Annotated in this window: 151 protein-coding genes and 3 riboswitches; of the genes, 42 read left to right on the top strand and 109 right to left on the bottom strand. The window is 65.5% G+C overall.

Translation table 11 applies throughout. From position 1 onward, the window contains the following. Nucleotides 1–85: 85 nt before the first annotated feature. From UNPF46_RS05710 to UNPF46_RS05645, 14 genes are all read right to left on the bottom strand, one after another. Entirely contained in the window at nucleotides 86–637 is a 552-nt protein-coding gene (locus UNPF46_RS05710; protein ID WP_142249375.1) for a YeeE/YedE thiosulfate transporter family protein, read from the bottom strand. An 11-nt stretch (nucleotides 638–648) separates the two neighbouring features. Further along, nucleotides 649–1200: a YeeE/YedE thiosulfate transporter family protein gene (locus UNPF46_RS05705; protein WP_142249374.1), complete on the bottom strand. Its 552-nt coding sequence runs from the start codon at nucleotides 1198–1200 to the stop codon at nucleotides 649–651. 112 nt (nucleotides 1201–1312) lie between these two features. Beyond that, nucleotides 1313–2404 carry a YeeE/YedE family protein gene (locus tag UNPF46_RS05700; protein WP_142249383.1) on the bottom strand — a complete coding sequence of 364 codons (1092 nt, stop codon included), beginning with the start codon at nucleotides 2402–2404 and terminating at the stop codon, nucleotides 1313–1315. Between the two features lie 106 nt (nucleotides 2405–2510). Next, complete coding sequence (locus UNPF46_RS05695; protein ID WP_142249373.1) at nucleotides 2511–2954, bottom strand: DsrE family protein; 444 nt, start codon at nucleotides 2952–2954, stop codon at nucleotides 2511–2513. Nucleotides 2955–2964: 10 nt separating this feature from the next. Beyond that, nucleotides 2965–3870: an alpha/beta hydrolase gene (locus tag UNPF46_RS05690; RefSeq protein ID WP_142249372.1), complete on the bottom strand. Its 906-nt coding sequence runs from the start codon at nucleotides 3868–3870 to the stop codon at nucleotides 2965–2967. 156 nt (nucleotides 3871–4026) lie between these two features. After that, nucleotides 4027–4461 carry a DsrE family protein gene (locus tag UNPF46_RS05685; RefSeq protein ID WP_181769807.1) on the bottom strand — a complete coding sequence of 145 codons (435 nt, stop codon included), beginning with the start codon at nucleotides 4459–4461 and terminating at the stop codon, nucleotides 4027–4029. 26 nt (nucleotides 4462–4487) lie between these two features. Beyond that, nucleotides 4488–5180 (bottom strand): c-type cytochrome, encoded by a 693-nt coding sequence (locus UNPF46_RS05680; protein WP_246668606.1) that lies wholly within the window; start codon nucleotides 5178–5180, stop codon nucleotides 4488–4490. Next, nucleotides 5164–6426, bottom strand: coding sequence for a sulfite dehydrogenase (soxC, locus tag UNPF46_RS05675; protein ID WP_142249369.1), 1263 nt, complete (start codon nucleotides 6424–6426; stop codon nucleotides 5164–5166). Before soxC ends, UNPF46_RS05680 begins: the two co-directional genes overlap by 17 nt. 6 nt (nucleotides 6427–6432) lie before the next feature. Beyond that, nucleotides 6433–8121 carry a thiosulfohydrolase SoxB gene (gene soxB / locus UNPF46_RS05670; RefSeq protein WP_142249368.1) on the bottom strand — a complete coding sequence of 563 codons (1689 nt, stop codon included), beginning with the start codon at nucleotides 8119–8121 and terminating at the stop codon, nucleotides 6433–6435. Nucleotides 8122–8145: 24 nt separating this feature from the next. Beyond that, nucleotides 8146–8967, bottom strand: coding sequence for a sulfur oxidation c-type cytochrome SoxA (gene soxA, locus UNPF46_RS05665; protein WP_142249367.1), 822 nt, complete (start codon nucleotides 8965–8967; stop codon nucleotides 8146–8148). Nucleotides 8968–8995: 28 nt separating this feature from the next. After that, entirely contained in the window at nucleotides 8996–9322 is a 327-nt protein-coding gene (soxZ, locus tag UNPF46_RS05660) for a thiosulfate oxidation carrier complex protein SoxZ (protein WP_142249366.1), read from the bottom strand. Between the two features lie 19 nt (nucleotides 9323–9341). Then, nucleotides 9342–9794, bottom strand: coding sequence for a thiosulfate oxidation carrier protein SoxY (gene soxY, locus UNPF46_RS05655; RefSeq protein ID WP_142249365.1), 453 nt, complete (start codon nucleotides 9792–9794; stop codon nucleotides 9342–9344). Nucleotides 9795–9812: 18 nt separating this feature from the next. Further along, the gene (soxX, locus tag UNPF46_RS05650) at nucleotides 9813–10268 is read right to left on the bottom strand and encodes a sulfur oxidation c-type cytochrome SoxX (RefSeq protein ID WP_181769801.1); all 456 of its coding nucleotides are present in this window, start codon (nucleotides 10266–10268) and stop codon (nucleotides 9813–9815) included. A gap of 128 nt (nucleotides 10269–10396) precedes the next feature. Next, nucleotides 10397–11020 (bottom strand): SoxW family protein, encoded by a 624-nt coding sequence (locus UNPF46_RS05645; RefSeq protein ID WP_502705482.1) that lies wholly within the window; start codon nucleotides 11018–11020, stop codon nucleotides 10397–10399. A 41-nt stretch (nucleotides 11021–11061) separates the two neighbouring features. On the opposite strand from UNPF46_RS05645, the gene UNPF46_RS05640 reads away from it, so the two are divergent. Next, complete coding sequence (locus tag UNPF46_RS05640) at nucleotides 11062–11781, top strand: hypothetical protein (protein ID WP_181769800.1); 720 nt, start codon at nucleotides 11062–11064, stop codon at nucleotides 11779–11781. 105 nt (nucleotides 11782–11886) lie between these two features. Here UNPF46_RS05640 and UNPF46_RS05635 read toward each other — a convergent pair whose 3' ends face one another. Beyond that, on the bottom strand, nucleotides 11887–12618 hold the full coding sequence (locus tag UNPF46_RS05635) for a cytochrome c biogenesis CcdA family protein (protein ID WP_142249363.1): 732 nt from the start codon (nucleotides 12616–12618) through the stop codon (nucleotides 11887–11889). Nucleotides 12619–12723: 105 nt separating this feature from the next. Between UNPF46_RS05635 and UNPF46_RS05630 the strand changes: the two genes are divergently transcribed. The 3 genes from UNPF46_RS05630 (at nucleotide 12724) to UNPF46_RS05620 (ending at nucleotide 14638) form a co-directional block, all read left to right on the top strand. Further along, entirely contained in the window at nucleotides 12724–13095 is a 372-nt protein-coding gene (locus UNPF46_RS05630) for a thioredoxin domain-containing protein (RefSeq protein WP_142249362.1), read from the top strand. A gap of 37 nt (nucleotides 13096–13132) precedes the next feature. After that, nucleotides 13133–13483 carry an ArsR/SmtB family transcription factor gene (locus tag UNPF46_RS05625; protein WP_028137430.1) on the top strand — a complete coding sequence of 117 codons (351 nt, stop codon included), beginning with the start codon at nucleotides 13133–13135 and terminating at the stop codon, nucleotides 13481–13483. A 75-nt stretch (nucleotides 13484–13558) separates the two neighbouring features. Beyond that, nucleotides 13559–14638, top strand: a complete 1080-nt coding sequence (locus UNPF46_RS05620) for a YeeE/YedE family protein (RefSeq protein WP_142249361.1) — start codon at nucleotides 13559–13561, stop codon at nucleotides 14636–14638. Between the two features lie 11 nt (nucleotides 14639–14649). Here the strand turns inward: UNPF46_RS05620 and UNPF46_RS05615 are convergent, their stop codons facing one another. The 11 genes from UNPF46_RS05615 to UNPF46_RS05565 all read right to left on the bottom strand — a co-directional run bounded on the left by UNPF46_RS05615 (nucleotide 14650) and on the right by UNPF46_RS05565 (nucleotide 24745). Then, on the bottom strand, nucleotides 14650–15177 hold the full coding sequence (locus tag UNPF46_RS05615; RefSeq protein WP_142249360.1) for a DUF2249 domain-containing protein: 528 nt from the start codon (nucleotides 15175–15177) through the stop codon (nucleotides 14650–14652). A gap of 30 nt (nucleotides 15178–15207) precedes the next feature. Next, nucleotides 15208–16029, bottom strand: a complete 822-nt coding sequence (locus UNPF46_RS05610) for a CbiX/SirB N-terminal domain-containing protein (RefSeq protein WP_142249359.1) — start codon at nucleotides 16027–16029, stop codon at nucleotides 15208–15210. Continuing rightward, the gene (locus tag UNPF46_RS05605; RefSeq protein ID WP_142249358.1) at nucleotides 16013–17578 is read right to left on the bottom strand and encodes a nitrite reductase; all 1566 of its coding nucleotides are present in this window, start codon (nucleotides 17576–17578) and stop codon (nucleotides 16013–16015) included. The genes UNPF46_RS05610 and UNPF46_RS05605 overlap by 17 nt, the downstream gene beginning before the upstream one ends. Then, on the bottom strand, nucleotides 17556–18764 hold the full coding sequence (gene nirJ, locus UNPF46_RS05600) for a heme d1 biosynthesis radical SAM protein NirJ (protein ID WP_142249357.1): 1209 nt from the start codon (nucleotides 18762–18764) through the stop codon (nucleotides 17556–17558). Before nirJ ends, UNPF46_RS05605 begins: the two co-directional genes overlap by 23 nt. A 12-nt stretch (nucleotides 18765–18776) precedes the next feature. Beyond that, nucleotides 18777–19253: a siroheme decarboxylase subunit beta gene (gene ahbB, locus UNPF46_RS05595; RefSeq protein ID WP_142249356.1), complete on the bottom strand. Its 477-nt coding sequence runs from the start codon at nucleotides 19251–19253 to the stop codon at nucleotides 18777–18779. 2 nt (nucleotides 19254–19255) lie between these two features. After that, complete coding sequence (locus tag UNPF46_RS05590) at nucleotides 19256–19708, bottom strand: Lrp/AsnC family transcriptional regulator (protein ID WP_100177712.1); 453 nt, start codon at nucleotides 19706–19708, stop codon at nucleotides 19256–19258. Continuing rightward, nucleotides 19708–20691: a siroheme decarboxylase subunit beta gene (gene ahbB, locus UNPF46_RS05585; RefSeq protein WP_142249355.1), complete on the bottom strand. Its 984-nt coding sequence runs from the start codon at nucleotides 20689–20691 to the stop codon at nucleotides 19708–19710. Before ahbB (UNPF46_RS05585) ends, UNPF46_RS05590 begins: the two co-directional genes overlap by 1 nt. Then, on the bottom strand, nucleotides 20688–21863 hold the full coding sequence (locus UNPF46_RS05580; RefSeq protein WP_142249354.1) for a cytochrome D1 domain-containing protein: 1176 nt from the start codon (nucleotides 21861–21863) through the stop codon (nucleotides 20688–20690). The genes ahbB (UNPF46_RS05585) and UNPF46_RS05580 overlap by 4 nt, the downstream gene beginning before the upstream one ends. Then, a complete protein-coding gene (locus UNPF46_RS05575; protein ID WP_246668605.1) occupies nucleotides 21860–22183 on the bottom strand; it encodes a c-type cytochrome in 324 nt (107 codons plus the stop codon). The genes UNPF46_RS05580 and UNPF46_RS05575 overlap by 4 nt, the downstream gene beginning before the upstream one ends. Continuing rightward, on the bottom strand, nucleotides 22173–22952 hold the full coding sequence (cobA, locus tag UNPF46_RS05570) for a uroporphyrinogen-III C-methyltransferase (protein WP_142249352.1): 780 nt from the start codon (nucleotides 22950–22952) through the stop codon (nucleotides 22173–22175). Before cobA (UNPF46_RS05570) ends, UNPF46_RS05575 begins: the two co-directional genes overlap by 11 nt. Nucleotides 22953–23026: 74 nt before the next feature. Beyond that, nucleotides 23027–24745: a nitrite reductase gene (locus UNPF46_RS05565; protein WP_283811654.1), complete on the bottom strand. Its 1719-nt coding sequence runs from the start codon at nucleotides 24743–24745 to the stop codon at nucleotides 23027–23029. A gap of 196 nt (nucleotides 24746–24941) precedes the next feature. Between UNPF46_RS05565 and UNPF46_RS05560 the strand changes: the two genes are divergently transcribed. Next, nucleotides 24942–27020 carry a NosR/NirI family protein gene (locus UNPF46_RS05560; RefSeq protein WP_142249351.1) on the top strand — a complete coding sequence of 693 codons (2079 nt, stop codon included), beginning with the start codon at nucleotides 24942–24944 and terminating at the stop codon, nucleotides 27018–27020. A gap of 9 nt (nucleotides 27021–27029) precedes the next feature. Beyond that, complete coding sequence (locus tag UNPF46_RS05555) at nucleotides 27030–28019, top strand: FAD:protein FMN transferase (protein ID WP_142249350.1); 990 nt, start codon at nucleotides 27030–27032, stop codon at nucleotides 28017–28019. Between the two features lie 66 nt (nucleotides 28020–28085). Here UNPF46_RS05555 and UNPF46_RS05550 read toward each other — a convergent pair whose 3' ends face one another. The 6 genes from UNPF46_RS05550 to UNPF46_RS05525 form a co-directional block, all read right to left on the bottom strand. After that, complete coding sequence (locus UNPF46_RS05550) at nucleotides 28086–28469, bottom strand: c-type cytochrome (RefSeq protein WP_142249349.1); 384 nt, start codon at nucleotides 28467–28469, stop codon at nucleotides 28086–28088. Between the two features lie 111 nt (nucleotides 28470–28580). After that, nucleotides 28581–29408: a Crp/Fnr family transcriptional regulator gene (locus tag UNPF46_RS05545; RefSeq protein WP_246668604.1), complete on the bottom strand. Its 828-nt coding sequence runs from the start codon at nucleotides 29406–29408 to the stop codon at nucleotides 28581–28583. A gap of 222 nt (nucleotides 29409–29630) precedes the next feature. Further along, nucleotides 29631–31943: a TonB-dependent receptor gene (locus UNPF46_RS05540; RefSeq protein ID WP_142249348.1), complete on the bottom strand. Its 2313-nt coding sequence runs from the start codon at nucleotides 31941–31943 to the stop codon at nucleotides 29631–29633. Continuing rightward, the gene (locus UNPF46_RS05535; RefSeq protein ID WP_142249347.1) at nucleotides 31924–33003 is read right to left on the bottom strand and encodes a HoxN/HupN/NixA family nickel/cobalt transporter; all 1080 of its coding nucleotides are present in this window, start codon (nucleotides 33001–33003) and stop codon (nucleotides 31924–31926) included. The genes UNPF46_RS05540 and UNPF46_RS05535 overlap by 20 nt, the downstream gene beginning before the upstream one ends. A 305-nt stretch (nucleotides 33004–33308) precedes the next feature. Beyond that, entirely contained in the window at nucleotides 33309–35324 is a 2016-nt protein-coding gene (locus tag UNPF46_RS05530) for a TonB-dependent receptor (protein ID WP_246668603.1), read from the bottom strand. A gap of 573 nt (nucleotides 35325–35897) precedes the next feature. Beyond that, nucleotides 35898–36893, bottom strand: a complete 996-nt coding sequence (locus UNPF46_RS05525) for a Bug family tripartite tricarboxylate transporter substrate binding protein (RefSeq protein WP_142249346.1) — start codon at nucleotides 36891–36893, stop codon at nucleotides 35898–35900. A gap of 209 nt (nucleotides 36894–37102) precedes the next feature. On the opposite strand from UNPF46_RS05525, the gene UNPF46_RS05520 reads away from it, so the two are divergent. Further along, a complete protein-coding gene (locus UNPF46_RS05520) occupies nucleotides 37103–38239 on the top strand; it encodes a GNAT family N-acetyltransferase (protein ID WP_142249345.1) in 1137 nt (378 codons plus the stop codon). Between the two features lie 28 nt (nucleotides 38240–38267). Here UNPF46_RS05520 and UNPF46_RS05515 read toward each other — a convergent pair whose 3' ends face one another. After that, on the bottom strand, nucleotides 38268–39491 hold the full coding sequence (locus UNPF46_RS05515; RefSeq protein WP_142249344.1) for an FAD-dependent oxidoreductase: 1224 nt from the start codon (nucleotides 39489–39491) through the stop codon (nucleotides 38268–38270). Nucleotides 39492–39958: 467 nt separating this feature from the next. Between UNPF46_RS05515 and UNPF46_RS05510 the strand changes: the two genes are divergently transcribed. The 3 genes from UNPF46_RS05510 to UNPF46_RS05500 all read left to right on the top strand — a co-directional run bounded on the left by UNPF46_RS05510 (nucleotide 39959) and on the right by UNPF46_RS05500 (nucleotide 44282). Beyond that, entirely contained in the window at nucleotides 39959–41305 is a 1347-nt protein-coding gene (locus tag UNPF46_RS05510) for a lipopolysaccharide biosynthesis protein (protein WP_100177726.1), read from the top strand. 238 nt (nucleotides 41306–41543) lie between these two features. Beyond that, nucleotides 41544–42719, top strand: coding sequence for a glycosyltransferase family 4 protein (locus tag UNPF46_RS05505; RefSeq protein ID WP_142249343.1), 1176 nt, complete (start codon nucleotides 41544–41546; stop codon nucleotides 42717–42719). 27 nt (nucleotides 42720–42746) lie between these two features. Further along, entirely contained in the window at nucleotides 42747–44282 is a 1536-nt protein-coding gene (locus UNPF46_RS05500; protein WP_142249342.1) for a glucosamine inositolphosphorylceramide transferase family protein, read from the top strand. Nucleotides 44283–44376: 94 nt separating this feature from the next. Here the strand turns inward: UNPF46_RS05500 and UNPF46_RS05495 are convergent, their stop codons facing one another. The 5 genes from UNPF46_RS05495 to UNPF46_RS05475 all read right to left on the bottom strand — a co-directional run bounded on the left by UNPF46_RS05495 (nucleotide 44377) and on the right by UNPF46_RS05475 (nucleotide 50478). After that, nucleotides 44377–45324 carry an ABC transporter substrate-binding protein gene (locus UNPF46_RS05495; RefSeq protein ID WP_100177729.1) on the bottom strand — a complete coding sequence of 316 codons (948 nt, stop codon included), beginning with the start codon at nucleotides 45322–45324 and terminating at the stop codon, nucleotides 44377–44379. Nucleotides 45325–45411: 87 nt separating this feature from the next. Continuing rightward, nucleotides 45412–46452, bottom strand: a complete 1041-nt coding sequence (locus UNPF46_RS05490; protein WP_142249341.1) for an ABC transporter permease subunit — start codon at nucleotides 46450–46452, stop codon at nucleotides 45412–45414. After that, nucleotides 46445–47968, bottom strand: a complete 1524-nt coding sequence (locus UNPF46_RS05485; protein WP_142249340.1) for a sugar ABC transporter ATP-binding protein — start codon at nucleotides 47966–47968, stop codon at nucleotides 46445–46447. The genes UNPF46_RS05490 and UNPF46_RS05485 overlap by 8 nt, the downstream gene beginning before the upstream one ends. A gap of 127 nt (nucleotides 47969–48095) precedes the next feature. Further along, nucleotides 48096–49541, bottom strand: coding sequence for a xylulokinase (xylB, locus tag UNPF46_RS05480; protein ID WP_142249339.1), 1446 nt, complete (start codon nucleotides 49539–49541; stop codon nucleotides 48096–48098). A 13-nt stretch (nucleotides 49542–49554) separates the two neighbouring features. Further along, a complete protein-coding gene (locus UNPF46_RS05475; RefSeq protein WP_142249338.1) occupies nucleotides 49555–50478 on the bottom strand; it encodes a LysR family transcriptional regulator in 924 nt (307 codons plus the stop codon). A gap of 107 nt (nucleotides 50479–50585) precedes the next feature. Here UNPF46_RS05475 and UNPF46_RS05470 point away from each other — a divergent pair, with 107 nt between their 5' ends. From UNPF46_RS05470 to UNPF46_RS05420, 11 genes are all read left to right on the top strand, one after another. After that, on the top strand, nucleotides 50586–50909 hold the full coding sequence (locus UNPF46_RS05470; protein WP_097659251.1) for a Dabb family protein: 324 nt from the start codon (nucleotides 50586–50588) through the stop codon (nucleotides 50907–50909). Continuing rightward, nucleotides 50906–51985 (top strand): maleylacetate reductase, encoded by a 1080-nt coding sequence (locus tag UNPF46_RS05465; protein WP_100177735.1) that lies wholly within the window; start codon nucleotides 50906–50908, stop codon nucleotides 51983–51985. Before UNPF46_RS05470 ends, UNPF46_RS05465 begins: the two co-directional genes overlap by 4 nt. Nucleotides 51986–51989: 4 nt before the next feature. Beyond that, nucleotides 51990–53354 carry an amidohydrolase family protein gene (locus UNPF46_RS05460; RefSeq protein WP_142249337.1) on the top strand — a complete coding sequence of 455 codons (1365 nt, stop codon included), beginning with the start codon at nucleotides 51990–51992 and terminating at the stop codon, nucleotides 53352–53354. 21 nt (nucleotides 53355–53375) lie between these two features. Next, the gene (locus tag UNPF46_RS05455) at nucleotides 53376–54278 is read left to right on the top strand and encodes an NAD(P)-dependent oxidoreductase (RefSeq protein ID WP_142249336.1); all 903 of its coding nucleotides are present in this window, start codon (nucleotides 53376–53378) and stop codon (nucleotides 54276–54278) included. A gap of 14 nt (nucleotides 54279–54292) precedes the next feature. After that, complete coding sequence (locus UNPF46_RS05450) at nucleotides 54293–55177, top strand: intradiol ring-cleavage dioxygenase (protein ID WP_142249335.1); 885 nt, start codon at nucleotides 54293–54295, stop codon at nucleotides 55175–55177. A 60-nt stretch (nucleotides 55178–55237) separates the two neighbouring features. Beyond that, the gene (locus UNPF46_RS05445; RefSeq protein ID WP_142249334.1) at nucleotides 55238–56632 is read left to right on the top strand and encodes an FAD-linked oxidase C-terminal domain-containing protein; all 1395 of its coding nucleotides are present in this window, start codon (nucleotides 55238–55240) and stop codon (nucleotides 56630–56632) included. Nucleotides 56633–56642: 10 nt separating this feature from the next. Next, complete coding sequence (locus UNPF46_RS05440) at nucleotides 56643–58166, top strand: sugar ABC transporter ATP-binding protein (RefSeq protein WP_142249333.1); 1524 nt, start codon at nucleotides 56643–56645, stop codon at nucleotides 58164–58166. After that, nucleotides 58159–59109, top strand: a complete 951-nt coding sequence (locus UNPF46_RS05435; RefSeq protein WP_142249332.1) for an ABC transporter permease — start codon at nucleotides 58159–58161, stop codon at nucleotides 59107–59109. Before UNPF46_RS05440 ends, UNPF46_RS05435 begins: the two co-directional genes overlap by 8 nt. Then, nucleotides 59106–60083, top strand: coding sequence for an ABC transporter permease (locus tag UNPF46_RS05430; protein WP_142249331.1), 978 nt, complete (start codon nucleotides 59106–59108; stop codon nucleotides 60081–60083). The genes UNPF46_RS05435 and UNPF46_RS05430 overlap by 4 nt, the downstream gene beginning before the upstream one ends. Nucleotides 60084–60124: 41 nt before the next feature. Continuing rightward, nucleotides 60125–61099 (top strand): sugar ABC transporter substrate-binding protein, encoded by a 975-nt coding sequence (locus UNPF46_RS05425; RefSeq protein WP_181769798.1) that lies wholly within the window; start codon nucleotides 60125–60127, stop codon nucleotides 61097–61099. Nucleotides 61100–61169: 70 nt separating this feature from the next. Beyond that, the gene (locus UNPF46_RS05420; protein ID WP_100177744.1) at nucleotides 61170–61457 is read left to right on the top strand and encodes a YciI family protein; all 288 of its coding nucleotides are present in this window, start codon (nucleotides 61170–61172) and stop codon (nucleotides 61455–61457) included. Between the two features lie 91 nt (nucleotides 61458–61548). Here UNPF46_RS05420 and UNPF46_RS05415 read toward each other — a convergent pair whose 3' ends face one another. From UNPF46_RS05415 to UNPF46_RS05395, 5 genes are read right to left on the bottom strand one after another with little or no spacing between them, the layout of a single operon-like run. Then, nucleotides 61549–62541 (bottom strand): ABC transporter ATP-binding protein, encoded by a 993-nt coding sequence (locus UNPF46_RS05415; protein WP_142249329.1) that lies wholly within the window; start codon nucleotides 62539–62541, stop codon nucleotides 61549–61551. After that, nucleotides 62538–63527 (bottom strand): ABC transporter ATP-binding protein, encoded by a 990-nt coding sequence (locus UNPF46_RS05410; protein ID WP_174718976.1) that lies wholly within the window; start codon nucleotides 63525–63527, stop codon nucleotides 62538–62540. The genes UNPF46_RS05415 and UNPF46_RS05410 overlap by 4 nt, the downstream gene beginning before the upstream one ends. A gap of 31 nt (nucleotides 63528–63558) precedes the next feature. After that, nucleotides 63559–64482 (bottom strand): ABC transporter permease, encoded by a 924-nt coding sequence (locus UNPF46_RS05405; protein ID WP_100177751.1) that lies wholly within the window; start codon nucleotides 64480–64482, stop codon nucleotides 63559–63561. After that, complete coding sequence (locus UNPF46_RS05400; RefSeq protein ID WP_142249328.1) at nucleotides 64479–65420, bottom strand: ABC transporter permease; 942 nt, start codon at nucleotides 65418–65420, stop codon at nucleotides 64479–64481. The genes UNPF46_RS05405 and UNPF46_RS05400 overlap by 4 nt, the downstream gene beginning before the upstream one ends. Nucleotides 65421–65437: 17 nt before the next feature. Beyond that, the gene (locus UNPF46_RS05395; RefSeq protein WP_142249327.1) at nucleotides 65438–67039 is read right to left on the bottom strand and encodes an ABC transporter substrate-binding protein; all 1602 of its coding nucleotides are present in this window, start codon (nucleotides 67037–67039) and stop codon (nucleotides 65438–65440) included. A gap of 428 nt (nucleotides 67040–67467) precedes the next feature. On the opposite strand from UNPF46_RS05395, the gene UNPF46_RS05390 reads away from it, so the two are divergent. Next, nucleotides 67468–68445 carry a serine hydrolase domain-containing protein gene (locus UNPF46_RS05390; RefSeq protein WP_246668602.1) on the top strand — a complete coding sequence of 326 codons (978 nt, stop codon included), beginning with the start codon at nucleotides 67468–67470 and terminating at the stop codon, nucleotides 68443–68445. Nucleotides 68446–68463: 18 nt separating this feature from the next. On the opposite strand, the gene UNPF46_RS05385 is transcribed toward UNPF46_RS05390, so the two are convergent. Beyond that, nucleotides 68464–69891 carry a PepSY domain-containing protein gene (locus UNPF46_RS05385; RefSeq protein WP_142249325.1) on the bottom strand — a complete coding sequence of 476 codons (1428 nt, stop codon included), beginning with the start codon at nucleotides 69889–69891 and terminating at the stop codon, nucleotides 68464–68466. 12 nt (nucleotides 69892–69903) lie between these two features. Beyond that, the gene (locus UNPF46_RS37315; RefSeq protein ID WP_181769797.1) at nucleotides 69904–72270 is read right to left on the bottom strand and encodes a TonB-dependent receptor; all 2367 of its coding nucleotides are present in this window, start codon (nucleotides 72268–72270) and stop codon (nucleotides 69904–69906) included. Between the two features lie 116 nt (nucleotides 72271–72386). Further along, a riboswitch (cobalamin riboswitch) is annotated at nucleotides 72387–72589 on the bottom strand. 75 nt (nucleotides 72590–72664) lie between these two features. Between UNPF46_RS37315 and UNPF46_RS05370 the strand changes: the two genes are divergently transcribed. Beyond that, nucleotides 72665–73237, top strand: coding sequence for a histidine phosphatase family protein (locus UNPF46_RS05370; RefSeq protein WP_142249323.1), 573 nt, complete (start codon nucleotides 72665–72667; stop codon nucleotides 73235–73237). 6 nt (nucleotides 73238–73243) lie between these two features. On the opposite strand, the gene cobT is transcribed toward UNPF46_RS05370, so the two are convergent. From cobT to cbiE, 8 genes are all read right to left on the bottom strand, one after another. Then, nucleotides 73244–74296 (bottom strand): nicotinate-nucleotide--dimethylbenzimidazole phosphoribosyltransferase, encoded by a 1053-nt coding sequence (cobT, locus tag UNPF46_RS05365; RefSeq protein ID WP_142249322.1) that lies wholly within the window; start codon nucleotides 74294–74296, stop codon nucleotides 73244–73246. Beyond that, a complete protein-coding gene (gene cobF, locus UNPF46_RS05360; protein ID WP_142249378.1) occupies nucleotides 74286–75056 on the bottom strand; it encodes a precorrin-6A synthase (deacetylating) in 771 nt (256 codons plus the stop codon). Before cobF ends, cobT begins: the two co-directional genes overlap by 11 nt. 41 nt (nucleotides 75057–75097) lie before the next feature. Continuing rightward, nucleotides 75098–75775 carry an energy-coupling factor ABC transporter permease gene (locus tag UNPF46_RS05355; protein WP_142249321.1) on the bottom strand — a complete coding sequence of 226 codons (678 nt, stop codon included), beginning with the start codon at nucleotides 75773–75775 and terminating at the stop codon, nucleotides 75098–75100. 37 nt (nucleotides 75776–75812) lie between these two features. Further along, nucleotides 75813–76031, bottom strand: a riboswitch (cobalamin riboswitch). Nucleotides 76032–76076: 45 nt separating this feature from the next. After that, the gene (cobA, locus tag UNPF46_RS05350; RefSeq protein WP_142249320.1) at nucleotides 76077–76808 is read right to left on the bottom strand and encodes a uroporphyrinogen-III C-methyltransferase; all 732 of its coding nucleotides are present in this window, start codon (nucleotides 76806–76808) and stop codon (nucleotides 76077–76079) included. Beyond that, nucleotides 76805–78115 (bottom strand): cobyrinic acid a,c-diamide synthase CobB, encoded by a 1311-nt coding sequence (locus UNPF46_RS05345; RefSeq protein ID WP_142249319.1) that lies wholly within the window; start codon nucleotides 78113–78115, stop codon nucleotides 76805–76807. The genes cobA (UNPF46_RS05350) and UNPF46_RS05345 overlap by 4 nt, the downstream gene beginning before the upstream one ends. Continuing rightward, entirely contained in the window at nucleotides 78115–78897 is a 783-nt protein-coding gene (gene cobM, locus UNPF46_RS05340; protein WP_142249318.1) for a precorrin-4 C(11)-methyltransferase, read from the bottom strand. The genes UNPF46_RS05345 and cobM overlap by 1 nt, the downstream gene beginning before the upstream one ends. Next, nucleotides 78894–79262, bottom strand: coding sequence for a cobalamin biosynthesis protein (locus UNPF46_RS05335; RefSeq protein ID WP_142249317.1), 369 nt, complete (start codon nucleotides 79260–79262; stop codon nucleotides 78894–78896). The genes cobM and UNPF46_RS05335 overlap by 4 nt, the downstream gene beginning before the upstream one ends. After that, nucleotides 79259–80440, bottom strand: coding sequence for a precorrin-6y C5,15-methyltransferase (decarboxylating) subunit CbiE (gene cbiE, locus UNPF46_RS05330; RefSeq protein ID WP_142249316.1), 1182 nt, complete (start codon nucleotides 80438–80440; stop codon nucleotides 79259–79261). The genes UNPF46_RS05335 and cbiE overlap by 4 nt, the downstream gene beginning before the upstream one ends. Between cbiE and UNPF46_RS05325 the strand changes: the two genes are divergently transcribed. Further along, nucleotides 80418–81182, top strand: coding sequence for a cobalt-precorrin-6A reductase (locus UNPF46_RS05325; protein ID WP_142249315.1), 765 nt, complete (start codon nucleotides 80418–80420; stop codon nucleotides 81180–81182). The genes cbiE and UNPF46_RS05325 overlap by 23 nt on opposite strands. Here UNPF46_RS05325 and cobJ read toward each other — a convergent pair. The 7 genes from cobJ to UNPF46_RS05290 are packed head-to-tail and all read right to left on the bottom strand — an operon-like array spanning nucleotide 81158 to nucleotide 89080. Next, nucleotides 81158–81892 carry a precorrin-3B C(17)-methyltransferase gene (gene cobJ / locus UNPF46_RS05320; protein ID WP_142249314.1) on the bottom strand — a complete coding sequence of 245 codons (735 nt, stop codon included), beginning with the start codon at nucleotides 81890–81892 and terminating at the stop codon, nucleotides 81158–81160. The genes UNPF46_RS05325 and cobJ overlap by 25 nt on opposite strands. Beyond that, the gene (locus tag UNPF46_RS05315; protein WP_142249313.1) at nucleotides 81889–82620 is read right to left on the bottom strand and encodes a precorrin-2 C(20)-methyltransferase; all 732 of its coding nucleotides are present in this window, start codon (nucleotides 82618–82620) and stop codon (nucleotides 81889–81891) included. Before UNPF46_RS05315 ends, cobJ begins: the two co-directional genes overlap by 4 nt. 2 nt (nucleotides 82621–82622) lie before the next feature. Further along, on the bottom strand, nucleotides 82623–83252 hold the full coding sequence (locus UNPF46_RS05310) for a precorrin-8X methylmutase (protein WP_142249312.1): 630 nt from the start codon (nucleotides 83250–83252) through the stop codon (nucleotides 82623–82625). Beyond that, the gene (gene cobG / locus UNPF46_RS05305; RefSeq protein ID WP_142249311.1) at nucleotides 83252–84415 is read right to left on the bottom strand and encodes a precorrin-3B synthase; all 1164 of its coding nucleotides are present in this window, start codon (nucleotides 84413–84415) and stop codon (nucleotides 83252–83254) included. The genes UNPF46_RS05310 and cobG overlap by 1 nt, the downstream gene beginning before the upstream one ends. Further along, entirely contained in the window at nucleotides 84412–87660 is a 3249-nt protein-coding gene (gene cobN / locus UNPF46_RS05300) for a cobaltochelatase subunit CobN (RefSeq protein ID WP_142249310.1), read from the bottom strand. The genes cobG and cobN overlap by 4 nt, the downstream gene beginning before the upstream one ends. Continuing rightward, the gene (cobW, locus tag UNPF46_RS05295) at nucleotides 87660–88709 is read right to left on the bottom strand and encodes a cobalamin biosynthesis protein CobW (protein WP_142249309.1); all 1050 of its coding nucleotides are present in this window, start codon (nucleotides 88707–88709) and stop codon (nucleotides 87660–87662) included. The genes cobN and cobW overlap by 1 nt, the downstream gene beginning before the upstream one ends. Next, nucleotides 88706–89080 carry a DUF1636 family protein gene (locus UNPF46_RS05290; protein WP_100177770.1) on the bottom strand — a complete coding sequence of 125 codons (375 nt, stop codon included), beginning with the start codon at nucleotides 89078–89080 and terminating at the stop codon, nucleotides 88706–88708. Before UNPF46_RS05290 ends, cobW begins: the two co-directional genes overlap by 4 nt. Before the next feature lie 93 nt (nucleotides 89081–89173). Then, a riboswitch (cobalamin riboswitch) is annotated at nucleotides 89174–89393 on the bottom strand. A 40-nt stretch (nucleotides 89394–89433) separates the two neighbouring features. Between UNPF46_RS05290 and cobO the strand changes: the two genes are divergently transcribed. Next, nucleotides 89434–90069: a cob(I)yrinic acid a,c-diamide adenosyltransferase gene (gene cobO, locus UNPF46_RS05285; protein ID WP_100177771.1), complete on the top strand. Its 636-nt coding sequence runs from the start codon at nucleotides 89434–89436 to the stop codon at nucleotides 90067–90069. Nucleotides 90070–90075: 6 nt separating this feature from the next. Beyond that, entirely contained in the window at nucleotides 90076–91524 is a 1449-nt protein-coding gene (locus UNPF46_RS05280; protein ID WP_142249308.1) for a cobyric acid synthase, read from the top strand. On the opposite strand, the gene cobD is transcribed toward UNPF46_RS05280, so the two are convergent. Together cobD and cbiB are read right to left on the bottom strand one after the other, a co-directional pair. After that, a complete protein-coding gene (gene cobD / locus UNPF46_RS05275; RefSeq protein ID WP_181769796.1) occupies nucleotides 91513–92478 on the bottom strand; it encodes a threonine-phosphate decarboxylase CobD in 966 nt (321 codons plus the stop codon). The two genes, UNPF46_RS05280 and cobD, sit on opposite strands and share 12 nt — an antisense overlap. 11 nt (nucleotides 92479–92489) lie before the next feature. Continuing rightward, the gene (cbiB, locus tag UNPF46_RS05270; RefSeq protein ID WP_181769795.1) at nucleotides 92490–93431 is read right to left on the bottom strand and encodes an adenosylcobinamide-phosphate synthase CbiB; all 942 of its coding nucleotides are present in this window, start codon (nucleotides 93429–93431) and stop codon (nucleotides 92490–92492) included. Nucleotides 93432–93553: 122 nt separating this feature from the next. On the opposite strand from cbiB, the gene cobU reads away from it, so the two are divergent. Genes cobU through bluB form a run of 3 tightly spaced genes read left to right on the top strand, consistent with a single transcriptional unit; the run spans nucleotide 93554 to nucleotide 95472 of the window. Beyond that, a complete protein-coding gene (gene cobU / locus UNPF46_RS05265) occupies nucleotides 93554–94057 on the top strand; it encodes a bifunctional adenosylcobinamide kinase/adenosylcobinamide-phosphate guanylyltransferase (protein ID WP_181769794.1) in 504 nt (167 codons plus the stop codon). Next, nucleotides 94054–94836: an adenosylcobinamide-GDP ribazoletransferase gene (gene cobS / locus UNPF46_RS05260; protein ID WP_100177774.1), complete on the top strand. Its 783-nt coding sequence runs from the start codon at nucleotides 94054–94056 to the stop codon at nucleotides 94834–94836. Before cobU ends, cobS begins: the two co-directional genes overlap by 4 nt. Nucleotides 94837–94839: 3 nt before the next feature. Then, on the top strand, nucleotides 94840–95472 hold the full coding sequence (gene bluB / locus UNPF46_RS05255; protein WP_142249305.1) for a 5,6-dimethylbenzimidazole synthase: 633 nt from the start codon (nucleotides 94840–94842) through the stop codon (nucleotides 95470–95472). 129 nt (nucleotides 95473–95601) lie between these two features. Here bluB and UNPF46_RS05250 read toward each other — a convergent pair whose 3' ends face one another. The 3 genes from UNPF46_RS05250 to UNPF46_RS05240 form a co-directional block, all read right to left on the bottom strand. After that, nucleotides 95602–97284, bottom strand: coding sequence for a ShlB/FhaC/HecB family hemolysin secretion/activation protein (locus UNPF46_RS05250; RefSeq protein ID WP_142249304.1), 1683 nt, complete (start codon nucleotides 97282–97284; stop codon nucleotides 95602–95604). Between the two features lie 11 nt (nucleotides 97285–97295). Continuing rightward, nucleotides 97296–114308 (bottom strand): leukotoxin LktA family filamentous adhesin, encoded by a 17013-nt coding sequence (locus UNPF46_RS05245; RefSeq protein WP_142249303.1) that lies wholly within the window; start codon nucleotides 114306–114308, stop codon nucleotides 97296–97298. 69 nt (nucleotides 114309–114377) lie between these two features. Beyond that, entirely contained in the window at nucleotides 114378–115127 is a 750-nt protein-coding gene (locus UNPF46_RS05240; protein WP_142249302.1) for a hypothetical protein, read from the bottom strand. 293 nt (nucleotides 115128–115420) lie between these two features. Here UNPF46_RS05240 and UNPF46_RS05235 point away from each other — a divergent pair, with 293 nt between their 5' ends. Both UNPF46_RS05235 and UNPF46_RS05230 read left to right on the top strand, forming a co-directional pair. Then, the gene (locus tag UNPF46_RS05235; protein ID WP_142249301.1) at nucleotides 115421–116452 is read left to right on the top strand and encodes an ABC transporter substrate-binding protein; all 1032 of its coding nucleotides are present in this window, start codon (nucleotides 115421–115423) and stop codon (nucleotides 116450–116452) included. Next, complete coding sequence (locus tag UNPF46_RS05230; RefSeq protein ID WP_142249300.1) at nucleotides 116449–119139, top strand: hybrid sensor histidine kinase/response regulator; 2691 nt, start codon at nucleotides 116449–116451, stop codon at nucleotides 119137–119139. The genes UNPF46_RS05235 and UNPF46_RS05230 overlap by 4 nt, the downstream gene beginning before the upstream one ends. Here the strand turns inward: UNPF46_RS05230 and UNPF46_RS05225 are convergent. The 6 genes from UNPF46_RS05225 to UNPF46_RS05200 form a co-directional block, all read right to left on the bottom strand. Beyond that, nucleotides 119132–120121 carry a LysR family transcriptional regulator gene (locus UNPF46_RS05225; protein WP_245448357.1) on the bottom strand — a complete coding sequence of 330 codons (990 nt, stop codon included), beginning with the start codon at nucleotides 120119–120121 and terminating at the stop codon, nucleotides 119132–119134. The two genes, UNPF46_RS05230 and UNPF46_RS05225, sit on opposite strands and share 8 nt — an antisense overlap. Before the next feature lie 44 nt (nucleotides 120122–120165). Next, complete coding sequence (locus UNPF46_RS05220; RefSeq protein ID WP_142249299.1) at nucleotides 120166–121839, bottom strand: carbon-nitrogen hydrolase family protein; 1674 nt, start codon at nucleotides 121837–121839, stop codon at nucleotides 120166–120168. 30 nt (nucleotides 121840–121869) lie between these two features. Beyond that, complete coding sequence (locus UNPF46_RS05215) at nucleotides 121870–122706, bottom strand: ABC transporter ATP-binding protein (protein ID WP_100181220.1); 837 nt, start codon at nucleotides 122704–122706, stop codon at nucleotides 121870–121872. Nucleotides 122707–122718: 12 nt separating this feature from the next. Then, complete coding sequence (locus UNPF46_RS05210; protein ID WP_142249298.1) at nucleotides 122719–123714, bottom strand: ABC transporter substrate-binding protein; 996 nt, start codon at nucleotides 123712–123714, stop codon at nucleotides 122719–122721. A 28-nt stretch (nucleotides 123715–123742) separates the two neighbouring features. Continuing rightward, nucleotides 123743–124528 (bottom strand): ABC transporter permease, encoded by a 786-nt coding sequence (locus UNPF46_RS05205; RefSeq protein WP_100177782.1) that lies wholly within the window; start codon nucleotides 124526–124528, stop codon nucleotides 123743–123745. 291 nt (nucleotides 124529–124819) lie between these two features. Then, entirely contained in the window at nucleotides 124820–125725 is a 906-nt protein-coding gene (locus UNPF46_RS05200; protein ID WP_181769793.1) for a LysR family transcriptional regulator, read from the bottom strand. Nucleotides 125726–125854: 129 nt separating this feature from the next. Here UNPF46_RS05200 and UNPF46_RS05195 point away from each other — a divergent pair, with 129 nt between their 5' ends. The 4 genes from UNPF46_RS05195 to UNPF46_RS05180 all read left to right on the top strand — a co-directional run bounded on the left by UNPF46_RS05195 (nucleotide 125855) and on the right by UNPF46_RS05180 (nucleotide 128318). Then, nucleotides 125855–126793 carry a ring-cleaving dioxygenase gene (locus tag UNPF46_RS05195; RefSeq protein WP_142249297.1) on the top strand — a complete coding sequence of 313 codons (939 nt, stop codon included), beginning with the start codon at nucleotides 125855–125857 and terminating at the stop codon, nucleotides 126791–126793. Next, nucleotides 126790–127410, top strand: coding sequence for an alpha/beta hydrolase (locus UNPF46_RS05190; RefSeq protein ID WP_142249296.1), 621 nt, complete (start codon nucleotides 126790–126792; stop codon nucleotides 127408–127410). The genes UNPF46_RS05195 and UNPF46_RS05190 overlap by 4 nt, the downstream gene beginning before the upstream one ends. A 329-nt stretch (nucleotides 127411–127739) precedes the next feature. Then, on the top strand, nucleotides 127740–128069 hold the full coding sequence (locus tag UNPF46_RS05185) for a hypothetical protein (RefSeq protein WP_142249295.1): 330 nt from the start codon (nucleotides 127740–127742) through the stop codon (nucleotides 128067–128069). Nucleotides 128070–128078: 9 nt separating this feature from the next. Further along, nucleotides 128079–128318: a hypothetical protein gene (locus tag UNPF46_RS05180; protein WP_142249294.1), complete on the top strand. Its 240-nt coding sequence runs from the start codon at nucleotides 128079–128081 to the stop codon at nucleotides 128316–128318. 91 nt (nucleotides 128319–128409) lie between these two features. Here UNPF46_RS05180 and UNPF46_RS05175 read toward each other — a convergent pair whose 3' ends face one another. The 7 genes from UNPF46_RS05175 to UNPF46_RS05145 all read right to left on the bottom strand — a co-directional run bounded on the left by UNPF46_RS05175 (nucleotide 128410) and on the right by UNPF46_RS05145 (nucleotide 137495). Further along, complete coding sequence (locus UNPF46_RS05175; RefSeq protein ID WP_142249293.1) at nucleotides 128410–129984, bottom strand: winged helix-turn-helix domain-containing tetratricopeptide repeat protein; 1575 nt, start codon at nucleotides 129982–129984, stop codon at nucleotides 128410–128412. Nucleotides 129985–130580: 596 nt separating this feature from the next. Then, on the bottom strand, nucleotides 130581–132074 hold the full coding sequence (locus tag UNPF46_RS05170; protein WP_142249292.1) for an ABC transporter substrate-binding protein: 1494 nt from the start codon (nucleotides 132072–132074) through the stop codon (nucleotides 130581–130583). Between the two features lie 57 nt (nucleotides 132075–132131). Beyond that, nucleotides 132132–133136, bottom strand: coding sequence for an ABC transporter ATP-binding protein (locus tag UNPF46_RS05165; RefSeq protein ID WP_142249291.1), 1005 nt, complete (start codon nucleotides 133134–133136; stop codon nucleotides 132132–132134). Continuing rightward, the gene (locus tag UNPF46_RS05160; protein ID WP_181769792.1) at nucleotides 133133–134146 is read right to left on the bottom strand and encodes an ABC transporter ATP-binding protein; all 1014 of its coding nucleotides are present in this window, start codon (nucleotides 134144–134146) and stop codon (nucleotides 133133–133135) included. Before UNPF46_RS05160 ends, UNPF46_RS05165 begins: the two co-directional genes overlap by 4 nt. Before the next feature lie 2 nt (nucleotides 134147–134148). After that, a complete protein-coding gene (locus tag UNPF46_RS05155) occupies nucleotides 134149–135042 on the bottom strand; it encodes an ABC transporter permease (RefSeq protein WP_142249289.1) in 894 nt (297 codons plus the stop codon). Then, a complete protein-coding gene (locus tag UNPF46_RS05150; protein WP_142249288.1) occupies nucleotides 135039–135989 on the bottom strand; it encodes an ABC transporter permease in 951 nt (316 codons plus the stop codon). The genes UNPF46_RS05155 and UNPF46_RS05150 overlap by 4 nt, the downstream gene beginning before the upstream one ends. 84 nt (nucleotides 135990–136073) lie before the next feature. Beyond that, entirely contained in the window at nucleotides 136074–137495 is a 1422-nt protein-coding gene (locus UNPF46_RS05145) for an amidase (protein ID WP_174718982.1), read from the bottom strand. Nucleotides 137496–137617: 122 nt separating this feature from the next. On the opposite strand from UNPF46_RS05145, the gene UNPF46_RS05140 reads away from it, so the two are divergent. Further along, nucleotides 137618–138505: a LysR substrate-binding domain-containing protein gene (locus UNPF46_RS05140; RefSeq protein WP_100177791.1), complete on the top strand. Its 888-nt coding sequence runs from the start codon at nucleotides 137618–137620 to the stop codon at nucleotides 138503–138505. Nucleotides 138506–138512: 7 nt separating this feature from the next. On the opposite strand, the gene UNPF46_RS05135 is transcribed toward UNPF46_RS05140, so the two are convergent. The 15 genes from UNPF46_RS05135 to UNPF46_RS05065 form a co-directional block, all read right to left on the bottom strand. Further along, nucleotides 138513–139448, bottom strand: a complete 936-nt coding sequence (locus UNPF46_RS05135; protein WP_142249287.1) for a carbohydrate kinase family protein — start codon at nucleotides 139446–139448, stop codon at nucleotides 138513–138515. Nucleotides 139449–139454: 6 nt separating this feature from the next. After that, complete coding sequence (locus tag UNPF46_RS05130; RefSeq protein WP_142249286.1) at nucleotides 139455–141101, bottom strand: FGGY-family carbohydrate kinase; 1647 nt, start codon at nucleotides 141099–141101, stop codon at nucleotides 139455–139457. A 40-nt stretch (nucleotides 141102–141141) separates the two neighbouring features. Beyond that, nucleotides 141142–141915 carry an SDR family NAD(P)-dependent oxidoreductase gene (locus UNPF46_RS05125; protein ID WP_142249285.1) on the bottom strand — a complete coding sequence of 258 codons (774 nt, stop codon included), beginning with the start codon at nucleotides 141913–141915 and terminating at the stop codon, nucleotides 141142–141144. Nucleotides 141916–141935: 20 nt separating this feature from the next. Continuing rightward, nucleotides 141936–142943: an ABC transporter ATP-binding protein gene (locus tag UNPF46_RS05120; RefSeq protein ID WP_142249284.1), complete on the bottom strand. Its 1008-nt coding sequence runs from the start codon at nucleotides 142941–142943 to the stop codon at nucleotides 141936–141938. A gap of 15 nt (nucleotides 142944–142958) precedes the next feature. Continuing rightward, nucleotides 142959–143789: a carbohydrate ABC transporter permease gene (locus UNPF46_RS05115; RefSeq protein ID WP_142249283.1), complete on the bottom strand. Its 831-nt coding sequence runs from the start codon at nucleotides 143787–143789 to the stop codon at nucleotides 142959–142961. 3 nt (nucleotides 143790–143792) lie between these two features. Next, the gene (locus UNPF46_RS05110) at nucleotides 143793–144665 is read right to left on the bottom strand and encodes a carbohydrate ABC transporter permease (protein ID WP_142249282.1); all 873 of its coding nucleotides are present in this window, start codon (nucleotides 144663–144665) and stop codon (nucleotides 143793–143795) included. A gap of 146 nt (nucleotides 144666–144811) precedes the next feature. After that, nucleotides 144812–146065, bottom strand: a complete 1254-nt coding sequence (locus UNPF46_RS05105; protein ID WP_246668607.1) for an ABC transporter substrate-binding protein — start codon at nucleotides 146063–146065, stop codon at nucleotides 144812–144814. A 394-nt stretch (nucleotides 146066–146459) separates the two neighbouring features. After that, nucleotides 146460–147410, bottom strand: a complete 951-nt coding sequence (locus UNPF46_RS05100; RefSeq protein WP_100177798.1) for a sugar-binding transcriptional regulator — start codon at nucleotides 147408–147410, stop codon at nucleotides 146460–146462. Nucleotides 147411–147417: 7 nt separating this feature from the next. Continuing rightward, complete coding sequence (locus UNPF46_RS05095; protein WP_142249280.1) at nucleotides 147418–148080, bottom strand: HAD family hydrolase; 663 nt, start codon at nucleotides 148078–148080, stop codon at nucleotides 147418–147420. Nucleotides 148081–148153: 73 nt separating this feature from the next. Then, a complete protein-coding gene (locus UNPF46_RS05090; protein ID WP_142249279.1) occupies nucleotides 148154–150073 on the bottom strand; it encodes a nitric oxide reductase activation protein NorD in 1920 nt (639 codons plus the stop codon). Nucleotides 150074–150083: 10 nt separating this feature from the next. Further along, a complete protein-coding gene (locus tag UNPF46_RS05085; protein ID WP_100177801.1) occupies nucleotides 150084–150893 on the bottom strand; it encodes a CbbQ/NirQ/NorQ/GpvN family protein in 810 nt (269 codons plus the stop codon). 63 nt (nucleotides 150894–150956) lie between these two features. Continuing rightward, nucleotides 150957–152303, bottom strand: coding sequence for a cbb3-type cytochrome c oxidase subunit I (locus UNPF46_RS05080; protein WP_097659318.1), 1347 nt, complete (start codon nucleotides 152301–152303; stop codon nucleotides 150957–150959). A gap of 40 nt (nucleotides 152304–152343) precedes the next feature. Beyond that, nucleotides 152344–152796, bottom strand: coding sequence for a c-type cytochrome (locus UNPF46_RS05075; RefSeq protein WP_100177802.1), 453 nt, complete (start codon nucleotides 152794–152796; stop codon nucleotides 152344–152346). A gap of 111 nt (nucleotides 152797–152907) precedes the next feature. After that, the gene (locus UNPF46_RS05070; protein WP_100177803.1) at nucleotides 152908–153171 is read right to left on the bottom strand and encodes a cytochrome C oxidase subunit IV family protein; all 264 of its coding nucleotides are present in this window, start codon (nucleotides 153169–153171) and stop codon (nucleotides 152908–152910) included. Then, on the bottom strand, nucleotides 153168–153746 hold the full coding sequence (locus tag UNPF46_RS05065; protein ID WP_142249278.1) for a cytochrome c oxidase subunit 3 family protein: 579 nt from the start codon (nucleotides 153744–153746) through the stop codon (nucleotides 153168–153170). Before UNPF46_RS05065 ends, UNPF46_RS05070 begins: the two co-directional genes overlap by 4 nt. A gap of 173 nt (nucleotides 153747–153919) precedes the next feature. Here UNPF46_RS05065 and UNPF46_RS37310 point away from each other — a divergent pair, with 173 nt between their 5' ends. Continuing rightward, nucleotides 153920–154087 (top strand): hypothetical protein, encoded by a 168-nt coding sequence (locus tag UNPF46_RS37310; RefSeq protein ID WP_100177805.1) that lies wholly within the window; start codon nucleotides 153920–153922, stop codon nucleotides 154085–154087. 116 nt (nucleotides 154088–154203) lie between these two features. Here UNPF46_RS37310 and mmsB read toward each other — a convergent pair whose 3' ends face one another. The 16 genes from mmsB to UNPF46_RS04985 all read right to left on the bottom strand — a co-directional run bounded on the left by mmsB (nucleotide 154204) and on the right by UNPF46_RS04985 (nucleotide 172069). After that, the gene (gene mmsB / locus UNPF46_RS05060; RefSeq protein WP_142249276.1) at nucleotides 154204–155394 is read right to left on the bottom strand and encodes a multiple monosaccharide ABC transporter permease; all 1191 of its coding nucleotides are present in this window, start codon (nucleotides 155392–155394) and stop codon (nucleotides 154204–154206) included. Continuing rightward, complete coding sequence (mmsA, locus tag UNPF46_RS05055; protein WP_142249275.1) at nucleotides 155391–156968, bottom strand: multiple monosaccharide ABC transporter ATP-binding protein; 1578 nt, start codon at nucleotides 156966–156968, stop codon at nucleotides 155391–155393. Before mmsA ends, mmsB begins: the two co-directional genes overlap by 4 nt. A gap of 185 nt (nucleotides 156969–157153) precedes the next feature. Further along, nucleotides 157154–158227, bottom strand: coding sequence for a multiple monosaccharide ABC transporter substrate-binding protein (gene chvE, locus UNPF46_RS05050; protein ID WP_142249274.1), 1074 nt, complete (start codon nucleotides 158225–158227; stop codon nucleotides 157154–157156). Between the two features lie 73 nt (nucleotides 158228–158300). Beyond that, on the bottom strand, nucleotides 158301–159179 hold the full coding sequence (locus UNPF46_RS05045; protein ID WP_181769805.1) for an SMP-30/gluconolactonase/LRE family protein: 879 nt from the start codon (nucleotides 159177–159179) through the stop codon (nucleotides 158301–158303). After that, entirely contained in the window at nucleotides 159179–160258 is a 1080-nt protein-coding gene (locus tag UNPF46_RS05040; RefSeq protein WP_142249271.1) for an aldose epimerase family protein, read from the bottom strand. The genes UNPF46_RS05045 and UNPF46_RS05040 overlap by 1 nt, the downstream gene beginning before the upstream one ends. Before the next feature lie 2 nt (nucleotides 160259–160260). Continuing rightward, a complete protein-coding gene (locus UNPF46_RS05035) occupies nucleotides 160261–161187 on the bottom strand; it encodes a Gfo/Idh/MocA family protein (protein ID WP_142249270.1) in 927 nt (308 codons plus the stop codon). Between the two features lie 2 nt (nucleotides 161188–161189). Then, nucleotides 161190–161960, bottom strand: a complete 771-nt coding sequence (locus UNPF46_RS05030; protein ID WP_100175599.1) for a FadR/GntR family transcriptional regulator — start codon at nucleotides 161958–161960, stop codon at nucleotides 161190–161192. Next, nucleotides 161957–162937: a galactofuranose ABC transporter, permease protein YjfF gene (gene yjfF / locus UNPF46_RS05025; RefSeq protein WP_100175600.1), complete on the bottom strand. Its 981-nt coding sequence runs from the start codon at nucleotides 162935–162937 to the stop codon at nucleotides 161957–161959. The genes UNPF46_RS05030 and yjfF overlap by 4 nt, the downstream gene beginning before the upstream one ends. Beyond that, nucleotides 162934–163926, bottom strand: a complete 993-nt coding sequence (locus UNPF46_RS05020) for an ABC transporter permease (protein ID WP_142249269.1) — start codon at nucleotides 163924–163926, stop codon at nucleotides 162934–162936. Before UNPF46_RS05020 ends, yjfF begins: the two co-directional genes overlap by 4 nt. Next, nucleotides 163923–165467, bottom strand: coding sequence for a sugar ABC transporter ATP-binding protein (locus UNPF46_RS05015; RefSeq protein ID WP_142249268.1), 1545 nt, complete (start codon nucleotides 165465–165467; stop codon nucleotides 163923–163925). Before UNPF46_RS05015 ends, UNPF46_RS05020 begins: the two co-directional genes overlap by 4 nt. A gap of 114 nt (nucleotides 165468–165581) precedes the next feature. Continuing rightward, on the bottom strand, nucleotides 165582–166547 hold the full coding sequence (gene ytfQ, locus UNPF46_RS05010) for a galactofuranose ABC transporter, galactofuranose-binding protein YtfQ (RefSeq protein ID WP_142249267.1): 966 nt from the start codon (nucleotides 166545–166547) through the stop codon (nucleotides 165582–165584). Nucleotides 166548–166918: 371 nt separating this feature from the next. Next, on the bottom strand, nucleotides 166919–168091 hold the full coding sequence (locus tag UNPF46_RS05005) for a fumarylacetoacetate hydrolase family protein (RefSeq protein ID WP_100175791.1): 1173 nt from the start codon (nucleotides 168089–168091) through the stop codon (nucleotides 166919–166921). A 114-nt stretch (nucleotides 168092–168205) separates the two neighbouring features. Then, entirely contained in the window at nucleotides 168206–169183 is a 978-nt protein-coding gene (locus UNPF46_RS05000) for a HEAT repeat domain-containing protein (RefSeq protein ID WP_174718801.1), read from the bottom strand. A gap of 2 nt (nucleotides 169184–169185) precedes the next feature. After that, nucleotides 169186–169419, bottom strand: coding sequence for a 4Fe-4S dicluster domain-containing protein (locus UNPF46_RS04995; protein ID WP_007593252.1), 234 nt, complete (start codon nucleotides 169417–169419; stop codon nucleotides 169186–169188). A 31-nt stretch (nucleotides 169420–169450) separates the two neighbouring features. Continuing rightward, nucleotides 169451–171193, bottom strand: a complete 1743-nt coding sequence (locus UNPF46_RS04990) for a fumarate reductase/succinate dehydrogenase flavoprotein subunit (protein ID WP_181769791.1) — start codon at nucleotides 171191–171193, stop codon at nucleotides 169451–169453. 102 nt (nucleotides 171194–171295) lie between these two features. Continuing rightward, the gene (locus UNPF46_RS04985) at nucleotides 171296–172069 is read right to left on the bottom strand and encodes a ferredoxin--NADP reductase (protein ID WP_142249265.1); all 774 of its coding nucleotides are present in this window, start codon (nucleotides 172067–172069) and stop codon (nucleotides 171296–171298) included. Between the two features lie 200 nt (nucleotides 172070–172269). Between UNPF46_RS04985 and UNPF46_RS04980 the strand changes: the two genes are divergently transcribed. The 5 genes from UNPF46_RS04980 to UNPF46_RS04960 all read left to right on the top strand — a co-directional run bounded on the left by UNPF46_RS04980 (nucleotide 172270) and on the right by UNPF46_RS04960 (nucleotide 176911). Next, nucleotides 172270–172566 (top strand): gamma-butyrobetaine hydroxylase-like domain-containing protein, encoded by a 297-nt coding sequence (locus UNPF46_RS04980; RefSeq protein ID WP_181769804.1) that lies wholly within the window; start codon nucleotides 172270–172272, stop codon nucleotides 172564–172566. A 188-nt stretch (nucleotides 172567–172754) separates the two neighbouring features. Beyond that, nucleotides 172755–173531, top strand: coding sequence for a Crp/Fnr family transcriptional regulator (locus tag UNPF46_RS04975; protein WP_142249263.1), 777 nt, complete (start codon nucleotides 172755–172757; stop codon nucleotides 173529–173531). A gap of 181 nt (nucleotides 173532–173712) precedes the next feature. Beyond that, entirely contained in the window at nucleotides 173713–175134 is a 1422-nt protein-coding gene (locus UNPF46_RS04970; RefSeq protein ID WP_181769790.1) for an ABC transporter substrate-binding protein, read from the top strand. Beyond that, nucleotides 175131–176042 (top strand): ABC transporter permease, encoded by a 912-nt coding sequence (locus UNPF46_RS04965; RefSeq protein ID WP_142249261.1) that lies wholly within the window; start codon nucleotides 175131–175133, stop codon nucleotides 176040–176042. The genes UNPF46_RS04970 and UNPF46_RS04965 overlap by 4 nt, the downstream gene beginning before the upstream one ends. Further along, the gene (locus UNPF46_RS04960) at nucleotides 176039–176911 is read left to right on the top strand and encodes an ABC transporter ATP-binding protein (protein ID WP_142249260.1); all 873 of its coding nucleotides are present in this window, start codon (nucleotides 176039–176041) and stop codon (nucleotides 176909–176911) included. The genes UNPF46_RS04965 and UNPF46_RS04960 overlap by 4 nt, the downstream gene beginning before the upstream one ends. The last annotated feature ends 82 nt before the right edge of the window (nucleotides 176912–176993 follow it).

The following is a 176993-nucleotide window of genomic DNA, read 5'->3' as shown; positions in this document are numbered from 1 at the left end:
TTTGGATGAATCGTCATCGCGCTTTAGGTTGTTGTTTGCGCATGATCTTTCCGGAAAACCGCTTCGCACTTTTCCGGATCATGCTTCAGCCCCTCTTCTGCCGGGCTTCAGTGGATTCGACCCACCAGAAGAACAGCCCGGCACCGATTGCCAGTGCGGCGAACCAGACGATGTCGGGAACGTTCGTCACGTCCGGGAGGCGAATCTTGCCCAGCGCCCAGATGTTGAGCACGTGGGTCTTCAGCCAGTCGAAGCTCAGCGCGTAGAGGATGGCGCCGACGACCATACCGAGCGCGCCGATCAGAGCATGAACGCTTCCGGTTGCAATGGCGCCGAGCGCCGTTCCAGGACAGTAGCCGTAGACCACCATGCCGACGCCGAACAATGCGGCGCCGAGCGCGACCGCCAGCATGTTGGCATCCTTCACGTAGTATTTCGTGTTGCCGGTATCGACGAGCAGCAGCACGCCGATGCCGCCGACCACGATTGCCGTGCCCATCACCTTCAGCACGGTGAAGTCGCGCAACCGGAATTGATTCTCGATCACGTTACAACTCGTCACCTTGCCTCGCTGCAGGAGGAAGCCGAAGGCTGCACCCATCAGGACCGGACCGAGGATTGTCATCATTGTGGCCATCCCAATTCTCCTCACCGCGTACGGAACATGAGGGCGGAGATAGCGAGTCCCGTGGCGAACATGACCGCCAGGAACAGCCAGCTCGAGACCGCAAGCTGCAAGCCGCCGGAGATGCCGTGCCCGCTGGTGCAACCGCCGGCAAGCCGGGCGCCGTACATGATCACGACGCCACCGAGGAACGCGGCGACGAAACGTTTCGTAACTGACGGGCCGAACCGCTCCTTCCAGACATCAGGCACGAGCTCGAGCCGCCACGTACCCGATATCATCGCCGAGAGGAACGCGCCGAGCGGTATGCCGACGAGGAACCAGACGCCGTAGTCCCACTTCAGCGGCATGCTCTTCCAGTAGGAATTCTGCGCCACAGCCTCCGGCCCGACCACCGGCACAGCGAACAGTGAGGCGATGCGCGAATAGGCGGTGGTGACGCCGAGCGGATCCCCGAATACCGCAAAAGCAACCCAACTCAACAGCCCTATTCCGGCGCCGACGAGATAGGGCGACCAGTCGATACGCGCGGCGCGCGGCGCTTCGCGAACGTAGCCTTCCGTGATGGCGGTCATGTGCGTTTCCCCGGGACGGCGGCAGTCTACCCGCGTTCCTGCGGCTCGATCGGCTCGCATCGTGGAAAATCATATTCAAGGATTTAGATTTAGCAATCTCTAAAATATAAAATCACGCGCCCGATGCCGGCGACTTTGCCGCTTGGTGCGGCCGCGGCATGCCGGCACGGTCGACGAGCAGATCGGTCAACCCTGCGCCCAACCACATGCCGCCGAGCACGAGCCAGGCGGTGAGCGCGAAGACCGAGGCACCGGTGACGCCGGCGCCGACCGCGCAGCCGCCCGCGAGCATCGCGCCGAAGCCCATCAGCACGGCCCCGAGCAGATAGCGCCGCATACCGAGCCCGTCAGAGAATCCCTCGAGCTTCAGTTCATGGCTACGCGCCGCGGCCAGAAACGAGCCGAGAAAAACACCGGGGACGATGCCGAGGTCGAAGCCGAGCCGGAGCTGCGCGCTGTTGAGCACCAGCATCAGCACCTCGGCCGACGGTCCGCTGAAGGTGAGGCTCTTCAGCGTCACCGGCGCGAAGGAGGCCTGCGACAGCTGGTAGGTGAAGAGCCAGCCGGCGACGACGGCCGCCCCGGTTGCAAGCGCGGCAAGGATCAGCCGGCGTGGCAGCTGGCTGCGAAAGGCGAAGGACAGGCCCGCAATCAGCCATACGGCTCCGAAGGCGAGCTTCTCGGGCGTGCCGGCGCCGAACATCGCCATGATGTCACGCGACGGGCCGCCATCGACCAGCCACAGATTGGTCACCCATTCGCGCGCGGGCGACAGCAGGCCGCGATAGGAAGCTTGCGCGGTCACCGCGAACACCAGCCCCGACAGCAAGGCCCGGAGATTGCCGTTGGCCGAGAGCACCAACAGCCGGCTGGCGCAGCCTCGCGCCAAAATCATCCCGCAACCGAACATCACCCCGCCGAGAAGCGCGCCGGAAATGCTGCCCTGCTGTGCGAGCTGGCGCGCCTCGGAGACGTCGAGCCAGCCGAGCGCGACCAGGCCTTGCGTGCCGACCAGCGCCGCGGCGAAGGTCAGGAGCCAGACCGCAAGGCGCGGCCCGCCCTCGCCGCGGGAGAATTCAACGGCTGCGGCGCGCAGGCAGAAGCGGCTGCGCTGCGCGAAGAATCCGAACAGGCCGCCGACCACGAGGCCGCCGAGCCATGACAGCCGGTCTTCACCCAAGAGATCGATGATCGACGTCAGCACGTCCGCCTCGGCTGTTCCTGCGCGCATGCGAGTCTAGCGATCCCCGCGCCGCGTCCCATGAGGCAGATCAAGGCTCGGCGCCGCCGCATGCCGGAACACAGCGGCTTCAAGGGCGCAAATAGGCAAATCCCTGCTGTTGCAGCTCGGCGAGCCGCACCACGCCGCCCTTCTCGGCCACCACGAAACCGGGCGTGAGATCGTCCAGCTTGACGCCTTGCGCCTTCATGGTGTTGGCGCAGGCGTCGAAGCCGACACCGGCATCGACGAGCTTCGTCATCATCGCAATCGTGTGGTCCTGGGCCGCGAGCGCGTGGAAAGCGCGCAGCGCCGGCCCATGCACGACCAGCCTGATGTCGGCCTTGCCGGGTCCGCCGACGCCGTCGACGTGGTTCTGCAGATTGCCCAGAACGAAGACGACGCGATCGGCATCGGCGAGATGATAGGCGACGCGCTGACGCGCGGGCGTTTCCGTCGCCGCGGATGCCTGGCGCATCGTGAAGGCGCCAAATAACCCGGCAAGGCTCGCGCGAAGCATGGATCGACGCTGCATGGTCCCCCTCCTATCGTGTCTGCTTGATGAACTCAGCGATGCGGTCGGCGACGTCTTCCGCGAACAGGTCGCGGAAGAAATGATCGGCATCCTCGATCTTGTCGAGCTGAACCCTGCCCCCGCTCGAAGCGGCAAGCGGCGCGAAGGCAGCGGCCACATCGGGCACCACGCTGTCCTTGGTCGCGGCGAGCACCAGCACCGGCAGCTTCACGCGCGCCACGAGAGCGGCCGTGTCCTGACCGGCATCGGGACCGTAGAACGACGCAAATGCGCGGGCGGATGCCACGGCATTGCGACAATAGATGAAGCCGGGGACGTCCATCCACTCCCCGCCGCGGCCCGCCGCAACCGCTTTCGTTGCCAGCTCCAGAAACGGTTCGAGCGGCTTGCCATAGGTCTTGGCGTAGGAGGCGCGCAAATCGGCCTCGGCTTTTGCGGTCACCGGCGCCAGCAGCACCGCGCCCGCGACCTGCGGGGTGCCGCTGGCTGCGAGATAGCGCGCGACCTGGTTGCCACCGCGCGAATGGCCAAACGCGAAGACCAGCCGGGACACGTCCCTCGCCCGCGCGACCCAGGCGCCGATCTCGGCAACCGCATCCTCGGCGACATGGTCATGCCGCACGGCGCAGTCATACATGCCCTTGCGGCGATCGAGCCCGAGCGACAGCGTATGGGCGAGCGAGGCGATGCCGCGCTGCTCCAGCGCCTTGGCAACGCCCTGAATGACCTCCATGTCCTTGTGCGCGAGCGTGCCGTGGGTCATCACGACGAGCGGCGTGTCCGATGTCATCGTGCCGGGCGTGCGCAGCGTCGCGAGCGTCGCGCGGCCGTCGACCGACAGTTCGAGCTCCTGCTCGGCCGCGCGCGCGGGCACCGCGAGCGTCAGCAAGACCGTCAGTCCCAGCAACCAGCGCATCGAGAGCTCTCCTCACCGCTCGGACAATCTCACATGATCCTGTGGGTTCATGCACAACCGCTTCCACGTCGTCATGGCCGGGCTCGTCCCGGGCATGACGAGTTTGAGGTTCCAGCACACCGCATCAACACGAGTCGCATATGCGATTGCCCTCCCCTACGGCCGGACAATCGTCCAGTTCTTCTCCGCCAAATCCATCAGCGCGGCAACCCCGACCTGGGTGACGCTGACGCCCTCGATCAGCGGCGGTCGCCTGTCCTCCTTCGCCGCCAGCGTCTCCAGCGTGTTGCCGCAGGCGATGAAGCTCACATTGGGCATCGATTTCAGGAAGTTCACCAGCCGCTCCTTCACCGGCGAGCGGTCCGCGAGCAGCATGTCGAGGCCGCCGTTGAAGGCGACGACCACGATTTCGACGTCCTCGCCCTGCCCGGAATAATGCCGCGAGACGTTGGCGGCGACATCGAGCACGGCGCGCATCTTGACCGGGTCGTCGTCGCTGATCTGCAGCGCGAGCCTGTGAGGCTCCGCCGCCCGGGTCACGGCCGGATGGATCGCGACGAGCAGGCCGGCCGCGAGAGCCGCGCGCAGCAGCGTGCGGCGGCTCGCCCGGCCGTATTTCACTCCACGCCCCGCGACTTCTTCTCCTTGCCGTCCTCGGGCGTGACGTCGATGGCGGCAGCGCGCCCGGTGATCTTCACCGGGGCGATGCAATCCTTCATGCAGGGGTCTTTCCGCCAGAACGACTTCTCGCTGATGGCGCGGTCGTCCATCACAAAGCCCTGCTCGTTCGGCATCTTGATCGTGGCAAGGGTCTTTCTGTTCAGCTCGAAGTTCTGATCGGTGACGACGTCGTTCAGATACAGGACGTAAGCGACCAGCGCGTAATATTCATCGACCGACAAGGATCCCGTATTGCCATAGGGCATGGCGTGCCTGACGTAGTCGAACACGGTGGAGGCATAGGGCCAGTACGAGCCCACCGTCTTGACCGGATTGTCCGACGTCAGCGAGCCCTTGCCGCCGGCCAGCACCGGCCAGCGGCCGTTGCCCTCGCCGAACTCGCCGTGGCAGGTCGCGCAATTGTCCATGAACAGTTTTTCGCCCTGCGCGACGGTGCCCTTGCCTTCCGGCAGGCCCTGCCCGTCCGGGCGCACGTCGATATCCCAGCCGCGGATCTCGTCCGCGGTCGGCGCGCGGCCGATGTGATAGCGCGGGCCGCCCTTGGCATCCGCCTTCTGCTGCGCAAGCGCCGGCGCGCCCAGCACGCAGGCCGTCAGCGCCACTGCAATGAGCTTAAGCGACTTCGACATTCTCGACCTCACCATTGGCCTGCACATGCCAGGTCTGGATGCCATTGTTGTGATAGATGGAGTTGACGCCGCGGATCTTGCGCAGCTCGGCCTTGCTCGGCTGCACGTAGCCGGTCTCGTCCTGCACGCGCGATTGCAGCAGCAGCGGCTCGCCGTTCCAGTCGAACTCGTAGTAGAAGCGCGTCAGCGCCTTGTCGAGCACGGGCCCGTCGAGCCGCGCCGGCCACCAGTTGCGGCCGCCGTCGAGCGACACGTCGACGCGCTTGACCTTGCCGTTGCCGCTCCAGGCCAGCCCCGACACGATGGTAAAGCCCTTGCCGTGCCTGATCGGCGCCTGCGGGCTCGGGCTCGTGATCACGGACTTGGCGTCCATCGACCAGGTGAAGCGGCGCGCCTTGCCGTTCGGCATGAGGTCCGTGTATTTCGAGGTCTCCTCGCGGGTGTGCCAGGGCTGGTCGCCGACCTTGATGCGGCGCAGCCATTTGACCCAGAGATTGCCCTGCCAGCCCGGCACGACCAATCGCATCGGATAGCCCTGCTCGGGATAGAGCGCCTCGCCGTTCATCTTGTAGGCGATGATGCAATCGTCGAGCGCCTTCTCAATCGGCAGGCTGCGGTCCATCGCGGCGGCATCGGCGCCTTCGACCAAGAGCCATTTGCCGTTGGTCTTGACACCGGCCTCTTCCAGCAGCGTGCGCAGCGAGACGCCGGTGTACTGCACGCAATGGATCATGCCGTGGGTGAACTGGCAGCCGTTGAGCTGGGCGCCACGCCATTCCATGCCCGAATTGGCCGCGCACTCCATGAAGTGGATGCGGTTGACGCGCGGATAGCGCTTCAGCTCGTCCAGCGTGAGAATGAGCGGTCGCTCGACGAGGCCATGGATCATCAGGCGATGATCGGCCGGATCGACCTCCGCGATGCCGCCGTGATGGCGTTCGAAACAGAGCCCGTTCGGAGTGATGATACCTTCGAGCTCGTGCAGCGGGGTGAAGCTCACCGAGGATTCGCGCGAGGCGGTCAGCCATTCGACGTCGCGCCGCACCACGTCCTTTTCGAATTTCGACGGCTTGCCGTAGGGCCGCACCGCGACGCCCTCGCCGAGCGACCTGGTCCATTCCGGGACGTTGGGCGGCTGGTTGGCGGGATTGCCGCCGGCGGCAGCCGGCCTTGCCAGCATCGTGGCCGCGACGCCTGCGCCGGCGGCCAGGAAGCTGCGACGGGATTGGCTGTCTGTCTTCGACATCGCTTGTTACGCTCCGGTGACTTTGACGGCCCGGTTGGGCTCGAGACGAACGGTCTTCTGCCGCGTCAAATAGTTCGCGACGACGTCCCAGATCGGCGGCCCCTCGGTGCCTTCGTTGACGCTGGCCCAGCCCGCGACCTGATACTCCCTGGCGGGATCGATCGGCGCACCGGTCTTGACCATCTGCATGTCCGAGATGCGCTGCCCTTGCGGCTTGGCGACGTCGATCGCGTAGGACAGCCCGCCGATCCGCACCATGTCGCCGCCCTGCTGGTAATAGGGATCGACGTTGAAGAGATTGTCGGCGACGTCCTCGATGATCTCCTTCAGCCGCGCGCCGGTCATGCCCATGCGGTAGACCGCGGGATAGGTGATCGCGGTGGCGTTGGTGACGTCCTCGAAGGTGATGTCCTGCCCCGGCAGCACGCTGGTGCCCCAGCGGAAGCCGGGCGACAGCGCGATCTCGGCGTCACGCTCCTGCAGCAGGGCCTGGCAGATCAGGTCGTCGAACGTGCCGTTGAAATTGCCGCGGCGGTAGAGCAGCGAGTCGGTCTTGCCGAGCACTTTGGCGAGATCGGAGGCGAAGGGCTTGCGCACCGCGGCGATCCTGGCGGCCATCTCGGCGTCCGCACTGATCACGTCGGAGAACAGCGGAATCAGCTTGTACCTGTAGGCCTTGACCTCGCCGTCGCGGACGTCGAGATCGAGCCGCGAGACGAACTTGCCGGACGAGCCCGAGGCGATCAGCAGGGTCTTGCCGACCTTCACCGCCTCAGGCAGCGCGTCATGAGTATGTCCGGTCAGGATGACGTCGATGCCCTTGACGCGGCTCGCAAGCTTGCGATCGACGTCGAAGCCGTTGTGCGAGAGCAGCACGACGAGCTGCGCGCCGCCCTTGCGGGCCTTGTCGACCTGCGCCTGGACGTCCTCCTCGCGCACGCCGAACGACCAGTTCGGAATCATCCAGCGCGGATTGGCGACCGGCGTATAGGGGAAGGCCTGGCCGAGCACCGCGATCTTGACGCCGCCGCGCTCGATCATGGTCGAGGCGTCGAACGCCGCCTCGTTCCATTCGGTGTCGCGGATGTTGAGGCCGAGGAACGGGAAGCCGAGGCCTTCGATGGCCTGCTTGACCCGCTCGGTGCCATAGGTGAACTCCCAATGGCCGGTCATGGCATCGGGCTTGAGCAGCGCCATGCAATCGATCATGTCCTGGCCGCGCGTCTTCAGCGACGACCACGAGCCCTGCCAGGTGTCGCCGCCGTCGAGCAGCGCGACCTTGTCGCCGCGCTCGGCGCGGATCGCCTTGATCACGGTCGCGGCGCGATCGAGGCCGCCGATCTTGCCATAGCTCTTGGCCAGCGCCTCGAAATCCTCCGAGGTCAGGGCATAGGCCGCCGACGAGCCGGGCGCGATGCCGAAGCGGGCGAGAAACTCCTTGCCGGTGACGTGCGGCGGCAAGCCCTTGGCCTCGCCGACGCCGAGATTGGTCGAGGGCTCGCGGAAATACAGCGGCATCAGCTGGCCGTGAATATCGGTCACGTGCACCAGCGTGACGTTGCCGAGCGGCTCGAATGCCAGCAATTCCTTCTCGGTCAGGCGCTGCTGGGCGACCGCCCGGGTCAGGCCGGAGCCTGTGCCGGCCAGCGCGGCCGTGGCCGCGGCGACCTGCATGAATTCGCGGCGAGAGATCATGCGCGATGCTCCTGGAAACCGTGGTTAGTTGCGCACCGAGGGCGTCTCGACCGGCAAGCCGATGCCGCGCCAGGCGACATAGAGCTCGAGCGCGAGGAACTCGTCCGAGAGCGGCTTGAACGGCTCGGCGCGCACGTCGAACATGCAGCCTTCGAAGCGCTCGTGCAGCGGCACCAGGCGCTGGTCGCGCAGCCGGTAGGTCGGAAAGCCGTTGGTCTGGCCCTGGCTCAGGAAGTCGGCGCGCATGAACTTGCCGTTGTTGCGCTCATGGCAGGACTCGCAGGCAAGATCGAGCTGGCCATAGCGCGTGTAATAGATCTGCTTGCCGCGCTCGAACCAGGGCGACATCGGCCCGTCGGTCTTCACTGCCACGGGCATGCCGTGCGACTGGTAGCGCACGAAGGTGGTCATGTCGGTCAGCTCACGGGATTTGAATTTCCAGGGCTCCGCCTTCATGTGCTCGCTGCGGCAGATGTTGATGCGCTGCTCGAGATTGACCGGCTTCTTCAGCTTGTCGTCCCATTTCGGCATGGCGGCGCCGACGCCCTTCATGCTGGTCTCGGCCTCGCCGTGGCAGCTCATGCAGGACTTGCCCTCGCTGCCTTCCGCCTTCTTCCAGGCGTCGGCCGCGCGCTCCACCGCGAGGAATCCCGGGTTTTCGAGGTCGTCGTCCTGCAGCGCGCGGGTCTCCTTGCTGCGGAATTCGTAGCCGGAGATGATGGTCTTGAAGACGTGGCCGGGCGGCGCCGCAACGCCCTTGCGCTCGGCGTCGTCCGCGACCGCGAGGGTCGCAACCGACGCGGCGGCCACGACCAGAGCGGCCAACCCAAGATATCGTCGCGCCATCGGTGCCTCCCTCAATGCGCCGCGCGCATCATGCCTTGAGCGCAATCTTCTCTTCGGCCGCGATCACCGAGCCGTCGTCGTCGGTCCAGGCGAACTTGAAGGTTCCGGCCTCGTCGATCCTGGCGTCGAACTGGATGTAGGGATTGGCCGAGATCGCCGGCTCCAGCGCGCACGAGAACACCGGCTTGCCGTTGAACTCGCAGGCGAACTTGTTGATGATCTTGCGCGGAATGGTCTTGCCCTGCGCGTCCTTGCGCTGGCCCGATTCCATGACGTGCGAGACCAGGGTCTTGATCTGGATCACCTCGCCCTTGGCCGCTTCCTTGGGGAGCTTGATGCGCGGTTTGTCTGCCATTGTTCCTCTCCTGAAGCCTTTAGCCGCCGCAGCCGCCGATGGTGACCTTGACGGTCTTCTGCTCCGTGAACAGCGACCCGTCACTCATCTTCGCGACCGCAATCACGTTCTGCGTGGTCGCGAGCCGGATCCGGATCGAGGCTTCGGCCTTGCCGGACAGCGGCGTGAACGACAGCGTCGCCACGCCCGCGTTCGGGTTGCCGTCGGCGAGGATCATGACGTCCTTGACGTAGGAGTCCGCGGTCATCGGGCTCTCGACGTTGATCGACAGCGGAACGGTGTTGCCGTTCTCCGCGATCTCCGGCAGGTCGAGCGAAATCTTGCCCTTCACCGGCTGCTTGCCGCCAGTGAACTTCTCGATCCACTTCGCCGCGTCGCCCGTCACTTCGGCATCCGCCGCCATGGGCATCAGCGTCAGCATGACGAAGCCGCCCCCGAGCGCAAATGCCTGCCGTCGATTGATGGCTTTCATTCCTGATCCTCCTCGCCGTCAGTTCAGCGTCTTGAGAAAAGCGATGACGTCCTCGACCTGCGCGGCCGTCAAAATGGACTTGCCGACGAATTCCGGTCGCACCCGGCTGAGGCCGTCGTTCCTGAAGAACGCCGGCATGACCGTGTTGGTGAAGATGCGCTTGGGGTCGGCGACGATGAGGCGGAGTTGCGCCTCGCTGTAGCGGCCGGCGACGCCGTCGAGCGACGGGCCGAACTCGCCGTGGAACTCCTCCGACTTCAGGCTGGTGACCTGATGGCAGGCCAGGCAATTGCCGAGCGTGCGCGTCAGGAACACCTTCTTGCCGGCGGCGGCATCGCCGGGCGCGCCGGTCAGGGATTTGGGCAGGGAGTCGTTGACGACATCGAGCTTGATCGGCTCCTTGACGGCCTCTTGCGCGAGGCCGGCACTGGCCGACAGACAAAGTGCAAACGCAGCCGCAAGCGAGCGCCGCATGTTTCCTACCCTTATCGCGGGGTGACGCCCGCTTTCGACCACGATGGACTCACGGTCCATCAAATTCAGTTATTATGATATGTTCATATGAATGGCAGCGTCAAGCGAAATTCGCTGGACGCGTCCCATCAGCCGTTGGCAGCGAGGAAATCCCGGAACGAGCCGCGCTCATAGGCGCGCTCCCGCACGAAGCGGAACATCGCCAGGAAGTGCGGCGGCTTGAGATAACCGGGTGCCCGCGCCACCTCGCGCGCCATCGCGTCTTTCGCTTGGAGGCCATCCACGGACGGCGGAAAGAACTGGAAGGTGGGCGTGAAGCGGATGCCGTATTTCCGGGCGAGGTCCTTCTCCGCCAATTCCTCGCGGTCGAAATCGGTCACCTTGCGCGAGCCGATCAGGTTGAGCTGCAATACCTCGAAATTGTCGCGGATATAACCGGCGATGCCGGCATCGGCAAAATTCACCAGATGCGTCTCGCGGCAATAGGGACAGCCGCGCAGCTCCCACATGATGGCGAGGCGCTTGCCGCCGGCCGCGGCGCTCTCCAGATCCTCGCGCAGATCGAGGAAGCTCTGCAGGAACCAGGGCTCGTGATAGAGCCCGTCTTCTCCCACGGCGGGCTCGGCCGCCGCCGCGCCGCGGCCGGCCAATGCCGCGCCGGCGACTAACGAGAGAAGACCGCGTCGCGTCGGCGTGCGAAGCGACAACAGGCTTTCGGGCGTCGGAAGATCTTGCGCGCTGCTCATTTTCATTATGATATTCGAATACACGAATGTGACAAGGAGTTCCGATCTTGCGCTGCACCATCGTGCTGCTGGCCTGGCTCGCCTCGAGCGCACTCGCGTTTGGTGCGGAGGCTGAAAAGCCAGCGGATTTCGTCTCGGCGATGGCGCCGATCATGGCCAATCTGCGCACGGCCGCGAGCTATGCGCGCACCGGAAACGTCGCGCTGGCGCAGATCGAGACCGACGAGGCCGTCGCCCGGTGGAAGCAGCTCGCCCCGAACGCGCCCGGCCTCCTGCCCGCTCATCCGCCAGCCGATGTGTCGGGATTTCTCGACCGGGGGCGCGACCAGCTCACGACGATCGCGGGCGCGCTGGACCGCGGCGACAATGCCGCCGCCGGCCGCGAGCTGCTTGCGATCCGGCAGGCTTTTCACGCGCTCCGGCGCCAGGCGGGCCTCTACGATCTCGGCGATTGCATCTTCGAGATCGCGCCCGCCATGGAAACGTTGCGGGTTGCCGCGATCAGGTACGGCGACCAGCCGGCATCGGCGAACGCCGAAGGGACTGTCGCCGCCGCAAGCGCATTCCGCGATCGGCTCCAACGCTGCAGCGAATGGGCAAATGGCGAGATCGCCGCTCAAGGCGAGTTTCGCCGTCTGATCGACGGCGCCATCGCCAGCAGCGGCGAGATCGCACATGCCGCGATGGCGGGTGACGGTCCCCTCGTGCATCGCTACCTCATCGAGCTGCAGTCCTTCGCCCAGTTGCTCGACTTCCGCTACGGCTAGAGCGTTTTCGAGCGAAGTGGACACCGGTTCGCGTGAAGAAAACGCGTCAAAACAAGAATCTAGAGCTTCAGTTCTGATTCAATCAGAACCGAAAATGCTCTGGGCTCAGCCGATGCTGGTCAAAACGGGGAATTGCTCGAGCAGCCATTCCGAGACCGCGGGCATCAAGCCGGTCAGGAACATCAGACCGGTGGCGACCAGGAAGGCGCCCATCGTCTTCTCGATCAGACCGAGATGCCGGCGCAGGCGGCCGAGCGCGGCGATGAAGCGGCCGGTGAAGGCCGCCGCGATCAGGAAGGGAATGCCGGTCCCGACCGAATAGGCGAGCAGCAGCAGCGCCCCTCGCCCGGTCGTGTCCTCCGAACCCGCCATCAAGAGCACGGCTGCGAGGATCGGGCCCGCGCAGGGCGTCCAGCCGAATGCAAAGGCCAGCCCCATGACGAAGGCCCCCGCCACGCCGGCCGGGCGGTTGTCGACCTGCACGGTGGCGCTGCGATAGAGCAGCGGGATCCTGAGCAGCCCGAGAAAGTGCAGGCCCATGACGATGATCAGCCCGCCCGCGACGATGCCGAGCGTCGACAGATGCGCGGAGACGAAGCGTCCCGCGATCGAGGCCGTCGAGCCGAGCGCGATGAAGACCAGCGAAAAGCCCGCCACGAAGGCCAGCGCAGAAATCAGGATACGTGGCCGCAGATCCGGCCTGTCGCCAGACAGATCCGTGACCGAGACGCCGGCCATGTAGCACAGGAAGGGTGGGACCAGGGGCAGGATGCAGGGCGACAGAAACGACAACAGGCCTGCGACAAAGGCCGCGCCCAGCGTGACGTCCAAGGTCATTTCCGCCCCATCCCTAGCACATATACGAATTTAATGATATAAAGCGCCGAGAACGTCTGGAAAGCAAGCCCGCCAGGCAAACCCGAAAAGGCCCGGTTACGCAGCATGAACAGAATCGTCGTTTTGCTTGCCCTCGCCATCGGGCTCGCGCTGCCCACGACCGCATCGCGCGCCGCCGAGCTCGTCATGTTCGAGCGGCCCGGCTGCGCCTGGTGCGCGCGCTTCGACGCCGAGATCGGGCCAATCTACGGCAAGACCGGGGAAAGCCGGACCGCACCGCTGCGCCGGGTCAACCTGAGCGGCCCCCTTCCCGCCGATCTCGCCGGAATCGATCCGGGTCCCTTCACGCCGACCTTCGTCGTGGTACAAGAGGGCCGCGAGATCGGACGCATTCGCGGCTATCCGGGGGATGCCTTCTTCTTCGGCCTGTTGGACCGAATCCTGTCAAGCACGGGATCGGAACCGGAGAAGTCGTGACCGGTCTTGCCGATTTTGCTGAGAGGAACTTGACGCGATGCCGTTGCCGAAGCTGAAGGAGATCGAGGGCTCCGCCGAACTCGAGCAGATGATCGAGAAGGCGCGCGAGGCCAGCGACATGCTCAAGGCGCTCTCGCACGAGTCCCGATTGCTGCTGCTCTGCATCCTCGCCGAGGGCGAGAAATCCGTGACCGAGCTCGAGCAGTTCCTGGGCGAGCGGCAATCGACCGTCTCGCAGCAGCTTGCGCGGCTCCGGCTCGATCGGCTGGTGACGACCCGGCGCGACGGCAAGACCATCTACTACAGTCTCGCGAGCGAAGACGTCCGCAAGATTCTCACCGCCGTTTACGACGTGTTCTGCGAGCCGGTGCGCCGGCGCCGGCGGTAGTTTCTTCCGCGCTAGCTTTTCGCGCCCCACCGGCGCAGACTACCCGCGGGCTAACCAAGAAAAGAAGCGGGAGGAATGCTGAGCCCTTCGATCATAGCCTTTGCGTGCGGGCTCACCGCCGGCGCCGTGCTCGGCGTTGCCGGCCGAGCCGGGCGCTTCTGCACGCTGGCAATGCTCGAGGACGCATTCTTCGGATCGGACTATCGCCGGCTGAAATCCTTTGCGCTGGCCGCTGCGGTCGCGCTGCTCGCGACCCAGGCGCTTGCCGCGTTCGGCATCGTCGATCTGTCGCGCTCGATCTACCTCACGGCGTCGATCGGCCTTGGCGGCGCGATCCTTGGCGGGCTGATGTTCGGCGTCGGCATGGCCCTGGTCGGCACTTGCGGCTTCGGCACATTGGTACGCGTCGGCGGTGGCGACCTGCGTGCCATCGTGGTTTTTCTCGTGCTCGGCCTGTCGGCGCTCGCCACCATGCGCGGCATCACTGGCATGCTGCGGCTGATGCTGATCGAGCCGTTATCGGTGCGGCTGCCCGAGGGAAGCACCCAGACATTGACGTCGCTGCTCGGCGCCGGCGGCACGATGCGCGCGATCCTCGTCGTGGCCATTTCCGCCGCGCTCGCCTTCTGGGCCCTTGCCGATGGCAGGCTGGTGCGGTCGCCGCGGCTGCTGGCCTCCGGCCTTGCCGTCGGCGCCGCAATCGCGTTCGGCTGGTTCGCGACCGGATGGCTCGCCGACGATGAGTTCGATCCCGCGCGGGTCTCCTCGCTCACCTTCGTAGCGCCGCTAGGTGACGCCATTCTCTACATCGCCACCTTCTCCGGCGCGCGGCTCAATTTCGGCATCGGTTCGGTCGCTGGCGTCGTCGCAGGCTCGTTCGCCGCCGCGATGCTCGCGCGCGGCTTCCGCTGGGAGGCCTGCGACGACGCGCGCGAGCTGAAGCGTCACATGATCGGCGCGCTGCTGATGGGCATCGGCGGCATCATGTCGATGGGCTGCACCATCGGCCAGGGCCTGAGTGCGTTTTCGACGCTCGCGATCTCCGCGCCCATCACGATGTTGGCCATCGCCTGCGGCGCACGGCTCGGGCTCGAGTTCACGATGACCGGCGAGTGGCTGCCGGCCGTGCGCAGACTATTCGGGGCCTCGACCTGACGGGTTCGCCGTCAGTGAGACGGCGCGCGCACCGTAAGCTCGGGCGCGCGCACCGTGAGCTCGTAGGTGACGCCGTCGGGCAGAAAGCCGCCGAGCCAGTTGTAGCCTCTCTTCTCAAGCTGCGGAAACAGGAACAGCGGCTCGCGGCTGAGAAACGCCGTCAGCGTTTCTCCGGCCGCAAGCGTCTCGGCCGCGGCGAGGATCCTGGTCATCGGCTCCGGCGGATCGAGCTCCCTGGTGTCGAGCCGCAGCTTCGAGTCCGGCCATTTGGCACTGGGCTGTACTTTCGTTGCCAGGACCTCGGCGGGCACGCCGGTCGGCGTGAACAACACCTGCCAATCGCCGCCACCGATCTCCGTCGCGGAATGGGCAAAGCCTCTGCCGGCCATCACATCGAACAAGGGCACGGGCTTGAACGGCGCGTACAGCCGGATGCCCTGGCCCGGCTGGACGCTGTCCACGGCCGCCATGATGGTCGAGAAGGGCTCGCCGCCGGCGCGCAGGATCGGACGGACATCGACATCGAGGTAGTCGGTCATCTCTTGTCCCTTCCCTGCAACGCCATGCCATCAATCGACTGAAACGGCCCAGCCGCCCGGCGCCGGCGCCAGCGTCGACGGCTCCGCGGCCCTCGCCGCTCCCGCATCTTGCAAGGCAGCCACCACCGCCCGCGCGACAAGGTCCTCGATGCCGGGACCGCTGCCCATGATGCCTGCGAACACCACGTCGCGGCGGCCGAGCCGTGCCACCAGCTTCGGCGCATCCTTGGCGCCGTGCAGGCCTTCGCCGGAGAACAGGCCGAGGACAATCGCGGGCCCGCTGATCGATGCGACGGCCTCTTCGAGCGACGGTGGCTCCTCCAGGAAGGCGACCACGACTTTTCGGCAGACCGCGCGCGTCTCGATCTCACGCGCGACCTGCTCGGTGGCCTGGCGCGAGGCGGGATTGCGCTTCGAGCCGTGCGCCAGCAGCACGAATGTGCAGTCCTCCGGCGCAAAACCATGGCCGCGCGCGCAAGCCACGGCCTGATCGCACAGGAGATCAGGCAGGCCCGGATCGAGCCCCAGCGGCGGCAGCATGTCGATCCTGCGGTCATCGCCCTTGGCTTCGTCGAGAAGCTGAACCAGACGGTCGCGGGTGAAATAGCCGCTGGAAGCAAACAGCGGGTAGACCAGAATCCGGCTGGCGGTCAGCGTCTCCAGAGCTTCCCGGATGCCGGGCGTACCCGAGATGAAGCCGATGGCGACCTCGGCCACCAGACTGCGAGAAGCCAGTGCGCGTGCGAGCTGGAACGCGCCCTGGTTGCCGGCATCGGGCCGCCGCTCGCCATGGGCCGCCAACAGCAATGCGATCGACGGGACAGAGCCCGGCTTCTCAATGACTGGTGCCATCGGAAAAGGTGATCTTGTTCCAGACGTTGTATTTGCCCGAAGGGCGCGACATCGGAAGACGCTTCACTTCGGCAAAGGTTGCGGCATCATAGACCACCAGCGCGCCCTGGTCTTCCCAGATCGACACCAGGGCATAGCGCCCATATCTGTCAAATTCGACATGCGCCGCCGTCTTGCCGGGTTCCGGCGTGACGCGGCGGACCACTTCCAGCGTGCGCTTGTCGATGATCGACAGCGTGTCCTTGCCGCTGCCCATCATGCTGTCGGTCCAGGCATAGGGCGTGTTTTCGTGGCTGCGCATGAAGAAGCCGGGTCCTGGCGTCTCGATCACCTTGATCTGCGACCAGTCCTGCATGTCCAGCACACTGATCTTGCCCGCCTTCAGCAGCGGCGTCGCCATCACCAGCCGGCCGTTCCACGTCCAGGAGATGCCCGAGCCGAGATGAGGCAGCCCCGGCAGATCGAGCTGCTTGATGTCGCGCCCGACCGTCAAATTGACCACGATCGCCCTGCCCTCCCGCGCCGAGCCGATCAGATTGCGATAGGGCGGATCGAAGAAGAAGTCATCGAGCGGCTCCGGGGTCTCGATCCGGCGCAGCGCGAACAGCCCTTGCGAGGACGGCAGTGCCTCGATCATGCCCTTCTCGTGGCTGTGCACGAAGCCGGCATAAACTGGCCCCGCGTTCGGATCGGTCGCGATCTCCCAGATCTCCGGAACGTCCTTCAGCGCCGCGATGAAGCTGTTGCGCGATGGCGCCTGATACACCGCCGAGACCCGCGAGGACGTCCCCAGGCGATCCTTCACGTCGAAGATCTTCTCGACCGACAAATCGTCCGCCGAGAGCATCACCAGCGTGTGCGGCAGATAGTTGGCGACCGCGATGTGCTTGCCGTCCCGCGAGATCGCGATGTTGCGCGCATTGATCCCGGCGCGCACCTCCGTCAGCATGGTCAGCGTCCAGAGATCGTACTTGCTGACCCAGCCGTCGCGCGACATGAAGAAGACGTAGCGGCCGTCCGGCGTGAATTTCGGGCCGCCATGCAGCGCGAACCGCGTCTGGAAGCGCGCCAATGGTTCGATGCGGTCGCCGTCCAGGATCGTCGCGTGATGATCGCCGGCCTCGACCACGACGAACAGGTTCATCGGGTCGGCCTCGAAACGCGGACGCTCCAGCGGCGGCGCGATGGCATGCACGACGCGGCTGGCGTCGATCTCGGCCGCGCCCCAGGCCGGCACCGCGGACAACGGCGATGAGACATAGGCCGCAAGCGCTGCGATCTCGTCCTTGCCGAGCTTGCCCGAGAAGCCCGGCATCTGCGTCGCGGTCCGTCCGTCGGCGATCACCGCGGCGGCGCGCGCGCCCATCATGCGGCCGAGATTTTCCGGCAGTAGCGCGGGACCGAGACGGCCGAGCCGGTCCGCGCCGTGGCATTCGGCGCAATTGTCCGCGAACAGTTTTGGCGCATCCGGCTCGGCGCGCGCGGGGCTTGCCAGCGCGAGCAGCGCGAGTGCGACGAGAATGCGATCAAACGGAGAGCGGCGCTTCATGTCGTGTTCCGCGATAGATACTGGTCTTGACCCGCTCGCTTGGTTCCGCAAGGCCGATCTCGGCATCGCCGAGATAGCAGCCGGGATCTTCCGCCCAGGGATCGCCGGTGACCCGTTGCGCGCGCACGCGGGTGTTGCCGTTGCAGATGTCGAAATAGGCGCAGGCACCGCAGCGGCCGGAGACGTGACGCGGCTTCTGCTTCAGCCCCGCCATGATCGGATCGGAGGTGTCGGGCCAGATCTCGGAGAAGGGACGCGTCTTCACGTTCCCCAGCGTATGGTGCCACCACATCGTATCGGGGTGCACGTTGCCGAGATTGTCGATATTGGCGACGTTGACGCCGGATGAATTGCCGCCCCAGCGCACCAGTTTTGCGCGCAGGCTCGCGGCATGATGGGGTACGGTTCGCTCCGCCCAATGCAGCAGATAGACCGCGTCGGCATCGTTGTTGCCGGTCACGATCTCCATCTCGCTGCCCGACTGCGCCCAGCGCCAGGCCCGCGCGATCACCATGTCCATGCGATCGCGCGTCGTCTGCCACATGGCATCGTCGCCGCGGTTCTTGTTGCCGCGGCCGGCATAGACGAGATGCGAGAGGTAGAATTTCGGAAAGTTCTCCTGCTCGACCAGATCGAGCAGGCGCGGCAGCTCCGCCGCGTTGTCCTCGGTCATGGTGAAGCGCACGCCGACCTTGATGCCGCGGTCGCGCAGCAACCGCAAGCCGTTCAGCGCCTCCTCATAGGCGCCCTGCTTGCGGCGGAAACGGTCATGGGTCTCGCCGATGCCGTCGAGCGAGATGCCGACATAGTCGTAGCCGATGTCGCGGATGCGGCCTGCCATGGCGGCATCGACCAGGGTGCCGTTGGACGACAGGCCGACATAAAATCGCATCGCCTTGGCGCGCGCCGAGATCTCGAAGATGTCGCGCCGCATCAGGGGCTCGCCGCCCGACAGGATCAGCACCGGAACGCGGAACGCCTTGAGGTCGTCCATCACGCCGAACACCTGCGCGGTGGAGAGCTCGCCGGGAAAGTCGACATCGCCGGAGATCGAATAGCAATGCTTGCAGGTGAGGTTGCAGCGGCGGATCAGGTTCCAGATCACCACCGGTCCCGGCGGCTGCCGAACCGGCCCGGTCGGGGCCGGCTCGTCCAGCTCGCGCAAATATTGGCTCAGGCGAAACATGACCGTCTCCCGTCAGGCGGCGATGCGAAGGCCGGTCTTCTTCAAGATCCGGGTCGAGAACAGAACCTCGTGGGCCCGCGCCGCGGGACCGACCAGCACGGCAATCTCGGCAACCTTCGCCCGCACCTCGTCGCGGCTGCGACCATGGACCATGGCAAAGAGATTGTAGGGCCAGAGCGGCAGATGCCGCGGCCGTTCGTAGCAATGCGTGACGAAATCGAGCGCACCGACCCTGGCGCCGATGTCGGCAACGACCTCGTCGGCGATGTCCCACACCGACATGCCGTTCGCGGTGTAGCCGAGCGCATAGTGATTGGGGATCGCGCCGATGCGGCGGATCGCACCGTCCTCGAGCAGCCGCCCGAGGCGACTGACGATTTCGGCCTCGTCGAGGCCGAGCCTGCCGGCGAGCGCGCGGTACGGCTCGGCGACCAGCGGAAGTCCTGCCTGCGTAGCGGCGATCAGCTTGCGATCGATGGCATCGAGCATGACTAGACCTCCACGCGGAAACCGACGAAGAACTCGCGCGTCTTGGGCATTGCGCGCACACGAAGGCCCGTCTCGCGCTCGATCTCCGCAATCACCTGGTCAATGCGCTCAGGGGCATCGGTCGACACGACGAACCACATGTTGAGCGCGTGATCGCGCTCGTAATTATGCGCGATCTCGGGATGGGCGTTGACGAGCTCGGCGACCTCGTCGAACCGCTCGCGCGGGACGGCGATCGCGGCGAGACAGACGGCGCCGCCGAGGGCTTCGGCATTCCAGAGCGGGCCGAACCGGCTGAGCTGCCCGCCCGCGATCAGATGGCCGATCTCCTCGATCATCTCGCCCTCGCTGAGGCCCAGCTTCGCGCCGGCATCGCGGTAAGGCCGCTGCGTCAGGGGAAAGCCGCCCTGCAGGCCGTTGATGATCGCCTTTTCGGTCGGGTCGAGCGAGCGCATCAATTCGCCTCCTTGCGCCCAGAGAAGACGGCGCCGCGCTGCTTGAAGCAGCGCTTCGAAAACAGCACGGCCTGCTGCATCAGGCCGGTCTCGGCGAGCAGGTTCAGCTCGTCGATCGCGGCATGGGCCTCCTCGCGCGCGCGCGCATGCACCATGCAGAACAGGTTGTAGGGCCACACCGGCGGCCGGGGCGGACGCTGGTAGCACAGCGTCACGCTGGGATGACGGGCGAAGATCGCGGCGACATCGTCGATGATCCCGTCCGGGATGTTCCAGACCGCCATCGCGTTCGACCGGAAACCGAGCTTGTCGTGGCGCACCACGCAGCCGAAACGCGTCACCACGCCGGCTGCGACCAGATGCTCCAGCCGTGCGATGACCTCGTCCTGGCCGAGTGCGAGCTGATCGGCGACCGCAAGATAGGGATGCTCGACCAGCGGCAGCCCATTCTCGATCGCCGCGAGAATGCGCCGGTCGCGCGGATCGGGACGATAGTCTCCCGCGGCCGGCGCGCGGCGCTTCTGCGCGCGTGGCTCGCGCAACGAAAAGCCGAGGCCGAGATGATAGGCCTGCACCATCGGCAAATCCACGACGGGCAGCCCCGTTTGCGCCTCGATCCTGTCGATGGTGCCGCCGATCGCCTGGGCGTCTCCGCCGGCGATCACGAACCAAAGATTCAAACCGTGCTCGCGCTCGTAATTATGCGTAACCAGCGGCTCGCGGCTGACGATCCCGGCGACCCGCTCAAGTCGATCGGGCGGGACTTGCAGCGCGGCCAGCGTGCTCGCGCCCACGGTGTTGGGGCGGACCACGGCACCGACCCGGGAGATCAGGTCGCACTCCCGCATGCGACGAAACACGCCGATCGTGGCCTGCTCGTCGAGCGCGGCGGAGCGGCCGACGATCTCGAACGGCTTCTCGACAAGCGGAAAATCGTGCTGCCAGCGATCGATGAGAGCGAGTTCGACGGAGCTTGGCGTCATTGTCCGATCCTTGTCGCGCGGGCGGTGAAGAAGATTCCGGACGGCTTCTGCGCCGGGATCTCCGTCTTCTTGGCAAAGGAGGCGGCGTCGTAGACGTCGATGCGATCGGCATCGCGTACCGAGACCCAGACCTCGTTGCCGCGCGGGGTGAACTCCATGTGGAGGACCGCCGGGCCGGGCGTCAGGCGATGGATCACCTTCAGCGTCTCGGTGTCGACGATCTCGATCGTGTCGTTGAAGGGGTGCGCGAAGTTCACCCAGACGTGGCGCCCGTCGGGCCGCGCCACGGCGAAGACCGGCTGGCCGTGGGTGGCGGTGCGTCCGACCTCGGCAAAGCTGCGAAGATCGACCGCGATCAATTCGTGATGGCCGACGGCGGGAAGCAGCAGCTTGTCGCCCGCGGCGCCCCACCCTTCCAGATGCGGCATCTTGTAGACCGGCAGCGCCTCCTGGCCGCGGCCATAGCCGCTCAGGATGCGCTCGGCCTTCAGCGGCGCGCGCCAGGTGTCGACATGCACGACGCCGTCCTCGCCGAACAGGCCCGCAAGATAATGGCGGCCGTCGGGCGTGACGTTGCCGTCATAGGGCAGCTTGCCGACATCGGTCAGCCTGGTGATGGCGGGGGTCTCGACATGGGTAAGATCGGCGACCCAGATCTCGCCGGCGTCGTACAGCGCCCAGGCGAAACGCCGTCCGGGCAGGTCGACCAGTCCGACCGTCTTCGAGGACTTGCCGCCCTCACCCGTTGCCGGAATGTTGGCGACGGGATCGAGCGTCCTGGCATCGAAGATCTTCACGCCGCCCGGCTCGTAGTTCGAGACCGCGATCAGCGCGCCGTCGTCGGAGATCGCACCGCCGATCGAATTGCCGGCCTGCACGATGCGCCTTGTGATCGTGCTCGTGAGCATGTCGACCTTGGTGAGGCCGCCGTCGCGGCCGAAGACATAGGCGTAGCGCTGGTCCGGCGAGAACACCGCGGAGGCATGCGAGAGATCGCCGAGCCCCTCGACGCGGCCGATCGATTTGCGCTCGGTGGCATCGACGATCAGCACCGAGCCCGTCGCGCGCTCCACCACGAGGCCGAGATTGCCGGTGCCGCGCAGCTCGTCGGCGCGCGAGAGCACCGGCATCAGCAGCAGCAGGGCCAGACACCACCGCGCCACGAACCTCATGGCAGATCTCCCTGCTGCAGATGCTCCACGATCCAGCGCACGTCGGCTTCGCTCAGCAACGGACGCCACGGCGGCATCGGCGTGCCCGGCACGCCGTCGAGCACGATGCTGACGAGCTGGTCGCGGCTCCAGGCGCTGAGATGGTCCGGCGTCAGCGGCTTGCCGAGCCCGCCTTTCAGCGTCAGCCCGTGGCAGGAGCCGCAGTCCTGCCGCACCAGATTGGCAAGCCTTGCAGTATTCCTTGCGGCATCGACATCTTCATCGCCCGCGGCAGCCGGCCCGATCGCAACGGCCGATGCCAGGGCGACGCTAGGCCACAACTGAAATCGCCTCGCAAATTGCCGCATCGCTCCGCGCGCTCCGTTCCAGCGCGATCGCCGCGACCTTCCCGATGATGAAAAGGACGGGACCGCTGAAGGAGGCGTCTTTCAGAGCGACCGGAAGCGCCTCCAGCGACGCACATATTCGGCTTTCCTGCGGCGTCGTACCTTGACACACAGCAAAGACCGGCGTGGTTCCCGGCAGCCCCTGCGCGATCAAATTGCCGACGATCTCGTCGATATTGGCAAGGCCCATATAGACGACGAGCGTGGTGTCGGGATCGGCGAGGCTTTTCCAGTCGAGATCGAGCGGCTCGTTGGCCTTGCGATGGCCGGTTACATAGCGCACGCCGGAGGCCAGGCCGCGATGCGTCAGCGGCATCCGCGCGGCCGCGGCGCAGCCCTGTGCCGCGGTGATTCCCGGCACCACCTCATAGGGAATGCCTGCCAGCTCGAGCTCGGCCGCCTCCTCCGAGCCGCGTCCGAAAATGAAGGGGTCGCCGCCCTTGAGCCGGACCACCGTGCGGCCGGCGCGCGCCAGCCGGACCAGCATCTCGTTGATCTCTTCCTGCGGCACCGGATGATGGGCGGCCTGCTTGCCGACATTGATCTGGAGCACCCCGTCCGCAATGGTCGCCAGGATGCTCGGTGGCACCAGGCGATCATAGACGACGACGTCGGCCTCACGAAGCGCGCGGACCGCCTTCAGCGTGAGCAGCTCGGGATCACCGGGACCGGCGCCGACCAGATAGACCTTTCCAACAGCCATGATGCGCTCCGCCGAAGACCATCGCGAAAAGGCTGGCTGGTGCGGCGATCGCGCGCCGCACCAGCCCATGCTCGTCAGTAGACGTCGTTACGCGTGTTGAAGACGTTGAACTTGCCGGTCGGGGTGACCAGTCGCCGGTCACGAATGACCGTCTTCAAGGTCAAGGTCTTGTCGTCGACGACGACGATCGCCGAGTCCTGCGCCTTGTTGTTCCACACGGAGAACCAGATCTCCGTGCCGTCCTTGTTGAACTCGCCCTGCACCACGCGGCGGGCGCCTTCCGAGATGCCGGACCACTGACCGATCGGCAGCACCTTGTAGGTCGGCTTCTCCTTGGCGAGGTCCTTGATCTTGAACACCGCGACCGACGAGGAGATCTCGGCGTCCGTGTTCAAGGGCGTGTCGACGTAGAGGTTCTCCGACTTCGGATGCGTCTTGATGAAGAGCGATCCGCCGCCCTGCCCGTCGACCGTCTGCACGACCTTCCAGGCGAACTGCTTGTGCTTCTCGGGGTCGGTGCCGATGAAGGAGATCTGCTCGCTGCCGAGATGGCTGGTCGCCCATACCGGCCCGAACTTCGGATGCTCGAGATTGGCACCGCGTCCGGGATGCGGGGTCTGGCCGCCGGTTTCGACGACGCCGACCAGCTTGTCCTCCTTGGTATCGACGATCGCGACCTTGTGGCGGGCATTCGCCGCGACCAGGAAGTAGCGGCCGGTCTTGTCGAACCCGCCGTCATGCAGGAAGCGCTCGGCTTCGATCGACGTCACCTTCAGGTTCTTCAGATCCTGATAGTTGACGAGCAGGACCTGGCCGGTCTCCTTGACGTTGACGACGAACTCCGGCTTGAAGTGCGAGGCCACGATGGAGGCAACGCGCGGCTCCGGGTGATACTCCTGCGTATCCTCGGTCATGCCGCGGGTCGAGACCACCTTGAACGGCTCGAGCGTCGCGCCGTCCATCAGCACGTATTGCGGCGGCCAGTAGGCTCCGGCGATCGCATACTTGTCCTCGTAGCCCTTGAACTTCGAGGTTTCGACCGAGCGCGCCTCGGTGCCGATCTTCAGCTCGGCGACGGTCTGCGGCGGATCCATCCAGAGATCGATCAGGTTGAGCTTGGAATCGCGTCCGATGATGTAGAGGTAGCGCCCCGATGCCGACATGCGTGAGATGTGCACGGCATAGCCGGACTTCAGGATGTGCTCGATCTTCTTGGTGTTGCCGTCGATCAGCGCGACCTCGCCGGCGTCACGCAGCGTCACCGAGAACAGATTGTCGATGTCGAGCTTGTTCATCTTCTTGGTCGGCCGCTGCGCGACCGGAACCAGGACCTTCCAGCTGTCCTTGATCTCTTTCATCCCGAACTCCGGCGGCTGTGCCGGGGCGTTCAGGAGGTAGCGGGCCATCAGGTCGATGTCGGCCGCCTCGAGCTGGCCCGAGGTGCCCCAGTTCGGCATGCCGCCGGGCGAGCCATAGGTGATGAAGTCACGCAGATAGTCGAAGCCGAGCTTCTTGGTGAGATCGGGCGTCAGCGGCTTGCCGGTCGCGCCCTTGCGCAGCACGCCGTGACAACCCGCGCAACGTTCGAAATAGATCTGGTTGGCCTTGTCGAACTCGGCCTTGGTGAGGTTGGGATCGCCCGGCTTGGTGCCGGGCTGCTCGGTCGCGCCCTTGCCGAGAACGTCCAAGCTCGGCTGGTATTGACCGCCCGGGGTCGTCTTGTGCTGCTCGACATCGGCAGGTTTCGGCGTCGGAGCCTGCTGCTGCGCGTAGCCGATCGTCGTCGCACTCAATAGCATAAGGCTCGTTGCTGCAACGCAGCTTGCAAGCTTTGGAAACAGGGAAGCTCGGCCTCGCATTACATTCCTCCAGCATGAGAATCCGATGGGGCCTTATGCAGGGATTCCGGCGATTGCTCCTTGACCGCGGTTAATCGGAACATTGATCCACCTCAATGCGCTCGCCCCGTAACGCTGCCTGATCCGTCGCATGCGATCGTCTGGGATCATCTCCGCCGCTGTACGGCACACCCTGTCCGCACTGGCGACGCTCTCCGTGATGTTCTGCAGCGCACACGCAGCCGACCTCAGCATCGCCGCCAAGTTCTTCTCCGAGCCCGTCGTGATCGAACGTGCCGATGGCAAGCCTCCCGCAGCATTGGTGCGGGCTGCGGACGGGCGCGTGCTCGGCTACGCCTTCTCAAGCCTCGATGTCTCCGGCTCCGTCGGCTATGCGGGCCGGCCGCTCGATATCGTCGCGGCGGTGACGCCCACCGGCATCGTCGCCGGCGCCGAGATCGTCGCGCATGAAGAACCGATCCTCGTGATCGGAATTCCCCGCGATGCGCTGGCCGCCTATGTCGCCAGTTTCCGTGGCTTCGACGTGCGCGGCGGCACCACGCTCACATCCGCTGGTGAGACCGCGCGCGGCCCGCACGCCGTCGCCGGCGCGACCATAACGAGCACCGTGATTCGTGATGCGATCGTGCGCTCGGCGCGCGCCGTGCTGCGCAGCCGGACCAGCGCGCCCGAGCGGGCTGCACGGCTCGACCGTGAAACCCTGCGCCGGTCCTCCTGGGCCTCGCTGCTCGCCGAGGGCGCGGTGCAGCGACGGCTGGTGAGCCGTGGCGAAGCGGCAAAGCTGCTCGGCACGCGCGACAACGAACCCGACAAGGCTTTCATCGATCTCTGGATGGCGCTCGCCACGCCGCCGCCGATCGGCGAGAGCCTGCTCGGCCAGCGCATTTACGAGAGCGAGACGGCGAAGATCGGCCCCGACGACGATCTGCTCCTAATCGGCGCGTCCGGACTCTATTCGTTCAAAGGCACGGAGTGGCGTCAGGCGGGGACGTTCACCCGGATCGAGATCGTCCAGGGTTCGCGAACGCTGCGTCTCAAACCGGCCGATCATACGGCGGTCGAGCAGCTGCACGCCGCCGGCGCGCCGGAGCTGCGCGAGATCGCCGTGTTCCGCATTCCGCAGGCGAGCGGCTTCGATTCGACCAAGCCGTTCCGGCTCGACGTCGATCTCGGCGCCGGCGCCGCACCGAGCGGTCCCGCCGTGGTCTCGCTCGATTATCGCATTCCCGAGCGTTACCTGATCGCCGCGCCCGCCGAGCCGCCCCCGGCATCGACGACGGCCGCCCCCGCTCCGGTGCAGGCGGTGTGGCAGGAGATCTGGTGGGCGCGACGCTACGAGATCGGCGTGCTCGGCGCGATGCTGACGGTGCTGGCGGCCATCCTGATCTTCCAGGACACGGTGACGGCGCATGGGGTGTTCTACTATCGGCTCCGCACGGGCTATCTGCTCCTGACGCTGGTGTTCCTCGGCTTCATCGCCAACGCGCAGCTCTCGGTCGTCAACGTCCTGACCTTCATCCATGCCCTGCTCTCCGGCTTTCGCTGGGAGCTCTTCCTGCTCGATCCCCTGGTATTCCTGCTCTGGAGCTTCGTCGCATTCAGCATGCTGTTCTGGGGCCGCGGCGTGTTCTGCGGCTGGCTTTGCCCGTTCGGCACGCTGCAGGAGCTCACCAATCAGCTCGCGCGTCGGCTCGGCATCAAGCAGATCGAGATCCCGTTCGGGCTGCACGAGCGGCTGTGGATGATCAAATATGTCTTCTTCGTCGCCATCCTGGCGATCTCGCTGCGCTCGATCCTGACGGCCTTCCAGCTTGCGGAGGTCGAGCCGTTCAAGACCGCGATCACCATGAAGTTCCTGCGGGAATGGCCGTTCGGCGTCTATGCCGGGCTGCTGCTGCTCGCCGGCCTGTTCGTCGAGCGCTTCTACTGCCGCTATCTCTGCCCGCTGGGCGCGGCACTCGCGATTCCGGCCCGGATGCGGATGTTCGAATGGCTCAAGCGCTACCGCGAATGCGGCGCGGAATGCCACGTCTGCGCACGGCGCTGCACCGTGCAGGCGATTCATCCGCTCGGCCAGATCAACCCCAACGAATGCATCTATTGCCTGAAGTGCCAGGCCAATTATTTCGACCAGGACGTCTGTCTGCACCTGAAGAAGCGCGCACAGCGGCGCCAGCCGTTGCCGCAAGCTCCTTCCCAGCCGTCGTGAGGAGACACGATGCTTCCTGATCGTCCGACACGTCGTCGCGCCATCACCATCTTCGCATCGGCCGCTGCGGTCGCCATCGCGGGTCCCGCCAGTCCAGCCCGGGCCGATTTCGAATGGCGCGGCACGGCGATGGGCGCGGATGCGCGCATCCTGTTCAACGATATCGAGCCGGCAGCAGCAAAAGGAATCGCCGCGCTGGTCGAAGCGGAGATCGACCGCCTGGAAAACGAGCTGAGCCTGTTTCGATCCGGATCGGAGCTGTGCAGGCTCAATCGCGATGGCGCGCTCACCGCGCCGGGCGGCGATCTGCGTCGCGCATTGGCGCTGGCGCTCGATATCGCAGCCGTCACGAACGGCTTGTTCGACCCGACCGTGCAGGCGCTGTGGGAAGCCCATGTCGATTGGTTCGCGGACAGGAGCCACACCGGCCTGCCGCCGCAAGCAATCATTGCCCGCGCAAGGCAGGCGGTGGACTGGCGAACTGTCAGGATCGAGCCGGATTCAATTCGTCTCGGCGACAACCAGCGTCTGACGCTCAATGGTCTTGGCCAGGGTTACGTCACCGACCGCGTGGCGGACATGCTGGCGGCGAAGGGATTCGCCAACATCCTGGTCGATCTCGGGGAGATGCGGGCGATTGCCCCGCGCCGCGACGGATCGCCATGGCTGATCGCGCGCGGCGGCGCCGGCCCGCTGCAGCTGGCGGAAGGTGCTCTTGCCACGTCAGAAGGCTCGGGCTGCGTGCTCGGTGCCGATGGCGCCGCGCACCATCTGTTCGATCCGCGCAGCGGCCGCAGTGCGGCCCATTGGCGCACCATCATCGTGCACCATCGCTCGGCCGCAATGGCTGACGCCTTGTCGACGGCGCTCTCCATCGCATCTGCGGATGAGATTCAAGCATTGCTGCCCCGGCTGAGCGGCACGGCGATCTGGGCCACCGATCCGGCAGGGCGTCGTTCAACCTGGGCCGCCGGCCCGCACGACGGCATCGTCGGCTGAGCGACGATGCACACCGGGCGAACGGTCGGCCCGCGGGGCGATTGGTCTTAGGCTGCTGGTCTTGGCTTACTTGGTCTTGCCGTCGCCGTCGTATTGCTTGAGATAGGCCCAGAGATTCTTGGCCTCGGCTTCGTTCTTGATGCCGGCGAATGCCATCTTGGTGTTGGGCACCTTGGCCTTGGGATCCTTGATGTAATCGAGGAAGCTCGCTTCATCCCAGGTGATGCCGGAATTCTTGTTCGCGTCCGAATAATTGTAGCCGGCAACCGATCCCGATTTGCGGCCATCGAGACCGTTGAGCACCGGGCCAACCTTGTTCTTCGCGGTTGCGCCGACGTCGTGGCAACTGGCGCATTTCTTGAAAGCGGTGGCGCCCGCCGTGACATCCTGCGCATAGCCGGCACTGACCGAAGCCGCAGTGACTGCAATTGCGATTAGGACACGCCTCATTTCATCATCTCCTGTGTGAGTGAAATTAGTCGGGTTACGCCTCGAATACGCCGGCGCGGGTTGTGGAAAATGAAGGGAGACTGGCGTTCGCCAGCCTTGGGAGCATGAGGATCACGCCGGCACCGATTTCACCTCGGGCCGGATCGCCCGTGGCGCGGGCGGCTCGGCGCACATCATCCTCGGTTTCACGGGGCAGCGCGCACTGATGCGATCGCAGGCCACGAGCTTGCAGAGCTGGGCCATGTCGCGCACCGCCACGTTCGATGCGCGCACGTCGACACCCACCAGGCGCAACTTGGCGAATACGCGCGAAAGCGATTCCGGCTTCAGGCCGAGCCTGCCGGCGATCAACGATTTGTCGTAGGGCAGCGTGATCGTGCACGGCCCCTTGGTCCGGGGCGCCAGCGAGGCAAGAAACTCGGCCACCCTCTGCGTCGCGCTCTGCGCCATCAACTGCTCGATCTGCTGAACCATGCGGTGCAGATGTTGCGAGGTCGAGGCGATCATCGCGATCGCAACATCCGGCATCTGGCGAATGCAGGCGATGACGTGGTCGGCCGGAATGACCATCACCCGGGCCGAGGTCACGGCGCTGGCGGTAGCAGGATAGCGGCCGGACGTGAACGTGACGGCTTCGGCCAAGCTCTCACCCCTGGTGACCACATCGAGCACGGCCTCGTCCCCGGCGGGAGTGACCCGGTACAGCTTGATCCAGCCATCCAGAACGACGAAGAACGCCTGGGCCGGTTCGCCCTGACGAAACAGCGTATGACCGGGACGGAGGTTGAAGATGCTGGCTGGCCCGAGCAGGACCGCGAGCGCCTGCGGCTCAAGTCCGCTGAACACCGGAATTTCCGCGGCGATCTCAAGATCAACCGGAGTGGGCGCCATCATCGTCTCATCCCTGATGTTTGATCTTGGTGTCTGAATATTGATCATCCATCGCGTCATATTTTGAGCTGGATCAACTCCACCGAGGGGGCGGCTCGCCAAGAGGACGCTGCGTCGGAGCACCCGCGATGCAACAATCGCCCTATTTTCATCCAGCCCTCTTTGTGGGAGCGCAAACTCCTGCGCGTTCACGACGACTGGACACCTGCAGTCGGCTCGGCGTGCCGTCACTCAATCGAGCGATTCATTCGACCCGCGACCTCGGTCAACCTAGAACGTCCCGGCGATGGTAAGCCGGAACGTCAACGGTTCCACGGGGTGCAGCACGTGGTCCATTACGCCGTTCTGACAGACCGACGTCGGCGCGGTGCCTGCCGTGCAGAGGTTATAGAGCGTGTCGGTCTTGAGCAGAGACCCATAGGCATAGGAGATCTGGTTCGCCTTCGTATTGAGGAGGTTGAGCACGTCGAGCTGGAGACGCCAGCCGTTGTCGATGCGATAGCCGAGGCGGCCGTTGAAGATGCTGGTCGCGGAAGTGCGGAACGCGTTGTCCTCGGTCAGCGGGCTCGACGCCAGATAGCGCCAGCGCAAGGCTCCGAACCAGCCGGTCTTCTCGCCCAGCGTGACGCCGGCCGATGCCACCATTGCCGGCGCGTTCGGAATGTAGTTGCCGGGCGCGTTGCCGATCTGCGCCTCGGGATAGCCGGCGAGCGAGGCATAGACCTCCGCCTGCGCGCTGTCATAGCCGCGGAAGCGCGCATGCGTCATCGCGAGATCGGCGTCGATGTCGATCCATGACCGGGGCCGATAGTGGTTGGTCCATTCAAAGCCGTAGCGGCGACTGGCGCGGGTCGCCGAGGTGTCGCCGGCATCGCCGGAGAACAGGATCTCGGAATCCTGGTCGAGGATGAAGAGGCTGAGCGAGCTGTCGAGGCCGGGAACGATCCTGCTGCGCACGCCGACCTCCGCCCCCTTCGTCCGAACCAGCAGCGGCGACGGCGTCAGCCTGGTCGCGGGATCGCTGGGATCCTCCGTCGTGGTGGCGCCGCGGGCGTCGTTCGAGTGCATGCCGTAGCCGGCGCCGAGGAAGAACTCGGTCTGATTGAACGGGCCGAGCACCATCCTGAATTTCGGGCTGCCGAGCGCGGCATCCGCGCGGCCGGAATTGCTGGCGTTGAACAGCGAGGTCACGTCGGCTGCATAATAATCGCCGCGCCAGCCGACGCTGGTCCGCAGCCAATCGGTCCATCGCACGGTATTCTCGGCATAGAGGCCGACGCTGCCCTCGCCGACCTTGTCACTGCGGATGTTGGAGAGAAAGCCGCGCCGGAACGTGTTGGTGAGCGCGAGGTCGATCGCATCATAGCGCGATTGCAGGCCGAAGGTGGTTTGCATCGGCAACCCTGCGAACGAGCCGTTCAGCGTGCGCGAGATGTTGGCACCCACCATCAGTCGGTCGTCGTCCTGGTGGAACTGATCGCCGAGCACGGGATCGCTGAGGTAGTAGGTGAAATTGTTGAAGAGATCGAGCTGGCTCTTCACCACGTAGGCGTTGGCCTTCCACGAACCCGCATCGTCGGTCTGCGCGACGCGGCCCGAGAGTGCGAAGCGGTTGGTGTTGCCGCCGTCGCTTGGATCTTCCGAGCCGAAGCGGCTGAGAAAGCCGGATGCGATCGCACGTTGCGGCACCTGGTCGGTCGAATTCCATCCGTTGGCATAGGCCATGCCGGTGACGGACACGCCATCGGTCGCGGTGCCCTGGCTGTAGCGCACGAGGCCGTTGAGCTTGCGCACATTGTCCGGATTGTCCCACGGGCCGTTGTAGGTGCCGATCTCGCCGGCCACGAGCAGCGCGCCGTCACCGACCTTCGCGGAATCCATGCCGAGCAGACGGCGGTAGCCGAAACTGCCGACGCTCACCTGCGCCAGCCCCCTGGTGCGGTCGATCAAGCCGACATGGACGCTTCCGACCGAAGCGAAATCGCCTTCCTCGGCAAAGTACGGACCCTTGCGCACATCCACCGCCGCGACGGTTTCCGGGATCAGCCAGTTGAGATCGGCATAGCCCTGGCCGTGCGCGTGCGTGCGCATGTTGACGGGAACACCGTCGACGGTGATGGCGAGGTCGGTGCCATGGTCGAGATTATAGCCGCGCAGAAAATACTGGTTGGCCTTGCCCTCGCCGGAATGCTGCGTCACGATGAGACCCGGCACGGCTTCGAGCGCTTCGCCCGGCCGCGTGAACGGGCGTGCGTTGAGCTGTTCGCCCGAGATGGTGATCTCGCTGGCCATGCTGGTCGGGTTCTTCGCACCAGATGCGACGCTACGCACATCCTCCCCTTGCGCTGCCGCTGGAGACACGAAGATCCGACGGCCGGCCGGCGACGGCTTGCCGGTGTGGCGCGATGCGACCGGCTTCCTGCGCGCCGACGTTTGGCCGCCACCGATCTCGATCGGCGGCAACTCGCGTGAGGTGTTGCTGCTCTGCGCGAAGGCGCGGCCGTCATCCGCAAGCAGCACCAGGGCCGAGAGTGCCGTCAGCGCGCCGCCGCCGAGGCGGGGCTCACGCCGCTTCGGTTGCATCGGCGCATTCCAGAGCTTTCGTTGCGGCCCGATGCCGGCTACCCTCGAAGAGGCGACGATAGAACACCACCGAGACGAGCCAGGCGATCGCAAACAGCGCGATCACGGCGAAGCCGACATTGGCGAGCGACTCGTTGAGGCCCTCGACCAGCGTCCAAACGCCGCCGGACAGGCCGAGCCGGTCGGCGGCGAGCCCGAGCGCCTCGATCCCGCCGATGAGCAGCGCAACCGCCACCGAGGCGCCGGTGATCGTGAGATTGTACCAGAGCTTGCGCAGGGGATCGACGAAGGCCCATCGATAGGCACTCACCATCAGCGCGGAATCGGCGGTGTCGACCAGCGCCATGCCGGAGGCGAACAGCGCAGGGAAAACCAAGACATCGGCAACGGACGCACCGCGCGCGGCTTCGGTGGCGGACATGCTGAGCAGGCCGATCTCGGTTGCCGTGTCGAAGCCGAGCCCGAACAGGAAGCCGAGCGGATACATGTGCCAGGGTTTCGTGACCAGGCGGAACAGCGGGCCAAGCAGTCGCGCCAGGAAACCGCGATTGGCAAGCAGCCTCTCGAGTCCTTCGGCATCGTGAACGCCCTGCTCCCGCGCCGCGCGAAACGTCCGCCACAGCCCGGCGAAGATGACGAGATTGATGGCCGCGATCGCGAGCAGGAACAGCGCCGACACCGACGTGCCGATCAGGCCGCCGATCTCCTTGAGCAGGCTGTCGCCGCCGAGGCCGACCACGCCGAGCGCGAGCAACGAGGTCGCGACCACGACGACGGTGGAATGGCCGAGCGCGAAATAGAGGCCGACGCTGTGCGGCGCACCATCCGTCTGCATCAACTTGCGCACGACGTTGTCGATGGCGGCGATGTGATCGGCATCGACGGCGTGGCGCAGGCCGAACACCCAGGCCAGCAGCGCAGTCGCCAGCACCGTCGGCCGGTCTCCGAACAGCGCGAAGGCCCAGGCCCAGGCGGCAATGTTGGCGGCGATCAGCCCCCCGAACAGCACCAGCGTTCCGGATTCGATCGTCCGAAAAGTCAGCTTCACCGCCTGCTCCATCACTCCCGCCCTGCAGTATGATGTTTATCAAGAACTCTCATACTGACAAGAGCAAGAGCCGCGCCACTTTCGGCCCTACGGCCAAAGGCGCGTGGAAAGGGAGATCACCCCATTGATTAAATAAAGGATTTTTGAAACTCCCCGCACGGCGCGGGAGCGGCATGCGGTGCGGCGATAGGCAAGCAAGTATCCACCTTGCTGACCAAGTTGACCGCCTCCCGACGTTCGTCATCGATGGTCGCCGGCGGGTGCGCTACCGCCAACGGCTCTCTGACGATCATTCCGTCAAGACCGCGTGGGGCGTTTCACATGTCCACGGTCATCGACAGGAGATATGTGCGTGGCGCTCCCAGGAAGAACGTTCCGAACGAAGCCACGCTGGACCAGTAACTCTCGCCGGTCACATTCTGGATGTTTGCGCGGAAAACCGTCTTCTTGCCGTTGATCGCCGTGATGTAGCGAGCGCCGAGGTCGAGTCGCGTCCACTCCGGAATCGACTGCTTGTTCGCGGAGTCGATGAACTGCCTGCCCGTGTAGATGACGGCTCCGTTCACAGTGAGATCTCTCATCCACGGGAGGACCCACTCCGCACCAATATTGGCCTGTACGTTCGGCACGCCGATCGGCGTGTTGCCCACATTTGCAGCGACGGCGGTCTTCGTCAGCGTGCCATCCAGCAGCGAGACGCCTCCAAGGATACGAACATCCGGCCTGAGCTCGCCGAAGACGTTGAACTCCAGCCCGCGGACTCGTTGTTCGGCGGTCGCCGCGAACCGCCCGGCGGAGAGCTCGCCGCTCGCCTTCGAAATCTCGAAGGCGCTGAAGGTGGTTGCGACCCGGCCGAAATCCACCTTGATGCCGGCCTCGTATTGCTTGGCGACGTAGGGCTGCAGCACCTCGCCGAAATTGGACGCGGTCTGCGGAGCGACGTCGCCCCGGGCGAGACCTTCGACATAGTTCGCGTACAGAGAGACGTTATCCACGGGCCGGACGACGAGCCCGACCACCGGGGTCTCTGCGCTCTTGTCATAGGACGACGTCAGCGTTCCGACGTTGGAGAGATAGTTGTTGGCCTCGATGCCCTGGCGCCGGACACCGAGGGTCAGCAGGACACGCTCGTCGAGCACGGACAAGGTGTCGGCAATCGAGAGCCCCGTGAGCTCGCTGTCCGAGAGCCGCGGACGGCCGCTGATCTCGTTCGCGAACTGGGTCGGCGCGACGGACGGATTATAGATGTTCGACGTGACCAAAGTGCCGTTGGTCAGCCGCCGGTACAGGGCGTCATGATAGACCGAGGCCTGAACGGCGAGAGCATGATGGACGAACCCCGTGTCGAAACGGGCGCGGACGCCGCCATCATAGGTGGTTCGATCGATGCTGAGGCCGAAGTACTGGGGCGTAGAGGTGGTATCCCCGCTATTGTTGACGATCGTCGGAAGACCGAAGAAGCGCTCGACATTGGTCTTGGAGCCGCCGACATCCGCGAACAGCGTGACCTGGTCACTGACATCGTACTCGGTCCGCAGCAAGGCGGATTGGTCGGTGATGCGCGACCATTCCCAGGGCTGGGTCACGTTCAGCCTGCCGTCCGGCGCCTTCGGCACCTGCAGACCGGTCGCCATCAGAAAGGGACGCGACGGCGCATCGAACCGATCGGTCTGCGCGATGAGATAGAGCCATGACCTGAAGCGCTCGCCCCGATAGTCGAGCGCGAGCGATCCGACACCGGTCGTTTCGGATTGGCGATCGATCGGCGTGTTGCCGTCGCGAACGCTTCCGCTGGCGCGTACGCCCCATTCCTTGCCATCGCCGTAACGCCGCGCAACGTCCCAGTGACCGCCGAAGCGCGCAGTCGAGCCGTAGCTTGCGGTCAGACGGGTCAAATCCTCTTCCGCGCGCTTGGGCACGACGTTGATGACGCCGCCGACGCCGCCATTGGGTGCCATGCCCGACAGCGCGGCCGAGGGACCCTTGAGCACTTCGATGCGCTCGACGTAGTCGGTGAAGATGCGATAGGTCGGCGCGATTCCGTAAAGCCCCTCGAAGGCGAATTCGCCATTGTTGCCTTCGTTGATGGGAAATCCGCGAATGTTGAAGGAATCCACCACTCCGCCGGTCGGGTGGGAGCTTCGCACGGAGGGATCGAGGATCAAGGCATCCGCACCGGTTGCCGCCTGCTGATCCCGAACGAGCTTGTCGGTATAGCTCGTCGCGCTGAACGGTGACTTCATGGTGCTGGTGTTGCCGAGCAGCCCGAGCCGCGCGCCCTCGGCCACCTGGCCGCCGGCGAATGGCGGGGTGACAGCGAACTGCGATCGCACCGCGACCGCTGGAGCTTGCGGTACGCGTCGCGCGGTCGATCGGACGCGGGCATCATTTCGCCTGGTAGGCGCACGACGGGCCGACTGTTTCGCCGGCGCTTCGACGGTCACCGGTGGAAGAGAGCTTCCGCCTTGCGATGTCTGGGATCGCGCAGGCAATTCGAACCACGTGAGCAACGCCACTCCACCCAGCAGCGCCACTGCTACGCGCGCCACCGTCCCAACCCCACCCCTACGCCGCATTCCCAGCAAGTCCTTCATCAATAGCGCGCAGCCGCCGTGAAGCGGCTTCGCACCTGGCCGGCAACGGTCATGGACCGAAGAGCAGCTCCTCGCATCCGAGCCCGGCCGGCACATATGCCCCGTCGATCAATTGCTCTGCAGACGCGTACGCGTTCGCTGCCATCGTCCTGGCGGCGACATTCGAATGCGAGCGAGCTGCCTTGCCTCTTTAGGAAGACGTCATCGTGACGGCAACGCAATTGCGTGCGCCGAGACTTAGAATGCCTCGATCATCAGCGATCGACGGGCGAATGCCTGGAACGATTCAAATACGCCTTGGATAATTCGCGCTCAGTCGCGCTTGAGCCCGATCGACTTGACGATGGGAGCAAGATGAGCCAGTTCGTCCTCGACCAGGCGCTGAAATTTGTCGGGACCTGAATCGGGGTCCGGCTCCAGACCTTGCGAACGATAGCCTTCCTGCAGATGAGGATCGTCCATCGCCGTGCGTGTCGCCGCGGCGATCCGCTCCACGATCTTATCCGGAGTCGCTCTTGGAGCGAACAAGCCAAACCAGCCGGCATATCTGAGGCCCGGCATGCCGGCTTCGGTCACCGTCGGAATCTCCGGCGCGCCGCTCAACCGATGATCGCTGGTCACCGCGATCAGCCGCAGCTTGCCCGCAGAGTGCAGTTGCAGGATCTGGCTCGACACCACGGCGATCACCGAAGATATCTGCCCACTCACCAGATCGTTGGTCGCGGGCCCCATGCCCCGATAGGGAACGTGGACGAAGTCCGCGGCAAGGCCCGATTGCTGCCTGAACAATTCCCCGACGAGATGATTGCCGGTGCCGACGCCCGGAGTGCCGTAGGAAAGCTTGCCCGGATTGGCCTTGGCAAAAGCTACCAGCTCCCGCAGGTCCTTGACCGGCAAGGACGGATGAACCGCGAATGCGAGCGTGCTGGTGATCAGCCGGTAGATGGCGCGGAAGTCACGAACCCCGTCATAGGCCGGCTGCGCCGAGGACAACGGAATCATCACCTGCGTGCTGCCATTGCCGAGCAGAAGCGAATAGCCGTCGGGCGCGCTCTGCGCCACCGCGGCGGAGCCGATCGCGCCACCCGCGCCGCCGATGTTCTCGACATAGATCGGCCCCAGCAGCGGGGCGACCCTGTCGGCCCAGGGACGGCCGATCTGATCACCTGCGGCGCCGGCCGTATAGGGAATGACCAGCCGGATGGGCCGGACAGGGTAATCGTCGGCGGCTGCGCCACCGGACCAGGCGGCCAGCGCCGCTATCCGGGCTGCCTTATCAAGCAGTTCTCGTCGTGAGAGGAGAGTCATTGGCTGCGAATTCGGGACCATGTAAGCGTGCGACACGATTGTGGAGGCCAGGCGGCTCCGGGACTTAAGGATTTGGTAACGATACCAACGCGATTGAGCACATTAATGCAAATCGTGCGCCGCCGGTGTCTAGCCCGAAACGACCCTGCTATAAACCGCAGCTACGGCTCGATCGATCTTCGCGAATTGTCCGGTTTCCCTGATTGCGCATGAACAAGCCCAGCAACAATTTCGACATCGGCATCGAGCCGTCGTTCGACTTTCTGTCTCCGGAATATGCCGAGCTGTTCGATCGCTCGGCGGCTACCGCGTTTCAGCACCCGATCTGGCTGCACAGCCTCTATGCCCGGCTTGCCTCGAATGCCGGTGCAACACCTTTGATCGTCGTGGTCCGCCACCGCGCAGCGGGTGCCCTCGCGATGGTGCTGCCCCTGCTCCGGATCCGGCGTGGTCCGATTCGAACCGTCGAGTTCGCCGACCTGCGCGTCTCCGACTATCTGGCACCGGTTTGCAGCCCGGAGGTTTTTTCGCAACTGCTCGACGACGCGGCAGCATGCGCGCAGATTCAGCGCCTCGTTCGCCCTTTCGATCTGCTGCGCATGACCAAGCTGCCCGACGCGCGGCTGCCGATCGAAAACCTGCTGGCGACATCCCGTCGCGTCTCGATGGACACCAACGCCTACGCGACGGTTCTCGTCGCGCCGTTCGAGCAATGGCGGTCCAGCGCGATCGATCGGTCCTACCAGAAGGAGCTCGCAAAGAAATATCGCCAGCTCCAAAAGAAGGGCGAGCTGAGCTTTTCATGCTGCGGCGACGGCACCTCCGTGCTCGAAGCGCTCGAAGTGATGAAGAAATTTCGCGGTCCGCGCTTTCAGGCGCAGGGCGACGGAGACCTGCTTCAGCGTCCCGAATATTTCGGCTTCTATTCCGACGTGGCGCTCCGTGGTCTCGGCAGCTTTGTGCGCCTCTACGCCATGAAGATGGACGGCGAAGTGATCGCCGCCGTGCTCGGACTGTGCCATCGCGGCAGCTTCCTCATCATCATGAGCGCCTTCGACATTTCCGGCTACAAGAGCCAGTCCCTGGGCGCGCTGATGTTCGAGCAGGTCGCGCGCGATTGTATCGAGCGTGGAGACGAGATGCTCGATTTCACCATCGGCGACGAGCCATACAAGAAATTGTTCGGCGGGCAGCCTTCGCCGATGTGGGCGGTCACGCAGGTCGGCAGCACCGCCGGCGCCGTCGCGCTGTTTGCGCTGAAGCAGGCGCCGTGGCTGAAGCTGGCGGCCAAGCGGCTATCGGATCTGCGGCTCCTGCCCGCCCGCACGCCAACGCCCACGCGCTGATCCATCGGCGGGTGAAGACGCGCGGAGCTCAGGCGCGCAGCGCGCCGCGAACGCGTCCAATCCAGCCCGGATGCATCTGATCGACGCGATGCGTCAGGCTGCGCCGCAGGAAGTGCAGCCGGCGCCGGACATCCCAGCCGATATCGTCGCGAGACGTCAGGGCCTGGCGGAAGCGAGCCATCTTCAGAGACTGCTGGTCCGCCGCGATCTTGTCGCGATCGGAATAGAACTGCGAGATCTTGTCCTGGCCCATGCCAGGGGTCGTGAGCCATCTCGGCGCATATTCGGTGCAAAGACGATCGACGTCCACCAGCAGGCGCGCGACGCCCGTCCCGGCGGCGGGACAATTGGTCTGGAAGGCATCACCGATGAGCACGATTCCGGGCTGAAGGTGTCCTTCGACGACGGTCAGATCCATCACCCAGTTCTGGACCTTGTCGATGACGCGGAAATCGCCGAGATAGGTCCGCAGTCCCGGCAGCAGACGCAAGACCGTTGCTTCCGGCTCGCGACGCAGCTCGCGCATGATCGGATCGGTCGGGTCACGGAACATGAAGAGATTGGCCCGCATGCCGGCGCGGACGGGAAACAGGCTGAGATAGTCGATGCCGTCCGCCGTGCGCTCGCCATAGCAGGTCAGCGCCGCGAAATCGAACGGGCGACCGTCTTGGCGGACAATCGTGAAACCGAACGACACCGAATGGCGCTCGGCCAGAATCCGTCGCTTGATACCGAGCTTGTATCCAAGAGCCGTCGCCATGCCGATCGCAAGCACGACGAGGCGCGCGGTCACGCGCCGCCCCGAGGCCAGCTCGAGACGCTGGACGTCGTCGCTGCTGCTGACCGCGGTGACCTCGTCGACGATCAGGCTGGAGGGATCAGGTATCTGGCTGCGCGCCATGGCAACGAGATCGGCATAGGAGAATCCATAGGCCTGACCGACGCTGACATCGACCACCTTGCCTTCCCGGATGTTGAGCACCTGGTCATATCGACAAGCGACGTTTTCGAGCGCGTTGAAGAAACCCAGCTTGCGCAACAACTCCAGTTGATGGCCGCCGATCTTCTCGACCCGGAATTCGTCCGGATGAACCGCGCGCTTTTCGATCAGGGCGACGCGATGCCCTGCCCGCGCCAGCACCGCAGCCGCAAGCGATCCTGCAAGGCCGCCGCCGACGATCGCGATGTCCGCCGCGATACTCGAAGTGTCGGCTGCGGCGTTCGGCTCGGTCACGGTTCTATCCGCCGTCATGATCTGGGCTCCCACGGTCAACTAAAGTCGCACGTGCAATTCTCCCGCCTGATCTGGCATCGCAGGGCCAAATGCGATGATTTCTCGATATCGAGGTTAACGAGCGGGAAGGCGGCCTCTCCCAGCGACGGCCGGCACGTCTCTTGCTGGGGAAGCTCCGTCAATAGCGGCTTTTGACAGCGTGGCGGCCGATCCCGGCGAGCCGTCCCGCAGTCAAACCGCTGGTCTCTCCTTTCTCCGCCGTCGTCGCCGCGCTACGCGACCGGTCGGTCCGAACCGCGCCTTGCTCTATTTGGGACAATGGGGACGACGATGTTCCACAGTGAAGCAACCGACGTCGCCTCGATATCGTCAGCGCCGGTGCGGACCGGGACGCTGCCCATTAACACTCGGGGCTTGTCGGCATGCTAGGTTGTCGCCAATACCGGAACATGTCTCTTCAGGAGAGAGCCGCTCCTTAGATTTCCATGATCGAATTCATCCTCCAGCTGTTGCGGCGTGACGTCACGCGCGGTGTCGTCGGTACCATCCTCCTCAAGGTTGGCAGCGGCGCACTTGCGTTTGCGCTGTTCTCGCTGGCGGCGCGAACGATGTCGCCCGACGGCTTCGGCATCTTTGCGACCTGGCTTTCGGTTGCGCAGATCGCCGCCGTCATCGGACTGGTCGGGCAGGAATCCTTGCTGGTTCGCTTCCTGAACGAATACCAGGTCGGCGAGCGGCCGGACCTCACCAAAGGCGTGCTGCTGTCGAGCTTCAAGATCACGTCGGTCGCCATGCTGATCGTGATTGTCGGCATCGCCATCGCGGCGAACATGAGAGGCGACTGGTGGGTGCTGATCCTCGCGGTGTCGGCCTACACGGCGGTGAACGCCGGCGTGATGCTCGGCAGCCAGGTCGCACGCTCATTGGTCAGCATCCTCATGGGCGAAGGAAATCGCGAGTTCTTCTGGCGGGTCATCGTCGTCCTCTTCCTGCTCGCCATGCTGCTCGTACACCGGAAGCTTGATCCCGCCGAGTTGTTCGCGGTGATGACCGTTGCCATGTCCGTCAGCCTCGCTGCGCAGATCATCTCGATCGCACGCGTGCTGCCTGATCTGCGCGGCACGGCTGCGCGTTCCGAAACATCTCGCTGGAACTCGAGCGCCCTTCACTTCTGGCTCGCATCCATCCTCGAGGTCGCAAACCAGTATTTCGACGTCATCCTCGTCTACTGGATGCTCGATCCAACGACGGCCGGAATCTATTTTGCCGCCTCACGCCTCGCCAACATCTTCGCCATGGTTTCGGCGGCATTGTACACGTTCGGCGCGCGCCGCCTTCCCTCGCTGTATTTCAGCAAGAACCATCTGGAGTTCGAGCGAACGCTGCGGTTGATGGCGGAAGTGACGGCGCTTTGCGTGGCCGCCGGGCTCGCCACCGTCTGGGTCGGCGGCCCCTATCTCCTCAACCTGTTCGGACCTCATTTCACCGAGCAGCATTCGGTCTTGATCGTGCTCGCAATCGGAACGGCCATCCAGGCCGCTGGCGGCCCGTCCGCAGCAATCCTTCAGCTGACCGGCCACGAACGGATCTATGTTCCCGTCGTCGCCGCCAACGTCGCGCTGCGGCTCGCGGGATTTCTCGTCCTCATTCCCTGGCTCGGCTTGCTCGGCGCGGCGATTTCCGCCACGGTGTCGCTGGCGCTCGCAACCATTGCGCTGAACGTCCTCTGCCGCCGGCGAACGGGCGTGGATCCTTCAATCCTCGTGCTTTTGCGCTTCGGCGCCCTGAAGCGCGGCAAATATGCCGTCCGCGGCATCGACCCCGGTGAATAGTCCGCAATCGTGGCATCGCTCTGCAGCCCTTGGCCATGAGTCTGCGCCGCGCAGGTCCGATTGGTTAACGCGCTTCCTGCGCAGCGTTCGGGAACCAGTAGAATGGCTGCGCGAACGATCTCAACAACCGAGCCTTGCATTAACTCCGTTTGTGTCTAGCCGGTGTCCACGCGATGCCCGCATGATAGGTACGGTGTTAAGAAGGTGAAGATTTCGTTTCTCTAGCGGGTCGGGATCCGTGCTCCACTATCAGCCGAACAAGGAATTGGGCGAGACGACCGCGACTGCACCTGCGCAGTCAAACGGCCGCGGACGAAAGCTGCACGTGCTTCTCGCGCAAACCCAGGCCGAGAACGCCGGCGCGCAGGAGATCTCCAGGCTGCTCGGCGCCGGGCTGACCGCGCGCGGCTACCGCGTCACCAACCTCTTCTTCTTCCGCAAATCGGATTCCTTCGACGAGCCGCCCGATACGCTCTACTGCGCGCCGAGCCGGCCGGGCAATCCGCTGGCGCTGCTGCGGATGCTGTGGACGCTCGGCCGTCATGTCAGGACGATCGAGCCCGACGCCGTTCTGACATTCCAGCATTTCGGCAACGTCATCGGCGCCGGCGTGACGCGCCTCGTCAGCCGCGCACCTGTCATCGCCAATCAGGTTTCATCTGCGCTGTCGATGAGCTGGCCCGTTCGCACCGCCGATATCGTCATGGGCAGCGCCGGCTTCTTCGACCGCATCACGCTCAATTCGCACGATATGGAGCGCGAATATTCGGGCTATCCCGCAGCCTACCGGTCGCGCATGGTGCATGTGCCGCACGGCTTCGACGACAAGGCCCTCACCCTGACGAAAGAGGCCGCACGGCAGAGATTCAACCTGCCGCCGGATCGCGTCCTGCTTGGCTGCGCAGCAAGGCTGCATCCGCACAAGCGGCTCGACGCGGCCATCCGTCTGCTGCCGGATGAGCCGTCCTGGCATCTCGCGCTCGCCGGCCAGGGCGCCGACGAAGCCCGGCTGAGGCAGCTGGCGAGCGAGTTGAAGGTGTCGGACAGGCTGCATCTGCTCGGAGAAATCCCCCCGAGCCGGATGGCGGACTTTCTCGCCTGCCTGGACGTGTTCGTGTTCCCGACCCAGGCCGAGACTTTCGGTCTGGCTGCGGTCGAAGCGGCGAACGCCGGTGTTCCCTCGGTCGTCACCGATCTTCCTGTCCTGCGCGAAGTGTTGTCTTACGAAGGCAAGCCGACGGCGCTCTTCGTCGACGCCTCCGATCGTGCGATGCTGGCGGCGGCCGTCTCCAGGCTGCTGACGGACCAGCATTTGAGCGACGAGCTGCGACAAAACGCCAAAGGCCTGCGGTTGCGCTATTCGGTAGATGCCATGGTGGAGGAATACGTTCGAATTCTCGGCCAGGTCCTCTGACCGGACGATTGGAATGATGGGCTCGACATGATCATCGAGTTTCGCTGTGAACGTGAGTACGCGCGGCGCTGGATGAGCCGCGAGACGCTATCGATCGACGGCCGGGACGTTCCGGTTCAAATCGCGTGGACGGCAACGGCCGAGCCGCGGCCCGCAGGTCTCGACGCCCTGTTCGAGCTCGAGCGCATGGTGCTGCACAAGGGCCAGCACAGCGGCGCCAACAGGTTGAACGTCGATTCGGCGCCGACGCGGGCTCGCACCGAGACAGCCGACGTGATCGTCGATTTCACCGGCGGCGCGCGCGATCCGAGCAACTCCGCCCGGCTGTATCTCCGTCCGCTGTTCAATGGCGTCGCCGGCGAAAACGCCGCGCTCGCCGCCATCCTGGCCGGCGACCTGCCGGTGATCGACATCGTCAACGAGATCGACGGCTCGGTTCTCGATCGCGGCCATCCATCCAGCGAAATTGCCGCAGGCCTCGGCGGCGCGCTGGAAACCGTCATGGCGCGAACACTGACCATGGTCGCGGCGATCCTGTCGGGAAGCCCGCGGATTGTGCCGCAGCTGGCGCCCCTCGCCGGCAACGGCTCGCGCCGCGGCCCTGTTGGCTACGTCACACGCGGCCTTGCCGTCTCGATCGCCAAGGAGATCTATCGCCTCTGCTGCTATGCCCCGCATTGGCATGTCGGCTGGCGCTTCAATGACGGCGCAGGCGTCTGGCAGACCGGCGATCTATCAGGTCCAAGCTGGAACGTGCTGGGAGATCCCGGCAACCATTTCTACGCGGATCCCTTTCCGATCACGTGGCACGGGCGAACGTTCGTCTTCTTCGAGGACCTCGATCACCGCGTCGGCAAGGGCATCATCTCGGCGATCGAGTTCGGTGACAATGGGCCGACCGGCGCGGCCGTGCCGGTGCTGGAGGAGCCCTGGCACCTCTCCTATCCGTTTCTGATCGAAGACGGTGGCGAGTTGTGGATGATTCCGGAGAGCTCGATCCACAAGGACGTCGCTCTCTACAAGTGCGTTCGCTTCCCCGACAAATGGGAGCGGCACGCGACGCTGCTGTCGGGACTCGAGCTGGCCGATGTCACGATCACGCAGCACAACGGCCTGCACTATCTGTTCGGAGCCTGGCGCGACGGAACTGGCGGCTACTCGGATTCGCTGGCGATCTATTACGCCGATCACCTCCTGGGCCCCTGGCTGCCGCACGCCAGCAATCCGGTCCTGATCGACCGCGCGAGCACGCGGCCGGCGGGGAATTTCGTCACGATCAACGGCAGACTGTGGCGCCCGGTTCAGAACTGCACCGACGGATACGGGGCGGCGCTCGCACTGGCGGAAGTGGTCGAACTGTCGCCGACGACATTCAGGCAGATCGTCCGCCATTCCCTGAAGCCCGGACCGGCATGGCCCGGCAGGAAGCTCCACACCCTGAACCGCTGCGGCCGGCTCGAGGTGATCGACGGCTCGCATGTCCAACCCAAGACCCGCGCTCTCGCGAGCAGATCCCCATCTGCCGTGTTACCCGCGCGAACCAATCCCTCCACCGTCCGCTAGGGCGGAGCCAGTTGGCGGCCTTGCGCTGCGGACGGCGTGGATCAAACACGCCGCCCGTCGTTTCGTAGCTGGCCCCTCAGAAAGGGACGGCGTCCTACTGCGAGCGATCCGAGGTCCAGCCCTTGTACTGGGCAACATTGTCCCTGGTCACGAGCTTGGACGGCAGCAGCTCGACGGTCGAGGCCGGCTTCTCGCCATTGAGAATGCCGACGCCGACCTGCACGGCCCGCCGCGCCATGAAGAACGGGTCCTGCGAGGCCGAGGCCTGAATCTGCGGCGACTGCGGATCTTTCAGCGCGGCCTCGATATCGGGCGCGCCGTCGACCGCGGTGATGACGATGCCGCTGCGGTTCTGCTGGCGCGCCGCAAGATCGGTGCCGATCGCCTGCGGATCGTTGATGGCGAAGATGGCGTCGATCTTGGGGAAGCGGGTCAGATAGCCTTGCGCGACGGTGAGGCCGCCTTCGCGCGAGCCTTTGCCGTCCTGGTCGCTGGACAACACCTTGATGCCGGGGTTCTTCGAGAACACGTTCTTGCAACCGACGACGCGGTCGATCACGGCGGAGACCTGCGGGCCGTTCTGGATGATGACGTCCCCCTTGCCCCCCAACTTGTCGACGATGTACTGGCAGGAGATCTCGCCGGCCTGCACGTTGTTGGTGGTCACGGTGGCATCGGCGCCTTCGGCCGCAGTATCAACCGCGACGACGACGATGCCCGCCGCCTGCGCCTTCTTGATCGCCGGCCCGATCGCCTTGGGATCGCCGGGGTTGAGCAGGATCAGGTCGACGCCGGCGGCGATGAAATTGTCGATCTGGGTGACCTGCTTGCCGAGATCGTATTCGAAGCCAACCGCGGTGATCTTCACGTTGGGGTTGGTCTTCTTCGCCTCGAACTCGGCGCCCTTCGACAGCGCGACGAAGAACGGGTTACCCATCGAGCCCAGCGAGACGCCGATCGACTTGAGCTCCTTGGCGAAGGACGGCGCGGTGGTCAGGGCGAGCGCCATCGCGGCGCCGGCGAGCGTGGTCTTCTTCAACATTGGCTTCCTCCCTGGTCTGTCTTCGTCCCCGGCGCGGCAGACCAGTTGCCGCAACGGAACTTCGCTTTTCAAGTTCTGGCAGAGCCTTCAAGTTCTGGCGGAGCCCTGCAGCCGATAGCGATCGAGTGCCACGGCGCCGATGATCACCAGTCCCTTGATGACATACTGCCAGATGTCGGAGACGCCGACGAGAATGAGGCCGTTCGAGAGAACGGCGATGATCAGCGCCCCGACCAGCGTACCCCAGATCGAGCCGATGCCGCCGACGAACGAGGTGCCGCCGAGGATCACGGCGGTGATGGCGTCGAGCTCGTAGCTCTGTCCGAGCTGCAGGCCGTTGGCCGCATAGAGCCGCGCCGCCTGCATCGCCCCGCCGAGCCCGGCGAAAAGTCCGGAGACGCCGTAGACGAAGATCACCACGGCCCAGACCTTGATGCCGGCAAGCCGCGCCGCGCTCTCATTGCCGCCCACCGCATAGATGTGCACGCCGAGCACGGTCCGGCGCAGCACCAGCCACGAAATGACGATGACGAGCAAGGCGATCACCGAGAGCCACGGGATCGATGCGACGCCGGGAACGAGGGTCAGCGAGCCGTTGCCGATGAAGGCATAAGGAATGGACGGATTGAACACGGTGGTATCGGCCCCGAGCAGCCGCGCAAGGCCCCGCACGGCAGTGAGAGAGCCGAGCGTGACGATGAAGGGCGGCAGGCGGAGCAGCGCAATCAACGCGCCGTTGACGATTCCAAAACCAAGGCCGGTGAGCAGCGACGCCGGCAGCCACAGCATTCCAAGCTCCGGCAACTTGGAGAGCGTCAACCCGGCCATCGCGGAGGCCGCCAGGATCGAGCCGACCGAAAGGTCGATGCCGCCGGTGAGGATGACGAAGGTCATGCCTGCGGCGAGCACGGTGTTCACGGCGGCCTGCTGCAACACGATCCCGAGATTCTGCCCGGTGAAGAAACGTCCGTCGGACAGGAAATGGAAGCCGATGCAGAGGATCAGCAGCACCGGCAGCATACCCAGCGCGCTGATCAGCACCCTCACGCGCTGGCGCCTCGTCTCTGCGGCAGCACCGTTGGTCGTCGTCGGGGCGGACTGAGCCTCCGCAGCACCATTGTCAGGCATCGAGATGCTCCATCCCCGTGGCAAACGCCATGATGTCTTCCTGTGTCAGCGGCGAAGTGGGGCCGCGCGTGACCTCGCCGGCGATGTGCCCGGCGCGCATCACGACGACGCGGTCGCAGATGCCGATGATTTCGGGGAGATCGGACGAGATGACCAGGATCGCGGTGCCGGCCTTGGCCAGATTGTCGATGATCGAGTAGATTTCCGACTTGGCACCGACATCGACGCCGCGCGTCGGCTCGTCGAGGATCAACACCTTTGGCCCAATGGCCAGAAGCCGCGACAGCAGCAGCTTCTGCTGATTGCCGCCGGACAGGCCGCCGGCGGCGACGCCGACATTGGCGGCGCGGATGCTGAGACCTGCGAAGGCCCGGTCGGCGCGCTCGCGCGCCTTGTCGCGATCCAGGAACCAGCCGAGCTTCGCATCGCGGCCGAGCACGGCGAGATTGATGTTGTCCAGGCACGACATGTCGAGAAACAGCCCGAGCGCCTTCCTGTCCTCGGTCAGGTAGGCGATCCCGGCCTCGAGCGCCTCACTCGGCGTGCGGATCTCGATCGGGCGGCCCTCAAGCTCGAGACGCCCTGACGTTCGCGGCGCCGCCCCGATGATGAGATGCGCAAGCTCGGTGCGGCCGGCGCCGACGAGACCGGCGAGCCCGACCACCTCGCCCGCATGCACGGTGAGCGAGCAGCCCTTGACACGCCGGCCATCGGCCATGTCGATCGCAGCGAGCACGGGATGTCCCCGCCCCGCCTTGGGATCGTGGTCCTTCTTGTAGAACGATGAGACGTCGCGCCCCACCATCATCCGCACGATGGCGTCGGCACGAATCTCGCCCTTGTCGAGCGAGCCGACCAGCCGACCGTCGCGCAGCACGGTGACGCGGTCGCCGAGCGCGTAGACCTCGTCCATGCGATGCGAGATGTAGATGATGGCGAGTCCCTCGGCGCGAAGCTGGCGGATCAGCGCGAACAGCCGCGCGCTCTCGCCGGCAGACAACGCGGTGGTCGGCTCGTCCATGATCAGGATCTTTGATCTCGCGTGCAGCGCACGCGCGATCTCGACAAGTTGCCGCTGCCCCATGGAGAGATGCGCGACCAGCGTCGATGGCAGGAAGTCTGCGCCCAGCCGTTTCAGGATGGGACCGACGCCCTCGCGCATCTCGCCGCGCGCCAGCATTCCCGAACGCGAGATCTCGCGGCCGAGATAGATATTCTCCGCCACGGTGAGGTTGGGAGCGAGCGACAGTTCCTGATAGATGATGGCGATGCCTGCGTTGCGGCCGCCGAGCGGACCTTCGATCCGTACCGGGTGTCCTTCGATGCGGATCTCGCCGCCGGGATCGGGCCTGTAGGCGCCGGACAGGATCTTCATCAGCGTCGACTTGCCGGCGCCGTTCTCCCCCATCAAGGCATGGACTTCGCCGGCATAGACGGTGAGATCGACAGCACGCAGCGCCTTGATGCCGAAGAAGGATTTTGAGACCCCGCGCATCTCGAGGATCGGATCGTTCATCGTGCCTCCCGGCGCAATGCGTTTCCCACCCGCGTCTCGATCTTCTGTCAGCGCGGCTCACGCATTAAACAAAAGGCCGCGGCGCAGGGCAATACTGAACACAACAGAATGCAACGTCGCGGCGGCGCTAGTGGCGCGGCCGATACAGTTCGCGCCACGCGGGAAGCCGCTCGGCATACGCATCCGTCAGCCCGGCGTCAGGTTCGAATGCTTCGATGCGCTGCGGCCGCGTGCATACCGTGTCGATTGCCTCACCGGTGACAGCAAGTCGCCCCAATCTCGCCGCACCGAACGCCGCGCCGGTCTCGCCTCCGGCCAGACGATGGATCGGTACGTTCAGTACGTTCGCCAGCACCGAGAGCCAGAACGCCGACCGTGAGCCACCGCCGATGACATCGGCCTCCGCAATCTCGATGCCGGCATCGGCGAGCGCATCGCGGCAATCGGCAAGTGCGAAGGCAACGCCTTCGAGCACAGCCTGCACGACCGCCGTGCGATCGGTGCCATGACTCAAGCCGTCGAGCGTGCCGCGCACGGCGGGGTCGTCATGCGGCGTCCGCTCGCCGGCAAGATACGGCAGGAAGCTCACCGGCGACGGCGCCTGCGGACGCGACCCCAACGGCGCCAGCAACTCGGCCTCGGTGATGCCGAACAGGCGCGCGGCCCAGGCGAGGCAGGAGGCGGCCGAGAGGATCGCGCCGGCCTGAATCCACATGCCGGGAACGGCGTGACAAAACGTATGCACCGCACGGTCCGCGTTGGCGGCGATTGTGCTGGTCGGCGCCAGCAAGGCGCCTGAGGTTCCCAGCGATATGAACGCGGTTCCCGGCGCGATGGCGCCGATGCCGACGGCGCCGGCCGGATTGTCGCCGGCACCGCCCGCAATGATCGGCGGCCTGGTCATGCCCCAGCGCCGCGCCAGCTCACCTCGCAGGATCGTTGCGGGCGCGCATCCCTCGACCAGACGCGGCATGTGATCGCGCGACAGGCCGGTCGCCGCCAGCGCCGCGTCCGACCAGTCCCGGCGCGCGGCGTCGAGCCATAGGGATCCCGATGCGTCCGAGACGTCCTCGATGGCCTCACCGGACAGTACCAGCCGTAGATAGGCCTTTGGCAGCAGGACGAGCTTCGTCGCCGCAAAGACGTCAGGCTCGTGCGTCGCGATCCAGAGCAATTTTGGCGCGGTGAATCCCGGCATCGCCTTGTTGCCGGTCGTCGCGCGCAAGGCGGGCCAGCGTTGCTCCAGGACGCGACACTCAGCGGCCGAGCGTCCGTCGTTCCAGAGGATGCAAGGCCGCAAGGGTCTCGAGCTCGCATCGAGCAGGGTGGCGCCGTGCATCTGGCCGGACAATCCGATGCCCTCGACGGCCGCCAGCTCCGTTCCATGCGACGCCTTCAAGGCATCCAGCGTGGCGAAGACCGCATCGATCCATTGCGCGGGGTCCTGCTCGGAATAGCCTGGCCGCGGCGAGGCGGTCGCGAGCGGGCGGCTCTCGCTTGCAATCACGCGCTGGGCATCGTCGACGAGGACGGTCTTGACTGCGGACGTCCCGAGATCGATGCCGAGATACATGGATGCTTCCCGCTCATTTCGCCGCGTCGATCCAGATCCCCGGCTCCGAACGCTCGCGAATATAGCTGACCAGGAAGTCGGAGAAGACCCTGATCTTGGCGGGCAGCCTGACGCGGTTTTGATAGGCGATGTTCATGGTGAGCAGCGGAAGCTGCCAATCTCTCAGGACGGGCACCAGCCGGCCGGCCGCGAGATCGCTCTGCACGATGTAGAGCGGCTGGATCAGGATGCCGAGCCCCGCGCGCGCCGCACCACAGATGATCTGGCCGTCATTGCTGTCGAGCGTCGGCGCGATCCGGACCGTCTGCGTCGTGCTGCCCTGGCTCAGCTTCAACGAATAGGGATCATTGGCGAGATTGTAGATCAGCATGTTGTGGCGAGCGAGATCGGCCGGATGCTCCGGCACGCCATGCTTCTCCAGATATGACGGGGCAGCGGCGAGCACGCGGTGCATCTGGCCGATACGGCGCACGACGATGTTGGAATCCGGCTCGTGTTCCCGCGTGCGGATCGCGACGTCGATGCCGGCCTCGATGAAGTCCAGATAGCGGTTTGCGCTGATGATCTGCACGCTGAGATCAGGATAGAGCGCGCGGAAGGCGGGCAGCATTGGCGCGAGGTAGATCATCGCGAAGGACAGCGAAGACGTCACGCGCAGCATGCCCTTCGGCGACAGCGCGCGGTCGGAGACGGCGTCCTCGGCCTCGGCGAGCTCGTTCAGCAGCGTGCTGCAGCGTTGCAACAGCTCCTGCCCTGCCTCGGTCAGCCATTGCCGGCGCGTGTTGCGCTCGATCAGCCGGACCGCAAGCCGCTCCTCCAGCGCGCTGAGGTGACGACTGGCGGCCGCGTTCGACATGCGCAGGATTTCGGCAGCTTTGGAAAGACTGCCGAGTTCGGCCGTTTTGGAGAAGACCTCGAGTTGGAGCAGCCGGTCCATTTTTGCTAAAAGAGGAAAAGAGACTTACAAATTTTGACCTTTATTTCCGATTTCTGCAAGTCAAAATGGCGCCAACAAAGCACTATTGCAGGCGAGGAAATCAGGAAATGTCGGGCCCGATCAGGCACATCGTGATGTGGCGGCTGCGCGGGGAGACCCCCGAGGAGCGCTCCGCCGCCCGGGTCAAGGTCAAGACCCTGTTCGAGGGCCTCAAGGGACGGATCGACGGCCTCACCCATATCGAGGTCGGCATGGACGTCAGTGCCGTCGACTATGCCTGCGACGTGGTCCTGTTCTCCGAATTCACCGACCAGGCCGCGCTCAGCGCCTATGCCAACCATCCGGAACATCTGCGCGTCCGCGAGGCGCTTGGCGACTTGCGGATCGGACGCTTCCAGGTCGATTATCCCATCAAAGAGACCGGCGCATGATCGGTTCGTTCACCTTTGAAAACCTGCCCTGCCGTGTCGTGTTCGGCAGCGGAACCTTGGCTGCGGCGAAGGCCGAAGTCGAGCGGCTCGGCGGCACGCGCGCGCTGGTGCTGACGACGCCGCAGCAGGAGGCGCAGGGCAAAAGTCTCGGGGCCGCGCTCGGCGCGCTCTATGCCGGCATCTTTCCCGGCGCCACCATGCATACCCCGGTCGAGGTCACCGAGCGGGCGCTCGCCGCGATGAAGGCGTGCGAGGCCGACTGCGTCGTGGCGCTCGGCGGCGGCTCGACCACGGGCCTCGGCAAGGCGCTGGCCTTGCGCACCGGCGTCAACCAGCTCTGCATTCCCACCACCTATGCCGGCTCGGAGATGACGCCGATCGTCGGCCAGACCGAGAACGGCCTGAAGACCACGGTGCGCGACGCAGCGATCCTGCCGGAGACCGTGATCTATGATGTCGACCTGACTCTGACGCTGCCGGCGAGCATGGCCGCGACCTCGGGCATCAATGCGATCGCCCATGCGGTCGAGGCGCTCTATGCGCGCGATACCAATCCCGTCACATCGCTGATGGCGGAAGAAGGCATCCGCGCGCTGGCCCGCGCCCTGCCCGCGATCGCCGCGAAAAGCGACGACCGCGAGGCGCGCACCGAGGCGCTCTATGGCGCCTGGCTGTGCGGCGTCTGCCTCGGCACCGTCGGCATGGCGCTGCATCACAAACTTTGCCACACACTCGGCGGCACTTTTGATCTGCCTCACGCGGAAACCCACACTATCGTGCTGCCGCATGCGCTCGCCTACAACGCGCCGGCCGTGCCCGATGCGATGACGCGGATCTCGCGCGCGATCGGCGCGGCCGATGCGGCGCGGGGACTCTTCGATCTCGCAAGACAGCTCGGTGCGAAGCTGGCGCTGCGCGATATCGGCATGCCCGAGAGCGGGATCGACAGGGCGGCCGATCTTGCGGTGACGAATGCCTATTGGAATCCGCGTCCGCTCGACCGCAACGCCATCCGCGACCTGATCGCACGCGCCTGGGCCGGCGAGCCGCCCGGCGCCGTCAAAGCGGCGGCTTGAGGCGATGCGACGCACGCTGATCAGATCGGCCACCGTCATCACCATGGATGACGCGATCGGCGACCTCGCGACCGGCGACGTGCTGGTCGAGGGCAGCCGCATCATTGACGTGCGCCCGTCGATCGACGTCGCGGCCGACACGGAGGTTGTCGACGGCGCGGGCCGCATCGTCATCCCCGGTCTGATCAACGCCCACATGCATACCTGGCAGACGGGCTTGCGCGGTTTTGCCGCGAACTGGACGCTGCTGGAATATTTCCGCCGCATGCATGCCGGGCTCGCGACCGTGTTCCGGCCCGACGACATCCACATCGCCACCCTCGTCGGCGCGCTGAACCAGATCAACCACGGCGTCACGACGCTGGTCGACTGGTGCCACAACAATCCGACGCCAGATCACACCGACGCTGCCGTGCGCGGCCTGATCGAGAGCGGCATCCGCGCCGCCTTCTTCCATGGTTCGCCCAAACCGGAGCCGAAGCCGGACGAGCCGCATTTCTCGGAAGTGCCGCATCCGCGCCGCGAAGTCGAGCGGCTGCTGGCCGGCCCCCTCGCCGATCGCGACGGCCTCGTCACGCTCGGGCTCGCGATCCTAGGCCCGCATTATTCGACGCTCGATGTCGCCATGCACGATTTCCGCCTGGCGCGCGAACTGAAGCTGATCGCGTCGATGCATCAGGGCGGCGGACCGGCGAAAACGCCCGGCGGTTGGGAGAAGCTGATCGAGGCCGGCCTCGTCGGCTCCGGCGTCAACGTCGTCCATGGCAATGATCTGCCCGACGCGTTGCTGGACCGGATGGTCGATCTCGGCGTGTCCTTCTCGGTCACGCCCGAGAACGAGATGATCCAGGGCCACGGCTTCCCGATCACCGGGCGGCTGCTCGAACGCGGCGTGCGACCGACCATCGGCGTCAATCTGGAATCGGTGCTGGCCGGCGATCTACTCTCCGCCGCACGCGTCGCCCTCTCCATGCAGAGGGCACTCGACAACGCGGAGGCGCGCAAGATCCACGGCACCATTCCGGCGACGACCACGATTCCCGTCCGGGAGGCGCTGCGCTGGCTCACGATGGAAGGCGCCCGCATGCTCGGTCGCGAGCACCACATCGGCTCGCTGACGCCCGGCAAGCTGGCCGACCTCGTCATCGTCAACGCCTCCGACCTCAATCTCCATCCGGTCCACGATCCCGTCGCGACCGTGGTGATGCAGACGAGCCTCGCCAATATCGAGGCCGTCATGATCGGCGGTGCGTGGAAGAAGCGGAGCGGCCGGCTGCTGGTCAACGATCTGGAGACGAAGAAAGAGCTGCTGGCGCGATCGGGGCGCCGGCTGGTGCAGGACATCGAACGACAAGGACGCGCCGCCTGAAGGCGCCCATGGACAGGAACAATGACAGACACCTCTAAAAGCGTCGCGTTCATCGGTATCGGCAAGATGGGTCTGCCGATGTCGGTGCTCGTCGCCAAGGCCGGCTACGCCGTCACCGCGTTCGACCAGAGCGCCGCGCGGATCGCGGAGGCGCGTGCGCAGGGCATTTCGATTGCCGCTTCGCCCGCCGAGGCCGTGAGCGGCAAGGCCGCCGTCATCACATCCCTGCCCGACGACGCCGCTTTGCGCGGCGCGCTGCTCGGCTCCGCCGGCCTCATTGCGGCGATGGCGCCCGAAACCGTCCTGATCGAAACCAGCACGGTGAGCGTCGAGGCCTCCACGGAGGTTGCAGCCGCGGCGCAGGCGCGCGACATCGCCTATCTGCGTTCGCCGGTCTCCGGCAACGCCAGCATCGTTCACACCGGTGCCCTGACTTGCTTCATCTCGGGTCCGAAGGACGCCTTCGACAACGCAAAACCTCTGTTTGCTGCCTTCACCCGCGCGCAGACCTATCTCGGGCCGACCGAGGAAGCGCGCTACGCAAAGCTCTCGGTCAATCTGATGATCGCGGTGTCGGCGGCGATGATGGCGGAGAGTCTCGCATTGGCGCGCAAGGGCGGCATCGCCTGGCAGGACATCCTGAAAGTGCTCGACGACAGCGCGGTCGCCTCCCCCATGGTGAAGTACAAGACCGCACCGCTGCGCACGCGGGACTTCAAGTCCACCTTCTCCTGCAAGCAGATGGCCAAGGATCTCGATCTCATCCTCGGCGCCGGCCATGCCGTCGGCGTGCCGCTTCAACTCGCCGCGCAGGTGCGCGAGACCTATGGCTCGCTGGTCGCGCAAGGCGACGGCGACACCGACTTCATCGCGACCGTCAAGCACCTGGAACGGCTGTCCGGCCTCGGCGAACCCACACTCTGATCCACGGAGCCCATATGCGTAACTTCGACGAGACCACGATCACCGACGCGGTGCTGGAGCGGATCGCGGGCGCGTCCGATCCGCGCATCAAGGAGGTCAGCGAGGCGCTGGTGCGGCACTTGCACGCCTTCGTTCGCGAGGTGCGGCCGACCCAGAAGGAATGGGAGTTCGGCATCGACTTCCTGACCCGCACCGGCCACATGTGCAACGACAAGCGCCAGGAATTCATCCTGCTGTCGGACACGCTCGGCGTCTCCATGCTGGTCGACGCGATCAATCATCCGGTGCCGGAAGGCGCGACTGAGACCACGGTGCTTGGCCCGTTCTTCGTTCAGGCTGCGCCCGAAAAGGACAGCGGCGCCGACATCTCCGGCCCGATGGAAGGCGATCCGATGCTGGTCACCGGCTCGGTTTCGACCGTGGACGGCAAGCCGCTCGTGGGCGCCATCGTCGATGTCTGGCATTCCGACGACGACGGCTATTACGACGTGCAGCAGCTCGACCAGATCGGCGATCTCGCGATGCGCGCCCGCTTTCACACCGACGCCAACGGCCGCTTCCATTTCTGGTCGATCAAGCCTGCCGCCTATCCCATCCCGCATGACGGCCCGGTCGGGGACATGCTGGAGGCCCAGGGCCGCCATCCCTGGCGTCCCGCGCACGTGCACTTCATGATCTCGGCACCGGGCTTCGAGCAGCTCGTCACGCACGTGTTCGTGGCCGGCGACAAATATCTCGACAGCGACGTGGTGTTCGGCGTCAAGGACAGTCTGATCCGCGAATTCACCAGGCATCCCGCCGGCCGTGCGCCGGATGGTCGCATGGTGGACAGCGACTATTTTCATCTCAACTATGATTTCGGCCTGAAGCAGGTTGCGAGCAGCGCAAGAGCCGCCTAAGCCGAACGACAACAGAGCGGACCGGCAAGCGTCCGCGATCGGAGCAGACAGGGAGCAAGGATGGGACCGCGGGTCAGCACGAGCATATTGGCCGATCGCCTCACCGGCATGATCGGCCCGCGCGCGAGCGTTGCGCGCGGCGTGCTCGATCAGCATGGGCAGAGCGAGTCGCATTATCGGAGCCTGCCGCCCGACATCGTCGTCTTCCCCGAAACGACGCAGGAGGTCGCGGAAATCGTCAAGCTCTGCGCCAGTGCGAGCATGCCGGTCGTGCCGTACGGCGCGGGGACCTCGCTCGAAGGCAATGCCGCCGCGGTCGCCGGCGGCGTCTGCTTCGACTTCGCGCGCATGAACAAGGTGCTGGCGGTGCACGACAGCGACATGGATGTCGTCGTGCAACCCGGCATCACGCGCAAGCAGCTCAATGCCGAGCTGCGCAATACCGGCCTGTTCTTCCCGATCGATCCCGGCGCCGACGCCTCGATCGGCGGCATAACGTCGACGCGCGCCTCCGGCACCATGGCCGTGCGCTACGGAACCATGAAGGACAATGTCATGGCGCTGGAGGTGGTGCTGGCCGACGGCCGCGTGATCCGCACCGCCAAACGCGCACGAAAGTCCGCCGCCGGCTATGACCTGACACGCATGTTCGTCGGCGCCGAAGGCACGCTCGGTGTCATCACCGAGATCACCTTGAAGGTGCACCCCGTGCCGCAGGCCATCTCGGCCGCGGTGTGCAGCTTCGACACCCTGCACGATGCCGTCGACACCGCGATCTCGGTGATCCAGTCTGCGATTCCCGTGGCGCGCGTCGAACTGCTCGACGACGTCATGATGCGCGGCATCAACGCCTACGCCAAGCTCGGCTATCGCGAGGCCCCCACCCTGTTCTTCGAATTCCATGGCTCCGAGGCCTCCGTCGCCGAGCAGGCCGAGGCCGCGCAGGCGATCGCCGCCGACCATGGCGGCCATGGCTTTGCCTGGGCGAAGGCACAGGAAGACCGCAGCCGGCTCTGGCATGCCCGCGACAACACGCTCTATGCCGGCCTCGGCCTGCGACCCGGCGCACGCGCCGTGATCACCGATGTCTGCGTGCCGATCTCGCGGCTGGCGGAATGCCTGACCGAAACGCGGCGCGACGCGGACGAGCACGGTTTTACCGCGCCGATCGTCGGCCATGTCGGCGACGGCAATTTCCACATGCTGATCCTGATCGATCCGGCAAAGCCCGAGGAGGCCGAAGCCGCCAAGGCGCTGCAGGCCCGCATGGTCTCCCGCGCCATCGCCATGGACGGCACCTGCACCGGCGAGCACGGCATCGGGCTCGGCAAGATCGACTATCTCACCGATGAGCTCGGCGAGGCCGTGGATGTGATGCGATCGATCAAGACCGCGCTCGATCCGAAGGGCCTGATGAACCCCGGCAAGATCTTTGCGAGCGGAGCCAAATCATGAGCAACAAGTCATGAGCGACGCCCTCCCGATCGAGGTCACCTCGCCCACGCCGCTCCTGGAGCTGCGCGGCATCAGCAAGGAGTTTCCCGGCGTCAAGGCGCTGGATGACGTGTCCTTTGCCGTCTACCCCGGCGAAGTCCACATGCTGCTGGGCGAGAACGGCGCCGGCAAGTCGAGCTTGATGAAGGTGCTGTGCGGCGCTTACCGCGCCGATGCCGGCGAGTTCTATTACAACGGCGCGAAGGTCACGATCTCGTCCACTGCCGATGCGCAGAAGCTCGGCATCGCCGTGATCTTCCAGGAATTCTCCCTGGTCCCCTATCTCGATATCGCCCAGAACATCTTCCTCGGCCGCGAGCCGAAGGGCCGTATTCCCGGCACCATCGACCGCCGCAGGATATTGGCCGATGCCAGGCGCGTGCTCGATACGATCGGCTTCGACATCGATCCCTCCACCACCGTCGACAAGCTGGGCGTCGCGCAGCAGCAGATGGTGGAGATTGCGAAAGCGATCAGCCAGAACGCACGCATCCTCGTGATGGACGAGCCGACTGCCGCGTTGTCTGACCGCGAGACCGAGCTGCTGTTTGCGCTGATCGCGCGGCTGAAGGCTGATGGCGTGTCGATCGTCTACATCTCGCACCGCATGGCCGAGGTGTTCGCGCTCGGTGACCGCATCACGGTGCTGCGCGACGGCCGCCGCATCGACGGCGTCAGGCCGGCCGACGTCACGCCGGACCAGCTCGTGCGCATGATGGTCGGCCGCAATGTCGACATGACCTATCCACGGCACTTTGCCGACAAACCGGGGGAGCTCCTGCTCGAGGTCAAGGGCCTCTCCGCATCGACCGGCATCTCCGACATCAACATCGAGGTGCGGCGGGGCGAGATCGTCGGCCTGTGCGGCCTGGTCGGCTCCGGCCGCAGCGAAGTGGCGCGCGCCATCTTCGGCGCCGATCCCGTGACGTCGGGCGAGATCATCTTTGACGGCAAGGTTATTTCCGGCGAGCCGGATCTCGCAGCTCGCCGCGGCATCGCGCTGATCCCGGAGAGCCGCAAGAGCGAAGGCCTCGCGCTGCTGCGCTCGGTGAGCGACAACCTCGTGGTCTCGGCGCTGAAGAAGCTTTTCCCGAGCGGACTGTTCGATCAGCGCAGCGCGCAGCGCACCGCCGATGGCCTGATCCGGCAGCTTCGCATCGCGACCCCAAGCGCGCGGCAGACCGTCGGCCTGCTCTCCGGCGGCAACCAGCAGAAGGTCGTGATCGGCAAATGGCTGGCGGCCGGCTCGAAACTCTTCATCTTCGACGAGCCGACACGGGGCATCGACATCGGTGCCAAATCCGAGATCTTCGCGCTCATCGATCGACTGGTGGCCGAAGGCGCGGCAGCCCTGATGATCTCGTCCGAGCAGATCGAGATCTGCCATGTCTGCGACCGCGCCTATGTGATGCGCGAGGGGCGCATTGCCGGACACCTGACGCGCAACGAACTGACCGAGGAGAACATCGTGCGACTGGGGATGCATCATGCGTGAGGCCGCGGTCGTCGCTCAATCCAATCCGCTGCAACGGATTCCCGGCGTCGCCATCGTGCTGGCGCTCCTGATCGCGCTGTTCAGCGTCATCGCGCCGGGCTTCCTGTCGGTCGCCAACCTCTCGAACGTGCTGGTGCAGTCGACCATCCTGACCATGCTCGCGCTGCCGATGACCTTGATCATCATGACCGAGGGCCTGGACCTGTCGATGGGCGCGGTGCTGACGCTGACCTCGCTCTGCGTCGCAATCGTGTCGCTGGCCACCAAATCGATGCTGCTGGGCTTAGGCGCCGGCCTGCTGGTAGGCACGGCCTTCGGGATCGCCAATGGCTGGCTGGTCGCCATGTCAGGCATCCCGCCCTTCGTCGCGACGCTGGGCACGCTCGGCATGGCGCAGGGCCTGTCGCTGATCGTCAGCGACGGCCAGAGCGTGGTCGGCATTCCCCATAGCGTGCGCGACATCTATTCGGCGACGCTTCTCGGCATCCCCGTGCCGATCGTGATGGCGCTGGTGACCTATGCGGCGTTCCACGCCCTGCTCTATCACACCCGCTTCGGCACCTACATCTTCGCGCTCGGCGGCAACCGCGAGGCGCTGCGCTATGCCGGTCTCTCGCCGAACCGGCTCCTGATCGCGGTCTATGCGATCGGCGGCGCCATGGCCGGCATCGCCGGCCTGTTGATGACGGCGCGAATGAATTCCGGTCATCCGACTGCAGGCCTCGGCCTCGAATTCGATGCGATCGCGGCCGTCGCCGTCGGCGGCACCTCGTTCGAGCGCGGCAATGGCTGGCTGCTCGGCACACTGCTCGGTGTCCTCTCCGTCGGCGTGCTGCGCAACGGGCTGAACCTGATCTCGCTGCCGTCCTCGGTGCAGGTCGCAAGCGTCGGCGTCCTCGTCATCGTTGCCCTGTTCCTCGATGGCCTCAGGAGCCGGACATGACCGACATCACCAAGGACGCCATGATGCCGCCCCGCTCCTTCCTGTCGCAGGATGCCATCCAGGTGTTCTACCGCCTGCTCGCGGCGCTCCTGATCTGTGCGGTACTCGCCGTGCTCAGCGATTCCTTCCTGAGCCTCGGCAACATCCTCAACGTGCTGCGCCAGGCCAGCCTGACCTTCTTCATCGCCTCCGGCCTGACGCTGGTGGTGCTGACCGCCGGCCTCGATCTCTCCGTCGGCGCCAATGTCGCGCTGTCGGCCTGCATCGCCGGCACCGTGATCCACAAGACCGGCTCGCCCGCGCTCGGCATCCTCACCGGGCTTGCCTGCGGCGGCATCGTCGGCTTACTCAACGGCATCATGGTGACGGCGCTGCGCATCCCCTCCTTCATCGCCACCTATGGCATGCTCTGGGTGCTGAACGGCCTCACCTATTGGTACATGGCGGGCGAGACATTGCACGGCTTTCCGGCCGGCTTCCGCCAGATCGGCAGCGGCTATCTGTTCGGCCTGCCGATCCCGGTCTATCTGCTGCTGGTGTTCCTCGGGATCGGGACGTTCTTCGCGCAGCGGACGATCTGGGGCCAGGAAATCTATGCGATCGGCGCCAATCCGGTCGCGGCCCGCCTCTCCGGAATTCCCGTCGCGCGCCGCCTGCTGCTGGTCTACGCGGTCTCCGGCACCATGGCGGGGCTCGCCTCGATCATCTTCCTGTCACGGCTCAATTCGGCCGAGGCCGACATCGGCGAGAGCCTGACGCTGCCGGCGATCGCGGCGGTGCTGATCGGCGGCACCTCGCTGTTCGGCGGCGTCGGCACCGTGTTCGGCACCTTCATCGGCGCGTTGATCCTGACCCTGGTGCTGAACGGCATGAACCTGCTCTCCGTCAGCGCCAACTGGCAGCCGCTGGTGACCGGCATCATCGTCATCCTGGCGGTCTGGCTCGACATGAAGACGCGCCGCCGCACGCAATGAGTTATAGTAATCCAACAAGCAAAATGAGGGATGGAGGCAACATGAAACAGAAACTCGGATATCTCGCAGTGCCGCTGCTGATGGCGGCGGCACTCACCACGCAAGCGCGTGCCGACGGCGAGACCATCGCCGTGTTCACCAAAAACCAGACCAATCCGTTCTTCCAGACGGTGCGGGTCGGTGCCGACAACATGGCGAAGACGCTGAACGCGAAGACGCTGCAATACATCCCGACCAAGCCGGACTCGATCCCCGAGCAGCTCAGCCAGATCGAGGACGTCGTGGTGAAGAAGCCGAGCGCGATCGTGTTCACGCCTGTTGACTACAAGGCGATGGTGCCGGGTGTCGAGAAGATCAACGAGGCCAAGATCCCCGTCGTCAACATCACGGATCGCTCGGCCGGCGGCAAGTTCCTCTCCTTCGTCGGCGCCGACGATTACAGCCTGGGGCTCGAGACCGCGCGCTTCCTGCTGAAGACGCTCGACGGCAAGGGCAACATCGTCATCATCGAGGGCGTGAAGGGCTCGCTCACCAATGTCGATCGCGTCCGCGGCTTCAACGACGCGCTGAAGGAGGCGCCCGGCGCCAAGCTGCTGGCCTCGCAGCCCGGCAATTACCAGCGGCTGCAGGCGCTCCAGGTCATGGAGAACCTGATGCAGTCGAACTCGCAGATCGACGGCGTTCTCGCCGCCAACGACGCCATGGCGGTCGGCGCGATCGAGGCGCTCGACGGCGCCAACCGCAAGGCCCAGGTGATCGGCATCAACGGCACCAAGGAGGCGATCGACGCGATCAAGTCCGGCAAGCTGCTCGCCAGCGGCGACTACAACGGATTTGCGCAAGGCTGCCTCGGCACCATGATGGCGATCCGTAGCCTTCGCAACCAGCCCGTCATCGCCGAGATCGTGCTGAAGCCGACCGTCATCACCAAGGAGAACTACCAGCCGTTCGACGTGCCGCTGGAGCAGCGCACCTGCCCGACCTTCGAGGACGCCAGCAAGCTCGGCGCCAAGTAGTCCACCTATCGCACCCGGACGGTCGCCTCGGCGGCCGTCCCAAGAACGACACCAAGAAACGGAGACCACCATGCTGTTCGCCATCCATGCCCTCGACCGCAGCGGCGCGCTGCCGACGCGGCTCGCCAATTACGATGCGCACAAGGCGTTCCTGAGCGACACCTCGCGCTTCGGCGTCAAGATCGTGATGTCGGGGCCGCTCGTCTCCGACGATGGCCAGACCATGATCGGCAGCCTGTTCCTGATCGAGGCGCCGGGCCGCTCTGAAGTCGAAGCCTTCAACCGCGCCGATCCCTTTGCCGCGGCGGGCATCTGGGACAAGGTCACGATCACCGGCTTCCTGCGCCGGCAGGGTTGAGCCCGGCCCAACAAAAAATGCGAAAACAACCCCATGCACAGTAGAATGGGGTTGATTTTGCTGGCGAACTTCCGGCGTCGAATCCCCCGTTTCAACTGCCCGTCGCCGCCGTCCCGTCTTCGAGATGACAGGCCACCCACTGCTCCGGACCGGCCGAGCGCAGCGTCGGCTCCTCGACCCGGCAGCGGTCGAACACGAGCGGGCAGCGGGTGTGGAAGCGGCAACCCTTCGGCGGGTTGATCGGGCTCGGCACGTCACCCTTGAGGATGATGGGATTGCGCTGGGCGCCGGGCTCGGGCAGCGGCACCGCCGAGAGCAACGCCCTGGTGTAGGGATGCCGGGGGGCCGCAAAGATCTCGCGGCGCGGCGCCACCTCCACGATCTTGCCGAGATACATCACCGCGACGCGGTGGGTCATGTGCTCGACGATGGCGAGGTCATGGCTGATGAACAGGAGCGCGAGGCCGAATTCTCGCTGGAGATCCTGCAGAAGATTGACGATCTGCGCCTTCACGGAGACGTCGAGCGCGGAGACCGCTTCGTCGCAGACGATCAGCTCCGGTTCGGCCGCAAGTGCCCGTGCGATGCCGATGCGCTGGCGCTGGCCGCCGGAGAATTCGTGCGGCCGCCTGTTCAGCGCCTCGCGCGGCAGGCGGACGGTATCCATCAGCGCGGTGACACGGACTTCGAGATCCTCGGCGGATTTGGCGAGGCCGAAATTGCGGATCGGCTCGGCCAGGATGTCGCGCACGCGCATGCGCGGATTGAGGCTGGAGAACGGGTCCTGAAACACCACCTGCACGCGGCGTCGCATCTGGCGCATCGTGTTCGGCGCGGCATCGTCGATACGCTGGCCGTCGAGGATCACTTGCCCCGAAGTGATGTCGAACAGCCGCAGGATGGCACGACCGACCGTCGACTTGCCGCAGCCGGACTCACCGACCAGCGACAGCGTCTCGCCGCGCGCGATCTCGAACGACACGCCGTCGACCGCATAGACGAATTCGGACTTGCGCTGGAACAGGCCCTTCTTGACGGGAAAATGCTTCTTGAGGTCGTTGACCTGGAGCAGCGGAGGGCTCATGCCGCGACGGCTCCCTTGGCAGCGTAGTGACAGGCCGCGACGTGACGGGGTCCCTTCTCCTCCAGCCCCGGCGCATATTGGCGGCAGAGATCGGTCGCGAGCGCACAGCGGCCGGCAAAGACGCAGCCTGTGATCGGCTTCCTGAGGTCGGGCACCTGGCCCGGAATCTCGGCAAGCCGTCGTGCCGTGCCCGTCAGCGAGGAGCCGAGCCGCGGCACCGCACCCAGCAGGCCTTGCGTATAAGGATGGCGCGGCGAACGGAACAACTCGGCCACCGGCGCTTCCTCGACCTTGCGTCCCGCATACATCACCATGACGCGCTCGGCGATCTCGGCAACGACGCCGAGATCGTGGGTGATCAGGATGATGGCGGCGCCGACCCGGCGCTTCAGGTCCAGCATCAGCTTGAGGATCTGCGCCTGGATCGTCACGTCGAGCGCGGTGGTCGGCTCGTCAGCGATCAGAAGTTTCGGATTGCAGGCGAGCGCGATCGCGATCATGACGCGCTGGCGCATACCACCGGAGAGCTGATGCGGATATTCGCCCACCCGCCGCTTCGGCTCGGGAATGCCGACCAGCGTCAGCATCTCGACCGCATGCGCCTCGGCGGCGGCCTTGTCGAGGCCCTGATGGATCATCAGCGTCTCGCGGATCTGGCGGCCGACGGTGAGCACCGGGTTCAGGCTCGTCATCGGCTCCTGGAAGATCATCGAGATGTCGTTGCCGCGGATCGCGCGCATCTCGCGGTCGGAGAGCTCGAGGAGATCCTTGCCCGCAAAGCGGATGCTGCCCGCGATCCTACCCGGCGGCTCCGGGATCAGCCGCATCAGCGACATCGAGGTCACCGACTTGCCGCAGCCGGACTCGCCGACGATGGCGAGCGTCTCGCCTTCGTTGACATGGAAGGACACACCGTCCACCGCGCGGTTGATGCCGCTCGGCGTACGGAAATGGGTCTGGAGATTCTCGACTTCGAGCAGCGCCATCGCGATCAGCCTCGATCCATCAGAGGCAACATCACAGGCTCTTGGCCATGCGCGGATCGAGCGCATCGCGAAGGCCGTCGCCGAGCAGGTTCACGGCGAGCACGGTGACGGACAGGAACGCCGCCGGGAAGAACACGATGTAGGGCTTCACCTGCCACAGCGCGCGGCCTTCGGCCATGATGTTGCCCCAGGACGGAATGGTCGGCGGCGTGCCCGCGCCGATGAAGGACAGGATCGCCTCCGTGATCATGGCGCTGGCGCAGATATAGGTCGCCTGCACCAGCATGGGCGCGACGGTGTTCGGCAGGATGTGGCGCAGGATGATCATCGGCGTGCGCGTGCCGCAGGCCACGGCCGCATCCACATAGGGCTGCTCGCGCAGCGACAGCACCACGCTACGCACGAGGCGCGAGACGCGCGGGATTTCAGCAACGGTGATGGCGAGGATGACATTGCCGACGCTGCCGCGCGTCAAGGCCATCAGCGCGATCGCGAGCAGGATCGGCGGGATCGACATCAGCCCGTCCATGAAGCGCATCAAGATGCCGTCGGCCCAGCGGATGAAGCCGGAGACCATGCCGATGGCAAGGCCGGCCGCGGATGCGAAGATCGCGACCGACAGGCCGACCGTGAGGGAGACCCGCGCACCGAACAGCACGCGCGAATAGATGTCGCGGCCGAGCACGTCGGTCCCGAACCAGTAAAGCGCCGAGGGCGCGCGCGTCCGCTTCGCGGGTGCCAGCGCGGTCGGATCGACCGTTCCGAGATAGGGCGCGAAGACCGCGATCAGGACCAGCGTCAGCAGCAGCGCGCCGCCGATCGCGACCGTGGGGTGACCGCGCAGGAAGCCGATGAAGCCGTGCCGGATCTTGACCGGCCGAAGGATCTCCGGCAGTTGCGGCGCGAGGACGAATCCGGCCGGAAGCGATTGCGGATTGACGGTGGTGTCGGTCAATAGCGGATCCTCGGGTCAACGAGCGTATAGATAACGTCGATCATCAGATTGACGAGGACGTAAACGAAGCTGAACAGCAGCACGATGCCCTGAATGACGGGATAGTCGCGGCGCAGGATCGCGTCGATCGTGAGCCGGCCGAGACCGGGAATCGCGAACACGCTTTCGGTGACGACCGCGCCGCCGATCAGCAGCGCGATGCCGATCCCGATCACGGTCACGATCGGCACCGCCGCGTTCTTCAATGCGTGAATGAACAGGATGCCGCCCTGCCCCAGGCCCTTGGCCTTGGCGGTGCGGATATAGTCCTGCTGCAGCACTTCGAGCATGGCGGCACGCGTGATGCGCGCGACCAGCGCGATGTAGACGCAGCCGAGCGCGATCGCAGGCAGGATCAAATTCTCCAGCCACGGCCAGAAGCCCTGGGTGAGCGGCGTGTAGCCCTGCACCGGCAGCCATTCGAGCTCGAGCGCGAAGATGTAGGCGAGCATGTAGCCGACCACGAAGACGGGCAGCGAGAAGCCGAACACGGCAAAGCCCATGATGACGCGGTCGATCAGGCTGCCGGCCTTCCACGCCGCCACCACACCGAGCGGCACCGCCACCACGATCGTGAGCAGCAGCGTGACCATCATCAGCGACAGCGTCGGTCCGAGACGCTGCCCGATCATGGCGGAGACCGGCAGGTTGGTGAAGATCGAGGTGCCGAGGTCGCCGTGCAGAATGCGCCAGACCCAGCTTCCGAACTGGACCAGGAAGGGGCGGTCGAGGCCGAGGCTCTGGCGGATGCGCTCCACATCCTCCGGGCTGGCCTGGTCGCCCGCGATCACCACGGCGGGATCGCCCGGCGCGATGTAGAGCAGGCTGAACACGAACAGCGCGACGATCGCCATGACCGGCAGGGTCGCGACGATGCGACGGAGGATGTAGGAGAGCATCTGACCTCAGCGCACGATCATGCGGACTTCGATACGCCCCAGAAGAACGGCAGCGGCCCCTTGGTGATGCCGGAGACGTTCTTTCGCCATGCCGTGTAGGTCAGGAAGAACCCGGTCGGCGCGTAGACGACGTCCTCGATCGCCGCCTTGTTGACCCGCCCGATCGCGGCCTTCTCTTCGTCGATGCTCTTGGCCTCGAACCAACCCGTGATCTCCTTCTCGGTATTCGGGCTGTTGGGCCAGCCGAACCAGGCCTTGTCGCCGTTGGCGCGGATGGCGGTATAGGCGGCGGGCGTGATGCAGTCGGCGCCGGCATGCCAGCTGTGGAACATGTTCCAGCCGCCCTGCCCGGGCGGTGTCTTCTGCGCCCGGCGCGAGCCAACCGTGCCCCAATCGGTCGCGACGAAGTCGACATTCATGCCGAGCCGCTTCAGGAGATCCGCGGTGACGTCGCCTTGCGCCTTGGTGATCGGCTGGTCCTGCGCGACGAGGCAGGTCACCGGCTGACCTGAATAGCCGCTCTCGGCGAGCAGCTTCTTGGCCGCGTCGAAATCGCGCTTGCCCTTGAGGATCTCCCCGCCCAGCTCGTTGTAGACAGGCGTGTCAGGCGTGAAGAACCCCGGCAGCGGCTTCCACAGCGCGGTGTCGTCGCCGACGATCGCGCGCATGTAATCTTCCTGGCTCAGTGCCATCAGCACCGCGCGCCGTGCCCGCACGTCATTGAACGGCGCGAACAGATGGTTCATGCGGAACGAGCCGATATTGCCGAGGGGATCGCCGATGTCGACGCTGATGTTCTTGTTCTTCTTCAGCACGGGCACGAGATCGGCGATCGGGTTCTCCCACCAGTCGACCTCACCGTTCTGCAGCGCAGCCGCCGCGGTCGCCGGGTCCGGCATCACGATCCATTCCACGCGGTCGACCATGATCTGCTTGCCGCCGGCCAGCCACGATGCCTTCTCCTGGCGGGGGACGTAATCGGCGAATTTCTCGAACACGGCCTTGGCGCCGGGGACCCATTCGCCCTTGGCGAATGTCATCGGGCCCGAGCCGACATATTCGGTGATCTGCTTGAACGGGTCGGTCTTGGCGATGCGCTCGGGCATGATGAAGGAGCACGGCGCATTGTTCTTGGCCAGTGCGTAGAGCATTTTCGGGAAGGGCTGCTTCAAGACCCATTTGAAGGTGCGGTCGTCGACGGCGGTCAACTCCTGCTGGATCGCAATGATCATCAGCCCCATCGGATCGCGCGCAGCCCAGCGCGACAGGCTCGCGACGACGTCCTTGGCCAGCACCGGCTCGCCGTCATGGAACTTGAGGCCAGGGCGCAGCTTGAAGGTCCAGGTCTTGCCGTCGTCGGAGGTCTCCTCGGACTCGACCATCTGGCGCTGCGGCTGAAGCTGCGCGTCGATGCCGTAAAGCGTGTCCCAGACCAGCGCGGCCGCATTGCGCACCACATATTGCGTACCCCAGATCGGATCGAAATTGGCGAGATTGGCCTGCGGCACGAAGCGCAAGGTGCGGGCTGACGCGCCCTGCGCGATGGCCGGTGCCGAGAGGCCGGTCAACGCCAAACCGCCTGCGCCGGCCAGTCCCTTCAATACGGTCCTGCGATCCATGAAGTTCTCCCGTTATTGCCGTGATGCCGGCCATCGTTGGCCAAGAGCAGTGAAACCAGAGCTCATTCGCTTGCAAATGGTATGCCACTAAATGCGCCTTCACCAGCGCGATCTCACTGTCATTTTCGTGAGCCAGACCTCGAGGTCGGCCGGCAGCGTAGGCCGGCGAATCGACCATTGCCTTCGACAATTCCTGATGGCAGCATTGTGCGATGCATTAATGAGGTTGTCGTGGACGAGAGCGGCACGATCGGATGAAACGGCGCCAGTTCATGTCGCTCATCGGTGGAGCGGCGTTGTCACCGCTCGCCGGGATGCCTTTAACCGCAGAGCCCGGAAGTTGCGGCATCCCTGCCCCACAAGCCGATGGCTGGCCAATTGCGTCCGCCACTGAGGACGGACTCGTCGATACCGCGGCGTTGTGCAGGATGACCGACCGGCTCGCGGCGTCCGCCAATGTGCACGCCGTCCTGGTCGCGCGCGGCGGCAAGCTGGTGTTCGAGCGCTATTTGACGGGCTCCGACGAGATCAACGATCGTCCCATCGCAAACGCCACCTTCGATGCCGATACGCTGCACGACATGAAATCGGTGTCCAAGAGCGTGGCCTGCCTCGCGCTCGGGATCGCGATCGATCGCGGGCTGATCGCGAGCGTCGACGAACCGATCTTCAGCTTCTTTCCCGAGCTGTCCGACCTGCGTTCGCCAGAGAAAGACCGCATCCACCTGTCGCACGCGCTCACCATGTCGCTGGGCCTGAAATGGGTGGAGGCGACGCCGAGCACCGGCAACTACAATAATGACGAGTCGCGCATGCACATGGCCGCCGACCCCTGTCGTTATGTGCTCGGTCTTCCCGTGGTGACGCCGGCCGGACAGGATTTCTTCTACAACACCGGCGCGCTCACGCTCGTCTCGGCCATCATCCGAAAGGCCGTCGGAAAGCCGCTCGACGAATTCGCGCGCGAGGTGTTGTTCGAGCCGCTCGGCATCACCCGCTACGAATGGACGCGCGTGAAGGGCGACACCGACGCCGGAGGAGGATTGCGCCTGCGCCCGCGCGACATGGTCAAGATCGGTCAGCTCGTGCTCGCGGGCGGCCGCTGGAACGATCGTCAAATCGTGTCGCAGGCGTGGATCGACGCGTCGACGAGACCGCGGCTGGAAGCCACGGGCCCCTATTTCTACGGCTATCTGTGGTGGCTTGGCCGCTCCCTCCATGGCGGACGCGAGATCCATTGGGACGCCGCGCTCGGCCGCGGCGGGCAGTCCATCCGCGTCGTTCCCGAGCTCGATCTCGTGGTGGCTGTGACCGCAGGGTATTATCAGGACTACAGCCCGCGCGCGTTTCAGCTGCAGTCCGGCGTTTTCAAGGAGGTCTTGCGTGCGATTCCGGTGGCGGGCTGACTGGCGCGCACCAAGCGGTCAACGCGACAGAAGCAGGCGCCGCCAGCCGATGACGATTCCCGTGACGGAGAACACAAGTCCGAGCCCGCAAGGCGCGACGATCAGGATGTCGCGCAAGAGAGGACGCGCAATGAGGGTCGGAAAATCCAGCGTGTGCAGCGCGCCATACGCCCAGCGATAGGCACGACGCGAAGCATCCAGCCTCTGCAGCACAGTGCCGTCGGCGCTGTCGATATCGAACCAGACCTCGCCGCAATGCGAACGGTAGACCGGTGCACCCGGGACGGTGGATCGTGCAGGATAGTCGTCATTGCCCGCGAGAATGCCGGGAATGCCGCAATCCGCAGCAAGGCGGGTCGTCAAGCCGCGAACCTCTCGCGCGCTGAGAAATCCGCCTTGTCCCGCATCAGACGCATCTTCCGTCCTGACCAGCGCCTGCGCATCCAGCGCAAGCCGATCGCGGCGGTAGACTTCGCCGCCGGAGGCAAACCATTCGGCCTCCCGGACCGATGACGGCAGCGGCGTCTTGTTGAGCAATGATGCTGCGGCCCAATCGGGCACGGCATTCGCCGCGTCGGCTTCGGGGCCCGTCAGCTGCCCGCGCGAGAACAGCCGGCCATGATCCATCGAGAGCCAGCCGCTGAAGATCCAGCTGAGCACGAACACCATCGCCGCAAGGCCGAGGACGTGATGCAGCGCGTGCCAGCCGCGATAAGGCGTTGCGAGGCGGCCGCTCCTCATCCTGATCCGCACGATGCCGAGCACGGCCCCCAGCAGGGCCGCGATCAGGGCCAGCAGCGACAGCGTCCAGACCACGCCGTCCCACAGCGCCCAGTCGCTCCGCAGGACGGTCGGGTAGATCCAGTGCAGCACGCTGCCGACGAGATTCCAGCCGCGCTCGCTTCGCGTCGTATCCAGCACGACCTCGCCGGTGCGCGAGGAGACGTAGACCTCCGTTCCGGTCGCGTCGCCGAGCGCCACCCGAAACAAGGGTCGGTGACGGTCGAAGCCGTTAGGAACACTCCACTGGTCGAAGGCCGCGCGCGCAACGAGAGCCGCATGCGCGGCATCGAGCCCGCGTTGACGCGCATGCGCACCCGCAATCGCGAGCGCGAGATCGGCCGACCGCACCGACGCGTCCTGCCCGTCGGTCGCGCGAACCGCGCGCAGGTGCGCGGCCATCGACACGACGTAGACCGGCCCATCGCCCCGTTGGATCAGCCGCACGCGCGTCGCATCGGGGATGCCGCTCGCGGCCACGGCATCGGCAACCGCGATCCGCGCCGCCGTTGGGTCCAGCGGCGCAAGCCCGGCAAAACGTTCCGCTTCCGTGAGCGACGGGAATGGAACGAAGTGCATCACGATGCCGGTCGCGAACCACATCGCGAACAGCAGACAGAACGCGACCCCGAGCCAGCGATGCAGCAGGACGATCACGCCCATCATCTCGTCAGCACCCTACCATTTGAACGCCGCCGAGAGCTCGTAGGTGCGCGGCGCGCCCAAGAAGATCTGATCGGGATAGAACGGATCGCCCCAGATCGCATAGCGCTTGTCGGTGATGTTGCGGACGCGGAAGGTCAGGCGGGCCTGGTCGACCGCGCCAAACACCGTCTTGGGGATGTCGACGAAGGCGTAGACGTCGGCGACGGTATACGCCTTCATCGTCACCGTGTTGGCGTCGGTGTTGTAGCGGTCGCCGACATGCCGGCCGGTGATGCCGAGCTCCACCGGCCACGGCGTGAAGAACCGATACGATGCACCGGCATTGGCAACGATGCGCGGCACGTTCGGCGGCGCGTTGCCGGAGAACGAACCGCCGACGAAATTATAGTCGGCATAGCGCGCGTCGACATAGGCGATGTTGCCCCACAGCCGCAGCGGATCGATCGGCCGCACCGAGGCTGCGAGCTCGACGCCCTTGGACTCCTGCCGTCCGGCAATATTGAGCGCCTGCCCGCCGGCGGCCGCATAGACATTCTTGCGCTGGATATCATAGGCCGAGAACGACCACTCCGCCCGATTGTCCCAGAACAGGTGCTTGACGCCGGTCTCGTAGGTGCGCGACGTCGTGAGGTCCAGCGGCTGGGTCGGCAACAACAGGAAGACGTTGTTGGCGGACACGTCGGCGCCGGTCGCGTACTGGCTGAAGAAGGTGAGGCCCGGCACCGCCTCCCAGGTGTAGCCGATCCGCCCCGTCACCGGCGCCCAGTCCTTGGTGAACGGGAAGCCGGCCTTCACCGAACCGTTGACGTCAGTCGAATTGCGGTCGAGCCCGATATGCTCGACGCGCAGGCCGCCGACCAGCGCGAAGCTGCGCGTCAGCTTCAGCCGGTCCTCGAACGAGAGCGCCTCGTTGTCGATGCGTGCAGTCTGCTGCTGTGCGGTAAGCAGGCCGTAGAATCCGCGGTTGGGATCGACAAGAGAAACGGAATCCCCGGGGAAATTCGCCGCACCCGGCCTGACGAAATCGAGATAGCTCGACGACAGCGTCGTGACCAGCCGGTTGTCGAAACCTGCGATGTTCGTATCCCAGATCAGGTCGGTGATGTTGCCGACCAGGCGCTGGCTGTGCGCGACGTAGAAGCGTTCGCGATCCACCAGGTTCGTACCGGAGTTGAACGCCTCGATCTCGTTGTTGAACCAGCTGCGCTCTGCGCCATAGCCGTAGGCCTGGCTCTTCAAGGTCAGGTCGGGCGCCAGCTTCAGCTCGAAGCCGCCGCGCAGCCAGACTTCCTGGGCGACGTTGCGATTGTCGAGTACGTTGTAATTGGTGCTGAAGGTACGGTCGTCGATGGTGACCGCGCCGAGATTGGTCTTGTTGTAGTTCGAGACGTAATTGCCCGAGACGATCCCGCTCGTCGCGTGCGAGCCGCTGAAGGCGACCGGCACCAGCGGCGCACCCCAATAGGCCTTGCCGCGATCCTCGCGGTACTCGATCGCGCCCCAGACCTTGAGGCTGTCGGAGATGCGGTAGTTGAGCTGCCCGGAGACGTCGAGCGTCTTGGTATAGGTGTCGTCGACGAAGCCGTTGAGCGAGGAGCGGCTGATGTCGAAGCGATAGTCGAGACCTTGAACGTTGGTGCTGCCGCCCGAGCCGTAATGGGCGCGGAACGAGTTCAGGGAGTCATACGAGAAATCCGCCTCGTTGCGGATCGGCCCCGTGTGCGGCTGCTTGGTGACGAAGTTGATCGCACCGCCGGCGGCGCCCTCGCCCGAGATCAGCGAGGCCGGACCTTTGAGGAATTCCACGGCCTCCAGATTGGCCGTGTCCATGATCCGCGAGGTCATGTTCTGCGGGCCGATCTTGATGCCGTTGTAGAGCGTGTTGATCTGGCTGTTGGTGAAACCGCGCATCGAGAAGCCCGCCGGCTCTCCGGGCGCGTCGCCGGAGGTGACGCCGACGGCACCCTGCGCCACCTCGGACACGGTGCGATAGCCCTGCTCGCGCATGGTCTCGGCCGAGATCACCTCCACGGTCGCAGGCGTCTGGCGCACGGTCAGACCGAGGCGCGAAGCGCTTTCGGCGACCGCATTGGAGTTGAGCGGCGTCGCCGCTTGCACTTGCGACGATGCGCCCGGAACCGCAGGCCCTGGCGCGGCCGCAGCAGTTGCGGATCGGCGCGATGACGCGCGACGTGCGCTCTGCCCTTCCCGCCCGGCAGGCTTCGCCTGCTTGCGGGACTGGGCGGGCGACACCTCGATCGGCGGCAGCGGCTCCCGAGATTGCTGCGCCAGCGCGGCCGGCATATCAGCCGCAGCCAGCGTAAGGGCAGCGGAGGCGAGCAGGAAGCCGCGCGGTCGTACGATATGAATGGAAGACACGATTTTCGGACCTCGGTATGACGTCAGTGGCACGTCACAGCGAACGAGGTCTCACCACGGGCTTGTCAGCCCTCCGATGAAGCCGAATGTCTGTACTCCCCGACCGACATCTTCGCGTGTGACCACGGCTGACGGCAGGTCTCCTGGCTCGCGGGTCGATCACCGCTTCGTCGCCTTCCCGGGACCGAGGACCCAGTGGCTTGTGACGAAGGATTATCCGCTCACAGTTGCGGGGGCAGCCACGGCATTGGGGACAAATTCCCCGCACCGCATTCCCTTTTCATCCCCTCTCGGGGAAACCGTCGCGAGCATCTAGGATTACCATCACGACAGAGTCAATGTATCCCATGCGGTGTTATTGCCACAGCGGCCAACTTCCTTTGGAGAGATGAGCATGGAAGGCGAGACCTTCCTCTGGTTGATCCGGCACGCGCCGGTCGATGGCGTCAAAGGGACGATCCACGCTGCCGACGCGCCGGCCGATCTCGGCGATCGCGCGCGGCTGGAGGTGCTGCGGCAGCGCCTCCCGCAAGATGCCGCCGGTTATGCCAGCCCGTCGCGGCGCACGGTCGAGACGGCGCGCGCGCTGGGGCTCGAACCGACCCTCGTCAGCGAATTCCGCGAGCAGGATTTCGGCGACTGGACCGGCCACCGGCACGACGAGCTCGCCGCAACCGGCGGCGAGGCCTATGCACATTTCTGGAATGACCCCGCCGGCGGACGGCCGCCGGGCGGCGAGAGCTTTGCCGATCAGGTCGTGCGCGTCCGGCTGGGTCTGTCGCGGATCGAAGCTGGACCCGCCACGCTCGTCGTGCATTCCGGCACCATCCGCGCCGCGCTCTGTCTCGCGCTGGATCTCACGCCGCAGGCCGCCTTGCGCTTCGTGATCGATCCGCTGTCGCTGACCAGGATCGACCGGCTCGCGGCCGGCTGGCGCGTCGTTTCCGTCAACCAGCGCGTGGCCTGAAGCCGATCAGACAGGCCGATCAGGCACATTGGCCTGCGCGAAGGTCGCCATGCCGTTGTGGAGCGCGCAGGCCAGCCGCACCAGCGGCAGCGCGATCGCCGCGCCCGATCCCTCGCCGAGCCGGAGATCGAGGCTGATCAGCGGCTGCACGTTCAGCGCGCGCAGCACCAGCCGGTGCCCCTGCTCCGCCGATTGATGCGAGGGCAGCAGGAAAGGCTGGCACGACGGGTTGAACCGCACCGCCGCAAGCGCCGAGACCGAGACGATGAAGCCGTCGATCAGCACGGGGATGCGGCGCTGCGCAGCCGCAATGATCGCGCCGCAAATCGCCGCGATCTCGAGACCGCCGACAGCGCACAGGATTTTTTCCGGCGCAGCACCCCCGATGCCGTGACGTGCGATCGCCGCATCGATCACCCGCGCCTTGTGCGCGCGGCCGGCCGCATCGACGCCGGTGCCGCTGCCCGCGATCTCCTCGGCGCTGACGCCGAGCAGGCTCGCTGCAATCGCTGCCGAAGCGGTCGTGTTGCCGATGCCCATCTCGCCGAAGATCACGAGATCAGGCCGATTGGCTTCCGCGCGCGCAACCGCGCGCCGGCCGGCCTCGAAGGCGAACGCCAGCTCCGCAGGGTTGAGCGCGGCCTCGACGCTGAAATCGCGCGTGCCGTGGCGCGGCTTGTCGGTCACGATATCAGGCATCTCCTCCTGCGCCAGCGTGCCGGCGTCGACGACATCAAGGCTGGAGCCGAGCTCGCGCGCCAGCACCGAGATCGCGGCGCCGCCGGCGGCAAAATTCGCCATCATCGCGATGGTCACCGCTTGCGGATAGGCCGAGACGCCCTGCGCGACAATGCCGTGGTCGCCGGCGAAGACGATGATCGGCACGCGCGCGGCACGCGGCTGCTCGGTCGCCTGCAGGCCTGCGAGCTCGATCGCGAGCTGCTCGAGCCGGCCAAGCGCGCCGGTCGGCTTCGTCAGTTGCGCCTGGCGTGCAATCGCGGCGTCGCGATGGGTCGCGGAGATCGCAGGGCATTGTTGGGTAACCCAGTCAGGAAGCATGCTGCCTCGCCTCACGCGCGCGCTTGAGAATGTAGCTGTCCATGATCCAGCCATGCCGCTCGCGCGCCTCTTGCCGCGCCGCGACGATGCGCGGACCGATGTCGGCCAGCGCGCCGGACAGGATGATCTGATCTTGCATGCCGAGATAGGCGCCCCAATAGATGTGCAAGCCTTCCGGATCGAGCGACTGGAACGCCGTGCCGCCGTCGAGCATCACGACAATCGTATCGACGCCTGCCGGCCAACCGCCCTCGCGCAGGCGGCGTCCGGTCGTGACCAGAAACGGCTCGCCGATGTCGTTGAGCGGCAGCGCATGCGCCGCGCACAGCGCCTGGATCGAGGTGATGCCGGGCACAACCTCGATATTGGGCAAGGGATCGAGCCGCCGCGCGATGCGCAGCGAGGAATCGTAGAGCGAGGGGTCGCCCCAGATCAGCAGCGCGACCTTGCCCTCGCCGTCGAGATGATCCGCGATCGCTTTCGACCAGGTTGCGGCGACCGCATCGTGCCAGTCGTCCACGCCCTTGCGATAGTCCGCTTCGCCTGCGTCGCGCACCGGAAGATCGAATTCGGCGATGACAGTCTTGTCGTTGGTCAGAACATCCGCGCAGATCATGCGCCTGAGATCGGCGAGATCGGCCTTCGCCGTTCCCTTGCGCGGGATCAGGATGAGATCGGCGGCGTTGACGGCTTCGACGGCGGCGCGCGTGAGCTGGCCAGGATCGCCGCAACCGATGCCGATCAGGGAAAGCGTGAGCATCGCGGGCGCTGGGGCGGCCATGACGGCCGCCCCTTGTCTCCTTAAGCCGCGTTGTGCAGGCGCGGGGTGACGAGACCGGGCGCGGTGACGCCGCGCAGCGACTTCGCCAGCGCCAGCACGGCAAGATCAGCCAGCGGCTCGATCACGATGACCAGCGCGTAGGACGCCGCAAACGTCGCGATGCTGGCAAGGTTGCTCATCGCAAAGCCGGAGCCATAGAGCGCCCAGAACGCCACCCAGGCGATCACGCCGGCCTGATAGGTCGTCGAAAGCGCCAGCGCTTGGGCGTACTTCAGATCGACATAGGCGGTGTTGCGCGAGATGATCCGCGAGGCGATCGCCTGGATCGCGAACAGCGGCACCAGCAGCGTCGTGACGTTCATGCCGTATTGCGGGATGTCGGCCGGCTCGAAGAACACGCCCTGGAAGAAGAGACCGAGCGCGAGGCCGAAGGCGGCGGGCGCGGCCCCGAACAGCAGGAACAAGGTCGAGCCAAGGATGAAGTGCACCTCGGAGACGCCGACCGGGAAGTGCGGCAGGATCTCGAAGAAGGTGAAGACGAGAGCGGTGGTGGCGAGCGTCCGCACCGCGAACGACACGACGCCCTGCTCGCGCACGGTCTCGGCTGCGAGCTTCAAGGCAACGCCGCCTGCGGCGATGCCGGTTGCGTAACTCAACACGAGCTTGGCGCCCGTCACGATGCCGGGTTCGATATGCATGGCTCAGTTCCTTCCTGCCGTCACACCCGACGGCCTTGGCCTCAAAACGTGCAGGGCCGGTCTCCTGGCTCGCGGTTCACTGGGACTTTCGGCCTTCCCGGACCTTGCGGCCCAGTGGCGGATCGAAGTCCCTCACCGCTTACAGTCGCGGGGGCGGCTGGGGTTTTGGGCGCCGCAACTGGGTCCGCCCACCCCCATTCCCGATTATGCTCCGGCGCTTTGCGCCGTGGTGAGCACCATGCCTCTCCTGTGTGCCCCTTTCGCTGAGCCTGCGTCAAGGGGCGAGGCGCCGCCGCGGCGGTCACGAGGGATAATCCCCTGCCAGCGCGCCGAACAGGATCACGGCTGCGGTCGAGGGAGCGCCCCCGCGGGCAAGCTGCTCGGCAAGCTCGGCGATGGTGGTGCGAACCAGCCGCTCGTCGGAGCGGCCGAGGGATTCGGCGACCAGCGCCGGGGTATCTGCGGCAAGGCCATGCGCGATCAATTTTGCGGCAAGCGCCGGAAAGGTGCGCCGGCCCATATAGACCACCGTGGTCGCCTCGGGATCCGCCAGCGCCGCCCAGTTCAGATTCGGCGGCAGCTCGCCGGTGACATCGGCCCCGGTCACGAACTGCACCCGACGCGAGGTGTGGCGCCGGGTCAGAGGAATTCCCGCCTGGGCCGCTGCGGCGCAGGCCGAGGTGACGCCTGGAATGATCTCATAGCCGATGCCGGCCTCGCGCAGCGTCTCGATCTCCTCCTCGAGCCGGCCGAAGATGCCGGCATCGCCGGACTTGAGCCGCACCACGCGCACCCCCGTTGCGGCGTAGTCGACCAGCAGGCGGTTGACGTGATGCTGCTTGGTCGAGGGGCGCCCTGCCCGTTTCCCAACCGCGACGAGGTTGGCTTCGGGTCGGGCGAGATCGAGGATCGCGCCCGAGGCGAGATCGTCATAGAGCACGACGTCGGCCTCGCGCAGCCGCGCGGCACCCTTGAGCGTGAGCAGCTCGGGGTCGCCGGGCCCGGCGGAGATGAAGGAAACGAATCCGCTCACCGGTCCTCCGCGATCAGGTGAAAGAACGTGCCGCTGACGTGGCCCCGGTGCGAGCCGGTCTCGGCAACGACGGCGCCCGTTGCATCATGCACGACGGCCAGCGGCGTGTCAGGCTGGGCGAGAATGGTCGAATAGTGAAACTCATGACCGCGCAGACGCGCACTGGTCCGATATCCCGGCATCGGCGCGGCGAGCGTTGCCAGGCGATAGCCCAGATGCATCCGGCGCTTGGCAAAACTCGTCTCGAGGCCAAGCAGGCCCGTCATCTCGTGGCGGACACCGTCCGCGTCGGTCAAAGCGGTTCCCAGCACCATATAGCCCCCGCACTCGCCGTGCACGGAGCGCGTTTCGGCGAAGGCGCGCAAGGAGCTGCGAAAACGGGCGCTGGACGCGATCCTGCCGGCATGAAGCTCGGGATAGCCGCCGGGCAGCCAGCAGACATCCGCGCTTGCGTCCGGCACTTCATCGGCCAGCGGCGAGAACGGCACGATCTCCGCGCCCGCCGCGCGCCAGGCCTCCAGCATGTGCGGATAGACGAAGGAGAATGCGGCATCGCGCGCAAGCGCAATGCGCTGGCCCGGCGGCACCAATTTCGGTCCGCTCGCCGCCGGCTGCGGCGACCAGCTGGCCGCGGATCGCAGCACCGCTTCGAGATCGACATGCTCGGCCACGAACCGCGCGGCCTCGTCGATCAGCTTGCCGATCTCCGCCTGCTCTTCGGCCTGCACGAGGCCAAGGTGCCGCTTCGGCAGGCTGATCTCGGCGTGACGCGGCAGCGCGCCGAACACGGCGATGCCGGCATCGCCGAGTGCGCGCCGCACCAGGTCCTCGTGCCGCGGACTGGCGACGCGGTTGAGCACCACGCCGGCAAGGCGCACGCCGGGGCGATAATCGCGAAGGCCTGCGGCGATTGCGGCTGCGGTCTGCGCCTGGCCGGAGGGATCGATCACCAGCAGCACCGGCCAGCCCAGCATCTCCGCGATGTCGGCGGTGGCACCTGTGCCGGAGACGCCGCGCGCGGCGACGCCGTCGAACAGGCCCATCGATCCCTCGGCGAGCACGATATCGGCATCGGCGCCGCGGCTGACGAGGTGCGCGATCGTGCCGCGCTCCATCGCCCAGCTGTCGACGTTGACGGAGGCGCGGCCCGTGGCGGCGGCATGGAAGGCGGGGTCGATATAGTCTGGCCCGCTCTTGAAGCACTGCACGTTCAGGCCGCGATGGCGCCAGGCACGCGCGAGCGCCAGCGTCAGCGTGGTCTTGCCGACGCCGGAGGCCGGTGCGGAGATGACGAGGCCTGCCGCCATCACGACGCCTCCGGAAAGCGTGGCTCGGCGCCGACCGGCCGATAGCGACGGTCGTAGGCGACCGCATAGAGGCGGCTCTCGTCGAAATCCGCAGCGCCGAGCGTCTTGCCGACGAGGATCAGCGCGGTGCGCTCCATCTCGGCGCCCACGGCCGCATCGAGCGTTGCCAGCGTCGCGCGCACGATGCGCTGCTCCGGCCAGCTCGCGCGCCAGACGATCGCGACCGGGCAATCTTCGCCATAATGCGGCATGAGCTCGGCAACGACCTTGTCGAGCAGATGGATCGACAGGTGGATCGCAAGCACCGCCCCGGTGGCGGCGAAAGCGGCCAGCTTCTCGCCCTCGGGCATCGCGCTGGCGCGGCCGGGCGTGCGCGTCAGCACCACGCTCTGAGCGAGCCCCGGCAGCGTCAGCTCGGCCTCCAGCGCGGCCGCGGCGGCGGAGAAGGACGGCACGCCAGGCGTCACAGTGAAAGGGATACCGAGCACGCGCAGGCGACGGAGTTGCTCGCCCATCGCCGACCAAATCGCGAGATCGCCGGAATGCAAGCGAGCCACGTCCTTGCCCTCGGCATGCGCCGCCGAAATCTCCGCGATGATCTCGTCGAGCGACAGCGGCGCGGTGTTGACGATGCGCGCCCCTGGCGGGCAATGCGCCAGCACGCCTTCGGGTACGAGCGAACCGGCATAGAGACAGACCGGACACGCCGCGATCAGGTCGCGGCCGCGCAGCGTCAGCAAATCTGGCGCACCCGGCCCTGCGCCGATGAAATGCACCGTCATGCGCCATCTCCTTCCGCGATCGCGGCCGTCGCCGTGCGATCCTGCGAGACCACGCGCGTCGCAATCAGCCGGGCCCGAGGGCCGGCAACTGCGAGCGCCGCGGCTTCGGCGACCGATCCGGTCTTGAACTTTTCCACGACGAGCTTCGACTGCGTCGTCGTTTCGATACCAGCCAGCATGTCGGCCGACACAGCCTTGATCGGCAAACCGTACTCGCGCGCGAGCTGCTTCAGCGGCTCCGTATCGGCTTTGTCGCTGACGGTCGCCATCGCGGCCAGCCCATCGGGGCCGCCCGCTGCCAGCAGCGCCTCGCGCAGCGAAGCCAGCGTGACGTCCTTTCTGAATCCGAGCCCGGCGACCTTCATCGGACCGCGCTCCACTGCACGACCGGGCGCGCCGCTTCCCATGAACGATAGCGGCCGAGCGGCGCGGCATGTGCGATCTCAACCCGCATCAGCTCGCCGCCGTGGCGCTGATGCAGCTCGCCGAGCAGCGCTTCCGTCTCCAGCGTCACGGAATGCGCGACGAGCCGCGTCCCGGGTGTGAGCCGCGACCAGACGGCATCGAACAGCGCGCCATCAAGGCCACCGCCGACGAAAACGGCGTCGGGCGCGTCCAGCCCCGCAAGGACCTCGGGCGCTTTCCCCGTGACGACGGTGACGCGGTGTGCCAGCCCGAACGCCGCCACATTCTTGCGGATATTCTCGGTGCGATCCTCGCGCGCTTCGACTGCGCTCGCCAGTCCCCCGCACAGCGCCCACTCGATCGAGATCGACCCCGATCCGGCGCCGATGTCCCACAGCCGTTCGCCCGGCCGCGGCGCCAGCGCGGAGAGCGCCAGCGCGCGCACCGGCCGCTTGGTGATCTGGCCGTCATGGACGAAGAGATTGTCTGGCAGTCCGGAACTGCGGGGAAGGCCCTGCCCGCCTCTCGCCAGCAACGCCACCGCGATCAGCTTCTCATCGAGATCATCGGCAAAGAGATCGGCGCGATGCCGATCGACAATTTCACGTGGACCGCCGAGGGCAGCGAGAGTCCACAGCAGCGAAGCGCCCCATCCGCGCGCCGTCAGCCATCTGGCGAGATCGCCCACCGCCCTTGAATCGCGCATCAGACAGATGATGCGCGCGTCTTTCACCAGATGCGGCACCAGCCGCTCGAACGGGGCGGCATGAAGTCCAAGGCAAGCAACGGATTCGAGACGCCAGCCAAGCCGCGCAGCAGCGAGCGAGAATGTCGACGGAGCCGGATACGCGATCCATTCGTCGCTGGAGAGCTTCTCGGCAAGGCTTGCTCCGGCGCCGTGCCAAAACGGATCACCCGACGCGAGCACGGCCGTCGGCCGGCCGCGGCAGCTCAGCACGATCTCCGCATCGAACGGGACCGGCCACGGGCGGCCGCGCCTCGTCACGCCGGCCAGCGCGAGATGTCGTTCGCCGCCGAACACGGTTTCGGCTTCATGGAGCGCCTTTCGGCTTGCCTCGGACAGCCCGGCAAGGCCATCTTCGCCGATACCGATGATGGTCAGCCAGGGATCAGCCATACGCGCCCTCATTCTGGGCGGAACCGCCGACGCGAGCGAGCTTGCTGCGGCAATCGCGCGCGCGCGGATCGACGCCGTCTATTCCTATGGCGGCCGCACCCGCGCGCCGGCGGATCAGCCGCTGCCGACCCGCATCGGCGGCTTCGGCGGCGTGCGAGGTCTCGCCGATACCATCCGCGCCGAAGGCATCACGCATGTGATCGACGCGACGCATCCGTTCGCAGCCGAGATGAGCCGCAATGCTGTTCAGGCGTGCGCGGACACCGGCACGCCGCTCATCGCCCTCGAACGCGCGCCTTGGCCGAAGACGCCTGGCGACAATTGGATCGAGGTCACCGATGTCGACGCTGCAGTCGCGGCGCTGCCCGAGGCCCCCACAAACGTGTTCCTCGCCATCGGCCGCCAGCACATCGCGCCGTTCGCACGCAAGAATCAGCATGCCTACACGCTGCGGTTCGTCGATCCGCCGGAAGCGCCCCTGCCTTTCGCCGCCGACGTGATCGTATCGCGCGGACCGTTTACGCTTGAGGGCGAGCTGGCGATGATGCGCGCGCGCAATATCGCATGGATTGTCGCCCGCAATTCCGGCGGCGATGGCGCGCGCGCCAAGATCGACGCGGCCCGTAGGCTCGACCTTCCCGTGATCATGATCGCGCGACCGGAGCTGCCCGAACGCCGGAGGGTCGAGAGCGTCACTGAAGTGATGCAGTGGCTCGGTCATTCGACCCGCCTCGGTGCATAGACCCAGCGGCCGACGCGGCGCGTGTGCGAATTCCCGACGATCACCAGCGTGCGCATGTCGGCCATCTCGGGTGTCGCATCATTCAGCGTCACGGTCTCGATCGTCTCGTCGGCGGCGCTGATCGCGCGCGCGAAGATCACGAGACGCTCGCCGCAGCCGGCGTCCTTCAGCACCGCGAGCGCGCGGCCAAAACCCTCCGGCCGGCTTGCCGAGCGCGGATTGTACATCGCAATCGAAAAATCAGCTTCCGCGGCGAGACGCAGCCGCTTCTCGATCGCCGTCCACGGCTTGAGATTGTCGGAGAGGTTGATCGCGCAGAAATCATGGCCGAGCGGCGCACCTGCGCGCGCAGCGGCTGCCAGCATCGCGGTGATGCCGGGCAGCACGCGGATCGACAGCGCCTGATATTGCGGTGCCTGCTCGAGCGCCTCGAACACGGCGGAGGCCATCGCGAAGACGCCGGGATCGCCGGAGGATACGACAACGACCTGGCCGCCCTCGGATGCAAGCCGCAGGGCTTCGCTCGCGCGATGAAGCTCCTCGCGATTATCCGAGGGATGCAGCTTGAGTCCGGCTCGCGGCGGCACGCGCGCGACATAGGGCGCGTAGCCCAGAATGTCGGTGGCGGAAGCAAGCGCTGCCGTGACCTCGGGCGTCACCAGTGCATCGCTGCCCGGCCCGAGGCCCGCGATGGTCAGCGTGCCCGTCATTCGGCGGCGTCCAGATGCCGGCCCTTGCCGTGCACCAGCACGATCGCGAAATAGGGGCAGTCGGCGGCATCGATCTCGGCGAGCCGCGCGACACGCTCGCCCGGCATGGTGCCGCGCTCGACCAGCCAGGCGTCATCCAGCCGACCAGCCGAGCTGAGCGCGCGGCGCACCTTTGCGAGATTACGGCCGGTCTTCATGACGACCAACGCGTCGGAATCACGCATGCGCCGCTCGAGCTCGGCCTCGGCAAGCGTCCCCATCAGCACCGTCGTCACGTCATCGCCGAGCGCGATCGGCTGGCCGACACCGTTCCAGCAGCCGACCATGCCGGGAATGCCGGCGATCACCTCGATCTCGACACGGCCTTGCAGGCGCGTGTGCAGATGCATGAAGGAGCCGTAGAAGTATGGATCGCCCTCGCAGAGCACGACGACGTCGACCGCGCGCAAAAGCCGCGCCAGGCGCTCGGCCCATTCGTCGTAGAAGCCGGCAAGCAGCTGAACGTATTCGGGGTTGTCGAAGGCGATCTCGGTGGTGACCGGATATTCCATGGGATATTCGGTGACGCCGGCCGCCAGCATGCCTTCGACGATGCGGCGCGCCTGGCCCGGCCTTCCCTTCTTGCGGAAATAGGCGACGTGCTGCGCGGCGCGCACGGTGCGATCGGCGCGCACGCTCATCAGATCAGGATCGCCGGGGCCGAGACCGCAGCAAATGATGCGTCCCATCGCTATTCGCTCCGGCTCGCCAGTGCATTCACCGCGGCAACGGTGATCGCCGATCCGCCAAGGCGGCCCTCGACCGTCAGCGCCGGCACGGGCGGAGCGGCCATCAGCGCCGCCTTGGACTCGGCCGCACCGACGAAGCCGACGGGGCAACCGATGATCGCCGCCGGCCGCGGGCAGCCTGGGTCCTCCAGCATGTTGAGGAGATGAAACAGCGCGGTCGGCGCATTGCCGATCGCAACGATCGCGCCGCCGAGATGCGGCCGCCACAGTTCGAGCGCCGCGGCCGAGCGGGTGTTGCGCATGGATTGAGCGAGCGCGGGCACGGTTTCGTCGCCCAGCGTGCAGATCACGGCATTGGCCGCGGGAAGCCTTGCGCGCGTAATCCCCTCCGAGACCATGCGCGCGTCGCACAGGATCGGCGCGCCTCGCTGCAGGGCGGCGCGCGCGGCGGTCGCCATGCCGGGCGTGAAGCGGATATGCGCCTCCAGGCCGACCATGCCGGCGGCGTGGATCATCCGCACCACGACCTGCTCCTCATCCGGCGAGAAGCGCGCAAGATCGGCTTCGGCCCGGATGGTGGCGAAGGACTGCCGGTAGATCTCCGCGCCATCGGTCTCGTAAGCGTGCGGCATCAATGCCCTCCGACCAGGATCGAGGGATCGCTGACGATGTCCGCGCCGTTCAGGCCGCGCAGGGCCGGCTCGTCACGCGTCGACCCGTCGCGGACGAGATCGAAACCGGCGTGCGTCGCAACCAGCGTGACCGCGGCCGCGCCGGAATGGGCGCAGCCCTTGCCGCAGCCGGAGACGTGCAGGCGTGCGTCGGCGGCGATGCTCGGCGCGAGCGCCGCGGCCAGCGCGCGCGTATCGGCATGGGCCTCGCGGCAGCGCGGCGCACCGCTGCAGGCGATGACGCGCAGCGCGGGATCGAACGGCTCGGTGATGAGACCTGCACCGCTCGGCATCTCGCGCTTGCCCTCGCTCAGCACCATTCGCCACGGCGTCATGCGCAGCGCGTGGCCGCAACCGGCGAATTGACCGAGCGTCGTGTGCAGCAACTGCCCGAACGCGACGCCGACCATCGCGCCTTGCGGGTAATGCCCGGGGCGCGAGGCGGCCATCACGGGCGCAGGCTCGGTCTCGCCGCGCAGCGATTGAGGCAATGCGGCGCCGGAGGCGATGTGGGCGGCCATGCGCCCTCGCCCGCCCTTCGCGCCGCCGGAGACCAGGAACCAGCTTGCGAGCGCCAGCGCCGTGCTGACCGCCTCGCCGCGTGCGACCGAGCGGCCGAGCATTGCGCCATCGGCTCTCACCAGGAGACCGCCCGCGCGATCGCGCTCGATGCGGATGTCGGCGGAATCGCCGGCGAGCACCCGCGACCGCCCGTCATCGATGGCGAAGCCGAACTTGGTGGGAAGCGCGAGGCCGCACTCGGCAAGCGCCTCCTCCAGCCCGGCGGCCAGCGATTGTGTCTCGTCGCCGCCGCTCCAGAACGGCATCACCAGAATATTCCGCCTGGCTTCGATCTCGGCGTCGGGGTCGAGCAGTGCCAGTCGCGCAAGGCCGTCGAGCAGCGGCCGATGGCTTTGTTCGCTGACGCCCCGGATCTGGAGATTGGCGCGGCTCGTCACATCGATCAGGCCATTGCCGTGTTGCCCGGCGAGTTCGGCAAGCCCGGTGATTTGCTGGACTTCGAGCCGTCCCCCGAACGGGCGCACGCGCACCACGAGACCGTCGCCCGACTGCATCGGGCGCAGCGCGCCGGGACACCAGCCCTTGACCGAAGCCGCGCTCATGAGGCCTCCCGCAGCGCCGCGGCGATCGAATTGCGGCGCGTCTGCCACAGTGCCGCATCATGCAGGCGCGCAAAACAGGTTTCCATCGCGGCAAGCGCTGACGGATTCTCGCGCGCCATGAAGGCGCGGACGTCGTCATTGCCGAGCGTCGCGTCGTAGTAGAGATCGAACAGATGCGGCGGCACGGCGCCGGCGAGATGCGCGAAGGCCGCCATGTGCTCCAGCGTCGAGGTGATCTCGGCGGCGCCGCGAAAACCATGCCGCATCATGCCGGCGATCCAGGTCGGGTTGGTCGCACGTGCGCGGACGACACGGGAAATTTCCTCGGTCAGCGTGCGTGCATTCGGCTGCTCGGGGCGCGTCGTATCGAGGTGATAGAGCGCAGGCCCCGCCGCGCCGAGATGCGCTGCAGCCGCCGCAACGCCGGCTTCATGCGCGGCATAATCGGCAGCGAGCAGCAGGTCGGTTTCCGGCAGATCCTGGACGTGGACAAAGCCGTCGGCGGCCGCGAGGCGCTGCTCGATGCCGGCGCGATCCGGCTTGATCTCGCCATCGGCCGAGAACGCCCAGGACGACGCCGACAGCCAGGCTTCGCCCGCGGCCTCGCGCGTCTCCGGCGTGAAGGCATCGGGGATCGCCGACAGGCCGACGCCGTATTGTCCGGGACGCGGCGCGAACACGCGCGAGGCGCGGTGGCGATAGGGATTCTCCTCGCCCTCATCGTCGCGCGACGCAAGCGCTTCGGATGCCGCCTCGAACAATTGCGCAAGACCCGCGAAGACGTCGCGAAACAGGCCCGACACCCGCAGCGTGACGTCGATGCGGGGCCGGCCGAGCTCAGCCGGCGCGATGATGTCGTAGCCGGTGACGCGGCCGGAGGCATGATCCCAGCGCGGCGCAAGGCCGGCCAGATGCAGCGCCATTGCAAACTCTTCGCCCGCGGTGCGCATCGTCGCCGAGCCCCAGAGGTCGACCACGAGACCTTTCGGCCAGTCGCCATGATCCTGCAAATGACGGCGCAGCAGCTCTTCGGCGAGTTTTATCCCTTGCGCATGCGCTGACGGCGTCGGCACCGCGCGCGGGTCGACGGCAAAGAGATTGCGGCCCGTCGGCAGCACGTCCTGACGGCCGCGATAGGGCGAGCCGGATGGGCCCGGTGCAACGCGCCGGCCTGCAAGCGCGGCGCGCAGGCCATCTCGCTCCGCTTCGCCACAGGCACCGCGGCCGAACACGTGCAGGCCGTCGCCGAACTGGCTTTCCTTGAGATCGCAGACGAAGCGATCAATCCGCGGAATCGCTTCGGCCGGCGCGGCCGAGGCATCGAGACCAAGATCGTCTTCGAGACCCGCCGCACGTGCTTCGTCGCGGATCGCGGCAATCAGGCGCTGGCGGCGCGCGGGATCGAGACCATCGGCGGTCGAATATTCGTCGAGCAGACGTTCGAGCCGGCGCAGGCCTTCCGGCACGGCCGATGCTGCGAGCGGCGGCGGCAGATGGCCGATGGTGATCGCACTGAGGCGGCGCTTGGCCTGCGCGGCCTCGCCGGGATCGTTGACGATGAAGGGATAGATGACGGGGAGATCGCCGATCAGAGCTTCCGGCCAGCAAGCCGAGGACAGCGCCACGGATTTGCCGGGCAGCCATTCCAGCGTGCCATGCGCGCCCATGTGCACGACGGCATCGACGCGCTGCTGCCGAAGCCAGAGATGGAACGCGACGTAGGCATGGCGCGGCGTGCGGGCGAGATCGTGATAATCGGCATCGCGCGAGGTCGCATCGCCGCGCTCCGGCTGGACCGCGATGATCGAGTTGCCGCATTGAATCGCCGCGAAATGGAAGGCACCGTCGCGGCAGCCAGGATCATGTTCCGGCGCGCCCCAGGCTTGCGCGAGATCATCCTGCAAGGATTGGGGCAAACGCGAGAGCGCCGCGCGATAGTCGGCAACGCGCCAGGTCAAGCTCTGCTTCAGCAGCGTCTCGCCGAGCGCATGAACAGGCACTATTTCGAAGCCGGCCGGCCCGAGATCGGACACCAGCGCCTCGACCGACGCCAGCGCATCGAGACCGACCGCATGCGCGATCTGATGCGGACGCCCCGGATAGTTCGAGAGCACGATCGCCAGCCGCTTCTCCGCAACCGGCTTCTCCGCAAGGCGCCACCAGGCCGCGACACGCGCGGCGACGGCTTTCACCCGCTCCCCATCCGGCTGGTGCGCCAGATGCGAGAACTGCAGATCGGGGTCGCGCATCGCCGCCGATTTGAAACTCACCACGCCCGCGAACAGGCGGCCGTCGACCTCGGGCAGCACCACATGCATCGCGAGGTCGCCGGGCGACAGGCCGCGCAGCGAGTCCGCCCAGTCCTCGCGCCGCGCCGTGGAGAGCGCGACCTGGAACACCGGGCATGGCGCGGCATCGAACGGCGTCGTGCCGTCGTCACCGACCGCGGAGAACGCCGTTGCGTTGACGATCGCCGCTGGAGGATTTTGCGCCAGATGCGCCCGCATCCAGTCCGCGACGCCCGCAGCCTTCAGCGAGGTGACGAAGGCGCCATAGGCGTCAAAGCCCTGCTCGCGCAGCGCCGCGATCAGCGCATCGACCGGGCCGGTGTCGGCGGCGGTGAGATAGGAACGATAGAAGGTCACCAGCGCGCGCGGCTTGCCGTCAGCGCCCATTGGCGCAGCAATGACGCCGCGCGCGGGATCGTAAAAGCCCATCTCGGGCACGCTCATCTCGCCGATGACAGGCCCGGCGTAGAGCCCCGAGGCCAGCGCGAGCTGCGCGATCGCGGCCTGCGCCGCGACCGGGCCGCCGGTGTCGCAAAGCACTTTCAGGCGCCGCAGCGTCGAGACCGGCAAGGTCGAGTACGCATCGAGCCGCGTGTCGTCGCGGCCGTCGGCCGGCAGCACGGCCAGCACGATGTTGCGGTCCTTCGCGAGCTGCTGAAGAGCCGCGAGGCCATAGGCCCAATAGGACTCTCCGCCGATCAGGCGCACCAGAATGCCGCGCGCCTGCGACAACGTGCGCTCGATATAGGTGTCGACCGACAGCGGATGACGCAATTCGGCAAGGTTCGCGAGCCGCAGCGTCGGCAGGCTATCGCGACCGCGGCGCCAGCCGGCTGCGAACGCAGCAAGGTCGGAATCCGAATACGAGAGCACCACGAGATCGGCCGGGTCCTGGCCGATGTCCCTTGGCGTCGCGGTCTCCTCGAGACCGCGGCTCTCGCGGAAGACGACGTGCATCAGATCCCAGATCCTGAAAGACCAAGTCCCACCCTGATCGCGGCCTCGTCGATATCACCGTGCTCGCCAATCACGACAAGCTTCGACTGCCTGAGCCCCGCGCCCCAGGGCTTGTCGAACTGGTGGCGCACGCGCTCGCCGACCGCCTGCAGCAGAAGTCGCATCGGCTTGCCCGCAACCGCGATGTAGCCTTTGGCACGCAGCACGTTCTGCTCGCGCGCCAGCTTCTGCACCGAGGCGACGAGCGCATCGACGTCGGTCACTTCAGGCAGATCGATCACGACGGAGGCGAAGTCGTCATGCTCATGCTCTTCTTCGCCGTCGTGATGCGAAGGGCGCGCGGCGAGATCGTTCTCGGCGGCGGCGCCGAGGCCGAGTATGACGCGCGCATCGATCGCGCCGTCGGTGACTGAAAGCATCGGCACGCGGCGCGGCATCTCGGCGGTGATCACGGCCCTGGCGGCTTCGAGGCCCGCGGCGCCGGCAAGATCGGCCTTGGTCAGCAGCACGATGTCGGCGCAGGCGATCTGGTCCTCGAACACTTCCGACAGCGGCGTCTCGTGATCCAGACTCTCGTCCGCCGCGCGCTGCGCCTCGACGGCGTCGGGATCGGGCGCAAAGCGACCGGCGGCGACAGCCTCGGCATCAGCCAGCGCGATCACGCCGTCGACCGTGATGCGCGAGCGGATCTCCGGCCAGTCGAACGCCCTCAGCAGCGGCTTCGGCAGCGCCAGGCCCGAGGTCTCGATCAGGATGTGATCGGGCCGCACCGGCCGCGCCAGCAACAGCTCCATGGTCGGAATGAAATCGTCGGCGACGGTGCAGCAGATGCAGCCATTGGCAAGCTCGACGATGTTCTCTTCCGGGCAGTTGGCGTCGGCGCAGGATTTCAGGATCTGGCCGTCGACGCCTTCGCTGCCGAACTCGTTGACGAGCACGGCGAGTTTCTTGCCGTTGGGGTTGGCGAGCAGGTGCTGGATCAGCGTCGTCTTGCCCGAGCCGAGGAAACCGGTGACCACCGTGACCGGAACTTTTGCAAGCGAGCTCATTCGGCGGCCTCCGGCAACACGGCAATGGGGGGAATGCGAGCAAGGGATTGCTTGCGGAAGATTTCCGGACGGCTGCGCCAGGGCACGAGGCCATCGGGTGCGGCGGCGTAGGCTGCGGCGCCCGCGACCACGTCCTGCGCATTCGCATCCGAGAGACGGCCATAGACATAGGACCAGCGGCCGGGCGCGCTCAGCGCGACCGAGCAGCCCTGGCTGCAGGCCGACAGGCATTCGACGGGAACCACTTTGACGCCGTCAGGCACGCCGGCTTCGAGGATCGCACCGTGCAGGCGCTTGCCGGGCGTGGTCTCGCCCTCGCCGAGCGTCTGGCCGGCACGGCACGTGATGCAGACATGAAGTGTGACGGTCATCGCCTCTTCCAGATATCAGCGGGAGGCGATGAGGCACACGGACCATTCGTCGGAAGGCCCGTTTCCCCGTCGCGGAACACCCCGTCCGCCGGTCCAAAACTCGTCGCGCTGGCAGGTCTCCCGGCTTGCGGAGCAGGGTTTCCCCTTCGATCCCCGCCTTCCCGATTCCCTGAGGGAATCAGTGGCTTCGGGCATCTCTCCGGTCACGGTCGCGGGGGCGGCTGCATTTTGGAGCCAAATCTTGCCGATTCGGACCCTATCGCATTCCCTCTTCGCCTGTCATAGGACAGGAACCAACGCCGGGCCACCATTTGCCGGTGGCCGCCTCTTGTCAAGCCGAAGGACCGGGATCGATGACGCCTGAACCGGATACAAAAACAGCCGAGGATACCGACATCAGGCACGCCACGAAAATGGCGAAGAAGAAGGCCGCCCGCGACAAGATCATGGCGACCAAGAGCGGCGAGAAAGGCCTCATCATCGTCCACACCGGGGCCGGCAAGGGCAAGTCGTCCTCCGCCTTCGGCATGATCGTGCGCTGCGTCGCGCATGGCTTTCCCTGTGCGGTCGTGCAGTTCATCAAGGGCGCCTGGGATACCGGCGAGCGGCGCCTGCTCACCGGCCATTTCGGCGAGCTCTGCCAGTTCCACGCCATGGGCGAAGGCTTCACCTGGGAGACGCAGGACCGCGCCCGCGACATCGCCGCCGCGCGCGCCGGCTGGGAGAAGGCCAAGGAGCTGATCCTCGATGCCAACCTGCGCATGGTCGTGCTCGACGAGATCAACATCGCGCTGCGCTACGACTATCTCGACATCGCCGAAGTGGTCGAGTTCCTGACGACACAGAAGCCCGAGATGACCCATGTCGTGCTCACCGGGCGCAACGCTAAGGACGAGCTGATCGAGATCGCCGATCTCGTCACCGAGATGACGCTGGTGAAACATCCGTTCCGCTCCGGCATCAAGGCGCAGGCCGGCGTCGAGTTCTGAAGCCAGATGGCACGCGCGCTGATGATCCAGGGGGCAGGCTCGGACGTGGGCAAGTCGCTCATCGTCGCCGGACTTGCGCGCGCCTTCACGCGGCGGGACTTGCGCGTGCTCCCGTTCAAGCCGCAGAACATGTCGAACAACGCGGCCGTCACCGTCGATGGCGGCGAGATCGGCCGCGCCCAGGCGCTGCAGGCGCTCGCCGCCGGCGTCGAGCCGCACACCGACATGAACCCGGTGCTTCTGAAGCCCGAGACCGATGTCGGTGCGCAGGTGATCGTCCACGGAAAGCGCATCGCCACCGCGCGGGCACGTGACTATGCGGCGATGAAACCTTCGCTGATGGGCGCGGTGCTGGAGAGCTTTGAACGGCTGAAGGCGCGATCTGATCTGGTGCTGGTCGAAGGCGCCGGCAGCCCGGCCGAGGTCAATTTGCGCAAGTCCGACATCGCCAATATGGGCTTTGCACGCAAGGCCGACGTGCCGGTGGTGCTGGTCGGCGACATCGACCGCGGCGGCGTCATCGCCCAGCTCGTCGGCATTAAGGCGGTGATCGACCCCGATGATGCCGCGATGATCCACGGCTTTGTCATCAACAAGTTTCGCGGCGATCCCACGCTGTTCGACGACGGCTACAGGCTGATCGAGCAGAAGACGTCGTGGCGCGGCTTCGGCGTGCTGCCCTGGTTCGCGCGCGCCGGCGAGCTGCCGGCCGAGGACGCGCTGGGCCTGAGCGACGCGCGCAAGCCCGGACAGTGCAAGATCGCCTGCCTCGCGCTGTCGCGCATCGCCAATTTCGACGATCTCGATCCGCTCAAGCTCGAACCGGGCATCGATCTCGTGATGGTGCGACCAGGCGAAGCCATTCCGGGCGATGTCAGGCTCGTCATCATCCCCGGCTCGAAATCCACCCGCGGCGACCTCGCCTTCCTGCGCGCGCAGGGCTGGGACATCGATCTGCTCGCGCATCACCGCAGGGGCGGCCATGTGCTCGGCCTCTGCGGCGGCTATCAGATGCTCGGGCGCAGCGTCGCCGACCCAGAGGGAATCGAAGGTCCCGCGGGCGACACGCCGGGCCTCGGACTGCTGGATGTCGAGACGGTGATGAGCCCGCAGAAGACGCTGACGCGCGTCGCGGCTGTGCATGCCGCCACGAACCAGCCGATCGAGGCGTACGAAATCCACATCGGCCGCACCGACGGCCCGGATCGCATCCGCCCGTTCGCGACGCTGAACGGCGAGCCCGAAGGCGCGATGTCGCGCGACGGCCGTGTGCAGGGCAGCTATCTGCACGGCCTGTTCACCTCGGATGATTTCCGCAAGGCGTATCTCGCCAAGCTCGACATTCCCGCAGGCGACGAGCCCTATCACGCCAGGGTCGAGAGCGCGCTCGAGGCGCTGGCCGATCACATCGAAAAGCATCTCGACGTCGAGGGACTGCTTGCGCTAGCGCGCTAGCACCTCGGCAAGGCGCATCCATTCGGCCTCGCTGCCGGGAAGCCCGAGCCGAAGCCATGTCGGCTTTTGTGCGAAGACGCGCGACCAGATGTGGCCACGCGCCAGTTTCTCCTGCACAGCAAGCGCATCCGGCGTCCCGTAGAGACGAAACAGCGCGGTGCCGCCGAGGAGCCGCCAGCCCTGCGCTTGGGCCATTTCGTCGAGCCGGACACAGTCGCGCGCAAGCCGCGCGGACGTGGCTTCGGCCCAGTCATCATCGCGCAAGGCGCGGCAGCCGATCGCGATGGCCGCGCCCGAGACCGGCCATGGACCCGACATTGCATCCAGCCTGTCGATGTCGGCAGCATGACCGATTGCGAATCCGAGGCGCAGGCCAGCCAGTCCGTAAAACTTTCCGAAGGATCGCAGGACCAGCAGTCCCGGCCGATCCGCTTCAGATGCGAGTGACAGTTGCGGAACCGTATCGGCAAAGCTCTCGTCGATCACGAAGCGTCCGACGCGCGGCAGCAGGGCGAGCAGATCCTTTGGCGAATGGCAGCGGCCGTCGGGATTGTTGGGATTGACGATGATGGCGAGGTCCGCGCCTTCAAGCGCACCGAGCTCTCCGACCTCCTGCACCTCCCAGCCCGCGGCCGACAGCACGCCGGCGTATTCGTTATAGGTCGGCGCAATAATGCGCGCACGGCCCGGCGGCGCGAGGTGTGGCAGCAACTGAATGGCGGCCTGTGCGCCGCCGAGCGCGACGAGCGGCGCGCGCGTGCGATAGGCATGCTGCGCGGCCCGGTGCAGCCCCTCGATCTCGGCGCGCGAGGGCAGCGCGCTCCATGCGCGCGCGCTCACCTCGCCGACGGGATAAGGCAGCCGGTTGATCCCGGTCGACAGGTCGATCCAGTCTTCCGCCCGCCCGCCAAAATGCTGCTGGGCCAGATCGAGATTTCCGCCGTGCTCGCGCATGCCCCGTTCTTTCACGCGAAAGCCAGGATCGCAAGCACGCCGGCGAGCAACAGCATGGCACGGCGATAGACCGCCAATCCCTCGCCAATGTCGGCCGCGTGCGGATCGCGCGCGCCCTCGTTCAGCCAGGGCTCGTTCGTGATGCTGCCGTGATAGATCCGGGGACCGCTGAGCCGTACGCCGAGCGCACCGGCCATCGCCGCCTCCGGCCACCCGGCATTGGGCGAGCGATGACGGCGCGCATCGCGCGTCATGCAAGCCAGCGTCTCGGATCGTCGCGGCGCCAGCAGCACGAACAGAAAGCCGGTCAGGCGCGCCGGGATGAAATTGGCGACATCGTCGATGCGCGCGGCGGCCCAGCCGAAGGCCTCGTGCCGTTCGCTGCGATGGCCGATCATGGAATCCAGCGTGTTGATCGCCTTGTAGCCGAGAATACCCGGCAAGCCGAACAGCGCGCCCCAGAACACCGGCGCCACGATCCCGTCCGAGGCATTCTCGGCAAGGCTCTCGATCGCGGCGCGCGCGATGCCGGCTTCATCGAGCGCCGCGGGATCACGGCCGACGATGCGCGACACCGCCTCGCGCGCGGCGGCGATATCGCCGGCCAGCAAGGGAGCACCGACAGCGGCCACGTGATCATGCAGCGAGCGCAGTGCCACCAGCGGCCAGGCGAGGATGCCGACCAGCACGATCTGAACCCAGCCCGACGGAAGCGAGAATTGGAGCACCCAACCGATGGCAACAGCGAGCACGATCACCACCAGCGCTCCGGCGACGCCGGCAGCACGGCGAAATGTCGTGGGATCGGACTCGCGATTCCAGCCGGCATCGATGGCACCGATCAGCCGCCCCAGCCAGCTCACGGGGTGGCCGATCCGCGCGAACAGCCACGACGGCCAGCCCAGCAGAGCATCCACCGCCATCGCCACCACCACCGCGCCCGCAAAGCCCAAACCCGCCTCCTGTCCCGCCCCTGTTGCGCAAAGCAAGGGCTGAGCGCAAGCCCCTCCACGCCTGATTTCGGCTTTGTCTTTGGCCGCGATTGGTGGTTAGTCAGGCCCTCCAGGAGACCTTCATGGCCGTCATCTTGATTACCGGCGGAGCGCGATCGGGCAAAAGCAAGCGTGCGGAATTGCGCACGCGCGCCTTTCCCGGGCAGCCCGTCTATGTCGCGACGGCCGAAGCGCTCGACGCGGAGATGCAAGCACGCATCGCGACGCATCGCGCGCGGCGCGGAACCGACTGGATCGAACGCGAGGTGCCGCTCGATCTCGTGCCCACGCTGGTCGCGACAGACGGCGGCGGCGCACGGCTGGTGGACTGCCTGACGCTGTGGCTCTCCAATTTGATGCACGCCGAGCGCAATTGGGAACGCGAGGTGGCCGCGCTCGCCGCCGCCCTGCCCGGCTTGAAGAGCCCCGTCGTCCTCGTCACCAACGAGGTTGGCCTGGGTATCGTCCCCGACAACGCGCTCGCGCGCCGCTATCGCGACGCGGCCGGACTCATGAACCAGATGATCGCGGCCGCCGCCGACGAGGTCGAGTTCGTGGTCGCCGGCCTTCCCATGAAATTGAAATGATGCCGCGCGCCGAGATTCTCAAGGACATCGTTGCCGATCTCAGGATGGCGGCATCGTTTGTCACGATCCTCCCGGTGGCATCGTCGAAGCCCGCACCTGACGGCGCCGTCGCACGCGCGACCTGGGCGCTTCCCATCGCGGGACTGCTGGTCGGCTTGGCCGGCGCGTTCATCTACAAGGTCGCCATCCGCGTCGGCCTGTCGCCGAGCCTTGCCGCCCTGCTCGCGCTCGCGACCACCGCGCTGATCACCGGCGCGCTGCATGAGGACGGTCTTGCCGACACTGCGGATGGGCTCGGCGGTGGTCGGACGCGCGAGCGCAAGCTCGAGATCATGCGCGACAGCCGGATCGGCACCTATGGGACTTGCGCGCTGATCCTGTCGTTCGGCCTGCGCTGGAGCGCACTCGCCGTCATCGCCAACCCCCTCGCCGTCGCCCTCGCGCTCTGCGCCGCGCACGCTGCCGCCCGCGCCGGCGTGCCGGCCTTCATGTCGCTGGTGCCGCCAGCGCGGCCGGATGGGCTGTCGGCGAGCGCCGGAGCGCCGCCCGGCCGCAGCGTCGCTGTCGCCTTTGCACTTGGTACGCTCGCTCTTGTCCTGATGCTCGGACCAGCCAAGGCGCTTGCCGGCCTGTTCCTGCTGTCGCTCGCCGGACTGTTGCTGGCGCGGCTTGCCATTCGCCAGATCGGCGGGCAGACCGGCGACATCCTCGGCGCATTCGAGCAGATCGGCGAGATCCTGATCCTGCTGGTCGCCGCATCCTTCCCAACGGGAGGCTGATCCATGGTCGCGTTCGACGACACCTTCCGCCGGCAATTGCACGAGCTGTTCGTGTGGCGCCGCGACGTGCGCCGCTTCCGCAGCGATCCGCTGCCGGAGGGCGCCATCGATGGGTTGATCGAGACCGGCTGCCTATCGCCTTCGGTCGGCCTGAGCCAGCCCTGGCGCTTCGTCATCGTGGACGATGCCGCGCGCCGCCGCGCCGTGATCGACGATTTCAGGGCGTGCAACGCCGATGCCTTGAGCTGCTATTCCGTCGAACGCGCCGCGCGCTACGCCACGCTGAAGCTGTCGGGCCTCGAACAGGCGCCCGGCCACCTCGCCGTGTTCGCGGACAAGGCCAGCGACGTTGGGCACGGCCTCGGTCGCGCCACCATGCCGGAGACGACGGAATATTCGGTGGTCGCCGCGATCACCGCGATGTGGCTCGCCGCGCGCGCCGAAGGCATCGGTCTCGGCTGGGTGTCGATCCTGAGCCCGGATCGCATCCACGCCATTCTCGACGTGCCCCAGAGCTGGAAGTTCATCGCTTATCTCTGCATCGGCTACCCGGAAGCCGAGTGCGACCAGCCGGAGCTGGAGCAGGCGAAATGGGAGCACCGGCGCGGCGCGGACGAGTTTACGCTGCGGCGTTAGAAGACCGCACTATCCTCCGTCATTGCGAGGAGCCCTTGCGACGAAGCAATCCAGAATTCCTCCGCGGAGGCAGTCTGGATTGCTTCGCTACGCTCGCAATGACGGCGGAGAGAGCGGCGCGACCTTCCGCTACGACTTGCTCCTGCCTGCCACCGCCGGTGCCGCGCTTTCCTGCTTCTGGAACATCAACAGCGGCCGGAAAATGACGCGGCCGTAGGCCTCGTAATGGTTCTGGGTCGACACCGCCATCTTCACCGGCGTCGCGTAGTTCGCCTCGAAGGTCATGAACTGCGCATAGGTCCAGGAGAAGCCGACGCCGACGGAGGCCATTTCGGTGACGCCGGGGAAGGTCGAATACACCGCACCGTAGTCGGTGAAGATGTAGGTGTCGAAGCCCCTCAGCCATTGCGACCAGTTGTAGTGCAGCTCGGCGTTGAAATAATAGCCGCTGTCGCCGGAGGCCGCGTTGGAGGGATAGCCGCGCACGGTGGTTGGACCGCCGATCGAGAAGATCTGGTCACCCGGCAGCAGCTTCTCCTGCGTGTACTGCCAGCTCGCCAGCACATTGGCGCTGAAATTCGCGGGCCCCGCGGCGCTGGTCGCAAGCATGGAGCCGGTATAGGTGGTGAACGCGCGGTTGCCACCGAGCACGTGATCGTGCCAAGCAACGTAGTTCACTGCCGGCGAGACCGTGATCGAATAGGTGTTGCCGGATTTGGTCACCGAGACGCCCGCCGTGGATTTGTCGTAGTGATCGTCGGTGACTGCGACGGTGGCAAAACGGCTGACCGTCTTGCCCTCGGTTAAGGCGGTGTTGAGCAGCACCAGCCAGTCCTGCGTCACCCAGACCGGCTGGCTGAAATTGACCGCGGCCTGGCTCGAGCGGCCGGTGACGTCGAGCGCGACGAACGGGCCCTGGACGATCTTGATCTTGCCTTCGGTGTAGCTGACGCCGGCGCGGCCGCCCCAGGGATTGACCGGAATGTTGTAGGCGACATTGCCGTTGAGATTGCCGTCGGAGCGAACGCCGTAGAAGGTCAGGCGGTCGTCGACGCCGAACAGGCCGTGGCGCTTGTAGAAGGCCCCGCCCTCCCAGCGTCCGGTGTTCTCCGAGCCCTGGTTGTCGGTGAAGAGCTGCAAGGTGTCGACCGGCGGCTCGATCACGGCGAACTGGAGATCGGTGAGGCCGAAGCTCGTGCCGGGCTGCAGCAGCGCCTTGATCTGCACGTCGTTGGTCCGGTTGAACCAGATCACGTCCCGGTTGAGCTTGGGAACGTCGAGGACCTCGCCTTCGGGCTCCTTCACGCGATCCAGGATGTAGTCGGTGCGGGTCTGCTTGTTACCCTCGACGGTCGTCTTCTGGAGCCGGCCCTCGGTGAGCTTGACGCGGACGACGCCGCCCTTGGCGTCCTGGTCGGGCAGCGTCGCGATGCCCGTGACGATGCCGCGCGCGGCATAGACGGCATTGATGTCGGCGACGAGCTGCAGGAGCGCCGCGATGTCGACGTCCTTACCGACATATTTCTTCGCGATCTGGTCCAGCTCTGCCGGCGTGATGAATTTGGACTCATCGAACGTGACCTTGCGCAGGCGGAATTTCGGCCCGCCCGGCTTCAGCAGCTGGGACTTTTCCCGCTCGCCGCCGATCACCGCCGGCCCGGTCAGCTTGGGCGGCGCGCTCTGCTGCTCGAGCTGCCGGCGCTGGCGGTCGACGTCGTTCTGGATCACGCCGGGATTGATCGACTGCGCACGCGCGGAGGCGATGCAGGACGCTGCCAGCCCAACCGCAAATGCTGCCCCCAGAATCCGCATCCCGAATCCGATTACCATGCCTCGGCAAGACGGCCAATCGCCGGGCTCGCCGTCTCGATCGCCGCGTCCTTCCAGCCCGCGCGACCCGCACGCTGCCCCTTCTGGCGCAGCTTGCGCATGTCGCTCAGTCCCTCGATGTTGACGGCGGGGCCGGAGCCGACGGCCTCGACCGGCCGCGGCATCAGCAGCGCATCGAGCCGCGCCTGGCCGGAGAGGCCGAGCTGGTAGAACGTTCCGCCGTCCTTCTTCGCGAGCCAGGCCTCGATGCTCTCCTTGCCCTCGCCGTCGACCGCAATGTTCCGCATCATGCTGGCGCCGGTGAAGTCGTTGCAGCAGGTGTGGCTCGGTCCGTAATTGGTGACGGTCGCGGAGACGCCGCCGGTATAGAACACCACATAGGCGTTGCTGACATTGGCGTTGCCGGCCTGGCTCATCGTGAACACACCGCCCGGCTGGTAGAGCTGGAGCGTCGGCCAGTTCGACGGCGCCGGCGTGCGGTTGTTGAGCAACACCTGCTGGGTCGCCGTGGTGAGCATCAGCTGGCCCGGCACGTAGCCGTTGAGGATCGAGACGGTGTGCGCGTCGGTCCAGAAATTCGCATCCACCGCCCTGAACTGATTGACGATGATGCTGTCAGGGTCGATCGAGACGTTGGCATATTTGGCAACGCCGCCGTTGTAGCCGGTGATGTTCATGACCAGCGGGATCGCCGGATTTGACCGGACCTGCTCGCCCCTGACGTTGATCGTGTCGGCCGCGAGATCGAGCTCGCTCACGACGCTGACCCAGTTGATCGTCAGATCACCCGACGACCGCATCTTGACGACGTTGCCGCTGATCCGGTCGAACGCGACCGATCCGGCGACCTGGAAATGCGTATCGCCGTGGGCGGAGATCGACCCGCCACGCAGCGAGCCGGTGTCGGACGTGGCGTTGAGGTCGCCCGCATCGCCCGGGATTCCCGTCGTGGTGAGCTGGCTGAAGACGATGTCGTTCACGGCGTGCAGGGTCTGCGTGCCGCCGCTGATGGCGGTGCCGACGGTAATCCCTCCCGTCGTCGCGGTGACGTCGAGCGTGCCGCCGGCGTTGAGATTATCCCAACGAACGACCGTGCCGCTGAGGACCGCATTGCCGGTCGAGGCCGTGAGGCTATGACCGGTGTTGGCGCCCGCCGCGATCAACCTGGCCGAACCGTTGGCCGAGACCGAGCCCAGCGTCGGCGCGCCGCCCGATGTCACTGTCTGCGCGAGGATGAAACCGTTGTCCGCGTTGACGTTGACGCTGCCGGCATCACCATTGATGCCGGTCGCGGTCAGCGCGTTGAAGGTGACGTTGTCGCGGGCGTGGAGGGTCTGCGTGCCCCCGCTCTGCGCGGTCTGGAAGGTGATGCTGCCCTGCCCCGCGGTCGCGCCCAACGTCGTCCCGACATTGAGGACGTTCCAGTTGATCGGGCCGCCATTGGCCGTCAGCAGGCCGGAGCCGGTCGTGGCGGCAAGCGTGTTGCCCGTGATGGTCGTGGCGGCAAGCAGGGTCGCCGAACCATGAGCCGAGACCGAGCCTTGGCCCGTCGCGCCGCCGGACGCCACCGTCTGGGCCAGGATGAAGCCGGTGTCGGCGGTGACGTTGATGTTGCCGGCATCGCCGTTGATGCCGGTCGTGGTCAGCGCGTTGAACGTGACGTTGTCGCGGGCGCGGAGGGTCTGCGTGCCCCCGCTCTGCGCGGTCTGGAAAGTGATGCTGCCCTGCCCCGCCGTCGCGCCCAGCGTCGTCCCGGCATTGAGGACATTCCAGTTGATCGGGCCACCGTTGGCCGTCAGCAATCCGGAGCCGGTCGTGGCGGCGAAATTGTTGCCCGTGATGGTCGTGGCGGCAAGCAGGCTCGCCGAGCCATGGGCCGAGACCGAGCCGAGCGTGGTCACGCCGCCCGAAACCACGGTCTGGGCCAGGATGAAGCCGGTGTCGGCGGTGACGTCGATGTTGCCGGCATCGCCGCTGTTGCCGACGGCTGCGAGCGATTTGAACGTCACGTTCCCGCTGGCATGAACCATCTGCGAGCCGCTGCTGTCGGCGGTGCCGATGACGATGCTGCCGTTGTTGGTGACGGCGCTGAACGATCCGCTCGCGCCGGTCGCGGTGCCCGCCAGCACCTGGGCCAGCGTCAGCTCGCCAGTGCCGATGATATCGACATTGCCCTTCGCTGCGGACAGCAGGCTCACCTCGGTGTCGGTCAGAACCTTCACGTAGATGTCGCCGGCGCTGGCACTCGCCGACAGTCGCGTGGCGTTGAGGATGAACCGGCTGGTCGCGTTGCCGATGCCGTTCGATGCGCTCAGCGACAGTTCGGCGCCCGCGCCGGAGGCGACGAACTTGGTCTGGCCGTCGCCATTGTCGATGATCGCACCGAGCGAGGCGACGCCGCCCGCGGTGACGACGATCGACGGCGTGTTCGAAGCGGCCGCATAGGACAGCGACGAATTCAGCTGGCCGATGGTCGCGTCGCCGGTCGTCGTCACCGAGATCAATCCGGGCGCGTTGATGGCCGAATAGGCCCCCATCGACAGCGTCGCGGCGACCAGCGTCACGCCGCCCGTACTGCTCGTCGCAACCACCGGCGCCGCGCTGGTGCCGGCCGCGAAGCTCATGCCGCGGTTGGCGAGCAGTTGCATCAGGCCGTCGCTGGTGATGCCAGTATTGATGGTGAGCGCGCCGCGCGCCACGTTCAGCGTCAGGGCGCCGCCGGCGGTCAGCGTCCCATAGGGGCCGCTGGTGCCGACCGCGAGATCACCGGTCACCGCGAGAATGCTGAGATCGCCGACCGACGAGCCGGTCACTGCGCCCGAGATGTTCACCTGCAGCGGCTGGAAGGCCCCGCCGTTGAAGCCGATGCTGCCGCCGGCGCGCAGGTCGAGATCGGTGCCCAGAACGTGGATCGCGCTCCGGTCCGTGAAGTCGGCTTCGGCGTAGATGCTGCCGGTCGCCGCGAGCTGGATCGCATTGGCGGCGGAGATGTTGCCGAGGATCAGATCGCCGGTGGTCTGCTTCACGTAGATGCCTTGCGCCGACGACACGTGATCGAGCTGGTCGTTGGCGGGGTCGGCGAACGCGATCTGGATCGCGTTCGGGTTGGTCGCGGGATTGCTCCCGGCGGTTCCCGAGGGAGCGCCGACATTGCCACGCTCGGCGATCAGGGTCAGGTTGGCGATATCGCCTGAGATCACGGCCCCGCCCACATTGGCGGAGATGCTGCTGACGGCGTCGAGCTTGACGTCGCCGCGGCCGGTCACCTGGATGCCGTTGGCCTGCGCGGCCGTGATCGGGCCGTAATTCGCGGTGACGCCGCCGAGCGCGAGGCTGTTCTTGCTGCCCAGATAAATATTAGTCAGCGCCTTGGCCGAGATCGCGATCGGGTTGTCGACGACAACGAGGTTCTGCTGCGACAGGCTGACGGTATAGGTCGTGACATGAGTCGTCGGGTCCGTCACCGCGCCGACGGTGAGCTGGCCGGGACCGGCCGAGGACAGCAACGCCCTCTGCTCCGTCGTCAGCGACGAGGCATCGACGCTGGTGAAGGTGAAGGTCTGGGGCGCCGCCGAATTGCCGACCGAGCCGCGCGGCGCGTAGAGCATGATCTGGTTGGCGCTGACATTGGCGATGACGTTCTCGTCGATCGGCGGCGGCGCGGCGCCAATCGACGACGACGACACGGTATAGGCCAGCTGGCTCTGCGTCCACTGCGCGCCCGCCGTGATGACGCCGTAGACCCGCTCGGTCGATGCGAGCGTGTAGCTATAGTTCGCATTGTAGGTGTTCAGCGCCGTCAGCAGCGCCGTGTTGGTGGGCATGCGCTGATTGGCCGTCGAGACGCCTTCGAACAGCTTCGTGAACAGCGTCGTCGATAGCGAGCTGCCGAACACCGTCCCCAGCGGATCCGAAGGAGCACTGCCAAGCAAGGTCGTCAGCGAGCTCTTGAGCTCGTCGGTGGTGATCTTGCCGAGCAGGAACTGATCCCTCAGGAACCGCGTCGTCGCCTCGACCTTCATGTCCGTCGTCGAGACGTTCGCGGGATCGATGCCGAGCTTGGCAGCCACCTGCGCCCGCAGCACCGTCAGGCCGACCGAAGTCGGCGCATAGGTGCTGCCGTTCGGGAAGGCGATGTTCCTGAGCTGGAAGTAGTCGTTGTAGGCCGACGTCACCATCGCCTGGTAGCTGTTGACGGCGTTGGTGGCGGCGTTGCCGCTGAGCAGGTCGAGGCTGGTCCAGACGTCCTGCAGATGCTGGCTCTGCGCCTGGGTGAGACCGACCGCCGCTCGGCCGTTCAGGATGCTGGCCTGGTTGCCGTCGGAGCCGGCAGCCTCCAGGAACACCGGACCGCCGGTCGACTGGATCGTGCCGAGGCGCAGGTCGCCCTTGGACTGGATGATGTAGGTGCCGGTGGCCGAGGCACTGTCGAGCACGCCGCCATCGACGGCGCCGCTCGCCTGAACCGTCCCCGTCGCCTGGATCACCAGCGGATTGATATTGGTCAGGGTCGAGGCGTTGTTGACGACGGCGCTCGTCGCGCCGATCGCACCGGACGTGGAGTTGATCTCGATATTCTTGCCGATCACGACCGGGTTGGCGACGTTGTAGGCGGAAGCCGAGTTGATGTCGCCGGTCGCCGACAGGAAGACGTTGCCCTGCGGCGTGGCGCCCGCGGAATTCACCTTGACCTGGTTGATCGAGAGCGCGCCGATGGCCGAGATCGCGATGTCGCGGTCGATCGAGCTGGCAGTCAGGCTGCCGCCATAGAGCTGCACCTGGACGGGCGCCTTGGTGGTGCCGAGCGTGCCGATGCCGCCGTCACCCCGAAGCGTCACGCTCGTCCCCGAGATCACCGGGTTGTTGGCATTGGCGCCGACCGTGATCGTCGAGTTGGCGCCGGTGGCGGCGAGCGTCGTCGCGCCCTGTTGGTTGTTGATCGACCCGTTGATGACGATGCCGGAGGTCGAATTGACCACGACGTCGCTGCTACTGCCGCCGGTGAACTTGATGTTGATCGGGTTCGACGCCTTGACGGTGTTGGTCAGAGTGAGCGTCAGATGATCATAGATCGCCTGGTACCAATTGTACTGGGCGTCCGCGCCGCAGCACTTTTCGGGGTGGGTGTTGAGCGGATTGATGTTGCCGTGCGAGTCTACGCCGTCGGCCCAGTGATAGCTGCCGGTGGCGGTGGTGACCTTCTGGTAGTTGCTGGCCTGCGTACCCGAAACCAGGCTGATCGAGCGGGTCCAGTTCTCCCCGGTGGTCTGATTGGGCGTGAAGTGCCAGCCGTAGTCGAACTGCGTGCTGTTCGTCGGTCGATCCACCGTGGCGGTGTCGACCCACTGGTAGAGCATGTTCGCCTGCGTCGCGTACTGGATACCGGCCGTGCCAGTCCGGGCTGTCAGCATCGACGGGTCGATCGCGGCCGCAGTGACGCTGTTGGTCTCGTATTTCGTTACCTGCTGGTTACTCACGGCCTTGGGATCGTAGACATACCACGTCGTCTTGCCCTGGAGCTGGTCGACGATCTCGACCACGCTCTGGGCGGTGGCGGTGGTATTGATGGCGTTGGTGACGAGCGCAAGCCCGCTGGTGTTGTTGACCGTGACCGTGCCGGCGCCACCTTTGATCTCGATGTTTCCTTGCGTCTGGGTGTTGTCGGTCGATGTCGAGATGATCTTGCCGTTCAGATAGACGTAGCCGCCGGCACCCTGCGCAACACCGTTCAGGATGAGCTGGTCGGTCAGAGCGTTGTACCTGACCCCGATCTTGGCGTCGCCGCTGGCCGACGCCGTCACGGAGCCCGAGATGTCGTAATAGACGCCGTTGCGCGCATTGGCCTGGGCCGCGGCAAAGTCCGCGCCGCCGTTGCGGTTCTTGAGGCCGTTGCTGCCATAGATGGCATCGTACGCCGCGGCGCCGATGTTGACCGAGTAATTGCTGCTGGAGCCGGCCTGGATGGTGCCGTTGATGTTGATCACCGACGCCGAGATGATCACCGCCTGTCCGGTGATCGTCCGAGTGGACGTCGCGGTGGCCGGCGTATCCGCGGTCTTCGCCGTGATCGCATCCGGCTGGATGTTGATGACCTGGAAGAAGGCCGAGCAGCCCGCGCAGTTGAACGGCGTCTTGTACGGACCGCTATCCGCGTAGACGTTCCGCCCGTCATAGGTCGTTTTCTCCCACGGCGCAGTCGAGATGACCTGACTGGTCGGCCCCTCGATCTGCTGGAGCGTGCTGACGCTCGGTACGCTGCCGGCGTTGGGATTGCCGTTGCCGGGCGCGCCCTGGCCCATCGGCAGGAAGATCGACGAATAGAGCGAGGTGCCGTCGTAGAACGTCATCAGCATGCGCGCGGTGAAGATCGTGCTGGCGTCGGCGTTGCCGACTGGCTGATAGATGCCGCTACTGCCGCTGGCGCAGCAGTAATAGAAATATGGGTGATCCCCTCCCGAGCCGATATGCGGAGCGGTGTAGTAGTCGCCGTAGGCACCGAGATAGGTCGCCGCCGTCATCACTGCCGTCAGCGTGTCTTCGGGCCTGTCTTCAGTGGTGGCCCATTGCGAGGTGACCGCGCTGCCGCTGTCGTAGAAGCTCCCGATACCGCCGAGGAAGGTGAAGGTGCCCTTGGGCACCACGATCTGGACGGTCGCGGCACTGAGCGACTGCGATGCGACGACGCTGCCGAGATTGTTGATGATCTTGAGCAGGCCGTTCGCGTTGTTGACGGCGCCGTTGAAATAGATGTCGGGCGTGCGGGTCAGCACGTTGCCGTTCTGGTCGATGCCTTGACCGGAGTCAGGATCCAGACGGTTGTAGGTGGCGGAGACGTCGATGACCGGCGTCGCGCTCGGCATCGCGGTGAAGGTCACGTTGGAGTGCGAATCCGAGTCGACATGGTCGATCTGGCGATAGGTGATGTTACCTCCGGTCACCTCGGTGACCGTGAGGTTGCCCAGGCTCATGAAGTCGAGGCCCTTGTTCTCGATCTTGATCAATGGCGAGCTGCGCGCGATCACCGCGGGCGCGGCAGGATTGGTGCCGCTGTTTCCGGTGAGCTTCTGCGCCAGGATCGAGACGTTGCCGGCGGACACCAGGATGTCGCCGAACGCGAAGGCGTTGCCGGGCGCGTCGGAGGTGAACGGCGCCTGCTTGATCAAGGTGTCGATCTGCCGTTGGATGTCGCCGGTCGGATCGGTGCCGGACGGCGACATCGTGGCGGGCGACGTCGGCGTCGCCGCCGCGAGTTGGGAGCGGACCTGCCCCTCGGTGAGGCCGGTCAGCGATGCCAGCTGGTTGACCACCAGCTGGTAGGGATTGAAGTTGCCGACGATGGCGTATTGGACCGTCTGATGGTTCCAGCTCATCACCGGGCTGAAGTGATTGACGTCGGAGACGGACTCCAGGGTCAGCGCGGAGTAAGGGCTCGTCGTGCTCAGGGTCGGCGTGCCCGCGCCGAGCTCGATTGTGATCGTGACGTCGTTGTTGATGCCCGCCACCACCAGGCCGTTGAGCGCGACATCGCCGGTTCCGCTGGTGTGGCTGTGGTTGTCGCTGTTCTTGGCGCTGAAGATATCGAGATACGGATTGTAGTTGCTGCCGTTGCCGGTGGCCGTGACCTGGCCCTGCGTGGCGCCGAGATAGATGTCGCGCGCGCCGAGCACGCTCGAGGTCGGGGCCAGCGTCAGGCTGGTGGCGTCGTCGGCATTGGCCGTGCCGCGATAGAGCGTTGAGATCGGAATGGCGGTGTTGTTGTAGACCACCGTGGTTGCCGTCGCCTGGATGCTGCTGAAGACGGTGCCATCGCCGGACAGGCCGGCATACATGGTGATGTCACGCCAGGCCACGATCTTCGCGTTGTCGCCGACATTGACGGACTGGTTGGCGTGAACCCAGCTGTTGGTGCTGGCGCCGACGCCTGCGATCGCGCCGTAGAGGCTGGCATTGGCGTTGTTGGCCGCCGCCATCTTCGCGGCCGTGCCGACATAGATCTTGCCGGCGCTGAACAGCTCGCGGGCGTTGATGTTGACCGCGAGCGTGGCGTTCGCCGTCATGTTGGATTCGGCGCCGCCGCCGGCGAAGAAGCTGGCGGTGGCGAGGCTCGCGGTATCGTTGGTGTTCAGCGTGTTGTAGGCCTCGATGTTGATCACCGCGGTCGAGGTCCTGGGATCGTCGTTGAGGCTCAGCACCGTGCCGGCGCCGAGATTGGTGGTGACGCGCTGGGTCACGAAGGACTCGCTCAGCGCCGCCGCTCCCGAGAACGAGCCGCCCGAGCCCGATCGCGCGCCGCCTCCGGCCTGATTGACGATGTCGTTGGCGATGACGACCATGTCGCCGGCCGCCGAGTTGATGATCAGATGCGTCCCTACGTCCGCCGTGGTGGTGGAATCGACCTCATTTCTCGCCTTTCCGGCGGAAACGCCCGCCGTGGACGCCTGATAGGCGTCGCCGCTGGCCGCGTAGTTCGTGGTGTGCGTCGCCTTGATCGTCAGGCCGCCGAGATAGATCGTGTCGTCCGCCGTGCCGCCGTCGAACCGCGCGTTCGTCACGGCGGTCGAGCTCGTGGTGGCGACCGCCGCGGCCCCGGCGTAGGTACCGCCCGCGCCGACCAGCGCGTTGGAGACATTCGTGTCCATGCCGTCCGCACGGATGGTGAGCTTGCCGGTGTAGGCGGCGCGGTTCAGAGCATCCATATCCGCCGGCGCGCCCAGATATGCGTAAGTGTGCGCGCTCGACGACGTCTGCGCGACGGTGGCGCCGAGGGCCAGGAAGCCGCTCGAAAGACCGGTCCCCTCGGCATATTGCGAGCTGTCGTTTTCCGCCTTGATGGACACGTCGGCATTGGGAAGCCGGATCCCCGTCCCGCCATAGGCGTTGACCGTCGCGTTTTCGGAGGCCTTTGCGTAGCTGCCCTGCGCGCCGATCAGCGAGCCGCCGCCGCCGGCGAGCGCCTTGGCCCACGTCGTCGTGCCGTAGATCAGCGTCGTCGTGCTTCCGTTCGTTTGCGTGCCGATGACGGGGACGAGCGCCATCGCGGTGACGGCGAGCTTGCCGCCCGAGAAGCTGGTGTTGTCCCCGACATCCGCAGTGACCCTGGCGCCGACCGTCGACTGGGCGATGGCGACGCCGACCGCACCGCCGCCGACCGAAACACCGATCGCCTCGCTCGACACATTGGGCGTGATCGCGGCCCCGACCAGCGTGCCGTCACCGGTCGCAGACGTGGTGATCGCTGCGCCTGATCCGATCTCGGCGAGCACGCCCGAGTCTTCGTGGGCCTCCGCATCCGCGCCGGCACCCGAGACGATACCGCCCGAGAGCGCCGTTGCCGTCGTGCTCAAAGTGCCGGCGCCCGAGGCCCCGACACCCAATGTCGAGGTGTTGATGGTGGCGCCGTCAAGGACCCGCGCCGTGACCGAGCTGTTTCGGCTCGCCGTTGCGACCGAAGCGCCGACGGCCACGGCACCGGCACTGGCGCCGCCGGTGAAGACGACCTGGCTCGTCGAATCCTGCGCCAGGACGGCGACGCCGTTGCCGCCCGAGCCCGTGATCTGGCCGCCGAGCAGGGCCACCACGGTGTTGCTGACATTGCCGACCGCCACCGAGGCCTGAGCGCCGAAGTAGAGCGCCGCACCACCGGCGATTGCCTCGGTATCGATGGTCTTGCCACTATAGGGGCCGGTATTGGCGTCCTTGACGACGGCCGTAACAGTGACGGACGGCGACGAGACGGCCAAAGGTGTATCTGCCGCCACCAGCACGCCGGAGCCGTTGCGTCCGTAGTCACTCAAATTGGCGAGCACGGTGCTGTTGACGCTGGTGTAGCCAATGCCGGCCCCGATGCCGAGATTCTTCGCAAAGCCGGCGCCGAGCAGATACATCTTGGCCGCATTGGCGCTGGTGGCAGCGACATTGACCTGCGTGCCCGTGACGTTGCCGCCCGCGATCTGCGCGACGACGGCGTCGTTGCCCCCGCTCAGCACACTGCTGACATCGTAAGTCGAGCTGACATTGGCACTGTTCGGATTGCCGGCGGTGCCGCTGGCGACCGCACCACTGCCATGCGTGTTGCTGGTGCCGCTGTTGACGGATGCGATGGTGCCGTTGCCACCCTGATTGAGCTGGCCGGTCTGCTGGCCCTGGGTGTCGGCGTCGGCGGTGTTGGTGCCGATGATGATGACGCCGACAGTCGCGCCGATTCCGACGCTGCCGCCGATGCCGGCGGTGACCGCGTAGGACTGCACCTCCTTGGTGCTGAGTGCACTGACATTGATCGCGCCGGACGAGTTCAGATTGCTGTTCCAGCTCTCCGCGACGGTCCGGCTCTTGAAACTGATCACGTTGGCGGCGGCACCGACGCCGACCCCTCCTCCGCTGGCGCCGACCGCGAGCGCGCCCGCGATCTCCTTGATCGCGACGTCCTCGTTGGCGTTGATCGTGACCGCGCCGGCCGCGCCGCCCGTCACTCCCTGGAGCGTGGTGTCGTAGACGCCGGCGATGGTGGTGTTGTTGGCGACCTCGATGTTCGCCATGCCGGCGATCGCGGCGGTGCCCGTCGAGAGCGCGCCGCCGATGGCATAGGCCTCGAAGCGGTTCTTGGTCTTGGCTTCGACGTCGAGCACGCCGCTCAAATTGAGCGCCGTGGTGTGCGCGGCGCCATTGCCCTGATAGCGGAACTCATCGCCGACATAGGCCAGCGTCCGGTTCGAGGAGACCTGGACCAGGAACGCCGCGCCGATCGCGGCCTGGCTGCCATAGGCGCCGGAGCCGTTCGCGGAGAAGATGCCGGTGCTGTTGTTGGCGTTGACCGTCAGCGACGAAGCCGTCAGCGCGCCGCCGTCGACATAGGCTTCCGTGGTCGCCTGGAAGACGTTCAGGCCGACCGAGCCGGTGTTGAAGCCGATCGCAATCGAGGACGCATCCTGTTCTGCATTGGCCTTCACGGTCACGGCGCCGACCGTCTCGCTCGACGACTGGACGCCGCCGACCGTGGCATTGGTGATATAGGCGAAGGTCTCGCGCGACATCGTCGTCGAGACAATCGTCGCGCCACCGCCGCCGCTGCTGCCGTAGGCGATGCCAGCGCCGAACGCGCCGGAATAGGAGAAGCTCGACGCGGCCACCTCGATCTGCGGCTTGAGCGTCGACGAGGTCAGACGCGTGTCGATGGACGCGCTGTCGATATAGGCTCGTGTCGCCCCGCTCATCACGTTGGTGATCGGGTTGATCATGATCGAGATGCCGCCGCTCGCGGCGACCGACGCGACGTTGGTCACGACCGCCTGGTGCGAGCTCGCGACCACGGCAAGGCCGCGCAGGACGTCCTGGTTCTCAGTGAGGTCGGGCGTGGTGTCGGTCGGCGCATGGGCCGTGCCGAGATCGAAGGCATGGACGAGCGTACCGTTGTTGACCGACAGCGTATCAGTGGTGCTGGTTCCGAGCGCGTCGACCTTGGTGTTCGCTCCCGAGATATAGGCGGCGGTGGTTCCGGTGATCTGGTTGGTCACCAGCGAACCCGCGCCGCCGGCCGCGCCCTTGCTGATCGACAGGGCGCCGGCGAACACGGCCGCCTTGTCGTTGTTGCCGGCGAGCACCGAGACATTGTTGGTGGCCGTAACATCGGCCCCGTTGATGCCGTTAGTGCCGGCGGCAGTGATATTGGCCGTGACGTTGGTCCCCATCAGATTGGTGGCGACCGAACCGGCGAGGCCAACCTGCGAGGACATCGCAATGCCGACGGCGACCGTTGAGATGTTGGCGTTCGAGTTCGCGTTGACCCCGACATTGCCCGAGGCGGTCAGCTTGGAGCCGGTGACGCCGGCGGTGACATTGTTGGCGATGCTGCTGTAGACGAGCGCGAGGCCCGCGGCGCTGCCTTGCGTCGAGGCGCCCGCGATCGCGGCGGTCCCGGTGATGCTGGAATTGTCGGTCGCGTTGACGGAGATGTTGCGGCTCGTGACGGACGATTGCGACGCGCTCGACAAATTGTTGCCGATGGCGGCCGAAACGGTATTGGCGATCGAACTGATCGTCGTGCCGCCGACGCCGGCGAACTGCCCGGTCGCAAGGCCAAAGCCGATCGTGACCGCCTGGATCTTCGAGGAATCGACCGCACTGACGCGGACATTGCCCGGGGCCGACATCAGCACATTGGCGATGTAGGCCGAATGCGTCGTCGCAACGGTGTTGTAGACGATCGAGGCGCCGACGTTGTTCTTGCCGGCCTGGATCAGGCCCGCAACGGAGACGATGCTGGCGCCAGGACCGTTACCCGTGCCGTCGTTGAGAGCGGCCGCGCTGAAGTCGATGCAGTTCTGCGTCCCCATGCCGCCGGCGGCCGTGCAAGTGTCGGTGGCGAGATGGTTGTTGTTGCTCTTCTTGACGAGGTTGCCGAGCGCCGTGTCCAGCGCCGACACAGCGCCACTATCCGCCAGCACCGTCACGCCGCCGACATTGATGTTCACGGTCGAGCCGCTGTTGATATAGGCCGTCGTGGTCGGCGTGATCTCGCTGACGACGACCGCGCCGGCAAGGCTGTTGGCGCTGGCCCCTCCCCCGCCCGAGGCCGCACCAGCCGCAATCACGCTGGCGCTGTCGGCGATCACCAGCAGGGTGTCGTAGTTCGAGATTCCGGTGCTACGGATATGCGCGTCGGTGGCGTTGCCGCCCGAGGGATCAGCGATCGACGCATAGGTCAGCCCGATGCCGACGCCGGCCTGGCCACCCGATAGATAGAGCGAGCCGCCGCCGATCGCGATGTTCGTGGTCTGATAGGCGTCGACCTCGAGCGCGCGGTTGACGCCGCTCGCCTGTCCCGTGATCGTCGAGCTCTCGATATAGGCGTTGGCGCTGTCCGTGATGATGCCGACCGAGGCCGACAGCGAGGCCGCGTTGGATTTCGATCCCGCCACGCCGATGGCGACGATGGTCTCCGAGCCGCCGTTGAGCGCCTGAACCGTCACCGAACTCTGGTTGTTCATGGTGGTGCCGTAGATGTAGGCGAGCGTCGCGTTGTTCGACATCGCCGCGGCAATGGCACCGCCGATCGCAGCTCCCTGGGCGGATGCCCCGGCCAGATTGAGTGCCGCCGAACCGGAGCCACTGTTGAGCATCGTGTCGTTCAGGGCCTGAACGATCGTGCTGGTCGTGACGGTGCCAGCCGTCGTGTACTTGTTGACCGTCGTGTTCCTGATATAGGCGCTGGTGCCGAGCGCGACGTCGCCGATCGACGAACTGCCGGCGAGATCGATACTGAAACCGTCGGTGCTCGAGCCCGAGCTCGAGCCGATCTTGCTCGCGGCCGTCGCCACGCCGGCGGCCCCGCCGGTCGCACCTGCACCGGCGGCTCCCGCCTTGTCCGAGAAACTGGAGGCCTGCGGCTCGGAGATCGAAGCCGCGACCGCTGCGGTCGTGATGCGTCCGGACGTGGTCGCACTGATCGTGAGATTGTCGACGTTGACGGCCCCGCTGCCGCCGCCATTGCCGGCGAACGGATCGTCGGCGCTGAAGGGACCGGGCCTGATATCGGAATGATTGTCGCCGATATAGGCCGACGTGTCGGTGTTTGCACCGAGATAGGCGACCGCCAATCCGACGGCCGAACCGCCGCTGGTGTTCCGGCTCATTGCCCCCGCCAGCGTGATGACCGACAGGTCCTGCTGCGCCAGGATTCCGACCGTCGGAGCGTAGACGGTTGCCTGGCTCGATATCGAGGCATGCGTCGTGTTGTTCAGGAAGCCGAGCGAGGTGATGCCGTTCAGCGCCAGCGCGCCGGCGGCCTTGCCGGACGACGGCGCGACGGCGACGAACTGGTCCGAGGTGATTGCGTTGACGGCGATGTCGTCCGCCGCACGCAGCGTCGCGCGGTCCGAAACGCCGGCGATGGTGTTGGTGTTGAACTGGACGAGATTGAGCGCGCCGCCCACCGACGATCCGCCCGAGGTGTTGCCGAACAGGAAGCCGAGCGTGCCGACATTGCCGGCCGCGTCGATCGACGCCATGGTCGTGGTCGCCGCGATCTGGATGCTGGTGTCGTAGGTGTGGACGTCACCGTTGTTGACCGTCGCGGACCAGCTGCTGCCGCAGGCCGCGGTGGTGCAAGTCGCGGTCAGACTGGCGCTGCCGGCCACCCAGGCCGTCGTGTTGTTGTTGACGACGAAATGGTTCATCGAGCCGGCGAGGCCGATCACGTCGCCAGCGTCGGCCGTAGCGTTGGCATAGCTCGTCAGGATATTGCCGCCAACGCCGAGATTGCCGTTGAGATGGCCGAGGACCTCGGTCAGTCCGTCCCACTTCAGCCAGGTATTGGTGATCGGCATCGAGGTGGTGGCGTCAACGGCGATGTTGGCCGCGTTGATGGTGGTGCCGCTGCCGATATAGGCGTTGGAATTGTGGTTGAAATTGCCCCAGGCGACCGCCGCGCTGATCGCGACGCCCTCGCCGCTGGTAACGTCCTTGGTGATCGCGGAAGCCGTCGCATTGCTGCGCACGCCCCGATCGATGAGAGTGCTGACGACCGCGACGTTGCCGCTGACATAAAGGCTCGGCGCGCCGCCGCTCGGATTCTGGCCGATCGATGCCGTCGCGTTTTCGGTGCTGTTGGCCAGCGACAGCGCACCGGCGGCCTTGAAATTGAAGTCCACCGGCATCAGCGAGACCATCTGCTGAGCCATCATCCCCGTCAGGCTGGGGCTGGAGACCAAGAACTCCTGGATCGCGCCGACCAGGGCCGGCGTACCGACAATGGTCGACGCCATGGTCGAGTTGCTCGTCGTGTTCGAGGTCGCCTCGACCAGAACGGAGCCGTTCATCCGATTGGCGGTATCGGTTCCGAGCGATGCGCCGAGCTTCGCGGTTGCGGATGTGGTGACGTCGCTGATCGCGAGCGCCCCGCCAACACCACCGCTGGCGGTCGGCGTGCTCAGCGCAACCGACGTGGCGCCGGTCGAGAACGAGTTGTTGTTGATCGCCCGCACTGTCAGCGAGTTGCCGGATGCATTCACGGTGCCGACGGAAAGGTTCGCGCCGGTCCCGACATTGGCCGTGGTCGAGACCGAGCCGGTGGAATAGGCCACCGTCTCGACGAATTGCGCGCTGGAGGTCGCTGCGACCGCGGTAACGGCCAACGTTGCATCGTTGATGGCGTGGATGCCGAGGTTGCCGCCTGCGCTGATCGTGGCCCCGGAGGCAACATTGGTGCTGACATTGCCGTCGATCTTGCCGACGACTGCGGCGGCGCCGATCGGCGAGCCGCCGATCAAGGTGCTCGCAATCGCCGGATCCTGCGCCGTCTCCGAACCATGCGAGGCGATGGAGACGTTGCCGGTGCCGTTGATGTTGGCGTTGCCGTTGATATTAACCGTCGCGGTGGCGCTCGCGGCCACGTAGCCGCCGTTGATGCCGAGCATCGAAGCCGCGAGCGTGGTGCCCACCAGCGTAAAGAGGCCAGGGACCGAGCTCGTAAAGCTGGACGACGCCGTCGAGACCGATGCGATCGTGATGTCACCGCCGGTGATCCGGCCGTCGACCGTAATTCCCGACGTCGCAGTGGCTTGGCCCGACAGCTTGCTGTCGCTCGCCGTCGCCGCGAGCGTCACATTGCCGCTGGTGTAATGCGTGCTGGCGGCGTTGACGGCCTGCGCGAGAATTTGCGCGCCGTTCTGGATATCGATTATCCGCGCCTCTATCCGGATGTCGTTGGCATTGCCCGTCGAATAACCATTGGCATCGAGCCGACGGGTATCGACCATCGCGTGGGCCGCCAGCGTGATCGAGTTGTCTGCCTGGATGAGGTAGGTGGCACCGGCGCTGAGCCCGTTGATCGCAGCCGCAACCGAGCTGTTCGACAGCGTCACGCCGGTGTCGCCCTGGGCGGCATCGCCGATGACCAGGTCGGTCGGGTCGATCAGTAGCGTGCCGGCCTTGCCGTTGTCCGCGCTGAGGTTGACCTTGATACCCTGGCCGATGTCGATCATCCCGTTCGCGCTGAAATCGACGAGGCCGGCATTGCCGGTCTTCGCGCTGGCGTTGAACCTGGCCCCGCCCGTCACCGTCAGATTCTGCGCCGCTTTCAGGCGGATCTCGCCGGCATCGCCGGTCTTGCTGGCAATGTTCAGCCGGGCGTTCTTTCCGATCTCGATGTTGTTGCCGGCCTGCACCGTGATGTTGCTCGGCGTCGAGGTCTTGCTGCGCGCGGTCAGGCGTCCGTTGACGCGGGCGTTGTTGACGGCGCCGATATGGATCGAGCCGTTGCTGACGGTGATCGCGCTGGCGCTGCGCAGGCCCTTGGAATTGACGGAGGCCGCGAACTTCGCGGCGTGGTCGAGATTGGCGATGTCGCGCTGGCTGGCGCCGCCGACGAACACGTTCTGCCCGGTCAGGCGGACGCCGTCGATCGCATTGACGCGGCCGTAGATGCGGATGTTGCCGTCGGGCGAGACCGGGAACGAGCCCGCCATCAAATTGCCGACCGCCGACTGGTTGATCTGTCCGCCCGCGCCGATCAGGCTGTCGGTGAACTCGCGCGTCGGCGTCGAGACGTTGAGACTGCCGACATTGACCACGCCGCTGCGGCCGACCACGAAACCCTTGGGATCGGCGAAGTAGACGTTACCGCCGATCGCGCCGTTCATGTAGGAGTTCAGCGTGCCGTTGACGTAGACCGGCGCGTCGCGAACGATGTTGACGAGATTTTGCGTCCCCGTCGGCAGCTGCAGATTGACGGTGTTGCCCTGCCCGACGCTGAACTGCGAGAACGAGTTGAAGGCACTGTTGCCCGACACCGTCGACGTCGTGACATTGGTGACGCTGCCGGAGGTCTGCAAGGACGTCCCGGTGCGTCCGTCCGGGAGGATGACGTTGGCCGTCTGCGCCCGGACACGGACGCTGTACACCGGCAGGAAGACCATCTGCATCGCGCAGAGCAGCGACATCGAGCGGAAGCGCGAGAGCTTCCGCAACGTCGTCAGCTCGTCATCGTCTCGCGCCGCAGATGGTCCGCGCATGTCAGATCCTCTTCATCGGCATTGGCGCCGATCCACAACCGGGTGGGAGAATGTCGTGCGATCCGGGCATCAGAACTGGCCGGGCGGCAGCTTGAAGATGTCGGGGCTCTTGGCGTCGGCGACGTAGAACAGCAGCAGGCTGGTCGGGGTCAGCACACGCTGGTTGTTCTCCTTGTTCTCGAACGTGCCCTGCAGCAGCAGGATCACCGAGCGATCCTTGGCGTCGCTGCCGCGGAACATCACGATGCCGCCGGCGACGGGCATGTTCACCGCGATGGAATCGGGCTTGAAGCCTTCACCCATGAAATGAGCGCGCAGGATGTTGGCGTTGGAGAACAGCTTCTCCGGCGTGATCGCGGCGTCGGTTCCCTTCGACCAGACCGCGCCGACCTGGATCAGCGATTTGGACTTGTAGCCGAACACGTAGGAGAGCTCGGCGATGCCGCCGTTCGGCAGCAGGTCCGGAACGGACAGCAGGATGCTGTGCGTCAGCTCGGCCGCGTTGTCCTGCGCCCTGATGGCGTCGGGCTTGGCGTTGAAGTCCTTTGCCATCGCCGCGCGCACATCGGCTTCGTTCATGCCGAACTTGGCGGAGCGGAAGCCGTCGATCGCCTTGCTCTTGTCCTCCGCGCCCGGCGCCTCGGCCGACGGCGCCCCGGCGGCAACGGGCGTGCCGGCCGCAGCGGGAGCACCAGCCGCAGCGGCCCTGGGGGCCGGCGCGGCCTTCTGCTTCGGCACGGCGCCCTGAGCCGCGAGCGGCCCGGCAGCAACGGAGGTGAGCAGGCCGACGACGGCCGGAATGAGATAGATCTTGCGCATCGAAAACCTTCGAAACAACTTGAAACAACGCTTCAAAAATCGGCAGCTGCGAAATCGGCTCCCCCGAACCGTCACCGCAACCGAGACGGAAAATGTTGCAACGCCACAAGGCGTTACAAGGCGCCACCGAGGAGACAAGGTTCGAAACAGCGACTCTTTGGCAGCGTAGGAATACGGTATCGGGCTGCCAAACGCTGCGAATGAACATTCACAAGCGCATTTTTTGATCAATTGTGGACACCGGCCGTTCGCGCTAAGCAACAAACCGGGGCAAGCCATATGCAAAGAATTCCATGACCGAACGGCGTTCCGCTTTCTCGGTCGATCGCCGCGGCTTCATTCGCCTTGCGGGAGCAGGTGCCGCAGGATGGATCGCGCTCGGCGCAACGTCGGATCGCATGCGGATCGTCGCATCCTTGACCGCATTGCCGCTCGACGACGAGCTGACAAGGCGGAGCATGATCGACAGCCCGACCTCGCGCCTCGGCGGCCTCATCGCCGGCTTGAGGCAGCGCGGCTGGGTCGAGGGCGTCAACTTCCGCCTCGAGCTCCGTTCGAGCTTCGGCCCGCCCGACCGGTTGAAGGCGGCCATTCAGGAGCTGCTGGCACTCCAGCCGGATGTGATCCTGACGGGATCGACGATTGAGACCGCAGCTGTCCTTGCCGCAACGAAGACCATTCCAATCGTGTTCGCGACCGCCAACGATCCCGTGGGCAACGGCTTCGTCGAAAGCCTGGCGCATCCCGGCGGCAACGTCACCGGCTTCACCAGCAGCACGGCCGAGATGGGCGGCAAATGGCTGCAACTGATCCGGGAAGCCGTGCCTGATATCGCCCGCGTCGGCATCCTCTTCAACCCCGCGACCACCCCTCGCGGCGGGCGCTTCTTCCTCGACTCGATCGAGCAGGAGGCGATGGAGTCCGGAGTGTCCGCAGTCCCCGCCCCGGTCAACGCGCCGGCGGAGATCGACGACGCCGTCAGGCGCTTCTCCGAACCGCCCAAGGCGGCGATGATTGCGCTGGTCGACAGCTTCCTCGTCGTCAACCGGCAGGCCGTCATTGCGGCGGCCGACAAGTATCGCGTGCCCACGATCTATCCGTTCCATTATTTCATGGATGCCGGCGGATTGATGAGCTATGGACCGACACTGGAAGTGCGCTCGGCCGACTATGTCGATCTCATCCTGCGCGGCACCAAGGCCGGAGATCTGCCGGTGCAATCGCCGCGGAAATACGAGCTGCTGATCAACCGCACGGTCGCGCGCACACTCGGATTGACCATCCCGTTCACGCTGCTCGCGCGCGCCGACGAGATTCGCGAGTGAACGAGACGCCCGACCAGGGACCTTTGCGCACGCCTCCCGGCCGGCTGTTCCGCAAATATCTCTACTCGATCGTCGCCCTCGCCTTTGCGGCGCTCGCCATCAATACCGGCTTCGACGTCTGGTTCTCCTATCGCGAGCAGAAGCAGCTCCTGGCGGCAACCCAGCGCGAGCAGGCAGCCTCCGCCGCGATTCAGATCGGCCAGTTCGTCGGCCAGATCGAGAACCAGATCAGATGGCTCGCACGCCTGCCGCCGGAGCTGTCGACCAACGAAGACGAGCGCCTGAACGCCATCCGTCTGTTGCGCCTCTCGCCGGCGATTGCGGAAATCGCCGAGCTGGACTCGCGAGGACTGGAGCAGCTGCGCGTGTCCCGCCGTGTTGCAGACAAGGTCGGCAGCAAGACCGACCTTTCCGCCTCGCCCGCCTTTCGCGGCGCCAATGAAAGCCGCGCCTATTACGGGCCGGTCTACTTCTTCGCCGACACCGAGCCGTTCATGACGCTCGCCACGCGCGGCGTCGGCCGCAATCCGAACGTGATCGTCGCCGAGGTCAATCTGCGTTTCATCTGGGACCTCGTTGCCGGCATCAGGGTCGGCAACACCGGCAAGGCCTATGTGGTCGACCGCATGGGAGTCTTGATCGCGCATCCCGATTTGTGGCGGGCCCTGCAGCGCAGCGATCTCTCCGGCCATCCGGACGTGCGCTCCGCGCTCGATGGCGTGGGCCCGCCCTCGGGAGGATTGGTCAAGGAGGATCTGACCGGTCAACGCGTGCTCTCGACCTATGCGACGGTCCCCTCGCTCGGCTGGCTGGTGTTCGTCGAGCTGCCGCTCAGCGAGGCCTATGCGCCGATCTATGCATCGATCGGCCGTTCGACCTTCCTGCTCGTCGTCCTCTTGATCGGTGCGGTGCTGGTCTCTCTCTTTCTCAGCCGGCGCATGACGGGGCCGATCCAGCTCCTGACCCAGGGCGCGCGGCGGATCGGCAGCGGCGATCTCGGCCTGCGGCTCGCGATCAAGACCGGCGACGAGCTGGAAGCGCTCGGCGACCAGTTCAACCGCATGGCCGCGCAGTTGCGCTATTCCTACGCGACGCTCGAGCGCAAGGTGGTGGAGCGTACCTCGGAGCTGGAGAAGGCGCGCGACCACGCGCTTGCCGAGCACGATGCCGCCGAGCGCGCGCGCAGCGTGGCGGTCGCGGCCAACGAGACCAAATCGCGCTTCCTCGCCGTCGTCAGCCACGAGCTGCGCACGCCGCTGAACGGCGTCATGGGCGTGCTGCAACTGCTCGACGACGGCAGCCTCGGTGACGCGCAGCGGCGCCACCTCGCGACCGCTGCCGCGTCGGGCGAAACGCTGATCGCGCTGGTCGATGCGGTGCTGGAATATGCGCGGCTGGAGGCCAGCACCGAAATGCTGGAGACGCGCGACTTCCGTCTCCACCAGCTCATCGAGGCCGCCGCCGACCTGATGCGTCCGCAAGCGGTCGACAAGGGCCTGACCTTCGACCTCGCCTGCGATGCGACGGTCAACACCGCCGCGCACGGCGATCCGGTCCGGCTCAATCGCATCCTGCTCAATCTGATCGGCAACGCCATCAAGTTCACGCCATCGGGCGGGATCGTCGTGAACGCGGCGGCCGAGCAGCACGACGATCATATCCTGCTGCGCATCACCGTTCGCGACACCGGCATCGGCATCGCCCCCGACATGCACGAGCGGATCTTCGAGGACTTCGTCCAGGCCGACGACAGCGTTGCACGACGGTTCGGCGGCACCGGCCTTGGCCTCGCCATCGCCCGCCGCCTCAGCCGCCTGATGCGCGGCGAGCTGACGGTCGAGAGCACACCGGGCGCGGGCAGCACCTTCGCCCTCGAAGTGCCGCTGGGGCTGGCCGCGAGCGGCATCGCGCAAGGCGCGTTGCCGCCGCCGTCGCGGCAGCTGCGCGTGCTCCTGGTCGACGACGATCCCGTCAATTGCGAGGTCGGCGAGGCGATTCTGAACCGGCTCGGGCACCGCGCCACGATCGCCAGGAACGGCGCCTCGGCCGTCGCGCTGGCCCGCGATCAGTCATTCGACGTCATCCTGATGGACCTGCACATGCCCGACATGGACGGCGTGGAAGCGGCATCGCGGATCGGCAAGCTCGGCCTGCCGAGGATGCCGCGCATCATCGCCGTGACCGCCGATGTGTCGCGCAGCGCGCGGGAGCGGCTCGCCGGAGCCGGCATCGCCAAGGTCGTCAGCAAGCCGATCCTGATCAACGCGCTCCGCGAGGCAATCGAGGACACCCCGGACGCGCCGGCCACAGCCCAACTCGCCGCGGGCGCGTTGATCGACCGGCATTTCCTCGACGACCAGAAGGAGTTGCTGGGTCCGACGCAGATCGCAAAGCTGCATCATCTGCTGCAAGAAACCAGCGACAAGCTGATCGCGGACATCGCCAAGGCCGCAGCGAACGGCGATCGCAAGCACCTCGCGCGGCTCGCGCATCAGCTCGGCAGCGCCGCTGGCGCGCTCGGCCTCGTCCGCCTGTTCGAGCGCAGCCGCGAGCTCGAGGAGACCGCACCAGCGCTGTCCGCGTCTGAATGCCAGAGCGCCGCGCAAGACCTCGCCGCGCTTCAGAAGGCATCGATGAGTGCGTTGAGTGATTTGCTTGGGCCGGCCGAGCAGCTCCCGATCAGCTAGGACGTGCTCTGGCGGACGCAGGATGTGCCGCCGACATCAGATAGTCGGCATCGGCCGCGACGCGTTTCTCGAGAAAGCCCATGACCGCCTTGATGCGGGCAATGTGCAGCAGGTCCTCGTGAACGGAGAGCCAGATGTCGCGGACGGAGAAATAGCTCGGCAGGATCGGACGCAAATCCTTGTTGTGGGCCGCCACATAGGACGGCAACATGGCAATTCCGACCCCGTTCGATGCAGCCATGTACTGGGACACGAGACTGGTGCTGCGAAACACGACATGAGCCGGCCGCAGGATGTCGGACAGCCAGCGGTTCTCCTTGATGTGGATGTGCTCGTCGATGAAATCGACGAAGTCGTGGTTGTCGAGGTCCTTCAGATCCGCCGGGGTTCCCGCACGCTGCAAGTAGGGATCGGAGGCGTAGAGGAAGATCCGGAACTCGCCGATCTTCTTGACCGAGAGCCGCCGTCCCTTCGGTCGGAAAAAGCTGATGAAGATGTCGGCCTCGCGGCGCGTCATGTCGAGCAGGCGTGTATCGGTGATCAGCTCGACCTGGATCGAGGGCCACGCCTTGCTGAAGGCGGCCATGCAGCTCGTCAGATACATGCTGCCGATGCCTTCCATGGCGGCGATGCGCACCGCTCCGGCGGCGTCCGCCTTCTCGGAGCCGACCACCGTCTCGATGATGGCGTTGGCGTTGTTCTCCATGCCTTCGGCGAACTGGAGCAGCCGCAGCCCCGCCTCGGTCAGGGCGAAGCCGGACTTGCTGCGCTTGAACAGCGTGGTGTTGAGGCTGCGTTCGAGCTCCCTCACCCGCCGGCTGACGGTGGTATGGTCGACCTTCAGCTTCTGGCCGGCGCGAACGAGATTGCGGGTGCGTGCGACCTCCAGGAAGAAGATCACGTCGTCCCAATTGTAACGCAGCGTGCGCGCAGCCTTTGCCATTTCGGCCGTCCTGATATGCCCGTTCGCGAGCTTCGGCATCTGACTCTCGCCAGTTTCGGGCATATCAGCAGGCACAGCAACCGTCAGGCGGCGATGATGGGCGCGTAGGTTTCGACCAGCCGGTTGGCGAACATATCGACCTTTGGGATCATCAGCTTCTGCCGGCAGACCGCGAGGTCGATGTGCTTGGGCATCACGGCCCCGAGCTTGAGGACGCGCGGCGCGACCACGTTGATGTCCCAGAGCGGAAAGCCGGTCGGCGGAATGACGAGGCTGCCGCCCGGATAGGGCGAATCGACGCGGTTCGCCAGCACCACCGCGACCCTGTTGTCCTCGGCCCTCGGGATCGCCAGCAGCTCCCGTTCGAACGGCTCGCGCAGCGAGGCCGGCCACAGGATGATGTCTGCCGCCGCGATGCCGAGGCAACGCGAGACTTCGGGGAATACCGCGTCATAGCCGGACATGACGCCGACCCGGCCGAACGGCGTCTCGAACACCGGATAGTCGTCGCCAGCCTTCGCCCATTTGCGTTCCTCGGCCGTCAGATGGGTCTTGCGATATTTCCCGACCTCCTTTCCGTCGGGTCCGATCAGGAATGTCGTCACGTACAGTCCGGCCGCGGCGCGCTCCACCGTGGGCAGCGCGATCAGGCAATGATAACGGGACGCGATGGTGGCGGTCCTGGCCAGCAGCGAGGTCGTCTGATCGGCCAGCGCCGCGGCCTCCGCGGCGTTCGGGATGGCGGATGGGCAGAACGCATATTCCGGCAAGGTGAGCACCTTGATGCCGAGCTTGGCGGCGTGATCGACCATGTCGAACACGTCCGCGGCCGGGGTGTCCTTGGTCACGTGCACCTGCACGGCCGCGACCTTGGCAACGGATTTCGCCGGGATCAGCGGCTGCTCCGCGATGCGATAGACCCGCGTCTTCTCGTACGGCAACGCCATCAGGCCATAGGTCTCGGGACGGCGGTCGGCGATCTTGTCGTTCGCCGCATAGATCGACTTGTCGTGCGCGGCATCGAGATCGACGTCGGCAATGGCCATGCCGTGCGTATCGTACGGCACCTTTGAGAGCACGCGTCCCTTGGGATCGACGATCATGCTGCCGCCTGGATAATAGATCGAGCGCTCATAGCCGGCCTTGGTCGCGGCCACGAGCCACAGGCCGTTCTCGTAAGCGCGGGCCGGGCCCCACATGTCCGCCTGGTCCATGGCGAAGAAATTCGCCATGTCGACGATCACCTCGGCTCCCTGCATCGCCATCGCGCGGAAGATTTCGGGAATGCGGCCGTCGAAGCAGATCAGCAGCCCGATCTTGCCGAGGTCCGTCTCGACCACCGGGCAGCCGCGCTCGCCGAACGCAAACCAGTTCTGATCGTGGGTTGCGAGGAACTGCTTGTGATAGTGGCAGACAGTCTCGCCGTTGCGGCCGAACATGATGCCGGTGTTGAAGATCTTCTCCTTGTCCGGATCCCATTCGGTGACGCCGCTGGCAATGTAGATGCGGTGCTTCCTGGCCAGCGCCGACAGTGCCGTCACGAACGGGCCGTCCGACATCGTTTCGGCGAGTTCACGGCAGTGCTCGGCGGAATCGAAGAGATAGCCGGTGTCCATGCACTCGGGGAACACCACCAGCTCGGCCCCTTGCCTCACCGCATCCTCGACATATTGCGTGGCGAGCGCGATGTTGTGGTCGAAGTCTCCCAGACGGGCAAGCGTCTGGACGGCGGCAGCGCGAAAACGGCGCTTCGTCATGTTGGTCTCCATCTTCGAAGGTTGATCGAACTAGTCTCGCTTGACCTCGCGCCAGAAGCGGTCGAGGCAATGGCGTTTCAGCGTGATGAACCCCTCGCCGGTCGTGACGTCGAGGTCGCGCGGCCAGGGCAGATCGACCGGAACGATCTCCGCCACCCGCGTCGGCCGGCGCGTCAGCAGCACGACCTGGTCGGCGAGCTGGATGGCCTCTTCGAGATCGTGCGACACCAGCAGCATCGTGGTCTTCAGCTTCATGAAGATGTGCTGGAGCCGTTCGCGCATGAACAGCGTCATCTCGTAGTCCAGCGCTGAGAAGGGCTCGTCGAGGAACAGCACTTCGGGCTCGGTCACGAGCGCGCGAAGGATCGAAACCGTCTGCTGCTGGCCTCCCGACAGCGTGTAAGGATAGGCATTGAGGTCGAACGGCACGTCGAAATCCGCGAGCAGCTTTTCGACGCGTCGGCGCCTCTCCTTGCGATCCACGCCGATCACTTTCAGCGGATAGTGAATGTTGTCGATCGCGCGCATCCAGGGGAACAGCGCTTCCCTGTAGTTCTGGAACACGTACGAGATCCTCGTGTCCCGAATGGTCTGGCCGTCATAGAGCACCTCACCCGCATCCATCGGCATCAGGCCGGAGATCATGTTGATGAACGTGCTCTTGCCGCAACCGTTCGGGCCGAAGACCGAGATGAACTTTCCCATCGGCAGGTCGATCGAGAAGTCGTCATAGATCGTCGTGCCCTGGAATTTCTTGCTGAGCCCACGCACCGTGACGTAGGCCTGCCGCGGCTTGAGCGACGGAACAGGTGACGGGCTTTCAGCGGCAGCCCGATCGACGCTCCGGATCGCAGTCACGTTCCCCATCGGATGATCCACTCAGTTTCCGAGATCGGACTTGGCGAGAAGCTTGTCCTTCACGTTGATCGGGCCTGCCACCACGCCCTCCTTGATGAAGACATCGACCAGCGCCTGGTACGACTTCAGGTCGGTTTCGTTGAGGTCCTTGAAGCCGCGCAGATAGGGCTGCGCCAGGAGCTCCAGCTGGTCTTCCTTGATCGGCGTGTACCTGGTGAGGATCGGCTTGTATTTCTTGAAATCGGCGTTCACGAGATCGGTCGCCTCGTCGATCACCGCGACGACCTTGCGCGCAACCTCGGGCCGCTCTTTCAGGAACTTCGTGGTCATCAGAGAGGCGCCGGAATAGAAGGGATCGGCAATGACATGCGCAACCGGATTGGTCATCGCGCGGACCGCCTTGCCCGAGGCGACGGCGATCGATCCGACCGGCTCCAGCGACAGCGTCGCATCGACCGTGCCGCCGACCACGGCGGGGACCTGCATCGCGACCGCGAGGTCGACCAGCTTGACGTCGGTATCGGGATCGAGCCCCGCCGAACGGACCATGTGGCGGGAGATGGTTCGCCACTGAATGCCCGGGACATGACCGAGCGACTTGCCCTTCAGATCGGCGAAGCTCTTGATCGGGCTGTCCGGCTTGACGATCAGACCGTCATTGATGCGATCGACCGCGATGCCCCCACCCTGCAAGCCGAACACCTTCAGCTTGCCGGGAAACTTGGCTTCCGCAATCATCGCGATGCCGGCCGCCGCGCCCGGAGGACCGAAATCGGCGCGCTCGGCGATCAGGGCGTCGATGATCTGGTTCGGCGCTTCCATCTTGGTGGAAACGATCTCGATGCAGGCCTTTTCGAACAGCTTCTCTTCGAGAGCGACATAATAGGCCGTGGTCTGCATGATCGGCAGCCAGACCGCCGTCACCTTCTCGGTCTTGTCGCAGGCCGCATTCGCGACGCCCGCGCCAAGCAGGAACGTGGACGTGGCGAGCGCCGCAAGGAATCTATTCGTCTGCATGATGGCCTCTTCGTTTTGGATTGGCTGACTATCTGCCGGACCAGTGAATGAACGAGCGTTCGATCATCAGGAGCAAGAGGTTGAGCCCGTATCCCATCGCGCCGGCGATCAGGATGGAGCCGTACATGTCGGTGAGCGAGTACGAGATCTGCGCGTCGATGATGCGGTGACCGATGCCGTCGGTCGCACCGATGAACATCTCCGCGACGATGATCACGACCAGCGCGAGCGATACCGCGGTGCGCAGGCCGACGAAGGTCTGCGGCAGGGTCTCGTAGAAGATGACATCCTTGAAGATGCGGAGCGACGAGGCGCCCATCGAGCGGGCTGCGAGGATGCGGGTCTGACGCGCATTCATCACGCCGTAGGCGACGTTGAACACGATGACGAGCCAGGCGGCGAAGGCAGCGACCGCAATCTTGGCGAAGTCGCCGAGGCCGAACAGCAGCAGGAAGAGCGGAAACAATGCGGTCGCCGGTGTCGAGCGGAAGAAGTCGACCAGGAATTCGACCGAGCGATAGATCGCGGCCCTGGCGCCGAGCACGATCCCGATCGGGACGCCTGCGACCACGGCGATCAAGGTCGAATAGCCGACGCGCGCGATGGTGTGGACGAAATCGCCGGTCATCTTGCCGGCCGCGATGCTGGCCGCGGTGTCGCGCAGCGTGTCGATCGGCGACGGTAGCAGATCCTTGTTGACCAGCTGTCCCTTGAACGCGATCCACCACAGCGCGAACAGCAGCAACGGCCCGATCGCGAGTTCGATGGCGCGCCTCACCTTTGGATTCGAGATCGCCTCACTGATCGTTTGCATCGGCATCCCCGTGGACTCTGCGGCTCTGCGCACTTCCGCCGCGAGCACGAGAAGTGTTGGCCTCGGCGACGCGAAAGAAAATGGCGAGATGTGCAATCAACCGTGCAGGAATACATATTGAAATCAATCTTTTGGATGATTGATTTGCAGGCTTGCAGTGCCCGTTGCGTAGGCAAACTCCTGCTTTTCGCTCATGAGAGCGGCAGCGGGACGTCGGATGGCAGCGGCCTACCGTCGGCGATCCTGCGATCGGAGAGCGTGCCGGCTTCATGTCATCCAGCCGCCGGAGCCTCAGGTCGTCCGCGCACCCTCCTCCCGCCCGAACCGCTCCACCAGAAAATCAATGAACAGCCGCACCTTGACCGACAGATGCCGGGTCGGCGGATACACCGCATAAAGCGCAAGCGGCGGCGCGGCATAGTCGTTCAGCACCGTTCGCAGCGCGCCCTTCTTCAACGCGTCGCCGGCAATGAACTCCGGCAGCAGCGCCAGCCCCCTGCCCTTGATCGCGACGTCGCGCAGCACCTCGGCATTGTTGACGCAGAGCGACCAGGCCGGCTGGATCCAGTGATCGCCGTCCGCGCCCGTCAGCTTCCACTGGTTGCCGGTGAGCAGGAAGCCGTAGGTGAGCGCGGCATGCTCGCGCAGATCCTGCGGATGCCTGGGCGCGCCGTGCCGCGCGAGGTAATCCGGCGAAGCGCAGATCATGCGCGCCACCGGCATGATTTTTCGCGCAATCAGGCTCGACGATTCCAATTCGGCGATCCGCAAGGTCACGTCGAAACCGTCCTGCACGGGATCGAGCAGGTCGTCGCTGAGCACGATCTGGAGCTGGAGCTCCGGATATCGCGCCATGAAATCGGCGAGCACCGGCCCGAGCCGCATCGTGCCGAACGACATCGGTGCGTTGACACGGAGCAGGCCCCGAGGCGCCGATTGCGCCTGCGTCACCGCCTGGTCGGCCGCCTCGACCTCCGAGAGGATGACGAGCGCGCGTTCGAAATAGCGCTGGCCGTTCTCGGTCGGGCTTGCGTGCCGCGTGGTCCGGATCAACAGCTGGACACCGAGGCTCTCCTCGAGGTCGGCGATGTATTTGCTGATCGCCGAGCGCGACAGCCGCAGCTGCCGCCCGGCTTCGGCAAAGCTGCCGCTTTCGACCACCTTCACGAAGGCCCGGAGGCTGCCGAGCTTATCCAAGGATGGCTTCCGGCGATTGTTTCCAAATCGTAGACATAGCCGTCATATTTGCATGGATTGTCTCCAATCCAAAGCGGAACAATATTTCCGGCCAGAGAGCAAGACGCTCCCCGAATTTGGAGGACGACAATGTCTGGACTGCACCACGTGACCGCGATTGCCGGCGACCCCATCCGCAATTTCGGCTTCTACACCCGGGATATCGGCCTGCGCTTCGTCAAGAAGACGGTCAATTTCGACGATCCCGGCACCTATCACTTCTACTATGGCGACGAGACCGGCCGCCCCGGCACCATCCTGACCTTCTTCCCCTGGGCCGGCGTTCCGGCCGGGCGCCGCGGCGTCGGCGAAACCCATCAGACCGCGTTCCGCGTCCCGCAGCGCTCGCTCGGCTACTGGACCCAGCGCTTCACCGAGAAGGGTATCGCCTACGAGGCGCTCGAGAAGCGCTTCGGCGAGTCCGTGCTGCCGTTCACCGATCCTGACGGCATGGCGCTCGCGCTGGTTGGCGTTCCCGGCGCCGAGAACGAGCCCGGCTGGAGCAACGGCGAGGTGCCGGCCGAGCACGCGATCCGCGGCTTCCATGGCGTGACGCTGCTGCTCGACAGCGCGGCCAAGACCGCTGCCGTGCTCACCGACGTGTTCGGCTTCAAGGAGACGGGGCGCGAAGGTTCGGTGATCCGCTTCAAGGCGCCCGGTGATGCCGAGGGCAGCGTCGTCGACATCTACGAGGCCAAGGGCTTCTTGCGCGGGCATCAGGGCGGCGGCTCGGTCCATCACATCGCCTTCCGCGCGGCCGATGACGCCGAGCAGGGCCAGATGGCGCAGAAGCTCGTGAGCAATCACGGCCTGCATCCGACCGAGCAGAGGGACCGCAACTACTTCCGCTCAATCTATTTCCGCGAGCCCGGCGGCGTGCTGTTCGAGATCGCGACCGACATCCCCGGCTTCGCCGTCGACGAACCGGTCGCGACGCTGGGACGAGACCTGAAGCTGCCCGGCTTCCTCGAGCCGCATCGCAAGCAGATCGAGGGCGTGCTGCCGAGCCTGGAGGAGACCGTGGCATGACCGACTTCATCCATCGTTTCGAGCCCGCGACCAGCGCGGGCTCTCCTCCCCTCCTGCTGTTGCACGGCACCGGCGGCGACGAGAACGACCTGCTGGGGCTTGGCAAGATGATCTCGCCGGGCTCCGCCCTCCTCTCGCCGCGCGGCCGCGTGCTCGAACATGGCATGCCGCGCTTCTTCCGCCGGCTCAGCGAGGGCGTATTCGACGAGGCGGACGTGCGCTTGCGCGCGGCCGAGCTCGGCGACTTCGTCGCGGAGGCGCGGCAGCGCTATGGCATCGCCGCGCCGGTCGCCGTCGGCTTCTCCAACGGCGCCAACATCGCCGCTGCGTTGCTCCTGCTGAAGCCGGATGTGCTTGCCGGCGCGATCCTCCTGCGCGCCATGGTGCCGCTGTCGGATCCGCCGAAGGCTGTGCTCAGCGGCAAGCCCGTCCTGCTGTTGTCGGGGCAGGCCGACCCGATCGTGCCGGCGAGCAATTCGGAGCGTCTCGCGGCGCTGCTGACGCAGGCCGGTGCAAGTGTGACCCACAAGATTCTGCCCGCGGGCCATCAATTGTCACAAGCCGATGTGACGCTCGCCCGCGGCTGGATCGGCAACGTCAAGGCCAGGGCAGCATGATCGACCGGCGGCGCATCGATTCCGAACGGCGCGCCGCCGCCACCAAAATCGCCGATAGCGTCACGCCTGCGGCAGCGCACACATCCATCCGATGATGGCGGCCGCTGAGGAAAGAAACCGTCCGCTGTGGCCAAACAGCCTTAGTCTATGGACCTTCCGCTTCTGGAACAACGCGGCCAGCCGGTCGGCGGCGACGCTTCAAAAAAAGCTTTCGGAAAGGAAAATGTAAGCCGAAGGTCAAGCGCCTCCAGCCACAACCTGGCAACGTCCTGCTCGTGCAAATGCCGATTGGCCGCCAACAATCGATGATTGTGGACAGGCAATTTCCAATGGAGCAGCAGATGGCAACTGTTTCCCACCATGGCCCCTATTTCTACCATTTGCAGAATGGCCTCGCAGTCGGAAGTCCCGATAACCATTCTTGGGACAACCCGACCGGCCTTCACGAGAAGTGTACATTCATCGCGACCGCTCACCCCACACCGGTCAGGCGAAACGTCCTGTATGGCATGTGGGTTCACGACGCTTCGGTAGGCGTGACCGACACCGGCTACGGCGATATCAGTGTGTACAAGACAACGCTCTATGCCACCTTCATCAACAGCGGAGCCGATGTCATCCATGACTACGTCGTCTATTTGACCATCATCAATCCTTAGGTGAGCGCCATGAAACTGGCTATCTTGCACTACAAAAATGGGAATATCGTCTCGCTCGTGGCCTTTCCCGCCGGGGCCCCCATGCCCGAGTTGCCTGCCGGACCGGGACAAGTCGTAACGGAGCTCGACGCCCCGGAAACGATGAGCGGCTTGCAGCCGCGCGACATCGCGTCGAAGTTGAAGCATCTCGCCGAGAACTTCTGCATCGACGTCGCCGGCAGCGAGCGAAAACTCGTGAGCAGAACCTAGAGCCTGCTCGTGGCACGCATCGGCCTACCATCTCCGCGACAAGCTGTTCGGAATTGAGTTCAGATCCGCTTTCCGGGACGACCGCACGCAATCATGGTGGCAGGCCCATGACATGGCAGGCTCGCACCATCCTTTCGAGGTGTTCCGGCGCGTAGATTCTGGTGAGCTTGGGAAGGAGTGCGGAGATGCGCAGAGCCGGCCGCGCTTCCGTCAAGCGTGCGCCGATGATCCGGGCTTCTTCGACCCTTCCGGACAACGCGTGGCATGCCGCCAGAATGAATTGTGCGTTTAGATAGTTGGGCCGGTGCAGCACAGCTGACTTGGCCCACGACGCCCCCTCCTCGTATCGATCGGTCAAGAAATGTGCGCACGCTATTCCGGTCTGCGTCAGAAAGAGAAAGGGATCCACGGGGCTTAGACGCACCCCGGCGTGGAACTGCTTGAGGGCCGCTTCCACATCGCCGCGGCGTATGTGTTCCAAGCCGATTGTATACCGTGCGATGGCCAGATTTGGGTTGAGCTCATACGCTCGACTGACGAGGCTGACGCCATCGTCGATCTCATACAGCACGGCGGCAATCGCCTGCCCTGCCCTCACGAGGACAGTTGGATCTTCCTTGTCGAGCTCGATTGCGCGCCTTGCGAGCCATCGGGTTTCGCTCCGTTCCTGATCCGCATCTATCGTCCAGCCGAAGATCTTCCGTTGCAGATAGCAATAAGCACCAAGCGCGTATCCTGCGGCCAGGCCGGGATCGACCTCGACAGCCAGCCGGGTCCGCCTGAGGGCTTCAATGTTTTGCTCGCGGGTGAATTCATAGAAGCTCGCGAGTGCGCGAAGATAGTAATCGTAGGCCTGAAGGTTTCCGATCGGCACGCGTTTGGCGCGTTCTATCTCGGCGCGCTCCAATTGAGGAAACAGTGCACCGATCACACTGTTCGTCACCTGATCCTGCAAATCGAAGATATCGCTGATCTGGCTGTCGAACCGATCCGCCCATAGATGCGCGCCCGTCGTAGCGTCGATCAACTGCCCGGTAATGCGAACGCGGTCACCTGACCTACGCACACTGCCTTCGAGCACATAACGGACGCCCAGCTCGCGCCCGACCTGCCTGATGTCGATAGCTTTACCCTTGTAGGTAAATGTGGATTGTCGCGCGATGACGAACAGTGATTTGGACCGTGAAAGGCCGGTGAGGATGTCCTCGACCATGCCATCGGCGAAATATTCCTGCTCCGGATCGGAACTCAGATTGCTGAATGGGAGAACGGCGAGCGAAGGTTTGTCGGGAAGCGCGAGGGCGGGCTTGGCCGCCTCCTTCTGGATTTCGATGACCGCCGCCGTGGGAGCGCTATGGGCTTCCTGCACCATGCCGATGAAGCGGTAGCCTTTCCTCGGCAGCGTCTTGATGAACCGCTGCTTCTCACCGGAATCGCCGATTGCGGATCGAGCGGCATTCAGCCGGGTCGTCAGCGCGACATCCGATACGGACCGCCCCTTCCAAATGGCCGTGATGAGCTCGTCCTTGCCGACGACGCGCTCGCGATTACGGATGAGATAGTTGAGCAGGTCAAAAGCCTGCGGCGTCAGGGCCACAACGCTCGCATCGCGGTACAGCTCGCGACGGCTAGCATCCAGCTCGTAGTCTTCGAAGAGATAGCGCAAGACGCGAAATCCCTTGAGGCAGTCTCCGGCCAGGCCCGGCAACACTTAAAGTAGAGAATAGGCTGCCCGTGAGAAAAATGTAAGCAGCAGGTCTGGCGTGCTTCATGACCAATCTACAATGGCTCGACAGCGCCGCCCAGTCGGTCACGGTGCTGCCGACCGCCTTGTTGCCCTGATCTGCGCTTGCCCTCCATGGTATTCAGACCGACATCGAGCGTGTCATTGCCGCTCAGCGCCGCGCCGGAAGGAACTTATCTCGCGGGTACGCGGAGAGGCTTGGTAAGCGTGGCGGGAATTTTCGATCTCGCAACGATCGGGGCTGTCGCGATAGACGAGTGCTTCTTGCGAAATCCGCAATGGAACGTTCGAACCGGGCTCATCGCTGCATTGCCACTGTTTTGCCTGACGACGCAATGTCCCGGTGCATCGCCCCGATCATCGATAGGCACGGCTCGCAAGTCATTGAAATGACTGCGCCCGGCTACTGTGCATGGGGTTGTTTTTCAGTTTTTTGCTTTGGACCTGCCAAAAGATTGGCCTCCCCCGAACGGGAGAGGCCAGGACCGAACCGACGCGCTCGACGTGATCGCGCGTTCCTACTCCCAATGCCAGGTCGAGAAATCGTTCTCGAACTGCGGGACTTCCTTCCAGACGCCCTTCAGCTTCTTGTTGATGACGGTCGGCCATTGCGGCTGGAACAGGTACGCGGAGACGGCATCGGTGGCCAGCATGCGCTGGGCATCGCCGAGCAGCTTGGCGCGGGCGGCTTCATCCGGCGTCGACACGATCTGCTTGTAGAGCGCGTTGAAGGCCTCGTTGTTGTAGCCGAGATAGTAGTCCGGCTCGGTGATCTTGACGAGATCGAACGGCTCGACATGGCTGACGATGGTGAGGTCGAAATTATGCGGACCGTTGGGCGCGAACACCTGCGACAGCCACTGCGCCCATTCGACGTTCTCGATCTTGGCGACGATGCCGACCTTGGCGAGCTGGGCCGCGACGATCTCGCCGCCCTGCCGCGCATAGGGCGGCGGCGGCAGCTTCAGTGACAGCTCCACCGGCGCGGTGACGCCGGCTTCAGTGAGCAGCTTCTTGGCCTTCTCGGGGTCGTAAGGATTGACGCCGGTGGTGTCGACATAGCCGAGCGATCCGGGCGTGTAGAAGCTGCCGATCGGCGTGCCGAAGCCCTCGACGGCGCCGTCGATCAAGGCCTTGCGATCGATCGCAGCGAGAATGGCGCGGCGAACGCGGACGTCATCGAGCGGCTTCTTGCGATGGTTGATGGCGACGATGGTCTTGGCCCTGGAACCGCCAATCAGCACCGTGAAACGCGGGTCAGCCTTGAACTGGGCAACGACGCGGGTCGCGATGCGCGGAAACGCGTCGACGTCGTTCGAGAGCAGCGCCGCGGCCTGGGCGGCCGGATCGGAGATGAAGCGGATCGTCACCTTCGAGAGCTTGATCGCCGAGGCGTTGCGGTAGTCGGCCCATTTGTTGAGCGTGATCGAGGAGCCCTTGGCCCAGGCACCCAGCTGATAGGGCCCCGTCCCGACCGGCTGCGTGACGTTGGTCGCCGCGCTTTTCGGCTCGACGATCGAGCCGCTCGCCTGCCCGAGCAGGAACGGCAGGTTCGGCTCGGAATATTTCACGGAGATCACGACGGTGTCGGCGTCGGGCGTCTCGACCTTCTCGAAAGCCTGGAACAGGCTCTTGTCCTTGTTGGTGCTGGTCGCCGCCGCGTTGCGCTCGAACGAGAACTTCACCGCCGCGGAGTTGAACGGCTCGCCGTTGTGGAACTTGACGCCCTTGCGGAGCTTGAACGTGTAGGTCTTCAGATCGGGCGAGGCGGTCCAGCTCTCCGCCAGCAGCGGCGAGACCGAGCCATCCTCGTTGATCTTGGTCAGCGTCTCATAGATGTTGTAGAGCGTGACCTCGGCGATCGCGGCAGCCGCGGCATTGGTGGGGTCGAGCCCCGGCGGCTCCAGCGTCATCCCCATGACGACGCTGTCCTTCTTGCTCTGCGCCAGCACCGGCAGCGGAGCCGCGACGAGCGCGGCGGCAAAGGCGACGATCGACAATTTCCTCAACATGCGTAACTCCCCGGCCTGTTCTATTCTCGAGCTTAACGCCAATCCGGCTTTGGGACACTAACCTTCCATGGCCGCCTGCGGCAACGCCATCACGGCCTCCGCCCTGTGGCAGGCGGCAAGGTGTCCCTCGCCGACCTTGCGTAACGCAGGCAGGGCCTCGCGGCAATGCTGCTCGGCGAGCGGACAGCGCGCCACATAGGGGCATCCGGCCGTGGCCGCCGATTGCGAAGCGATCGCCTGCCCCCCGCGCCGGCGCCGGGCGCCCCCGGCACGCGCCCGCGGCACCGCCTCCAGCAGCGCCCGCGTGTAGGGATGGCCGCAACGCTCGAACAGATCCTCGGGGCGCCCCTGCTCGACGATGCGGCCGAGATACATCACCGCGACCTCGTCGCAGAGATAGTCGACCACGGCGAGGTCATGGCTGATCAGGATGTAGCTGAGGCCGAACTGCTCCTGAAGGTCCTGCATCAGGTTCAGCACCTGCGCCTGCACGGAGACGTCGAGTGCCGAGACCGGCTCGTCGGCAACGATCAGCTTCGGCTGGGTGATCAGCGCACGCGCGATCGCAATGCGCTGGCGCTGCCCGCCGGAGAACTCGTGCGGATACTTGTCCATGTCCGCATCGCGCAAGCCGACCTGGCGCAGCACTGCCGAGACGCGTTCGCGGAACGTGGCGCGGTCGGCGCCTTCCAGCACGGTCAGCGGCTCGGCGACGATGCGCGCGATGGTCTGGCGCGGATCGAGCGAGCCATAGGGATCCTGGAACACCATCTGGAAATCGCGCCGGGCACGGCGCAGTTCGTCGGCCTGGAGGCGGTTGAGATCGCGGCCAAGCAGCTGGACCTGCCCCGAGGTCGGCCGCTCCAGCGCCATCACCACCCGCGCGAAGGTCGACTTGCCCGAACCGGACTCGCCGACGATGCCGAGGCTCTTGCCGGCCAGGACCTGTACGCTGACGCCGTTGAGCGCGCGTACCTGGCCGGGCGGACGGAACAGGCTCTCGCGCGGCAGCGCATAACGTTGCTCGAGATCCCTGACGTCGAGAAGAGGCGCGATGCTCATGCAGATAACGCTCCGACGTTCGCGGCCATGGAGACGTCAGTCCTGATGCAGCGCACGAAGTGCCCGGGTCCGACGTCCACCATCGGCGGAAGCGCGGCGCGGCACGCATCGATCGCGAGCGGACAGCGCTCGGAGAAGGTGCAGCCGGACGGCAGATCGGCAAGCTCCGGCACGGTGCCTGCGATCGTCTTCAGTCGCGTGCCCTTGCGCGCGCCGAGCTTCGGCCGGGCGCGGAACAGGCCTTGCGTGTAGGGATGGCCCATGCGGCGGAACACCTCGTCGGTCGGGCCGCTCTCGACGACGGTGCCGCCATACATCACCATCATGCGCTGAACGTTCTCGGCGATGACGCCGAGATCGTGCGAGATCAGGATCATCGACATGCCGCGCTCCTCGACGAGATCGGCGATCAGGTCGAGGATCTGGCCCTGGATGGTGACGTCGAGCGCGGTGGTCGGCTCGTCCGCGATCAACAGGTCGGGCTCGCAGGCGAGCGCCATCGCGATGGTGATGCGCTGGCGCTGGCCGCCGGAAAACTGGTGCGGATAGGCGTCGACGCGCCGCGCCGGGTCGGGTAGCCCGACGCGGTCGAGCAAGGCGATCGCCTCTTTCCGCGCCTGCGCCGCCGAATGCTTCCTGTGCCGCCGCAGCGGCTCGGCAACCTGGTGACCGATCGTGTGCATCGGGTTGAGCGCGGTCATCGGCTCCTGGAAGATCATGCTGATGCGGTTGCCGCGCAGGCGGCAGTAATCCGCGTCCGGCAGTCGCGCGAGCTCGGTCCCGTCCATCTTGATGCTGCCCGAGACCACGGCACTATCCGGCAGCAGGCCCATCAGCGACATCGCAGTGACCGACTTGCCGCAGCCGGACTCGCCGACGAGCCCCAGCGTCTCGCCGCGTTTCAAGGCGAAGCTGACGCCGCGCACGGCCTGCGCAGGCCCGCGGCTGGTGTTGAGGCGGACCCCGAGATTGTCGACCTCGATCAGCGGCATGTCGGAGCGTTCAGCCATCGTCATCGCTCCCGCGCCAGCCGGGGATCGAGCAGATCGCGCAGTCCGTCACCGAGCAGATTGAGGCCGAGCACCGCGATCGCGATCGCGGCGCCCGGATAAACCGCGAGCATCGGCGACTGGAACAGCAGCGTCTGCGCATCGTTCAGCATCCGTCCCCAGGACGGCTGCGGCGGCTGCGTGCCGAGGCCGAGATAGGACAAAGCGGCTTCGGCGAGGATGGCGAGCGCGAACTGGATCGTGACCTGCACGATCAGGATCGACAGGATATTTGGCAGCACGTGCTCGATGGTGATGCGGAAGGCGCCCTTGCCTGCCGCGCGCGCGGCCAGCACGAACTCGCGCGCCCAGATCGCATTCGCCGAACCGCGCGTCAGCCGGGTCAGCGTCGGGATCTGGAAGATGCCGATCGCGACGATCGAGGTGACCATGCCGGGCCCGACGACCGCGGCGAGCATGATCGCGGAGAGCACGGCCGGAAAGGCGAAGGTGAAGTCGGAGAAGCGCATGATGATCTCTTCGGTCCAGCCGCGCCGCGCCGAGGCGATCAGGCCGAGCGTGACGCCGAAGCTGAGACCGATGCTGACGGCGATGACACCGACCATGATGGTGGAACGGGCACCGGCGAGCAGCAGCGAGACGATGTCGCGACCGAAGGAATCGGTGCCGAGCCAATGCGCCGCCGACGGCGGTCGCAGTTTCGAGGCGATATCGATCTCGTAAGGCGACCAGGGCGTCCAGACCAGCGACAGCAGGGCCGAGGCGAGCACCAGGAAGCTCAGCGTGCCGCCGAGCACGAAACTGCGATGACGCAGCGCGCGGCGCCAAAACGTGCGGGCCGGCGCACGGCGCGTTGCCATAGGCAATTCGACCGGCGTGGTCAGGGGCGCGCTCACAGATCGTGGACCTTGATGCGAGGATCGATGAAGGCATAGAGCACGTCGACCACGAAATTGACGATGACGACCATGGTCGCGAGCAGCATCACGCAGTTGCGCACGACGATCAGGTCGCGATTGGCGATCGACTGGAAGATCAGCCGGCCGAGGCCCGGCAAATAGAACACGTTCTCGATCACGATGGTGCCGGCGAGCAGATTGGCGAATTGCAGCCCCATCACCGTCATCACCGGGATCATGGCATTGCGCAGCACGTGGCTCCACAGCACCTCGCGCTTGCCGAGCCCCTTCGCGCGCGCGGTGCGGACAAAATCCTCGCGCAGCACTTCGAGCACCGCCGAACGCGTGACGCGCGCGAGGATCGCGGCCTGCACCACCGCGAGCGAGATGGCAGGAAGCAGCAGCGACCTCACGCCGAGCCAGACGCCGTCCTCCCAGCCGGCAAAGCCGCCCGCGGAGAGCCATTGCAGCCGCACCGCGAACAGCAGCACCAGCAGGATCGCGAACCAGAAGTTCGGCAGCGCGATGCCGATTTGCGTCAGCGACATCACGCCGACGTCGCCGAGCTTGTTGTGGTTGGCGGCGGTGTAGATGCCGGCCGAGAGCGCCAGCGTCACCGTAACAGTCATGGCCATGATGGCGAGCGGAACGGTCAGGGCCAGCCGTTCGGCAATCAGGCCGGCGACCGGCGTGCCGTAGACGTAGGAGTTGCCGAGATCGCCGATGAGAAGGCCCTTGATCCATTGCAGGTAACGAACCGCCAGCGGCTGGTCGAGCCCGAGCTTGACCGTGAGGGCGCGCACCGCGTCCGGCGAGGCATCGGCGCCCATCAGCATCTGCGCAGCATTGCCGGGAAGCGCGTCCAGCACCAGGAAAATGATCAGCGATGCGCCGACCAGCGTCGCCAGCAAGGTCACCAATCGTCGGAGGACAAATACGCTCATGCGCGCTCGGGCTCAAAGCTCATCCGCGGCACGATCAACATGTCCGGACGACCGATGCAAGCTCTTTGCTGCGGGGGCATGTCGTCATTCCGGCCAGCGGGACAGAAGGCCCGCGGAGGCCTCGAACAACGCGCTGACACGCAGCAATTCCGCGTCACCCCGGAAGCGGCCGACCAGTTGTAGCCCGATCGGCAGGCCGTCGCGGGCAAAGCCCGAGGGAAGGCTGATTGCGGGATGGCCGGTCATGTTGAACGGCATGGTCCAGGGGAACCAGTGCGGCCGGACGCTGTCGAAATGCCGCCCGTCGATCTCGATGCTGCCGAACAGGTCCTGGCTGATCGGCAGCGCGGTGCGTGTCAGCGTCGGCATCGCCAGGACGTGCCCGCGCGCAAGCAGCGATTGCACGCGGCGGAACAGCGCCGTGCGCGCGAACATCGCCTCCTGGTAGTCGACGCCGCTCACTTCGGTCGCGAGCGCGAGCTGCTTGAGGAAGGCCTCGCTCAGCTCGTCCTTGTGCTCGGCCGCGAGCTTTGCAAAGCGCGTGCGCCAGACGGTGTGATTGATCGCACGCCAGATCGGCTCGATGTCGAACCCCTCTCCGGAAAATTCCTCGAGCTCGGCGCCAAGGCCAGCCAGCCGGTCAAGGCTCGCCCTGAAATTGGCGGCGACTTCGGCCGAGACCGGCCGGCCCGGCGGTGTCAGGCAATACAGGATCCTCAGCCCGCGCAGGTCGCCGCGCGGGGCGGCGGTCGCAATGAAATCAGGCGCGGGCACGCCGATCGACCAGGGATCGCAAGCATCTTCCCCGGCCATCGCCTGCATCATCAGGGCGGTGTCGGCGACGGTGCGGGTCGTCGGCGTGACATAGGTCTGGTTGCCGAACACATCCAGTGCCTGGCTGTGCGGGATCACGCCGTTGCTCTGTTTCAGGCCGACCACGCCATTGCAGGCGGCGGGAATCCGCGTCGAGCCACCGCCGTCGGTCGCGATCGCCAGTGGCGCGATGCCGCTCGCCACCGCCACGGCCGCGCCGCCGCTGGAGCCGCCGGAGGAGCGGCAGGCGTCCCAGGCATTGCGGGTACGGCCGAACAGCGGCGAATCCGTCAGGCACTTGCTGCCGAATTCGGGCGTCGTGGTCTTGCCGATCAGGATCGCACCCGCGCCGCGCAGCCGCGCCACCGCAACGGCGTCCTCGTTCGGCACGTTGTCCTTGTAGGGGACGGCGCCGAAAGTGGTCCTGACGCCCTTGGTGTTGACGATGTCCTTGACGGTGACGGGGATGCCGTGGAGCAGGCCGAGCTCCTCGCCCGCCATCATCTTGCGCTCGGCGGCATGAGCCTGTGCCATCGCTTGCTCGCCGCAGAGCGTGATGAAACAGTTCAGCTTGCCTTGGAGCGCCTCGGCGCGGTCGAGCACGGCACGGACGATCTCGACGGGCGAAATGCGCTTTGCCGCAATGAGGCCACGCAGCTCTGTTGCGGACAAGAGACAGGGATCGCCGTTCATCGTCACATCGCTCCGAAGCGGGCCGCCGTTGGCCCGAAGACATTGACAGCGAGAATGACAGTTTTGTTAACTCGCCGTCCAATACGATTTTGGTCGCCAACCCATACGTTTTCGGTATGCCAATGGATCTTCGCCGGCTCCGCTATTTCGTCGCCGTGGCCGAGGCGCGCAGCATCGGCAAGGCTGCCGAACGGCTGCGCATGGCGCAGCCTCCTTTGTCCGTCCAGATCCGCAAGCTCGAGGCCGAGATCGGCGCGCCGCTGTTCCGCCGCGGCACCCGCGGCATGGATCTGACCGAGGCGGGCCAGGCGCTGCTGACGCGCGCGAGCGAGGCGATGGCGCTGGCCGCCGACGGCGTCGAAGCCGCGCGCGCGGTCGCCGCCGGCAAGCGCGGGCGACTCTCGGTCGGCTACATGTTCGTGCTGGCAAATGCGATGCTGCCGCGGCTCATTCCCGAGCTGCGCCGCTCGGTGCCCGGTGTCGACCTGGAGTTCGCCGAGCTCAGCGCCTCGACGCGCGAGGCCCGGTTGCTCGACCGCAGCGTCACGGTTGCACTGTGCATGCCGGCCATCAACCATCCCGAGATCCAGGTGGCGCGGATCGGTTCGCAGCCGCTCATGCTGGCGATGCCGATCCGCTCCCCGCTCGCGCGTCTCGCCGCCGTGCCGATGGCGCGGTTGCAGGGCCGCCCGCTGATCGCGTTGCCACCGCCGGAGCAGGATCCCGCCTCCTCCGCAGTCGCAGCCCTGCTGCGACGCCATCAGGTCGTGATGCCGGTCGTGAGCCGCGTGGAGACCGTGCATTCGGCGATGAGCCTCGTCCTCGCCGGCGAAGGTCTTGCGATCGTGCCGGCCTGCGCCAGGCTCGGCGCGCCACGCGGCATCGTGTTCAGGCCACTGCGCGATGCAGCTGATTCCATCGATATCGCGGTGTGCTGGCGGCGGGATTCCCAGAGCGCGCTGATCTCCAGGTTTCTCAAATGCGCCGAGAAGGCCGTCGCGCGGCTGTGAGGCGGCGCTACCAGCTCCAATTGATCTCGTGGCTCCAGGGCGGATCGGCGCCCGGGCGCGTGCAGGTCAGGCCGGCGCAATTGGCGGCAAAGGACAGCGCGCGGCGAAGCTCGTCGGCACTGATGTCCTTGAGCCGCTCGCGCGCAAGACGCCCCTGCTTGTGCAGGGCAAACAGCAGCGCCGCCTGAAAGCTGTCGCCTGCGCCGATGGTGTCGGCGACCTCGACCTTGGGCGCGACGACCTCGACCTGCCCGGCCCCCGCGTGCCACGCGACGGCGCCATTGCTGCCGCGGGTGATGACGACGAGGCTAGTGCCCTGCCCCAGCAGCATGCCTGCGCGCTGCTGATAGGGCTCGTCGCCGAAGAGATAGGCAAAGTCGACATCCGACATCTTGACGAGATCGGCGTACCTGGCGAACTCGGCCATGCGCGCCTGATAGGCCGCCTTTTCCTTGACGAGGTTGGGGCGGCAGTTCGGATCGAAGGAGATCGTCGAGGCCGCGCGCGCATCCGCGATCAGCGCCTTGGTCTCGGCCGCGCCCTGGTCGTTGACCAGCGTGGTGGACCCGACATGGACGGCCTCGATGTCGGCGAACGGAATCGTCCCGCGCCGGTAAGTCCAGTTCCGCGTCGCGGTCTCGGCATCGTAGAAGGCATAGTGCGACTCCCCCGCGACGATGCGGACGAAGGCGAGCGTGGTCTGGTGATCGCTGCGGGTAGCGAGATCGAGGTCGACGCTGGAAGCTACGGCATGATCGGCGATCATCCGTCCGAACAGATCGGTCGAGATGCCGCCGACGAATCCGGTCGGCGCGCCGAGCCGCGCCATGCCGATCGCGACATTGAGGCAGGAGCCGCCGACCGCGGGCATCACGGCCTCGCGTCCGTCGGCGTTTCGCGTCGGCACGAAATCGATCAGCGCATCGCCGCAGGATATCAGCATTCGTTTTCAACCTCTCGCGATGTCGCCCATCACCACACGGCTGCGGCGATCGACCTCGCGCAGCAGCTTGTAGACCTCGCGCTTGCGCGTGTGAAACGCGGCCATATCAGGCGTGGTCGGCTCGCTTTTCCGCCCCAGCGCCGACATCTTGGCCATGGTCTCTCCGATCGAAGCATAGGCGCCGCCGGCCACCGCCCCGAGCATGGCGGCACCCAGCAGCACCGGCTCTTTCGTCTGCGGCAGCGCGACGGTGAGGCCCGTCGTATCCGCCATGATCTGCCGCACCAGCGGGCTGCGGCTCGCACCGCCTCCCATGATCATGAGGCTGGAGCGGACACCATGCGCGGCAAAGGCCTCGATCACCTCGGCGAGCCCATAGGCCAGCCCGCACAGGCCGGCGACGAACAACCGCTCCATCGAGGCGATATCGGTGTCGAGATCGAGGCCTGCGATCACCGCCCGGGTATCCGGATCGGCATAAGGCGAGCGGTTGCCGATGAACTCTGGGAGGACATGGACGTCACGGGCGAGCAGCGCGGCACGGCTGGCGCTGCCTGCGCGCGCGATGATGCGGCGCTCGAGGAATTCGATGAGATCGACGCTCTCGCTCCGCGCCGCCGCGCTCGCCTCGGCAAAGCCCGAATGCGACTTGAGGAGATGGTCGATCGCCGCACCTGCCGCGGACTGGCCGCCCTCGTTGAGCCAGAAGTCCGGGACCATGCCGGAGTAATAGGGGCCCCAAACGCCCGGGACGAAGCACGGCTCTTTCGTCGTCGCCATGATGCAGGCCGACGTACCCATGATGTAGGCGAGGCGGTCGCAGACATCGCTCGCCCCGCCCGAGCCGTCGCGCCCGCCGATCGCACCGATGCCGCCGGCATGGGCGTCGATCAAGGAGGCGCCGACCGGCATTCCCGGTGTCAGGCCCAGCTCGGCCGCGGCGGTGCGGGTGAGACCGTTGCCGAGCCGCGTTCCAGGGGCGACGATCTCGGTGCCGATGCGGGCGTATGTCTCGTTGACGAAGTCAGACAGGCCGATGCGCTTGAAGAATTGCGCGCTCCAGCCGCCGGCATCGTGGGCGAGATAGTTCCATTTGCAGGTGACGGTGCAGGTCGAACGCTGCAGCGAGCCGGTCGCGCGCCAGGTCAGGTAATCCGCCAGATCGAAGAAGTGGCCGGCCGCGTCGAAGCTCGCACGAAGGTGCCGCTTGAGCCATAGCAGCTTCGGCGTCTCCATCTCGGGCGAGATCGAACCGCCGACATAGCGCAGCACCGCATCCTCGGTCTCGTTGATCAGCCGCGCCTCGGCGATGGCGCGGTGGTCCATCCAGACGATGACATTGCGCTGCTTGTCGCCGGATGTGCTGACCGTGAGCGGCTCGCCCTGCCGGTCGAGCACCACGAGGGAGCAGGTGGCGTCGAACCCGATGCCGCCGACGCTGTCGGGCGCGATCGCGGCTTCCGCCAACGCTGCCCGCACTGATCTGACGCAGGCGTCCCAGATGTCCTGCGAGGATTGCTCGACGATATCACCGGGCTCGTGCCAGATCCGGATCGGATGTCGCGCGGTCGCAAGCAGGGTTCCGGCCTCGTCAAACACCCCTGCCCGCGCGCTCGTGGTCCCCACGTCGACGCCGATATACGCTCGCGGCATTGTCACTCCCGGTCGCTTTCCGTCAGTTTTGACGGTGAGCCTACCAGCAAGTGTAGCCGCCATCCACCAGCACGATGCTGCCGGTCATCAGGCTCGCAGCCTCGGACGAGAGGAACAGCACGACGGAGGCGATCTCCTCGACCTGCCCCATCCGCGCCATCGGGGTTCCGCCGATCCAGGCGTCGTACATCTTCGGATTGCTCTTCACGAAGGCGTTGAGAGGCGTTTCGATATAGGTCGGCGCCACCGCGTTGACGCGGATGCCGCGCGCGCCCCATTCGGAAGCCAGTGATTTGGTGAGGTGGTGCACTCCCGCCTTGGAGGCGTTGTAGAAGCACTGCTCCTGCGGCTTGTTGACGATGAATCCGGACATCGAGCCGACATTGACGATGGCGCCGCTTCCGGCCTTCAGCATGTGCTTGCCGAATTCGCGGCAGCACCAGAAGGTGCCGTTGAGATTGACGTCGATGACGTTGAGCCAGTGCTCGTCGGTGACGGTCTCGGCCGGGGTTTCGCTGCGGGCGATACCTGCGTTGTTGACGAGAATGTCGACCCTGCCGTGGCGGGCGACGAGATCGTTCGCGACCTCCGCCACACGTCTGGTGTCGGTCACATCCATGATCGCGGTCTCGATGTCGATGCCCTTCGCCCTCAACGTCGCCTTGGCGCCGTCGGCGACCTTGCCGTCGCGATCGCCGATGATGACCCTGGCGCCGGCTTCAGCCAGCGCTTCGGCGCAGGCCAGCCCAATGCCCTGCCCGCCGCCGGTGATGAACGCGGTCTTGCCGGTCAGCTTGAATTTTTCCAGGTACATGATCGTATTCCCGTTACTTGTTAGTTCCGAAGCGCGTTGCCGCTTGCGTCGAAGCGGTGGATGCGCGCGGGGTCCGGCACCAGCGACACGCGGTCGCCGGCATGCAGGCTCAGCTCGCCGACATAGCGTGCGGTCAGCATCCCAAGCGGACCGGCATCGACATAGAGGAAGGTGTCGCTGCCCAGATGCTCGGCGACTGCGATCGTGCCTACCCAGCCGCCGGTACCGTCGCGTTCGATCTTCAGATGCTCCGGCCGCACGCCGATGGTGGCCGCGCCCTGCTGCTGGGCAAGCTCGCCGGCGACGAGATTCATCTTCGGGGAGCCGATGAATCCGGCGACGAAGAGGTTGTTCGGGCGCTCGTAGAGCTCCAGCGGCGAGCCGTACTGCTCGATCTTGCCGGCATTGAGCACGACGATCTTGTCGGCCATGGTCATGGCCTCGACCTGGTCGTGGGTGACATAGATGGCGGTGGTGCCGAGCTGCTTCTGCAGCCGCGTCACCTCGATGCGCATCTGCACGCGCAGCGCGGCGTCGAGATTGGAGAGCGGCTCGTCGAACAGGAATCCCTTGGGCTCGCGGACGATGGCGCGCCCGATCGCGACGCGCTGGCGTTGGCCACCGGAGAGCTCGCGCGGCTTGCGGTCGAGATACGGCGAGAGGTTCAGCGTCGCGGCGGCTGCCTCGACCTTGCGGTTGATCTCGTCCTTCGGCAGACCGGCCATCTTAAGGCCAAATCCGATATTGCCGCGCACACTCATATGTGGATAGAGCGCGTAGGACTGGAACACCATCGAGAGGCCACGCTTGGCCGGCGGGGTGTCGACCACGTTCTTGCCGTCGATCAGGATGCTGCCGCCGGTGACGTCTTCGAGCCCGGCGATCAGCCGCAGCAAGGTGGTCTTGCCGCAACCGGAAGGACCGACGAACACGACGAAAGAACCGTCGGCGATGTCGAGGTCGGCACCCTTGATGATGTGCACGGGGCCGAAGGATTTCTGCACGCCCTGAAGTGTGATCTGACCCATGATCCGGCAGCCCCTCTACTTCACCGCGCCAAAGGTGAGCCCGCGCACGAGCTGCTTCTGGCTGAACCAACCGAGGACGAGAATGGGCGCGATCGCCAGCGTGGACGCCGCCGACAGTTTTGCCCAGAACAGCCCTTCAGGGCTGGAATAGGATGCGATGAACGTGGTGAGCGGCGCTGCGTTCGAGGTCGACAGGTTCAGCGTCCAGAACGCCTCGTTCCAGGCGAGGATCAGGTTCAGCAGCAGCGTGGAGGCCAGCCCCGGGATCGCCATCGGCGTCAACACGTAGACCAGCTCGCGCCCGATGGTGGCACCGTCCATGCGCGCGGCTTCCAGGATGTCGCGCGGGATCTCCTTGAAATAGGTGAACAGCATCCAGATCACGATCGGCAAATTGCCGAGGCACAGGATGAAAACCAGGCCGATGCGGGAATCGAGCAGACCGAACGTCTTGTAGATCAAATAGATCGGCACCAGCACACCGACCGGCGGCATCATCTTGGTCGAGAGCATCCAGAGCAGGACGTCCTTGGTGCGCTTCGTTGGCGAGAACGCCATCGACCACGCCGCGGGGATCGCGATCAGGAGCGCAATCAAGGTCGAGCCGCCGGCGATGATGATCGAGTTCATCGCGTGCAGGAGATAGTCGCTGCGCTCCTGCACGGTGGCATAGTTTTCCGTGGTCCAATGGAAGAACAGGAAGGACGGCGGGATGGCGAAGGCCTCGAGTTCGGTCTTGAAGCTCGTCAGCACCATCCAGAGGATCGGGAAGAAGATCAGGAAGCCGGAGAACCACGCCCCGATCGTCGAGACCACCACCCGCCGCGCCGTCGCCATCCGTGCCATGTGTCAAGCCTCCAGATTGCGGCCGACGATGCGGACGAGGAAGAAGGCGACGATATTGGCGATCACGACCGCGACGAGGCCGCCCGCCGAGGCGCTGCCGACGTCGAACTGGATCAGAGCCTGCGAATAGATCAGGAAGGCGATGTTGGTGGTCTGCAGGCCCGGCCCTCCCCCGGTCGTGACGAAGATCTCGGCAAACACCGTCAGCAGGAAGATGGTCTCGATCAGGATCACCACCGTGATGGGACGCGCCAGATGCGGCAACGTGATGTAGATGAAGGTCGAGAGCGCGCTGGCGCCGTCCATCTCGGCGGCCTCCTTCTGCTCCTCGTCGAGCGATTGCAGCGCGGTCAGCAGGATCAGCGTCGCGAACGGCAGCCATTGCCAAGCGACGATCAGGATCACCGCGAGCAGCGGCGCGTCGGTGAACCAATCGATCGGCGTCAGCCCGAGCAGCTTGGCGAGCCAGGCGAACAGGCCGGACACCGGGTGCATCAACAAATTCTTCCAGACCAGCGCGCTGACCGTCGGCATCACGAAGAACGGCGCAATCACCATCAGCCGCACGAAATTGCGCCCGATCACCGGCTGGTCCATCAACAGCGCCAGGGGAATGCCGAGCAGGATCGTCAGCGCCAGCACGGAGCCGACCAGCACCAGCGTATTCTGGAGCGATGCGAGGAAGGCGGGATCAGTGAGGAAGTAGCGGAAATTCTCAAGGCCCACGAACGATTCCGAGCCGGGATCGAGCAGGCTGTAATGCAGCGTCGAGAAGTAGATCGTCAGCGCCAGCGGGACGATCATCCAGATGAACAGCAGCCCGACGGCCGGCGTCAGGAGCGCGCGCGCCAGAAACTGCGTCTGCCGGGTTGCCATCGTCGGCTTCTCCTTCAGAGCGTTTTCGAGCGAAGTGGAGACCGGTTCGCGGGAAGAAAACGCGTCAAAATGAAACCTCGGGAAGAAGGCGGCCATCCATAGCTCTGGATGGCCGCAAGTCGGAGCTCAGGAGGCCGAGCTCGGGTTCACTTGATGTAGCCGGCGCGCTTCATCTCGCGCTCGGTCGCCGATTGCGCCGCCGTGAGCGCGGCATCGACCGTCATCGAGCCCGCAAGTGCCGCGGAGAATTGCTGGCCGACCTGGGTGCCGATGCCCTGGAATTCGGGGATCGCGGCGTATTGCACGCCGACATAGGGCACCGGCTTGACCGTCGGCTTGTTCGGATCGGCCGCGTCGATCGAGGCCAGCGTGAGCTTCGCGAACGGAGCGACCTTCAGATAGTCGGGGTTCTGGTAGAGCGAGGTGCGCGTGCCCGGCGGCACGTTGGCCCAGCCCTCCTTCGACGCCACGAGCTTGGTGTAGTCCTTGCTGGTTGCCCAGGCGATGAACTTCTCGGCCGCTTCCGCCTTCTTGGAGCCGGCGGGGATTGCGAGGTTCCAGGCCCAAAGCCAGTTGGCATTCTTGCCGAGCCCGGTGTTGGGCGCGAGCGCAAAGCCGACCTTGTCGGCAACCTTGGAATCCTTGGGGTTGGTGACGAAGGACGCCGCCACCGTCGCGTCGATCCACATCGCGCACTTGCCGGCGTTGAATAGCGCGAGATTCTCGTTGAAGCCGTTCGAGCTTGCACCGGGAGGTCCTGCTTCCTTCATCAGGTTGACGTAGGTCGTGAGCGTCGTCTTCCATTCCGGCGTGTTGAACTGCGGCTCCCACTTCTCGTCGAACCAGCGCGCGCCGTAGGAATTGGCCATGGCCGAGAGGAACGCCATGTTCTCGCCCCAGCCGGCCTTGCCGCGCAGGCAGATGCCGTAGGTGCCGGCGCCCTTGTCGGTGAGCTTCTTGGCGGCGTCGATGACGAAGTCCCAGGTCGGCTTCTCCGGCATCTTGAGGCCGGCCTTGTCGAACAGGTCGGTACGGTACATCACCATCGAACTCTCGCCATAGAACGGCGCGGCGTAGAGCTTGCCATCGGCAGAGACCGCGTCCTTGATCCTGGGCAGGAGGTCGGCAACGTCGTAATCTGCGCCGAGATTGGCGAGCGGCACCAGCCAGCCCTTCTTGGCCCAGATCGGCACCTCATAGGTGCCGATGGTGAGCACGTCGAACTGACCGCCCTTGGTGGCGATGTCGGTGGTGACGCGCTGACGCAGCACGTTCTCCTCCAGCGTGACCCACTTCACCGTGATGTCGGGGTTCTTCTTGGTGAATTCGCTCGTCAGCCCCTGCATGCGGATCATGTCGCCGTTGTTGACGGTGGCGATCGTCAGGGTCGTTTCGGCCATCGCGGGGACGGCCAGCAAAAGTGCAGACGCGCCGCAGACGGCGCCCAGGACGTGTTTCACAGTGACCTCCCCTCAACTCGCGTTTTGGGCATATGCCCACGCGTTGGGCGTATGTTCAATGGAGGGACCGAACTTGTCAAGCAGGCGCGGGGCCGTTCCAGCAACTTATGAGTGCTGCAATGCGGGAGGGGGTGGGAGGTGTCGCCCCGCCCACACTGTCGTGCTCCGCGAAAGCGGGGCACCCAGTACTCCGTGACGTCTATAGGTTTGCCTCAAGCGTGGCCGCGGCGTACTGGATCGTCCGCCCCAGTGCGCAGCTGCGCACAAGGCGGACGATGACAGCGGAGCGAGTGGCGAGATTGTATGCCTCGCTGACGCTCGAAACGCGCCGGCCCTACCGCTCCAAAATCGCCCTTGCCGTCGTCTCGTCGGTGATCAGGCCGTTGATCAGGCCTCCGCTCAACGCCGCGGCAATCGCCACGACCTTGGCGGCGCCGACGGCAGCGCCGATCGTCGTGGTCTTCGCCGGTACTTCCGGCGGAATGCTGGTGAGGCGCTTGTTGGTGCCGGCCTTGAGCAGGCGCCCCTTGGAATCATAGGCCCAACCGGTGATCTCGCCGATGGCGCCCAGCCGCATCATCTCGAACAATTCGTCGCGCGTGACGAAGCCGTCGATGTGAACCTGCGCCTTCTGGTCCATCTGGCCGATGCCGACGAGGCGCAAATCCGCCTTGGCCGCGACCGCCCTCACCTTGGCGATCGGCTCGATGCGGACCATCTTGTTGCGCTCGTCCTCGGACGACATCAGGAACGGCAGCGGCATCGGATAGTGCCGTGCGCCCGTGCGGTCCGCGAGCCGGCCGACGGTGTCGTAGAAGCTCGCCGAACCATCGGCGGAGATATTGCCGACCAGCGAGACGATCTGGTGATTGGGTCGATCGATCGGCGTGACGCGCTCGACGGCCGCGCGCACCGCCCGGCCGGTGCCGAGCGCGACGATCACGGGCGTTTCCGAGCGCAGTGTCGCATCGAGCAGATTGGCGCAGCGTTCGGCGATGCCTGCCGTGGCCTGAGGAGCCGCCGGATCGGCCGGCACCACTTCGCAATGGACGAGGTCGAAACGCTCCTTCAGGCGCGCTGCAAGTTCCATGCAGGCGGCGATGGGATGTTCGAGCCGGAACGTGATGAGGCGCTCGGCGAGGCACAACGACACCAGCCGCTGCGCCGAGGCGCGCGAGACCTGCAGCATCCTTGCAATCTCGTCCTGGGTGTGACCGGCGATGAAATAGAGCCAGCCGGCGCGCGCGGCATCGTCGAGTCGCGACTTGTCGTTGTCGGCGGCCATGCGGGCCTCACGCCTCCCAGAAATCGCTCATGCGCGCGAAGACCCGGTCCGCCCCCGCGCTCGACAATATAGCCTCTCCGTCGCGTCCGCGGTAATGGCTGCCGCCGACAAATCCCCAGACGGTCATGCCGGCCGCCTTGCCGGCCTGCACCCCGCTGACGCTGTCCTCTATCACCAGCGTGCGCGCAGGTCGCACCCCCATCTTCTCCGCCGCGAGGAGAAAGAGGTCTGGCGCCGGCTTGCCATGCCTGACCATTTGCGCGGTGTAGAGCCGCTCGCCGAAATGCGCACGCAGGCCGGTGACCTCGAGGGAGAACGCGACGCGGTCGAGGTCGCTGGACGAGGCCACGCAGAACGGCACGGACAGACCGGACATCACGCCGGCAATGCCGGGAATCGGCTCGAGCGACGCCGCGAATGTCGACAGCACCCGCGACTTCAGGCGCGGCAGAAAGCCGTCCGGCACGATCCGGCCCAAATCGCGAAAATGCTGCTCGATCGCCTTGGTGCTGCGGCCGAGAAAGAGCTCGAGCGCCTGCTCCAGGCTCAGCGCAATGTTGTACTCAGCCAGCATCTCGGACAGGCAGCGGCAGCTCAACAGCTCGCTGTCGACGAGCACGCCGTCGCAATCGAAGATGATCAGATCGGGTCTCGGCTGGCCATCGCCCATCCGGACATACGATCATATACTCAAGTTATGAGCAATAGCTCACAGGACGACCGGACGCCGCGGTGCGCCTGGATTAGTGGGCGACCTGCCGGTAGATCGCCGGCAGCGCGGCGGGCAGCCGCTTGATGCTGCCGACGATGGCGTAGCCGCCGCGGCCGAACAGGGTCGGGAAGTAGGATTGTGCTGTCGCGTCCACCGTGACGCCGAAGGCGGCGATGCCGAGGCGGCGCGCCTCCTGGACCGACTTGCGGGTATCCTCGACCGCGAAGCGGCCCTCGTAATGATCGACGTCGTTCGGCTTGCCGTCGGTGAGGACGATCAGCAGCTTCTTGCGCTGCGGCTGGCGGGCGAGCTCGGCCGCGGCATGGCGCACCGCCGTGCCGATGCGCGTGTAATAACCGGGCTTCAACGCACCGATGCGGCGTTCCACCGTCGCGCTCATCGGCTCGCCGAACGCCTTGACGGTTTCGAGCCGCACCCAGGAGCGCCGGCGCGAGGTGAAGGTCAGGATGCTGTGGTGGTCACCGCAGGCCGAAAGCCCGTGGGCGAGCACCAGCAGCGCCTCCTTCTCGACGTCGAGCACGCGGTAGCCGTCGACCCAGGCATCCGTCGACAGCGAGACGTCGACCAGCAGCGTGACGGCGAGATCGTGCCCTTGCGGGCGCATCGCGACATGGATGCGATCGAGACCGCTGCCGCCGCTGCCGGCGCGACGGTCGCATTGCGCGCGCACCAGCGCGTCGAGGTCGAGATCGTGTCCGTCGGCCTGGGCGCGCATCAGTTCGTGGCGCGGCCGCAGCACCTCGAAGCGACGGCGCACCTGGCGGATATGCCGTCGCGTGGCGTCGTCAGGCGTCCAGCTCTCGCCCTGCTCGGAGGCCCCCGCCGCGAGCACGCGGCAATGATCCGGCAGATAGGAGCCGCTGCGATAGTCCCATTCGGGATAAGTGAGGTCCGCATTCAGCTTCGAGGTGTCGAGGGCTTCCGGCGGCAGGTCGAGATCGAACTTGAACCGGCTCGCCGGCTTGCCGGTGCGGCGGCTGAGCGTGATCTCCTCGAGATCGTCGGCGGCCTTCTGCGCATCCTCGTCCTCGCTGTCGTCGGCGGGACGGTCGACATTGACCATCTCGGCCATCGCGAGAATCTTCTCGAAACGGTTGAGCACGAAAGGATCGCGTCGGTTGGCATTGTCCTCGCGCTCGCGGACGGCAAAGCGCTTGCGATTATCATCGGCCGCGGCTTCCGCGCCCGGCGCGCACTCGTCCTCGCCGGCATGGGCGGGCGAGAGCTCGCGCGTCCAGCAATCCCCCCAGAGCGGACACGGCAGGATCGAATGATAACCCGGCGGCGCCTTTTCGGGCAGCGGGGCTGTTCCCATCATCGCCGGCCACAGCTTGCCGGCAGGCGCCCCGCCGGCTCCGAGCAGGGCCAGCACGATCTGCTCGACCTCCTGCTCGATGCGCGGCAAGGGACGACGAGGCCTGGCCTCGGCGGTTGCTGCGGCCAGCTGCGCGTAGTCGGCGACGAGGCCGGGAAATTGCGTGAGCACCCAGACCGCCGTCTCGCTCGCCCGGCGCAACACCAGAAGATCCCGCCGCAGCGGATCGGCTTCCGTCATCGTCTCGATCGGCGCGGCGGCGAACCACGCCGCAAGCCAGCGATAGAGCGCCGCGTTCAACGCGCGGTCGGGAAAGATCGAGATGCGATCGGGAAGGAAGATGGTCGCGGCGTCGCGGCCCGGCTGCTCCAATCGCTCGTCACCAAGGCCGATGCGCTGCCTCCAGCCGAGACGGTGTCCCGATTTTCGCGCGCTTGCGCTCGCGATCTGCACCCCCGTCTCGCCGCCGAGCGCGCGGAACATCACCGCGAGCCGGCCCCTCATGTCGGTCAGAGCGACGGCATGATCGTCGTGGACCGGATAGCTCGCGGTGCCGCCGACCATCCTGTGCCAAGCACGGCCGACCGTCTCCTCCAGTTCGAGGAAGTCGAGCATGACCGCGGCCTCACCCGATGACGGCGCGCGCGACGTCCAGCAGCGCCGCCTTCACGTCGGCGTCGTCGGTGAGCGGCTCGATCATGCCGGCCAGCACCGCATCGGCGATCGGCGTGCCGGCGGCAATCAGGGTCGCGCAATAGACCACGAGCCGGGTCGAGACGCCCTCTTCCAGATCGTGGCCCTTGAGCGCGCGCAGCCGCCCAGCCAGCCCCACCAGCGGCCGCACGCGCTCCGGCGACAGCCCGCTTTCGGCGGACACGACGCCGATCTCCTGCTCTGGCGGCAGGAAATCGAACTCGATGGCGACGAAGCGCTGGCGCGTCGAGGGCTTCAACGCCTTCAGCAGCGTCTGGTAGCCGGGATTGTAGGAGACGACGAGCATGAAGCTATCAGGCGCCACCAGCTCCTCGCCGGTGCGCTCCAGCGGCAGGATGCGGCGATCATCGGTTAGCGGATGCAGCACGACGGTGACGTCCTTGCGGGCCTCCACGACCTCGTCGAGATAGCAGATGCCGCCTTCGCGCACGGCGCGCGTCAGCGGACCATCGGTCCACACGGTATCGCCGCCCCTGAGCAGATAGCGGCCGGTGAGATCGGCGGCGGTGAGATCGTCGTGACAGGCGACGGTGTGAAGCGGCAGTCCCAGCCGCGCCGCCATATGCGCGACGAAGCGCGTCTTGCCGCAGCCGGTCGGCCCCTTGAGCAACACCGGCAGACGCCGCCGCCAGGCATGCTCGAAGAGCTCGCATTCGTTTCCGGACGGAACATAGGCCGGCAGCTCCGGCGCCGAGGTGACCGTGTGAAGGGCAGCTTTCATGATGTCTCTCCGGACTTTCCAGGAAGGAGGCGGCCGCGGCGAACCGCGGCCGCCCTTTCTCGTTCACTCGGCCGGCTGCAGTGCGGCAGAAATGGTCGCCTGCTTCTCGCGGCCCGGCACCAGCACGGCCCAGACGAACATCAGCGCGGAGATCGCAACGAACACACCGGAGCCGAGGCGGACCCAATAGAACATCGCGAGCTGGTCCTGCACGTCCATGTAGCTCTGGCCGAGGACGCGCTGCAGATGGACCTGGACCACGCCGGCGAAGGTCAGCGCGAAGGTCATGGTCATCATCGCCGTGCACATGATCCAGAAGCTGGTCATCGAGAGCCACTGGTTATAGGGCGCACGTCCCTTGAGCTGCGGGATCGCATAGGCCATCACCGACAGGTTCAGCATCACATAGGCGCCGAAGAAGGCGAGATGGCCGTGCGCGGCGGTGACCTGGGTGCCGTGGGTGTAGTAGTTCACCGAGGACAGCGTGTGCAGGAAGCCCCACACGCCGGCGCCGAGGAACGCCATCACGGAGCAGCCGACCGACCACAACAGCGCGGCGCGGTTCGGATGCTTGCGGCCGGCCTTCCAGGTCATCTGCACCGTGAAGATCACCATGGTGAAGAACGGCGCAACCTCGAGCGTGGAGAACAGCGAGCCGATCCACTGCCAGTAGCCGGGCGCGCCGATCCAGTAGAAATGGTGGCCGGTGCCGAGAATGCCGGAGAACAGCGCTAGCCCAATGATGACGTAGAGCCACTTCTCGACGACCTCACGATCGATGCCGTTGAGCTTGATCATGAGATAGGCGAGCACGGAGGCCATGATCAGCTCCCAGACGCCCTCGACCCAGAGATGGACGACGTACCACCAGTACATCTTGTCGACGGCAAGGTTCGCCGGGTTGTAGAAGGCGAACAGGAAGAAGATCGCAACGCCCCACAGCCCGAACAGCAGGATGTTGGTGATCGTGGTCTTGCGCCCCTTCAGCGCCGTCATCGTGACGTTGAACAGGAACATCAGGCAGACGACGACGATGCCGACCTTGATGATGAAAGGCTGTTCGAGGAACTCGCGGCCCTCGTGATAGTGGAAGAGGTAGCCGACCACTGCGACGCCGGCTGCGCCGAAGAACATCCAGAACTGGATCTTCGCCAGCAGCGGGCTGTAGAGCTCGTTCTCGGTCTCTTCCGGGAGCAGATAGTAGGTCGCCCCCATGAATCCGATCAACGACCAGACGATCAGCGCGTTGGTGTGGATCATCCGGACGATGTTGAACGGCAGGATGACCGACAGGGTATTGGGCAGGACGTAGATGGTTCCAGCGAGGAGGCCAAACAGGACCTGGGCCAGGAACAAGGTCAGCGCGCCGTAGAAATACAGCATCGCGACTTTCTGGGTTTGATATTTCATCTCGAGTTCTCTCTGTCTTGAGAAGAAGAAAGCAGCATGCTCAGCCGGCCTTGTTCGGCGGCCAGCTCTGACGCTTGATCGTGCTGGCCCATTGCAGGAAGTCAGCGAGGTCGTTGAGCTCCTGGTCGGTCAGGTTGAACTGCGGCATCTGCCGCCGGCCCTCTGCGCCCGAGGGCTGCGACTGCATCCAGGCCTTCAGCGTCTCGCGAGCCGCGGCCGGATCTTCCTTGCCGCCCCAGCGATCCCAGACGTTGCCGACCTCGGGGGCGAAATAGGCGCCCTCGCCCAGCAGCGTGTGGCAGTTGATGCAGGAGTTCTTCTCCCAGACATGCTTGCCGCGGGCGACCGACGACGTCAGCGTCGTGGCGTCCGTGGATGTCGTGGCCATGTAGTAATGGCTGTGCGCCGTCAGCCCTATGAAGATGGCGAAGAAGAAGGCCGAGCCGCCGTAGAACACATTTCGAGCGGCCGACTTGGTCAGGCGTTCAGCCATTGCCAATCCTTTCCGGTTTGAGTCGAGAAATTCTGTGATGCGATTTATTGACGATCGCCGGGAAGTGCTCTTTGACGAAGCGCAACGAGCGCGACGATGTACAACCGCCGGTCAGATCAGGGCGATGATGGCGGATGCGAGCCAGGCGAACAGCACCACGATGACAACCCAGGCGCTGACGAGACCGCGCCAAAGCGCCGGCGCGGCGCGAAGATCGAGGAAATCGAGCACGATACGGCGGCCCTTGAGGGCGGCGAATGTCAGCAGCAAGGCGTTGGCGAACAAGGGGCGCGACACCAGCGAGGGAACCAGAAGGGTCGCGAGCGCAAGGCCGATCAAGGTAAGCCAGGCGATGTCGAGACGATCCGGACTCACGGGTGCACCAGATAGATGATGGGAAACATGACGATCCAGAGCAGATCGACCATGTGCCAGAAGGCGGTCCCGGTCTCGACGCCCTCGGCTCGGGCGCCCCGGGAAACTACGGCCAGGATGACGATGCCGAGGCCGACATGCAGGAGATGGAAGCCGGTGAGGAGGAAGTACAGCGTGAAGAACGGGCTGGTCTCCAGGCCGTTTCCTAATCCGATCTCGCCGGCATATTCGGTCAGCTTGACCGCGATGAAGACGCCGCCAAGAGCCATGGCGCCGAACAGCCAGCCCCGCGCACGCCCTCTCTCGCCTGCCCGTGCAGCAGCCGTCGCCCGCGCAGCGGCCCAGCCGCTGGTCACGAGCACGATGGTGTTGATTCCCGCCAGGTGCGCGTCAAGCGTGGCCTGACCGGAGGCAAAGACGGCCGGATGAAGCGCGCGAGCGATGACGAAAGCACCGAGGAACAGGCCGAAGGCGGCGAGCTCGCTGAAGATGAGCACCCAGATCATGGGATCGCCGGGAAGATCTTCCAGGATTCCCCAGCCGGTGCCCTGTTGCTCGCAATCCGTCGCCGACATCTGAATTCCAACTCGAGACACCGAACAGATATCTCACCGGCGCGATTGCGACTTTGTCGCCGGACAAATAGTGCAACCGGCCGAGGGCGCGTTTGTGCTATCGCAACGTCTCGACCGCCCCGCCGTCATAAGGTTGATGCATCCGGCGGTTCCGCAAAAGGGTGAGCGATGAGATGAGCGATGCACAAATCGGGCTGCTGACGGCGACCCCCATCATCATTGTGTTCGCCATTGCGCTCCGGCGAATGGGGGTGCTGTCGACCGTGGCCACCGTATCGGCGGTGACCCTCTCCGTCGCGATCGCAACGGTGCTGTTCACGACCCAAACACCGCTGCCGTAGGGTGCGCAAAACGGTCGCCGCAGGCGGACGCGTGCCCACGTCTCTCTCTCGATCAGAGATGAATGGTGGGCACGGCGCGTGGCGCCTTTGCCCACTCTATGGCACCGCCGACGTGGCTAGCGCCGCTGATTATATACGTCGATGCACACCGCCCCCAGCAGCACCAGGCCCTTGATGACCTGCTGATAGTCGATGCCGATGCCGAGGATGGACATGCCGTTGTTCATCACGCCCATGATCATGGCGCCGACCACGGCGCCGCCGACGCGCCCGACACCGCCATAGGCCGAGGCACCGCCGATGAAGCAGGCGGCGATGACGTCGAGCTCGAAGCCCAGACCCGCCTTCGGCGTCGCGGTGTTCAGGCGCGCGGCGAAGACGAGGCCGGCCAGCGCGGCGAGCACGCCCATGTTGACGAAGGTCAGGAACGTCAGCCGCTCGGTCTTGATGCCCGACAGTTTTGCCGCCTTGGCGTTGCCGCCCACCGCATAGACCTGCCGGCCGATCACGGTGCGGCGAGTGACGAAGCCATAGAGCGCGATCAACGCGGTCATGATCACCAGCACGTTGGGCAGACCACGATGCGAGGCGATCAGATAGGTGAAGTAGAGCACGGCGCAGGCGAGAAGGATGCTCTTGCCCAGGAAGAACGCATACGGTTCGACCTCGATGCCGTGCGATTGCTCGCGCGAGCGGCCCTTGGCGCTGGCATAGACGAGACCGAGCGCGAGCACGGCACCGATGAGCATGGAGGTCGGATGCAGCGTGCCGGCCTCGGGCAGAAGCTCGGGAATGAAGCCGGAGGACAGCTTCTGGAATGTCGCCGGGAACGGGCCGAGTGACTGCCCCTGCAGCACCGCGAGCGCGAGGCCCTTGAACACCAGCATGCCCGCCAACGTCACGATGAAGGACGGAATCCCGAAGAAGGCCACCCAATAGCCCTGCGCCGCGCCGATCGCCGCTCCCAGCAACAGGCAGGCAATGAAGGCAATCGTGTAGTCAACCTTGTAGGTCACCATCAGCACAGCGGCCACCGCGCCGACAAAGCCGGCGACCGAGCCGACCGACAGGTCGATATGACCGGTGACGATCACCAGCAGCATACCGAGTGCCATGATGACGATGTAGCTGTTCTGGAGCACCAGGTTCGTCAGGTTCAGCGGCTGCAGCAGCGTGCCGCCGGTCATGACCTGGAAGAACAACATGATCGCGATCAACGACATCAGCATGCCGTAGTTGCGCAAATTGTTCTTGATGAAGCTGCCGTGCCGGCGCTCTTCAGGCAGCGATACCGTCTTGTCGGTCATAGCTGCGATCCTCCCATCTCCGCGGCCGCTGGCGCGGCGTTCCCAATATTTCGGTCGTTGCGCATGATGGCGCGCATGATCTTCTCCTGCGTCGCCTCGGCGCCCTTGAACTCCCCGACGAAGGCGCCGTCATTCATGACGCAGATGCGGTCGCAGATGCCGAGCAGCTCGGGCATCTCCGAGGAGATCACCACGACGCCGCGGCCGGCTTCCGCCAGCTCGTTGATGATACAGTAAATCTCGTATTTGGCACCGACGTCGATGCCTCGCGTCGGCTCGTCCAGGATCAGGACCTTTGGGTCCGTCATCAGCCATTTGGACAGCACCACCTTTTGCTGGTTGCCGCCGGAAAGCTGGCCGGTTTCCTGGTAGACATCGGAGCAGCGGATACGCATCCGGGTGCGATAGTCGCTGGCAATCTTCAGCTCGGCGATGTCGTCGATCACCCTCCCCGGCGCGACCTGGTCGAGGCTGGCGAGCGTGATGTTCTTGCGGACGTCATCGGCCAGGATGAGGCCGAGCTGCTTGCGGTCCTCGGTGACATAGGCAAGGCCGGCGTCGATCGCCGCCGCGACGCTCGGCAGCACCATGTTCCGGCCTTCGAGCCGGAGGGTTCCGGTGATCGCAGTGCCCCAGGAGCGGCCGAACAGGCTCATGGCGAATTCGGTGCGCCCGGCGCCCATCAATCCGGCAATGCCCACGACCTCGCCGCGCTTGACGCTGAAGCCGACATTCTTGATCACCTGCCGCTCGGGATGAATGGGATGATAAACCGACCAGTTCTCGACGGTGAGCACGGGTTGCCCGATCTTTGCGTTACGCTCCGGGAAGCGGTGAGCCATGTCGCGGTTGACCATGCTGCGGATGATGCGGTCTTCCTGGATCGGCTCGGCATGGCAATCGATGCTGTCCACAGTGCGGCCGTCGCGCAGCACGGTGATGTGGTCGGCAACCTTGGCGACCTCGTTGAGCTTGTGCGAGATCAGGATCGAGCCGATGCCCTGCTCGCGAAAGGCCATCAGGCGCTCGAGCAGCGCTGCGCTGTCAGCCTCGTTGAGGCTGGCGGTCGGCTCGTCCAGAATCAGCATCCGCACGCGCTTGGAGAGCGCCTTGGCGATCTCGACGAGCTGCTGCTTGCCGACACCGAGATCGGTGATCAGGGTGTCAGGGGATTCCCTCAAGCCGACCTGCGCCAGCAGCTCGCGCGTGCGCCGATAGACTTCATCGCGGTCGATCACGCCGAACTTCGACGGCGGATGCGAAAGAAAGATGTTCTCCGCGATCGACATCAGCGGGATCAGCGCCAGCTCCTGGTGGATGATGATGATGCCGAGTGCCTCGGAATCGTTGATGTCGCGGAAGCGGCGCTCCTCGCCCTCGAAGACGATGGTGCCCTCGTAGCTGCCCGCGGGATAAACGCCGCTGAGCACCTTCATCAGCGTCGACTTGCCCGCGCCGTTCTCGCCGACAAGGGCATGGATCTGCCCTGCCTGAACCGAGAAATTGACGTCGCGCAGCGCCTGCACACCGGCAAAGCTCTTGCTGACGTTGCGCATCTCCAGCATGGCGGTCATGATTTCGCTTCCCTCGATCGCTGTTGGTTCACATCTCCCCGCTTGCGGGGAGAGGTCGGATCGCATCGCAAGATGTGATCCGGGTGAGGGGAAGTCTCCGCGAGTCCCGCTGCCACCTCCCTCGCGGAGGCTCCCCCTCACCCCGACCCTCTCCCCGCAAGCGGGGAGAGGGAGAAGAAGCAGTTCTACTGGAACTGCGACTTCTTGTAGTAGCCGCTCTCGACCAGGACCTTCTCCCAATTGTCCTTGTAGACCACGACCGGCTTGAGCAGATAGGACGGCACGGTCTTGACGCCGTTCTCATAGGTCTTGGTGTCGTTGACCGTGACCTGCTTGCCGGCGAGCGCAGCGTCGACCATGTCGGCGGTCACCTTGGCGAGGTCGCGGGTGTCCTTGAAGATGGTCGAATACTGATCGCCGCGCAGCATCGCCTTGATCGAGGGCACCTCGGCGTCCTGCCCCGAGATGACCGGCATCGGCTGGTCGGCGCTGCCATAGCCGACGCCCTTCAGCGAGGAGATGATTCCGATCGAGATGCCGTCGTAGGGCGACAGCACGGCGTTGATCTTCTTGTTGCCGTAATAGGCGCTGAGCAGATTGTCCATGCGGGCCTGGGCGGTGGCGCCGTCCCAGCGGAGCGTCGCGACCTTGTCCATGCCCATCTGGCCCGAGGCGACGACGAGCTTGCCGCCGTCGATGTAGGGCTTCAGCACGCTCATCGCACCGTTGTAGAAGAAGTAGGCGTTGTTGTCGTCGGGCGAGCCGCCGAACAGCTCGATGTTGAACGGGCCCTTGCCCTCCTTCAGGCCGAGGCCTTTCTCGATCGATTGCGCCTGGAGCACACCGACCTGGAAATTGTCGAAGGTCGCGTAATAGTCGACGTTCGGCGTACCACGGATCAGGCGGTCATAGGCGATCACGGTGATGCCCTTCGCCTTGGCCTGCTTGAGCACGTCGGACAGCGTGGTGCCATCGATCGCGGCAATGACCAGGGCCTTCGCGCCCTTGGTCACCATGTTCTCGACCTGCGAGAGCTGGTTCGGAATGTCGTCTTCGGCATATTGCAGGTCGGTGTTGTAACCGCGCTCCTTCAGCACCTTCACCATGTTGTTGCCGTCATCGATCCAGCGCGCCGACGATTTGGTCGGCATCGCGATCCCGACGATCGCCTTGTCCTGGGCAAAGGCGGTGAGGCCTGTGGCCATCGTCGCAGCGCCGGCCAACGCCAGCGCGAGGAATGTCGTCTTCAGTTTCAGCATATTTCACTCCCTTGGGTGTCAGACTGTTTCTTTGCTTCAACGAGAACGTGGTCGTGGGCTGCTTTCTTGTCTCCTATGCGAGCTTGACGTCGGGCTCCGCGCGACCGCGCGCGGATGCCTCCAATAGAAAAGTGTAACCAGCCTGCGGGTCGGCGGCGCGCGCGGTCGCGTCCATATCCTGCCAGGCTGACGTGACGAGGAGGCGCGACAGATCGGGGCCGACGAAAGCGGGGCAGCTCGCCTGTCTTGCCGGCACACTCAGTGAGCGTAGACGCTCGCCTTGCGGAGAATAGACATCGATACGGCTCGCGCCCCAGCAGGCATTCCAGATATTTCCGTCCGCATCGCACACCGAACCGTCGAGGCCGCCGATACCCGTATGGCGCAACAGCACCTCCGGCTCGCCGCGTGGCAGTCCGGTGTCCGGATTGAGCGGCACGGCATAGAGAATGGCGCGTGGGGTGTCGGTGAAATAGCCGGTGGCGCCATCGGGCGAGAAGCAGATGGAATTGGGAATGCTGATGTCGGGAAACAGTGTCGAGATCTTGCCGCGATGGAGCGCGTAGATCGCGCCTGCCTTCGGCTCGGCCTTCTTGCCCATGGTGCCGATCCAGAACGTGCCGGACTGGTGCACGCGGCAATCATTGGAGCGCGTGACGGTGTTGCCCGCTTCGAGCGGAAGGAACAGCGTCATCGCACCGTCGGCGAGCTTGCGAATGTAAAGCCCGTCCTCGGAGACGATCAGCTGCCGTTCGGCATCGATGCGCCCGAGCGCGCTCGCCATCCGGCCGAGCGAATGGACGCGTATGCTGCGGCTGCCAAGTTGCGCTTCGAACAGCCGTCCCTCGCGGATGTCGAACCACCAGGCGGTGTCGGTGGTCACGTCATAGGTCGGGCCCTCGCCGAGATGGCAGGGATTGTCGGAGAGAACGGAGGTGGTGACCTGTTCCATCATGGCGTCCTCACTGCAAAGCGATAGACCGTGTGATGGCGATAGACCTGGCCCGGATCGAGGCGCGGGCTCGGGAAATCCGGCCGGTTCGGCGCATCGGGCCAGATGTGCGGCTCCAGGCACATCGCGTCCGACTGCCGGATCAGCTTGCCGCCCTTCCCCGAAATCGTGCCGTCGAGATAATTGCCGGAATAGACCTGGAGCCCCGGCTGATTGGTCAGCAGCTCCATGATGCGTCCCGAGCGCGGCGCCTCCAGCCGCGCGGCGAATGCGAGCTTGCCATCACGCCCGAGGCAGTAGGTGTGGTCATAACCCCTGCCATTCTGCAATTGCTGGTCGCCTTGCCGGATGCGCTCGCCAACCGACCGAGGTTCGCGGAAGTCGAACGGCGTGCCGGCTACGGCGCGCGGCGGACCGGGCAACGGGATCGCGGTGGGATCGATGGCAAGGAAATGCTCGGCCGCGACCGTGAGCTCGTGGTCGAGGATCGACGAGCCAGATGTTGCGCCTTCCAGATTGAAGAAGCTGTGGTTGGTCAAGTTGACGATGCTCGGCCGGTCGGTTCGCGCCTCCATCTCGAGTGATAGCTCGGACGGGCCGGTGATGCGATAGGTCAGGCGGACATCGAGCTTGCCGGGATAGTTCTCCTCACCATGCGGACTCGTATAGGTGAGCGTCACAGCGGGCTCGGCGCCTTCGTCGACCTCCGCGATCTCCCAGAGCTTGCGATCGAAACCGTCGAGGCCGCCATGGAGCGCATTGGGGCCGTTGTTGACCGGGAGCTGCACGGTTTCGCCGTCGAGCGAGAATTGTCCTTTGGCGATGCGGTTGGCGTAGCGGCCGACGGTGGCACCGAAGAATTTACGTTCTGCGAGATAGCCGGCGAAGCCGTCATGGCCGAGCACGACGTCGTCGTAGCCGCCCCCGGCATCCGGCGCGATCAGCGCCTGGATCACCGCGCCATGGGTGATGATGCGGGCCTCGAAGCCGCCCTCCCCGCGCAGCACGATGCGCTCGACCTTGCGACCGTCAGGCAGCGTTCCGAAGACGTCTCTTTCTGTTTTCCTTGAGCCGGCCATGATCAATCCACAAACGGTTCGACGATCGTACGCTTGCCGAGCAGGAAGGCGTCGGCGACGAGACGCAGAGGCGCCAGGTCGACATCGCTTGTGCCCGTCGCCGTGAGCTCGACGAAGCGCCGGTAAAGCTCCCGATATTCTTCATCTGGGGCCTCGGCAAATGTGTTGCCATCGATCGCCATGCTCCTGCCGCCGCCGGACAGCGTCAGGCGGCCCCGGTCGGTTTCGACAAGGATGTCCCAACTCTGCGGCCCGGTCTGGCGGAAGTCGAATTCGGCCGTTACGGGCAGGCCCTCGATGTCGGTCAGCGTCAGGCTCGCTGCAATCGGCGCCTGGCAATTGGCGGGAAAGGCCAGCTTGGCCGCGGTGACGAACACCGGCTTCGGCAGGATCCTGGTCAGGATCGACAGCGCGTTGATACCGGGGTCGAACACGCCAAGGCCGCCCGGCTCCCAGATCCAACCCTGCCCGGGATGCCAGACGCGAACGTCTTCCTTCCAGTCGATGTGCACCGACCTGATGCGTCGCTCCAGCAACCATTGGCGCGCGGGCTCGACCGCCGGCGCATGGCGCGAATGCCAGGTCGCAAACAGCGTTCGCTTTGCCTCCACCGCCATCGCTACAAGCGGATCGAGCTCGGCAACGCCGGTGCCCGGCGGCTTCTCCAGCATGACATGCTTGCCGGCCGCGAGCGCCGCGGCGGCTTGCGCGCGCCTCACCTGCGGCGGCGTGCAGAGCGAGACCGCATCGATTGGCGGCCCCTTCTCCAACAGCTCCTCGATGGTGGCGAAATGCGGCAGTCCCGGCAGCGAGGCATTGCGGCTGGCGATTGCGGTCAGCGTCGCGCCCGGCACGGCGGCGATCGCACCGAGGTGCTGGTCACGCGCGATCTTGCCGAAGCCGACGATGGCGATGCGAAGTTCGGTCACGATCAATCTCCAGAGTCCGCAGGTGGCAGCGCCTCAGCCGAGGCGGCCTCGATCACGGTGCCTTCATGGCGGTGCATGCCGTTGTGAATGACGAAGACCATGGCTTCCGATGCGGCCTCCGCATCGCCCGCCGCGATGGCATCGACGATCCTCTGGTGCCAGAGCAACACGGTGTCGCGGTCCTCGGGCTCCACGGGGGCGCTGAGCAGGAACGAGGCGCGCAGAGCGGCCTCGATGACATGGCCGATCGAGCGCATGAAGAGGTTACCCGAGGCGCGCGCCACGGCGACGTGAAGCGCGAGGTCGGCATCGGCAAAGCAGACGGAATCCGACGCTTCGAACCGCATGCGCTCCATGCTGCGCCGAAGTTCGGCGAGATCCTCTTCCGACCGCTGCTTCGCCGCGAGCGCGGCCGCACGCGGCTCGACCGCGAGACGAATCTCGGCGAGGTCGTTGAGGAAGCGCTTGTCGATGCCGGCATCGAGGTGCCAGGCCAGCACGTCGGCGTCGAACATGTTCCAGGCCGCGCGCTCGCGCACGACGGTGCCGACGCGCGCCTTGGTCGTGAGCAGCCCCTTGGCGACCAGCGTCTTGACGCTCTCCCGCAGCACCGGCCGCGACACGCCGAACATCGCGATCATCTCGGCATCGCCCGGCAGGCGCGTGCCTTCCGCGTAGCGGCCGGCGATGATGTCGACGCCGATCGAGCGGGCGACCTCCGCGTGGTTGGAGTGAGCCCGCCGCGTCGGAATGACGACGATGCGCGAGGTCATATGGCGGCTCCCGCATTTTTCGCCGCCGGCCGCCGCGCCAGTGCGACCAGCCCCTGCTGCAAGGCGATGAAGGCGAACAGCAGGACGCCGGTCGCGATCTTGGTCCACCAGCTCGACAATGTCCCGTCGAAATTGATGTAGGTCTGGATCATGCCCTGGATCAGCACGCCGAGGAAGGTGCCGATCACCGAGCCCTGCCCGCCCGTGAGCAGCGTGCCGCCGATCACGACGGCCGCGATCGTGTCGAGCTCGACGCCGACGGCGGAGAGCGAATAGCCGGCACTGGTGTAGAAGGAGAAGACGATGCCGGCGATACCGGCAAGCAGGCTCGACAGCATGTAGATCTTCACCGTCATCTTGCCGACCGCAACGCCCATCAGGCTCGCGGTCGCACGGCTGCCCCCGAGCGCGTAGACATTGGCGCCAAACCTCGTGAGATGCAGCAGCAAGGCGCCGCCAATGACGATCACCAGCATGATGATGGCAATCGCGGTCAACCGCCCGCCGCCGGGCATCCGCAGTGCGAAGTCGGAGACCGTCGAATAGACCGGCGCCGTGATCGGCACCGATTCGGTGGACAGCAGAAAGCTCGCGCCGCGCGCCAGGAACATACCGGCCAGCGTCACGATGAACGGCGGCAGATCGAAGACATGGATCACCGCGCCCATCGCCGCGCCAAAGGCCGCCGAGAGCACGAGGATGGCGACGAAGGCGACCAGCGGCGGCACGCCCCAGCGTTCGATCGCGAGTGCGACGAAGACGGTGGTGAAGCCGATCACCGAGCCGACGGAGAGATCGATGCCGCCGGAGATGATGACGAACGTCATTCCGGTTGCGACGATGCCGAGGAAGGCGTTGTCGGTGAGGAGGTTGCCGACCACGCGGGTCGAGGCAATGTTGGGGAATTGCATCGCGCAGGCCGCAAAGCCTGCCACGAGCACGATTGCCGTGATGAGGACGGGCGGCAGACCTCTCATGCTTTCGTCCTCTTCAGCCGCGTGGCGATCCCCGCGAAGCCGGACAGCTTCGGCGACTGCAACAGCAGCACTGCGAGCACCACCACCGCCTTGACCAGCAAATTGAACTCCGGCGGATAGCCCGATAGCAGAATGCCGGTGTTCATGGTCTGGATGATCAGCGCGCCGAGCACCGCGAGCACGAGGCTGAAGCGGCCGCCAAACAGCGAGGTGCCGCCGATCACCACGGCGAGGATCGCATCGAGCTCGAGCCAGAGGCCGGCATTGTTGGCATCCGCGCCCATGATGTCGGCCGCGGCAATCACGCCGGCAAGCGCGGCACAGATGCCGCACCAGACGTAGACGGCTATGATCATCGCGCGGGTGCCGACGCCGGCAAGCTCACTGGCGCGCGCATTGCCGCCGGTCGCCTCGATCAGGAGCCCGAGCGCGGAGCCGCGCACCACTGCTCCGGTGAGAATGAGCATGCCCATGGCAATCACGACCGGCACCGGCAGGCCGAGCACCGAGCCATTGCCGAGCCAGACCAGATCCGGCGAAGAGAAGGTGACAATGCGCCCCTCGGTGATGAGCTGGGCGATCCCTCGTCCCGCGACCATCAGGATCAGCGTCGCCACGATCGGCTGCATGCCGAGCACGGCGACGAGAAATCCGTTCCAGAGGCCGCAGACAAGGCCCGCCCCAAGCGCGGCGGCCAGCACGACCGGAAGGCTGTGGCTGTCGGCAAGGCTCGCCGCGATCGCGCCGCAGATGGCCATGACGGCGCCGACCGAGAGATCGATGCCGCGCGTCGCGATCACCAGCACCATGCCGAGCGAGAGCAGCGCCACCGGCGTGCCGCGGTTGAGCACGTCGATCAGGCTGCCGAACAGCCGGCCGTCCTGAAGGCGCAGATCGAAGAATTGCGGCGACACCACGCGATCGACCGCGAGAATGACGATCAGCGCCAGGATCTGGGCAAAGCCGCGGCGCGGCAACAGCGCTGTCATGTGTGAGCCTCAAGCGCAACAGCGACGCTGTCGGCGGCAATGGCCGCCAAGATGCTGCCGACGTCGATCGCCTCGCCCGCGAGTTCCTCGATATGGGCGCGATCGCGCAAGACTACGACCCGATCCGAATAGGTCACGATCTCGTCGAGCTCCGAGGAGATCACGAGCAGCGCGAGCCCGTCGTCACAGAGCTCGCGGATCAGGCGGATGATCTCGGCGTGAGCGCCGACGTCGATGCCGCGGGTCGGCTCGTCCAGCACGAGGAGCCGCGGCGCGGTCGCGAGCCAGCGCGCCAGCAGCACTTTCTGCTGATTGCCACCGGAGAGCAGACCGACGGAACGCTCGGGATCGGCCGGACGGATGTCGAGCATCTTGACGTAGCGGCGCGCGATCTCGTCCTGCTCGCGGCGCGACAGCGGCCGATGCAGGCCGCGCTTGGCCTGGAGCGCCAGCACGATGTTCTCGCGCACGCTGAGCTCGGCGACGATGCCCTCGGTCTTGCGCTCCTCCGGGCAGTAGCCGAAGCCGTGGCGGACGCCGTCGCGCGGCGAATGGAGCCACACGGGCGCGCCCTCCACCCTCGCCTGTCCGCAATCGGCGCGCTCGGCGCCGAATACCAGCCGCGCCGTCTCGGTGCGGCCCGAGCCGAGCAGACCGGCGAGACCGACGACCTCGCCATGACGCAGCTCGAGATTGAACGGCGCGACATAGCCGGCCTTGCCGAAATTCTCGAAGCTGGCACAGACCTCGCGGGCCTGATGCTCGCCCGCTGATGCCCGTGCACAGGTGGTCTCGGCCAGTTCGCGGCCGAGCATCATCCTGATCAGCTCGAGCCGGGGCAGCGAGGCGGTCTCGCGCTCGCCCACCAGGCCGCCGTTGCGCAGCACCGTGATGCGGTCGGAGATCTCGTAGACCTGGTCGAGGAAATGGCTGACGAACACGATGCCGATGCCGCGCTTGGCGAGCTGCCGCATGATGCGAAAGAGAATCTCGACCTCGTGGCGGTCGAGGCTCGCGGTCGGCTCGTCCAGGATCAGCACGCGAGCGGAGAGATCCACCGCGCGGGCGATCGCCGTGACGTGCTGAATGGCGACGGAATAGTTGCCGAGCGGTGTGGCGACGTCGATGTCGAGGCCGAAATCCGCAAGCAGGGCCTTGGCGCGGCGACGCATCTCGCCTTCGCGCACGATGCCGAAGCGCATCGGCTGGCGGTCGAGAAACAGGTTCTGCGCCACCGAGAGGTTCGGCAGCAGATTGACCTCTTGATAGACGGTGGCGATGCCCGCTGCCAGCGCAGCCTTGGCCGAGCGCGGCGCGATCTCTTCGCTGCCGATCCTGACGATGCCGGTGTCGCGCGGGAAAACGCCGGTGACGACCTTGATCAGCGTGGACTTGCCGGCGCCGTTCTCGCCGAGCAGCGCGTGGATCTCGCCGGCGCGCAGCGTGAAGTCGACCTCCCGCAGCGCGTGCACGGCGCCGAAGCTCTTGCTGATCCCGCGCACCTCCAACAGGGGGGCAGCAGGATCAAGGCTGTTCTGCATGGCGAAGTCACTCCCACGGGGACCCGCATTGAGGCGGACACCCAGCCTATGCGTTCGCGCGGCGGTTTCGAAGGGGGTGCCGGACCGCAGGCTGCGGTCCGGCGAAGCCCCGGCTCAGTAACCGAGGCCCTTCTTGCTGTCGTAGATCTTCTGCGGATCGTCCGCGGCCGTATAGAGCTTCGACTCGGTCTGGATCCATTTCGGCGGAACCGTGCCCTTGTCCTTGAAGGCCGCGACGGCATCGAGCGCGGGGCCGGCCATGTTCGGCGTCAGCTCGACCGTCGCATTGGCTTCACCGGCGACCATCGCCTTGAAGATATCAGGCACCGCGTCGATCGAGACGGTGAGAATATCCTTGCCGGGCTTGAGGCCGGCTTCCTTCATCGCCTGGATCGCGCCGACCATCATGTCGTCATTGTGCGCGTAGACCGCGCAGATGTTCTTGCCGCCGCCTTCGGCCTTGATGAAGCTCTCCATCACCTCCTTGCCCTTGGCGCGGGTGAAGTCGCCGGTCTGGCTGCGCACCACCCTCAGGTTGGCGTGCTTCGCAACGGCGGTGTCGAATCCCTTCTTGCGGTTGGTGGCGACGCTGGCGCCCACCGTGCCTTGCAGCTCGACGATGTTGCAGGGCTTGGTGCCGACGGTCTTGGCGAGCCAGTCGCCGGCCACCTCGCCTTCATGCACGCTGTCGGAGGTCACGGCGGTGAGATAGAGCTCCTTGCCGGAGGGATCGATGTCACGGTCGAGCAGCACGACCGGGATCTTGGCCTCCTTGGCTTCCTTCAGCACCGAGTCCCAGCCGGTCGAGACGACGGGCGCAAGGAAAATCGCATCGACGTTCTGCGCGATGAAGGAGCGGATCGCCTTGATCTGGTTCTCCTGCTTCTGCTGCGCGTCGGCGATCTTGAGATTGACCTGGCGCTTGGTGGCTTCCTGCTTGGAGACCGAAGTCTCGGCCGCGCGCCAGCCGGACTCCGATCCGATCTGCGAGAAGCCGATGGTGAGCTGGCCGGCATGGGCCGGCAGCGCGAGCAGCAACGCGGCCGTGGCGCTGGCCGCAAAGAGGGCTTTGAGGGTCATCAGGCGTGTCTCCCAAGATGTTATCCGGGGCGCCGATTGGTAGCATGGCACCCTCAGGCCGGCCCTTGAGGCGGCGGGAGGCACTATTTCACAGGAGGTTGGTTCCGACTAGTCATATTATTTGACTATTTGGAGGAAAACGCGCGCGAGCGGCGGCGGGCGGCTTGATGACACGCTCGGCGCGATTTTGTTCCGGTGACGCAACGATAAGATGAAGGAAATTGTGCGGGTCGGCGGGGCACCACACTCCGTCATGGCCGGGCTTGTCCCGGCCATCCACTCATACAGCACGAAGAACGTGGATGCCCGGGACAAGCCCGGGCATGAGACTTCCTGCCAACTCGCTTGTGTGAGCTGAAAACGGAGCGGCGCTAGATCAGCTTCCGCTGCGCCAAATTCTTCATCAGCGCGCCGATGCCGAAGGTCCAGGGCTCGCACTCGTCGCTGGTGCGCATGCGGTTGACGAGCTTGCCGAGTTGCGGCGCTGCGATCGTGACGATGTCGTCGCGCTTGTGGGTGAAGCCCTGCCCTGGAGCATCGCGATCCTTGACGGGTGCGAACATGGTGCCGAGGAAGAGGACAAAACCGTCGGGGTATTGATGGATCTTGCCGATGGTCTGCGCGACGAGATCGGTCGGATCGCGGCTGATCTTGCTGATCGAGGAATGGCCGTCGAGGACAAAGCCGTCGGTGCCCTTTACGTTCAGGCTGATGTCCAGCCTGCGCGCATCGTCGAGCGTGAAGGTGTCGTCGAACAGACGCAGCAACGGGCCGATCGCGCAGGACGCGTTGTTGTCCTTGGCCTTCGACAGCAGCAGCGCCGAGCGGCCCTCGAAGTCGCGCAGATTCACGTCGTTGCCGAGCGCGCCGCCGACGATCCTGCCGCGGCTGGAGACGAACAGCACCAGCTCCGGCTCCGGGTTGTTCCAGGTCGATTTCGGATGCAGGCCCGCATCCATGCCGGTGCCGACCGACGACATGGTCGGCGCCTTGGTGAAGACCTCGGCATCGGGGCCGATGCCGACTTCGAGATACTGACTCCAGGCGTTCTGGTCGATCAGCACCTGCTTCAGATGCATGGCCTGGTCCGAGCCCGGCTTGAGCTTTGACAGATCGTCGCCGATCAGCCGCGTCACTTCTTTCCGGATCGCTTCGGCGGAGGCCGGATTGCCTTTGGCGCGCTCCTCGATCACGCGCTCCAGCATCGAGATCGCAAAGGTGACGCCGGCGGCCTTCAGGGTCTGGAGATCGACCGGTGCAAGCAGCCACGGCTTCTTGGGGTCGCGTCCGTCGGGAGCGGTGTTGGCCACGATCGCTTCGAGATCGCCGATGCGCTCGCCCGCGGTCGCGGCCAGCGCCTTGGCCGGATTGTCTTCCTCGCACAGCGCGCTGACGGTCGGAAACTGCGCCGTGACGTCAAACACGCCATCACCGCGCACGGCGACCACGGCCGGACCATTGACCTGCGGCAGCCAGACGCGTCCGACCAGGGTCCCCTTCGTTCCATCCTCGGGGAGAAGGTCCTTCACCGTCAAAGTCGTCATGGTCGCGTCCTCGCTGCTTTTGAGGACCGGCCGCGTTCATAGGCGACCGATCCCATTGGCGAAGACCAATAAACGTCTGGCGGGGGAAGTCCAGAGCGGCAGGATGCCCCGCTGCTATGCCCCTGCCCGCGCCTTTCGCGCCGCGATCTGCTGCAGCGCCCAACGCGCATTCTTGCGCACATCGGGATCAGGATCATCGGCAATGACGGCCAGGAACGCCTCGCCATCGGGATGGGCGATCTCGCCGAGTGCCGCAGCGGCCTCCTTCCGCAGGTTCGCCTGATCATGATTGACACAATTGCCGATCGGGCGCACCGCGCGCTCGATCTTCATCCGGCCGAGGCTTCGGATCGCCTTCAGTCGCACCTGCCAGAACTCGTCCGCGAGACACGTGACCAGTGGGTCGGCGGCCAGCGAACCATTGACGTTGAGTCCGAGCGTTTCCGCCGCCATCTCGCGGACCATCCAGTCGGCATCCTTCAATGCTCGCGTGATCGTTTCGGCCGCCGGCTTCAGCTGCGAGAAGGCCAGCGCGCTAACGGCGGCGCGGCGGACGTGCGCGTCGGGGTCGTTGATCAGCGCAGTCAGCGCGGGGATGGATTCCTCCAGCTTGAGGAAGCCGATCACGCCGATCGCCTGCACGCGCACGGCGGCGTCCGAGTCCTGCAGCGCTTCCAGCGCCGGCTTCAGCGTGTCCTTGCAGCGCAGCTCCTTCAGTGCCCGCAGCGCGCCCATGCGAACGAAAGCGTGGGCATGCCTCACCAGCGGCAGGATGATCTCAGCACAGGCGGGATCCTTGAACTCGGCCATGCTGTCGGCCGCCGCCGCTGCGACGATCCTCTCGGGATCGACCAGCAGCTTCACCAGCGCGCTCGCGGCCTCCGGCCCGTCGAACTCGCCGAGCGCCATCGCGACTTGCTGGCGCACGCCGGCATCGGGATCGGCGACCATATTGGCGAGGTGCGCGACCGCCGCCGGGTCGCCGGAATGACCGAGCGCAATGATGGCGACGCGGCGCTCCGCAGGATCGGCGGCCTGAAGACGCTCGTCGGCGTCGTCGAGATCGTCGTAGGATTCGAACGGGCTCGACATGCTCACCTCAACAGATAGGGAATGTTGACGGTGACGGCGCCGGTCGGGCAATCGGCTTCGCAGGGCATGCAGTACCAGCACTCGTCATAGGCCATGTAGGCCTTGTTGGTCATGTCGCTGATGCGCAGGACGTCGAGCGGACAGACGTCGACGCAGACGGTGCAGCCCTTGTCGGCGATGCATTTGGCGTCGTCGACCACCACCGGAACCGACGTCTGGTATGAAGCGAGAGGCATTTGCTGTCTCCTGTTGTTCTGTTGCGGTGGGTCAGGCGGTCGCGCGGATGCGCTGCTTGTCGTAGAGGTCCTTCTCGTCGTCGGCGATCGGCACGACGTAAGGCTCGACGGCGCGCTTCTCGCTGGTCATCTTGCCGTTCTGCTTCGACAGCAGCGTGTGGCAGAACCAATTCTCGTTGTCCTTCTCCGGGAAGTCGGTGCGCCAGTGATAGAGACCCCAACGGCTCTCCTCGCGATAGAGCGAGGCGTGCGCGGCCATGTCGGCGCAATCCATGATCGACTGCACTTCGAGGGCGCGGAGCAGCTCGTGCGCGTTGCGTGCGATCATGCGCTCCTGCATGTCCTCGCGCGCTTCGGCGAGACGACGCATGCCGAGCTCGTATTTGCGCGTGACCTTCGGCGGCTGCAGATAGTCGTTGACGAGGCGGCGGGTCTTGTACTCGATCTGGTTCGGCGGAATGCCATCCTCGCGCTTGGTCGGCGCCATCACGCGGTCGCGCTCCATCGCGACATCGGCGGCGTCGAACTCGGCAAAATCATGGCTGTCGGCGAACTCCATCGCGTCGATGCCGGCGACCGCGCCGTTGGTGAAGGCGCCGAGCATGTAATTGTGCGGCACACTCGCCATGTCGCCGGCAGCGTAGAGGCCGGGCACGGTGGTACGGGCGTTGTCGTCGACGAACACGCCGGAGGCGCTGTGGCCGGAGCAGAAGCCGATCTCGGAAATGTGCATCTCGATGGACTCGCTGCGGTAGTCGACGCCGCGACCCTGCTGGAACAGGCCGCGCGTCGGTCGCTCGACCTTGTGCAGCGTGGACTCGATCTCCGAGATGGTGTCGGGGTGGAGGTGCTTGAGCTGAAGGAACACAGGGCCCTTGCCCGACAGCAACTCGTTGTAGAACTCCAGCATCATCTGGCCGGACCAGTAGTCGCATTCGATGAAGCGCGAGCCCTCGTTGTTGGCGGTGTAGGCGCCGAAGGGACCGGCGACATAGGCACAGGCCGGGCCGTTGTAGTCCTTGATCAACGGGTTGATCTGGAAGCATTCGAGGTTCGCGAGCGCGGCACCGGCGTGATAGGCCATGGCGTAGCCGTCGCCGGAATTGGCGGCGTTCTCGTAGGTGCCGAACATGTAGCCGGAGGTCGGCAGGCCGAGGCGACCGGCGGCACCCATGCAGAGGATCACGGCCTTGGCCTTGATCACCAGCATCTCGGCCGTGCGGGTGTTGACCGACACTGCCCCGGCGATACGGCCGTCGGCGGACTTCAAGAGCCGCGTCGCCATGTAGCGGTTCGAGATCAGGATGCGGGCGCGGCGAAGCTGGCGATAGAGCGCCTTCTTCACGGTTTCGCCATTCGGCATCGGCAGCACGTACGTGCCGATGTGGTGCACCTTCTTGACGGCGTAGTCGCCGTTCTCGTTCTTCAGGAAGCGGATGCCGAAGCTGTCGAGCTCCTCGATGATCTTGTAGCAGTTCTGCGCGTATTTATAGACCGCCTTCTGGTCGACGATGCCGTCGTTGGCGATGGTGATTTCCTTGGTGTACTGCTCCGGCGTCGCATAGCCGGGGATGACGGCGTTGTTCAAGCCGTCCATGCCCATCGAAATCGCGCCGGAGCGCTTGACGTTGGCCTTTTCGAGCAGGACGACGTTGGCCTTCGGGTTCTTCAGCTTCGCTTTCAGCGCCGCCATCGGGCCGGCCGTGCCGCCGCCGATCACCAGCACATCGCAGGAAACCTCCGAAAGTCCGTCGACGATCTGATCTAGTGACATCACTTGCTCCTGGTTCGCCGATCTTCGGCGCCTTTGCATCAGACTTGTTCAGGGGGCGCCGCGGCGATAGCAATTAGTTGTCGCCGGACAGCGATTTGCGCCTCAGCGCTCGACAAAGGCCTTTTCGATGACGAAATGGCCAGGCTGGCTATGGTTGCCCTCGACAAAGCCGCGTGCAGAGAACATGGCGGGGAGTTCCTCGAGCATTGCCGGGCTGCCGCACAGCATGATGCGGTCGTTCCTGATATCGAGGCCGGGTTGCCCGATGTCGTCGAACAGCTGGTTCGAAGCGATCAGGTCGGTGATGCGGCCCCGGTTCCGGAACGGCTCGCGAGTGACGGTCGGGTAGTAGACCAGCTTGTCGCGGATCAGCGGGCCGAAGAACTCGTGATCGCGCAGGCCCTCGACGACGTGCTCACCATAGGCCAGTTCCGAAACCTGGCGGCAGCCATGAGCCAGCACGATGGTCTCGTAATTCTCGTAGACGTCGGGGTCCTTGATCAGGCTGGCGAATGGAGCAAGGCCCGTTCCGGTCGAGAGCAGCAGCAGGCGTTTTCCCGGAATGAGGTTACCGGTGATCAGCGTGCCCGTGGCCTTGCGGCCGACCAGGATGATGTCGCCCTCCCTGATCTTCTGCAGGCGCGAGGTCAGCGGACCGTCCTGCACCTTGATCGAGAAGAACTCGAGCGCCTCCTCGTGATTGGCGCTGGCCATGCTGTAGGCTCGCATCAACGGTTTACCCTCGACCTCCAGCCCGATCATGGCAAACTGGCCGTTCTGGAAACGAAAGCCGGGATCGCGCGTCGCGGTGAAGCTGAACAGGGATTCGGTCCAGTGCCGGACCGACAAAACCGTTTCCTTCTGAAATGCGCTCATCATCTCTCCTTGTCGATGCGGCCAAGGTCACGGAGAGCGCGGACTCCGGCAATTCGGAAGTGAGATTCCCGGTCGATTAGTTTCACATTTCGCGGGCGGTGATCGAAGGCGAGGCACGCGGTCAGGCCCGCGCCGGCAATTAGTTGCTATTCGCGCACGCCTGCGCCGACATAGAGAGGAGTCGGAGGTTCCTCATGACCATGACTCTGGTGGCCCCGACCGTGTCCGAGTACGAAGCGAGCGATGATCTCGCGACGTTGCTCGTCCGCACCGCGCAGGACGACGCGCTGAGCGTGCCCGCCGAAAAACTTCGCCTCTCCTGCAAATGTGCTCACTGCACCCGCGCCCGCTTCGACGGCCGCTTCCCGGAGACATTTCCGGGGATTGCGATCACCGAGATCGGCGATCTCGGCTACGGGCTGAACATCGCGTTCTCGGACGGACATAACAGGGGGATCTATCCGAAGAACTATTTGCTGAGTTTGGCGGGGCGCTAAGGCCCGACCGTTGCCCTTGCTCCACTGGATTCCCCGCGAAGGCGGGGAATCCAGTACGCTGCGGCCTCTCCGTAACCCATTGCTGTCTCTGGAATACTTGATCGCCCGCCTTCGCAGGCGATGACAACGGAGTAAATCTGGCACGGACATTGCTCCTCTTTAGAACGGTTTGAACGTTCCGGAGGCAGATGATGTTGCAGGCGGCGAATGTGGTTCGCGGGGCCGTTCCCGCGACAGTCCGGCCTGCGGGCAGCTCCTCGCTGCTGCTCACCGAGAACCAGCAATGGATCGGCGGTCCACCACCGCTGATGGATAAGCTCTCGCCGCGCGAGCGGGAGTTGGTGCTGAAGCAGGGCCGGCGAAAGGTGCTCAATCGCGGCCAGACGCTGTTCAGCCAGGGCGGGAAGCATGACGGCATCTGGTTGATCGAGAGCGGGCGCATCCGGGTGTTCTACACCTCGCCGCTCGGGCGCGAGATCACGCTCGCCTATTGGCATGTCGGTAATTTCGTCGGCGGTCCCGAAGTGTTCGAAGGCACCGTGCATCAATGGTCCGGCGTCGCATCCAGCAATTGCAGCGTGGTGCACCTGCCCGGCAAGGAGCTGCGGTCCCTTGCCGCGGAGATCCCGAACCTTGCGATCGGCCTCATCGAAGGCCTCACCTTCAAGGGCAAATGCTATTCGGCGCTGGCGCAGATGCTGGGAACGCGCTCGATCACCCAGCGCCTTGCGCACCTGTTGCTGCATCTCGTCGAACTCTACGGCGTCGACGACGCCGACGGCACCGTGATCGCCGCGGCTTTCACCCATGCCGATATCGCCCACATGGTCGGCGCCACCAGACAATGGGTCACGATCAGCCTCAAGCGCATGCAGGAGAAGGGAATCGTTTTGACCAAGCGCTCGCAGATCGTGGTCTGCCGCACCGACGTGCTGGAGGAGATGCGCGGCCACGGATCCGATTAGAGGAATTTGCGGCCAAGGCCGATGCACAGGCAAGCGGCTTTATAGTGCAGGACTGCTCAAGGAGTATGCAATCACCTTTTCCCGGCAACTAATCGACTGCCGTCGTCATTCCGGATTTGCCGTGTCCCCTCCCTCACCCAATCATGGCGACCACAGCACATCCAACCGAATGAGGATGAGAATGGTCCGCCATCTTCCCACGCTCTCGATCGCGATGTCGGTAACGTCGCTGGCGCTCCTCGTCACGCAGCCGGCCTCGGCGGAAACCGTCACGCTCGGCATCGGAACGCAGGACACCACGACCAACACGGTGACCGCCGGCGTCGTGATCCGACAGCTTCATCTCCTGGAGAAGTATCTGCCGAAGGACGGCAAATACGCGAACATCAAGTTCGAGCTGGAGTGGCAGAACTTCACCTCCGGTCCGCCCGTCACCAACGCGATGATGGCGAACAAGCTGCAGATCGGCATGATGGGCGACTACCCGCTGATCGTGAACGGCTTCACCTTCGAGAGCAATCCGGAGAGCAAGAGCCGGCTGATGGGCATCGCCGCCTACAGCCTCTCCGGCTCGGGCAACGGCCTCGTCGTCCACAAGGATTCGCCCTATTACGATCTCGCCGATCTCAAGGGCAAGCTCGTCAGCGTCCCCTTCGGCTCCGCCGCGCACGGCATGGTGCTGAAGGCGATGCAGGATCGCGGCTATGCGTCGGATTTTTTCCAGCTGGTCAGTCAAAGCCCAGAGGTCGGCTCGACCAATCTCCAGGAGAAGAAGATCGACGCGCACGCCGACTTCGTCCCCTTCGCCGAGCTGCTGCCGTTCCGCGGCTTCGCGCGAAAGATCTTCGACGGCGTCGAGACCAATCTGCCGACCTTCCACGGCATCGTCGTCCGCACCGATTTCGCAGAGAAATATCCGGAGGTCGTCGTCGCCTATTTCAAGGCACTGATCGCCGCCAACCAGTGGCTGCGCGACGACCCCAAGCTTGCCGCGGAAAAGATCCAGGAATGGACCGGCATCAACAAGGAAGTCGTCTACATCTTCCTGGGGCCCAGCGGCAACATGACGACTGACCCGACAGTCAAGCCGGCGCTGATCGATGCGGCCACGACCGACGTCAAGGTGCTGCAAAATCTCGGCCGCATGAAGGAATTCGACCCGAAGAAATGGGTCGACGACAGCTACATCCGCAAGGCCTATGCCGAGATGAAGCTCGACTACGACGCGCAGCTCGCGAGCACCAAGAACTACGAGATCTCGGGCGAGGACGCCTTCTGCAAGAAGCCGATCGCAGATCCCCGCAAGGCCGGCGAGGTCTGGGTCGATGATGCCGGCATCATGCCTTTCTCGTCCGCGGCTTGCACCCTCGGCGCCTATGCCGACTACAAGGCCAAGGGCAAGAAGATCAACGTCGCTTATGTCTTCGACACCACGCGCGGCATCAAGCTGTTCGCCGACCAGGCCTTCTTCGCGGTCGGCAATGGCGACGTCGCGCCGTTCCTGCTGAAGAAGGACGCCGAAGCCTATGCAGCCAAGATCAGCGGCAAGGTGCTCGGCTTCGACGACGCGGTGAAGGCCGCCGTCGGCGGAGGCAAGACGTGAGCAGTCCCGCCCTCGCAAGACATCCCGAGGACAGCATGCCGGCAACAGCACTTGCAGAGGCGGGCTCCGCGCCCGCCGTCGTCACCCCGCCCACAGCGCCGCCTTCCTTCGGCACACTCGCGCTGCGCTGGTACCGGCTCAACCGGGCCGGCCTGCGCGCCATCGCGATCGGCGTGATCTCGCTGCTCGCCTTCCTGCTGGTCTGGCACCTGCTCACCACCTATCGCGTGGTGTTCTTCGTACGCTTCACCAACGTGCCCTCGCCGCTCGCGGTCTATGCGAGCTTCAACAAGGCGATCCACGATCCCAAATTCCTGATGCACATCCTGCTGAGCTGCCGGCGCATCTTCATCGGCTTCTCGCTCGCGGCCATCGTCGGCGTGCCGCTGGGCCTGATCATGGGACGCTTCAAGCTGGTGCACGAGATCATCTTCCCCGTGGCCGAAGTGCTGCGGCCTATCCCGGCAATCGCCTGGGTCCCGATGGCGATCATGCTGTGGCCGACCAACGAGCAGAGCATCGTCTTCATCACCTTCCTGGGCTCGTTCTTCCCGATCCTGGTCAACACGCTGCACGGAATGTCGCTGGTCGATCCCGTGCTGGTGCGGGCGGCGCAATGTCTCGGCGCGCGCGAGCGCTCGATCTTCCGCGAGGTGTACTTCCCGGCCTCGCTGCCGCACATCTTCACCGGGCTCACGGTCGGCATGGGCGTCGCATGGGTGTCGCTGATCGCTGCCGAGATGATCTCAGGCCAGTACGGCATCGGCTACTTCACCTGGGAGGCCTATTCGCTGGTCCAGTATGCCGACATCGCGCTCGGCATGATCGCGATCGGCGTGCTCGGGCTCGGATCGAGCGTCCTGATCAGGGGCGCGGGACGTTTGGTGATGCCGTGGAGCGCAAAATGAGCGAGGTCTCGGTCAACACGCCGAAAGGCCATATCGAGGTCAAGAACTTCTCCCTCGCCTACGAGACCATCGAGGGCGCGGTGCAGGCCGTCACCGACACCCAGATCCACGTGAAGCCCGGCGAGTTCGTCTCGATCGTGGGCCCGTCCGGCTGCGGAAAGTCGACGCTGCTCAATGCGGTCGCCGGCTTTCTCAAGCCCACGACCGGCATCGTCACCGTCGACGGCGAACGTGTGAATGGTCCCAGCGCCGAACGCGGCATGGTGTTCCAGCAATATTCGCTGTTTCCCTGGAAGACGGTGCGCGAGAACGTCGAGTTCGGCCTGAAGATGCGCGGCATGCCGCGCTCCCAGCGCGAGCGTGCCGCGCGCACGCTGCTCGGGCTCGCAGGTCTGGAGGCCTTCGAAAAGCACTATCCGGAAAGGCTCTCCGGCGGCATGAAGCAGCGCGTCGGCATCGTCCGCGCGCTCGCCACGGGGCCGAAGGTGCTGCTGCTGGACGAGCCGTTCGGCGCGCTGGACGCGCAGACGCGCGTCATCATGCAGCAGATCCTCACCAACATGTGGCAGCGGCTGAAGATCTCGGTGCTGTTCGTCACCCACGACATCGACGAGGCGATCTTCCTCTCCGACCGCGTCTATTGCATGACCGCGCGTCCCGGCTCGATCAAGGCTGAGATCCCAATCCCGCTGGAGCGGCCGCGGCAGCAGTCGATGATGATGTCGTCGGAATTCCTGGCACTCCGCCGCGGGCTGATGTCCCTGATCCGCGAGGAGAGTTTGAAAGCGATGGGCGGCGAGATCAGCGACATGGGCCTGCAGGGTCTGAACATAGAGCTGCACGGCCATTCGCTGGCGGATGTGATCTAGAGCTTCGGTTCTGATTGAATCAGAACCGAAGCTCTAGATTCTTGTTTTGACGCGTTTTCTTCACGCGAACCGGTGTCCACTT

The sequence above is a fragment of the Bradyrhizobium sp. UNPF46 genome, from assembly GCF_006658625.1.
In the GTDB taxonomy this organism is placed as follows: Bacteria; Pseudomonadota; Alphaproteobacteria; order Rhizobiales; family Xanthobacteraceae; genus Bradyrhizobium; species Bradyrhizobium nitroreducens.
Note: the sequence above shows the minus strand (reverse complement) of the source record. Positions and strands in the feature narration are given on the sequence as shown.

Excerpts from the sequence above, each read along its gene's own strand:
- soxB (WP_142249368.1), bottom strand. The coding sequence starts at position 8,121 with ATGATCTCTCGCCGCGAATTCATGCAGGTCGCCGCGGCCACGGCCGCG.
- nirJ (WP_142249357.1), bottom strand. The coding sequence starts at position 18,764 with ATGTTTCGCCTGAGCCAATATTTGCGCGAGCTGGACGAGCCGGCCCCG.
- UNPF46_RS05005 (WP_100175791.1), bottom strand. The coding sequence starts at position 168,091 with ATGACGACTTTGACGGTGAAGGACCTTCTCCCCGAGGATGGAACGAAG.
- UNPF46_RS05150 (WP_142249288.1), bottom strand. The coding sequence starts at position 135,989 with ATGAGCGTATTTGTCCTCCGACGATTGGTGACCTTGCTGGCGACGCTG.
- UNPF46_RS37310 (WP_100177805.1), top strand. The coding sequence starts at position 153,920 with ATGAGCGATGCACAAATCGGGCTGCTGACGGCGACCCCCATCATCATT.
- UNPF46_RS05345 (WP_142249319.1), bottom strand. The coding sequence starts at position 78,115 with ATGGCGGCAGGCCTCGTCATCTCCGCACCGGCCTCCGGCGTCGGCAAG.
- UNPF46_RS05555 (WP_142249350.1), top strand. The coding sequence starts at position 27,030 with ATGCTTCCTGATCGTCCGACACGTCGTCGCGCCATCACCATCTTCGCA.
- cobT (WP_142249322.1), bottom strand. The coding sequence starts at position 74,296 with ATGCTTCCTGACTGGGTTACCCAACAATGCCCTGCGATCTCCGCGACC.
- UNPF46_RS05290 (WP_100177770.1), bottom strand. The coding sequence starts at position 89,080 with ATGACCGTCACACTTCATGTCTGCATCACGTGCCGTGCCGGCCAGACG.
- UNPF46_RS04990 (WP_181769791.1), bottom strand. The coding sequence starts at position 171,193 with ATGTCACTAGATCAGATCGTCGACGGACTTTCGGAGGTTTCCTGCGAT.
- UNPF46_RS05235 (WP_142249301.1), top strand. The coding sequence starts at position 115,421 with ATGACCGAACGGCGTTCCGCTTTCTCGGTCGATCGCCGCGGCTTCATT.
- UNPF46_RS05370 (WP_142249323.1), top strand. The coding sequence starts at position 72,665 with ATGGAAGGCGAGACCTTCCTCTGGTTGATCCGGCACGCGCCGGTCGAT.
- UNPF46_RS05145 (WP_174718982.1), bottom strand. The coding sequence starts at position 137,495 with ATGAACGGCGATCCCTGTCTCTTGTCCGCAACAGAGCTGCGTGGCCTC.
- cobD (WP_181769796.1), bottom strand. The coding sequence starts at position 92,478 with ATGCGCGAGCACGGCGGAAATCTCGATCTGGCCCAGCAGCATTTTGGC.
- UNPF46_RS05440 (WP_142249333.1), top strand. The coding sequence starts at position 56,643 with ATGAGCGACGCCCTCCCGATCGAGGTCACCTCGCCCACGCCGCTCCTG.
- UNPF46_RS05620 (WP_142249361.1), top strand. The coding sequence starts at position 13,559 with ATGCTGAGCCCTTCGATCATAGCCTTTGCGTGCGGGCTCACCGCCGGC.
- UNPF46_RS05590 (WP_100177712.1), bottom strand. The coding sequence starts at position 19,708 with ATGCGCTCGCTCGACCCGACCGAAAAGGCGATCATCAACGGCCTGCAG.
- UNPF46_RS05045 (WP_181769805.1), bottom strand. The coding sequence starts at position 159,179 with ATGGAACAGGTCACCACCTCCGTTCTCTCCGACAATCCCTGCCATCTC.
- UNPF46_RS05065 (WP_142249278.1), bottom strand. The coding sequence starts at position 153,746 with ATGTCGGCGACGGATTGCGAGCAACAGGGCACCGGCTGGGGAATCCTG.
- soxZ (WP_142249366.1), bottom strand. The coding sequence starts at position 9,322 with ATGGCAGACAAACCGCGCATCAAGCTCCCCAAGGAAGCGGCCAAGGGC.
- bluB (WP_142249305.1), top strand. The coding sequence starts at position 94,840 with ATGGTCGCGTTCGACGACACCTTCCGCCGGCAATTGCACGAGCTGTTC.
- UNPF46_RS05015 (WP_142249268.1), bottom strand. The coding sequence starts at position 165,467 with ATGCAGAACAGCCTTGATCCTGCTGCCCCCCTGTTGGAGGTGCGCGGG.
- UNPF46_RS04970 (WP_181769790.1), top strand. The coding sequence starts at position 173,713 with ATGGTCCGCCATCTTCCCACGCTCTCGATCGCGATGTCGGTAACGTCG.
- chvE (WP_142249274.1), bottom strand. The coding sequence starts at position 158,227 with ATGCTGAAACTGAAGACGACATTCCTCGCGCTGGCGTTGGCCGGCGCT.
- UNPF46_RS05510 (WP_100177726.1), top strand. The coding sequence starts at position 39,959 with ATGATCGAATTCATCCTCCAGCTGTTGCGGCGTGACGTCACGCGCGGT.
- UNPF46_RS05490 (WP_142249341.1), bottom strand. The coding sequence starts at position 46,452 with ATGCCTGACAATGGTGCTGCGGAGGCTCAGTCCGCCCCGACGACGACC.
- UNPF46_RS05390 (WP_246668602.1), top strand. The coding sequence starts at position 67,468 with ATGACCGACCGGCTCGCGGCGTCCGCCAATGTGCACGCCGTCCTGGTC.
- UNPF46_RS05705 (WP_142249374.1), bottom strand. The coding sequence starts at position 1,200 with ATGACCGCCATCACGGAAGGCTACGTTCGCGAAGCGCCGCGCGCCGCG.
- UNPF46_RS05680 (WP_246668606.1), bottom strand. The coding sequence starts at position 5,180 with ATGTCGAAGTCGCTTAAGCTCATTGCAGTGGCGCTGACGGCCTGCGTG.
- UNPF46_RS05085 (WP_100177801.1), bottom strand. The coding sequence starts at position 150,893 with ATGAAAGCTGCCCTTCACACGGTCACCTCGGCGCCGGAGCTGCCGGCC.
- UNPF46_RS05415 (WP_142249329.1), bottom strand. The coding sequence starts at position 62,541 with ATGAGCCCTCCGCTGCTCCAGGTCAACGACCTCAAGAAGCATTTTCCC.
- UNPF46_RS05075 (WP_100177802.1), bottom strand. The coding sequence starts at position 152,796 with ATGGCTGAACGCCTGACCAAGTCGGCCGCTCGAAATGTGTTCTACGGC.
- yjfF (WP_100175600.1), bottom strand. The coding sequence starts at position 162,937 with ATGAGAGGTCTGCCGCCCGTCCTCATCACGGCAATCGTGCTCGTGGCA.
- UNPF46_RS05560 (WP_142249351.1), top strand. The coding sequence starts at position 24,942 with ATGCGATCGTCTGGGATCATCTCCGCCGCTGTACGGCACACCCTGTCC.
- UNPF46_RS05635 (WP_142249363.1), bottom strand. The coding sequence starts at position 12,618 with ATGACCTTGGACGTCACGCTGGGCGCGGCCTTTGTCGCAGGCCTGTTG.
- UNPF46_RS05385 (WP_142249325.1), bottom strand. The coding sequence starts at position 69,891 with ATGATGGGCGTGATCGTCCTGCTGCATCGCTGGCTCGGGGTCGCGTTC.
- UNPF46_RS05435 (WP_142249332.1), top strand. The coding sequence starts at position 58,159 with ATGCGTGAGGCCGCGGTCGTCGCTCAATCCAATCCGCTGCAACGGATT.
- UNPF46_RS05460 (WP_142249337.1), top strand. The coding sequence starts at position 51,990 with ATGCGACGCACGCTGATCAGATCGGCCACCGTCATCACCATGGATGAC.
- UNPF46_RS05455 (WP_142249336.1), top strand. The coding sequence starts at position 53,376 with ATGACAGACACCTCTAAAAGCGTCGCGTTCATCGGTATCGGCAAGATG.
- UNPF46_RS05325 (WP_142249315.1), top strand. The coding sequence starts at position 80,418 with ATGGTCAGCCAGGGATCAGCCATACGCGCCCTCATTCTGGGCGGAACC.
- UNPF46_RS05410 (WP_174718976.1), bottom strand. The coding sequence starts at position 63,527 with ATGGCGCTGCTCGAAGTCGAGAATCTCCAGACCCATTTCCGTACGCCG.
- UNPF46_RS05000 (WP_174718801.1), bottom strand. The coding sequence starts at position 169,183 with ATGTCGAGCCCGTTCGAATCCTACGACGATCTCGACGACGCCGACGAG.
- cobU (WP_181769794.1), top strand. The coding sequence starts at position 93,554 with ATGGCCGTCATCTTGATTACCGGCGGAGCGCGATCGGGCAAAAGCAAG.
- cobM (WP_142249318.1), bottom strand. The coding sequence starts at position 78,897 with ATGACGGTGCATTTCATCGGCGCAGGGCCGGGTGCGCCAGATTTGCTG.
- UNPF46_RS05690 (WP_142249372.1), bottom strand. The coding sequence starts at position 3,870 with ATGCGCTGGTTGCTGGGACTGACGGTCTTGCTGACGCTCGCGGTGCCC.
- UNPF46_RS05485 (WP_142249340.1), bottom strand. The coding sequence starts at position 47,968 with ATGAACGATCCGATCCTCGAGATGCGCGGGGTCTCAAAATCCTTCTTC.
- UNPF46_RS05170 (WP_142249292.1), bottom strand. The coding sequence starts at position 132,074 with ATGTTGAGGAAATTGTCGATCGTCGCCTTTGCCGCCGCGCTCGTCGCG.
- UNPF46_RS05185 (WP_142249295.1), top strand. The coding sequence starts at position 127,740 with ATGGAGCAGCAGATGGCAACTGTTTCCCACCATGGCCCCTATTTCTAC.
- UNPF46_RS05245 (WP_142249303.1), bottom strand. The coding sequence starts at position 114,308 with ATGCGCGGACCATCTGCGGCGCGAGACGATGACGAGCTGACGACGTTG.
- UNPF46_RS05430 (WP_142249331.1), top strand. The coding sequence starts at position 59,106 with ATGACCGACATCACCAAGGACGCCATGATGCCGCCCCGCTCCTTCCTG.
- UNPF46_RS05500 (WP_142249342.1), top strand. The coding sequence starts at position 42,747 with ATGATCATCGAGTTTCGCTGTGAACGTGAGTACGCGCGGCGCTGGATG.
- UNPF46_RS05210 (WP_142249298.1), bottom strand. The coding sequence starts at position 123,714 with ATGCAGACGAATAGATTCCTTGCGGCGCTCGCCACGTCCACGTTCCTG.
- soxY (WP_142249365.1), bottom strand. The coding sequence starts at position 9,794 with ATGAAAGCCATCAATCGACGGCAGGCATTTGCGCTCGGGGGCGGCTTC.
- UNPF46_RS05140 (WP_100177791.1), top strand. The coding sequence starts at position 137,618 with ATGGATCTTCGCCGGCTCCGCTATTTCGTCGCCGTGGCCGAGGCGCGC.
- UNPF46_RS05445 (WP_142249334.1), top strand. The coding sequence starts at position 55,238 with ATGGGACCGCGGGTCAGCACGAGCATATTGGCCGATCGCCTCACCGGC.
- UNPF46_RS05465 (WP_100177735.1), top strand. The coding sequence starts at position 50,906 with ATGATCGGTTCGTTCACCTTTGAAAACCTGCCCTGCCGTGTCGTGTTC.
- UNPF46_RS05100 (WP_100177798.1), bottom strand. The coding sequence starts at position 147,410 with ATGGCCGCCGACAACGACAAGTCGCGACTCGACGATGCCGCGCGCGCC.
- soxA (WP_142249367.1), bottom strand. The coding sequence starts at position 8,967 with ATGGCGCGACGATATCTTGGGTTGGCCGCTCTGGTCGTGGCCGCCGCG.
- UNPF46_RS05710 (WP_142249375.1), bottom strand. The coding sequence starts at position 637 with ATGGCCACAATGATGACAATCCTCGGTCCGGTCCTGATGGGTGCAGCC.
- UNPF46_RS05540 (WP_142249348.1), bottom strand. The coding sequence starts at position 31,943 with ATGCAACCGAAGCGGCGTGAGCCCCGCCTCGGCGGCGGCGCGCTGACG.
- UNPF46_RS05240 (WP_142249302.1), bottom strand. The coding sequence starts at position 115,127 with ATGCGCAAGATCTATCTCATTCCGGCCGTCGTCGGCCTGCTCACCTCC.
- UNPF46_RS05630 (WP_142249362.1), top strand. The coding sequence starts at position 12,724 with ATGAACAGAATCGTCGTTTTGCTTGCCCTCGCCATCGGGCTCGCGCTG.
- UNPF46_RS05105 (WP_246668607.1), bottom strand. The coding sequence starts at position 146,065 with ATGGCCGAAACGACCCTGACGATCGCCACCGTCAACAACGGCGACATG.
- UNPF46_RS05135 (WP_142249287.1), bottom strand. The coding sequence starts at position 139,448 with ATGCTGATATCCTGCGGCGATGCGCTGATCGATTTCGTGCCGACGCGA.
- ytfQ (WP_142249267.1), bottom strand. The coding sequence starts at position 166,547 with ATGACCCTCAAAGCCCTCTTTGCGGCCAGCGCCACGGCCGCGTTGCTG.
- soxC (WP_142249369.1), bottom strand. The coding sequence starts at position 6,426 with ATGTCGAAGACAGACAGCCAATCCCGTCGCAGCTTCCTGGCCGCCGGC.
- UNPF46_RS05020 (WP_142249269.1), bottom strand. The coding sequence starts at position 163,926 with ATGACAGCGCTGTTGCCGCGCCGCGGCTTTGCCCAGATCCTGGCGCTG.
- UNPF46_RS05225 (WP_245448357.1), bottom strand. The coding sequence starts at position 120,121 with ATGCCGAAGCTCGCGAACGGGCATATCAGGACGGCCGAAATGGCAAAG.
- UNPF46_RS05310 (WP_142249312.1), bottom strand. The coding sequence starts at position 83,252 with ATGCCGCACGCTTACGAGACCGATGGCGCGGAGATCTACCGGCAGTCC.
- UNPF46_RS05400 (WP_142249328.1), bottom strand. The coding sequence starts at position 65,420 with ATGCTCTCCTACATCCTCCGTCGCATCGTCGCGACCCTGCCGGTCATG.
- UNPF46_RS05030 (WP_100175599.1), bottom strand. The coding sequence starts at position 161,960 with ATGACCTCGCGCATCGTCGTCATTCCGACGCGGCGGGCTCACTCCAAC.
- UNPF46_RS05120 (WP_142249284.1), bottom strand. The coding sequence starts at position 142,943 with ATGGGTCAGATCACACTTCAGGGCGTGCAGAAATCCTTCGGCCCCGTG.
- UNPF46_RS05495 (WP_100177729.1), bottom strand. The coding sequence starts at position 45,324 with ATGTTGAAGAAGACCACGCTCGCCGGCGCCGCGATGGCGCTCGCCCTG.
- UNPF46_RS05315 (WP_142249313.1), bottom strand. The coding sequence starts at position 82,620 with ATGGGACGCATCATTTGCTGCGGTCTCGGCCCCGGCGATCCTGATCTG.
- UNPF46_RS05250 (WP_142249304.1), bottom strand. The coding sequence starts at position 97,284 with ATGCGGATTCTGGGGGCAGCATTTGCGGTTGGGCTGGCAGCGTCCTGC.
- UNPF46_RS05550 (WP_142249349.1), bottom strand. The coding sequence starts at position 28,469 with ATGAGGCGTGTCCTAATCGCAATTGCAGTCACTGCGGCTTCGGTCAGT.
- UNPF46_RS04985 (WP_142249265.1), bottom strand. The coding sequence starts at position 172,069 with ATGAGCGCATTTCAGAAGGAAACGGTTTTGTCGGTCCGGCACTGGACC.
- UNPF46_RS05535 (WP_142249347.1), bottom strand. The coding sequence starts at position 33,003 with ATGGAGCAGGCGGTGAAGCTGACTTTTCGGACGATCGAATCCGGAACG.
- cbiE (WP_142249316.1), bottom strand. The coding sequence starts at position 80,440 with ATGGCTGATCCCTGGCTGACCATCATCGGTATCGGCGAAGATGGCCTT.
- UNPF46_RS05425 (WP_181769798.1), top strand. The coding sequence starts at position 60,125 with ATGAAACAGAAACTCGGATATCTCGCAGTGCCGCTGCTGATGGCGGCG.
- UNPF46_RS05095 (WP_142249280.1), bottom strand. The coding sequence starts at position 148,080 with ATGGGCGATGGCCAGCCGAGACCCGATCTGATCATCTTCGATTGCGAC.
- UNPF46_RS05165 (WP_142249291.1), bottom strand. The coding sequence starts at position 133,136 with ATGAGCATCGCGCCTCTTCTCGACGTCAGGGATCTCGAGCAACGTTAT.
- soxX (WP_181769801.1), bottom strand. The coding sequence starts at position 10,268 with ATGCGGCGCTCGCTTGCGGCTGCGTTTGCACTTTGTCTGTCGGCCAGT.
- UNPF46_RS05125 (WP_142249285.1), bottom strand. The coding sequence starts at position 141,915 with ATGTACCTGGAAAAATTCAAGCTGACCGGCAAGACCGCGTTCATCACC.
- UNPF46_RS05615 (WP_142249360.1), bottom strand. The coding sequence starts at position 15,177 with ATGACCGACTACCTCGATGTCGATGTCCGTCCGATCCTGCGCGCCGGC.
- UNPF46_RS05645 (WP_502705482.1), bottom strand. The coding sequence starts at position 11,020 with ATGAAAATGAGCAGCGCGCAAGATCTTCCGACGCCCGAAAGCCTGTTG.
- cobW (WP_142249309.1), bottom strand. The coding sequence starts at position 88,709 with ATGAGCTCGCTTGCAAAAGTTCCGGTCACGGTGGTCACCGGTTTCCTC.
- UNPF46_RS05220 (WP_142249299.1), bottom strand. The coding sequence starts at position 121,839 with ATGACGAAGCGCCGTTTTCGCGCTGCCGCCGTCCAGACGCTTGCCCGT.
- UNPF46_RS05515 (WP_142249344.1), bottom strand. The coding sequence starts at position 39,491 with ATGACGGCGGATAGAACCGTGACCGAGCCGAACGCCGCAGCCGACACT.
- UNPF46_RS05605 (WP_142249358.1), bottom strand. The coding sequence starts at position 17,578 with ATGAAGCGCCGCTCTCCGTTTGATCGCATTCTCGTCGCACTCGCGCTG.
- UNPF46_RS04960 (WP_142249260.1), top strand. The coding sequence starts at position 176,039 with ATGAGCGAGGTCTCGGTCAACACGCCGAAAGGCCATATCGAGGTCAAG.
- UNPF46_RS05335 (WP_142249317.1), bottom strand. The coding sequence starts at position 79,262 with ATGAAGGTCGCCGGGCTCGGATTCAGAAAGGACGTCACGCTGGCTTCG.
- UNPF46_RS05090 (WP_142249279.1), bottom strand. The coding sequence starts at position 150,073 with ATGCTCGACTTCCTCGAACTGGAGGAGACGGTCGGCCGTGCTTGGCAC.
- UNPF46_RS05215 (WP_100181220.1), bottom strand. The coding sequence starts at position 122,706 with ATGGGGAACGTGACTGCGATCCGGAGCGTCGATCGGGCTGCCGCTGAA.
- xylB (WP_142249339.1), bottom strand. The coding sequence starts at position 49,541 with ATGTATCTCGGCATCGATCTCGGGACGTCCGCAGTCAAGACCGTCCTC.
- UNPF46_RS05080 (WP_097659318.1), bottom strand. The coding sequence starts at position 152,303 with ATGAAATATCAAACCCAGAAAGTCGCGATGCTGTATTTCTACGGCGCG.
- UNPF46_RS05115 (WP_142249283.1), bottom strand. The coding sequence starts at position 143,789 with ATGGCACGGATGGCGACGGCGCGGCGGGTGGTGGTCTCGACGATCGGG.
- UNPF46_RS04980 (WP_181769804.1), top strand. The coding sequence starts at position 172,270 with ATGACTCTGGTGGCCCCGACCGTGTCCGAGTACGAAGCGAGCGATGAT.
- UNPF46_RS05625 (WP_028137430.1), top strand. The coding sequence starts at position 13,133 with ATGCCGTTGCCGAAGCTGAAGGAGATCGAGGGCTCCGCCGAACTCGAG.
- ahbB (WP_142249355.1), bottom strand. The coding sequence starts at position 20,691 with ATGACGCCAAGCTCCGTCGAACTCGCTCTCATCGATCGCTGGCAGCAC.
- UNPF46_RS05180 (WP_142249294.1), top strand. The coding sequence starts at position 128,079 with ATGAAACTGGCTATCTTGCACTACAAAAATGGGAATATCGTCTCGCTC.
- cobJ (WP_142249314.1), bottom strand. The coding sequence starts at position 81,892 with ATGACGGGCACGCTGACCATCGCGGGCCTCGGGCCGGGCAGCGATGCA.
- UNPF46_RS05475 (WP_142249338.1), bottom strand. The coding sequence starts at position 50,478 with ATGGACCGGCTGCTCCAACTCGAGGTCTTCTCCAAAACGGCCGAACTC.
- UNPF46_RS05280 (WP_142249308.1), top strand. The coding sequence starts at position 90,076 with ATGGCACGCGCGCTGATGATCCAGGGGGCAGGCTCGGACGTGGGCAAG.
- UNPF46_RS05160 (WP_181769792.1), bottom strand. The coding sequence starts at position 134,146 with ATGGCTGAACGCTCCGACATGCCGCTGATCGAGGTCGACAATCTCGGG.
- UNPF46_RS05205 (WP_100177782.1), bottom strand. The coding sequence starts at position 124,528 with ATGCAAACGATCAGTGAGGCGATCTCGAATCCAAAGGTGAGGCGCGCC.
- UNPF46_RS05195 (WP_142249297.1), top strand. The coding sequence starts at position 125,855 with ATGTCTGGACTGCACCACGTGACCGCGATTGCCGGCGACCCCATCCGC.
- UNPF46_RS05525 (WP_142249346.1), bottom strand. The coding sequence starts at position 36,893 with ATGACTCTCCTCTCACGACGAGAACTGCTTGATAAGGCAGCCCGGATA.
- UNPF46_RS05470 (WP_097659251.1), top strand. The coding sequence starts at position 50,586 with ATGTCGGGCCCGATCAGGCACATCGTGATGTGGCGGCTGCGCGGGGAG.
- UNPF46_RS05610 (WP_142249359.1), bottom strand. The coding sequence starts at position 16,029 with ATGGCACCAGTCATTGAGAAGCCGGGCTCTGTCCCGTCGATCGCATTG.
- UNPF46_RS05450 (WP_142249335.1), top strand. The coding sequence starts at position 54,293 with ATGCGTAACTTCGACGAGACCACGATCACCGACGCGGTGCTGGAGCGG.
- ahbB (WP_142249356.1), bottom strand. The coding sequence starts at position 19,253 with ATGCTCGATGCCATCGATCGCAAGCTGATCGCCGCTACGCAGGCAGGA.
- cobN (WP_142249310.1), bottom strand. The coding sequence starts at position 87,660 with ATGCACGTCGTCTTCCGCGAGAGCCGCGGTCTCGAGGAGACCGCGACG.
- UNPF46_RS04995 (WP_007593252.1), bottom strand. The coding sequence starts at position 169,419 with ATGCCTCTCGCTTCATACCAGACGTCGGTTCCGGTGGTGGTCGACGAC.
- cobO (WP_100177771.1), top strand. The coding sequence starts at position 89,434 with ATGACGCCTGAACCGGATACAAAAACAGCCGAGGATACCGACATCAGG.
- UNPF46_RS05355 (WP_142249321.1), bottom strand. The coding sequence starts at position 75,775 with ATGCATATCGAACCCGGCATCGTGACGGGCGCCAAGCTCGTGTTGAGT.
- UNPF46_RS05395 (WP_142249327.1), bottom strand. The coding sequence starts at position 67,039 with ATGGATCGCAGGACCGTATTGAAGGGACTGGCCGGCGCAGGCGGTTTG.
- UNPF46_RS05130 (WP_142249286.1), bottom strand. The coding sequence starts at position 141,101 with ATGCCGCGAGCGTATATCGGCGTCGACGTGGGGACCACGAGCGCGCGG.
- UNPF46_RS05545 (WP_246668604.1), bottom strand. The coding sequence starts at position 29,408 with ATGATCAATATTCAGACACCAAGATCAAACATCAGGGATGAGACGATG.
- UNPF46_RS05695 (WP_142249373.1), bottom strand. The coding sequence starts at position 2,954 with ATGCAGCGTCGATCCATGCTTCGCGCGAGCCTTGCCGGGTTATTTGGC.
- mmsA (WP_142249275.1), bottom strand. The coding sequence starts at position 156,968 with ATGACCGCCATGCTGGAGATGCGCAACGTCAGCAAGAGCTTTGCCGGT.
- mmsB (WP_142249276.1), bottom strand. The coding sequence starts at position 155,394 with ATGACCGACAAGACGGTATCGCTGCCTGAAGAGCGCCGGCACGGCAGC.
- cobG (WP_142249311.1), bottom strand. The coding sequence starts at position 84,415 with ATGAGCGCGGCTTCGGTCAAGGGCTGGTGTCCCGGCGCGCTGCGCCCG.
- UNPF46_RS05420 (WP_100177744.1), top strand. The coding sequence starts at position 61,170 with ATGCTGTTCGCCATCCATGCCCTCGACCGCAGCGGCGCGCTGCCGACG.
- UNPF46_RS05520 (WP_142249345.1), top strand. The coding sequence starts at position 37,103 with ATGAACAAGCCCAGCAACAATTTCGACATCGGCATCGAGCCGTCGTTC.
- UNPF46_RS05040 (WP_142249271.1), bottom strand. The coding sequence starts at position 160,258 with ATGGCCGGCTCAAGGAAAACAGAAAGAGACGTCTTCGGAACGCTGCCT.
- cobS (WP_100177774.1), top strand. The coding sequence starts at position 94,054 with ATGATGCCGCGCGCCGAGATTCTCAAGGACATCGTTGCCGATCTCAGG.
- UNPF46_RS05580 (WP_142249354.1), bottom strand. The coding sequence starts at position 21,863 with ATGAGGTTCGTGGCGCGGTGGTGTCTGGCCCTGCTGCTGCTGATGCCG.
- UNPF46_RS04975 (WP_142249263.1), top strand. The coding sequence starts at position 172,755 with ATGATGTTGCAGGCGGCGAATGTGGTTCGCGGGGCCGTTCCCGCGACA.
- UNPF46_RS05110 (WP_142249282.1), bottom strand. The coding sequence starts at position 144,665 with ATGGCAACCCGGCAGACGCAGTTTCTGGCGCGCGCGCTCCTGACGCCG.
- cobF (WP_142249378.1), bottom strand. The coding sequence starts at position 75,056 with ATGCTCACGCTTTCCCTGATCGGCATCGGTTGCGGCGATCCTGGCCAG.
- cobA (WP_142249352.1), bottom strand. The coding sequence starts at position 22,952 with ATGGCTGTTGGAAAGGTCTATCTGGTCGGCGCCGGTCCCGGTGATCCC.
- UNPF46_RS05190 (WP_142249296.1), top strand. The coding sequence starts at position 126,790 with ATGACCGACTTCATCCATCGTTTCGAGCCCGCGACCAGCGCGGGCTCT.